General features: G+C 40.6%; 192 protein-coding genes, 1 tRNA gene and 2 pseudogenes. 143 read left to right on the top strand and 52 right to left on the bottom strand.

Annotated elements, in window-relative coordinates; all coding sequences use genetic code 11:
• Window positions 1-336 precede the first annotated feature (336 nt).
• The 16 genes from nadA (at window position 337) to KXJ59_RS02375 (ending at window position 18016) form a co-directional block, all read left to right on the top strand.
• Window positions 337-1344, top strand: coding sequence for a quinolinate synthase NadA (gene nadA / locus KXJ59_RS02450; protein ID WP_295200751.1), 1008 nt, complete (start codon window positions 337-339; stop codon window positions 1342-1344).
• A gap of 101 nt (window positions 1345-1445) precedes the next feature.
• The gene (locus tag KXJ59_RS02445) at window positions 1446-2276 is read left to right on the top strand and encodes a maleylpyruvate isomerase N-terminal domain-containing protein (protein WP_295200748.1); all 831 of its coding nucleotides are present in this window, start codon (window positions 1446-1448) and stop codon (window positions 2274-2276) included.
• A gap of 169 nt (window positions 2277-2445) precedes the next feature.
• Entirely contained in the window at window positions 2446-4332 is a 1887-nt protein-coding gene (locus tag KXJ59_RS02440; RefSeq protein ID WP_295200746.1) for a gamma-glutamyltransferase, read from the top strand.
• 94 nt (window positions 4333-4426) lie between these two features.
• Window positions 4427-5014: a Crp/Fnr family transcriptional regulator gene (locus KXJ59_RS02435; RefSeq protein WP_295200744.1), complete on the top strand. Its 588-nt coding sequence runs from the start codon at window positions 4427-4429 to the stop codon at window positions 5012-5014.
• A gap of 88 nt (window positions 5015-5102) precedes the next feature.
• On the top strand, window positions 5103-5864 hold the full coding sequence (locus tag KXJ59_RS02430; protein ID WP_295200741.1) for an alpha/beta hydrolase: 762 nt from the start codon (window positions 5103-5105) through the stop codon (window positions 5862-5864).
• 111 nt (window positions 5865-5975) lie between these two features.
• Window positions 5976-6872, top strand: coding sequence for an ORF6N domain-containing protein (locus KXJ59_RS02425; RefSeq protein ID WP_295200737.1), 897 nt, complete (start codon window positions 5976-5978; stop codon window positions 6870-6872).
• Between the two features lie 102 nt (window positions 6873-6974).
• A complete protein-coding gene (locus KXJ59_RS02420; RefSeq protein ID WP_295200735.1) occupies window positions 6975-8273 on the top strand; it encodes a hypothetical protein in 1299 nt (432 codons plus the stop codon).
• 182 nt (window positions 8274-8455) lie between these two features.
• Window positions 8456-9307: a ChaN family lipoprotein gene (locus KXJ59_RS02415; RefSeq protein ID WP_295200734.1), complete on the top strand. Its 852-nt coding sequence runs from the start codon at window positions 8456-8458 to the stop codon at window positions 9305-9307.
• A gap of 358 nt (window positions 9308-9665) precedes the next feature.
• Window positions 9666-10676: a recombinase RecA gene (recA, locus tag KXJ59_RS02410; RefSeq protein WP_295200731.1), complete on the top strand. Its 1011-nt coding sequence runs from the start codon at window positions 9666-9668 to the stop codon at window positions 10674-10676.
• A 199-nt stretch (window positions 10677-10875) separates the two neighbouring features.
• Window positions 10876-11811 (top strand): 1-acyl-sn-glycerol-3-phosphate acyltransferase, encoded by a 936-nt coding sequence (locus KXJ59_RS02405; RefSeq protein ID WP_295200729.1) that lies wholly within the window; start codon window positions 10876-10878, stop codon window positions 11809-11811.
• A gap of 52 nt (window positions 11812-11863) precedes the next feature.
• Window positions 11864-12331: a methylglyoxal synthase gene (locus tag KXJ59_RS02400; RefSeq protein ID WP_295200727.1), complete on the top strand. Its 468-nt coding sequence runs from the start codon at window positions 11864-11866 to the stop codon at window positions 12329-12331.
• The gene (locus KXJ59_RS02395; protein ID WP_295200725.1) at window positions 12324-12827 is read left to right on the top strand and encodes a GNAT family N-acetyltransferase; all 504 of its coding nucleotides are present in this window, start codon (window positions 12324-12326) and stop codon (window positions 12825-12827) included. The genes KXJ59_RS02400 and KXJ59_RS02395 overlap by 8 nt, the downstream gene beginning before the upstream one ends.
• Before the next feature lie 23 nt (window positions 12828-12850).
• Window positions 12851-13693, top strand: coding sequence for a neutral zinc metallopeptidase (locus KXJ59_RS02390; protein WP_295200723.1), 843 nt, complete (start codon window positions 12851-12853; stop codon window positions 13691-13693).
• Between the two features lie 135 nt (window positions 13694-13828).
• Window positions 13829-15481 carry an amidase gene (locus KXJ59_RS02385; RefSeq protein ID WP_295200720.1) on the top strand — a complete coding sequence of 551 codons (1653 nt, stop codon included), beginning with the start codon at window positions 13829-13831 and terminating at the stop codon, window positions 15479-15481.
• A 109-nt stretch (window positions 15482-15590) separates the two neighbouring features.
• Window positions 15591-17411 carry a 7TM diverse intracellular signaling domain-containing protein gene (locus tag KXJ59_RS02380; RefSeq protein ID WP_295200717.1) on the top strand — a complete coding sequence of 607 codons (1821 nt, stop codon included), beginning with the start codon at window positions 15591-15593 and terminating at the stop codon, window positions 17409-17411.
• Window positions 17408-18016, top strand: coding sequence for a response regulator transcription factor (locus tag KXJ59_RS02375; protein ID WP_295200714.1), 609 nt, complete (start codon window positions 17408-17410; stop codon window positions 18014-18016). Before KXJ59_RS02380 ends, KXJ59_RS02375 begins: the two co-directional genes overlap by 4 nt.
• A 110-nt stretch (window positions 18017-18126) precedes the next feature.
• Here KXJ59_RS02375 and KXJ59_RS02370 read toward each other — a convergent pair whose 3' ends face one another.
• Together KXJ59_RS02370 and KXJ59_RS02365 are read right to left on the bottom strand one after the other, a co-directional pair.
• Window positions 18127-18858 (bottom strand): LytTR family DNA-binding domain-containing protein, encoded by a 732-nt coding sequence (locus KXJ59_RS02370; RefSeq protein ID WP_295200712.1) that lies wholly within the window; start codon window positions 18856-18858, stop codon window positions 18127-18129.
• A gap of 13 nt (window positions 18859-18871) precedes the next feature.
• The gene (locus tag KXJ59_RS02365; protein ID WP_295200710.1) at window positions 18872-19774 is read right to left on the bottom strand and encodes a histidine kinase; all 903 of its coding nucleotides are present in this window, start codon (window positions 19772-19774) and stop codon (window positions 18872-18874) included.
• A 361-nt stretch (window positions 19775-20135) separates the two neighbouring features.
• Here KXJ59_RS02365 and KXJ59_RS02360 point away from each other — a divergent pair, with 361 nt between their 5' ends.
• The 12 genes from KXJ59_RS02360 to KXJ59_RS02305 all read left to right on the top strand — a co-directional run bounded on the left by KXJ59_RS02360 (window position 20136) and on the right by KXJ59_RS02305 (window position 29928).
• Window positions 20136-21251, top strand: coding sequence for a DUF2911 domain-containing protein (locus KXJ59_RS02360; protein WP_295200708.1), 1116 nt, complete (start codon window positions 20136-20138; stop codon window positions 21249-21251).
• Window positions 21252-21405: 154 nt separating this feature from the next.
• Window positions 21406-22200 (top strand): alpha/beta hydrolase, encoded by a 795-nt coding sequence (locus KXJ59_RS02355; protein ID WP_295200706.1) that lies wholly within the window; start codon window positions 21406-21408, stop codon window positions 22198-22200.
• Between the two features lie 69 nt (window positions 22201-22269).
• A complete protein-coding gene (locus tag KXJ59_RS02350) occupies window positions 22270-23406 on the top strand; it encodes an esterase-like activity of phytase family protein (RefSeq protein ID WP_295200705.1) in 1137 nt (378 codons plus the stop codon).
• A gap of 2 nt (window positions 23407-23408) precedes the next feature.
• Entirely contained in the window at window positions 23409-23999 is a 591-nt protein-coding gene (locus KXJ59_RS02345) for a peptidylprolyl isomerase (protein ID WP_295200703.1), read from the top strand.
• 149 nt (window positions 24000-24148) lie between these two features.
• Window positions 24149-24583: a hypothetical protein gene (locus KXJ59_RS02340; RefSeq protein ID WP_295200701.1), complete on the top strand. Its 435-nt coding sequence runs from the start codon at window positions 24149-24151 to the stop codon at window positions 24581-24583.
• A complete protein-coding gene (locus KXJ59_RS02335; protein ID WP_295200699.1) occupies window positions 24573-24956 on the top strand; it encodes a hypothetical protein in 384 nt (127 codons plus the stop codon). The genes KXJ59_RS02340 and KXJ59_RS02335 overlap by 11 nt, the downstream gene beginning before the upstream one ends.
• Window positions 24953-25741 (top strand): hypothetical protein, encoded by a 789-nt coding sequence (locus tag KXJ59_RS02330; RefSeq protein ID WP_295200697.1) that lies wholly within the window; start codon window positions 24953-24955, stop codon window positions 25739-25741. Before KXJ59_RS02335 ends, KXJ59_RS02330 begins: the two co-directional genes overlap by 4 nt.
• A 287-nt stretch (window positions 25742-26028) precedes the next feature.
• Entirely contained in the window at window positions 26029-26583 is a 555-nt protein-coding gene (locus tag KXJ59_RS02325; protein WP_295200696.1) for an RNA polymerase sigma factor, read from the top strand.
• On the top strand, window positions 26580-27356 hold the full coding sequence (locus KXJ59_RS02320) for a HEAT repeat domain-containing protein (RefSeq protein WP_295200693.1): 777 nt from the start codon (window positions 26580-26582) through the stop codon (window positions 27354-27356). The genes KXJ59_RS02325 and KXJ59_RS02320 overlap by 4 nt, the downstream gene beginning before the upstream one ends.
• A 98-nt stretch (window positions 27357-27454) precedes the next feature.
• The gene (locus KXJ59_RS02315; RefSeq protein ID WP_295200691.1) at window positions 27455-28228 is read left to right on the top strand and encodes a DUF4097 family beta strand repeat-containing protein; all 774 of its coding nucleotides are present in this window, start codon (window positions 27455-27457) and stop codon (window positions 28226-28228) included.
• A 25-nt stretch (window positions 28229-28253) separates the two neighbouring features.
• A complete protein-coding gene (locus KXJ59_RS02310) occupies window positions 28254-28985 on the top strand; it encodes a hypothetical protein (RefSeq protein ID WP_295200689.1) in 732 nt (243 codons plus the stop codon).
• A gap of 361 nt (window positions 28986-29346) precedes the next feature.
• Complete coding sequence (locus tag KXJ59_RS02305) at window positions 29347-29928, top strand: DUF4136 domain-containing protein (RefSeq protein ID WP_295200687.1); 582 nt, start codon at window positions 29347-29349, stop codon at window positions 29926-29928.
• 99 nt (window positions 29929-30027) lie between these two features.
• Here KXJ59_RS02305 and KXJ59_RS02300 read toward each other — a convergent pair whose 3' ends face one another.
• The 5 genes from KXJ59_RS02300 to KXJ59_RS02280 all read right to left on the bottom strand — a co-directional run bounded on the left by KXJ59_RS02300 (window position 30028) and on the right by KXJ59_RS02280 (window position 34977).
• Window positions 30028-31293, bottom strand: a complete 1266-nt coding sequence (locus KXJ59_RS02300; protein WP_295200685.1) for a sigma-70 family RNA polymerase sigma factor — start codon at window positions 31291-31293, stop codon at window positions 30028-30030.
• Window positions 31290-31628: a YciI family protein gene (locus tag KXJ59_RS02295; protein WP_295200683.1), complete on the bottom strand. Its 339-nt coding sequence runs from the start codon at window positions 31626-31628 to the stop codon at window positions 31290-31292. The genes KXJ59_RS02300 and KXJ59_RS02295 overlap by 4 nt, the downstream gene beginning before the upstream one ends.
• 125 nt (window positions 31629-31753) lie before the next feature.
• Window positions 31754-32956: a hypothetical protein gene (locus tag KXJ59_RS02290; protein WP_295200681.1), complete on the bottom strand. Its 1203-nt coding sequence runs from the start codon at window positions 32954-32956 to the stop codon at window positions 31754-31756.
• A 93-nt stretch (window positions 32957-33049) separates the two neighbouring features.
• Complete coding sequence (locus tag KXJ59_RS02285) at window positions 33050-33862, bottom strand: energy transducer TonB (protein WP_295200679.1); 813 nt, start codon at window positions 33860-33862, stop codon at window positions 33050-33052.
• 14 nt (window positions 33863-33876) lie between these two features.
• The gene (locus KXJ59_RS02280; protein WP_295200677.1) at window positions 33877-34977 is read right to left on the bottom strand and encodes a PAS domain-containing sensor histidine kinase; all 1101 of its coding nucleotides are present in this window, start codon (window positions 34975-34977) and stop codon (window positions 33877-33879) included.
• A gap of 130 nt (window positions 34978-35107) precedes the next feature.
• On the opposite strand from KXJ59_RS02280, the gene uvrB reads away from it, so the two are divergent.
• The 4 genes from uvrB to KXJ59_RS02260 all read left to right on the top strand — a co-directional run bounded on the left by uvrB (window position 35108) and on the right by KXJ59_RS02260 (window position 40493).
• Window positions 35108-37147, top strand: a complete 2040-nt coding sequence (uvrB, locus tag KXJ59_RS02275) for an excinuclease ABC subunit UvrB (RefSeq protein WP_295200674.1) — start codon at window positions 35108-35110, stop codon at window positions 37145-37147.
• Between the two features lie 140 nt (window positions 37148-37287).
• Window positions 37288-37860: a 1-acyl-sn-glycerol-3-phosphate acyltransferase gene (locus KXJ59_RS02270; protein ID WP_295200673.1), complete on the top strand. Its 573-nt coding sequence runs from the start codon at window positions 37288-37290 to the stop codon at window positions 37858-37860.
• A 15-nt stretch (window positions 37861-37875) separates the two neighbouring features.
• Window positions 37876-39516 carry an AMP-binding protein gene (locus KXJ59_RS02265; RefSeq protein ID WP_295200670.1) on the top strand — a complete coding sequence of 547 codons (1641 nt, stop codon included), beginning with the start codon at window positions 37876-37878 and terminating at the stop codon, window positions 39514-39516.
• Window positions 39517-39581: 65 nt separating this feature from the next.
• On the top strand, window positions 39582-40493 hold the full coding sequence (locus KXJ59_RS02260) for an OmpA family protein (RefSeq protein WP_295200668.1): 912 nt from the start codon (window positions 39582-39584) through the stop codon (window positions 40491-40493).
• An 82-nt stretch (window positions 40494-40575) separates the two neighbouring features.
• Here the strand turns inward: KXJ59_RS02260 and KXJ59_RS02255 are convergent, their stop codons facing one another.
• Window positions 40576-41259 carry a hemerythrin domain-containing protein gene (locus KXJ59_RS02255; protein WP_295200665.1) on the bottom strand — a complete coding sequence of 228 codons (684 nt, stop codon included), beginning with the start codon at window positions 41257-41259 and terminating at the stop codon, window positions 40576-40578.
• Between the two features lie 242 nt (window positions 41260-41501).
• Between KXJ59_RS02255 and KXJ59_RS02250 the strand changes: the two genes are divergently transcribed.
• Entirely contained in the window at window positions 41502-43874 is a 2373-nt protein-coding gene (locus tag KXJ59_RS02250; RefSeq protein ID WP_295200662.1) for an ATP-binding protein, read from the top strand.
• Here the strand turns inward: KXJ59_RS02250 and KXJ59_RS02245 are convergent.
• Window positions 43863-44561, bottom strand: a complete 699-nt coding sequence (locus tag KXJ59_RS02245; protein WP_295200659.1) for an alpha/beta fold hydrolase — start codon at window positions 44559-44561, stop codon at window positions 43863-43865. The genes KXJ59_RS02250 and KXJ59_RS02245 overlap by 12 nt on opposite strands.
• Window positions 44562-44780: 219 nt before the next feature.
• Between KXJ59_RS02245 and KXJ59_RS02240 the strand changes: the two genes are divergently transcribed.
• Window positions 44781-47243: a TonB-dependent receptor gene (locus KXJ59_RS02240; RefSeq protein WP_295200656.1), complete on the top strand. Its 2463-nt coding sequence runs from the start codon at window positions 44781-44783 to the stop codon at window positions 47241-47243.
• A gap of 74 nt (window positions 47244-47317) precedes the next feature.
• Here the strand turns inward: KXJ59_RS02240 and KXJ59_RS02235 are convergent, their stop codons facing one another.
• The 3 genes from KXJ59_RS02235 to KXJ59_RS02225 all read right to left on the bottom strand — a co-directional run bounded on the left by KXJ59_RS02235 (window position 47318) and on the right by KXJ59_RS02225 (window position 49759).
• Window positions 47318-48199 carry a helix-turn-helix domain-containing protein gene (locus KXJ59_RS02235; RefSeq protein ID WP_295200653.1) on the bottom strand — a complete coding sequence of 294 codons (882 nt, stop codon included), beginning with the start codon at window positions 48197-48199 and terminating at the stop codon, window positions 47318-47320.
• A gap of 71 nt (window positions 48200-48270) precedes the next feature.
• Window positions 48271-49002 (bottom strand): murein L,D-transpeptidase catalytic domain family protein, encoded by a 732-nt coding sequence (locus tag KXJ59_RS02230; RefSeq protein WP_295200650.1) that lies wholly within the window; start codon window positions 49000-49002, stop codon window positions 48271-48273.
• A gap of 178 nt (window positions 49003-49180) precedes the next feature.
• Window positions 49181-49759, bottom strand: a complete 579-nt coding sequence (locus KXJ59_RS02225; protein WP_295200649.1) for an adenylate kinase — start codon at window positions 49757-49759, stop codon at window positions 49181-49183.
• 179 nt (window positions 49760-49938) lie between these two features.
• Here KXJ59_RS02225 and msrB point away from each other — a divergent pair, with 179 nt between their 5' ends.
• The gene (msrB, locus tag KXJ59_RS02220) at window positions 49939-50508 is read left to right on the top strand and encodes a peptide-methionine (R)-S-oxide reductase MsrB (RefSeq protein WP_295200647.1); all 570 of its coding nucleotides are present in this window, start codon (window positions 49939-49941) and stop codon (window positions 50506-50508) included.
• Between the two features lie 80 nt (window positions 50509-50588).
• Here msrB and KXJ59_RS02215 read toward each other — a convergent pair whose 3' ends face one another.
• From KXJ59_RS02215 to KXJ59_RS02195, 5 genes are all read right to left on the bottom strand, one after another.
• Window positions 50589-50996, bottom strand: coding sequence for a hypothetical protein (locus tag KXJ59_RS02215; protein WP_295200645.1), 408 nt, complete (start codon window positions 50994-50996; stop codon window positions 50589-50591).
• 432 nt (window positions 50997-51428) lie between these two features.
• Window positions 51429-51707, bottom strand: a complete 279-nt coding sequence (locus tag KXJ59_RS02210; protein ID WP_295200643.1) for a YtxH domain-containing protein — start codon at window positions 51705-51707, stop codon at window positions 51429-51431.
• A 102-nt stretch (window positions 51708-51809) separates the two neighbouring features.
• The gene (locus KXJ59_RS02205; RefSeq protein ID WP_295200641.1) at window positions 51810-52505 is read right to left on the bottom strand and encodes an FAD-binding oxidoreductase; all 696 of its coding nucleotides are present in this window, start codon (window positions 52503-52505) and stop codon (window positions 51810-51812) included.
• A gap of 251 nt (window positions 52506-52756) precedes the next feature.
• A complete protein-coding gene (locus KXJ59_RS02200; protein ID WP_295200638.1) occupies window positions 52757-53932 on the bottom strand; it encodes an aminotransferase class I/II-fold pyridoxal phosphate-dependent enzyme in 1176 nt (391 codons plus the stop codon).
• A gap of 106 nt (window positions 53933-54038) precedes the next feature.
• Complete coding sequence (locus tag KXJ59_RS02195) at window positions 54039-55295, bottom strand: DUF5690 family protein (protein ID WP_295200636.1); 1257 nt, start codon at window positions 55293-55295, stop codon at window positions 54039-54041.
• Between the two features lie 307 nt (window positions 55296-55602).
• Between KXJ59_RS02195 and KXJ59_RS02190 the strand changes: the two genes are divergently transcribed.
• The 6 genes from KXJ59_RS02190 (at window position 55603) to KXJ59_RS02165 (ending at window position 63838) form a co-directional block, all read left to right on the top strand.
• Window positions 55603-58797 carry a hypothetical protein gene (locus KXJ59_RS02190; RefSeq protein WP_295200634.1) on the top strand — a complete coding sequence of 1065 codons (3195 nt, stop codon included), beginning with the start codon at window positions 55603-55605 and terminating at the stop codon, window positions 58795-58797.
• A 286-nt stretch (window positions 58798-59083) separates the two neighbouring features.
• Window positions 59084-59656, top strand: a complete 573-nt coding sequence (locus tag KXJ59_RS02185; RefSeq protein WP_295200633.1) for a sigma-70 family RNA polymerase sigma factor — start codon at window positions 59084-59086, stop codon at window positions 59654-59656.
• Complete coding sequence (locus tag KXJ59_RS02180) at window positions 59653-60120, top strand: hypothetical protein (protein ID WP_295200632.1); 468 nt, start codon at window positions 59653-59655, stop codon at window positions 60118-60120. Before KXJ59_RS02185 ends, KXJ59_RS02180 begins: the two co-directional genes overlap by 4 nt.
• Before the next feature lie 40 nt (window positions 60121-60160).
• Complete coding sequence (locus tag KXJ59_RS02175; protein WP_295200630.1) at window positions 60161-60601, top strand: hypothetical protein; 441 nt, start codon at window positions 60161-60163, stop codon at window positions 60599-60601.
• Window positions 60602-60727: 126 nt separating this feature from the next.
• On the top strand, window positions 60728-62410 hold the full coding sequence (locus KXJ59_RS02170) for a serine hydrolase (RefSeq protein ID WP_295200628.1): 1683 nt from the start codon (window positions 60728-60730) through the stop codon (window positions 62408-62410).
• Window positions 62411-62572: 162 nt separating this feature from the next.
• Entirely contained in the window at window positions 62573-63838 is a 1266-nt protein-coding gene (locus KXJ59_RS02165; RefSeq protein ID WP_295200627.1) for a pyridoxal phosphate-dependent aminotransferase, read from the top strand.
• Window positions 63839-63914: 76 nt separating this feature from the next.
• Here the strand turns inward: KXJ59_RS02165 and KXJ59_RS02160 are convergent, their stop codons facing one another.
• On the bottom strand, window positions 63915-64115 hold the full coding sequence (locus KXJ59_RS02160; RefSeq protein ID WP_295200625.1) for a hypothetical protein: 201 nt from the start codon (window positions 64113-64115) through the stop codon (window positions 63915-63917).
• Between the two features lie 247 nt (window positions 64116-64362).
• Here KXJ59_RS02160 and KXJ59_RS02155 point away from each other — a divergent pair, with 247 nt between their 5' ends.
• Both KXJ59_RS02155 and KXJ59_RS02150 read left to right on the top strand, forming a co-directional pair.
• A complete protein-coding gene (locus KXJ59_RS02155) occupies window positions 64363-65478 on the top strand; it encodes a glycosyltransferase (protein ID WP_295200623.1) in 1116 nt (371 codons plus the stop codon).
• 22 nt (window positions 65479-65500) lie between these two features.
• Window positions 65501-66388 carry an EamA family transporter gene (locus KXJ59_RS02150; RefSeq protein WP_295200620.1) on the top strand — a complete coding sequence of 296 codons (888 nt, stop codon included), beginning with the start codon at window positions 65501-65503 and terminating at the stop codon, window positions 66386-66388.
• Between the two features lie 94 nt (window positions 66389-66482).
• On the opposite strand, the gene KXJ59_RS02145 is transcribed toward KXJ59_RS02150, so the two are convergent.
• Window positions 66483-66977, bottom strand: a complete 495-nt coding sequence (locus KXJ59_RS02145) for a histidine phosphatase family protein (RefSeq protein ID WP_295200618.1) — start codon at window positions 66975-66977, stop codon at window positions 66483-66485.
• Window positions 66978-67017: 40 nt separating this feature from the next.
• Here KXJ59_RS02145 and mnmH point away from each other — a divergent pair, with 40 nt between their 5' ends.
• Window positions 67018-68121: a tRNA 2-selenouridine(34) synthase MnmH gene (gene mnmH, locus KXJ59_RS02140; protein WP_295200615.1), complete on the top strand. Its 1104-nt coding sequence runs from the start codon at window positions 67018-67020 to the stop codon at window positions 68119-68121.
• On the opposite strand, the gene KXJ59_RS02135 is transcribed toward mnmH, so the two are convergent.
• From KXJ59_RS02135 to KXJ59_RS02115, 5 genes are all read right to left on the bottom strand, one after another.
• Window positions 68102-69277 carry an NRAMP family divalent metal transporter gene (locus KXJ59_RS02135; protein ID WP_295200612.1) on the bottom strand — a complete coding sequence of 392 codons (1176 nt, stop codon included), beginning with the start codon at window positions 69275-69277 and terminating at the stop codon, window positions 68102-68104. The genes mnmH and KXJ59_RS02135 overlap by 20 nt on opposite strands.
• The gene (locus KXJ59_RS02130; protein WP_295200609.1) at window positions 69274-70017 is read right to left on the bottom strand and encodes a 5-oxoprolinase subunit PxpA; all 744 of its coding nucleotides are present in this window, start codon (window positions 70015-70017) and stop codon (window positions 69274-69276) included. Before KXJ59_RS02130 ends, KXJ59_RS02135 begins: the two co-directional genes overlap by 4 nt.
• Window positions 70018-70105: 88 nt before the next feature.
• Window positions 70106-71065, bottom strand: a complete 960-nt coding sequence (locus KXJ59_RS02125; RefSeq protein ID WP_295200607.1) for a biotin-dependent carboxyltransferase family protein — start codon at window positions 71063-71065, stop codon at window positions 70106-70108.
• The gene (gene pxpB, locus KXJ59_RS02120) at window positions 71062-71763 is read right to left on the bottom strand and encodes a 5-oxoprolinase subunit PxpB (RefSeq protein WP_295200604.1); all 702 of its coding nucleotides are present in this window, start codon (window positions 71761-71763) and stop codon (window positions 71062-71064) included. The genes KXJ59_RS02125 and pxpB overlap by 4 nt, the downstream gene beginning before the upstream one ends.
• Before the next feature lie 91 nt (window positions 71764-71854).
• Window positions 71855-72358, bottom strand: coding sequence for a hypothetical protein (locus tag KXJ59_RS02115; RefSeq protein WP_295200602.1), 504 nt, complete (start codon window positions 72356-72358; stop codon window positions 71855-71857).
• A gap of 227 nt (window positions 72359-72585) precedes the next feature.
• Between KXJ59_RS02115 and KXJ59_RS02110 the strand changes: the two genes are divergently transcribed.
• Window positions 72586-73197, top strand: a complete 612-nt coding sequence (locus KXJ59_RS02110) for a hypothetical protein (RefSeq protein WP_295200599.1) — start codon at window positions 72586-72588, stop codon at window positions 73195-73197.
• Between the two features lie 66 nt (window positions 73198-73263).
• Window positions 73264-74106, top strand: coding sequence for a hypothetical protein (locus KXJ59_RS02105; protein ID WP_295200596.1), 843 nt, complete (start codon window positions 73264-73266; stop codon window positions 74104-74106).
• 255 nt (window positions 74107-74361) lie between these two features.
• Here the strand turns inward: KXJ59_RS02105 and KXJ59_RS02100 are convergent, their stop codons facing one another.
• A complete protein-coding gene (locus KXJ59_RS02100; RefSeq protein WP_295200594.1) occupies window positions 74362-74991 on the bottom strand; it encodes a hypothetical protein in 630 nt (209 codons plus the stop codon).
• Between the two features lie 104 nt (window positions 74992-75095).
• Entirely contained in the window at window positions 75096-78167 is a 3072-nt protein-coding gene (locus KXJ59_RS02095) for a sensor histidine kinase (RefSeq protein ID WP_295200591.1), read from the bottom strand.
• Window positions 78168-78452: 285 nt separating this feature from the next.
• Between KXJ59_RS02095 and KXJ59_RS02090 the strand changes: the two genes are divergently transcribed.
• Entirely contained in the window at window positions 78453-78974 is a 522-nt protein-coding gene (locus KXJ59_RS02090; protein WP_295200590.1) for a hypothetical protein, read from the top strand.
• Window positions 78975-78995: 21 nt separating this feature from the next.
• Here the strand turns inward: KXJ59_RS02090 and KXJ59_RS02085 are convergent, their stop codons facing one another.
• Both KXJ59_RS02085 and KXJ59_RS02080 read right to left on the bottom strand, forming a co-directional pair.
• On the bottom strand, window positions 78996-79811 hold the full coding sequence (locus KXJ59_RS02085; protein ID WP_295200588.1) for an aminotransferase class IV: 816 nt from the start codon (window positions 79809-79811) through the stop codon (window positions 78996-78998).
• 89 nt (window positions 79812-79900) lie between these two features.
• Window positions 79901-81034: a P1 family peptidase gene (locus KXJ59_RS02080; RefSeq protein ID WP_295200587.1), complete on the bottom strand. Its 1134-nt coding sequence runs from the start codon at window positions 81032-81034 to the stop codon at window positions 79901-79903.
• A 215-nt stretch (window positions 81035-81249) separates the two neighbouring features.
• On the opposite strand from KXJ59_RS02080, the gene KXJ59_RS02075 reads away from it, so the two are divergent.
• The gene (locus KXJ59_RS02075) at window positions 81250-84456 is read left to right on the top strand and encodes a S41 family peptidase (RefSeq protein ID WP_295200585.1); all 3207 of its coding nucleotides are present in this window, start codon (window positions 81250-81252) and stop codon (window positions 84454-84456) included.
• Window positions 84457-84699: 243 nt separating this feature from the next.
• On the opposite strand, the gene KXJ59_RS02070 is transcribed toward KXJ59_RS02075, so the two are convergent.
• Genes KXJ59_RS02070 through KXJ59_RS02060 form a run of 3 tightly spaced genes read right to left on the bottom strand, consistent with a single transcriptional unit; the run spans window position 84700 to window position 85849 of the window.
• On the bottom strand, window positions 84700-85182 hold the full coding sequence (locus KXJ59_RS02070; protein ID WP_295200583.1) for a hypothetical protein: 483 nt from the start codon (window positions 85180-85182) through the stop codon (window positions 84700-84702).
• A gap of 42 nt (window positions 85183-85224) precedes the next feature.
• Complete coding sequence (locus KXJ59_RS02065) at window positions 85225-85524, bottom strand: helix-turn-helix transcriptional regulator (RefSeq protein ID WP_295200581.1); 300 nt, start codon at window positions 85522-85524, stop codon at window positions 85225-85227.
• Complete coding sequence (locus KXJ59_RS02060) at window positions 85496-85849, bottom strand: type II toxin-antitoxin system RelE/ParE family toxin (protein ID WP_295200578.1); 354 nt, start codon at window positions 85847-85849, stop codon at window positions 85496-85498. The genes KXJ59_RS02065 and KXJ59_RS02060 overlap by 29 nt, the downstream gene beginning before the upstream one ends.
• Window positions 85850-86351: 502 nt before the next feature.
• Between KXJ59_RS02060 and KXJ59_RS02055 the strand changes: the two genes are divergently transcribed.
• The 3 genes from KXJ59_RS02055 to KXJ59_RS02045 all read left to right on the top strand — a co-directional run bounded on the left by KXJ59_RS02055 (window position 86352) and on the right by KXJ59_RS02045 (window position 87961).
• Window positions 86352-86654 carry an RNA polymerase alpha subunit C-terminal domain-containing protein gene (locus KXJ59_RS02055; RefSeq protein WP_295200577.1) on the top strand — a complete coding sequence of 101 codons (303 nt, stop codon included), beginning with the start codon at window positions 86352-86354 and terminating at the stop codon, window positions 86652-86654.
• Entirely contained in the window at window positions 86654-87427 is a 774-nt protein-coding gene (locus KXJ59_RS02050; RefSeq protein WP_295200575.1) for a hypothetical protein, read from the top strand. The genes KXJ59_RS02055 and KXJ59_RS02050 overlap by 1 nt, the downstream gene beginning before the upstream one ends.
• Before the next feature lie 144 nt (window positions 87428-87571).
• Complete coding sequence (locus KXJ59_RS02045; RefSeq protein WP_295200574.1) at window positions 87572-87961, top strand: hypothetical protein; 390 nt, start codon at window positions 87572-87574, stop codon at window positions 87959-87961.
• Window positions 87962-88024: 63 nt separating this feature from the next.
• Here the strand turns inward: KXJ59_RS02045 and KXJ59_RS02040 are convergent, their stop codons facing one another.
• Window positions 88025-88999: a helix-turn-helix domain-containing protein gene (locus tag KXJ59_RS02040; protein WP_295200572.1), complete on the bottom strand. Its 975-nt coding sequence runs from the start codon at window positions 88997-88999 to the stop codon at window positions 88025-88027.
• Between the two features lie 118 nt (window positions 89000-89117).
• On the opposite strand from KXJ59_RS02040, the gene KXJ59_RS02035 reads away from it, so the two are divergent.
• The gene (locus KXJ59_RS02035; RefSeq protein WP_295200570.1) at window positions 89118-89561 is read left to right on the top strand and encodes an SRPBCC domain-containing protein; all 444 of its coding nucleotides are present in this window, start codon (window positions 89118-89120) and stop codon (window positions 89559-89561) included.
• 44 nt (window positions 89562-89605) lie between these two features.
• Window positions 89606-90100, top strand: a complete 495-nt coding sequence (locus KXJ59_RS02030; protein WP_295200567.1) for an SRPBCC domain-containing protein — start codon at window positions 89606-89608, stop codon at window positions 90098-90100.
• A gap of 117 nt (window positions 90101-90217) precedes the next feature.
• Here the strand turns inward: KXJ59_RS02030 and KXJ59_RS02025 are convergent, their stop codons facing one another.
• From KXJ59_RS02025 to KXJ59_RS02005, 5 genes are all read right to left on the bottom strand, one after another.
• Window positions 90218-90652 (bottom strand): hypothetical protein, encoded by a 435-nt coding sequence (locus KXJ59_RS02025; protein WP_295200565.1) that lies wholly within the window; start codon window positions 90650-90652, stop codon window positions 90218-90220.
• Between the two features lie 79 nt (window positions 90653-90731).
• Window positions 90732-91103, bottom strand: a complete 372-nt coding sequence (locus KXJ59_RS02020; RefSeq protein ID WP_295200563.1) for a DUF1801 domain-containing protein — start codon at window positions 91101-91103, stop codon at window positions 90732-90734.
• A 90-nt stretch (window positions 91104-91193) separates the two neighbouring features.
• Complete coding sequence (locus KXJ59_RS02015; protein ID WP_295200561.1) at window positions 91194-93365, bottom strand: penicillin acylase family protein; 2172 nt, start codon at window positions 93363-93365, stop codon at window positions 91194-91196.
• 204 nt (window positions 93366-93569) lie between these two features.
• Entirely contained in the window at window positions 93570-94475 is a 906-nt protein-coding gene (locus tag KXJ59_RS02010; protein WP_295200559.1) for a sugar phosphate isomerase/epimerase family protein, read from the bottom strand.
• A 78-nt stretch (window positions 94476-94553) separates the two neighbouring features.
• Window positions 94554-95234 carry a GNAT family N-acetyltransferase gene (locus KXJ59_RS02005; RefSeq protein ID WP_295200557.1) on the bottom strand — a complete coding sequence of 227 codons (681 nt, stop codon included), beginning with the start codon at window positions 95232-95234 and terminating at the stop codon, window positions 94554-94556.
• Between the two features lie 52 nt (window positions 95235-95286).
• Between KXJ59_RS02005 and KXJ59_RS02000 the strand changes: the two genes are divergently transcribed.
• The 18 genes from KXJ59_RS02000 (at window position 95287) to KXJ59_RS01915 (ending at window position 122197) form a co-directional block, all read left to right on the top strand.
• A complete protein-coding gene (locus tag KXJ59_RS02000) occupies window positions 95287-96321 on the top strand; it encodes a hypothetical protein (protein WP_295200555.1) in 1035 nt (344 codons plus the stop codon).
• Between the two features lie 39 nt (window positions 96322-96360).
• Window positions 96361-97047: a hypothetical protein gene (locus KXJ59_RS01995; RefSeq protein WP_295200553.1), complete on the top strand. Its 687-nt coding sequence runs from the start codon at window positions 96361-96363 to the stop codon at window positions 97045-97047.
• Between the two features lie 174 nt (window positions 97048-97221).
• Window positions 97222-97950 carry a response regulator gene (locus tag KXJ59_RS01990; protein ID WP_295200551.1) on the top strand — a complete coding sequence of 243 codons (729 nt, stop codon included), beginning with the start codon at window positions 97222-97224 and terminating at the stop codon, window positions 97948-97950.
• Window positions 97951-98038: 88 nt separating this feature from the next.
• Window positions 98039-100006, top strand: coding sequence for a sensor histidine kinase (locus tag KXJ59_RS01985; protein ID WP_295200549.1), 1968 nt, complete (start codon window positions 98039-98041; stop codon window positions 100004-100006).
• A 203-nt stretch (window positions 100007-100209) separates the two neighbouring features.
• Entirely contained in the window at window positions 100210-100659 is a 450-nt protein-coding gene (locus KXJ59_RS01980) for a hypothetical protein (protein ID WP_295200546.1), read from the top strand.
• Window positions 100660-100672: 13 nt separating this feature from the next.
• On the top strand, window positions 100673-109129 hold the full coding sequence (locus KXJ59_RS01975) for a LamG-like jellyroll fold domain-containing protein (protein WP_295200545.1): 8457 nt from the start codon (window positions 100673-100675) through the stop codon (window positions 109127-109129).
• Between the two features lie 384 nt (window positions 109130-109513).
• Window positions 109514-110095 (top strand): alkylphosphonate utilization protein, encoded by a 582-nt coding sequence (locus KXJ59_RS01970; protein ID WP_295200542.1) that lies wholly within the window; start codon window positions 109514-109516, stop codon window positions 110093-110095.
• 290 nt (window positions 110096-110385) lie between these two features.
• Window positions 110386-110459, top strand: a tRNA-Ile gene (locus KXJ59_RS01965).
• A gap of 219 nt (window positions 110460-110678) precedes the next feature.
• Window positions 110679-111527, top strand: coding sequence for a hypothetical protein (locus KXJ59_RS01960; RefSeq protein ID WP_295200540.1), 849 nt, complete (start codon window positions 110679-110681; stop codon window positions 111525-111527).
• 467 nt (window positions 111528-111994) lie between these two features.
• Entirely contained in the window at window positions 111995-112411 is a 417-nt protein-coding gene (gene vsr / locus KXJ59_RS01955) for a DNA mismatch endonuclease Vsr (RefSeq protein ID WP_295200538.1), read from the top strand.
• Window positions 112412-112589: 178 nt separating this feature from the next.
• The gene (locus KXJ59_RS01950) at window positions 112590-112808 is read left to right on the top strand and encodes a helix-turn-helix transcriptional regulator (RefSeq protein WP_295200537.1); all 219 of its coding nucleotides are present in this window, start codon (window positions 112590-112592) and stop codon (window positions 112806-112808) included.
• The gene (gene dcm, locus KXJ59_RS01945) at window positions 112808-114061 is read left to right on the top strand and encodes a DNA (cytosine-5-)-methyltransferase (protein ID WP_295200534.1); all 1254 of its coding nucleotides are present in this window, start codon (window positions 112808-112810) and stop codon (window positions 114059-114061) included. The genes KXJ59_RS01950 and dcm overlap by 1 nt, the downstream gene beginning before the upstream one ends.
• On the top strand, window positions 114058-115911 hold the full coding sequence (locus KXJ59_RS01940; protein WP_295200531.1) for an ATP-binding protein: 1854 nt from the start codon (window positions 114058-114060) through the stop codon (window positions 115909-115911). Before dcm ends, KXJ59_RS01940 begins: the two co-directional genes overlap by 4 nt.
• Before the next feature lie 3 nt (window positions 115912-115914).
• On the top strand, window positions 115915-117879 hold the full coding sequence (locus KXJ59_RS01935) for a hypothetical protein (protein WP_295200529.1): 1965 nt from the start codon (window positions 115915-115917) through the stop codon (window positions 117877-117879).
• Window positions 117880-118644 carry a hypothetical protein gene (locus tag KXJ59_RS01930; protein WP_295200527.1) on the top strand — a complete coding sequence of 255 codons (765 nt, stop codon included), beginning with the start codon at window positions 117880-117882 and terminating at the stop codon, window positions 118642-118644. It begins immediately after the preceding gene.
• Window positions 118641-119375, top strand: a complete 735-nt coding sequence (locus tag KXJ59_RS01925) for a hypothetical protein (RefSeq protein ID WP_295200526.1) — start codon at window positions 118641-118643, stop codon at window positions 119373-119375. Before KXJ59_RS01930 ends, KXJ59_RS01925 begins: the two co-directional genes overlap by 4 nt.
• Before the next feature lie 367 nt (window positions 119376-119742).
• A complete protein-coding gene (locus KXJ59_RS01920; RefSeq protein WP_295200523.1) occupies window positions 119743-120999 on the top strand; it encodes an ATP-binding protein in 1257 nt (418 codons plus the stop codon).
• A 238-nt stretch (window positions 121000-121237) separates the two neighbouring features.
• Complete coding sequence (locus KXJ59_RS01915; protein WP_295200521.1) at window positions 121238-122197, top strand: hypothetical protein; 960 nt, start codon at window positions 121238-121240, stop codon at window positions 122195-122197.
• 37 nt (window positions 122198-122234) lie between these two features.
• Here KXJ59_RS01915 and KXJ59_RS01910 read toward each other — a convergent pair whose 3' ends face one another.
• Window positions 122235-122897 (bottom strand): hypothetical protein, encoded by a 663-nt coding sequence (locus KXJ59_RS01910; RefSeq protein ID WP_295200518.1) that lies wholly within the window; start codon window positions 122895-122897, stop codon window positions 122235-122237.
• A 148-nt stretch (window positions 122898-123045) separates the two neighbouring features.
• Between KXJ59_RS01910 and KXJ59_RS01905 the strand changes: the two genes are divergently transcribed.
• The 5 genes from KXJ59_RS01905 to KXJ59_RS01885 all read left to right on the top strand — a co-directional run bounded on the left by KXJ59_RS01905 (window position 123046) and on the right by KXJ59_RS01885 (window position 126426).
• Window positions 123046-123600, top strand: coding sequence for an STM3941 family protein (locus KXJ59_RS01905; RefSeq protein ID WP_295200516.1), 555 nt, complete (start codon window positions 123046-123048; stop codon window positions 123598-123600).
• Window positions 123600-124406, top strand: coding sequence for a hypothetical protein (locus KXJ59_RS01900; RefSeq protein WP_295200514.1), 807 nt, complete (start codon window positions 123600-123602; stop codon window positions 124404-124406). Before KXJ59_RS01905 ends, KXJ59_RS01900 begins: the two co-directional genes overlap by 1 nt.
• 36 nt (window positions 124407-124442) lie before the next feature.
• On the top strand, window positions 124443-124958 hold the full coding sequence (locus tag KXJ59_RS01895; protein ID WP_295200513.1) for a hypothetical protein: 516 nt from the start codon (window positions 124443-124445) through the stop codon (window positions 124956-124958).
• Window positions 124959-125148: 190 nt separating this feature from the next.
• Window positions 125149-125700, top strand: coding sequence for an OmpH family outer membrane protein (locus KXJ59_RS01890; RefSeq protein WP_295200511.1), 552 nt, complete (start codon window positions 125149-125151; stop codon window positions 125698-125700).
• A 3-nt stretch (window positions 125701-125703) separates the two neighbouring features.
• On the top strand, window positions 125704-126426 hold the full coding sequence (locus KXJ59_RS01885) for a DUF2071 domain-containing protein (protein ID WP_295200509.1): 723 nt from the start codon (window positions 125704-125706) through the stop codon (window positions 126424-126426).
• A gap of 59 nt (window positions 126427-126485) precedes the next feature.
• On the opposite strand, the gene KXJ59_RS01880 is transcribed toward KXJ59_RS01885, so the two are convergent.
• Window positions 126486-128732 (bottom strand): heavy metal translocating P-type ATPase, encoded by a 2247-nt coding sequence (locus KXJ59_RS01880; protein WP_295200506.1) that lies wholly within the window; start codon window positions 128730-128732, stop codon window positions 126486-126488.
• Between the two features lie 274 nt (window positions 128733-129006).
• Between KXJ59_RS01880 and KXJ59_RS01875 the strand changes: the two genes are divergently transcribed.
• The 4 genes from KXJ59_RS01875 to KXJ59_RS01860 all read left to right on the top strand — a co-directional run bounded on the left by KXJ59_RS01875 (window position 129007) and on the right by KXJ59_RS01860 (window position 132633).
• Window positions 129007-129582 (top strand): AraC family transcriptional regulator, encoded by a 576-nt coding sequence (locus KXJ59_RS01875; RefSeq protein WP_295200503.1) that lies wholly within the window; start codon window positions 129007-129009, stop codon window positions 129580-129582.
• Window positions 129583-129707: 125 nt separating this feature from the next.
• The gene (locus KXJ59_RS01870) at window positions 129708-129923 is read left to right on the top strand and encodes a heavy-metal-associated domain-containing protein (RefSeq protein ID WP_295200501.1); all 216 of its coding nucleotides are present in this window, start codon (window positions 129708-129710) and stop codon (window positions 129921-129923) included.
• Window positions 129924-129963: 40 nt separating this feature from the next.
• Complete coding sequence (locus tag KXJ59_RS01865; protein WP_295200498.1) at window positions 129964-130446, top strand: DUF3347 domain-containing protein; 483 nt, start codon at window positions 129964-129966, stop codon at window positions 130444-130446.
• Window positions 130447-130449: 3 nt separating this feature from the next.
• Window positions 130450-132633, top strand: a complete 2184-nt coding sequence (locus KXJ59_RS01860) for a multicopper oxidase domain-containing protein (protein WP_295200496.1) — start codon at window positions 130450-130452, stop codon at window positions 132631-132633.
• 81 nt (window positions 132634-132714) lie between these two features.
• On the opposite strand, the gene KXJ59_RS01855 is transcribed toward KXJ59_RS01860, so the two are convergent.
• Window positions 132715-133755, bottom strand: coding sequence for a LacI family DNA-binding transcriptional regulator (locus KXJ59_RS01855; protein WP_295200494.1), 1041 nt, complete (start codon window positions 133753-133755; stop codon window positions 132715-132717).
• 1044 nt (window positions 133756-134799) lie between these two features.
• Here KXJ59_RS01855 and KXJ59_RS01850 point away from each other — a divergent pair.
• The 14 genes from KXJ59_RS01850 to KXJ59_RS01785 all read left to right on the top strand — a co-directional run bounded on the left by KXJ59_RS01850 (window position 134800) and on the right by KXJ59_RS01785 (window position 160469).
• Entirely contained in the window at window positions 134800-137958 is a 3159-nt protein-coding gene (locus tag KXJ59_RS01850; protein ID WP_295200492.1) for a TonB-dependent receptor, read from the top strand.
• An 18-nt stretch (window positions 137959-137976) separates the two neighbouring features.
• On the top strand, window positions 137977-139764 hold the full coding sequence (locus KXJ59_RS01845) for a RagB/SusD family nutrient uptake outer membrane protein (protein WP_295200490.1): 1788 nt from the start codon (window positions 137977-137979) through the stop codon (window positions 139762-139764).
• Window positions 139765-139956: 192 nt separating this feature from the next.
• Window positions 139957-141405 carry a vanadium-dependent haloperoxidase gene (locus KXJ59_RS01840; RefSeq protein WP_295200489.1) on the top strand — a complete coding sequence of 483 codons (1449 nt, stop codon included), beginning with the start codon at window positions 139957-139959 and terminating at the stop codon, window positions 141403-141405.
• 22 nt (window positions 141406-141427) lie between these two features.
• Window positions 141428-144772 (top strand): VCBS repeat-containing protein, encoded by a 3345-nt coding sequence (locus KXJ59_RS01835; protein ID WP_295200488.1) that lies wholly within the window; start codon window positions 141428-141430, stop codon window positions 144770-144772.
• A 9-nt stretch (window positions 144773-144781) separates the two neighbouring features.
• Entirely contained in the window at window positions 144782-146896 is a 2115-nt protein-coding gene (locus KXJ59_RS01830; RefSeq protein ID WP_295200487.1) for a thioredoxin domain-containing protein, read from the top strand.
• Between the two features lie 59 nt (window positions 146897-146955).
• The gene (locus KXJ59_RS01825) at window positions 146956-148875 is read left to right on the top strand and encodes an alpha/beta hydrolase-fold protein (RefSeq protein WP_295200485.1); all 1920 of its coding nucleotides are present in this window, start codon (window positions 146956-146958) and stop codon (window positions 148873-148875) included.
• Between the two features lie 20 nt (window positions 148876-148895).
• Complete coding sequence (locus KXJ59_RS01820) at window positions 148896-151304, top strand: beta-L-arabinofuranosidase domain-containing protein (protein WP_295200483.1); 2409 nt, start codon at window positions 148896-148898, stop codon at window positions 151302-151304.
• Between the two features lie 10 nt (window positions 151305-151314).
• Entirely contained in the window at window positions 151315-153771 is a 2457-nt protein-coding gene (locus KXJ59_RS01815; protein ID WP_295200481.1) for a glycoside hydrolase family 95 protein, read from the top strand.
• Between the two features lie 51 nt (window positions 153772-153822).
• Entirely contained in the window at window positions 153823-154779 is a 957-nt protein-coding gene (locus KXJ59_RS01810; RefSeq protein WP_295200479.1) for a glycoside hydrolase family 43 protein, read from the top strand.
• A gap of 10 nt (window positions 154780-154789) precedes the next feature.
• Window positions 154790-156391, top strand: coding sequence for a glycoside hydrolase 43 family protein (locus KXJ59_RS01805; RefSeq protein ID WP_295200478.1), 1602 nt, complete (start codon window positions 154790-154792; stop codon window positions 156389-156391).
• A gap of 5 nt (window positions 156392-156396) precedes the next feature.
• Complete coding sequence (locus KXJ59_RS01800; protein WP_295200476.1) at window positions 156397-157767, top strand: family 43 glycosylhydrolase; 1371 nt, start codon at window positions 156397-156399, stop codon at window positions 157765-157767.
• Between the two features lie 19 nt (window positions 157768-157786).
• Window positions 157787-158899 carry a family 43 glycosylhydrolase gene (locus tag KXJ59_RS01795; RefSeq protein WP_295200475.1) on the top strand — a complete coding sequence of 371 codons (1113 nt, stop codon included), beginning with the start codon at window positions 157787-157789 and terminating at the stop codon, window positions 158897-158899.
• Window positions 158900-159063: 164 nt separating this feature from the next.
• A complete protein-coding gene (locus tag KXJ59_RS01790; protein WP_295200473.1) occupies window positions 159064-159519 on the top strand; it encodes a hypothetical protein in 456 nt (151 codons plus the stop codon).
• Between the two features lie 71 nt (window positions 159520-159590).
• Window positions 159591-160469 carry a PfkB family carbohydrate kinase gene (locus tag KXJ59_RS01785; RefSeq protein WP_295200471.1) on the top strand — a complete coding sequence of 293 codons (879 nt, stop codon included), beginning with the start codon at window positions 159591-159593 and terminating at the stop codon, window positions 160467-160469.
• Between the two features lie 102 nt (window positions 160470-160571).
• Here the strand turns inward: KXJ59_RS01785 and KXJ59_RS01780 are convergent, their stop codons facing one another.
• The gene (locus KXJ59_RS01780; protein ID WP_295200470.1) at window positions 160572-161966 is read right to left on the bottom strand and encodes a DUF6055 domain-containing protein; all 1395 of its coding nucleotides are present in this window, start codon (window positions 161964-161966) and stop codon (window positions 160572-160574) included.
• 175 nt (window positions 161967-162141) lie between these two features.
• Between KXJ59_RS01780 and KXJ59_RS01775 the strand changes: the two genes are divergently transcribed.
• A complete protein-coding gene (locus KXJ59_RS01775; RefSeq protein ID WP_295200468.1) occupies window positions 162142-162756 on the top strand; it encodes an HAD family phosphatase in 615 nt (204 codons plus the stop codon).
• Window positions 162757-162807: 51 nt separating this feature from the next.
• On the opposite strand, the gene KXJ59_RS01770 is transcribed toward KXJ59_RS01775, so the two are convergent.
• Entirely contained in the window at window positions 162808-163044 is a 237-nt protein-coding gene (locus KXJ59_RS01770; RefSeq protein ID WP_295200466.1) for a hypothetical protein, read from the bottom strand.
• A 175-nt stretch (window positions 163045-163219) separates the two neighbouring features.
• Here KXJ59_RS01770 and KXJ59_RS01765 point away from each other — a divergent pair, with 175 nt between their 5' ends.
• From KXJ59_RS01765 to KXJ59_RS01700, 14 genes are all read left to right on the top strand, one after another.
• The gene (locus KXJ59_RS01765) at window positions 163220-163690 is read left to right on the top strand and encodes a ribosome maturation factor (protein ID WP_295200465.1); all 471 of its coding nucleotides are present in this window, start codon (window positions 163220-163222) and stop codon (window positions 163688-163690) included.
• A gap of 68 nt (window positions 163691-163758) precedes the next feature.
• Window positions 163759-165009: a transcription termination factor NusA gene (gene nusA / locus KXJ59_RS01760; protein WP_295200463.1), complete on the top strand. Its 1251-nt coding sequence runs from the start codon at window positions 163759-163761 to the stop codon at window positions 165007-165009.
• Between the two features lie 131 nt (window positions 165010-165140).
• Entirely contained in the window at window positions 165141-168050 is a 2910-nt protein-coding gene (gene infB / locus KXJ59_RS01755; RefSeq protein ID WP_295200460.1) for a translation initiation factor IF-2, read from the top strand.
• Window positions 168051-168274: 224 nt separating this feature from the next.
• On the top strand, window positions 168275-169666 hold the full coding sequence (locus KXJ59_RS01750) for a peptidylprolyl isomerase (protein ID WP_295200458.1): 1392 nt from the start codon (window positions 168275-168277) through the stop codon (window positions 169664-169666).
• Between the two features lie 295 nt (window positions 169667-169961).
• Window positions 169962-170435 (top strand): MarR family transcriptional regulator, encoded by a 474-nt coding sequence (locus KXJ59_RS01745; protein ID WP_295200456.1) that lies wholly within the window; start codon window positions 169962-169964, stop codon window positions 170433-170435.
• A 51-nt stretch (window positions 170436-170486) separates the two neighbouring features.
• Window positions 170487-171206, top strand: a complete 720-nt coding sequence (locus KXJ59_RS01740; protein WP_295200454.1) for a pirin family protein — start codon at window positions 170487-170489, stop codon at window positions 171204-171206.
• A gap of 1 nt (window position 171207) precedes the next feature.
• The gene (locus tag KXJ59_RS01735) at window positions 171208-172080 is read left to right on the top strand and encodes a pirin family protein (RefSeq protein WP_295200452.1); all 873 of its coding nucleotides are present in this window, start codon (window positions 171208-171210) and stop codon (window positions 172078-172080) included.
• Window positions 172081-172216: 136 nt separating this feature from the next.
• Window positions 172217-172744, top strand: a complete 528-nt coding sequence (locus KXJ59_RS01730; protein WP_295200450.1) for a YceI family protein — start codon at window positions 172217-172219, stop codon at window positions 172742-172744.
• A gap of 152 nt (window positions 172745-172896) precedes the next feature.
• On the top strand, window positions 172897-173280 hold the full coding sequence (locus KXJ59_RS01725) for an OsmC family protein (protein ID WP_295200448.1): 384 nt from the start codon (window positions 172897-172899) through the stop codon (window positions 173278-173280).
• Window positions 173281-173598: 318 nt separating this feature from the next.
• Window positions 173599-174162 (top strand): NAD(P)H-dependent oxidoreductase, encoded by a 564-nt coding sequence (locus KXJ59_RS01720; protein ID WP_295200446.1) that lies wholly within the window; start codon window positions 173599-173601, stop codon window positions 174160-174162.
• A 54-nt stretch (window positions 174163-174216) separates the two neighbouring features.
• A complete protein-coding gene (locus KXJ59_RS01715) occupies window positions 174217-176064 on the top strand; it encodes an amidophosphoribosyltransferase (protein ID WP_295200445.1) in 1848 nt (615 codons plus the stop codon).
• Between the two features lie 375 nt (window positions 176065-176439).
• Entirely contained in the window at window positions 176440-176859 is a 420-nt protein-coding gene (locus tag KXJ59_RS01710; RefSeq protein ID WP_295200443.1) for a hypothetical protein, read from the top strand.
• Between the two features lie 213 nt (window positions 176860-177072).
• Window positions 177073-178092 carry a hypothetical protein gene (locus tag KXJ59_RS01705; protein WP_295200442.1) on the top strand — a complete coding sequence of 340 codons (1020 nt, stop codon included), beginning with the start codon at window positions 177073-177075 and terminating at the stop codon, window positions 178090-178092.
• A 200-nt stretch (window positions 178093-178292) separates the two neighbouring features.
• Window positions 178293-178925 carry a hypothetical protein gene (locus tag KXJ59_RS01700; protein WP_295200441.1) on the top strand — a complete coding sequence of 211 codons (633 nt, stop codon included), beginning with the start codon at window positions 178293-178295 and terminating at the stop codon, window positions 178923-178925.
• A gap of 67 nt (window positions 178926-178992) precedes the next feature.
• Here the strand turns inward: KXJ59_RS01700 and KXJ59_RS15980 are convergent.
• Window positions 178993-179130, bottom strand: a pseudogene (locus tag KXJ59_RS15980) (helix-turn-helix transcriptional regulator); the annotation flags it as partial.
• Window positions 179131-179226: 96 nt separating this feature from the next.
• Between KXJ59_RS15980 and KXJ59_RS01695 the strand changes: the two are divergent.
• Window positions 179227-179472 carry a hypothetical protein gene (locus tag KXJ59_RS01695; RefSeq protein WP_295200438.1) on the top strand — a complete coding sequence of 82 codons (246 nt, stop codon included), beginning with the start codon at window positions 179227-179229 and terminating at the stop codon, window positions 179470-179472.
• Here KXJ59_RS01695 and KXJ59_RS15975 read toward each other — a convergent pair.
• Complete coding sequence (locus KXJ59_RS15975; RefSeq protein ID WP_363265480.1) at window positions 179467-179718, bottom strand: helix-turn-helix transcriptional regulator; 252 nt, start codon at window positions 179716-179718, stop codon at window positions 179467-179469. The genes KXJ59_RS01695 and KXJ59_RS15975 overlap by 6 nt on opposite strands.
• Window positions 179719-179961: 243 nt before the next feature.
• On the opposite strand from KXJ59_RS15975, the gene KXJ59_RS01690 reads away from it, so the two are divergent.
• From KXJ59_RS01690 to KXJ59_RS01630, 13 genes and pseudogenes are all read left to right on the top strand, one after another.
• Entirely contained in the window at window positions 179962-180912 is a 951-nt protein-coding gene (locus KXJ59_RS01690; RefSeq protein WP_295200435.1) for an alpha/beta hydrolase, read from the top strand.
• A 269-nt stretch (window positions 180913-181181) separates the two neighbouring features.
• Complete coding sequence (locus tag KXJ59_RS01685; protein WP_295200433.1) at window positions 181182-181436, top strand: hypothetical protein; 255 nt, start codon at window positions 181182-181184, stop codon at window positions 181434-181436.
• Between the two features lie 53 nt (window positions 181437-181489).
• Window positions 181490-181957: a hypothetical protein gene (locus KXJ59_RS01680; protein ID WP_295200432.1), complete on the top strand. Its 468-nt coding sequence runs from the start codon at window positions 181490-181492 to the stop codon at window positions 181955-181957.
• A gap of 153 nt (window positions 181958-182110) precedes the next feature.
• Entirely contained in the window at window positions 182111-182650 is a 540-nt protein-coding gene (locus tag KXJ59_RS01675; RefSeq protein WP_295200429.1) for a helix-turn-helix domain-containing protein, read from the top strand.
• A 97-nt stretch (window positions 182651-182747) separates the two neighbouring features.
• Window positions 182748-184220, top strand: coding sequence for a class A beta-lactamase-related serine hydrolase (locus KXJ59_RS01670; protein ID WP_295200427.1), 1473 nt, complete (start codon window positions 182748-182750; stop codon window positions 184218-184220).
• A 145-nt stretch (window positions 184221-184365) separates the two neighbouring features.
• Window positions 184366-185217, top strand: coding sequence for a methylated-DNA--[protein]-cysteine S-methyltransferase (locus tag KXJ59_RS01665; RefSeq protein ID WP_295200425.1), 852 nt, complete (start codon window positions 184366-184368; stop codon window positions 185215-185217).
• A 64-nt stretch (window positions 185218-185281) separates the two neighbouring features.
• Window positions 185282-186004 (top strand): alpha/beta fold hydrolase, encoded by a 723-nt coding sequence (locus KXJ59_RS01660; protein ID WP_295200423.1) that lies wholly within the window; start codon window positions 185282-185284, stop codon window positions 186002-186004.
• Window positions 186005-186352: 348 nt separating this feature from the next.
• Window positions 186353-186541: pseudogene (locus KXJ59_RS15970) on the top strand (response regulator transcription factor); the annotation flags it as partial.
• 166 nt (window positions 186542-186707) lie between these two features.
• Window positions 186708-187244, top strand: coding sequence for a DUF4199 domain-containing protein (locus KXJ59_RS01650; RefSeq protein WP_295200420.1), 537 nt, complete (start codon window positions 186708-186710; stop codon window positions 187242-187244).
• Window positions 187245-187247: 3 nt separating this feature from the next.
• The gene (locus tag KXJ59_RS01645) at window positions 187248-187637 is read left to right on the top strand and encodes a DUF1801 domain-containing protein (RefSeq protein ID WP_295200419.1); all 390 of its coding nucleotides are present in this window, start codon (window positions 187248-187250) and stop codon (window positions 187635-187637) included.
• 93 nt (window positions 187638-187730) lie between these two features.
• Window positions 187731-188981 carry a voltage-gated chloride channel family protein gene (locus tag KXJ59_RS01640; RefSeq protein ID WP_295200417.1) on the top strand — a complete coding sequence of 417 codons (1251 nt, stop codon included), beginning with the start codon at window positions 187731-187733 and terminating at the stop codon, window positions 188979-188981.
• Between the two features lie 119 nt (window positions 188982-189100).
• Entirely contained in the window at window positions 189101-189982 is an 882-nt protein-coding gene (locus tag KXJ59_RS01635) for a hypothetical protein (protein ID WP_295200416.1), read from the top strand.
• Window positions 189983-190115: 133 nt separating this feature from the next.
• Complete coding sequence (locus KXJ59_RS01630; protein ID WP_295200413.1) at window positions 190116-190736, top strand: Crp/Fnr family transcriptional regulator; 621 nt, start codon at window positions 190116-190118, stop codon at window positions 190734-190736.
• Here the strand turns inward: KXJ59_RS01630 and KXJ59_RS01625 are convergent, their stop codons facing one another.
• The 5 genes from KXJ59_RS01625 to KXJ59_RS01605 all read right to left on the bottom strand — a co-directional run bounded on the left by KXJ59_RS01625 (window position 190737) and on the right by KXJ59_RS01605 (window position 195223).
• Window positions 190737-191066: a hypothetical protein gene (locus tag KXJ59_RS01625; RefSeq protein WP_295200411.1), complete on the bottom strand. Its 330-nt coding sequence runs from the start codon at window positions 191064-191066 to the stop codon at window positions 190737-190739.
• Window positions 191067-191095: 29 nt separating this feature from the next.
• Window positions 191096-191773 (bottom strand): DUF4386 domain-containing protein, encoded by a 678-nt coding sequence (locus KXJ59_RS01620; RefSeq protein WP_295200410.1) that lies wholly within the window; start codon window positions 191771-191773, stop codon window positions 191096-191098.
• Between the two features lie 78 nt (window positions 191774-191851).
• Window positions 191852-192922, bottom strand: a complete 1071-nt coding sequence (locus KXJ59_RS01615) for a ketoacyl-ACP synthase III (RefSeq protein ID WP_295200408.1) — start codon at window positions 192920-192922, stop codon at window positions 191852-191854.
• Window positions 192923-193065: 143 nt separating this feature from the next.
• Window positions 193066-194148, bottom strand: coding sequence for a mannose-1-phosphate guanylyltransferase (locus KXJ59_RS01610; RefSeq protein WP_295200406.1), 1083 nt, complete (start codon window positions 194146-194148; stop codon window positions 193066-193068).
• A gap of 112 nt (window positions 194149-194260) precedes the next feature.
• Window positions 194261-195223, bottom strand: coding sequence for a KpsF/GutQ family sugar-phosphate isomerase (locus tag KXJ59_RS01605; protein WP_295200403.1), 963 nt, complete (start codon window positions 195221-195223; stop codon window positions 194261-194263).
• 236 nt (window positions 195224-195459) lie between these two features.
• On the opposite strand from KXJ59_RS01605, the gene recQ reads away from it, so the two are divergent.
• The 11 genes from recQ (at window position 195460) to KXJ59_RS01550 (ending at window position 216281) form a co-directional block, all read left to right on the top strand.
• Window positions 195460-197751 carry a DNA helicase RecQ gene (gene recQ, locus KXJ59_RS01600; RefSeq protein ID WP_295200402.1) on the top strand — a complete coding sequence of 764 codons (2292 nt, stop codon included), beginning with the start codon at window positions 195460-195462 and terminating at the stop codon, window positions 197749-197751.
• A gap of 131 nt (window positions 197752-197882) precedes the next feature.
• Window positions 197883-198614: an endonuclease/exonuclease/phosphatase family protein gene (locus tag KXJ59_RS01595; RefSeq protein ID WP_295200400.1), complete on the top strand. Its 732-nt coding sequence runs from the start codon at window positions 197883-197885 to the stop codon at window positions 198612-198614.
• Between the two features lie 47 nt (window positions 198615-198661).
• Window positions 198662-199159 (top strand): biopolymer transporter ExbD, encoded by a 498-nt coding sequence (locus tag KXJ59_RS01590; RefSeq protein ID WP_295200398.1) that lies wholly within the window; start codon window positions 198662-198664, stop codon window positions 199157-199159.
• A 479-nt stretch (window positions 199160-199638) separates the two neighbouring features.
• Window positions 199639-201000: a hypothetical protein gene (locus KXJ59_RS01585; RefSeq protein WP_295200395.1), complete on the top strand. Its 1362-nt coding sequence runs from the start codon at window positions 199639-199641 to the stop codon at window positions 200998-201000.
• Between the two features lie 42 nt (window positions 201001-201042).
• Window positions 201043-208173, top strand: a complete 7131-nt coding sequence (locus tag KXJ59_RS01580) for a DUF5977 domain-containing protein (protein ID WP_295200393.1) — start codon at window positions 201043-201045, stop codon at window positions 208171-208173.
• A gap of 12 nt (window positions 208174-208185) precedes the next feature.
• Window positions 208186-208590 carry a hypothetical protein gene (locus KXJ59_RS01575; protein WP_295200391.1) on the top strand — a complete coding sequence of 135 codons (405 nt, stop codon included), beginning with the start codon at window positions 208186-208188 and terminating at the stop codon, window positions 208588-208590.
• 52 nt (window positions 208591-208642) lie between these two features.
• Window positions 208643-213046, top strand: coding sequence for a DUF6443 domain-containing protein (locus tag KXJ59_RS01570; RefSeq protein ID WP_295200388.1), 4404 nt, complete (start codon window positions 208643-208645; stop codon window positions 213044-213046).
• An 11-nt stretch (window positions 213047-213057) separates the two neighbouring features.
• Window positions 213058-213567, top strand: coding sequence for a hypothetical protein (locus KXJ59_RS01565; RefSeq protein ID WP_295200386.1), 510 nt, complete (start codon window positions 213058-213060; stop codon window positions 213565-213567).
• 137 nt (window positions 213568-213704) lie between these two features.
• A complete protein-coding gene (locus KXJ59_RS01560) occupies window positions 213705-214724 on the top strand; it encodes an RHS repeat-associated core domain-containing protein (RefSeq protein ID WP_363265469.1) in 1020 nt (339 codons plus the stop codon).
• On the top strand, window positions 214708-215097 hold the full coding sequence (locus KXJ59_RS01555) for a hypothetical protein (protein ID WP_295200382.1): 390 nt from the start codon (window positions 214708-214710) through the stop codon (window positions 215095-215097). The genes KXJ59_RS01560 and KXJ59_RS01555 overlap by 17 nt, the downstream gene beginning before the upstream one ends.
• Before the next feature lie 929 nt (window positions 215098-216026).
• On the top strand, window positions 216027-216281 hold the full coding sequence (locus KXJ59_RS01550) for a hypothetical protein (RefSeq protein ID WP_295200380.1): 255 nt from the start codon (window positions 216027-216029) through the stop codon (window positions 216279-216281).
• A gap of 44 nt (window positions 216282-216325) precedes the next feature.
• On the opposite strand, the gene KXJ59_RS01545 is transcribed toward KXJ59_RS01550, so the two are convergent.
• Window positions 216326-217360, bottom strand: coding sequence for a DUF3089 domain-containing protein (locus KXJ59_RS01545; RefSeq protein ID WP_295200379.1), 1035 nt, complete (start codon window positions 217358-217360; stop codon window positions 216326-216328).
• A gap of 127 nt (window positions 217361-217487) precedes the next feature.
• On the opposite strand from KXJ59_RS01545, the gene KXJ59_RS01540 reads away from it, so the two are divergent.
• The 9 genes from KXJ59_RS01540 to pdxH all read left to right on the top strand — a co-directional run bounded on the left by KXJ59_RS01540 (window position 217488) and on the right by pdxH (window position 228854).
• A complete protein-coding gene (locus tag KXJ59_RS01540; RefSeq protein WP_295200377.1) occupies window positions 217488-218432 on the top strand; it encodes a 2-oxoglutarate and iron-dependent oxygenase domain-containing protein in 945 nt (314 codons plus the stop codon).
• 225 nt (window positions 218433-218657) lie between these two features.
• Window positions 218658-219917, top strand: a complete 1260-nt coding sequence (chrA, locus tag KXJ59_RS01535) for a chromate efflux transporter (RefSeq protein ID WP_295200374.1) — start codon at window positions 218658-218660, stop codon at window positions 219915-219917.
• A 264-nt stretch (window positions 219918-220181) separates the two neighbouring features.
• Entirely contained in the window at window positions 220182-220925 is a 744-nt protein-coding gene (locus KXJ59_RS01530; RefSeq protein WP_295200371.1) for an AAA family ATPase, read from the top strand.
• 120 nt (window positions 220926-221045) lie between these two features.
• Complete coding sequence (locus KXJ59_RS01525) at window positions 221046-221777, top strand: alpha/beta hydrolase-fold protein (RefSeq protein ID WP_295200369.1); 732 nt, start codon at window positions 221046-221048, stop codon at window positions 221775-221777.
• A 163-nt stretch (window positions 221778-221940) separates the two neighbouring features.
• On the top strand, window positions 221941-222720 hold the full coding sequence (locus tag KXJ59_RS01520) for a hypothetical protein (RefSeq protein WP_295200366.1): 780 nt from the start codon (window positions 221941-221943) through the stop codon (window positions 222718-222720).
• Window positions 222721-222746: 26 nt separating this feature from the next.
• Entirely contained in the window at window positions 222747-223712 is a 966-nt protein-coding gene (locus tag KXJ59_RS01515; RefSeq protein WP_295200363.1) for a hypothetical protein, read from the top strand.
• Window positions 223713-223940: 228 nt separating this feature from the next.
• Window positions 223941-224990 carry an efflux RND transporter periplasmic adaptor subunit gene (locus KXJ59_RS01510; protein WP_295200832.1) on the top strand — a complete coding sequence of 350 codons (1050 nt, stop codon included), beginning with the start codon at window positions 223941-223943 and terminating at the stop codon, window positions 224988-224990.
• Between the two features lie 40 nt (window positions 224991-225030).
• On the top strand, window positions 225031-228105 hold the full coding sequence (locus KXJ59_RS01505) for an efflux RND transporter permease subunit (protein WP_295200361.1): 3075 nt from the start codon (window positions 225031-225033) through the stop codon (window positions 228103-228105).
• Between the two features lie 107 nt (window positions 228106-228212).
• Window positions 228213-228854, top strand: coding sequence for a pyridoxamine 5'-phosphate oxidase (pdxH, locus tag KXJ59_RS01500; RefSeq protein WP_295200360.1), 642 nt, complete (start codon window positions 228213-228215; stop codon window positions 228852-228854).
• On the opposite strand, the gene KXJ59_RS01495 is transcribed toward pdxH, so the two are convergent.
• Window positions 228855-229427, bottom strand: a complete 573-nt coding sequence (locus KXJ59_RS01495) for a hypothetical protein (RefSeq protein ID WP_295200358.1) — start codon at window positions 229425-229427, stop codon at window positions 228855-228857. It lies immediately after the preceding gene.
• 183 nt (window positions 229428-229610) lie between these two features.
• Entirely contained in the window at window positions 229611-230573 is a 963-nt protein-coding gene (locus tag KXJ59_RS01490) for a transketolase family protein (RefSeq protein ID WP_295200355.1), read from the bottom strand.
• Between the last annotated feature and the right edge of the window lie 113 nt (window positions 230574-230686).

Here is a 230686-nt window from a genome sequence, read left to right as displayed (position 1 = left end):
TGTGGAAACTCCTCGAACAAATACCCTCAAATCCGACATCCGACATCCGACATCCGAGATTTTTCTCATTTTACCCCATGTTAACGCACAGTGAAATAAACGTGGATAGTGAAAACAAACTCATGTGTATTCGGTTATTCACTGATGTGGGTTAAATACTTGTTTTCTAATATTACCGGAATGTTAAGCCGTGGAAAAACATGTTAATTAGGGTGGATAAACCTCTACAAGTTAACTTTGCACTATGGGGATAAGTAAGTTATCCCGAAATCCACAGCCCTAATAGTAATAAGTGATTTATATAAATAAGTATTATTAAATATTATTACCGTGATTATGAACATTTCTGAAGCGAAAGACAAAATACAGGAAAAAGGTTTCCTCGATATAGAAATAGATGCCCGTCTGGATATTTTTGCCGAGATTGAGCGACTAAAGAAAGAAAAAAATGCGGTCATACTCGCTCACTACTACCAGGAACCAGATATTCAGGACGTGGCAGACTATATTGGAGATAGTCTTGGGTTGGCCCAAAAAGCCCGCGAAACCGATGCCAGCATTATCGTATTTGCCGGCGTACACTTCATGGCAGAAACAGCCAAGATACTAAACCCATCTAAAAAAGTACTTTTACCCGACCTGAAAGCAGGCTGTTCATTAGCCGACAGTGCCCCAGCGGGTCCGTTTAAGGCCTTTCGAGACAAACACCCGGATCATATTGTAATCTCCTACATCAACTGCACAGCGGAGATAAAAGCACTGTCTGATATCATTTGTACCAGTGGGAATGCAGAGAAAATTATAGAAAGCGTTCCAAAGGACCAGCCGATCATATTTGCACCTGATAAAAACCTGGGAGCTTATCTCGCTAAAAAAACAGGCCGCGACATGGTATTATGGAACGGAGCCTGTATGGTGCATGAAATTTTTAGCCTAGAAAAAATTACCAAACTTAAAATCAGACATCCGCAAGCTAAAATAATTGCCCACCCGGAATGTGAAGAAGCGGTGTTGGCAGTAGCAGATTATATTGGCAGTACCACCCAGTTATTAAAATATTCACAAACAGACAGTACTAAAGAATATATCGTAGCCACCGAAACAGGTATTCTTCACCAGATGCAGCAGGCAAGTCCGGATAAAACATTTATTCCGGCACCACCCAATAATAACTGTGCCTGTAACGATTGTCCCCATATGAAACTGAATACGCTTGAAAAATTATACCTCTGTATGATGTACGAGCAACCAGAAATTCATATGGACGAAACCCTTCGCCTCGCAGCCAAAAAACCCATGGACAGAATGCTGGAGATCAGTAAAGCAGCAGGGCTGATAGGGTAAAGAACAGAAGAACAGAGAAATGTGGAACATCGAATATCCAAATAGTTGGAAGTTGAATATTCATCTGTTTCTCTGTTCTTCTGTTTTCATACCTTTCTAACATGAAACCGCCGGCTCCTATATTAATTGCCGATCGTATTCCGGCACTTGATCAGAAATTGGTTGAGTTATTGGAAACCCTATCTCCGGAAGACTGGAAAAAACAAACCATTGCGCCGAAATGGAAAGTGGAAGATGTGCTATTGCATTTACTGGATGGAAATATCAGGATCTTATCAATACACAGAGATGGTTATTTTGGTGTTCCTCCCGGAATAATAAATAGCTATGATGATTTATTGGCTTACCTCAATCAATTAAATGCTGACTGGATTAAAGCGGCAAAAAGAATGAGTCCGAAGCTGGTGATTGAATTGTTCAAACAAACCAATAAAGAAATAGCAGATTACCTAACAACAATAGATCCTTTTGCTAACGCATTATTTTCTGTAGCCTGGGCCGGAGAAGAAACATCTGTTAACTGGTTTCATTGGGCAAGAGAATATACTGAGAGATGGCACCATCAGCAACAGATAAGACTCGCTGTTGGAAGAGAAGAGGAACTATATAAAAGGGAATGGTATCATCCACATTTAGAAACATCGATGCGTGCGCTGCCACATCATTACAGAAATTTTCCGGGGAAGAGAGATGAAGTATTGTCATTTGAAATAACCGGAGAAGCTGGTGGTATCTGGCATTTATACCATGATGGAAAAAAATGGATACAGGTAGAAGATATAACCACAACTGAAAATATCATCACTATTGAGGGTGAAATAGCCTGGCGCCTTTTCACTAAAGGAATAAAAAAAGAAGAAACAAACATCAGGATACGAGGCAACAGGCAGGCAGGAGAACGTTTACTTTCGATGCTCGCCGTAATGGCGTAGCAGTTGAAAGTCCGGGGTCCGAATGTCCGAAGCCAGCAAAAAAATTTAATAATAGTAATTTTTCCTCACGCTCTGCTATTATTGATCAGACTAGTCAACAAAAGCATTTTTCTTTCGGACATTCGGACCCCGGACTTTCAGACTTATATTTACACAACAATCCATAGAAATGAAAAAACTCCTCATTGCATCGTTGTTTATTTCATCGTTCACATTCGCACAACAAACCCAAAAGCCACCATTACATGGAAAGAATTGGATGGCCATTACGGGTAAACCACTGGCTGCTACTGCGGGGTCGATGATCTTTCAGAAAGGAGGTAATGCAGTAGATGCATCATGCGCAATGCTCGCCGCTACCTGTACCATGTGGGATGTATTGAGTTGGGGTGGAGAAACACAGGCGCTTATCTATAATCCTAAAACAAAAAAAGTAATTGCTATTAATGCAATGGGTGTGGCCCCAACCGGCGCAACGCCGGAGTTTTTTAAAAGCAAGGGCATGAATTTTCCGCCGCAGTATGGTCCCTTAGCTGCTACTACACCCGGTACTCCAGGCGGCATCTGTTATATGCTGGCTGAATACGGAACCATGAGTTTGAAAGAAGTATTGGCGCCGGCGATGGACCTGGCAGCGGGTTATCCGATAGAAGCACAGACGGCCAACAGTATTGAAAGAGGAAAGGACCAGATAAAACAGTGGCCATACAGTAAACAGGTATTCTTAACGCACGCCGGTGAAAAAAGAGAAGCTCCTGAAGCGGGAGAAATATTTGTACAGAAAGACCTGTTGAATACACTCAGTAAAATGGTGGAAGCAGAACAAAGTGCACTGAAAGCCGGAAAGAACAGGAAGGAAGCGATTTATGCAGCCTATGATCGTTTTTATAAAGGAGATATTGCCGATGAATTTGTAAGAGGTGCACAAGAGCAGGGTGGACTCATTACCAAAGCAGACCTCGCCAACTGGAAACCGATTGAAGAAGAGCCATTGCAAACAAATTATAAAGGCATAGATGTATATAAACTAAAGCAATGGACACAGGGACCGGTTTTATTACAAGCATTAAATATTCTGGAGAATTTTGATCTCAAAAACATGGGTTATAATTCTGCGAAATACATACACACTATTTACCAGGCTATGAACCTGAGTTTTGCCGACCGCGATTTTTATTATGGTGATTCTTATGCCGCTCCGGATGAACCCATGAAAGGACTGCTGAGTAAAGCCTATGCAAAACAAAGAGCATCACAGATTCGTATGGACAGAAATGATGCGAATGCAGGTCCGGGAGATCCTTATCCTTTTGAAGGAAAAACAAATCCTTATATCAATTTATTAAAGAGTCGTGGTTATGATGTAAAAGATACCAGTAGTAAAAGAGGTTTTGCACCCACACACGACCAAAGACAAATGGCATCTATAACCGATACTGAATATAAAGACGCATTGTGGATGGGCACCACATCGGTAGAAGCGGCAGACAAGGAAGGGTGGGTAGTATCTATAACACCAAGCGGCGGATGGTTACCGGCTTGTATTGCAGGAAAAACAGGTGTTGGCATGAGTCAGCGTATGCAGAGTTTTGTTTTGGATTCAACCATCAATCCATTCAATGTGGTGGCGCCGGGAAAAAGACCCAGGGTAACACTTACACCATCAATGGCTTTGAAAGACGGAAAGCCATGGCTCTCTTTTGCAGTACAGGGAGGCGACACACAGGATCAGAATCTCCTCCAGTTTTTCCTCAACATGGTAGAGTTTGGTATGACAGTTCAGGAAGCGAGTGAAGCAGCGAATATTAATACCAATCAACTTTGGTTATCACTCGGCGGAAATAAAACGGCTGACCGAGCACCACGCGCAGGTAACCTATTACTACATAGCAACACACCAGACTGGGTTCGCAAAGAACTACGAAGTATGGGTTATACACTAAGTTTCGAAGACCGTACCAGCGGACCCATCAATGCCATCTGGTTCGATTGGAAACACGGATCATTCTGGGGAGGAAGCAGCAACCACGGAGAAGATTACGGAATCGGTTGGTAAAGTACCGCTCTTCAGTGCTCCTCTGTGTATTCAGTGGCAGATTAATTGCCGCTGAATACACAGAAAAACACAGAAATTTTTTAAATAACATGTTATGACGAGCATTGAACAACTAAACATAGCCGTTCGACAATTTGCTGCGTTAAGCGAAGAAGAGTTTAATCTTTCATCAACATATTGGGAAGAATGCACGTACACAAAAGGAGAATATTATAACGAGCATCGCTCCGTATGTAAATACCTTGGTTTTATTACACAAGGTGTTTTTCGCTCCTATATCATCGATGGAAAAACAGGAGAAGAGAAAAATGTATTTCTCTATTCTTCAAAACAATTCATAGCCACATTTAAAAGTTTTGTTCACCAGATACCCTGTGATTATCATACACAGGCAATGACCGACGCAACAATGATTCGTATACGTATAGATCATTTACTTGAACTCTATCGAAAGAGTCATTCGTGGGAACGTTTTGGAAGACTACTGGCACAGGTGGCATTTACGATTGCGATGGAAAAAACAGAAGGCTTTTTATTCAAGACACCTGAAGAACGCTACCTCGACTTGTTGAACCAGCATCCCGATATTTTTAATGAAGTGCCACTTTATCATATTTCCTCCTACCTCGGCATACAGGGGCCATCGCTAAGCAGGATCAGAAAAAGAATTTCCGGGCGCTGACACGATTTTAACCTGGGTTAAAGAGATCGTCATGAGTAGTGTAGAGCTTTGTGTTATCAAATCAAACACAAACCAAAACGTACACATCATGACACACTCAAAAACCATCGTACTTACACACGGACTGTTTGTAAACAACAAAAGCTGGAACCAATGGAAAGCCTATTTCGAGAGCAAGGGTTACACCGTATATGCACCAGCCAACCCACACCATGAAGGTGAACCTGCCGACCTGAGAAACAATATTAACCCGGCTTTAGGAAAAGAGCGTTTTGAAACCCTGGTTAGAAAACTCGCAGAGTTCATCGATACACTACCCGAAAAACCTATTATTATCGGACACTCTTTGGGCGGTCTTACCACCATGAAACTGGTAGAAATGGGAAAAGCGGCTGCTGCAGTAAGCATCAATGGTGCGCCCCCAAAAAACGTATTTGCTCCATGGCAAACCATTAAAACGGTATTTCCTGTACTGAATTTTTTTGCAGCAGACAAAATCTTCCGTACCAGTAAAAACTGGTTTTATTATGCATTCGGCAACAACTTAAGTCGCACAGAGAGCGATAAGCTGTATAACGAAATAGCGGTACCCGAAAGCAGAACCGTAGCACGTGACACATTATTACAGTCTTTTTCAAAAGTAGATTTTACAAAACCCCATGTGCCCCTGCTTTTTATTGGTGGAACCAGGGACAATATATTCCCCCCAACACTTACGCAAAAACTGGCGAGGTCTTATAAAGAAAAAGCGGATATAAAAATTTTCGAAGGCCGCAGCCATAACACTATTGGAGAAGAAGGATGGGATGCTGTGGCAGATTACGTCTACAACTGGATAAAAAACCTATAACTGTTTAATAAAGGAAGCGTAGTTCTAAAAAACAGGTAAATACCGCAATTACCATAGGCTTATTTTTCGGCTGTTAATGCTGTGCGTAAAAAACGAATAATAGCAAATCATATGGAAATTAAACCAGAGAAAATAGAAAATATTCAAAACCTGATCTTTTCTATCAGAGGAACACAGGTGATGATAGATTTTCATCTGGCAGATATGTATGGTGTAACAACCAAGAGATTAAATGAACAGGTGAAACGAAATTACCGGAGGTTTCCCGAATCGTTTATGTTTCAACTTAATCCGGTAGAGTGGAGTGCCTTACAAACACAAATAGCAACAATAAAAAGAAGCTCCGATTTGCGGTCGCAAATTGCGACCGCAAAAAGAAGAACCCTTCCCTTTGTTTTTTCTGAGCAAGGCGTAGCCATGCTTGCATCTGTATTATATTCGGAAACGGCAATTGAAGCAAGTATTCTAATTATGCAGGCTTTCGTGAACATGCGTAAGTTTTTGCTGCAAAACGCTTCTGTTTTTCAGCGAATTGATAGACTTGAATATCAGCAACAACAAACCGGATTACAGTTGGAACAAATATTTAAAGCACTCGACGCTTCTCAGCCAAAGCCAGAAAAAGGAATTTTTTTTGAAGGCCAGATTTTTGATGCATATGTATTTGTTTCAGAATTAATTAAAAAAGCAGAGAAAGAGATACTCATCATAGACAATTATATAGATGAAACCATACTCGTATTATTATCAAAAAGAAAAAAGGAAGTAAGCGCGCACCTGTTCACCAAAACCATTAGTAAAACCCTGCAACAAGATGTAGCAAAACATAATGAACAATACCCGGGCCTGATACTGAAACCGTTTGCTAAATGCCATGACCGCTTTTTATTAATAGACGGTGTAGAATTATACCATATTGGCGCATCTTTAAAAGATCTCGGAAAAAAATGGTTTGCCTTTTCAAGAATGGATAGTATGGCAGAACAACTTATAAGTCGGTTAATATAGTCTTCAAAACTCCTGTAGAAAAAGCCACAATATTTGAACTGCCGTCTTTGTTTCCGGCAGTAAAAAAACAAATATATTCATACAATAAAACCAACTGATTGTATGAATACCAACACCCACTGGAGCTTCACACAAAAATTCCTATTCCGTTTCTTCTTTGTGTATCTGATGATCTCCATTGCTCCATGGACATGGATTGAAAATATACCTTATGCTGGTGTGGTGGTACAACCCTGGTATTGGTTACAGGACCAGATCGTTGAGTTGGCCAATAAAAATATATTCAAAGTATATAAGGAGCTTGTTCCACTCAACGGAAGCGGAGACACTTCCTGGGCCTGGACGCATCTGTGGTTCTTCTCACTGTTTTCTTTATTAATAGCCGCTATATGGACGGTAAGCGATCGTAATAAAACAGCCTATCCAAAGTGGAATTACCTGCTGGTAACCATTGTTCGGTATAATGTAGCGATGATTGCGTTTGGTTACGGCATCATCAAAGTATTTGCTTTACAAATGTATTTTCCATCGCTAAGCCAGCTAGCCACACCCTTGGGAGAGTTCTTACCGATGCGTTTTTCCTGGTTATTTATTGGTTACTCCACCCCTTATCAGGTATTTTCCGGCGTAGCGGAAGTAATAGCAGGACTTCTTTTATTTAACCGTAGAACGGCCACGGCCGGCGCATTGATGTCGTTTGCGGTATTTACCAATGTAATGGTGATGAACTTTGCATACGATATACCGGTAAAACTATTCTCAACACACTTAACACTAATGTCCTTGTTCCTGGTTGTGCAGGAGCACAAACGTCTCACTGCTATTTTCTTTCTGAACCAGCAGGCACCGGCAGGAAGTTTATATGCGCTCACGCTCACGAAGAAATGGCAGCGCATTACCCGTTACGTATTAAAAGGATTGTTTGTTGTGTTGATAATCATACTTCCTTTTTATAATTCATATCAACGTTACCGGGATGTGCAATCCATATCAGATCAAAAACCCATCCGTTCGGGGGTCTATGATGTTGCCGACTTTGTTGTAAACAATGATACAATACCAGCTATTATCGGCGACTCAACACATAGATGGAGTCAGCTTATTTTTCAACCCGGTACAACCGGCAGCATGCTGAGTGCCGATACCATGTTCAGACGTGTATATGGAAGAGCTTATTTCGGATATTTTGTTGATACCATAAAACAACAAATGACATTCCGTTGGGCAGGTCCTCAATCTGACAGCTTGTTTACATTACAATACAGCATCCCCGACAGCACAACGATTACATTACTTGGTCCGGTAAAAGGAGATACTTTATTTGTAAGACTCAAAAGGACCAATAAACAATACCGTCTGGCAGAAAAACAGTTTCATTGGCTGAGTGAGTATAACAGATAAGCTATGAGCTTTGGGCTGTGAGCCACGAGCGGTTTGTATAAGTAAACGACTCTGCGAAATCTCTGTTTCCTCTCGTTCTCTGCGGTGAATATTCGGGTAAAATCACCGCAGAGAACGAGAGGAAACGGAGTTGACGCAGGGAGTAAACAACACGGCTAAAAATTGCCTAACATTGCCATACTATGAAAAAGATAATTTTCGCCTTGCTTGTTATCCTTTCTTTTACTGCTGCTGCACAAAAGAAGCAACCGTATGTGCTTTACAATGCTAAGGGCAAGAAAGTAGGCTATGAAAAAATGCTGAAAACAATAGCGGATAAAGACATCCTCCTTTTCGGCGAATTTCATAATAATGCCATTGCTCACTGGCTGCAATTAGAAGTAACAAAAGACCTGAAAGAAAAACGCAACCTCGTTCTTGGTGCCGAAATGTTTGAACAGGATAACCAGGAAGCACTCGATTTATACCTCGCAGGAACCATCAAACAAAAACAACTGGATTCCATGGCGCGTTTGTGGAAGAACTATCCCACAGACTATGCACCACTGGTAAACTTTGCCAAAGAAAATAAAATACCATTCGCCGCCAGTAATGTACCACGCCGATATGCTTCAATGGTATCGCGTGGCGGATTTACAGTATTAGATACGTTGACGGCAAAAGAAAAAGCATGGATGGCGCCATTGCCCATTGCTTATGATGCAGCATTACCCGGCTATAAAAAAATGGTTGAAATGATGGGTGGACATGGTGGTGAAAACCTTCCCAAAGCGCAGGCCCTCAAAGATGCTACCATGGCGCATTTTATGCTCAGGTATTATCAGCCCGGATCTTTGCTGATACATTATAATGGCGCCTACCATTCCGATTTTTACGATGGACTGAATTGGTACCTGAAAAAACAAAACCCGGCACTTAAAATTGTAACCATCAGCACCGTTTCACAAAAAGACATCCACAAACTCAGCGGCGAACACCTCGGCCGCGCAGATTTTATTATTTGTGTGGATGAGGATATGACGAATACCTATTAAGTCCGCAAGTCGGAAAAGTCCGAAAGATGTTCGATTCGGGGCAACCCTCCGTGTAACTCCGTGCCATTCTCTCCATAGGAGACCTTTGGATCTTTACCTCTGTGGTTTCACCACAAAGTTTCACAGAGGGCTCTTTTGTAAAACAGTCATTCTTTCAGACTTTTCCGACTTTCGGTCTCCCGGACTTCCGCCCTGTGCAAAATCAGGTATAAATACGCTACCACAGGAAAAAACAAACCCCTACTTTAGCACAATAAGGACAAACTAAAGACGTTAGTAAAAAAAATACTAAAAAAATTAGTTTATTTCATTTCCGGGACTTATTTTTACAATCCCATTAAACTCAAAAAATATTACCATGAGTAACGTAGAAAAATTAAAAGCGCTAAAGCTGACGATCGATAAGATCGACAAGGATTTCGGAAAAGGCAGTGTAATGATGATGAATGAAAGAAGCCAGGAGCCCATGGAAATTATTTCAACAGGTTCGATTGGTCTTGATACAGCATTGGGTGTAGGTGGTTTACCCAAGGGAAGGATTATAGAAATATATGGCCCGGAATCATCCGGTAAAACAACCGTAGCCATACATGTAATTGCGGAAGCGCAGAAAAAGGGAGGCATGTGTGCCATTATAGATGCGGAACATGCATTTGATAGTTCCTATGCCCGTAAGCTGGGTGTAGATGTAGATAACCTGCTGATTTCTCAACCCGATTACGGTGAGCAGGCACTGGAAATAGCCGACCGCCTGATTCTCTCCGGAGCACTGGATGTAGTGGTGATAGATTCTGTTGCCGCACTGGTACCCAAAGGAGAGCTGGAAGGCGAAATGGGCGACAGTAAAATGGGTCTTCAGGCACGTTTGATGAGCCAGGCACTGAGAAAATTAACGGCCACCATTAATAAAACCAATACAGTCTGCATATTCATCAACCAGTTACGCGAAAAAATAGGTGTGATGTTTGGTAACCCAGAAACCACAACGGGAGGTAATGCACTGAAATTCTATGCATCGGTTCGTCTGGATATTCGTCGTATGTCGCAGATCAAAGACGGAGACGAAGCTGTGGGTAACCGCGTAAAAGTAAAAGTTGTAAAAAATAAAGTGGCTCCCCCCTTCCGGGCGGCAGAGTTCGATATCATTTTCGGAGGCGGTATCAGTAAAGTGGGTGAAATCATCGATATGGGTGTAGAACTGGGTATCGTACAAAAAAGCGGATCCTGGTTCAGCTACGAAAGCAATAAACTGGGTCAGGGTCGCGATGCTGTAAAACAACTCCTGCTCGATAACCCCGAATTGTCGGCCGAGATAGAAGGAAAAATCAGAGCCAAACTGACAGAGGCCAAAGCCGCTGCAGAAGCATAAACGTTTTTTTGAGATGGGTTAGTAAATATGAACCGCTCCTTGTCTAAGGAGCGGTTTTTTGTTTTAATAAGCCCAAATGTCATAATTATTTAGTTCTATGGTATATATAAATAGATAAATACTAAATAATTCACTGATAATCATAGAATTCAGCAGTTAACTCTCTTCAACATACCTTATTTTAGAGAAAACAAACCCGTTGATTTACACGCTGATAAAACTGCCAATTAGACTTGCGCTCCGTATTTTCTGCGTAGATATTGATTTGGTAAATCCTGGATATAGGTCGGAAAAGGGCCCCCTTTTACTGGTGGCCAATCACCCCAATTCTTTCCTTGATGCCATTTTGATAGCCGCCCAATTCCGGGAGCCGGTTTATTTTCTGGCCCGGGGGGATGCTTTCCGCAAACCCTGGCAGCGGTTTCTGCTTGGTCTTCTGCATATGGTACCTATTTATCGTTTGTCGGAGGGCAGAGAAAATCTTCACCTCAATGAATATGCTTTTAAGCAGTCACAGGCCCTTTTAACCGAGGGAAAAATTGTACTGATTTTTATTGAAGGGATTTGTCTGAATACACACGAATTACAGCCCTTTAAAAAAGGTGCTGCAAGAATTGCCCTGACAGCCGTTGGTGAATCATTGCCATTGAATATTATGCCCGTATCGCTTAGCTACAACAATTTTACCTCCATAGGAAAAACGGTACGCATAGAGTTGTCGAAACCTTTTTCAGCAAAAGAAATACTAATACAGGATCAGGAAGCATTGAACATGCAGTATTTTAATCACGCATTATTTCTGCGATTAGACAGCATGATAAAACCTCCTGAACCAAAGCAGCAAAAACGGAATATTATATTTTTCCTGTTCTCGGTAGCGGGTTATTTTTTACACCTGCCGCTGTATAGCATGGTTAAAAAATTTGTTCGCAAAAAAACTAGACAGACCGTTTTTTATGATTCAGTTTTATTTGGTGTTTTACTCCTGCTCTATCCGCTGTACCTGTTGCTATTATTTGCTTTGCTGGCTTTATTACACGTTCCCATAGTTCTGATTGTACCCCTTCTTTTTATCCATCCAATAAGCGCCTGGTTTGCTGTACGGTATAAAATAAAGTCACAAACATCATCTTAAAGAAACAGAAAACGGTTACCTTACTGTGGTAAAAAGTATTAATCAGAAAAGGATGTCAGCAATTAAAAAATTAGGAATAAGAAAACGCATAGCCCTTGTAGCACACGACCATAAGAAAGCTGATCTCATGGAGTGGGTGGCGCATAACAGAGAAGTTTTATCAAAGCATGAATTGTTTGCAACAGGAACAACCGGAAAAATCATTGAAGAGAAACTGGATCGACCCGTGAGAAAGCTCATGAGCGGACCGATGGGAGGCGACCAGCAGATAGGCGCCATGATAGCCAATGGTGAAATTGATATGATGTTCTTCTTCTGGGACCCCATGGAAGCGCAACCTCACGATAGCGATGTAAAAGCACTGCTACGTTTATGCGTATTATGGAATATTCCGATGGCCTGCGACAGGGCAACGGCCGATTTTCTCATCACATCTCCTTTTATGCACCAGGAATACGAATCGCAGTTACCGGATTACAGCGATTACCTGAACAGAACAATTAAAAAACAGGATGACTGATCTTATATTAAGACCCTGGCAAAAACAGGATGCACAGGCACTGGCATCCATTGCCAATAACAGGAACATCTGGAACAATGTGCGCGATTTTTTTCCAAGTCCATACACAGTGGTAGATGCCCTGCAATGGATAGCAAAAACAGCCACAGAAAAACCGGTTCTTAATTTTGCTATTGTTTGGCAGCAACAGCTAGTAGGTGGCTGTGGATGTATTAAAAAAGAAGACTTATACCGCAAAAATATTGAGATCGGTTATTTTATCGGCGAACCCTATTGGGGAAAAGGAATTGCCACAGAAGCCTGCCGCTTATTATGTTATTATATCAGCGAACAAATGGAAATGGTAAGGATTGAAGCACATACTTTTCAGAACAATAAAGCATCGATGCGTGTTTTACAGAAAAACAATTTTTACCTTGAAGCCATCAAAAAGAAATCGGTTTTCAAAAATAATGAACTGATGGATGAATACCTATGGGTCAAAATGCTTCGTTGAAGATCAACCAAAATCAAAATTCCATGCGTTGGCAGGGCAGAAGACAAAGTGATAATGTTGAAGACAGAAGAGGCAGTAAAACGCCGCTTGCTATCGGTGGCGGATTGGGCGCTATCGTTATGGTAATATTATACCTGATCATGGGCGGCGACCCGAATGAAGTATTGCAACAGACTTTACAACAACCGACAACCGAAACAACAAAATTTAGTCCGAGGGAAGAAGAGCTGGCAGCGTTTACCAAAGTGGTACTGGCAGATACCCAAGATGTATGGGATTCTGTTTACCAGTCGATCAACGACAGATATGAACACCCGCGTCTGGTTTTGTTTAGCGGATCTACTTCTTCTGAATGTGGTTTTGCCAGTGCTGCATCAGGTCCGTTCTATTGTCCGCCAGACAAAAAAATCTATATAGACCTTTCATTCTTTGATGAGTTGCAACAAAGATTTGAAGTAGAAGGAGAGTTTGCCATGGCCTATGTAATTGCGCACGAAGTGGGTCATCATATTCAGCAACAGATGGGAACCACAACCAAAATGCAGCAAATGCGTTCTGGTATCAGTGAAACCGAATACAATAAATTATCTGTGAAGCTGGAACTACAGGCCGATTTTTTAGCGGGTGTATGGGCACACCATGCACAGCGATTGAAAAATATATTGGAAGAGGGTGATATAGCTTCTGCCCTAAAAGCTGCTAATGCCATTGGTGATGACAGGTTGCAACAATCAGCAGGCAGAACTGTAAACCCGGATGCATTTACACATGGTACGTCAAAACAAAGAATGTATTGGTTTAAAAAAGGATTTGAAACCGGAGATATAAGAGAGGGAAACACATTTGCCACAACAGAATTGCACTAAATTACCCCGCATAAACTTCGTTACCTCTCGTTCTCTGCGGTGGGGTTCCTCTGCTCACGCCGTCGAAGCAAGGGAGCGCTGAGAACGACAGAAAGCAGAGGTTTTGCAGGGTTGTTATAAAAAGAATACATATTTATGAAAAGAATAATCACTATTAGTATTTTCTTGATGAGCTCTTTAGTTCAGGCACAGGACACACTCTCTAAAAAAGATATTCCAGCTGCAGCAAGACTCTTCGACCTCCGTTTTACACAGAAAGAAATAGACAGTATGTATACGGGAGTAAAAGAAAATGTAGGCGTTTATCAGCGCATGCATAAGCAGACATTGGCCAACAATATAGTACCAACGCTTACCCACAGCGCTATTTTACCTGGTATGCAGTTTAATGAGAAACAGGACAAGATAGACTGGAACATTCCCAAAAATGTTGTGCTGCCCGCAGATAAAAATGAGCTGGCCTGGTATTCAATTGCACAACTGGCTTCATTGGTGAAAAGTAAAAAAATCAGCTCGGTCGAGCTCACGAAATTATTTATTGAAAGAATAAAAAAATATGGCGACAGCCTGCAGTGTGTAATTTCTATTACAGAAAACATTGCGATGGAAGAAGCAACAAGAGCAGATGCAGAAATAGCTGCAGGAAAATACCGCGGGCCTCTTCATGGCATACCCTATGGACTCAAGGACCTGTTTGCCGTAAAAGGAACTAAAACCACCTGGGGAGCAGAGCCTTATAAAAATCAAACCATTGATGAAGATGCTTTTGTATATACTAAACTAAAAGAAGCAGGCGCTGTGCTGGTAGCCAAGTTTACGCTGGGAGCATTGGCCATGGGCGATTACTGGTATGGCGGTAGAACAAAGAATCCATGGAATACGCGTTTCGGTTCATCTGGTTCATCGGCCGGATCGGCATCGGCAACAGTTGCTGGTCTGGTACCCTTTGCCATTGGAACAGAAACATGGGGTTCTATTATTTCACCGGCATCAACCTGTGGTGCTACCGGATTAAGACCCACATTCGGCGCCATCAGCAGAAGCGGTGCCATGACCCTCAGCTGGAGTCTGGATAAAGTAGGTCCTATTTGCAGAAGCGCAGAAGATGCAGCCATTGTATTTAATTATATCAGGGGAACAGATGGAAAAGACAAAAGCGCAGAGAACAAACCCTTTAATTATAAACCGAATACCGATATCAAAAAAATGCGGATCGGTTATGCCAAAAATTATTTCGACAGAATTACCGATACCAGCAGAACAGAATGGAAAGTGCTGGAAACATATCGTGCAATGGGTGTGGAATTGATTCCGGTTGATTTTCCAGACAGTACAGTGTACCCTTTCAATATTATGGATGTGGTGATCAGCGCAGAATGTGCAGCCGCTTTTGACGACTTCACCCGCAATGATGTAGACGACCTCATGACGCGTCAGGGATTATTTGACTGGCCCAATACATTTCGTGTATCAAGACTGGTTCCTGCAGTGGAATATATCAACGCAAACAGACATCGTTTTATACTCATGCAAAAAATGAACGAAGTCATCAGTCAGTACAATGTGATTATTTGTCCTACCAGGGGAAGCGGCAATCAGTCGGCGATCACTAATCTAACCGGTCATCCGGTATTATGTGTACCAACCGGATTTGATAAAAGAACGAATACGCCAACAAGCATTTCTTTTATTGGTAAGCTGTTTGATGAAGCCAGTATTTTAACTGCTGCAAAATATTATCAGGATAAAACAGGATGGGATGAAATGCACCCGCCTGCATTTAAATAGACTAGAAAAACTTTGAGACAAAAGCCCGCGATCCGGGCTTTTTTCGTATTGTTACTATTGGAACGTATGTTCAGCTATGTTGTTAAAATCCAATACAAAAATACCGCTGTTGGTCACAGGATCGATCCTGTTTTTTTTCTTTATGTTATTGGGGTCCTTCCAACTCACCAATTTCAGTCGCTATTTCAATAAACCAGTATTTCTTGTCGCACCCGATTCAACAGGCTATACACCTGAAAAAGCAGTACAATCTCTGCAGGAACGAAATGAAAAAATAAAGGATGGTTTTTTTAATGCGGGGTTTACCAAACAGGCATGGTGGGTAATGGTAAGAACTGAACCTACAGAGGATAGCTGGATACAGATTGCCAATCCGCATATTAATGATATCCGTATCTATGAGCAGCAAGGGGGAAAATGGGAAGAGGTATATAAATCGGGCGATTACTATCCATATGAACAGAGAATATTGGATGATCCTGATTTCTGGTACCCTGTAAAACCCGCTGTTCATACTTATCTGATGCGTATCGATAAAAAAGGAGAGTCACTTAATGTCCCCTTGCGGCTGGTGACAGAAAGATCACTGGCTCCTTATTTATCGGACCGTAATTTTTTTAATGGCATTTTTATTGGCTGGGTTATTCTGCTTTTGTTATTAAACTCATTTCTCTGGATATCATTAAAAGATCATATTCACCTGTTTTATAGTTTGTATGTAGCATTCTCTGTATGCTGGATCATATCGCAATGGGGTATAGGTTTCAGGAATTTCTGGCCCGATCTGCCTTCTTTTACGAGCAAGTCAAGACCGTTTTTTTCCAATATCTCTTATATCTTTTTACTGGAACTCACAGCACGTTTTTTTACCATACCCAATACACAAAGACATTATACGAAAGCCATACGCCTGTTGCAAATACTGCTGTTGGTATCAAGCATAGGATTATTACTAACAGATATTCCGAGTAGCGGTCCTTTGTTGCGTTATGGTTACCTGACCACCATGAATATTATCTGGCTGCTGGCACTGGGTATTATCATTCTCTTTATCTGGAAAGGATACAAAACACAGAAACAATTATCCCTTTTTTTTCTGATAGCGTTCTGTTTTTTCAGTATTTATATTGTATTGCTTTTGCTGTCGCAATACAATATCGGAAGCGACTGGATGTTTTATGCCAATATGTACGGATCGCCGGTAGGTTTTTTGGGAGAGAGTACCATTCTCTCCTTTGGTTTAACACAGCGTTATAATTTTTATAAAAGAGAGAAAGAGCAGGCAATGCAGGCACTGGAAAAAGAAAAAAGAGCCGCGGCGGATAAAATCATTCAAACACAGGAAGAGGAAAGAAACAGACTGGCAAGAGAATTGCATGATGGTTTGGGAGGATTGCTTGGCGGTATCAGGATGGGCGCGCACCACCGGCTAAAGCCTTATCCGGCAGAGCAGGAATGGATTGCAGAGCAACTGGATCTGGCAGTAACCGATCTGAGAAATATTGCACATGACCTAATGCCGGTACAGTTGCAGGAACAGGGTCTGGACCGGGTACTGGAAAAGGCGGTAGCCCGATGGAATATGGGCGACGAGTTAAAAGTGCATTATAACAGTTCAATTAAACAGAGGTATCCATTACGAACGGAAGCGGCGTTGTACCGGATTGTATTGGAGCTGATGCACAATATTAAAAAACATGCTGACGCTACAGAAGTAAATATTGAAATTTGGGAAGAAGAAAAAAAGCAAAGACTTACATTGCTGGTAGAAGATAATGGAAAGGGTTTTGAGGCAGGAAAAGAGGAGGGCATAGGATGGAAAAGTATCAGACAAAGGGTGCAGTATATGGAAGGTAAGATAAATATAGACAGTAGTCACAGGGGCACAACCGTGATTATAGAAATATTCATGGAAAAAGAAAACGCATGAAAAAAGTTACCATCGCTATTGCAGATGATCATAAGATTTTTGCAGAAGGCATTCAAAGTGTTACCAAAGAAATTGGCTGGCTGCAATGGGTGGGTCAGGCGCATACGGCGAAAGATACCATTGAATTATACAAAGAAAAGAAACCAGAAGTATTATTGCTCGATTACCATTTACCCGATGGTAAAGGGGTTGATGTGGCCATGGAGATCATCAGGGAAAATCCGTCTGCCATCATACTCATGCTGAGTATGGAAAACGATAATGATATCATATACCAGTGTAAAACCGTGGGTGTAATGGGTTATCTCATAAAAAATCTTTCTTCCGACGAATTATTATCGGCTGTGGAAGATGCTATTTCCGGAACAACGGTATTTATGTGGTCGGCAGAAAAACCTGCGCATAAACCAGAGGCTGATGTGTTGAGTAAAAGAGAAAAAGAAATCATACAATTAATCAGGCAGGGACTAACCAGTCATGAGATTGCCAATAAATTATTCCTGAGTACTTATACGGTTGATACCCACCGTAGAAATATCCTGAGAAAACTGGATCTGAAAAATACGGCGATGATGGTTTTGTATGCGCAGCAGCATCAGTTGTAAAAGAGGGTAAAAGAAGTTTTGAGATAATGAACAGGCATCTATTCCCGAATTCGAGTTTCTAAATCTCAGAATTTTCTTGATTGGTAAACCCGAAGAAGGGAACGCTTTTACTAATCTTTCATTCCAATCAGTTTAAAGAACCGCTCTCTGAATTGAACTCCAATAGGAATTTCGAAAGAGTTTATGGTCACATTATTTGGGGAAATAGCTGAAATATGTCGTTTGGATATCAAAAAAGAACGATGAATTTGTATAAAGTCTCCACCAGCCTCAGCCAATAATGTTTCAAATTTAGAAAGCGAAATAAGGGGCATAAACTTTTGTTCATTTTTTAAAAAGACCATAGTATAGTTCTTCATTGCTTCGCAATACAAAATATCATCTATATAAACAGGGTAATTTTTGCCATCTGATTTAATGAATACAATTTTCCTGTTATCATTTATCTGATCAAATAAAATTTTGGTATCTTTTTTGATTATATCTATTGCTTTGTATACGGCTTTGGTAAATCGAACAAACGAAAAGGGTTTCAGCAAATAATCAACCGCATTTAGTTCGTAACTCTCTACTGCATATTCTGGATAGGCAGTGGTAAAAATAACGGGTTGCTGTGGTTGTAAGATTTTTAAAAACTCAAAGCCAGACAAATTAGGCATATTAATATCGAGAAAGATGATAGTAATATTATTGTTTGCTCTTAAATAATCAATAGCACTCAATGCGTTAATACACTCAGCACCCAATTGCAGCAATGGCATTTGATGAATGTAACCCATAATAATTTTTCTTGCGATTGGTTCGTCATCAACTACCAGACAAGTATATTTTTCAGGCTCCATTCGATCTAAGGTTTTAATATTTGCTCAATTGCAGTTGTAAGATAACAGTATAAAAAACCTCACCCCTGGATATTGTTAGCAGGTGTTGTTGATTTGGATAAAGTACTTCCAGTCTTCGCATAACATTGATAAGACCTATGCCATTTGCCGAATCTTTTCTTTGCGTATTGTAATTATTTTCAATCATCAACGTAAACAAATTATCGTCAAGGGTTGTACTAATCCAAATTATAACGGGCCCGGAATCAACGAATCTGGCATGCTTGAAGGCGTTCTCAATAAATACTATCAAAATTAAAGGTGCAATCAGGTATTCTGACTTTTCAGGTATAGTAGAGTTGAAATCTAATTTTAAATCATCTTCCAACCGTATACTTTCAAGCTTAATATAACTTTTAAGTATATCGATTTCGTCGTTTACTGGGACTAACGGTTTTTGTGTTTCGTATAAGGAGTGTCTGAGCAGATCAGACAAACGAAGCATGAGGTCTGGTAATTTGTCAGACTTTTCTACTGAAAGACCATATAGGTTATTGAGTGTATTGAAAAGAAAATGAGGCGCAATCTGCGATTTTAAATTGTTGACTTCCGCCGTTAATTGTTGTTGCTTCTTCTCAGCTTCAAAATGCTGCCTGATGTATCCATCTTTAAAGTATTTACAAAAAGTAAGAAATAAAAAATAGGCAACTAAAAAAGCGATATTATTTAAAATAACATCTAAAAAACGATTGTTCTGAAAGCTGGGTTCTTCTTGTAAATAATAAAACTGAAAAGCTGTTTTTCCTACCAGATAAAATACCCAACTGCAAATGCCAATCAGAAAATAAGTAAGGTACTTTCTGGAGGAAAAGAAAAGCTTGTAAAGCCATATGGTAAAATAGGTGCATCCGATAAATGCAATTTCAGAAAGCAACATGTATTCGAGGTAAACACCGTTGTAATAGGTTACGGTAATGTAATAAGCCCAGAAGCGGTATAAAACATAGCCCAGCCAAAACAAAAAATGCCAGACCCATCGCTTATACAATAGTATGTTTTCCGGTTTCCATTTATTTATTGCATCCAAGTCTGGTTCATTTCCTCAAATATAACTGCCGCTTTAGTCGGATCATAAAAATTCTGTCCTTAAAAAAGGTATTTCGTCCTTTTTTTATTGGAACGCATTAAGGGTGAAAAAGTGTATGTACGGTAAAACGCCTGTTCGTCCCGTTGTAAAAAATGATTTGTCTTGTTGATTTAGGTTGCAGCATAAAAAAACAAACAAACACCATAAACGCATGAAAAAAGTAGTGTTCTTCCTGCTCTCTATTTACCTGAACACCCATTTGTTGGCACAGGTTCCTTATAATACAGCGGCACCCAATGGTTATACAAAAAAAGCAAGTGTTACCGAACAGGTTGGTCTCACAACAATTGCTATTTCATATCATCGGCCTGCTGTAAATGGACGCGAAGGAAAAATTTGGGGAGGAATCGTTCATAATGGTTTTGTGGATCTGGGATTTGGTAGCCGCAACCCTGCTCCATGGAGGGCTGGTTCCAACGAAAACACCATTATAGAATTTGATAATGATGTAAAAATAGAAGGACAAAACCTGCCTAAAGGAAAATATGGTTTTTTCATTGCTTACGATCCATCTGAAAGCATCATCATTTTTTCAAAAAAAAATGACGCATGGGGTTCATTTTTCTACCATGAGAAAGACGATGCATTGCGTGTAAAAGTAAAACCACAACCTGTTGACAACAGTATAGAACATCTCAAGTACGAGTTTACCAAACAAACAGCCAATTCGGCAGTAATTGGTCTTTACTGGGAAAAACAGTCATTATCGTTTAAAGTTGAAGTAGATTATTTAAAACAGCAATTTGATGCTTTCGTCACCCAATCTCAAAATCCCGGTGGATTTACTTCGCAGGGATTAACCATTGCCGCAAACTGGTGTCTGCAAAATAATTATCAATTGGAGAAGGGGCTTGAATGGGCTACCACCGCAACAGGAGCTAATTTTCCAGGTGACCCCGCTTCATTTACGGCACTGGTAACCAGGGCGGGTCTTCTTGAAAAACTGGGTAAATCTGATCAATCGTCAACAGTTATTCAAAGCGCATTGCCACATGGTAATGTTGGCCAGTTACAGCAATTGGGCCGGCAACTATTGACCAGCAAAAAATACAAAGCTGCTATGGAGGTTTTTGAGTATAATTATAAAAGAACCCCGGATCAGTTTATAACACTAACAGGTATGGCAAGGGGATTGTCTGCAAATGGCGATTACGCAAAAGCTCTGGAATATGCAACAAAAGCCTTACCGCTGGCACCCAATGATAACAATAAGCAAGCTGTTCAGGCTATGATTGAAAAACTAAAAGCAGGAAAAGATATTAATTGAGCCGGGATGGTAGAGGGTTTGATTACCCGCTTTTATAGAGAAGAAAAGGCGGATATTAAATATAGCGATGGTGTTTTTGTATGGATAACGACACCTGTTGTAAAATTTGATAACAACTAACAGGATGTTTGTATATTTAATCAAACGAGTCCATATGAAAAACATCCTGTATTTGCTGGTGGTTCTAATGTTTTCTTCTCAGCTAAAAGCACAGGACCTATCGGCCTATCAGTCTAAACTTTTTATCCGGGGAAATGATACCCTCCGTTATCGCATCCTCTACCCCGAAAAATATAAAAAGAACAGGGCCTATCCGCTGGTCATGTTTTTACACGGTGCAGGCGAAAGAGGCAATGACAATGCGGCGCAACTAACGCATGGAGCGGCATTATTCCTGAAACCAGAGAACAGAAAATATTTTAAAAGCATCGTCATCTTCCCGCAGTGCCCCACCAATAAATCATGGTCGAAATTTAAAAGGGTAGATGGAAAATTTGCCGGCAGCGACTCAGAATCTGAACCACCCATAGAACAACAACTGGTAAAAGCATTGATGGATAGTATGTTACTCAACCGCCATATCCTCGAAAGACAGGTTTACCTCGGTGGACTCTCCATGGGCGCGTTTGGCAGCTACGATATGCTCATTCGTTACCCCGATTATTTTGCAGCCGCTTTTCCTATTTGTGGAGTGGCCGATATTCCTTTGCTCGTTCAAAAAGCAAAAGAGGTTCCTATGTGGATTTTTCATGGCGAAAAAGACCCCGTAGTTTCACCAGAACCCAACCGCGAATTATATAAAGCACTGATGACAGCCGGCGCTACAGATATTACCTATTCAGAATATCCCGGCGTTGGGCACAACAGCTGGACTAATGCTTTTGCAGAACCTAAATTATTGCCCTGGGTTTTCTCACATAAAAAGAAACTGAAGAAAAATAAAGAATAGTACTTCAACATTCATTATTCAATATTCATCATTCCTCTGTTATCTCTAGCGTCATATAAAAGCAAATAGTTGAAACAGTTTATTCTTATCGCCTTTATGGCAATTGTTGGTTCCTGTGGTACTGCCAAAAAAACAATGCAGTTAAATCCACCAACATCACTTAAACTAATTGATGTATACACCATACCCCATGATTTCCGTTTTAAAGAAACAACAGTAGGGGGCTTATCGGGTATTGACTATGATGCAGGCTCCAATAGTTTTTATACCATCAGCGATGACAGATCAGAACGGCAACCTGCGCGTTATTATCGTATCAATATTGCTTATTCAGAAAAAAGAATTGATACAGTTATTTTCCAAGAAGCAATCAATCTTTTACAACCCAACGGAAAAACCTACCCTGCTGTAAAAGAAAACCCTTCACTAACACCAGATCCGGAATCCATCCGATATAATCCAAAAACAAAAGAACTGGTTTGGACAAGCGAAGGAGAAAGACTGATCAATGCAAAAGATAGTATCATACAGGATCCTGCGATTTATTTTATTCATCCATCAGGCAAACATATCCGGACATTTGACTTACCCAGCGGCTTGCAAATGCAAAAAACAGAAAATGGTCCGAGACGAAACGGGGTCTTGGAAGGAGCATCTTTTTCACCCGACTATAAAAAACTGTATGTAAGCCTGGAAGAACCAAGATATGAAGACGGCCCACAGGCGGCAGCAGTAGCCAATGATGCATGGGTACGTATTTATTCCTTTAATACTGGTAATGGAAAAAACGAGGCACAGTACGCCTATAAACTAGATCCTGTTGCTTATGCACCAAATCCGGCAGGGAGTTTTATGGTGAATGGAATACCGGATATTCTTTCTGCAGGCGATAACAAATTACTCGTGATGGAAAGATCGTTTTCAACAGGAAGACTGGCCTGTACCATTAAAATATTTTTGGTCGACCTGAATGAAGCACAGGATATAAAAGAAATAACTTCGCTCATACAACAGCCCGTTCTTAAACCTCTGCAGAAAAAATTATTGTTGAACTTAGATGAGCTGGGTATCTATACCGATAATGTGGAAGGCATGAGTTTTGGTCCAACCCTGCCCAATGGAAAAAGAACTTTGTGGATGATTGCCGACAATAATTTTTCTCCACTGGAAAAAACACAACTCTTTTTATTTGAAGTGAACGAATAATTATGCATCGCTATCTTTTATTTTTATTTGCTTTTTTTTCCATTGTTAGTTGCGCCGAGAAAAGCAACAAAGGAAATCCTGTGGTGGTCATTGAAACAAAATATGGCGAGATTGAAATTGAACTGTATATAGACAAAGCACCCAAAACCGCCGGCGCATTTTTAAGTTATGTAGAAGCGGGCTTTTATGAAAACACCTCGTTCTACCGGGTATTAAATATGAACAACCAGCCATCGAATGCACCCAAAACAGAAATTTTACAGGGGGGGTTATGGCGCACAAAAAACGAGAAGGCAAGAAGTATTAGGGGCATTGCGCATGAGAGCACAGGAACAACGGGTGTAAAACACAAGGATGGTGTAATATCTGTAGCAAGGTTGGCACCCGGCACCGCTAACTGTGAATTTTTTATTTGTATTGATGACCAGCCGGGTTTGGATGAGGGTGGAGAAAATGTAGAAGACAAACTTGGCTATGCTGCCTTTGGAAAAGTGATCAAAGGAATGAGTGTAGTGAGAAAAATATATATGCAAAACGACCGGAATCAATACCTTGACCCACCGGTGGCCATTTATAATATTAAAAGGCAATAGACCATGGTTCATGGCCCAAGGTGTATCGACTATTGGTAAAAAAACCTTTATAAACTACTCATTTTCAGGTATTTTTTGTAAGTTAACAGTAGCCTAATTTTACTATAATGCATACAGGGGGATTTCGGATACGTTTATTTCTGTTAATCATGTTGTTTGCGTTGTGCAACGCAGCTCTTTTTGCACAGGAAAGCGATACCACTAAGCAGGTTCAGGTCGACAAATTTGCCGATACAAGCGGCGGTTATGGGTATATGTACCTTTCTACCACCTGTATCGAATGCAATCCTAAAGGGTCTGCGCATTATAAAAAGTTTGCCATCATCAGCGGTATTTATAAAGCAAAAGACTTTTACAGTTCAGTGGCAACGCGTTCTGTAGGGCATTTCAAGAAAAAATTTGAAAAGCAGGGCTATTTCATCAATAAAGTAACACAAACCTGGAAGTCGCCTAAACTCTTTGCTTCACTCGATGAGATCCTTGAATATAAAAACGACCTGATTGCCAAATTGAAATCGGAAAACTATGTAGTGATTTCATTTGACGATCGCATTAATACAGAGGAGCTCGAACGTGAAGAGTAAAACATATACAAGGATGGGGCTCATCATTGTGCCGCTGATCCTTGGAACATGTATTTACCTGAAGGGAAGAAAATACCCTGTGTTATTTGAAACCTGGTTCTATCAGACCAAAGAAACAAGTTCTTTGCCCGGATCAGGATGGATACCCGATTATTTATGGTGCGTTTCACTCTGGAGCTGTTTTGTATGGCTATGGAAGGGCTGGAACCAGATTCCGCTTTTGTGGAAATGGTTATTGTGGTTGCTCATAAACGCTACTGAATTAATGCAGTGGATGGGCTGGATACAGGGTACGGGCGACTGGATAGATCTGCTGATGTACCAAATGGCATTTTTTAACGTATATATCCTACATAAATCTGAACTGATATGAGAAACAAAAAAACCAACTTGCTGGCATCCTTAGTAGTAATGGCTTATGCTGCTCTATATATTGCCAGCTCAGGACCCAAAGTGGCCGCGCCACCACCCGTGCCAACTATAAAAGCACCTGATTACGATTATGCGCCACCTGAAAAAGCACCTGCAAAATCGGCACAGGTAGTGTTCCTGCTGGTAGATCCGGCCTATCAGGAAAAATTTGCCTATTCCAACTATAAAATATTCAGTGATTTTTCAAAAGCCATGGCTGCTGATTATAATGAATCACTAACAGCAAAAGGATATTCTGTTCGTGGACCTTTCGAATACTACGATCAGGTAGTATACAACGATAAAAAGGAAAGTGACCTGCTTTTACAGGTGGAGATTGATTTTGATATCAATGGCTCCAATGTAAACTGGAATTCATATTCTGAATATGTATCAGGAAAAGGAAGATATGCCACATACAGAACGGCCTATAAATATACCGGATTCTTTATCCTCTCAGGTAAAGTAAACCTGGTGGCAGCAGAACCCCTGACCAAAGAAAAACTCTGGGCCAAGAGTATTCCGCTGAAACAAAAACAAGTGTATATAGCCCCGGTTTACAATACTTTGGAAAGAAGTTATAATGTAGGTTTCAGCCGCGATCCGGGTGTTATTAACCCTATGATTGAAGCATTACAGGATTATTACAAACAGGTGTTCAACACATCCTGGAACCATCTCGATCCCAATGAGCTTGCACCGCTTAAAAAAGAAGTGCTGGAAATACGGGAAAAGAAAAAATACTAACCCAATATGAATATAATCTCTTGCCCCGGATTTAAAGCCGGGGCAAGGTTTGGGTAATTTATAATGAAAAGGAGAATCCGAGGGTTTGAAAGAGGAGCTGGCTTCGGCTAAAGCGCAACTTACCACCCAAAGGAAAAAATACCCTGCCGCGGAATTCATTCCGGGTGAAAGAAAAGGGCGGTCTGAAAAGACCGCCCTTTTTTATGGGCAAAAAAAATGCCGGTAAATTGTGTAACATAGAGAAAGATACTGCGATTAGATAACTACAAGTACTCAGGCAAACAGATTTGGAACAGGTTTTCACAATAAAACACGATGAAGTGGTTGAAAGGTGTAAAAGGGGCGATACGTCTGCTTTCACACAACTGTACCATCAACATTCCAAAGAAGTGTACAATACCATTTTCCGGCTGGTGCCACATACCGGAGAAGCGGAGGACCTGTTACAGGAAGCATTTGTGTCGGCTTTTCAGGCCATACACAAATTTGAAAACACGGGAGGATTCAGGGCCTGGATCAAAAGAATTGCCATCAACCAGTCTATTTCCTGGATGCGCAAACAGAAACTGAGAATGGTGGAACTTGATGATACTAAAACAGGATTTGCAGAAGAGGAAAGTATTGATGAGGCGCAATTCAGTTATAAAGTGGAAGAAGTGAAAAGAGCCATTGAAGAATTGCCCGATTCGTACCGCACCATTGTACAACTCTACCTGTTTGAAAATATACCGCAGGAAGAAATAGCGACCATGCTGGGTATATCCTACAATAACGTGAGGATACAATACCACCGGTCAAAACAAAAAATATTGAAAAGCCTTACAAAAGGAGGTGACTCATGAAAACAGAACTTGAAAAATTTATAGAAGAAAACAGACAGTCCTTCGACGACCGTATTCCAGGAGCAGATGTTTTGTCGCGAATTCAGCAGAGAATGGGTCATGCGGAAGCAGCTCCTGCAAAAAAGGGAATTGTTATTTCTTTTAAAACCATTCGCTGGGCGGCAGCGGCCTGTGTAATTGTTATAGCCGGTATTGGTATCTGGTGGATGAACCTTGATACCACAAACGCCGGTCAGCAAATACTGGCAGGTGTTAAACCACAGGCGAAGGAAACAAGGGAACAGGAAACAGGGAAACAAGTAGAAGAAACAAGAGGGCCAGAATCAAGCGAACAGGAGCCTGTATCAACAGCGGCTTTTGCAGCAACTAAACAAGACCAGCGTAAAGAAATACTTTTCGCCAGCCTTAACAATATGGAATCTGCCAGTACCCGTATTGCCGCTGCCATGAAAGCATACGACATGAAAAATGCCGACAGGGAAATTGTAGATGCACTCTTAACTACGATGAATGGCGATCCCAATACCAATGTCAGGCTTGCAGCACTGGAAGCACTGGCAAAATTTCACCGTGAACCTTATGTAAAAAAGCAACTCACTGCTTCCCTGAAAAAACAAAACGACCCGATGGTACAGGTTGAACTGATACAGGTTCTCACCAAAATGAAACAAACAAGTATTCTGAGTGAACTGGAGAAGCTCGTAAAAGATGCCAATACCAATGAAGCAGTAAAAGACCGGGCCTATTCAAGCATATTAACATTAGGATCATAAAAATCAACATAAACAAAAATCCGGAACCAATCGGTTCATGCATGACGATACCCTTCCGGAAACCCCCATCTCAAAAACATAAAAATCTGAAACAGAACATGAAAAAGATCATATTCAGCACAATCATAGCGTTGTTGGTAACAGCTACCTCATTCGCACAGGAATACAAACTGGCAAAGTCAACCGGTAAACTCATCATCAGCACACCCGGTGTAACCGTAGAAGGTTATGATGGCAACGAAATTATCTTTACTGGCCGCGAAAGAGCTGGTGAGGAAGATGAAAGAGCCAAAGGCCTTCGCCCCGTAAGCGCATCCGGTTTACAGGATAATACCGGTCTGGGTATTAATGTGGCAGACAAAGGCACAACAGTGGAAGTGAGTCAGGTAGGTAAAGGAGGAGACAAGATTAAAATTAAAGTACCCAAAGGCATTTCTATTTCTTATTCATTTAGTAAAGTGATGGGCCATGGTACCGCCACATTCAAAAATATTGAAAGCGAAATTGAAGTATCGGTTCAATACAATAAAGTTGACCTTGAAAATGTAACGGGTCCACTTACTGTAAAATCTGTATATGGAGGAGTAGATGTGAAATTTGGTCAGAACATCAAAGGACCTGTTTCATTGGTCTCTGTATATGGTTATGTAGATGTGTCAATGTCGCCCGCAACAAAAGCCAATCTCAAAATGAATACATCATGGGGAGAGATACTTGCTTCTTCAGATTTCAAAATTGATATTGAAAAATCAGGCTCGGGCGATATGGTTAGCTACAGCGATAACCATATCAAAGGAAAACTGAATGGCGGTGGAGTGGATATGACACTCACATCCAGCTATGGCAAGGTTTACCTGCGCAAATCAAACTAATCATCCATCATTTCAAACAATGGTCATGAAATCAATATTGACCCTGTTATGCTGCATTTCATTGTACGCATTACAGGCACAGCAAACTATTACCAAAACTTATCCGGTAAAAGCCGGTCAGGAACTGGAACTTTCTTTCGACTACCCACGCGTTGTTAAGATTAGCACCTGGGATAAAGCAGAAGTTTCCATTACCGCAACAGTAAGTATTAACAACGGAGAGAATAATGATGCTTTTCAACTGATTGAAACCACCAATGGCAATACACTTTCCATTAAGAACATCATCAAGGATCTGGACAAACTCCCGAAAAGATATACGGTGATTCACGAAGGCAAAAAAACAGTGTATACTTCAAAAGAAGATTTTAAAACAATGACTGTAGACCTCAAAGGAGCAAGATCATATTCTGAAGGGGTTGAAATGGAAATCACACTCGAGGTAAAAGTACCGCAAAGCCAGCTTTCTACTTTTGTAAAAGCAAAATATGGGATAGTGGAACTGGTAAACTACAATGCACCCATAAAAGTTGATGCAACATATGGCGGTATAGATGCTTCTGTGAATGAAAGTTCAACAGGTAAATTATCGGCTACCACACATTACGGACAGATCTATTCAAACCTTTCCCTGAATATTACAGACAAGGAAGAGAAAGATTTTTATACATCTATAACAACAGCATTGGGTAAGGGTCCGGCCTACTCACTCAAATCAACCTATGGTAATCTCTACCTGAGAAAATCATTGCAATAAATCCATTACCAACTGTTTCTACAGACAGTAATAGTTCTCATGTGTATCCTAAAGCCGCTTAAAAAAGCGGCTTTACTTGTTTTATATAGTTTAACCACAGAGTTGCACGGAGTGCGGCACAGAGTTACACAGAGGGTTACCTTGTTGTACCGGTGTTTAGAGAGTATAATACTACCTCTGTGTCACTCCGTGCAACTCTGTGGTTAAAAAAATCTTCCCTCATTTTAAACCTTCAACAAACCAACAAACAGCATTTTTTTAACGCCAACTTGACAAATATTTAGGTTGTTTTTTGCATTTACAGGCACGATGATTGGATATATATCAGTGTAAACAATCCTGATAAATAAAATAGCATCGTATGAAAAAGATAGAATGGTTGGCCGTCACCATTATGACCGCCATCGTACTGGTAAGTTGTGGAAGAACAGCCTATGTGCAGAAGGATGCCGATGTAGATTTCAGCAGCATTAAAACCTATAGCTGGGTAACCACACAGGCGAATAAAGAAACAGCCGCAACACAAACCAGAAACGATGACCTCACAAACAGAAAAATTCGTCAGGCGATTGATAAAAACCTGATGGAAAAGGGCTGGAAAGAAGTGAAGAAAAATCCGGACGTGTACCTGGTATATGATGTAATGATTGAAGAGGGAAATAAAAAAGTAACAACACCCGTTTACTCACAATCATTTACACGCTGGTTCTTTAACCCGAACAGCCGCAGATGGGTACCGGTATTTTATCCTTCACAGTTTATGGGTTATGATGAAGACACAGAGAAAATCAAAGAAGGAACCCTGACCTTAACGCTGATGGATGCCGATACCGATAAGACCATCTGGCAGGGCTGGACCACTTCTGAAATGTCGGGTAGAAAATTAACCGATAAACAAATTGATAGCAAAGTAAAAGCCATCGTAGCCAAACTCACGAGATAAAATCTCTGCGTAAACTCCCCGTTCTCATGTTCTCTGCGGTGAACTTATCCGAATGTTCACCGCAGAGAACATGAGAACACAGAGGTTTTCGCAGAGAGATCAATTATTTGAAACAAGGTCGATACGCGCCTGTAATAATTTTTGTTCAGCCGGAGAGTTGGTGATGTGTTTTGCCTGTTGCAGGTACGATAATGCTTTAATGCGATCGCTCAGTTTCATGTACAGATAACCCAGTACCGAAGCATACTGGTGATCTGTACGGATTAATTGCTCAATCCCCCCGATTGACAATACCTGGGCGATTGCTTTTTCTGTTTCACCCAATTGAGATAATACAATTGCCCTATTAAGTGTAACAGCCGGCGATGGACGGGCTTCTGCTAAAAGATTATATAAAATAAGAATGCGGCTCCAGTTGGTATCAGCAAAAGATTTCGCCATACTGTGTTCAGCAGCAATGGCCGCTTCTATATGGTATTGACTGATAACAGGTGTTTCTGATGCAAGGTTTAGGTAATGATAACCCACTTTAATTAAATCCCTGTCCCACAGGTTACGATCCTGCTGTTCCAGTAAAATCAAATCATTGGAATCAGATATGCGGCTGTCGAAACGGGCTGCGTGTAAACAGAGTAAAGCGAGAAGTGCGTCGTTAATAGGCTCTTTTGTAGCCGGATGTTCTGTGATGATTTTAGCACATCTAATGGCTTCCATGCAGAGATCATGACGAATAATTTCCTCTTTTTTGTGTGAGAGATATCCTTCATTGAATAATAAATAGAGAGTGGTTCTTACAATAGAAAGCCGTTCCTGCAACTGTTTACCTGCCGGAATTTCAAGTGTAATATTTCCATTCTTCAGTAATTCTTTTGCCCGTAACAGTCTTTTTTGCATGGCAGCATCTGATACCAGCAGGGCCCTTGCAATTTCGCTGACGGAAAAAGAGAAGACAAGTTTTAATGTTAACGCCACCTGGTCTTCTTTCGAAAATGTGGGATGACAGCAGGCAAAGATCATTCGCAGCTCACTGTCGTTCATTTCCTGTTCGTGAAAAAAAGATTCTACTTCCTGTTCAGGATTAAACGCTGATTGAGACTGAATATAACGGGCATGATAACGCAAACGGCGAAGCAGGTCGATGGCTTTGTTCTTTGCTGTTTGCATAAGCCAGGCAGCCGGTTCATCGGGTATACCTTTCATTTTCCAGTGCTGTAATGCACTGATAAAACTATCCTGCACAATATCTTCTACGAGGTGAATTTGCTGAAGCCCAACGATGTGCGTTAATACAGCAACCATCTTTCCCGACTGGTGCCGGAAAAGATGGTCGATGAGTTGTTCGGTATTTTGTGTGGGTTCACTCATTCAAACACTACTACATCACGAACTTCAACAGATCCGCCGAGTTCAAGATCGGGACATCCTTTGGCTATTTCAATGGCAGCTTCGAGGCTTTCGGCTCTTACAACAAAGAAACCCCCTACCATTTCTTTACTTTCCATATAGGGGCCGTCGGTAACTACATTGTCCTTGTGCAGGGTTTTTCCGGTTGGCATTAATGCTTCACCGGCTACATAAATACCCGATGCCTGTAACTGACCTACCCAGGCAAACCATTTTTCCATGTTTTGCTGCATGGCTTCAGGAGAAGCGGTAAAAGGGTCGAGACCTCCACGGAAGAGGAACATAAAATTGCTCATAACTGTTGTTTTAATAATTGAATGATTGGTTTACGGTAATATGACGGATAACCGAAACCAGATCAGACAAAAAGATAAAAATTTTTTTTCCTGAGAAAGGGCGGTAAAGGATGAATGGAAAATACTCAGAATGGTTTGTATGCGTACACTACTTCATAAGCCTGTTTTTTGAGCGAAGGAAGCAGCTGACCAATTTTCAGGTCTTTTTTCTGAGGCGTAGGTTCACAAACCCAGTAGGGCTCACCGTTATAAAGAATAGGTGTTCCCATGGGCTTATTAAACTGTACCGCAACGGTAATATGTGTTGGATACGATAAAACAATCATGGGCAGGTTATAAATTTCTTTCACAAGGAAAAAGAAAAATGCAGAACGGTCCTCACAATCACTGTATTCGTAAAACAGGGTTTGTTCAGGCGATAAACGTTTTTCTTTTCCGTAGGCCTTGGTATCTGTTTCGAATAAAAAAGCAGAGCGGGTAAAATGCATGAGGTAATCAACACCCTGTTGCTGGTTCATACCAGTAACAGCATCGCGTAACAATGGTACCAGTGAGTTGTAAGTGGTCTGGCTTAAAGGAATACCAAACTGGGCAGCATAATCAACCACCGGATAATTGGTAAAAATTTTCTGTACCTGCTGATCAAGCAGCACATTGAATTTATATTCTTTGTTTTTATAATCAAATTGCAACTGCTTAACGGTATAATTATTTTTTCTGATTAGAGGCAGTTGCGTCACTTTATAAGAGAACCGATTATTACCGGCATCGTTTAACGCAATAGTGGTAAAGGATTTGGAATCAACATCAACTTTATTATTATAGTCGTGGTAATTGAGGCAAACATATTGTTTGTCGGTTACCATGTAGTAAGGAATATCATAAATATTTTCTTCGCTTCTTACATACAACAATAAAGTATCGTTACGGTATCTTAAAGTAGCACTGTAACCCGATTCGTTCAGCAAAAACCATTTGTACAAAGTATAGCGATGGTAATTAGCAGCTTTGGGACTTAATTTTTCTGCAGCGGTTCTGATGAGTTGATAATAGAACCAGTCATCAAGTTTTTTGCTATCGCGGTATTGTAATAGTTCTTTTATGATGGGTTGAAAATCACCCGCTTTCAAACCGGTATAAAAATCTGTAATCCCTGTTTTTGAAATCGGTTCTTTAATATCAACCTGGATAGAAGCATCCGTTGGTAAAATCAGGGAGTCGCCATAAAAATCCAATACCAGCTCCTTCCCCGTTGCATTATTCTGTGCAAACCCGGTGGAAATGTATAAAACAGTGGAAATGAATAATATGGACAGGTTTTTAAGCAAATTCAAGTGCTTTAAAGCTCTATGAATTTACGAAAAGGTAACAATTAATTAATATTAAGTTTTTTGAATAAACCCTAACTCGTTGATTTACAATTAATATATGGCGTGTGTAATACTTTGTTTATGCCGGTAAATGACGGGCTTTCCGTTCTGATAGGCGGGGGTCCACCTGGGACTTTCCTTTAATACCCTCAAAGTTTCCATATCTACCGACCATTCAATAGAGTGAACAATATAGGGGTCATGAACTTTTCCTTCCGTATCCACCGTAAAAGCGACAACAACCGTTCCTCTTCCACCACTTCCAACCACGTCTTTAAAACGGCCCGGTGTACGAAGATTTTTTTCAAGGTATTTGATCCAGCCCTGCACCCCGCCTTTAAATTCTGCAGGTTTCCTGTCGGTCTCTTCAACAATAGCCGCAATAGAATCTTTATAGGCTTTCGAATTAAGGTCTATCATTCTTCCATCGGCGTAAGTCGTGATATTGGTAGAAAAGTTTCTGGTCCATATTCTGCTCCCCTTTTCATAGAACACACTGATGGCTATTGACCCGTCGGGGTTTCTGTAATCCCAGTAACTATCTTTCTTGCCATTACTAACCATCCCGATACTATCGATATTACCCAGGCGGTTATACCATGCAAAACGCCCATGCGGAATTTCAAGGTTTTCATCTTTATAGGTCTCACATTTTACCATTGGACCCTTGTTCTGGTAAAAGCGACAGACATAAGTGGTATCGTTTTCTTTAACGCGGTGCATAAAATACGCAGCAACATTAATATCATTAACGGGTGACCAGTCTTCGCGGAAAGCAAAGAAAGCTTCTTTTTTATTTTGTGTTTTGCCTGATAACCCGCTAAGAATGAAAATGAAAAAAAGAAAAGATTTTCTGTTCAACATAAAACGAAAGAGGATTAAAATATTTGTTTTGCAAAGGAAATAATAAAAGAAGTTCCTTTATCGGGCTCACTGTTTACGGTAATGGTTCCGCCCATCGAGGTAATATGGTGACGCACCAGGTATAAACCGATTCCCTTACTATCGTTATGTTCATGAAAACGCTGGTGCATACCGAAAATACGGTCCTTTACTTTTTCCATATCAAATCCACGACCATTATCTGTAACACTTAACAGGAGTTGATCGTTCTCTGTCCAGCTATGTAATTCAATAACAGGGGCTCTTCCCGGAAATGAATATTTAATAGCATTGCTGATCAGGTTCAGGAAAACACTTTCAAGATAGGAACGGTTAAAATAAACAGCGGGCAGGGCATCGAAATCGGTTTTAATACTGGCTTTAGAGTCGGTAATCAGTGTTTGAATAGACCGGGTAACGGCCTCGAAAACATCACTGAAATAAACATCTTCTTTTTCAATCTTCATTTGCTGGTTATGACTCAGCAGGTCAACATAATCGTTCAGTGTTTCTTTCAGACTTTCAGTTCCGGATTTAAGGATGGCTAAAAATCGGTGTACTTCCTCATCTTCAATAGCGTGTTTGTTGAGCAGACTAAATACACTCAGCAGGTTATTAACAGGCGAACGAAGGTCGTGCGAAGTGGTATAAGACAATTGTTTAAGATCGGCATTCAGGTTACCCAGTTCTGCAATGAGTTTGTTGCGATCGGCTTCTTCTGATTTTTTATGGGTAATATTTTTGGCAATGGCATATATAAGCTCTTCCTGAGGAACCGGCATAGAAGTCCAGGAGAGCCAGACAATATCACCTGTTTTGGTAATATAACGGTTTTCAAAATGAAGCAGTGGTTCTCCGTTGAGCAGTTCATCCCTGTAGCGTGCAGTAATGGTTCGATCATCCGGATGAATAAAACCGGCAATAGGAGCTGCCATTAACTCCTCTTCAGTATAACCCAATACCCTGGAAACAGAATGGTTTATTTTTCTGAAATAACCATCATATCCGGCAATACAAAACAGGTCGGCGGAGAGTTCGAAAAAATGTTCGAGATTGAAAGATGAAGCCTGAGTACTGATGCCTGAATGAGATCGCATAAACCACGAATATTGTTAGAGAAATCAATCTATCATAAATATACGAAAGGAGTGCTTTTGCTGTTCAATAAGTTTTCAGTTTAAAGAATTATTTACACAGTAACTTTATTGTTTGTTTAAGTGATTAATTATGCCATTCAAACTCCATTCTTCCTATCAACCTGCGGGCGACCAGCCTTCAGCCATCGCACAACTAACCGATGGTATACTGGATGGCGAGCAATACCAGACTTTACTCGGTGTAACGGGTAGCGGTAAAACTTTTACCATGGCCAATGTGATTAATAATGTGCAGAGACCCACACTGGTACTTACACATAATAAGACATTAGTGGCTCAACTGTATGGCGAGTTCAAACAATTCTTTCCTGAAAATGCTGTGGGTTATTTTGTAAGCTATTACGATTACTATCAGCCCGAAGCGTATATGCCCGTGAGTGATACCTATATTGAAAAAGACCTCAGCATCAATGAAGAATTAGATAAGCTCAGATTACAGGCCACGTCACAATTACTGAGCGGCAGAAGAGATATTATTGTAGTAGCCAGTGTGAGTTGTATTTATGGTATGGGTAACCCTACTGAATATGAAAACGGTATTATCCGCATTCAGAAAGGGCAGGTAATATCGCGACAGGGTTTTCTGCACCAACTGGTGAATGCCTTGTATAACCGGAGTCAGGAAGAATTTAAAAGAGGTACATTCAGGGTGAAGGGCGATACGGTTGATATCAATCTGCCTTATGTTGACTTTGGCTACCGCATCAGTTTTTTCGGCGATGAAATTGAAGAAATTGAAAGTATTGAAACTGCTACCAACAAACGGATAGGTTTAATGGATACGGCGGCCATCTTCCCCGCCAATCTTTATCTCGCACCTAAAGACATGATTCAGCAGGTAATGAATGAGATACAGGATGAAATGATGGCACAGGTAGAATATTTTAAAAATATCGGAAAATTTATTGAAGCACAGCGGTTGAAGGAAAGAGTAGAATATGACCTTGAGATGATTCGTGAACTGGGTTATTGTAATGGTATTGAAAACTATTCCCGCTTTTTCGACCGTCGCAAACCGGGTACCAGACCATTCTGTCTGCTTGATTATTTTCCGAAAGATTTTCTCTGTGTAATTGATGAGAGTCACCAGACCATTCCACAGGTTGCAGGTATGTATGGTGGCGACAGGAGCAGGAAAATGGTACTGGTTGATTATGGTTTTCGTTTGCCCAGCGCCATGGATAACCGGCCATTGAATTTTCATGAGTTTGAATCATTGGTTGGACAAACCGTTTTTGTTAGTGCTACTCCAGGTGATTATGAACTGGAAAAAACGGGTGGCGTGGTGGTAGAACAGGTGGTTCGTCCAACAGGATTACTCGATCCTCCTATTGAAATAAGACCGAGTGTAAACCAGATCGATGATTTGCTGGATGAAATTGACAAGCGTGTAAAGAAAGGAGACCGGGTATTAGTAACAACGCTTACCAAAAGAATGGCAGAGGAAATGGATAAATACCTTGGGAGAATCAATATCAAATCGAAATACATTCATAGCGATGTTGACACACTGGAGCGTGTTGAAATTCTGCGCGACCTTCGTCTGGGTGTTATTGATGTGCTGGTAGGTGTAAACCTGTTAAGAGAAGGACTTGACCTTCCTGAAGTATCACTGGTAGCCATACTGGATGCAGACAAAGAAGGATTTTTAAGAAATGAAAGATCACTGACACAAACTGCAGGCCGTGCGGCTAGAAATGTAGATGGCCTGGTTATCTTTTATGCAGATAAGATGACAGAAAGTATGCAGCGTACGATTGATGAAACAAGCAGAAGAAGAGAAAAACAGATTGCTTACAATATTGCGCATAATATCACACCTAAGACTGTTATTAAAAGCAAGGAGCAGGTATTTGCACAAACATCGGTGCTGGATATTAAAGGATACGATCCTTCGAACCCCTATGCACTGCAAAAAAATGAACAGCTTGTGTCTGTGGCTGCAGAGGAACAGGTAGAATATAAAACCATCCCACAAATAGAAAAAGCCATAGCATCCACTAAAAAACAAATGGAAAAAGCCGCCCGCGATCTTGATTTCATAGAAGCGGCGCGTTTAAGAGATGAGATGTTTGCGTTGCAGAAGAAATTTGAAAATTTGAAAATTTGAAAATTTGGAAATGGGGAGGTTTCATTTCCTTAACAACTTAGCTATAAAAGAGCGAAAAAATGGAGGCCGCAGGCCTCTTATCATTTTGAAATTTTCAAATTCCCAAATTTTCAAATTATCTTGTCTCCAACAGCTTGCCCATGAGACTACTCTGGAAACTCTACCTGTGGATGACAGGATGGAAGGTTCAAACCAATTTCCCCTATCATATTCCAAAATGTGTTGTTATTGTGGCACCCCATACCAGCGCCTGGGATTTTATAATTGGACTGGCAGTGAGAAGTGTATTGCAACTGCAGCATGTAAAATACCTCGGCAAAGCAGAGTTGTTTGAAGGCAGGTTCGGCTTTTTCTTTCGTCGACTCGGCGGCTATCCGGTTGACAGATCGAATAAACACAATATGGTTGATCAGGTAGTAGAACTTTTTAACCGGCATGACCAGTTTGTATTAGCGCTTTCTCCTGAGGGCACAAGAAAAAAAGTAGACAGGTTAAAGACAGGCTTTTATCATATCGCAAAAAAAGCGCGCGTGCCGATTATTATGACTGCATTTGATTTTAAAAAGAAAGAAGTTTATTTCGGCGAACCCTTTTACACCTGTGAAGATGAAGCGGCTGATTTTAAAAAGATCATTTCGTTTTATGCAGCAGTGGAGGGAAAAAAAGCTGATCAGGGACTTACACATTTACAAACGGAAACATTTGTTCATTGATTTTAAGCACACACTATGCACTACCCGAATATCATTGAAAAGTTTTGCCAGTATGAACAATCCAAACCCAACCAACTTTTTTTATCGGAGCCTGTAAAGGGTGTATATAAAGAGTTTACCTGGCGGCAGGCCGGACAGCAAATACGCAGTATGGCTGCGGCCTTAAATGCGATGGGATATGGCAAAGATGACAAGATTGCTATCCTCAGTAAAAACTGTGCGCACTGGATTATGGCCGATCTGGCTATAGCCATGGCGGGCTGTGTTTCTGTACCGCTTTATCCAAATATTAGCGCAGAAACATTAGAGGAAATTATTGTTCACAGTGAGAGTAAAGCCATTTTTATTGGTAAACTTGATCAACCGGAACAAATCAGAAAAGGCGTTCCTGATTCACTTACACAGATCAGTTTCCCGTTTTATCCAAATGCAGGATGTATTAATTGGGATGAATTGGTTAATCAACATGCACCGCTTACTCAAATTCCAAAACCTGATCCACAGGCGCTGGCCTGTATTGTGTACACATCAGGAACAACGGGTCAATCAAAAGGTGTAATGAACACCTATCATGCCATGGCGTTTGCTGTGGGAGAGTTTTTGAATAATTTTCCTGCAATTAAAAATGAAATTTTCTTTTCCTATTTACCACTTTGTCATGTAGCCGAACGAATGCTGGTGGAATGTGGAACTATTTTTACGGGAAGTACGGTTTACTTTGTAGAGTCGCTTGATACCTTTGCGGCTAATCTTGCTCATACCCAACCAACCGTGTTTCTTGCAGTACCACGTATCTGGGAAAAAATGCAGGAAGGTATTCTTAAAAAAATGCCGCAACAAAAACTGGATCGTTTGCTAAAAATTCCACTCATTTCTTTATTGATCAAAAAAATGATCCGAAAGAAATTAGGTTTGGCAAGAGCAAGACATATTTTCACGGGAGCCTCACCAATTAATCCTGCACTTTTACACTGGTACGCACGATTGGGTATTATTATTCAGGAAGCATATGGTATGACAGAAAATGTGGCGCTCTCTCATGTGAACAAAAAAGAAAATGCAAAATTTGGAACAGTGGGGCAGCCTTATGCCGGTGTACAGGTTCGACTCGGGAAAGACAATGAAGTGCAGGTTAAAAGCGAAGCTTCCATGCTGGGTTATTATAAAGAACCTGAATTATCGGCACAATGTTTTGAAGATGGTTTTCTGAAAACGGGTGACGAAGGATCAATAGATAAAGAAAGATTTCTTACCATTACCGGCCGAATCAAAGACCAGTTTAAAACGGGTAAAGGAAAATATATTACACCAGCCCCGATGGAAAATCAGTTATTGGCACATCAATATCTCGCACAGGTTTGTGTGGTAGGATCAGGTCAGCCGGCTGCAATGGTGCTTTGTACTTTAACAGAACAGGCAAAAAAAACAGATACTGAAAGTGTAAAAACAGAATTGACAGAATTATTGCGTGCTATTAATAATAAGTTAGAACATCATGAGCAACTGGCAAAAATGATTATTTGTAAAGATGAGTGGACCATTGTAAATGGCCTGCTCACCCCTACGCTCAAGATCAAAAGAAAAAACATTGATGCACAATACGGAGAACGCTACGCAGACTGGTATCGTTCTACCGAAACGATTGTCTTTGAGTAGTTTTTGCGGCCATACAATATTCTGGTACAGTTTTTCGTTGTATAGCAGGATAAAAATGTAGAACCATGAGAACCAATCGTTTCATTCTGGCAGTGGCGTCGTCTGTGCTGCTGTTTTCCTGTGTGAGCACCAAAAAATTCAAAGAGTCTGAAGCAAAATATACCCAGTTAAGCGGTGCTTACCTGGAAATGCAGGGTAAATACCGCGAACTACAGGACCAGATCAAAGATTTAGAAAACCAACTGGCCAGATCCAAAGGACAGAACAGCGAACTCAATACCCGCAAACAGGCACTGGAAGCACAGATAGAGGACCTTAATAAGCAGATTGAATTCCTGAAACAGAATAATACAACTGTTCTGAGTCAGTTGAAAGATCTTTCAGTAGTAACCGGTGCACAGGCCGAAAGCATAAAAAAATCGCTGGAGAATATTGGTGCAAAAGATATTTATATCAGAGACCTGCAGGGTTCAATTGCACGCAAAGATTCACTGAATATGGCATTGGTGATGAACCTGAAAGGAGCTATTGGTAACCTGAATGATGAAGACATCAATATCAAAGTAGATAAGGGTGTTGTATATGTTGATATTTCAGATAAACTGCTTTTCAAAAGTGCCAGCTACGAGGTAACAGACAGGGCCAAAGAAGTATTGGGTAAAGTGGCCAAAGTGCTGAATGGCCAACCCGAAATTGAATTTATTGTAGAAGGCCATACAGATTCATTACCTATTAAGACTTCAGTAATTCAGGATAACTGGGACCTGAGTGTAAGAAGGGCTACTACTGTAGTGCGTATTTTACAGGAAACCTATGGTATTGATCCCAAACGTATGACCGCAGCAGGAAGAAGCCAATATATTCCTTTAAAAGACAATGCAACCATCGAAGGAAGAGCGGCCAATCGCAGAACAAGAATAGTTATTCAGCCAATGCTCGATCAGTTCTTTAAACTGCTGGAAACAAAACCACAATAAAGCTTACTTACTAACCGACCATATACCAAAGAAGCCCTCTGTAATGGAGGGCTTTCTGTTTATAGTAAGCGTTAGGTAAATACTATACGAGTTCAACCGCAATAGCTTCCTGAACCAGGGTTAACTGAGCTTCGGGTAATGCGGTTGCTGCAAGGTTCAGCATTTCGTCCAGAACAAAAGACGGAGCGCTGGCCTGTATACCTTTAAACCAGCCAATGATTTCATGTGTGGCCAGTCCTTTCAGCATCCAGTAACTGTAGCGTGCATTTTTTTCGGGGGGCAGACCTGCAACGATTTCCATGGTAAGCGCGTGCATTTGTTCATCGGTAAAATGCTGCCAGAAAATTTCTTTAATGATCACTTCTTCCATATTCATATGGCTCAGGTTAAATGCCGTAAACTCAGCTAAAGAAAACTGCAACTGTCGACCTGCAAAAACTTTATCAGAAGTTTTTACCGCCACTTCATACTGTTCAATACAACCTTGCAAATGTGCAGCAAGCATGTGATCCTTATCGTGCTGTTTTTCAAAATCGGCAATTACGTCGGGAGCAATTTCCTGAATAAGGCTGAATACTTTTGTGTCTTCTGTATGGGCATGACTTTCAAAAAGCCAGATCAGTTCTTTCAGGGAATTGATGGTTACTGATGCATTGGTATCATCAGCAAAATCTGTATGCTGTACCTGTAGTGAACAATGATACAGCATGGCACGGAGACCCTGATGTATCTGGTGAAAGGGATTGTAACGTGTTTCGTTATTCATATGTAGTTTTTTATGGAATGAATAACAAAACTGAAAGAAAGAAATGACCGGTAAAACCACATAAGAATGTGGTTGATGATCAGAGGTCGAAAGAGAAGGAGACCGGCGCTATGACTACAGGAATGCGAAGAAATCTTTTTTTGTATGGAAACATATTGATTAATTCGGTATTTAGTAAAAGTTTTGATTAAATTTAAACGTAAGAGCTGTACCCCTCTGCAGCTACATTTATAAGCAAGTAGATGAAATTGTATCCAAGATTCCGAAACCTGTATAAACCGGTTTTCACTTTTTTACTCAGTGTGTGTATAACCGCTTTTTTACAGGCGCAGGCACCTGTTGCTAAAAACGGTATAATTGATCTGAGGAAAACGGATCTCTCTATCCAAAAAATTGCATTAGATGGTGAATGGGGTATTTGCTGGCAACAACTTTGCGAGCCTGGAGATACCAAAAGTAAAATGACGGGCATGATGCCTTTTCCCAGACGATGGGATGACACACTTATTAATGGTGCCAAGCTAACCGCCAAAGGATACGCATCTTATATGCTTACGGTAATACTGCCGGCAAATGCCAAAAACCTGGCACTGGATGTACCGGATACCTATACCAGCTATAAGCTTTTCGTAAATGATGAACTCTTTGTACAATCCGGAGTGCCGGGAACTACCCGTGAAACAACCATTCCGAAATGGCAGCAATATACCAGGGAGCTTTTTGCGAAAACCGATACGGTTAAACTGATTTTACAGGTAGCCAATTTTGAACATTCAAAAGGAGGGCCTTATAAGTCGATAGTAATAGGTAATAAAGACCGACTTTTCATGGAGAGGGCAAAAAACAATGCGCTCGACTTTATTTTAACCGGAAGCATCATTATGTGCGGCCTCTTTTTCTTCGGTCTGTACTTTTTTGGCCGCTACGATAAAACGATTCTTTATTTCGCACTTTTTTGTATTACATACAGCTACCGGATTGTAGGGGCATCTCAGTATTCGCTCCATAGTTTTACAACTAATATTCCATGGATCGTAACGGTTCACCTTGAATACCTTTCGTTATTTATAAGTGTAATCTTTTTTACCCAGTATACACAGAAACTTTACCCTAAAGATTCGAATAAATATATTACGGCTGTTGAAACATGGGCCTGTATTATTCTTTCGCTTATTACTGTATTCTTCCCCCCCTCTGTATTTACACAGCTTATCAATCCTTTCCTGCTGGTCATGTTCAGCGTAATTGCCTATGCGGTATATGTATATGTAAAAGCCTATCGTAAAAAACGACTTGGCGCAGGATATGCTTTATTGAGTACGGGTATTGTAATGATCGTTTTTGTGATTATTAACCTCCAGTATTTTGGTTTTGCAGCACCGCAAAAAGAACTGCTCTTCATTGGATATATATCATTCTTTTTTCTTCAGTCGCTTATTTTGTCATTCCGATATTCCTATTTACTCAATAAGGCAAAAAAAGAAGCAGAACAGGGGCTGGTGGCAAAAAGCGATTTCCTCTCAAATATGTCGCATGAAATACGAACACCGCTTAATTCTGTGATCGGACTATCGCATATTTTACTGGAGAATAAACCAAGAGAAGACCAGAAGGAACAATTAAATGTATTGTTGTTTTCGGCCAATAACCTGCTCACCATTGTAAATGATATTCTTGATTACAGCAAAATAGAAGCGGGTAAAATTAATTTTGAATACATCGACATGGACCTGGTAAAAGTGTTTCAGGATATTCTGTCGGGGATGAAAACAATTGCTGATGAAAAAGGAATTGAGCTGATACTGGAAAAAGACCCTGCATTTAATACACGTATCATTTCAGATCCAACACGTATCAGCCAGGTGGTAGCCAATCTTTTGCAGAACGCGATCAAGTTTACGAGGAAGGGACATGTAAAATTAGTGATTAGACAGGTGAAAATGAGTAAACAGCATGTAACACTGACGATACGAATAGAAGATACGGGAATCGGAATTGCTGCCGAAAAGCAAAAACTTATTTTCGATCGCTTTACACAGGCCGATACATCTACCTCAAGAAGCTTTGGCGGAACAGGACTTGGTTTATCAATCTGTAAAAAAATACTTGAATTACAAGGCTCACAATTACAACTCGAAAGTGAACCGGGAACCGGATCAACTTTCTTTTTTACACAAACATTCCCTGTTTCGCAGGCATTTAATTTTAGTCAGGATGACCCTGTAATACAAATTGAAAAAGGACGACCTCTCAGTGGCATACCTATCCTGATGGCGGAAGATAATGAACTGAATGTGCTGGTCGCCAAAACATTTCTCGAAAAATGGGGGGCAAATATTGATGTGGCCGTGAATGGAGAAGAGGCCGTAAAAAAATTAGACCCGGCAAAACATAAACTGGTATTGATGGATATGCATATGCCGGTAATGGATGGTTATGAAGCCATATCAGCCATACGTGCAAAAGGAATAGAAATACCCATCGTTGCTTTAACAGCAAGCCTGCCCTCTGAAGTAGAAGAAAAAGCAAAAGATTTATCTATCAACGGAATTGTTACAAAACCATTTGAACCGGAAGAGTTTTTAAAACTGCTGATTAAAATACTACAGGTGTAAGCCGGCAAAAAAACTTAATAGTTTTTCAGACAGTACAGTCATGCTAACCTGTTCAATCGCGTGAACCGTGTTGGGTAATACCTGAATAGAACCTTTTGGTAATTGTTGAGCTGTAAGCGTAGTTTCTTCCAGCGAAACCATATTGTCTTTTTCACCAATCAGTAATAAAACATCTGCTGTAATCTTTTGCAGACAAGCGTTATTTAATAGGGGCTTATCACCAAGAAGTGAAAGCATGTCGGCGCTGGCGTTTAACAGCGCTTTCCAATTTTCTTTTCCATGTCTGTTTGCCAAAGCCGCTGCAAAAGCTGGTACTTTCTCTTCTATTATTTCCGGGCGAAGCATTTTTATTTCTTTGGCAGCAATTTCGGGCGACCAATTATACTTGGTACCCAACGTGACAATCCCGGAAAATAATTCAGGATATAAAGAAGCAAGGTACATAGCTACATATCCACCCATACTATAACCAAACACATACAGATTCTTTAACTGGTTGCTTTTGATATATTCGAGGGTTTGTTCTGCAAACAGTTCCATAGAAAGAGAACCGTTTATTGATTCGCCCCCATGACCATAAAAATTAAAACTATGAACCCGGTACTGCGAAGAAGCTAAGTTTTCGCTTAAAGGGAAGAGTTGTTCTTCTGAACCAATGGCACCATGAAGAAGAAGAATATGTTGCATGTAACAAATATAATCAACTCACTCCTGCCCTCGCTGCTTAGCAAAGAGTGGGAATTAAAGCGCCCTGTCAACAGCTTGGATACACCCGGGATTGGTTAATGTAAATAATCGACAACCCTAAATACGACAGCCTCCGTTGATCGCCTATCTTTTACTGTTCAACCGAATCTGACTTTATGAGCTACTGATGAAACAGATATTTGGCAGACAAATTGAACCATGAAAAAATTGTACTTCAGCATCCTCTCAGTGATGCTGCTTTTTATCAGTAGCTATGCTCAGTCAGGCCGTATCGGGAAAATAACTTTGACCATTCAGAACGAACAGCAACAGGTCATTGAAAATGCAACGGTGGAGCTACTGCGTTCAAAGGATTCTTCTTTGGTAAAAGCAGCCATAACAGATAAAACAGGAGCGGCCATTTTTGATAACCTGCTCACAGGTATTTATCGCATCAGGATATCGGCAGTGGGTTATACTACAAAATATACTTCACCTGTTGAACTTACAACACAACAAAACGAAGGGCGTATAGGAAACGTTGTATTGGCTACCAGTGCCGCCGCTACCAGCGAAGTAACAGTAACAGGCCGCAAGCCATTTATACAAAAACTCACCGACCGTATTGTAGTGAATGTTGAGAATAGTATTGTAAGTGCAGGCAGTTCGGCGCTTGATGTACTGGAAAGAGCACCGGGTGTTACAGTAGACCAGAATGACGCCATCGGTTTGAGGGGCAGACAGGGTGTGATTATTATGATTGATGGAAAACCAACACCCATGACCGGGGCCGACCTGGCTAATTACCTGCGCGGACTTCCCTCAAATACCATTGAACGTATTGATATTATAACCAATCCTTCTGCTAAGTACGATGCTGCAGGTAATTCGGGTATTATCGATATCAGGATGAAAAAAGACCAGCGCATGGGCACCAACGGTACAATAACCATGGGCTATGGTCAGGGTGTGTATCCCAAATCGAATGCCGGTGTAACATTTAATCACCGCAATAAAAAAATCAACTTCTTTGGTAACTATTCTTACGGCTATCGCATGAACCTGAACCATTTGATACTGGACAGGAATTTTTACGATAACAATAAAGTATATACAGGAGGAGACTTAAAAGACAACTATACCAAAACGCCCGTTCATTTTAATACGACAAGATTGGGACTGGATATTTTTCCATCGAAAAAAACAATCATTGGCGCGGTTGTGAGTGCCAACTTTAATAAAATAGGGAGAAGAAACGTAAACGGGTCCGATGTGCTGAATGCCCAGAGACAAAAAGTATCAACTTTTCAAACCCTTGCCACCAATGATGATCATGCAGATAATATGGTGGCCAATATTAATTTCAAACATTCTTTCAATACCAGCGGAAAAGAATTAACAGCCGATATTGACTATGGTGAATACAATTCTGCATCACTCTCACGCGTGGCCACCAAATATTTTAACCTGAGCGGCGGAAGTCTGCAACCCGATTGTATTTTAGATGGTGACCAGGATGGAAAACTGATTTTAAGAACTGCAAAAATTGATTATGCCAATCCGTTGAAAACAGGAGGTCGTTTCGAAGCGGGTGCAAAAACCAGTTATGTTTCTGCTGATAACGACGCAAAGTTTTTTGATGTAAGTACCGGAACGCCACAGGATGATATAAATAAAACCAATCGCTTTAAATACAATGAATACAATAATGCCTGTTACCTGAATTATAGCAGAGAGTTTAAAAAATTCAGTCTGCAACTGGGTCTTCGCGGAGAGCATACAAAAATAAATACGCACCAGATAAAAGGAGATATCCGTTTCGACTCTTCTTATTTCCAGCTTTTCCCCAGTGCTTTTTTCAATTATAAACTGAAAGAAGACCAAACCCTCGGTATTTCTGTAAGCCGAAGGATCGACCGTCCGGGTTACTCACAGTTGAATCCATTCCTGTTTTTGATTGATGTAACAACCTATTCTACTGGCAGACCCGGTTTGTTACCACAGCTCACCTGGTCATACGAGCTGAGTTATACGATGAAGAATATAAATTTTACTTTGGGTTATAGTCATACCAAACAAAACCAGAATGTAGCTATTGCACGTTTCAAAGATGTGTTCCCCAATATTCCTTCTGATGATAATGTAACGGTACAGATTCCGGTAAACCTGCGTTCACAGGATTATTATGGATTAACTGTTTCAGCGCCATTCCGTATCAGTACCTGGTGGAACATGATCAACAACGGAAATGTATTTTATAATCATTTCAATGGAACATTGGGTGGTACCACACTCAATAATGGTAAACCTGCATTTGATATAAGAACCAATAACAGTTTTACCTTGGGTAAGGGTTGGGTAAGTGAGTTTAATGTGAATATGAATTCCGGAGGCCAATACGGATTCATGGTACTCGATCCACAATGGGGTGTGGCATTGGGTATACAGAAAACAATGATGAATAAAAAAGGAACCCTGCGTTTGAATGTCACAGATATTTTCTGGACCAATCTGCCTAAAGCTGTGATCACATATAATAACTATATCGAAAAATGGCGCGCCTACCGCGAAACAAGGGTAGCGAATTTAACGTTCACCTATCGCTTTGGAAAGAATACAGTGCAAGCTGCACGAAGAAGGGCAACAGCATCGGAAGAAGAAAGAAGCAGGGCAGGGAACTGATTTAGTGAGTAGTGAATAGTCAGTAGTGAGTAAACCAGTATTACACTCACTACTGACTATTTACTACTCATTCACTATTCACTCCTTACCAATTCCTCAATCCTATTCTTACTATGCAGCTTCTCCAGCAATTTCAAATGAGGTTGTAATTTTTTGAGGGTATTTTTTTGCAGGAAACTTTTCAGGTGCTTATAGAAATGACTGTGGTCGTAATATCCATAGTCGGCGCTTTTAAAATTATCAGGATCACTGACAAGCTGTTCTGTAGCCTTTCGGATACGCATGATCTGTATAGCTGTTTTGGTGCTGATACTTGTAGCTGTTTCGAAATAACGCTGTAATGTGCGGGAAGAAATACCGTACTGTTTGGCAAACTCTTCAACAGGTGTAACAAAGTCGCGGTTGTTTTCGCAATGAGCAAGTATTTCAGAAACAATCTGAATAGGTTTCAGCGAACCGGAATATTGCTGGATGATCTTTTCAAAATACTGTGTCAGTAAATAAACGCGATCATTAAAAGTACCGGCTTTCTTTACCTGCGAAAGAATGGCAGCATCCATGAGATAACTCAGGGGGAAAATATATTCTCTGTACTCAGAAAAATTAATCTTCTTTTCAAAAATAACCGGTGATATCTTGAATTTAATGCCGAACAGTTTATTACCAGGCTGGTGATAACATTCAATGGCGCGATGACGTGGCAGAAATCCATCGCTCTTCATATCAAATTTCCTGTCGCCGATCTGCATTACAAATGGAGTACCGAGGTTGAGCAGGTAAGTATAGCCAGTATTGGGAAACAATGCATCTGAAAACCCTTTGGGATATTGATCCCATAACTCATCGAAATCGGTTTCCCAGAAGAAATCGATAAAGTAGGAAATAGACTCATCAGCTTTCTGCCGCTGATAGTTTTGGTGGAAGTGGTCGGTATGAAAAAATTCTACGTGTTGCACCTTGAATTAAAGGTAGACACACGACTGGGGCAAAAACTTGTTAAAATATGATGTTCGGTTAAAACGAATGATTAAACCAGCTTAGACTGTTTTGAGTAAATAGTCGCCGGGGAATAAATGAAGAGGCAGGAACCGTTTTGAATGGTTTGAATAAGTTCTTTATGAATTTCTTCCGGTACCGCAGGACAACCCAGACTTCTTCCCAGATAACCCTGTTGAAATACAAACTGTTCACTGGCATAATCGGCACTGTGAATGACAATACCTCTTTGTAAAGCTTTGTCATTAATTCCTTTTTCTATTCCAATGAGCCGAAGCGAAAAACCATGTTTACCGATATAAGTATTTCCTGTGGTGTAAAAGCCAAGACTACTCTGGTAACTGCTGTTTCTGTTGGAAAATTTTTTGGCCATCAGTTTGCCCGAATTTTTTCCATGAGATACATAGGTGTGATAGAGCAGACTGTTGCTGTTGAGGTCAATCACAAAAAAACGTTTTTGCGTTGACGGTAAACTAAAATCAATCACCGATAAAACAGCATCATTTAATAACTGACCTTTTTCCTGTAGCTGTCTGTATCCTTTAAGTGCATAAAGAAATGCCTGACGTGAGAGACCGAGCTTTTCGAGATCAAGTGATTCATATAAACTGAGTGCTTCGTTTTTTGGCGCGTAAACTGAATTTGTTTTTGAAATGTCTGCAGGAGCCGGCTTTTCCGTGTATGCGGATAAGCTAAATAAGAAGCAAATGAGTAAGCTGGTAAGACTAAGAGAGAGAATGGAATTTTTTTGTTTGTTGTTCATACACACTATTTATCCGCACTACAACAGCAGGGAGGGCAAAATTAGGGTTGATGAGTCAAGGACGAACGCAATACATAAAGCTTTAACAAGCTGTTGACGGGTTTATACATAAAAAATCCCGTCATACACTGTATGACGGGATCGCAGTTGGTATTGGCTGTTAAAAACCTATAATAGATTAAGACAGTCTTTGGTCGATCTCGCTGCGTAAGGAGGTAAAGATTTCATCAACGGTACCTTCTCCTTTAATATGTACCACTTTATCGAAACCAGCATAGTAATTAGCTACTACAGTAGTTTTTTGCTGGTATTCAGTGATTCTTGCACGAATAACGGTTTCATTGGTATCGTCGCTGCGGCCGCTGGTAATACCGCGGTTGAGCAAACGTTTAACCAGTTCCTCCTCACTTACATCAAGGGCCAGCACCACTCCAATCTCTGTATTCTTGAGTTTCAGGAGCTTATCTAGCGCAACACTCTGTGCCTCAGTGCGGGGGAAACCATCAAAAAGGAATCCTTTAGCCAGAGGATTCTGATCCAGCGCCGAACTGATCATTCCAATAACCACTTCATCAGGTACCAGTTGACCCTTGTCCATAAAAGACTTAGCTTCCAGTCCGAGAGGAGTTTGAGCTGCAATTTCACTACGTAATAAATCGCCGGTAGATAGATGTTTTAATCCGTAGGTAGCAATCAGTTTCTCACTTTGCGTACCTTTTCCACTGCCGGGAGGTCCAAACAGAATAATATTAAACATGTACAAACTAACCTTGCGTGAACTACAAATATAAGCCCAATGGCTTAAAAAACATTTAACATCTCATTAAAACATTGAATAAAACCGGGTTGTAAGGAAAAAAACAAGTGTTCGTCAGTTAATAAACAAACTTTTCGGGCCCGATAAACGTATTTTTAATGTATCAAAAGTTTTAGCATATGAAGTTGTTAGCTATGATTGCCCTGTCAACATTCGTTATTCAGGGTTGTTATTCTCAAAATACCCAACAGAAACTGACAAAAATGGACAGCACACAGAAAAATAATAACCCGGTATATTCCCGGACCGACAAATCGAAAGTGGCTTTAAAAGAAGAGGAGTGGAAAAAAATCCTTTCACCCGAAGTATATTATATAGCCCGCCAAAAAGGAACAGAGCGTGCCTGGACCAGCAAATTTGAAAACTTTAAAGAAGTGGGTACCTACTATTGCGCAGTATGTGGTAATGCGCTTTTTAAAAGTGATACCAAATTCGATAGTGGATGCGGATGGCCCAGTTTTTATGAACCCATTACAAAAGGATCCATTATTTACCTGCCCGATAATACACATGGAATGGTAAGAACAGAAGTACAGTGTGGTCGTTGTAAAAGCCATTTAGGACATGTATTTGAAGATGGTCCGCCACCAACAGGGTTGCGCTATTGTATTAATGGAGTGGTGTTAGATTTTGAGAAGGCGGAAGAGGCGAAGAAAAAATATGAGGCGGGGAAAGAAAAGAAAGGCTAATTGAATCTGTCAAAAGAAGCATGGCCGCTCTGTTTGAAATACTTTTCGGTAGGGTCAGTTTTACGGATAAAAAATTGGCCTTACTGTTTTGGTTCTTCTCTACTGTCTGTTGTTTCTTTTGGACTCGAAAAATTTAATAATTCACCTCCCAATGTTTTAATTATTTCCTGATTTTTAGATATCAGGCTACTAACGCCAAACATAACAACTGTACCAAGGATTGTTTTAAATATATTCTTCGAACCTGATTCAACAATCTTCTTAGACAGATATCCCGCAGAAACGCTGATTAGCATATTGGCTATACTATCTTTTATCTTCCCCGATTCGGCCACTTTTGTGAAAGTCTCTTTAATAAGTTGAATGGGCCTGAAACTATTCAATACATCTCTGAAAGATTGGCGTAATTCTATTCCATCTTGTTTATGTACAGATTCCATTTCAATAATGGTAAGTTGCAACTCCCTCAATAGATCTGGCTTTTCCATATGTTAGGTTTTCTTGAATATTTTTTTAATGATCAGATTAGCAAGTGGCCTTTTTATCCATTTATGCAGGAAGAAATAACTGATGATAAAAACAATCATATAAAACCCTGAAACAATTAGAAACCCGTATGATAACTTGCCTAATAATTCGCTTATAAAAAAGGATATACTAACAGATAGCATAAGAATAAAAAGAAACAGTATTATAATGATACCTGAATAAGAAACCAGACTTGTAAAAAGAACAATAGCGTGCCGAATGATTTTTAGTTTAGAAAGCTCAAACCTTTTTTTACCATAAAGCTCAATTTTCTCAATTAGTTTTTCGATAGCAGTATCTGAATCTGTCATAGTTGTTAAATATTAATACCTGCTTAATAAGTGGCTTGGCGCTTGCGAATAAGCTACTTATTAAGCAGGTATATGGTAGTATTAATGGATAGCTGCCCGAATTTCTTCTGCTGCTTTCTCAATTTTCACTTCTCCATTTGCCGCCATTGTTTTTGCCTCCGTTTTCATAGACTCGAATTTTTTACTGATGGCATCCATAAAACTGTCGAATTTATCGCTCAGCTCATCGGTGTAATCGTTACCCTTATCTACAATTTTCTTTCTTGTTACAGAACCCTTATCAGGTGCAAATAAAATGCCTAATGCAGCACCTACTACAGCACCAGCCAGCACACCCACCAAAACTTTTCCTGTCTTCATTATGTATGTTTTTATAGCGATGATTAATACTGGCAAGTTGACTATAAATACCGGACTATCTATTACATCTTTAAGCAAAAGAATTGCAAGACTCACAGGTTGCTATACCATGGCAACGGAGCTGCCGTATACTTTTTCACTGATTATACAATCTTCCGGCACGCCTAATTTTGATAATTGACCCTGAATGGTGTCCATCATACCAGGAGGTCCACAGACATAATATTTTCTGTTTTTACCGCCATTATTTTTGCTAATAAAATTTTCTGTAATCTCGCCATTCGCAAAACCGGATACTTTTTCTTCGGAAAGTATATTGATGAAATTGGTACCCAGTATACTGATAAACTCTTTCTCTAAAATAATATCAGCCCTTGTTTTGTTTGCATAAATGAGTCTGTTACTTCCAATCTGCTCAATAGATTTCAGGTGCCTGAAAATGGGAATAAAGGGCGTTACGCCAGCACCTCCTGCTATAAAAACACCCTCGCCATTATATTTAATAGCGCCAAAAACCCCCTGTAGCATTAATTCATCACCAGCTTTAAGACCTAGTAGTTTTTTCGTGAAACCATTGTGTTCAGGATAGGTTTTAATGGTAAACTCCAATAAATGCTGTTTAGGAAGTGAGGTAAAGGTAAATGGACGCATTTCGGATATTTCTTCTGACGAATGAATTGAAATATTTGTCGCCTGTCCCGGTTCAAATACCAGGTCAAATGGTTTTTGTGTAGTTATTCTGATTACATCTGGGGTTACTGGTTCTATCTCAATAATCTTTACAAGGGTATCTTTCATATAAGTAATAATATATCACCACTTCAACGGGAAGAGGAACACTTTTTAGTTGCTAAAGATTGGAAATAAAGAGGCGGAACAGTTATAATATTCAGTGAAAGAGTTTCACAAATCACAGGTCTTCTCAACAAATTTGCTGTTGTACGTTACAAATGTAAGCAAAAGAGAGAAATGCACTTTTTTCTTAGTATAGTATACAGTGCTTGAGTTTTACAGAACGTATAAACTACTCAATAAAATGACAGCATTAATTATGCTGCTGATTGCTCAAATGCTTTAAATATATCTTCTGTAGACTGGTACAATAATGTTTCGTTGATAGTAATTAAAGTCTGATTATTGGCATCAGGTCTTCCCAGGCGAATATTAAATTGTTGATTAAGCTTGGCCTGAAAATTTCTGCCATCTATATTTTTTGTCAGTTGTAACCGATAGATATTAGTACCATTAGCAAGGGCCGTAACTGTAAAACGGCCTGTTTTATTTAGCGCACCAAACAGTTTCTCAGCCTGTGTTTTAGCATCAGTAAATCTTTTCTCTGCACCTTCCATTCTGTGTAATGCCATAGCGGCATTCGTCCAGTTGCCATACATAGAGCCTCCATGTATTTTGATCAGGTGAGGCATTTGATCGATTACTGCAGCATCGCCACATAGTATGGCGCCAGCGCTGGCGCCGAGGTATTTATAGAGTGAAATGTAAACGGTATCAAAATACCGGCTGTACTCCTTAACCGAAACCCCCGACCATGCAGAAGCAACATATAAACGGGCACCGTCTAAATGCATTGGTATTTTTTTCTCAAGACAGTATTTTCTGATTTGCCTTATTTCGTCTAAAGAAACCATTCTTCCGTCGCTTCTTCTTACCGGATTTTCAATAGACACAGCACCAAAGCCTGTATTGAAAGCTTCGGTATTGCTCATATCGTCAATGGTTTTCTGTAATTGTGCAGCAGTAAAACAGGTTTCATCTTTGGCCAGCGGCACCAGTCTTTTCTGAAACACGCTTTGACCCGCATCAGCTTCATCACGAAACACATGACTGGTTTCCTGAACAAATACTTTGCTCTTGTTGCCACTTAGTACAGCAATAGCCAGTTGATTGGCCATGGTACCACTGGGCATAAAAATGGCTTTCTCTTTTCCGGTGAGTGCAGCGAATTTTTTTTCCAGCGCTTCAACCACACCACCTACACCATAACGGTCTTTTGCAATGGTGGTGGTTTTATCAGCTTCCTGTAATACACGTATATAATCTGAGGGCTCATACATTTCGCCATCACCAAAAAACTTTACCACGGGCTTTGCGGGTAAATCGTCTTCTGTTTGTTGCTCACTGACTAATAAACCCGACAATGGTAATACAGCAGGAATAGCAAGACTACCGGAACTGCGCAAAAAATTTCTTCGGTTGATGGAGGACATATAGTAAAATTGAAATATTGTGAATTGAACACGGATCATCATGATTTTTAAGATCTATCATGATGAATCATAAAAATCATGATAATCTGTGTTCTATATTATTTATTTATTCAGCTTTCTTTTTCCAGAAATACCACCCCGCATAGACAGTAATCAACACACCCACCACCGATAAAATCATCACACTATTGGAAAAGAAAGCAACCCAGTTTAATTGCACTTTAAAAATTTCTTTGCTGAGCAGCACTCCCACACTACCCAAATAGCCAAATGAATCAGCGAGATAAATTAAAAACCCAACATTACCAGTAAAACGGAAAGCCGCGATCATTCTTTCAAAGAAAACAGAATTAAAAGGAATGTAGACCATGTAGAGCCCAAGTCCAACAAGAACCATCCACCACATAGGTGTAATCATTTCTTTTGTAAACAGCCATGTGCTTACGCCGGCCAATACAAACCCCAGCGCAATCAATACATGCGCAACCATCAATGCTTTGAAACTGTTTTTTATCATTACCATACTACCAATCAATATTAAAATGATCAGTGTAATAGGTGTTTCTGTTTTGGAGAAAATGGCGGGCTGGTTCAGGTAACCCATTTCCTTCCACATGTCGGCACTGAAATTATCGCGGATATCACGAAACAAAGTAGCAAATGCATAGATAAGCACGCAGGCAATAATACCCGGTAAAAACTGTTTAATAAAAGCTTTGCGTTGTTCGGCACTCATCGTTGTTCGGCTCATACGGGCAGCTTCATCATCGGTATCGGGCGGAGGAATACGCTCCATCAGGTAAATAAACAATAGCAGTGGTAAAGCAAAAACAAGTCCTGTACAAAAAGGAACCCAGAACTCAGAAACCCCCGATTGTATCAGCCATCCGCCAACAGATTTTACAAAACCGGAAGAAAAAATAAAACTTACTGCCAGCGCAGCACCAATAAAATCGGTACTCCTTCTTCCTTCTACATAAGAAAACACTACACCCCATAACATACCCAATGGAAAACCATTGATGAATAAGAACGGAATATTATAAGGTGCAGGTATCAACGCAAAACATAACCAGGCCATCCATGCAATACCAACCAGAAGGAGTATGATTTTATTGCGTCCGAATCTTTTTAACTCTGCAATGAATTTGATGCCGTAGAATTTGGCGGCGAGGTAACCCAACATCTGGCTTAGTACGAGAACAGTTTTGTAACTGAGGCTTCCTACTGTCATGCCATCGAAAGTGCAAACGGTAAACGATTTACGGAACCCAAAAATCATGGTATACGTGAGGAAAGCTGCCAGTGCAGCATATAACCCAACCTGTATAGCAGAGCCTTTTACAAAAGAGTTGTTTTTCAATCGCAGTAGTTAAAGTTTAAATATAAGAGGAAAGTCCGAAAGTCTGGGAGACCGAAAGTCCGAAAGAGGATTGGTTTAGTGAATCACCCTCCGTGCAACACTGTGTCGTACTCTGTGTAACTCCGTGGTAAAAAGCCACAGAGGTAAAGGAGTAATGCACAGAGTTACACAGAGGTCTTACTACTAATGTATCATCTTTCGGACTTTCGGACTTTCCGTCTCCCTGACTCCTTCCTCAACCAACCATCCCTGATATTTGGCAAACTGCTCCGCATTTCGGAAATTCCGAACTCCAAAAACCAATTGAATGAGAAAACTACTGTTTCTGGCAATGCTTATTGGCACTGCTATTTCTTCTTTTGCCCAACAGGCAGATCTTTCCAAACACTTTAAATCTTTAAAACCACGAAGCATCGGTCCGGCCGGTATGAGTGGCCGTGTTACGTCTATTGACGCCGTATGGACCAATCCCAATATCATTTATCTCGGTACAGCGAGTGGTGGTGTTTGGAAAACAGAGAATGGTGGCGCCAGCTGGGAATCGATATTTGATGAACAGCCCATTTTAAATATCGGTGCAGTGGCCATTACACAAAGTAACCCAAGTGTGGTATGGGCAGGTACCGGTGAAGGTAATCCACGAAACTCCATTAGCCTCGGTGGCGGTTTGTACAAAAGTATTGATGCTGGTAAAACCTGGAAAATGATGGGGCTCGAGAAAACCAGTAATATTCATCGCATCATCATCGACCCCACCAATCCTGATATAGTATATGTTGGTGTCATTGGTAATCCTTTTGCTGCACACCCTGAGCGTGGTGTGTATAAAACAACAGATGGTGGTATAACCTGGAAACAGATTTTGTACACCAATGAAACATCGGGCGTGGGCGATATGGTGATGGATCCTGCAAACCCCAATAAGTTATTTGTAAACATGTACCAGCACCTGCGTACACCCTGGAGCTTACAGGGCGGCGGTAAAGGCAGTGGGTTTTATGTAACTTATGATGGCGGTAAAAACTGGAAAAAACTGGGCAAAGAAAACGGGTTACCCGATGGAGACTATGGGCGTATTGGTATTACCATTGGCCGCAATGATCCAAAACGTGTATACGCATTGGTAGAAGCTACCAAGAATGGTTTATATAAAAGTGATGATGGTGGCGATAAATGGGAACTGGTGAACAGCGAATCATCAGTAGTAACCAATCGTGCATTCTATTTTCAGGATATAGCGGTTGACCCAACCAATGAAAACAGGTTATATAATATTAACCAGATTATTACGGTGAGTGAAGATGCAGGTAAAACTTTTAAAACCGTAATTCCTTATGCTGGTATTCACCCCGATCACCATGCATTCTGGATTCATCCGAAAGATGGCAATTTTATTATTGATGGAAATGACGGAGGTATTGCCATTACCCGCGACCGTGGTAAAAACTGGCAGTTTGATGAGAAATTGCCACTCGGACAATTCTATCATATCAATGTAGATAACAACATTCCCTACAATGTAATGGGTGGTTTGCAGGATAACGGAAGCTGGCATGGTCCGGCATATGTGTGGAGACAAAGCGGTATACGCAATGCATTCTGGCAGGGTGTAGCCGGTGGTGATGGTTTTGATGTAATGCCCGATGCAGAAGATCCGAACTGGGTATATTGTATGAGCCAGGGAGGAAGTGTGGGTCGTTATAATATTGCTACTGGTGAAAGATGGAGCATTCGTCCTCCCACAACAGCAACAGGTATTCGCCAGCGTTTTAACTGGAATGCTGCTATTGCGCAGGACCCGTTTGATAAGAAAACGATTTATTACGGAAGCCAGTTATTGAACATGAGTACCGATAAGGGTGCATCATGGAGCCAGATATCAGGCGATCTTACAACCAATGACAGTGCAAAAATTGACCAGAGTAATAATGGTGGTTTGTCGGTAGATATTACCGGCGCAGAAAACCATTGTACTATTCTGGCGATAGAACCATCTGCCAAAGAGAAAGGTGTAATATGGGTAGGAACAGATGATGGCAATGTGCAGTTAACCAGAGATGGTGGTAAAACATGGACCAATTTCCGTGGTAAAATTCCCGGAATGCCAACAGGTGCATGGGTGCCACAGATACGCGCTTCACGTCATAATGGAGGAGAAGCATATGTGGTAGTGAATGATTACCGCAGAGGAAACAATAAACCTTATTTATTCCGCACCACAGATTATGGTAAAACATGGACCAGCCTGGTAGATGAGAAGAAAGTAACCGGTTATACATTATGTGTAATTCAGGACCCCACAGAACCCAACCTCATTTTTGTAGGAACAGAGCAGGGTTTGTTTGTGAGTCTGGATTATGGTAACAGTTTCCAGCAGTTTAAAAATGGTTATCCATCCGTATCAACTTATGATATGGTGATACAGGAAAGAGAAGCCGATCTGGTAATTGCCACATTTGGTCGTGCTATTTATATCCTGGACGATATTAATCCGCTTCGTAAACTGGCAGCTAACAAAGGACAGGTATTCAGTAATAAGATTACTGCTTTTGCGGCACCGCCTGCTTACCAGGCCAAACGTAAACTGGCATCTGGTATTGAATACAGTATCTGGGGAAGCTATGAGGGCGAAAACAAAAGAGCGGGTGCGCCCATCAGTTTCTTTGTGAGCAAAACAGCGAGTGATACAGGCAGAAACAGAATTGGTGATACGGTAACGCTCCGCATTTTTGATGCGAATAATGTATTGGTAAGAACACTTCGCACCAAAGCCGACAGTGGATTTAATAAATATTATTGGGGAATGGAAGGAAGAGGTATCCGTGCCGGCGGTGGCGGTGGTGGCCGTGGTGGCGGAGGCGGTGGGCCAAGAGGAGGAGCCGGTGGTGGCGGCGCATTTAATGCAGAACCTCCGGGATTACCTGTTGATCCGGGAACCTATAAAGTGGTATTGACTTTGGGAAGAAACCTGAGCGACAGTACGATGGTTGTGGTAAATGATGATCCGTATGCACCTACATCAAAAGAAGTGCGTGATGCACTACGCAAAGCTACCGACAGACTAAATAAAAGTGCTATTCGTTTAGGTAATTTGAACGACAGAATGGTAGATGCAGAAACCATCATCAACAAAATAGAAACGGCATTACCGAATCTGGATGCTAAAAAAGCAGACACTATTCGTAAAGCCATTAAACCTATAAGAGATGGTTTAACTGATATTCGTACCATGCTGAATGGTAAACCACAAACCAGACAGGGTTATGGTAATGTGCCACAGGTAACGGTAAACAGTTATGTAAGTGAAGCCCGCTCCAACATTATTGGTAAAGCCATTGTACCGGGTGAGCAGGAAGAGAGACTGATGAAAGCAGCAGAAGATAAAATTTCTGAAGTAATTACAAAAGCCAATCAGTTATTTGATACCAAATGGAAAGCCTTCCGTGCGGTGGCAGATACGATTGAGTTGAAATTGTTTAAGGATTATAAGACGCTGGAATAATAACAACAGATTTGAATAATGAAAGGGCCGCAATTTTTTGCGGCCCTTTTTTTGTGCAATGATTTTAATTGGGCTGATAGATGTACTTGTTTTTAGGTGACGTAATTGATAATACATGCCTGATAGTCAATAGTTTTAAAATAGAGGTAATTCAAAATATTTTGAAAGGGTAGTATATTTATGAGTTACCGACTATTTTAAAATCTACTACACGAGTTAAATGCCGAAGAGATAAAAAGCAAATATTTTGCAACCGAATATTAAGTTGCTGGTCTAATAAAGAAATATGAGCAATGAAGGCTATTATTTTTCTGACAAAGTTATTGTTACCAATATCCTGAATGGAAATATTCAAGGCTTTGCTATTGTGATAAAAAATACAGAAAAATTGGTAACTCAAATTGTTAGTAAAATGACAATCAATGAAGATGACCAAAAAGACCTTATGCAGGATATTTATCTGAAAGCTTACCAAAATTTGTCTTCATTTCAATTCAAATCCAAATTATCAACCTGGATTGCAAACATTGCTTACAATACGACTATAAATTATCTTCAAAAAAGGAAAATTCCAGTCATCGGAATTGCAAACACTATTGAGGAGAAATTTATAGCTACCGAAAATCCAGAGTCAGCAACTATCAAAACAGAAGCAGTTGAAATTCTTAATGCAGCGATAGCCAAACTCCCACCTTTGTATAAAACTTTAATCACACTTTATCATCTGGAAGAATTGCCCAATAAGGAAATTTCAGAAATCACCAATTTGCCCGAAGGAACGATAAAAAGTTACCTATATAGAGCAAGGATAATCCTCAAAGACAATATCAATCACCATTATAAAAGTGAGCAATTATGAATAGTATTCATTTAACTGACGAAATGTTGCAAGCATATCTATTAAAAGAGATACATGATGATAGCATAGTAACACACCTTACAGTGTGTTCAACGTGTAAGGATAGAGTTGAAGAATATCGATTTTTGATAGATAGTGTGCAGAAGATTGAAACTGAAACCTTTTCTTTTAATGTTACAGCTTTGGCAATGAATAATATTATGCGTTATGCGAAGAGGAAAAGTAAAAAGCAAGAATTAACTTTTTGGGGACTTTTAATATTTCTATTAATCGCTATTTCATCTTTTTCCATTCCTTTTATACCCAGGATACTTGCAATTTTTTATTCACAATCTATTTTAACAATACTATTGGTGATAGGAACGGGGTTAGTTGTATTGCTTTTTTTAGTAGCCGACATTACCCGACAATACAAAACGAAAAAGGATAAAATATTTAAAAATAATTTGCAACCGATACTTTAAATCGCTGTCTAATAGAAGATAATTCAAAATCAATCAGGAAATGAAAAAAATATTATCAAGTATAATAATGCTGCTTCTAACAGTTAAGGCTTTTGCACAAAACAATCTGATAACAGATAATAAATCAAACGCCGCTGAGTTTGCAACAATAGAGCCTATAAGCCAAATAATGCTTCCTGTTTTGTTTATTGCTTTTTTGGTATTTATGCTCATCACTTTGATTAAGTATTTTTTAGAATTTCGTTTGAAAAATAAACTGATTGACAGAGGAATGTCTGAACAATTATCAGCTTATTTATTGGACAAAAATGACAAAGAAAAGCAGAATGAAGTCATTAAGTTGGCTATTTTATTTTGTGGCATTGGTGCAGGGTTGACCATGACTTATTTGACTGCCCCCATTCATATTCATTCCTTAGCGATCATGGCATTTAGTCTTGGACTAAGTTATTTGGTGTATTTCTTCTACCTGAGAAGGTAAAAACAGATAACCTATTCAAATCTTTTTGTGGCAAATTTAGTAAACCTCACATAGTGAGTCTGGCAATTTATTGCCTAAAAAAGTACTTAAGCGCTTCTTGTAATTAATCTTAAAAATCAGAAAACAATGAAATATACATTCACATGTATAATACTTTTAGTTGCTCAAATAATTTTTGGACAAGGAAAACCGGTTTCAACCCGCAAAGACTCAACTTTTGATAGAGCTTTTGAAAAGAACGTAGAAGCAGAATTTGATGCTGTATTCAATCAGGCATACCCAATCAATTCGCCGGGGGCAGCTGTTTTGATTGCCAAAGACAACAGGATTCTTTATAGAAAGGCTTTTGGTATGGCTAACTTAGAATTGAAAGTGCAAATGAAGTCCGAAAGTGTATTCCAGTTGGCATCTATTACCAAGCAATTTACAAGTGTGGCGATTTTGATACTGATGGAACAAGGCAAACTGAGTCTGAAAGATTCCTTGTCCAAATATATTGCAGATTTCCCGCGAGGAAATGAAATTACACTTCACCATTTGCTAAATCATACCTCTGGCATTAAAAGCTATACCAATTTACCTGAATTCAGAACAAAAACCAGGCTTGATATGGCCCCAGATGAAATCATTGGTATTTTCAAAAACCTGCCATTAGAATTTAACCCTAGTGAAAAGTATGAATATAGCAATTCGGGTTATTTTCTTTTAGGATATATCATCGAGAAGCTATCTGGTATGAGTTATAAGGATTTTATACAAAAAAATATTTTTGATAAACTCGGGATGAAGAACTCCTATTATGCAGATGCTTACAAAATCATTCCAAATAGAGCTAATGGCTACCAATTCTATGAAGGCAATTATGAAAACGCAGAGTATATGAGTGTAACTATTCCTTATGCTGCGGGTTCATTGATGTCGACAATTGATGATATGTTTTTGTGGAATAAAGCTATTTATAACAATATACTTATTTCAGAAAGTAGTAAACTAATTGCCTTTACAAATCACACCTTAACCAACGGAAATCATAGCAATTATGGGTATGGGTGGGCAATTAATGAAATAGCAGGTATAACAACAGTTGAACATCCGGGCGGTATTAATGGCTTTACCACATCTGGTATCTATATTCCAGATAGAAACATTTATTCAATCATCTTGACGAACCTTGATGATGGTAAAGGTCCGGAAGCTTACAATATAAAACTGGTTTCCACGCTTTTAGGCAAATCCATAACAGCAAAACCTGCTGTAACAATTTCGGAAACAGCGTTAAAAAGATGGGTGGGAGCATATCAATTTGAGGATGTCGTACGCTTTATAACTTATAACAAGGGTATGCTTTATAGTACGCGTGAAGGAGGGCGACCGATAAAACTTGAGCCATTGTCAGATGACGAATTTAGATTTGAAAATAGTTTTGCGACATATAAATTTTCTTCAGAAAATGGCAAAATGAAAGTTCTGTATACAGACCGAATCATAAAAAGCATTGGTGTTGAAACTGATAAAAAACCATTAGCAGAAAAAGAGGCGATATTATTGGCACCAGAAATTCTTATCAAATATGCAGGTGTTTATGAGCTGCAACCATCTTTTCAAATTAAAATTGAAATGCAAAACGACCACCTTTCTGCAATGGCTACAGGACAGCCGGCAGTTGAACTATTTGCTGAAGCCGAGAATATTTTTTTTATCAAAGAGATAGCTGCCCAGATTGTGTTTAATTTAAATACTGACGGAACTGTAAAAAGTCTTACTTTTTCTCAGGGTGGAAATAAAATGGAAGGAAAGAGAATAAAGTAGCAAAGGCGACTTTGGAACAAAATACACATATTATAATCATAAGCCACAGATTCACAGATTCGAGCGAACTAATCTGTGAATCTGTGGCTTATCTTTTACAATTCTACTGCCTGTAAACCATCAGAAAAACTTAGTTTTGCGGCCGGATCAAATACTTGAATTATGAGCGCGCCAAAACTGAGTTATTTAGCAGAAACACTTTCTGGAAGTGAAATTGTAAAATTAGGTAATGCCATCAGCGAGCGTATTCGTAATGGAGAGAAGATTTATAACCTTACTATCGGCGATTTTGATCCTTCTGTATTTCCCATTCCAGCCGAACTGGAAGAACTGATCATTGAATCATACCGTAACCGCAATACCAGTTATCCCGCCGCAGAAGGTGTACTCGATCTGCGTAAATCGGTAGCCACATTTATCAAAGAATGGGAAGGACTTGATTTTGATACCAGTGAAATTCAGATTGCATCCGGTGGCCGCCCTTTGATTTATACTTTATTTAAAGCCATTGTTGACAAAGGCGATAAAGTAATTTATGGTGTGCCTTCCTGGAACAATAATCATTATACACATCTTACCGATGCAGTGCATTGTGTGGTTGAATGTTCTCCTGAAAACGATTTTATGCCCACTGTTGAAGATGTGCGTAAACATATTTCAGGTGCCACACTCATCTGTATCTGTACCCCTCAAAACCCAACAGGCACCACGCTGAAAAAAGAAAGCATGGAAGCCATCTGCGATCTTATACTGGAAGAGAATGCCAAAAGAGGAGAAGGACAGAAAAAATGTTACCTGATGTTCGACCAGATGTACTGGACACTCACGTTTGGTGATACGGTACATTACAATCCGCTTACACTCAGACCAGCCATGAAAGAATACACCATTTTTATTGATGGTATTTCTAAAGTATTTGCGGCCACAGGTGTAAGGGTAGGTTGGGCATTGGGTCCTTCAACAGTCATTGCCAAGATGAAAGCCATACTCAGCCATGTAGGAGCCTGGGCACCGATGGCCGAACAGAAAGCAGTAGCTAAATATTTATTGCAGAAAGAAAATATTGAGCGATACCTGCAACAGTTCAAAGCCGAAATAGAACTTCGTTTAAGAAATATACATGATGGCTTTAAAGCCTTACAGCAAAAAGGTTACAGCGTAGATGCCATTGCTCCACAGGCCGCCATCTACCTCACTATAAAACTCGATCTCACCGGTAAAACAACAGCAGAAGGAAAATTACTGGAAACGCAATCAGATGTAACGTCATACATACTTGCAGAAGCCAAACTCGCCGTTGTTCCTTTCTCAGCCTTTGGTGCCGGCGCCAACAACCCCTGGTATCGACTTAGCGTTGGTACCTGCAAAAAAGAAGAAATAATAGAAATGTTAGGGAAACTGGAAGCAGCGTTGGAAAAACTTCGTTAAGCTGCTAGCTTCCAGCTACTAGCTACTAGTGTTTATAAAAAATTTTTCTAGCGGCTAGTAGCTAGTAGCTAAAAGCTCAATTCAAATTATTCACAAACACAAATCCCTTCATCTCCCTTTCCTGCAAAATGCCCTGCATGAGATGAGGTTTGTGGATGATTTTACGACGGTTGATATCGAGTATTTCGTGAGCCGCACAGAAGTTATGCCAGCTTTCAGTATGATATAAAATGGTATTTAACAGGTTAACCTGACGATCCAGCTCAGACTGGGTCATGTGGTCATTTTTACAAAGCAGCCAGAGGTCCCTGTTCATATCTTTCATACCAGTACAATGAATGGTTTAACGAACATTGTTGGGGCAGTTGCATCCGCCTTTACCGTTTCTTCCTTTCTGGAAAATACCGCATGAGCTGCCCGCCAATGCAATAACTAACAGTAAAACGATAATTTGGTTTATTTTCCGTTTCATATTGATGTTCTAAAATACATCTTTCACCCAGAAAACAAGAGCGCTATCAGTTTTGTCCACCGATTTTAACATACAAACCGTGCTGGTGGCGCCACTCGACTGGGGCCTGGGTCACGCAACCCGCTGCATTCCGCTGATCCATGCGCTCACTGATTTGGGATACCGAGTGCTGATTGCCACCGATGGTCCGCAGGAAAACCTGTTGAAAAAAGAGTTTCCGCAACATGATTTCCTGAAACTCCCCGGATATAAAATACGTTATAGCCGCTCCCGGGGTTGGCTGCCGTTCAAAATTATACAGCAATTACCCGCACTGCTTCAAATTGTTCAATGGGAACACGGCTGGCTGGAGCAGGTGATTGAACAGTATGGTATTGATCTTGTTATTTCCGATAACAGGTATGGCTTATGGACGCGTAAAATTCCCGCCATATTTATTACGCACCAACTTACTATCAAAGCACCCTATAGATGGCTCGAGAAGCTCATTCAAAAAATCAATTATCGTTATATCAATCGCTTTACTGTGTGCTGGGTGCCGGATATGAAAGATGTAGATGGTCTTGCAAGCATATTATCACACCCGGAAAAAAAACCGCAGCTGCCTGTTGAATATATGGGTTTGCTTACAAGGTTTAAGAGACAGGAAGCAAGTGACAGGAAAAAGGTTACAGTAGTACTTTCAGGGCCGGAGCCACAAAGAACAATGCTTGAGGAGAAAATAATTGAACAGGCAAAACAAACAAAACAGGAAATAGTATTGGTGCGTGGACTTCCCGATGCAAAGACGCAATTATTACTGCCATCTTTTATACAACAGTTTAATCATCTTGAAACAACAGACCTGCAGGCATTGCTGCAAGCGTCTGAACTGGTGATTACCCGAAGCGGTTATACCAGTTTGATGGAGCTGATGCAACTGCGTATAAAATCAGTTCTCGTTCCAACACCCGGACAAACAGAACAGGAATACCTGGCTCATGTGTTTAACAGGAAAGGATATGCGGTACAGATGCCACAGCATAGTTTTGATCTAACAAAAACCATTTCATCAAGCCGCGCTCATGTTTACCGGTTTCCTGCTCTTACTTTATTTGACGAACAAAAGCTGCAAATGCTGATCAGGTCTATTCCGAATCATCGTAATTCGACAAAGAGCGGCAGTTAAAAAAACTATTTTTGTTTTCTGTATGACGAGGAACACAAAAGCACATCTGGCAGTTTTAGGAGCCAATCTTATTTTCGGATCGGGTTATGCAGTGGTAAAAACCATCACGCCCGAATATATTGCTCCCTTTGCATTGAATGTGGTGCGTGTACTATCAAGTCTTTTTTTATTCTGGCTGGTTTTTCTCATGAATCCCGGAAAAGCAGGGATAGATAAAAAAGACCTACCCCGTTTCCTGCTTTGTGCGGTAACAGGTGTAGCGATCAACCAGTTGTTTTTTATCAAAGGACTCTCTCTTACTACAGCCATTCATAGTTCCCTATTATCGCTGGGTACACCCATTTTTATTACCATTATCGCAGCATGGTTACTGAGAGAAAGATTAACCATTCAGAAACTGTTTGGCCTGGCTTTGGGTATTGGCGGCGCAACTATGTTGATTCTGTCGAAAGATCAGCAACAAAATGGAACAGATGTATTACTCGGCGATCTGATGATTATCATTAATGCTGTCTCCTATGCTTTTTATCTTGTACTTGTACGTCCGCTTATGGAACGATATAAACCGATTCACGTACTGAGATGGGTATTCACATTCGGTACGTTTATGATACTGCCCTTTGGTATGGAGCAGTTTATTGATACAGACTGGCAGGCATTTGGCACAGCACAATGGATGGCACTGGGTTTTGCAGCATTGTTCCTCACTTTTATTGCATATCTCCTCAATGTATACGGCCTCTCAATAATCGGTTCATCGGCAACAGGCTCTTATATCTATACCCAACCTGTATTTGCCGCTATTATTGCCATGTTGTTTATGGGAGAACATTTTACCCTCACGAAAGGGCTTGCGGCGCTTTGTATTTTTGCGGGTGTGTTTATGGTGAACAGAAAGAAACAAGTATAGAATGTTTGATGTCTGATGTAGGATGTCGGATTTAATATACGGCAATTTCAAATCCGACATCCTACATCAGACATCAGACATCTGCGATCCCCAATCACCTGTCTATCTTTGGGTAGTCAAAAAACCAGAAAGATTTTCTGGCGGTACGGAAATCCTCCCAGTTATCGCTTTCAATTCTAATAGCGAAAATGCCACAGGTAGGCATATCATCAATACTTGTTTCAGTTAACTCATTTACAAATTCTGTTATACCCGGGTTATGAGAAAAAACGGCTGCAGTTTCAATTGCTGCAGGAATGGTTTCAATTACCTTATAAAAAACAGGTGCTGGAGCATGGTATAATTTGGGGAAGCGTAAAATATCTTTTTTTGCTTTTCCATAGGCTTCTGCAAAATAAACTGCCGTTGTTAAAGCCCTGTTTGCGGTACTGGAAAGAAAAGCCTGTATAGCAACACCCCTCGATTTCATTTTCTCAGCCATCAATGGCGCATCCCTGTGACCACGGTCGTTTAGAGGGCGCTCAAAATCGCTTACCAAAGCATTTGTCCAACTGCTTTTTGCATGACGTATGATCAAAACCTGTTTCATTACTGAAAAGTTACAATAAAGTCCGTTTACTTTGTATAGTATGCCAATTACCCGCCTCCTCATAGAAGACTTTATTACGCAGTCGCAGAGCCAGCCCATTTTCGATGTAAGAAGTCCGGCTGAATATGAGCATGCGCATATTCCATCGGCCAATAATTTACCTCTGTTTAGTAATGAAGAAAGAAAAGTAGTGGGAACGGCCTACAAACAGGAAAGTAAACAGCGGGCTATTAAAATAGGACTTGAATATTTTGGTCCGAAAATGGTGAAAATGGTTGAGGAAGTGGAGCAAATGGTTGAGGCGCGCGGAGTAAAAGAAAAAAAGCAGCAGGAAGAGCGGCGTGTATTTGTGTACTGCTGGCGCGGAGGTATGCGAAGTGCAGGAGTAGCCTGGTTACTTGACCTCTATGGCTTTAAAGTGTATACACTGGTAGGTGGATATAAAGCATACCGCAACTGGGTATTAAAACAATTTGAAAAAGAGTATCCTATTTCTATTATCGGCGGGTATACGGGGAGCGGGAAAACAGAAACCCTGCATCGACTGAATGCCATGAAAGAAGCTGTACTCGATCTGGAAGGAATTGCCTGTCACAAAGGATCAGCATTTGGTAACCTGGGTCAGCCAGTGCAACCAAAACAGGAAATGTTTGAAAACCTGTTGGCAACAAGATTATATGAACTGATGGTGTTGCAGCAGGCAGAACATATCTGGACAGAAGACGAGAGCCAGCGCATTGGAGAAGTTAATATTCCAATCAGGCTGTATTCATTTCTGCGAACAAGAAGCCTGTACTTTATGGATATTCCTTTTGAAGAAAGGCTCAATTATATTGCTGAACAGTATGGACAATTTGAAAAAGATAAACTGATCAGCGCTACAATACGCATCCAGAAAAGACTTGGCGGACTGGAAACAAAAACAGCGGTGAACTGCCTGCTGGAAAATGATATCAAAGGTGCTTTTGCAATACTGCTGAAATATTACGACCGATTTTATAATAAGAGCATGCATAACCAGCGGGAGAATGTTGATTTGCTGATGCATAAAATAGCAATAGAAACAGTAAATCCTGTAGTAAATGCGGAGCAGGTAAGAAAAGTATACAGGAATCAGGCAGTTATCAGCCCAGCCAGCCTTTGATGGTAAGAACACTCATATAAGTCATCACAGTCACCACCAACCATCCACTGATAGTTAACCAAACAGGGTGAGTGTATCCGGCAATTTTCTTTCTGCCGATAATGAGCAGCATTACTGCAAGTGCAACTGGTAAGATCAAACCATTTAATGCGCCAACGGTCACGAGAACTTTTACGGGATTACCAATCAGCACATAAATGATTCCAGACAGGAGAATAAAAGCGGTAATGATCCATCGGTAGTTTTTTTCAATCCAGGGATGAAAGCTACGCAGGAAAGAAACAGAAGTATAAGCGGCTCCAACAACAGAGGTAATGGCTGCGCACCACATCACCACACCAAAAAAACGATAGCCCATTTCTCCCGCAGCAATTTTGAAAACAGAAGCGGAGGGATTGCCAGTATCAAGTACATGGCCTGCACTTACCACACCCAATACTGCGAGAAACAAAACAATCCGCATAATGGCAGTAACACAAATACCTGTTATTGCACTTTTGGTTACGGCTGGTATGGCGTCTAGACCTTTATATCCGGCATCAAGCAAACGATGTCCGCCTGCAAAACAAATATAACCGCCCACAGTACCACCCACCAGTGTTACAATAGCTTTTGCATCAATGGTCAGCGGTATAAAACTACGGTGCAAAGCATCGGCTACAGGTGGTTGAGAACTGATAGCTACATACAGCGTGAGTAGTACCATGATAATACCAAGTATTTTGGTGAAGCTGTCCATAATACGTCCGGCTTCTTTCATCCAGAAAATAAATAAAGCCATCATACAACTGATAATGGCGCCGTATACATTGGGTAAACCTGTCAACACTTCAATACCCAAACCACATCCACCAATATTGCCGATATTAAATGCAATACCTCCGGCCAGAATAAGCGCAGCGAGGCCATAACCCAGCCCGGGTATCATTTCGTTTGCAATATCCTGCGCGCGTTTACCGGTAATAGATAATATGCGCCAGATATTTACCTGTGCAATAATATCAAGCAGTATAGAAATGAGAATAACAAATCCGAAACTGGCCAGTAGTTTTTGTGTGAATACGGTAGTTTGTGTGAGAAAACCGGGCCCAATGGCAGAAGTGGCCATCAGAAAAGCCGCTCCTGTAATTGCTGTATTTTTCTGAATCAGTTTCAAGGATGAAAAGATCGTAAATCTATCTGATTTTTTTGCAGGAGCGTATTAATTTGTCTGGCAAATGCGGTTGCCTGCTTACCATCACCATGAATACAAATAGTGTCACACTGAATCGGAACAATTTTACCATGTATACTGGTTACTTCTTTTTTAAGGATCATTTGTAAAACCTGTTGTGCTGCATCCTGCTCATTGGTAATAAGTGCATTGGCTTCTTTACGGGGTGTGAGTGATCCATCATCCTGATAAGTTCTGTCGGCAAATACTTCGCTGGCTGTTTGTAAACCAATATCTTTTGCTGCCTGTATGCTGGCACTGCCACTTAAACCAAATAAAACCAGGTGCTCATCAATCTCATATACGGCATTGGCAATGGCTGATGCCAGTGAATAATTTCTGGCCGACATATTATACAAGGCGCCATGTGGTTTTACATGCTGTAGTTTACCACCCATGGCAAAAACAAGATCAAGCAACTGATACACCTGTTCTGAAACGATGGAAATAATATCTTCTTCAGGGAAATCCATTTCTGTTCTGCCGAAATTCTCCCTGTCTGGAAAACCCGGATGCGCACCGATGGCCACCCGATGTTCTAATGCCAGCTCAATGGTGCGTCGCATGGTATCTTCATCACCTGCATGAAAACCACAGGCAATATTGGCACTGCTGATGAATGGCATCAGTTCGGCATCATTGCCCATACCCTCGCCCATATCGCAGTTCAGATCGATGTGCATTATAGTATTTTTTTAATCTCTGATTTTTTGATCTTTGATTTTTCGATTCGTGTGATTTCTTTCAATCGGAAAATCAAAGATCAAAAAATCAAAGATCCGCCATCCTCAATTTACAAGCTATTTCCGTTTGTTTCAAATACAAATCAAGGTTCTTTAACCGTTGATGTGCTTCTTCAATTGTTATTTCTTTGAACCGGATGCTTTGACCGGTTTCAAATTGTGCGAGTTTGGGAACATCGGCACTGATTACATGTCCGATTCTTGGATAACCACCCGTGGTCTGGTGATCGGCGAGTAATACCAGTGGTTGTCCATTCGGTAGTAACTGAATGGTTCCTTTTGTAACAGCCGTAGAAATCAACTCTGTTGAGTGTTGAAGATAAACAGGTGTTCCGTTTAACCGGTAACCCATGCGGTTACTCTCGTTACTGATCTGGTAAATATTTTGTTTGAACAGCTCCTTCATTGTTTCATCCAGCAAGCCCCATTCTTTGCCTCTTGTAAAATGAATGGTTGAGTCAGACAGGTCAATTGGTGATTGAATATACCAGGGATAAAATTTTGTGATTGATATTGTATGGGACAGGGCTTTGTTAAACTCAACAACAGCCCCTGTTGTTAAGTGATGCCCGCCATGGTTCAGTTGTAAATGAGTGCTATTACTATTGAGCCAGGGTGTAAGATTGAAACCATTTTGAACAGCGAGGTAAATACGGGCGCCCGATAGTTTTTTTTCAAAAGAAAGCTGACTACCGGCTTTCACAAATACAGTTCTGTTAACAGGAATTTCTGTCTGTTGGTCTATTCGTGCAATAACTGCAGCACCACTGATTGCAAAGCAGGTGTCTGTTTCAAACCTGATTACGGGTGCGGGCCAGTGCATTTCAATTACTGGTTCCTGCTCTTCATTTCCTGCTAATGCATTCGCCAACCGCATCGAAACAAAATCCATTACGCCGGTTGGATTGATACCGAGGTGCTGGTAGCCATATCTTCCTCTGTCCTGTATGGTATCCAGTAATCCTTTTTTGATGATACGGATACTCATGATTGAAAACTTTCAATGGGTATGGAATAAAACTGTACCTGATCGCCTGGTTTCAATAAGCAGGGATTATCTGAATGCAGATCGAATAATGATACTGATGTTCTACCAATCAGTTGCCATCCACCCGGTGATTCAAAAGGATAAATGCCTGCTTGATTTCCGGCAATACCCAGACTTCCTGCCGCTACTTTTTTACGTGGGTTGGAATGACGTGCTGTTGCAATGCGATCATCCACCGTTCCCATATAGGCAAAACCGGGAAGAAAGCCATTCATGAATACACGATAAGTTTTCTGCGTGTGTAGTGTTACCAGCGTATCTATATCTATATTATGGTATTTACAAACCGGCTCAAGATCGGGTGCCAGAGAAGGATGATAACATACGGGTATGCGAATAATATCAACTGATGCTGTAGCCTGTATATTTTCTGTTTGCAGAATAGCATTGGTAAAATATTCGTGAATAACTGATTCAGGATTTGTATTGCATTTTGTGAAGGATAAGGGATTATATACGACCGTAATACTACTGTAAGCCGGAATAATGTCGAGTATATATGATCTTCTGTTTTTTTGAAGCTGATGGAACAGGTGAATAACAAAGCCGTTAATGTTTATATCGATCTGCTGTCCAAAATCAAGTGTAAAACCATGATCACCACAGGCATAAAACTCAAAAGCAGGGAAAACGTGCATGCCACAATTTACTAAAAAAATCCTCTGCGTAACCTCTGTTACCTCATGTTCTCTGCGGTGAATATTCACGTAAGTTCACCGCAGAAGATAATTATTGACCAAGGTATTTTTTATCAATTTGTTTTTTTGAATCACCATCCCAGAAAACAGAAACAATATAAAAGCGTTTTCCGTCATTAAACAACTGGATGCTGTTAATGCCCCGCATTTGTTGTGCAATACCATTCACGGTAAGATCAGACTGGTAAGTGGAGAACATATGAGTTACCGCACCATGCGTTTCTGTAATACGGTGTAATTCTTTTTCTGTAAAACCAATTTCCTGCAAGCGTGTACCGTTGCGTTGAATATATTGCTCCGGTGTAATGGTACGGATAATAGTACCACTGTCTTTATGCGGAACAGCCGTCATCATACGAGCATCTTTTCCAAACAGGAAACGGAAACGGTCCCAGTCGCGTGCTTTAGAGCTGGGTCCGGAGATCACCTCATAAAGTGCTTTAACGATAGCATCTGCAGAACCAACATCATTTTGATATTGAGCATTTGCATGGAAGCAGAAAAATAATGCTAAAAGCAGGCTGATTTTTTTCATATTAATATTTCAGACCAAATTACAAATTGAGATTTTGTTTAAGAAATGTAAAATATCAGGGAAAGCTCGCTGAATAAAACTACCGGAAAGTATGCTTCGTATATATGCGGTTTAATTTTTCGCCAAAAGCATTGATAATAAAGGAGTTTGGCCATTTTTTAATTTTTGGCACGGTACTTGAAAAGGTAAAAACGTAACACCAATTGATCACCAAAAATCCATCTATCATGAAAACAATGATGAAAACAACAGCAGCATTAGCAGGTCTTTTTTTCTTCCAGGCCGCCGACGCACAATTAGGTTTAGGTGTACGCAGTACCACAACAGCTACCACACGTGCAACCGTAAATGCTACCAGGGCAACGACTGCAGCTACCAATGCGGCAGCAAGAACAACAGCCACGGTTAGTAAAGCTACCAATGCAACCGTAAATGCTTCTAAACAAACGGCGTTGATGGCGAATGAATCTGTTCAGCGTGTTAAAGCCAACACTAGTGTGAATGCCAGTGCCGATGTAAAAACCTCATCACAGGCAGAACTCAACAGTAATGCAGGTGGAGAAGAAAGAGGACTGGTAAGAGCCGGTGCCCGTTCTGAAGCAGAACTGAATGCCAATGCCAATGCAAAACTTCCCATGCGTGAGGGAGCAGAGATGGTAGGCGAAAAGAAAGACATGGCCAAAGAAAAAGCATCTGATGCAAAGGAGAAAGCAGAAGCTGTAAAAGAAGCCGGTCTTAACAAAGCTGCAGAAGCTAAAGCAAAAGCCAAAGAAGTAAAACCATCTGCTTCAGCCAGCGCTGAAGTAAAAGCTAAAGGAAAAGCAAAAGCCGGCAATTAAGGAAACCCCACCCCTTGTATATTTTTTGACAAGCCGCTGACTTAAAACATACTAAAACGAATTCTTATGAAACTGTCCAAAAGCAGGCAATTGCTTTGGTTAGCCATTGTATTGCCCACTCTTTCACTTGCTCAGGAAGCAGGAGAAGAGAAAAAAACAAAGAACGAGTTCAACGCCTCTTTCAACTATCAATCGGCCCTGCATTTTTTTGGCCGCACGGATAGTTTAAAAAGCAGTGGAATATTTCCCATGCTGGGCTTTCAGTTGAAAAACGGTTTGTATGCACAGGGCAATTTCATATTTGTGCAGAATAGTATGCAGTCAGCGGCTTATACAGGAACTGCTTTAGAAGCAGGGTATCGTTTTCCGCAAACGGATCATTTTTCAGGTAATCTTTTCTTCTCCAGGTTTCTGTATAAAGATGGGAGTACCTTGGTGCAATCTGCATTACGTTCACAAACCGGCGCAAACCTGAGTTATCTCAACAAAATACTGAACCTGAATGGTGGGCTGAGTTTGATGTTCAGTGATAAAACGGATGTAAATGCCAGTCTGGGAGTAGATCATTTATTCATTTTCAATAAAGGCATGAATAATGCAGCTATTGCACTGGCTCCATCTTTTACCGCCAATCTGGGAACACAACAATTCAGTAATACCTACCTGGAAAGAAAGAATGTGCTCGGTATTCCAGTTACGCAACAAACAACAGAGAATATTACCCAATTCAACATATTATCCTATGAAGTGGCCATGCCGGTTGTGTTTGTAAAAGGCAAATGCAACCTGGCCATTACCCCCGCCTATGTAATACCACAGAATCTGGTAACGGTTGCAGGCAGACGCGATTTATCGGAGAGAGGCAATAATATGTTTTATGTAACACTGTCAGCAGGCGTACGGTTATAAATAATGAATATTGAATTTCGAATGATACTATTCGATTACAACTTCAACATTTAATATGCAATATTGAAAATTCGATATTAAAGAGTCTCTCTGTTTTCCATAGGTTTCCCGCCAGGGAAGAGCCCGGTAGTCTTGCCGGGCTTTTTGTATGTGATAGGAAAGACCGAAAGACGGGAAGTCGGTGAGTTAGAAAGTGACCGTGGGTTTTCGTGTTATCCGGGCAAATAAATATTATCGCATCAATATCGGTCTTACTTACTCTCGGTCTCTTCTCTCCAATACCAAAACACTCACCCATACTTCTTCTTCCCCTTCTCTGAGCATAAATTCTTCCTGCATTGTTTTAAAAGGCAGCCATTTTTCAACAAAAGACCTAGCCATAATGCGCTGGGGTGTGCTTAGTATGATTAATGTATGCTGTTGAAGAAAAAAGGAAAATAACCGATCGAGTGTTTCAAAATCGTCGGGGTTGTAGTTCACATCACTTAAGAGTACAATATCTACCAACAAATCACTGGGCTGGTTATGCCAGTTAATGATCCTGGTTTCAATATTTGTGATATTGTTTTCTGCTGCTGATATTTTCACGAATGATAAGGGCTCAGAAAGGTAATCGCTTGTGATAACATTTTTTGCAAACCTTGCAGCCACCAGAGACGGTAAACCAAGACCTGCGGCCAGTTCCAGTACCTGTTTATCCTGAATGAGTGCTTGATTTTTAGCAATAAAATCCGACAGGGCAATAGCCGAAGGCCAGCACTTACTCCAATAGGGAAAATCTTTTAAACTTCCGCTCATCCATGCTTCCTGTAAATCTTTTGTAACAGGTGTATAGAGTTGGTAATTACTGCCAGCAAAAGAATATGTACTAAACCTGCCTCTCAAAATAAAATGAATTTAACAGGCACAAACATAAAATTGTTTTATCGAATACTTTGCGAAACCGCCACCGCAGAGAAGGGAAGTTACAGCGTTTGCCCTGAGGAAAATTATTGAACCGGTATATTCAGTGTAATCTGTGTGCCTTCACCGGGCTTTGATTGTATCTGTAATCGTCCCTTTAATGATGCTGCACGTTTATACATATTACCCAAACCATTACCATCGGCTTTGTCAATATCAAAACCAATACCATTGTCTTTAATAATCATTAATAAACGTTTATGGTGAACGGTAAGGTGAACCGATGCTTTATCGGCTTTAGCATATTTGGCAATATTATTAATGGCTTCTTTGAATAAGAGAAAGAAATCGCGTCGGGCTTCCATATCCATTTTTACTTCTTCGGTAGAATCATCGGAACGAAACTGCAGATCAATATCTTTTGCTTCAAGAACACTGGTAGCAATTTCGCGCATGCGCGCTGTAATCTTCTGCATGGAATCGTTCATGGGTTTAATGCTCCATACTATATCATCCATGGCTTCCATCATGCGCTGACTGTTATCGCTGATTTTTCCGAGGTATTCGCTGGCCCTTACATTATCGGTATTGAGTTTACTTTTAGCCATAGTGCTCAGTATATTAATGGTACTGAGTGTAGAGCCCATATCGTCATGCAGGTCGCGTGCTACCCGGTTTCTTAAATTTTCAACGGCTAAAATTCTGTTGATGCGTAAACGATGTATAAAATAAAGTAAGCCGCCGAGTGCGAGCGCCATCAGACTCAGGAACCACCATCTTCTCCAGAAAGGTGGTCTGATATGAATAGAAAAACTGGTAATATTTTTTGAACGAACACCGTCAATGTTTTCACAATACACCTGGAAGGTATAATGACCTGGTGGCAGTAAAGAAAAATTAACCAGTTTTTGCCGGTCGGCACGGATCCACTGTTCATCAATACCATCCATTTTGTAATAGTAAATCAGCTTATCGCGATTTACATAGCTAAGAGAAGAGAAATAGATACTGAAAGAATTCTGATCGTAACTAACCGACAGTTCCGATTGAGCCGTGAGCGAATCAATTGGCAGGTATTCGTTGTTGAGTTTGAAATCGGTAATACTTACATCAGGTGGCTGCTGGTTACTGGCAAAAACTTCGGGTTGAAAAAACATAAGGCTATTGCCACCGGCAAACATCACAAAACCTTCGCTGCAGAGATAATCAGCAGCTACGGCTTTTTCTCCTAACACCACACCGTCTCTTTTATTATACGGTGTTATATTGTCGTTGAAGGGATTATACCTGCAAAGGCCATTATTGGTTACGATCCATAAATACCCCACCCTGTCTATTCGTAAACGTTGTACAGAATTTGAAGGCAGCCCATGTGAATAGTCGATGATACGCACTTTGCCACTTCTTTTGTTTATCAGGTTCAGCGCTCCCGCACCAAAAGCAATAGTACTGTCGTTTAGTTGATCAATATCGGTACCGTTAGATGAAAACAGACTATTGTCTGCATTTCCTCTTACGTATTGTTGAAGAATACCTCCGTTTTCGGCTTCCATAGCAAATAATCCGGCGCCCTGAACACCAGCCCAGATCCATCCATCATTATCAAAGAAAATTTTAGGGATAACAGCGGCGCCAAAATCTTTGATAACAACAAACTCATTGTTATCATAACGAATAATTCTTCCTCTTTGTGTACTGAACCAGATGCGTCCTTTTTTGTCTTCTGTAATGTACCGCACTGTTGCGTTTTGAAATTCAGGTGGATTATAATACTGTGTTTTATTGGTTACAGGATTATAACGGGTAATGAGTCCGCCATTTGAGCCAATCCAAACATCACCGGTTGCTTTTTCCTGATGCATACACCAGGTAAGATTCACCCCCATTCGCTGTGCGAGATTCCATTTAGCCGGAAAATTTTTAAAAATAGTATAAGGCTTGGGTCTGAAAAACTTATCCATGGTAAGCACCCCCTGCCCCCAGTTGGTAAGCCAGTAATCGCCATTGGTCAGTTCAATAATATCTGTAAAATCTCTGCTTTTTTTTGCCTCTGAAAAAATCATGTTCTGAACACCATTACCATCTTTACCCGGAGAGGTAAAATAAATCCCTTCATTGGTTGCTACCCAAACACCACCTTCACGATCTTCTATTACCTGGTGGGCAATTTCATAATGAATGGCAATACTGCTTAACGGATCGTTTTTATAATAATTGAACCGTTTTACGTTCCGGTTATAACTATACAAGGTATTCAGACCATACGCCCAGATACCACTTTTGGGCAGATCAACCATATTCCGGTACTCACTGTATTCGCCGCTATTAAAACTAAGACCAATGGTATCTTTCAGGTAACGGGTTCCTGTTGAATCGAGACAATGTAAAACCTGTCCACCACCACCCCAAACAGGCCAGTTATATAACCAGTAACGATGTTTACTGTCGATATAAATATTGCTTAAACCTTCCTGTACACGCCAGTTATTAAGTAAGGGTATTTTTTGGGGATTGTATAAACGGGTATAGGTTTCTCCGGTTTTCTCATCATAAGCGGCAAGACCATTGTCGGAACAGGAGAGCCAGAGCAAGCCGTTTTTTTTGTCTTCTACCGATGCAGTACCAAAGCCCCAGTTTTTCGGCAAACGAAAGGGCGTAGAAGCGGTAAAAGCATTTTCTTTCTCATCAAACTTTAAAATACCAATGGGTTGAATGGTGAGATAGATATTGCCTTTGCTGTCGTTCCACAACCTTGCGTTGATACGACCGGGAATAGGTACAGCTGGTTTAATGGCCACTTTCTTGTAGATAAACTTAGCGGGATCGAAAATACCTACTTCACGCAGTTCGGGAAAGTATAACCAGAGTGTGCCGTTTTTTCCGGGAACAATGTATTCAATCAGGGAAATGGGTAAGGGATCGCTGCCTTTTTTATTACCCATTGAAAAACTGATGAACTTGGTACCATCAAAACGTTGCAAACCATTGGCATTGCCAATCCAGATAAAACCTTTATGGTCCTGATACAGTGAACGAACATCATTGCTCGCAAGTCCGTCATCGGTACTCAGGTGGGTAAATGTATAAGTCTCCTGTGCAGACGAAAAAGCTACACAGAATAAAAAAAGGAAGCCAAGGCTGTATATACGAAGCGGCACGGTACAAATTTACTGATAGCAAAGGGCATAAAAAACAGCATATTCATGTGAATTGGGCGGTCGGGGAGGGCCAAAGGGTGATATCTTTTAGAATAGAATTTTGGCGTAAAAAAACAGGCCCCGGTAAACCGGGGCTGCGGAGGCTTTGGGCCGCAGCCCAATGCAATACAAAGTTTATCATTTTTAATGAACAAACAAAAAAATTTTCGTTTCTACTCCGCCTGTGGCATAACTCCGCCTGCTACGTAGTGGCTAGCAATAATTTAGCCATTTATACATAATCATATGACTTACCAGGAAATTTATACATCCGTATCTGGAGGATTTGTTCACTTGCACCCATTACATGGAAAGGATGAATTATTCATCAACGAAGCCGTTTGTAAAATATTGGCAGATTATGGATTTAAGATTCAGCTTCTACCTTGTATTCCTGAAAGTGAAAAACAATTAAGAGCTTTCTGGTTACCTGATGTATATGCCAATAAAAATCCTGATGTAAGAATTAATGGCTTACTTATAGGTGATATAAAAGCACCAGGGCAAAATGGATTGGTTAATGCTGCTGCTATTAAAAGATGCATTTATGCAGCTTCTCAGCAGAAAGTAGCTGTGGTTATTATTGATCTCCGTAATAAATTGTATAGCAAGCAAGATATAAAAAAAGGCATTTTTGGCGCCCTTCAACCGGAAAGAAATAAAAGTATAATGGCTGTATGGTTTGTTATTTCAGAAAAAATATTAGTTAGGGTTGAAAGAAAAATGCTTCATCTGAAAAGTATTCATCAGCTATTGAACTATATATAAACCGTACTTTCCTGATACCGGTCACTCTTCCATTCTGCGCAAGCTCTCAAACAATATCGCTGAAATACTATCTTCTCCAGCGGTTCCAAATTCTACATCATCCACCGCAGTAACCGGAATAATGCGTTTGGTAGAGCTGGAAATAAATGCTTCTTTGGCGCCGCGAATATCTTCCAGGGTTATAACTCTCTCTTCAACCGTCATACTGTTTTTTGCAACGGTGAGAATATTTTCTCTGGTTACTCCTTTCAGCATACCTGTAGCAGGCGTAACCAGTGTATTGTTTTGTGTGATAATAAAAAAATTGGCACGCGGACATTCAGTTACACTGTTCTCCCAACAATACAATACATCATGAGCACCCTGTTCTTTAATCCAGGGTTGTAGCCAGATGGCCATCAGGTAATCTGTTGTTTTTACTTCCGGTATCTGCCGGCGATAGGCATGGGTAACCAGTTTGTATGCACCTGATGGTAATGTATCAGGTGGCACAGCTATCGGTTGCTGTACAATGATGATATGTGGCTCAACAGGTGTATACCCATCCGGCGAGGCGCCGCCTGTAACCGTGATGCGTATACCGGAATGAGCGAACTTATTTTTGCTGACTAATTCGTCGATAATATCTTTTAACTGTTCTTTTGAATAAGGAACCTGCAAACGCATTATTTCCAGTGAACGATAGAGACGATTTATATGTGCATTCAGAAAAAGCGGATGTTGTTCTTTCACCCTTAAAAAATCAAATACACCGTAACCTCTTTGTAAGCCTAAATCGCTCACAGGAATAACTGCATTTTGCAGTTCAATAAATGCGCCATTTACATAACTAATCATGAGCTCAATTTACTACTCCGTGTAACTCTGTGTCTTACTCAGTGTAACTACGCGGTTAAACCACTGTACATGGAGCAAGGAAAGAGGTTTTACGGTAATTTTATTTTTTGATATTGTTTTATTATTTCCAATACTCTTTTCACCGGTAAAACAGGTACGAGGTTTTTGCTTTTACCCATTACCGGTGTTGCCATAAACAAAGAATTGATCAATGCTTCTTCTGTTGCTTCAACAGCAGCCTGAAATAAACCGTTCACCGCATCGTTTTGCAAAATTGTAGGGTTGATTGTTCTTACACGTGAAGAATAAGGAATACGCAAACTGCTATCGGTAGAAAAAGCAATCACATAATCACCACTGCCATTCGATGCATAACTGCCTGTTTTAGCCAATGCCATAAAAGCACGTTTAGCCAAACGCTCCAGGTTACGACTGTCGAGGGGCGCATCGGTGGCCACCACTATCATACAGGAACCATCTGCTTTTTTCTGGAGTTCATCCGATGGTTTTGTTTTTGCCAGCTCCTGCATAACAGGAACACCGGCAATTTCCAGCATACCACCATAATTGGTTTGTACCAAAACACCCAGTGTATAACCACCCATTATATCGGACAATTTTCTTGAAGCTGTTCCAATACCTCCTTTAAAACCAAAAGCAATAGTGCCGGTACCCGCACCAACAGAACCTTCTGTTACAGGCCCATCGCTGGCACTGTTGATTGCATTTAATACGTCATCTTTTTTAATATGCCGGCCACGGATATCATTGATACCTCCGTCATTGGTTTCACCCACCACTGCATTTACAGATTGTACGCGTTCATTTCCTTTTTGTTCCAGTGTGTATCCGATGATGGCATCCATGGCAACGGGTACACTGAGTGTATTGGTAAGGATGATGGGAGTTTCAAGATTGCCCAGTTCTTTTACCTGTGTAATACCCGCCAGTTTACCAAATCCATTACCTACATAAATGGCAGCGGGTAGTTTTTCCTGGAAAATATTACCGGTTGCGGGAATAATAGCGGTAACACCGGTTCTGACAGAGTCTCCCCTGATCAAAGTAGTATGCCCCACTTTTACTCCTTTTACATCCGTAATGGCATTGAATTTCCCCGGCTCCAGCACCCCAAACTTCAGACCCAGCTCCCTGGCCCGTTGTTGGGCAGAAGCGATAGTGCTTAGGACTAAAAAAAGGAGAATAAGATTGCCTGATTTCATACTGACTGAATTGTTTAAAGAGTCCACGAATTGGTTATGACTGCTGTTACTGAGCATCTATACTTTTTCCTGACAAATCATAAAAACTCGTCGTCTATTCTTCTACCGGAACAAGATACTCAAAATCCGGGTTGACCGATTAACCCTGCTTTTCATCAAACTCTCTGAAAAACTTGGCCCATCTTTCTTAAATTACCGCTTCATTAAACACTGTTATGAGAAAACTATCACTTGCACTGCTTTTATTGGCTGCTTATGTTCAGCTCAATGCGCAAAGCGATCCCAACTGGATGCGTTATTCGGCCATCTCACCCGATGGTAAAACAATTGCCTTCACCTATAAGGGCGATATCTATAAAGTACCCAGCTCAGGTGGTACAGCTACACCCCTTACTTTTCACGAAGCCAACGACCTGATGCCCATCTGGAGCAAAGACGGAAAACAGATTGCTTTTGCCAGCGATCGTTTTGGCGATTTTGATGTACTACTGATACCTGCCGAAGGCGGAGAGGCCAAAAGAATTACCTGGCATTCGGCACCAGAATACCCATACAGTTTTACTACAGATAATAAGTCGGTGATCTTCGGATCAACCCGTATGGATATGGCCAGCAACAGAACATATCCTACCGGCTCACAACCCGAACTGTATAAAGTGGGTTTGAATGGCGGACGTGTTGAACAGGTATTATCAACCCCTGCAGAATGGGTAAGCCTCAGTGCTAATGGTCAGTACATGTTGTACCAGGATAAAAAAGGTGGAGAGAACCAGTGGCGCAAACACCATACATCATCTATCGCCAGAGATATCTGGGTATTTGACAATAACGCCAAAACGCATAAAAAAATTACCAGCTTTAATGGAGAAGACCGCAACCCGGTTTTTACAGATGCTGATAAAGCTTTTTATTACCTCAGTGAAGAAAGCGGTTCATTCAATGTACATAAAATGCCGGTAGAAGGAGGCAAATCGCAACAACTGACCAGTTTCAAAAAGCACCCGGTACGTTTTTTAAGTCTGGCCAATGACGGTACGCTTTGTTTTGGCTATGATGGTGAACTCTATACCATGAAAGGAAATGGTCGCCCGCAGAAACTAAGTGTAAGTATTGTGGCAGATGCTCGTACCAATAATAACAGGATCGTTCCCGTAAGTGGCGGCATAAGAGATATGGCTGTTTCTCCCAATGGAAAAGAAGTGGCCTACATCTTCCGTGGTGAGGTATTTGTAAGCAGCGTAGATGGCGGCATTACCAAACGCATTACCAATACACCCGAACAGGAAAGATTAGTAAGTTTTTCTCCTGATGGGAAAACTTTACTCTACACTTCTGAAAGAGGGAATAGCTGGAAAGTTTTTGAAACAAAAAAACAAAGAGCGGAAGAGCCTTATTTCTATGCATCAACTGTTTTGAATGAAACAGCAGTGATCAGCAATGGCAATGAAAACTATCAGCCATCCTATTCACCCGATGGAAAAGAAATCGCTTATGTAGAGAACAGGATGACACTGAAAGTGTACAATATTGCCAGCAAACAATCGCGTACTATTCTTACTGATAAGGAAATATTCTCCATGGGCGATAACGATCAGTATTTTCAGTGGAGTCCGGATGGTAAATGGTTCCTGTTCGATTATGCTGTACCGGGTATTTCACCAGGTGAAGTAGGATTGGTTTCAGCAGATGGTAAAGGCAAAGTAATTAACCTTACTGAAAGCGGTTTTAACGACAGCCGTGCCAAATGGATCATGGGTGGTAAAGCCATGATGTGGTTCAGTAACCGCGATGGTCTGAAATCAGTGGCACAAAGTGGCGGTGCACAGGCCGATGCGTATGCTATGTTCTTTACACAGGAAGCTTTCGACAAATTTAAACTGAGCAAAGAAGAAGCCGCATTAGATAAAGAAATAGAAGACATTAAAGCAAAAGCAGATAGCAGTAAAAAACCAACAGCTAAAAAAGACAGTGTGGTATTTGACTGGGATGGATTGACCACCCGTAAATCAAAACTTACCATACACTCTTCACAGATGAGTGATGCGCTGGTAAGTAAAGATGGCGAAAACCTGTATTACCTTACCCGTTTCGAAAGAGGTACCAACCTCTGGACTACCAACCTGCGTACCCGCGAAACAAAAATGCTGGTGCCATTAAATGCAGCAGGTGGAAGTATGGTGTGGGATAAGGATCAGAAAAGTATTTTCCTCTCTGCAGGTGGTGGTATCTCTAAAATTGATCCGGCCAGCGGCAGAAGAGAAATGGTAAGTATTGGTGGCGAAATGAGTCTCGATGTGGCGGCAGAACGTCAGTTTATGTTTGAACATGTTTGGCGCAGAACAAAAGAAACCTTCTATACCAAAACCATGCATGGTGTAAACTGGGACAGCTATAAACCCGATTATGAGCGCCACCTGGCACATATCGGAAATAATTTTGAGTTCGCTGAAATGCTGAGCGAATTATTGGGAGAACTGAACGTAAGTCATAGTGGCTCATCTTATAATTCCTTTGTAGCCGGCGGCGATGCTACGGCAGCGTTGGGTGCATTTTATGATCAGAATTATAAAGGTGTGGGTTATAAGATTGAAGAAGTGATTAAAGACGGTCCGTTAGATAAAGCAGGCTTGAACATTAAAGCAGGAATGATCATTGAAGCGATTGATGGAGAAACCATTGCTGCTGATACCGATCTGCCCCGGTACCTGAACAGAAAAGCAGGGAAGAATACTTTGCTATTGGTTGCTGATGGTGCCACTAAACGTGAGCTCATTGTAAAACCAATTTCAACCGGTGAAGAAAACGGGCTGCTCTACAAAAGATGGATCAAAAGAAACCAGGATGAAGTAGATCGTTTGAGTAATGGTCAGTTAGGTTATGTACATATACCAGGTATGAATGATGGTGCATACAGAACTACTTATGAAGAAATCATGGGTAAATATGTAAACAGAAAAGGCATTGTGGTAGACACCCGTTTTAATGGCGGTGGTGATCTGGTTGCTGATCTGGCCATGTTCCTGAGTGGTAAAAAATTCATGGACTATACGACCGATACCAGAAGTAATGGTTTTGAACCCAATTTCCGCTGGACCAAACCAAGCATCTCTATAGCCAATGAAGCCAACTACAGCGACGGACATTGTTATGCCTATGCATACAAAGAACTGGGTATTGGTAAACTGGTAGGTATGCCGGTGCCCGGTACCTGTACTTTTGCCGGATGGGAATCGTTACAGGATAACAGTATCCGTTGGGGTGTTCCGCCATTGGGTGTAAAAGGATTGAAAAGTCAGTACCTGGAAAACTACCAGACCGATCCTGATATTAAACTCATGAATGAATACGAAATCGTCATCAAAGGCCGCGACCAGCAGTTGGAAGCAGCGGTGAATGAGCTCCTGAAGGAAATTAATAAGTAAGAAACAAGAAACGAGGAACAAGAGTCAAGAAACAAGAAAGAGAGATCTCCGGTTGCGGGGGTCTCTCTTTTTTTGTACCCACCCGTCATTTCGACGAGGAGGAACGACGAGGAGAAATCCCGATCTCAGAAAGATGTTTCGTATTAGTTCGTGAGTAAATGTCATTCGCTACAAACGACGACGAGAAATCTCTCAACTGTTTAAGCATCCAGCCAATGTTGGTCAGCGACCAACATTAAGTATTTAAGTGCAATTGAAAGGAGCAAGTTTTTTATAATACTGTTCTGCCAAACCTCCATGTAAATTTGTCGAAGTTGAAATCATTTTTTTGTAGGAAGGCATGGTAAAATTTGTGCCACTGTCGCGATTGAGCTTACGAACAGTGGCGTTCAATTTTTTATACTCGTTTTTAGATATTTTCTGATGATATATCTTTTCATTTTTAATGATTAAAACAAGAACTCCTCCCTGATAACGTTTATACACTGTATGAGAAGTATCAATCTGCAAGTATAATTTGTCAGCCTTAACCAGCCATTTTCCTGTATAGGTTTCAGTTAGTACATGACGATCAAAACTTAGTAAAAACGTAGAATCGCAATTAAGCTCTATAGTTTCCGCATACATACCAAGCGTGGGAAAATTGGTAGTATACTTGCCGGGAATTGACTGGGCATTGGTTTTTGAAAAGAAAAAAATTAGAAGAAGAAGGATAAGAGGTCGCATGGAATAATTAGTGAATTTTCAGTGCGTTGTGAAGTATCTATGTTAGAATTTTATAGAAATCTCAAGCTGTCCACCCAGACCCTCTGAAATAATTCGTTGAAGTGTTGAAAACCGAACATCTTTCAAATCTTTTTCGAGCTTTGAAATGTAAGATTTATTGGTGCCTGAAAGCTCAGCAACCTGTTCCTGTGTCATGCCTCTTTCCTGTCGGGCTTGTTGAATAAGAACACCTAGTTTGAATGCTTCATAATCTGCGTCGAACTTATCGCGTTTTTTTGAACCTTTTACCCCAACTTCTTTGTCTAAGAAATCTTTAAGGCTTGTTAGATTTTTTTTCTTCATAATACTCTCTTTTAATTTGTTCAGCTCTCTCGATTTCCTTGTAAGGTGTTTTTTGTGTTTTCTTTTGAAAGCCGTGCCCAACTACCACAATATTGTTGTTGTCAAAAAAGCAGAAAATCCGAAAGATATTACTGCCTGACTGAACCCTTATTTCATACAATCCGTCAGTATTTTCGAGATGCTTGAAATACAGTTCCGGTATCCGATCAATGTCCTCAATTATTTTCAACACCCAAAGAATTCTGTTCTGAACTTTACTAGTCTGTTGAGAATAGAATTCATTGAAATAGTCTTTATAAAAGAAAAGGGATCGTTTTGAGGTCACAGGACAAAGATAGGGAAAGTAGTCTAATTGGACTACTTTTTTTGAAGCGGCTATCTTGTGTGAAAGGATTGAAGAGCCTGTATTTAGAGAACTACTAACCGAAGTAGTATATTAAACTGACAATGAATACGAAATCGTCATCAAAGGCCGCGACCAGCAGTTGGAAGCCGCGGTGAATGAGCTTCTGAAGGAAATTAATAAGTAAGAAACAAGAAACGAGGAACAAGAGTCAAGAAACAAGAAAGAGAGATCTCCGGTTGCGGGGGTCTCTCTTTTTTATTGGGTAATGTTGCTTACCGATCAATATTCATAAAAATAAAAACGAAAAAAATTTCGATAAATTAGAGAAAGAATTAGAACAAATTGTTTACGCTGTCTATTAATAGAAATACCTCCGTGAAACTCCGTGTAACTCTGTGGTTTATACCGTGCGTTTTGAACCACAGAGGTGTAATGAGTATTTTGGAAAGTGTTGTGGTTAAACCAGACGAAAAAATTGCGAATGATAAAAACCTGTAAACAAGGACACCAGTATTACAAAACCAGCGACTGCCCTACCTGTCCGCAATGTGAGCAGTTAAAAAAACCGGCTGATGGTTTTTTGTCTCTCCTGGCATCACCGGCAAGAAGGGCCTTGATCTTTCATGGGATAGATACACTGGAGAAATTATCAAACTATACCGAAAAGGAAATTTTGTCTTTTCATGGTATGGGTCCTGCGTCAATGCCTATACTCAGAAAGCAATTGACTGAAGCCAAACTGAATTTTAAGAAAAACAGTAAACAACACCCTGCAAAGCGTTAATGAAAGAATTACTGACAATAATATTTACTTTTCTAATAGCAAAAACCTTTGCCTGTTCTTGTATAACGGTATCCTTTGCTGATCAGTATCAAAGATCAGATTTTATCGCTGTTGCAAAAATTGTCAGTATAGATGCTGGTGAAGCAAACACCTATTACAGTGATATTGAAATCGATATCATTACTTTATATAAAGGCAATCCGGTAACTAAATTGAAAATGGAAAATCCTTTAAAGAGTGGTTGTGGAGTGAATGCCCCGGTAAATTCAGTATGGCTTATATATGCGGGTAAAACGGCAGACGGCGGTCTCGCTTTTAATTACTGTTCAGCACCTATCCGCCTTGATCAAGTAGAAGCAACTATCTATGATGACAAATACAAAATCCGGCATCAACAATATATAAGCAGAACATTCAAGCTGCTTAATTTCTTAAAAGAAGCCAACCTCTCGCTAAATACGGAAACAACTGTATGGTTGATTTTCAACAAGAAAATGTTTGATTCATTAAAAGGCTATGAAGAACCGGCTTATAATTTCAGCGCCTTTGAGCTGCTGTTTAATACCGGGTCGGAATTGGAAGAGATAAAAGTGTTGAAAGAGTTTAATAATAAGATCCTGGCAAAACAAATAAAGAATGGTCTGACGCAGGCAACCATTAAAGAGTATGGCAAATCTCCGATTGAAAAAAAGGAAAGACGATTTCTGGTACTCTTGTTTTTCTATCCACCAGAGAAAGAATACCAAAGTTTTGTGAGTTATTATTTTTTGTGAAAATGCATTTATGTTGGTCAGTGACCAGCATAAATGAGGATTCTTTTATACTATACAAAAACTGTTGTATATATTTATATGATGACTGTATAAATATATCCTGCACATTTTAAGCCTTTTAAAAACCAGTCAAGAAAACATATCATGACAGATACTATAGCAAAATGGGCGGTCATTTTTTTTGGTGTATTTTTCATCTTTGTTGGCTTCCTGATGCTTTTTAATCCCGAAAAGGCAAGAGCCACATTGCGTAAAGCAGGAAGCACCAATTTTATTAACTATGCCGAAATAACCATCAGGATGATTCCGGCAGTAGCGATTATTTTGGCAGCAGATATTTCAAAATATCCCGACATCTTTAAAGTCTTTGGGTGGTTTATGTTGCTTACCTCTTTTGTTTTATATTTTGTGCCAAGAAAATTGCATCACAAATTTTCAATGAAAGCTGCCGACATTTTAAAACCACTATACTTTCAGTTGATTTCACCTTTTGCGATTATTATTGGCTGTTTAACCATTTATTGCGTGATATAAAAGCCGCTTATATTGGTTCAGTCAGTAATCCGGATTTATAGTTGCACTAATTCCCAGTCGCTTTTACGAATATGGATTAAACTTACTTCTGTAAGATAAAGGCGACATCCCGGTTATTTTCCTGAACACATCGCGAAATGCTTTTACATCTGCATAACCAACATCGTACATAATTTCATTGATAGTTTTGCGGGAGGTTTCAAGTGCTTTCTTGGCCGCTTCTATTTTAACCCTTTGTGCATATTCCAGTGGAGTGTTCCCGGTGGCTTTCAGGAAACGTCTGTCGAAATTTCGCCTGCCAATGGCAAACTTTGCAGATAAATCTTCCATCGAAATTTTTTCATGCAGCGAGTCTTCAATATAAGTCTGAGCCTGTCTGATTATTTCATCACCATGTTGTTTCTGCCCGGAAAAGATAATAAACGGAGATTGGCTTTGCCTGTCTATTTCAATCTGAAATACCTTAGAACAAAAAATAGCGGTGGTTCTGTCGAAATATTTTTCAACAAGATAAAGTACGAGGTTTAAAAAAGAATAAGCACCGCCATTCGTATAAATACCGTTTTCATCGGTAATCAAACGATCGGGTTGTAATTTAATTTCAGGAAACATATTCCTGAATTTGTCTGCAAAAGCCCAGTGTGTAGAACATACCCTGCCATTTAACAAGCCTGCAGCAGCCAGTAAAAAAGCGCCTGTACAAATGCTCGCAACTGCCGCACCCTGTTTGTATTGTTTTTCAATCCATTCTATCATTGGTTTATTGTTCTGAATGGCTTCATTGTAGTTATGGTTAAGAGAAGGAATGATAATGAGATCGGTATGCGCAATTGCCGACAAATGTTTATGTGGATGAACGCTGAATAAGCCATCATGAAAATCTACCTTATCAGAAAGACCAATCAGCTCAATCTGGTAAGCAGTTTTTTTGGAATGCTCGAGCCAGTAGCTATTGGCACGTTTTAAAATCTTGTAAGCACCCACAATACTGCTCAGGTTATTTTGCCCTTCCGGAACGAGGATGGATATATGTTTCATACGCTCTCTTTCTCTAAAGGTAAATAAGAAGCATGTCTGATTTGCCCCCTGAGATTGTCTATTTTACACAGCTTGAAAGTGTGGTTTAGATAATATGTTTGTTATAACAATAGTATGCATGACAGCAACAAACTTTACGCGCACACTTACTACCAGGCTTCCGGCGGAAGAAGTATTTAATATTATTCTTGATGTTCGAAAATGGTGGTCTGGTTTCTTCAATGAATCATTTGAAGGAGAAACAAGATCACTCAACGATTCTTTTAGTTTTAACGCAGGTGAAGGTGCTCATTATTCCCGCCAGCAACTCGTAGAATTAATACCCGTAAAAAAAATTGTCTGGCTGGTAACAGAGAGTAAACTCAGCTTTCTTGAAAAACAGGATGAATGGACAGGTACCCGTCTTGTATTTGAAATTTTACAGGAAGAGAGCCATGTAAATGTTCGTTTTACGCACGAAGGTTTAACACCAGATGTGGAATGTTATGATAGTTGTACACCCGCCTGGGCGCAATATTTACAGGGTAAATTACTGCCCCTGCTCAATCCCGAAAAAGTATAACAGCTTCTTAGGAGCGATAAATTATAATTCTAAATATCAATAAAATGCAGGTAAAAAATTATACATCAACGTTGCTGGTTACCCAAAGTGCGGCAGTTGCTTTTAAAGCCATTACAAATTTTAAGGCATGGTGGTCCGAAGAAATTCAGGGAGAGACAGATCAGCTTGGCGGGGAGTTCTTTTACCATTATAAAGAAGTGCATTTGTGTAAATTAAAATTAATAGAACTGGTACCCGACAAAAAACTGGTTTACCTCGTGTTAGATAACCAGTTTAGTTTTATAGAAGACAAAACAGAATGGGTGAACACCAGATTGATTTTTGATATTACTGAAGAAGAAGGTAAAACAAGCATCACCTTTACACATGAAGGTCTCGTACCCGAATGCGAATGTTACCAGGTTTGTAATGATGCCTGGACAAGTTATATACAAGGCAGCCTGCAACAACTGATTACCACCGGAAAAGGCAAACCCAATGCCAAAGAAGGTGGACTGAATGAAGAATTAGTAAAGAAATGGGGACTGCCGGATAAGTGAACAGAGAAATAAAGAACAAGAAATAAGGTCCAAGGGAGTCCTTTGGACCTTATTTCTTATTCTTCTGTTTACCTCTCTTTGCTTTTGGCCTACTAACAAGAATGAGTGCGCAATAAATTAGTTTTTTCCTTTTATAGCATCTTTTGGTGCATACCAATTCGAAGTTTGGCAACCCGGCTGAATAATACCACCTTTCTGCAGATAATCATCCATGGCTTTTTTCATGGATTCTTTTTCAGAGACCAGCGATTTTCCAATGGCGAAAACATATTTTCCTTTATCGCCCCCGGTAAAGAAAGTATACCAACTTTTGGTAGCATCGCTAAAAAATAATTGACAATCTTTTCCGCCTCGGTCATAACATCTTTTCGATGCTTCTTTCTTTGTTTCCTCCATCGACATTCGTGGTGCATTACCATCATCCCATGCAACACCCCATTGACCGGTTTCCTTACAAACATATACGGCTGATTGTGCCTTAATATCTGTAAGCTGTAATAGCATAATGAACGAAATGGTCAATGCAAAATATAAACAAGAATACCGGGTCATATTGTATGTTTTATGATTGTTGGTCGGCGACCAACAGAGGCAAAAGACCAACAAAGGCGTGGTAGGCGGCGGTTGTTGATCATGCTTTTATTTTTATCACCCCTGTTCTATACAAATCCAATGCTTGTTGCAGAATAAGCTTAATGGTTTTTATGGGCAAATCTTTAGTAGCATTAACCCTGAAGATTTTCATTCTCTTTCGATCGCCTAGTTCTAATAGAGGATGATTAAGGTAAGCCCCTTCCACCATCAGCATATATGGCTGATCGGTCTTTTTATCTGTCCATAAATAACAGAAGACTTTTTTCTTGTAACAGAAACAGGGCATCCCATATTTCTGCGTTTCAGTAATCATATTATCCTGCTGAAGTATAATACTGCGTAAAGCAAGCAGACAGCTTTTAACTGGTTCTGTTTTATTCAAATAATAATTATGAATCTCCTGTACCACTTCCTTATTTTAAGAATAACATCATCACTTCCTTATTCTCCAAGGGAGTCCTTTGGACCTTATTTCTCTGTTCCTCTGTTTCTCTGTTCACTACCTCTCTCCCGGATGATAGGTCTTCACCCTATTCTTCTCCACATCTTCCTTATAAAAGAAAATATCTTTAAACTTCCCATTTACAAAACCCTCTGCCTGGTCGGTAAAATTGGGTGAGTTGGGGTCGGTACTTTGTCCGCCGGTAAGAATGGTTTTGGCTTTCAGCTTTTTTCCAAATTCAACAGCAGCAATAAAACTGTTACCGGAACTGCCATATCTTTTATTGTAGCCATTACCCGATCTGCTTTCAAAAGCGGGTAAAGAACCCCAGCGCGATGAACTCAGCGCAACAGCAATACTGGGTTTACTGTCATCAAATCTTTGCCCTTCTGCTACACGTTGGTAGCGATTGATTTCACCCCAGGGCTGTCGCCAGTTACCATAGGTTTTGGTGAGATCATCCAATACTTTTTTCAGCGATTCGAGTTTTTGTTGGGCTGTGGTATTGGCCATGTCTTCATAACGTTTTACTGAATTGGTACCTTCTTCCATGGTTTCAGCACGCGGTGCAAACTGGCTGAGCTGGTTGGCCCAGTCGATGGCGATGGTGGTTGCTACTGAATTAAGCGATGAAGTTTTATCCCATACACGCAACAAGTCAACAGCTTCTTTCAGCTCATTTTTTAATGACCCGTTATAAGCATCATAATCTTTCACAAGCGCAGGTATCAGAAAATCAAAAGCAGCGAGATAACGGTTATAACCGATTTCAATAACTTTATCGAGCGACAGATTATTGGCTTTCTCTAATAAACGTGCAGCATTAATACCACGCGCGTTTTGTCCATCGGGCGCCATATACGCCGGGTATTTATTTTTATCCGGACTGTCTTTACCTGAAGCAGTGAAAGGAGTTGAATTACAATTCTGAATCCAGCCTACTGATGGGTTATGTACCTGTACTATTTCTTCCAGTTTATGAGCACCCTGCCATTCTGTAGCTTTAATGCTGCCGTCAACAGGTCTTGTATAATCATAAGCGGGATTGCGTTTCGGAACAAAATCGCCATGCCAGTAAGCGATATTGCCTTTATCATCGGCATACACCGTATTGTTCGTGGTATTCGATAACAAACGCATAGCATCTTTAAACTCATTCAGGTTATTGGCTTTGGTACTTACCCATGATTGTATAAGTGCACTTAATGAGCGATTGAATTCTTTGAGCGCCAACCATTTTCCATTGCGATTACCCATTACTGGTCCGTGGTGTGTATAAAAACCGGTAAAAGGAACAGCTACCTGTTGACCATCTTTTAAATACTTAACGGTGATAGGTTTGGTATTGATGCGTTTCATTTCTTTTTCATATTCATACAACCAGTTACCATTTAGTTTGGTTACTTTCTCTTCATAGAGGTCTGCAACATCGGCATAACCTGTGGTATGCATCCATCCACAATGTTCATTGAAACCCTGGTACACAAACATCTGACCCCAGGTAACGGCACCATAGGCATTCAGCCCTTCCTCACTCACCATATGCATTTCCGGGCGAAAATAAAATGGTACATGCGGATTAATATAGAGAATGGCATTTCCATTACTGGTGAGTTTAGGAGCAATGGCAAAACCATTGGAACCACTCAGCTCCACATCTTTATTAATGACAGGTTGATAAGCGCTTGCATTTTTATTGCCACTGTAAAAACTTCTTACTTCCTCTAATGCAATACCACCTGTTCTGGTGGCCGATACACTGCCATCGGTAAACATCAAATGAAACCAGGGCTCAAAACGGGTAAGCACTTTGGGTTTTACTTCCGGGTGTTTATAGAGATAATAGTTGATGCCATCTGCAAAAGCATCCAGCAATTTTTTAAACCATGCCGGACTGTTATGATAATCTTTAATGGCTGCGGCGCTGTCGACAATCAAACGCATTTGCAAATCGGCGTAGAGCATACGTTCACCATCGGCTTCTGCCTGGCGGCCTAATACTTCGAGATAATTTCTTTCTACGCGACTAAAATTTTCTTCGCATTGTGTGTAGAGTAAACCAAATACCGCATCAGCATCAGTCTTACCATAAATATGCGGAATACCCCATTTGTCTTTAATGATGGTAATTGTTTTTGCCTGCGCCTCCCAGCGTTTGGTTTCGGCAGGTGTAAAAGATTGAGCAACGGCGAAAGAGGAAAACAACAGGCAGCAAAGCAGTAATCGCATGGTATTGGTTTTGAGGAATACCAAATATAGAAAACATGCGCCATTGTTGAGAGCGCTATCATCCTATATTCCCTGCCCCGGACTTAAGTCCGGGGCAATGAAGTTTTGTAATTAAAAACGCTGATCTCACATCATTGTTGGTCAGCGACCAACAATGGCCAGAATAAAAAGCTAGCAGCTAGTGGCTCGCAGCTCGCAGCCCTCCTAATACCCCCACTGTTTCATCACTGCCAGATCCTGCTTCACGCATTCAACAGGGTCAATACCCTGATAAGCTTCCTGTTCAATAATAAAGTGTAAAGTGCCGCCTTTTGTTTTACAGAGATCGGTAATGGCTTTTGTATTGGCCACTCCTTTTCCGAGTATGGTGCTCTCATACGATTTACCATCGGCGGTTTTAATTTCATCTTTCACGTGAACTGAAACAAAACGACCGGGATAGTTATTCACTATTTCAAGGGCATTCTCTCCGGTATGATACAGGTTACCCATATCGAGCTGTTGTACCACTAAATTGGGATCAGTATTTTTTAAGATGATATCATATACTTTCTGTCCGTTGAGCGTGGCAGTAAATTCGAAATCATGGTTATGGTAACCGAAACGCATGCCTGCTGCTTTACATAACTCACCACTCTTGTTGAATACATCCATATAAGCAAGCATTTCATCGTAGGTCTTGCGAAGGTCGGCATCCAGCCATGGACTGATTACCAGTTCCTGTCCCATTTCTGCAGCATCTTCCACTGTATATTTCCAGAGATCGGTGAACTGTTTTTTACCGGCATCCCAATGTGTTTTGCCCATTACAGTATGTCCGCTGGGCATTTGCATACCCAGGTCATTGAGTATTTTTTTAAATTCTTTGGCGGTATAACCATAGAACTTGCGGTTTACATAATTGGCATGCTCTACATATTTATACCCCATTTCGGCCAATGCTTTTAATGTACCCAGTGGGTCTTTACCCATGGCTGCACGAACGGAATACAATTGTACTCCTGTAAGCATTTTGGCATTGCTTTCTGCAAATAAATTACGTGGTAATAATGTGGTGGCAGCTAAGGCAAGGCCACTATTTTTTAAAAACGATCTTCTGGATGAATGCATGGCGTACAATTATGGATTAAATATAAGAATTCTCCCCTCATCCCTGCCCCGGACTTAAGTCCGGGGCAGGGATGAGGGTTATTTCTTTTTGAAAACAGCGAAGAATATTTCTGTACTGATGTCAAATCCCAGCTTTTTGTATAAACCAATTGCTGCTGCATTATCCTGTCTTACATGCAGAAAAGGAGTTTTACCCGATTCAATGATCAGGGAGCAGATAAAGGAGGTAAGTATTTTAGCATAAGATTTACCGAGGTGTTGAGGATCGGTACAAATAGCGCTTACTTCTGTATGGGTATGGGTTTGCAGGCGTTGTCCGGCCATAGATACCAGTTCTGTTCCTTCAAAAATGCCATGATAATTACCAAACTCAATGGTTCGCTGGTAGAAAGGACCGGGTTTGGTTTGTTCAGTGAGCAAGAGCATTTGTGGAACATGCTGTTCAGTAAGCGGAATAATATTGATACCTGTATTTTCAACAGGATGAAAATGATTACAGATCATCTGGTATAGCGGAATGGCAAACAATACTTCAAACGAATCGGGAAAATGAATTTCTTTAAAAAAAGGGACAGAGAACGTTCTGTCAGAAGGTAGTGCTGTTTCCAGTTTGCTGAAATCGGTTTCGTTCCAATGCTGCAGGGCCACAAATGGACAAATATCACCTGGGAAATATTTCAGTGTATCATCGCCCCGGTTCAGGTAAAACTGGTGTGTGGAAAGTGCTTCCCAAACAGGATTGGCAAGAAAAAAATTCATGATACGAAGATAAAAACAGAAACCAGTATTTTAGGGAAATAATAAACAGTGAATGATAGGAAAAATAACTTGCCTGATAGTGATCTGTTCTTATTGCAGTATGGCAACGGCACAGAAAACCAGGATATATTATGATTACAACTGGAACCCTTCTTCTCAAGAACTTGCATTTTATTTTGGTGAGTTGGAGAAAAATGATACAGGTTGGTTCAGGGCAGACTATAGTGCCAAATCCGGACAGTTACTAAAACACGGATTTTATAAAGATGCCAGCTGTACCACTAAGCACGGGCTTTTTGAATATTTTTTTGGTACGGGAGAGATAAGCGGCAGAGAACTCTATCATAACAATCAAAAAACAGGCACACATCTTTCTGTTTATCCCAATAAAATAATCAGTGATTCATTTCAATTTAAAACTGATATTCCATATGGCCTCTGTAGTAGCTGGTACCCAAGTGGTAACCCGCGAACAGAAATGCAATTGGATACTTTGGGTAATGGATCGGGAGTAGTGGTAGGTTTTTTTGATAACGGAGTAGTTTCATTCAAAGGCAAACTGGCAAAGGGTTTACGCAAAACAGGTAACTGGTTCTATTATCATCCAAACGGTCAGCGTGCTTCGGTTTTACAATATGGTACGGCAGACAGCCTGTTGACTGAAGCAAAGCCCCAAATAAAATATGATATTTATGAATATGCCTATTACGACTCAACCGTTGAGTATGCAAATGCTATTTGTTACGATACTAACGGCGTAGTACAAACACATTGTGAAATATCCAGTAACAAACCAGAATATTCGGGTGGCATTAAAGCATGGGTAAACTACTTATCGGGGCAACTGCCTGATATCATGAACAAGCCGGGTAATCCGAAAAAAACAACCATCTATATTGCTTATTTTATGGTGAACCCTGATGGGAATCCATCAGGTATTATGTTGGATAATACGGTGAACAAGGGTTTTGATGATGAGATTACAGGTGTTTTCAAGAGATCAAAAAAGTGGAAACCGGTATTGCATAATAACCGTATTATCCCCTTTCTTAATAAGCAATCTTTAACACTATCCTATTCTTTTTAGCAGACTTATATAGTAATTTCAATGCCTAAATATTTTGTTATGCAAAAGCGGATGCGTTTACAATATTCTTTCTTGTTATTGATGCTGATTTTTACAGCAACTGCATTTGCACAAAACACGTCAACAGAATGGACCCCCGAACAACAGGCAGAATTATTCGGTTATTGTGAAAAGCCATTCCTCATCAAACAACTCAAAATATCGGAAGCCAATGCAGATAAAATCGGACAGATTAACAATTGGGCAAGACTCACCAAAATAAAAATACAGGCCAATACCAGCGATACATTTGCCACCGATGGGGAAGTAGAAGAAGCCGTGATAAAAAAATACAAAGCATTATCGCTTTCCGGTGATCAGTTGAAAACGCTTACTGACAGAAGAAAACAAAGTCTCACACAACCCTGTGCACTCATTACACTAACAGCAAACAAAACATACGACACGATTGCCAAACCCCAGTTACAGCTATTGTTCAGGAACAAATTCCGCAGAACGCTGATGGATAAACTGGAAGTAAACGGTAAACAGGCCGATATGCTGATTGAAGCAGAAGTGTGGAAACAAAAAGAAGCATTGGAAATAATAAAAATTCCGGAAACAGATTTTAACCGTATCCGGAAAACAGTGGCCATGTATACCGATCTGGAAAGGAAATATGGTTTTATCGGCATAACAGAACAACAGAAAGAAGGGGCCAAAAATATTTTTAAGGCTGCTGAATAAATAAATTGATTTTATTGGATTGCCACAGATGCACAGATTAATCTGTGCATCTGTGGCAATCTTTTTTGTTTTATCGTCTGCACTACCTTAAAAATCGCTTATATCTATCAGATAATCATTGAATTATGAGCTAAATCCCTAAATTGTACCGACGTATACCAAACTAACCTTCTGATGCAACCCTGCCGCATACTCATTGTTGAGGATGAATCGCTCGTGGCGATGGATATGGAGCGAATGCTTACCGATCTCGGCTATGACCTGATACCCAATGTTAATAGTTATGCTGCCGCCGTTGAAGTGCTGGATCAAACAAAACCCGATTTGGTTTTACTGGATATTACTTTGAATGATACAAAAACAGGGATTGACCTTTCGCTGTTATTACAACAAACCTATAAGGTTCCGTTTATTTATGTAACCTCTCATTCCGATAAAAAAACCATCGATCAGGCATTGGTTACCAAACCCAATGGCTACCTGTTAAAACCTTTCGATGCAAACGATCTCTATACAGCCATAGAAGTAGCACTGAGTAATTTTGCGGGTCACACGGCAAACGGGCAGGATGATTCGGCATTGGTTTGTAAGGACGCATTGTTTGTTAAGAATGATAAAAACTTTGTGAGGGTAGAAATTGACGAAATCTGCTGGATTGAATCAGAACACAACTATCTCTATATTATTTCACAAAAGGGCAAACATATTATCCGTTCTAATTTCAGGGATTTTCAGCAACATGTTCCTGCTGCTAAATTCATACAGGTGCATAAATCGTACATCATTAACCTGGATAAAGTAGATGCTTTTTCTCATACAGATATCACTATTAACGGGAAAGAAATTCCGCTCAGCCGTATGTACAAGGATGACTTTTTTGCCTGTATGAAACGAATATTATAAACCTGCTTATTATTATGGTACCTAAATTAGAGCAGTTGGTACCTAATTTTTGCCCGCTTCTGCTATTTCAATCATATTTACAATATACATGTTGCAGGCTGTTACCATACTGAAACGAGTCAGCAATTTTCTGCTGTTGTTGTTTTGCTGCTTTGGGTTTTTTGCAGAATCGAAGGCACAATACAATTATGTAGATACCGATCTTATACGGAAGCAGATTAACAATACAAAAAACGACAGCACCCTCAGCCGGCTCTATGGAATACTGGGCTGGGAAATGCGCTTCTCCAATCAGCAAAAAGCAGTAGAGCTGGCAGATAGTATGTTATTGATTTCTTCTCCTGCAAAAGATTATATCCGGCTGTCGGAAGCCTATCGTATCAAAGGCTTTGTAAAAGTAGTGAACCAGGATATTGAAGCTTGTCTTAAAATGTATGAGCGGGGTATTTTCTATGCAAAAAAAGCAAAAAGCAAATACTATGAATCTTCCTTCCTTAACCTGATTGGTGGCATGTACCAGGACAAAGGAGATTTTGATAAATCAATTCAATTTTTTCTGGAAGCAGTGAAAGCTGCTGAGGATAGTAAAAGCTCAGAAATGATTGCTTTTAGTGCCAATTGTATAGCAGAAGCGTATTCTGATGCAGGAAGGCCGATCAATTTTACGAGGCCCTTTTATGAGAAAGCATTACAGGAAGTATTGCCAAGAAAAAACTGGCAGTATGCCGGTATGATTCATTCCAATATGGCCAAAGAATATATGATGGCGGGAAAACCCGATTCTGCCATGATTGAAACAGCGGCTTCTATCGATTACCTCAACAGGGTAAAGATCAAAGGCTATGTATATGCTACCTGTGCCACAGATATAGGCGAAATGCTTACAACACTCAAAGCGTATAAAGAAGCAGAGCAGTACCTGCTGCAGGCTTATCATATACTCGACAGTCTTAAAACAAAAGACAATAAACTGATTGTGCTATCGGCCCTGTCTAATCTTTATGTTGAAAGTGGTCAGTATAACAAAGCCATTGAACGTGGAAGAGCGCTTTTATACCTGGCAGGTTTGTACAGGTCGAAAATATTTCTCCGGAATGCCTATAAGGTATTATCAGAAACAGCAGAGAAAAAGGGGCAGACTGATAGTGCATTGATGTACTATAAAGCATACAAAGACTGGAATGACAGTATTTTCAATGAAAATAAAGAGAGAACCATTGCCAATGCAGAGAGTAGAATGAAGCAGACCATACAGGCAAAAGAAAATGAGCAGCTGAAAACGTTAAATGCAAGATTACGCAATAATAGTTTGCTGGTTGCTGTGGTAGCTTTTATATTATTATTGGCCGCTTTGATTATTATTTTAGCCAACCGAAAAATCAAACAAAAAAACCTGACCCTTGAAACCCAGAAGCAGTTGATTGAAAAACAGTCAGCAGAAAAAGATATTTTATTAAGGGAGATACATCACCGTGTAAAAAACAACCTGCAGGTAGTATCGAGTCTGTTGAATCTGCAGGCGGCCAGTATCACCGATCAGAAAGCCATCGATGCATTGATGGCCAGCCAGAAAAGGGTAAAAGCCATTTCACTCATACACCAGAACCTCTATGCGTTTGAAGACCTGAGCACTATTTCATTTACTTCTTATGTGCAGGAACTGTATAACGACCTGCGGCAATTGTATAATAAAGGCAATATTGAACTCACCTGTACAGCAGCCACTGAACAACTGGAATTTGATATTGAAAGATCCGTACCTCTGGGATTAATATTAAATGAAGTAATTACTAATGCGCTGAAATATGCTTTTGAAGGCCGTGAACAGGGAGCCATTACCATATCCTGCTCTTCCGATGCAGAAAAAATGCTCACCATCATAGTAGCAGATAATGGTATAGGGTTGCCCATACCTTTTGAAGATCATATTTCCGGTTCGCTCGGGTTCCGGATTATTCGTGAACTGACACGTCAGCTGAAAGGAACTGTGACCTGTGAAATAAATAACGGAACCGTTTTTGTTTTCAGGATTCCCCAGAACAGGTTAAAGGCATAACCGTTCATTTTCGGTTTCATACCCATTCTTTTGCATTTGGTACCATTTTGTAGTGCAGTCCGAAACCCCTTGTTAATTTTCTGCTTCAATTACAAGTCATTAGTCTCTTCGGAGTATAAAGACTCGTTGATTTAATATCTCCAATGTCCTTTATAAGTGTATTACTTGATACACTTATAAGAAATCCGCCAAAACTAACTGAAATGCAAACTAACTGTACCCGTCTGGCAGGCGCGTTATTGTGCCTTGTGCTATTATCATGGAGCCCCAAACTCATACCCGCTCCCGTATTACAAACAAATGATTTTACTGTTTCAGCAGAAGAGTGGACACTCGCTACTGAAAAAAGTGGGGTAAAAGCCTATTACCGTATTACCACCTGTGGTGAGGATCAGGTGATATACCTGCGTTTGGTGAACAGTAATGCAGGTGCGGTACAGGTGAGCTGGAAGGGTGTATTACAGTTTACAGGTGAGCCATCACCACGCAGTATAAAGGAAGATCTTTCGCAGATTACCATACAAACAGGAGAAACAACAGGCACAACCTGTGTAAATCCATCGGTACCAGAACTGGTGGTGAAGCCAGTTGATGCACCCGTTGTAAATATCGAATCCTATTTCTTCCAGCAACTCACCATTACACAGAACTAATTAACCAGCAATCATGAGAAACATTACTATATCTTTTTCAGCGGCCTTTAAAAAATTCATCATGCTGGTAATGATAGCAGTTACTGCTATTTTCCAGTTAGAGGCACAAACCTATTCGTTTACCAGCTGTGGTGCTACCGGATCAAACGGGCCAACACAGTCGCAGGTAAACCTTGCGTATGCATCTTCAAGCATTACAGGTGTGGTGAGTAATAATGGTATACAGGAATGGACGGTTCCTGCTACCGGTTTGTACTCCATAAAAGTAGCTGGAGCCAAAGGTGGTGGTGCCGGTGGTGGTAATGGCGCTGTGTTATCGGGAGAGTTTATGTTAACACAGGGTCATGTAATACAGATAGTAGTTGGCCAACGCGGAACAGGTGGCTTTGGTTCGCAGGGTAGTTTGAATAGCGGCGGTGGAGGTGGCGGTTCTTTTGTTGTGAATAAAACAACGAATACCATTTTGCTGATTGCAGGTGGTGGCGGTGGTGGCAATGGAGATTATGGTAGCTCATATCCAAATACAGCAGGAAACCCTGCCAATACAGGTACCTCAGGTAATAGTACTTATCAGACAGGTGGCGGTACCAATGGTAATGGTGGGAAAAATGGCGTAACAGATGATCCGGCAGCAGGTGGTGGTGGTTATTTAACCAATGGTGAGAATTCACCCGGAACCACATTTGCCGGTGGTGGACAGGCTTTTGTAAATGGTGCCAGAGGTGGTGCAGGAAGAACAGGAACTTATTTTGGTGGCAATGGTGGATTTGGCGGCGGCGGCGGCGGAACCTCCAATGTGTTGGTACGCGGCGGCGGCGGCGGTGGTTACTCGGGTGGCCAGGGCGGTACTTACCAAATTGTACAGACAAGTGTTTATACTTCGAGTTCAGACAGGGGTCATGGTGCCGGAGCTGGTTCTATTAATAACGGAACCAATCCGCTTACCTATGTAACCAATGCTGCAGCCGGTTATGTTACTGTTACAACACTCTCCACACCAGCGGGTGCATTGAATTTTGTAAAATCGAACAATACCTATATTACTGTACCGCATAGTTCATCTATGAACTTAGGTGCAGAATTTACCATTGAATCATGGGTAAATTATACGGGCGTAAACAGTACCATTATCGATAAGGGAGATTATGATTATCTCTTGCAGGTAAACTGCAATAATCCGGGCTTTGCACCTAACAGACTTAATTTTTATAACAGAAATACCGGATGGGTACACTCAACAGGAACAGTACCTGAAGGTGTATGGACCCATGTGGCCGTTACACTGAAGAATGGTACCATGACTTTCTATATCAATGGAGTGGCTTCGGGAACAGCCGCCGTAAACTATGCGCAGGATAATGGTCCTGTGAATATCGGCCGTCAGTCTCCCTCATCCTGTGCCTGTAACATTTTTAATGGTAACATGGATGAATTGCGTGTATGGAACAGGGCATTATCGGCCTGTGAAATCAGCAGCAATAAGAATTGCGAACTCAGTGGAGCACAAACCGGACTGGCAGCCTATTATAAATTTAACCAGGGTTCAGTAAATACCAATAACAGCGCAGTGAACACCCTCACAGATGCCAGTGGTAACAATAATACAGGTACATTAACCAATTTTGCTTTAACCGGAACCACTTCTAACTGGGTAGCCGGGCAAGTTTCAGGAACCTGTGGTCCTATTGCAACACCGGTACCCACCATAAATGCCAGTGGCTCAACCACTATTTGTGCAGGCGGATCGGTAACACTTACAGCATCTGCAGGTAGCAGTTATTTATGGAGCAATGGTGCAACTAATCAATCTATTACAGTAAGCACCGCCGGTGCTTATACAGTAACAGTTACAAATGCCAGCGGATGTAGTGGTACTTCTGCTGCAACAAATGTTACTGTTACAACCATCAATGATCAGACTGTTACAGCCACACCTGTTAATATCTGTGGAACAGGATCATCAACCGTAACACTTGCTTCTTCACAAATAGGCGTTTATTACACTTTGCGTAATAATGCCAATAATGCTGTAGTAGCGGGCCCCATAGCAGGAACCGGCGCAGCCATTAATTTCAATACAGGAAATATTGCTGCAACCACTACATATAATGTATTGGCAGAAACAAAGCCAACAGGCGCTTTGAGTTTAAATGGAACAACCTATGTAACGATACCACATGCTGCGAACCTGAATGTAAGTGCAGGCGGACAGTTAACCATGGAAGCATGGGTAAACCCCGCTGTTTCGGGTCAGTGGAGAAATATACTGATGAAGGGAGCTTATGGTTATGGTATGGCCATCGATGCTTCGAACAGGTTGTATTTCTGGGATCAGGGCGCGGGTAATGCTTATAATACCTGGTCTGATGTAACAGTACCTGCTAACAGCTGGAGTCATGTGGCTATTACAGTACAGGATAATGGATCCAATCTTTCGGTAAAACTTTACCTGAATGGAGTGAATGTAGGAAACAAGACATCTCCTATCGCCCAGATCAATGATAATACCGAAAGCCTTATTTTAGGCAGACAGGGTACGGGTTGCGGCTGTAACTATTTCAATGGTAAACTGGATGATGTAAGAATCTGGAATACAGTTCGTTCGGAAGCAGAAATTCTTGCAGGCATGAACAGCTGCTTATCCGGATCTGAAACCGGCTTAACGGCCTTGTTTAAAATGGATGATGGAAGTGGTACAACAGTACTCAATTCAAAACCGGGTAGTAATGGAACAATAACAGGTACTGTATCATGGACTACAGGTAATGTAGTATGTGGTGCTGTGTGTAGTTTGCAAATGTCTGCAACACCAACAGTAACGGTTCAGCCATTACCTACAGTAAATGCGGTTACCAATATTGAAGTATGTCATAACAGCGGCACTGTTCCTGTAATCAATTTTACAGGTTCTGTGGAAGGAGCTACTTATAGCTGGACAAACGATAATCCATCAATTGGTTTGGCGGCAAGTGGAACAGGAAATATTGCATCGTTTACTGCTTTAAATCCAGGTAATGAACCTGTGTATGCAACTATTACAGTAACGCCGTCTTATACAGTAGATGAAAATACCTGTACAGGTACACCGGTTAGTTTTGTAATTCGTGTGAATCCGATTCCTGTTTTTAGTGCAATTGCCAACCAGTCATTATGTAATGGAGCTCAATCAATAGCCATCAATTTAACCAGTGCTGTTGCGGGTACCACATTCACCTGGTTTAATACTACACCATCAGTAAATATTGGTTTACCCAATGGAAATGGAGCAACCATTCCTTCATTTACGGCGGTTAATAATACAAGCGGGCCTGTTACTGCTACCTATCTGGTATTATCTTATTACCAGGGCGAAACAATGGGTTGTGGTACATCCAGACAGGTTAATTATACAGTGAACCCCATACCTGAGGCCACTATTACAACAAGTGGTTCAACGGCTATTTGTGCCGGTGGTTCCGTTACACTTACAGCATCAACAGGTGTTTCATATTTATGGAGCAATGGTGCTACAACTGCATCGATTGTTGTAACAGAAGCTGGTAATTATTCAGTAACCGTAACCGGCGAAGGCGGATGTGTAGCCACATCGGCACCTGTTACCGTTACCACTTATGCCATGCCAACCATCAGTTGCTCTGGTAATATCAGTGTGGTAAGTGTTGCTAACCAGTGTGGAGCCAATGTTACTTATCCAGATGCAATCGTAACAGCTGGTCCGGCCAATCCAACAATAACTTATTCTCATCCTTCAGGCTCCTTCTTCCCTGTGGGTAATACAATAGTAACCGCTACTGTTACAGACGCCTGTGGCAATACTGCTACCTGTACGTTTGAAGTAACGGTGGCTGATAATATATTACCACTTATTACTGCACCTGTAAGTATAACAGTGAATGCAGGTAGCAATTGTACAGCAGCCAGTGTTACACTGGGTAACCCTGTAACATCAGACAATTGTGCAGTACAATCTGTAACCAATAATGCACCAGCCGTATTCCCTATTGGTAATACAACTGTTACCTGGACTGTAACCGATGCTTCGGGTAACACTGCCCAGGCCACACAAACCGTAACAGTAAAAGATGGTACAGCTCCTGTACCGGTGCTGGCCAGTTTACCGAATATTACTGCGGAGTGTAATGTTACAGTAACAACTATACCGACAGCAACAGACAACTGTTCGGGTACGATTAATGCAACAACTACCAGCCCTTTAACATATAATAGCCAGGGTACTTATACCATTACCTGGAAGTATACAGATGCAGCTGGTAATAGCAGCACACAAACACAAACCGTAATTGTACAGGATATAACACCACCAGTGGTAACCTGTCCTGCTCCAATTACTGTAACTGCTCCATCGAACCAGTGTGGCGCAGTAGTAACCTATAATCAGCCAACAGTAACAGATAATTGCTCATCTGGCAATACAGGTGTTCATACACTTGCCAGTGGTGCCCAGTTCTTTGATTATGCAGATAACAGAATGGAGAACCAGTATAGTCCGGGTCTGCCTATGAGTTTCTTCCCAACCGACGGACAGAAACTGGCAGTCTTCCTCGTGAACTGTGGTTCTACACATTATATGTACCAGAATATCACCCTGCCATCAAGTGGGCCCATCAATTTAGGGTTGGATATGAAGTACACCAACCATTATGCACCTGGTTTCAGTACCAACCAGTTTATTGCTATTGAGTTAAGGAATCCTTCAACCAATGCCATTATCGCTACACTGTTCAAAACAAATCCTGGCGCACCACAATCAACACCAATGACGCATTACAATTTCGATCTGTCGGCTTATGCAGGTCAGCAGGTGCGTTTGCAGGTGGTGGATGCAACCATCAATAATTTCTTCCTCGATGTACAGCTTGATAATATCACAGTACCAGGCAGCAGTTTGGTGAACGGAAGTTTTGAAACAGGTAATTACAGTGGCTGGACAGTGGGCAGCGCAAGCACAACATGCGGAACATTTGGTATTGGTTCTGGTCCTTCTGTATCTATTGTACAGAAAGCGGGTCTGCCATCAGGCTCCACTTTCCCGATCGGAACAACCATCAATACATTTGAAGTAACTGATCTGGCTGGTAATAAAACCACATGCAGCTTTAATGTAACAGTGAATGCTCCTGAGATCAATATCAGTGGTAATGGTACCCCAATTTCAAGTGGTGATAACACGCCATCTGGAACAGACCATACTGATCTCGGTGGAACCATACCGGGCAACAGCATCAGCAAAACATTTGTGATTGCCAATAATGGTACATCTGCGCTCACGGTTTCATCTATCAATATCAATAATGCGGCATTCACCAGAAGCGGCATCAGTTTACCGGCAACCATACAGCCTGGTCAGACAGCCAGCTTTACGGTGAGCTTTGCTTCAACGACACTGGGTGTGCAGACTGCTGTGGTAACCGTAAACAATAACGATTGTAATGAAGGGTCTTATAGTTTTACAGTGAAAGCAGAAGTAACCTGTACGAACCCTGTGTTTGTAAACTTTAACGCACAGGTACAGGTCAATACAACAGCAACAACATGTAATGCAGTGGTAAATTATCCGCTCGCCGTAACAGGTATTCCTGCACCCGCACTGAGCTATAGTTTCAGCGGCGCCACAACAGGTAATGGTGCAGGAACAGGTAGTGGACAAACATTTAATCAGGGAACCACACATGTTGTAGTAACTGCGGTAAACCCATGCAGTACAGTACTTGCTGAATTTGATGTAATCGTAACAGATATTACGCCACCAATAGCTATTGCACAAAGCCTGGTTATAAACCTGGATGCGAATGGTGCGGCAGGTATTACAGCGGCACAGATCAATAATGGATCAACTGATAACTGTGGTATTGCATCGATCAGTGTAAATAAAACAAGTTTCGATTGCAGCAATGTGGGTGTGAATAATGTGATACTGACCGTTACAGATGTAAATGGTAATGTATCAACAGCGCCTGCAACCGTAACCGTAGTTGATGCAATTGCGCCATCCATTACTGCTCCTGCTGCTATCAGCCAGGGTACAGATGCAGGTGTATGCGGTGCCACGGTGAACCTGGGTATACCTGTAACAGCCGACAACTGTTCTGTAGCCTCAGTAACCAATGACGCGCCAACGCTGTTCCCTGTAGGTACAACTGTAGTTACCTGGACTGTTACAGATGCAAACGGTAACAGCAACACAGCTACACAAACAGTAGTGATTACCGATACAGAAAAACCAAAAATTACTGCACCTGCATTGGTAAGTGTGGTAAATATTCCGGGCTCATGTATGGCCAGCGTTGATTTAGGTACACCAATTACCAGCGATAATTGTGGTGTGGCCACGGTAACGAATAATGCTCCTGCATTGTTCCCTGTGGGTTCAACCATTGTTCGCTGGATAGTAACAGATATTCATGGTAATATTACAGATACGGCTACACAGGAAGTAGTGGTGATAGATAATGAGAAACCATCCATCAGCATCAACAATATCAGTGTAAACAACGATGCGGGTAAATGTGGAGCCACTGTTGTAATCAGCTTGCCTGAAACAGCCGATAATTGTGGAGTAGCAACAGTAATGGGTGAACGCAGCGATAATAAACTGCTCACAGAAGATTATCCTGTTGGAACTACTACCATCAACTGGACGGTGAGAGATGTAAATGGTAATATCAAAACAGCTACACAAACAATTGTGGTAACCGACAATGAAAAACCAGTGATTGTATGTGCGGCCAACCAGGTATTCTGTGCCAATACAGGTGGCAATACACAGTACGCTATTCCTGTACTGAACCAGTCTGATAACTGTGGTATTGCCAGCACTACTTACAGTATTAGTGGTGCAACGAACAGAACAGGAACTGGCACCAATGCAAGTGGAAGCTTTGCCATCGGTACATCAACGGTAACATTTACTGTAACCGATATACATGGTAATATAAGTACCTGCAGCTTTACGGTAACAGTTAACCCATTACCGGTAGCCAGTATTACAGCAGCAACAGCAGATGCATTGTGTAACCAGTTTACACTTACTGCCAACAGCACATTAAGCGGACCATTTACTTACCAGTGGTTGTACAATAACAATACAAAAGCAACCACACAACAGTTAGGTCTTGGTTTAACAGATGCAGATGGGGTATACAGCGTGTACACAACAGATGCCAATGGTTGCAGAAGTGAAATGCCTGCTACGTATAACTACCAGAAACAAACACTGGTGAGCAGTTATACCATACTGGGTATGAAAGAAGTAAAACTGGGTCAGTATAACAAAGTAGAAACCGGAAGTGTAGGTGTAATGAGCAGCAGAGGAGAAGCTGAGTTCGACAAATACAGTGCTGTAACAGGTGCAGGAAGTTTTGTAAAAGCACCAAGGATTGATACTGATAAAGGTGTAACCATTAACAGTAAAATCTATGGCATAGCCAGTGTAACCCTGCCTACCATGCAGTACAATACCAGCAGCACCAGGTACCTGCAGGATAAAACCATCAACTCAAATGTTACAACAACGGTAAATGGTAACTACGATGATATAACACTGAAGAAAGGTTCAAACGTAACCTTAACCGGAACCATCTTTGGAAAAATTAAACTGGAAGAAGGTGCAAGCGTACGCTTTACCTCTACTACCATCGATGTAGAAGAAATACAGATTGAAAAAGGACCGAAAACAGGAGGTTACAGTTATATCCGCTTTGCGCCAAATACCAGTGTAAGAGTGAGTAAGAAAGTAACGATCGGCAGCGACGTAATAGTAAATCCGGAAGCTTATCAGGTAACTTTCTACATGGCCGATAACAGAAGAGATGAAGAGAAATTCCATGTGAAAGGAGATGATACGCGCATTACTGCAAACATCATCCTGCCCGATGGTAAACTGAAAGTAACCGGTGGTAATTACGGTGATGACAAGTGTGATCACAAACCACACAGTTCTAACAGTTGCCGACACAGAGGCCATGGACACCACGACTGCGACCACAGAGGTCATGGAGACAGGGATTGCAGAGACGATGTATTTATGACGGGTCTGTTTATAGCAGAAGAAGTAGAGAGTGAAGGAAAGAATGTAATCTGGAACAGTTACAACTGTGCGGCACCATCGGCACCGGTAACAGCGCTTACGTCGAACAACAACAAAGCAAGTGTAACGGAAGAAGCTGCAAGTGCCAAGACACAAGCAATAAGCAGAAGCGAGGAAGAGCTGAAGGTAACGGTGATGCCGAACCCATCAAGAACCTACTTCACACTGAAACTGGAAAGCAAATACGAAGCACCGGTAACATTACGAGTGGTAGATGCTTCTGGAAGGGTGATAGACAGTCGCGCAAAAATCGGTTCAAACAGTACCATACAGATTGGACATAATTACCATGCAGGTAACTACTTTGCCGAACTGGTACAGGGTAACCGCAGAAAAGTAATTCAGTTGATCAAAGTGCAATAAGTACATAGTCCGGGGGGATTAGGAACGAATAGCACTTTGACCCCCCGCTGAATACAGCCAGACCCGCTTTCTTGTAAAGCGGGTCTTTTTTTGGAACAGAGGTCCGAAGGACTCCTTCGGAGAACAGAGAAATATCGAATATCCAATATCGAAACTCGATATTGGACATTCAATATTCAATATTGATTATTCTCTTCGACAGCCTTGTCCGAAGGACTCCTTTAGAGATTTTTTTTGTTACTTTTTTTATCAAGAAAAAAAAGTAAACGGAGGTCAACTATTTATTGCTAGCGTAATGAAATGAGGTATTAATAAACAGAACATGAGTTTTATCATGCTACATACAACGCAGTTAACCTACCTTGCCCGCCTAATTGAAATAGTATGAAGCTCGAAGAAATGTTAATGAACAGGGCGGGCAATGCCTGCGAATTATGCGGATCGAATGAGAAACTGCAATTGTATAAAGTACCACCACAGGATCATTCTTATCCCGAGAACTGTATTATGATCTGTACTAAATGTGAAACACAGATAGAGAAAAAAGAGCCGCTGGATTATACACATTGGAAAGCCCTCACCGAAACCATGTGGAGCGAAGTACCGGGTGTACAGGTAATGGCCTGGCGTATGCTGAACCGGTTGCGTAAAGAAAGCTGGGCGGTAGACCAGTTAGACATGTTATACTTAACCGATGAAAACCTGGCCTGGGCCAAAGCCACCGGCGATCATGAAAATGATGGTGAAGCAGAATTACATACCGATGCTCATGGTAATTTTTTACAGGATGGCGACACCATAATACTGGTACAAAATCTTGACGTAAAAGGCACCAGCTTTACCGCCCGTCAGGGAACGATTGTAAAAAACATTCGCCTCGTAAGAGACAATACCGAACAGATAGAGGGGAAAATAGAGAATCAGATGATTGTGATTTTGACCAAATATGTGAGGAAACAGAGCTAGAAGAGGCTATGAGCTATGAGCCTTGAGCTTCGAGCCAGAACCAGAGAAGTTGTTTCAAGAATTATCGCCTGAGCATGTACCAATTTGCTCATAGCTCATAGCTCACGGCTCATAGCCGATAAACTCCAATTAGCTTTCAAAAATTAACTGTAATTCATTATTTTTGCCGCCCAAGAGCAATCTGAAAAGATTACTCCGGGCCTATAGCTTTCGCCTGAGGCGGAGTAAGAGCACCTTTTTTGGTGTTGGCAATAGGATAAACTTTTTTGAAAACAGCTTCTGTTGTTTTCGGGCCTATAGCTCAGTTGGTTAGAGCACCTGACTCATAATCAGGGGGTCCCAGGATCATGCCCTGGTGGGCCCACAAAGCGAAGATGAAAGTCTTCGCTTTTTTTATTTCAAGCTGCTTATAGGTTAGAGTAATTAACTAATAATCAGGGGGTCTCAGGATCATGTCCCGATTCAATCGGGATGGGCCCACAAAGCGAAGATGAAAGTCTTCGCTTTTTTGTAGGTAACAAACGCCTTTAGCCGCATCAAAAAAGTAGAGAAATCCTTAACTTCCTTCTAAACCCTGAGCCCTATGGATTTCGAACGAATTATCGGCGGAATAGAAAAACTATTGTACCGCATTATTATAGAAATTATACTATTACCCATCACCATCAAACGGTTATTCAGTAATACGAAAAACTGTTACACGATTGTAGAAAGGGAAGAAAATATTCCTCAGGAAGAAGGCCGTTACCTTAACATAACCTCGCCGGTAAAACTTGCTATGATGCTTACCATTGTAACATTGTTTGCATTACAGCAGGCTACTACCATTGATGATACAATGGGCCAGGCAGAAATTACTGGTGTTGTAGATTCGGCTGCAATGGTAACCGACACAACCATAATAGCCAGTGATACCCTGGTAGATACAAGTGCTGTTGTAGAAACGGAAGAAGAAATTGTTGAAAACGAAGCGAACAGGGCCAATCACCTGATTGAGTCATTAATAGCATCACTGAGCAAACTCAATTTGGTGGAGCAATCACTGCTTATTTTCCTGGTATCAAACTTAGATGCCATGTTGCTTGCACTCATATTGGGGCGTATACGAAAACAAATATTTCCCGGCGATGTTTTCCGACGATCTTTTTTCTCCATGGTCTATGCAAAGAGCTATTTGAATTTACCGACGCTGCTGATGATGCTTTGTACCATTTTTATTCCAACCACTACTACAGAGGAAAGTCCGTTGTTAACGTCGGAAATAGTATTACTTATCGGGATGTTGTTTTTTTTCTGGGGATCTTACCTGTTCCTGCGGTCCACCTACCGCATACTGCAACAATATATTGGCGACAAGAAATGGTGGGTTAGATTTTTCCTGCTGATCTGTTTAATTGTACTTGATTTTGGCTGGATCTTTTTTATGGTCTGAACGAGTTGTTTGTGGTAAAGTGCTGAGGGTTTCGGAGATGAAGTGCAAACCAAACTCTGGAATGAAAAAAAGCGAAGATGCAGGGCTTCGCTTTTTTTGTGCTTGTAACTTTCTTTCGGCGCAGGTACTGTGAAGAGGGAGAAGCCCTTTTACAGCCAAACTGACAAAAGAAGAGCATCGACTACTGGTCACCTACCATGCTCATACTTTGTACTAGCTCTGCCCGGTATGAGCAGGCACCAACAACACAGTAAAAACACAATTTAACACTGTTTTTGTGTTGAACATTGTAGAGGCGGTGAGTTGACACGGTGCTAAAAGCGGGTATAAACCGAGCCATTTGTACTGCGTTACTGGATAAAGAAGTGCCTGAACGGCAGGGTGAATGTGTGAGCGCCGGCACGAGTAGGGTTTACTAGTATTAAAATCTGAAAAGAGGATTTCTGAATATCATATAAATTAGTACAATGGCAGACGTGCATACAAAAGAGCAACGCAGCTACAATATGAGCCGCATTAAAGGGAAAGACACAAAACCCGAAATGCTGGTTCGGCGCTTTTTGCATGCACAGGGATTAAGATACAAACTGCATGATAAAACCCTTCCGGGAAAACCTGATATAGTGCTGCCTAAGTATAAAACAGTTGTTTTTGTTCATGGATGCTTTTGGCATGGTCATAAAAACTGCCGCTACTTTGTTATTCCTAAAACAAGGACGGAGTGGTGGGTAGAAAAAATTGCCATAAATACTGCAAACGATGCAAAGGCAATAGCAGCTTTGAAGAAAAACCAGTGGAAAATTATTACAATCTGGGAGTGTGCATTAAAGCCACCCAGATTGGATAAAACATTGCGCTCTTTGTTGAAAAAATTCTCTCAATAGCCGTTCTTCGATACCATCGGGTAAGAAGCAGTGCTTATATTTTAAGTGTAAATACGGCATCTTGAAAAGATGTTAGGAATGTGTCCTATAATATACGGTGTTTTAAAAGACACATATATAAATTGCATAGTACGTTTGCATACCCTCCCCCAGTATTACAAACCTGTTTACCCTAAGCATGGATTTAAAAACGAAAGTTGGTAAAAGAATTACCCAGCTCAGAAAAAAGAAAAGTCTTTCACAGGAGAAATTTTCTTATGAGGCTGATATGGAAAGAACATACCTGACACATATTGAGAACGGAAGAAAAAATATATCGCTTTCAACATTGGATAAGATATTAAAAGCATTAGAGATTTCTTCGAAAGATTTTTTTGATAGTAAAGAATTTAAATAATGACAAAGAAGTTGACTTTTATCGACCTCTTTGCAGGTGCAGGAGGTTTATCAGAAGGATTTATCCGGGCAGGATTTGAGCCTATTGCTCACGTAGAGATGGACGAGGCGGCCTGTTATACCTTAAAAACAAGGGTTGCGTATCATTATCTGAAAGCAAATGGAAAGTTTAATGAGTACAAGAAATACCTGGAAGGAAAAATAAACAGGACAGAATTATACAGCAATGTACCTGCTGAATTGCTGGAGAGCGTAATTAACCTGCCGATAGGCGGTGAAAACAACCCTGAAATACACAAAACCATCGAAAAATTACGTAACGGTCGAAAAGTAGACCTGATAATCGGTGGCCCACCCTGCCAGGCATATTCTCTGGTGGGAAGAGCCAGAAGCCGGCATGGTATGAAAGGCGATCATCGTAATTACCTGTACGTACAATATGCAAAATATCTGGAAAAATATGAGCCAAAGATTTTTGTATTTGAAAATGTGCTTGGTCTTAAATCTGCCGGTAATGGTATTTACCTCCGGAATATGGAAAAACTGTTTGACAGTAAAGGTTATCACATGAAGCTGTTTACAGTAGAAGCAAACAACTTTGGTGTATTGCAAAACAGGAAACGGGTAATTATCATCGGATGGCAGAACCATAAACAGATTACATTGCCTGATCTGGAAGCTATACGTAGTAAGGTAAATCACACGGTAAAAGAATTGTTGAGTGATTTACCAATGCTACAGGCTGGAGAAGGAACAGATAAATATGTTACCTACGCAAAACCAACAACAGCCTATCTGAATGAAAGCGGTATCCGTAATGGGATTGATATATTAACCCAGCATGTGGCCAGGCCGAATACTGAGCAGGATAAAGAAATATACCGTATAGCAGTAGAGAAAATGCAGGCAGGCGAAAGACTTTCTTATACATCTCTGCCTAAACGATTGCGTACACATAAAAATGAACATTCTTTTTTTGATCGGTTTAAGGTGGTAAATGATAAAGCCGCTTATTCGCAAACAGTGGTGGCGCATATTGCCAAAGACGGACATTACTATATACATCCCGATATAAAACAAAATAGATCCTTAACAGTAAGAGAAGCAGCCCGGTTGCAATCATTTCCTGATGATTTTTATTTTGAAGGAGTGAAGGAAGGGAAAAACAGAACCGCTGCATTCAAGCAAATTGGAAACGCTGTGCCAGTCCTCATGGGAGAAAAAATTGCTACAAAACTAAAAAATCTCTTATGAGTGATAAACTTTCTTTAAAATTTGATCCCAATACAATTGAACACTTAGGTATTTCATTGTACTCAAAATTGCCAAGTGTTTTATCTGAGTTGATTTCTAATTCTTGGGATGCTGATTCAGATAAAGTAGAGATAATCTTTGCAGATAGAGATGCCCGAAAAGAAATTGAGTATGTTGATTATGGTGATGGAATGACTTTTTCAGAATTAAACGAAAAATATTTAGTGATAGGAAGAAATAGGCGTATTCATGAAAATAAAGAGACTAGCGCAAGCGGAAGAAAAGTAATTGGGAAGAAAGGACTTGGTAAACTTTCAGTCTTTGGTGTTTGTGATGTTATAGAAGTAATTTCTATTAAGAATGGTTTTAAAAATCATTTTAGAATGAATCTTGATGATATCAAAAAAAGTAGTGGTAACTATTCACCAGAGCTAATAATTCCAAAGGATACTATTGCTGAAACAAATGAGCGCGGAACAAAAATTTTACTAAAACAAATCAGAAGAAAGTCAGGCTTTGATCTTGATAATATTGCAATAAGTCTTTCAAAGAAATTTTTGATATTTGATAAAATGTCAGTTACGCTCTCGTCAACTGAAGGTCAACGAGTAGATGTAGTCAATGAGCTTAAGTTTAATGGGCTTAATGTTCAGTTTAAATGGAATTTTCCAGATAGTAAATATGGTGAACATTATGAATACTGGAAACGGTTTTCTGGATCAGTATTTACAACAGAAACCCCCATTAAAGACACAGAAATGAGTGGTGTCTACTTGACTTCACGTGGAAAGATTGTAAATAATGCAAGTTTTTATGGATTAAGAGATAATGACAATTTTCATACTTATGTGACTGGATATCTTGAAATCGATTTCATTGATGAATTCAGTGAAGATGTTATATCTACTGATAGGCATTCACTTATTTGGGAAAATGACAAAACAAAGGAATTACAGAATTATCTTCAACATATAATAAAAAAAATTGGAAGCGAGTGGAGATTATTGCGCGGCACTTTAAAAAAGGATCAAATAAAAATTAAAAAAGGAATTGATGTTGATCAATGGCAAAACTCTTTGCCAACATATGAAAAAGAATTAAGTAATAAAATCATTACTCCTATTCTTGAAAACCAGAACATAGACGTTGATGAGTCAAGTCAGATAATTGGAAATGTTGTTGATAAATTTGATAATAAAATTTTTAAAGATTATGCTTCTAGGATTGCAGATATTTCTAATTCTGAAGAGATTCCGACTCTTCTGAAATTAATGGAAGAATGGAAGATAGTAGAAGCTAAACAATATAGAGGTATCGCTTTATCTAGAGTTGAAGTAATAAAACAATTCGAACAGTATATTAAAACAGATACTAAAGAAGTTCCGACTTTACATAATTTTTTAAAGCAATTTTCTTGGCTATTAGACCCTAGAATTTTAGAATTTAAAGATGAGGTACACTATTCCAATTTATTAAAAGTAAACTTTCCGGAAGAGAAACTTACTGAAGCTAATAGACGTATAGATTTTTTATGTAGTAATGCGTTAGGAGAAATTTTGTATGTAATTGAAATAAAAAGGAGTTTATATAGTGTAGATGAAAGTGCACTGGAACAAGCAAATCGGTATAAAGTTTTTTTAGAGAACCATTTTTCGTCACAGTCAGGATTTTCAAGAGTTATTTGTTATGTGATTGGAGGAAAAAAATCGAATGACCCATATTTTAAATCTAAAGAGGCGACTTATATAAAATCAGGAGAGGTTTTTGTTAAAACATATGCAGAATTATTGGAGCAATCAAAACAAAACCACAAAGAATTTATCGAACTCTATAATAAATCAGTTATATAAAAGATGATTGAATGGCGCTTTAAACCCAACTCCCGCGATGATATGGATGTAGACCCCATCCAAGGCGAGTTTTTTACCACCAGAGATATTGATAACATATCGACTGCGGTGGTGCGGGAAGGTATTCAGAATGCACTAGATGAAAGAAACCGGGCAGATCATTTTGAAACGGTAAGAGTGAGGATATTTCTCTCAGGAAATAAATATGCTTTACAGCCGCAGGCTTATCTTCCTTTCTTAGAAACACTGACACCACACTTAAAAGCAAAAGCGTCTGGAATATCAGCTTTACCAGATTTTGAAACTCCGATGAAATTCCTTGTATTTGAGGATTTCAATACAAAAGGGCTGGAGGGTAATCCTAAAGAGCATTATGTAGAAAACATTAAAGATGGTCAGCCCCATAATTTTTATTATTTCTGGCGTAATGTTGGCCGTTCAGGTAAAATAGACGATAAACTGGGTAGATGGGGCCTTGGAAAAACTGTTTTTCCTGCTTCTTCCAATATCAATTCATTCTGGGGAATAACTGTCAGGAAAAGCGACCGACGGAAAATGCTGATGGGCCAAAGTATTCTGCGTATTCACAACAGAGAGGATGAAAAAAAAGAAGAGTGCGGATACAAGCCTTATGGAATGTTTGGAAAATACGAAGGTAGTACCGATTGCTTTGCTGAACCTGTAGAAACAGAGAGCGAACTGAACTGTTTTGAGAGTCTTTTTCACCTGCAGAGAAAAGATCAGCCGGGTTTTTCCCTGATCGTTCCGTTTGTAACCGATGAGATAACGGTTAACCATCTGGCTTACGCAGTAATTGAACAATACTTTTATCCTATTCTTGAAGGCAGGTTGGAAGTGGAAATTACAGAAGAAGATCATTGTATTGAACTAAAGAAGGATTCTATTCGGCGTGCGGTTGAACAAATAAACTTTCTGCAATTACTGAACGAAGGGGATAAGAAGCTTAAAACAAAAGAAAGCCTCATCAGGCTTTTTGAATTTGCACAATGGTCCTTTGGCTTAAAGGAAGAAGATTTTTTTAGACTGAAAGAACTTGATCTTAAAGCAAAACCAAGATGGAATTCAAAAGCAATGTTTGGAGATCAAGAAGGGTTGAACTTATTAAGAGACAGGTTTGAACAAAATGAAAGAGTGGCTTTTTCCATTCCGCTTAAATATCAACCAGTGAACGGGGAAGCAAAAACATGCTGGTATCAGGCATTTCTTGAAAAAGATACAACGCTGGTTAAACCCGAAAATTTATTTGTAAGAGACGGTATTACCATTTCCGGGATAACATCTCTCGACAAGGGACTGGTAAGGGGAGTGGTTGTAATTCAGGATATTGATCTGGCCCGTATGCTGGGTGATTCTGAAAATCCGGCACATACCGAGTGGCAACCGGATTCAAGAAATTTTAAAGGAAAATATGTAGATGGAAAGGAGGCATTGGCATTTGTAAAAGCAACACTGAAAAAATTATATGATCAGTTGCAACGACCCCTGGATGGAATTCAGAAAGACCTGTTGATAGATTTTTTCTCTATTCCTGTAGAGACTCAGGAACCGGAGGAGAAAAAACCAAAAGATAAAACCGGTCATGACAGTAAAGGAGAAGATGATACAGAGGAGCCTGATATTCCAATTGTACAAGGAAAAAAAAGACCTGTACTGGTTGAGAAAATTTTGTCAGGATTAAAAATTACAAGCAATCCAGCTGCTGAAGAAATGCCGGAGAGTATGCGATTGAAATTGGGATATGATGTACCAAGAGGGAATCCCATTAAAAGTTACCAGCAACTGGATTTCGATCTGTCAAAATTGCCTATTATAATAGAGTCTACAGGCGTCTATTTTACGAAGAAAGAAAAAAACGAACTGGAGTTTGAGATAGAAAATAAAGAGCAGTTTGAAATACAACTGACAGGTTTTGATGAAAAACGGGATTTATTTTTAAAACTGCAATAAATGATCCGTCGCTTTAATTATACGAACCGTCTGAAAATCGACAGAAACAGAATTGACATTTCTTTGTTCAAGGACAGAGATGGGAAGTATTTCCGTGCAAAAATTAACCTGGAGGGGCTCGAAATGCCACCGCAAGCAAAGATTTATATAGAAGCAAATTATAAAGGAGTTTACCAGAGGTTTGCATTCGGAACAATTGCTCATTTTAAAGAGCCGGAAAGCACAAGGTTGAATGAACTCCCGGAAACAGAGTTGGCCTATTTTGATATAGCGATTGTTGACGAAGCTGGAAAGGTAGGTCTGCTGCTGGGTAGTGCCAAAGGAATAGTCGTAAGTACAGATGGTAGCCCAAACGACAGAATCTCATTGTTGCCAGTTAACCCGGTTGATTTAAAAAACCAGTTCTGGAAATTAACATTCGATTCCGGTGATGAAGGAAGACCGGTGCTTGAGATCAACAAAAACATTCCTGATATTCTTGAAATGGCGAGAAACGATGTCAAATTTATCAGCCTTGTTTATCCCGCAGCATTCAGATCTGTTTTGATAAAATTATTATTGGAGCAGGATGATTTTGATGCAGAAGAAGGCACATGGATAGCCGATTGGTTAAAATTTACGATAGCAGTGCTGGGTATTAAAAACCAGCCAGATACCAAGAGTGATAATGATGAACTTACACCTGAACAGGAAGTATGGGTTGATGATTGTGTGAATGAATATTGTAAAAAATTACAGCTATTTGAAAAATTCACTGCGCAATGAGTAATATAACTGCTATAAGAATATTTAACGACGACGGACTTAGTGAGTTTGAAAGAATTGTAGGAGAAATACGCAATAACAACCTTAATGTCATACCTGAAACTTTGTTATTCGACCCTCAGTTATCAGATTTGCTAGAGCCAATTATTAATATTGAAAAGGTTGATTTTAAAAACAAGAATCAGCTTGTTCCTTATCTGGTAAACCAGTTAAACCTCAAGAACCACAAACATCTATATTTTGATAAAGGGTTATGGACATGGCTGTCCGCTTTTTATTTTGATAATATCTGTCCTGTTGATGCTAATGGGAAGAGAAAAATTAATGAAGCCGCTTTTTATATTCTCAAGGACCCTAAGAATTATACAAAATACTATCGCCACCTGCTCGCATATCCAAGCAGGTTGTATTCAGAATTAGGAGAATCTTCCAGAATATTTCTGATCGGTACATTTCAGAAACGTGGAGAAATAACAGAGCAGTTCGGGGCTTACCAGGAAATTGCCCTAAACAAAGGAATACTTGATGCTGCAAATATTATGTATTGGGATGAAACTACATCAAGTCTTAAAAGAGGTGCTGCAGGAAAAGGAGGAGGCTCTGCGCGAAGGATGGTCAGAATTATCAGACAGTATCAGATGACGTATGATTTAAATTCAATGTCGGGAAATGAAATTGTTTCTTTGTTGCCCTCTGAGTTTTCTAGATGGAAAACGCCTGGCATAGCCTGAAATTGAGTAACAGCTTTTGGAAAGTTCTAAAACTTCCCAAAGTTCATCATCTCCCAATAATGCTATTAGTTAAAGCAACCTTGCTTCAAAAACACTTCATCCACCCCACCCCGAATGAACCCTATAATTATAACCTGCACAAGCATCTGCAAAACACGCTAAAAGGATAGACCTTTTTAACCAAACCAAACAACTGTTTCAAGACATGTCTTCTCCCAAAGAAGCAAAAAATCGATCTATCAACCCTATTTCTGCTCAGTCCCACCACAAATTTCTCTCATAATTAATTGATAATCAATAAAATTTGTAAATTTAAAGTCAAGCTTTAAAATATTTAAACCTTTGCTTTAAATTTGCAAGAATCACTATGAGTTTCTTTCACCGACATATCAATACCAGGATAAAACAAACCCTCAAAAATCATCCGATTGTTTTTCTCAATGGAGCAAGACAAACCGGAAAGAGTACGCTTGTTAAAACAATGGCTGCAGAAATAGGAACGCATGGTAAACCGGCCCAGTATGTAACTTTCGACAGACCCACACAAATGGCCGCGGCATCTTCTGAACCGGAAGCATTTTTAACAAGCTACGATCTGCCATTAATTATAGATGAAGTGCAATTGGTGCCCGAATTGTTTCGCACACTAAAAATAGTGGTAGATGCCGCGCGGTTTGAACAGCAGGAAACAGCCAATGGCAAATACCTGCTTACCGGATCGGCGAATATATTGGCATTGCCCAATTTGTCAGACCCGCTGGTGGGTAGAATGGCTATCTTAACCTTATATCCATTCTCAGCAGCAGAAGCCACCAATAATAATGCGGGTCAGTTGGAAAAAATCATGCAACTGGATTTTCAGCATATTACAGACAGAGGATTAACCCTGCTTGATGCCATGAAGCGCGCCACATTTCCTGAAATAGCATCTGCCACAGAAGAAAACAGGAGAACCTGGTTCGATGGTTACATCACCACCATTCTGCAGCGTGATGTGAAGCAAATAGCTGAATTAGAAAAAAGTTCATTGCTGCCACATCTCCTGCGGGTACTTGCAACCCGTGCAGGTGGTTTGATGAATGACTCCGATATTGCACGTGAAGTGGGATTGAACTCGGTAACAGGAAAATCGTATCGGAATATTTTAAAACTCATGTTTTTAACTTTCGATGTAAATCCCTGGTTCCGTAATGTTGGTAAGCGATTGGTAAAATCGGCCAAAGGCTATTTTCTAGATACATCTATGATCTGTCACTTACTGGATTATAACCTTGAAGATATTTCCAAAACAAAACCTGAATTGTTTGGACATCTGGTAGAAAATTTTGTGGCAACAGAATTAAAGAAACAATTAAGCAACAGCGATATAAAAGCTGAACTATATCATTTCAGAACAAGCGATAACAAAGAAGTTGATTTTATCATCGAAAAACCGGACGGCTCCGTATTTGCCATCGAAGTAAAAAAATCTGAAACAGTAAATGCAGATGATTTTAAAGGCATCAAAGCATTTCAGGAATTAACGGGTAAGGATTTTACCGGTGGTATTGTACTGTATTCAGGTAAAGAAGCGGTTCCCTTTGGTAAGAATCTCTGGGCGGTTCCATTCTTTGCACTTTGGTGATTTGAATTGGAAAGAAAATACAATCGAGTCATACACTTTTGTTGATGCTGGTCAGGCGACCAACATCGGGAAAGAAAATGGGACGCGGATGGTCATGATGATGATGATCTTTCATGATAAATCATCATAATCATGACCATCTGCGTTCCATTACCCGTACAAAAAGCACAATAACGAAAAGATGAACCAGGTATTCCTGCAATTTTGCTAACTTACCCAAACTAAACCAACCGGTTATATGAAAAGAACATGGGTCATAATCGCTTTTCTGTTTTCTTATTTCAATACCGCCCATGCACAAGCCGATAGTAAACCCGATACGGTGAAAACGGGTATCTATATTACCAGTATACACGATATAGACTTCAAACAAAAAGAATACACCATCAATCTCTGGTTATGGTTACGCTATAAGAATAAAGATTTCGATTTTGAAAAATACCTCGAACTACCTCAGGCAAAAACCGTAACCAAACTCTACAGCACCATCGACAGTACAGATGAGGGTATTTATATGCTCATGAAACTGCAATGTGTGATGAAAGACTCCTGGACCATCAAAAACTTCCCCTTCGATAAACAACGCTTATGGTTTTCGATTGAAAACTCGCAATACGATGCCAGTTCATTAATATTTGTAGCCGATACGGTAGGTAAAAACTTCGATCCCCGTTTTGTACTCAGGGGCTGGCAGATTGATAGCTTTACACTATCCACAGCAACAAAAGCATACGAAACAGGTTTTGGCGATCCTGAACTCGAAACCCCGCATATGGATTACAGTTCTTTCCGGGTAAAAGTAAGCTTACACAGAGACGCCACCGATCTTTTCTGGAAAATGTTTTTAGGCATGTATGCCGCCTTCCTCATTTCTTTTATCTGCTTTTTTATTCATGCAGACAATATAGACTCGCGTTTTGGTTTAAGCGTAGGTGCTTTGTTTGCCGTTATCGGTAATAAATATGTAGTAGAATCGTCGATGCCCGAAGCCACTTCTTTTACACTGGTAGATGCGTTGCATGGTATAACATTGCTGTTTATTTTTCTGGTGGTAACCACATCCGTATACTCGCTTCAACTGGCCAAAGCCAATAAATTAAAACAGGCAAACCGGTTTGATTCAATAGCAGCGGTAATCTTTTTATTGATCTATGTGCTGATTAATACTTATTTAATCAGTAATGCAAAAAATGGATAATGCTATTGGAAGCGATAACAGTTTTAACTGATTCGGTTTACCCAAACGGATCATCTTCTGCATTCAATAAAGCCTGGAGATGGAGTAAAGCTTTTTTAATTTTATTGAAATTGGTATCGTCTGCTTTTAAATAAGTAAATAACACTTCATTGGTTGTTTTGCGCTCGCCTCCAACTTCCCTGAACGAAGTACATTGTCCGTTAAACTGACCGGCATTGGCATTGAATTTATCATTAACAGTAGTGGCAACAAAATTGTATTGTGCAGATGTGGCCTTCAGCGTAATCTTAATCATACCCACTGTCTGCCCCGAAATAGAAGTCGTTTCCAGATCAATCGACTTTATTTGCATCGGGTTAAAAGAAATGGTATGTGTTTGTTCTATATAGGTGCAGGGATAAATGTAACGGTATCCCACATTGGGTACATACGCCCGATATCCGATGGTTTTATTTACAGTAGTGCCTCTTTCGGTGAAGAGGGTAAGTTTATTGCCATCTAAATTAACGCTGGCATTATAGTAATAATAATTAGTGGCGCTGTTTTGATAAGGAACAAGTCGCTGATAGCCGAGCACTTCTTTTATCTTTTTATCGAGATACGAAACTGTTTCGCCTTTTGTTAAAGTGGCCTGTGACCGGGCTTTGAACGAAATAAAAACAATTAGCAGAAGGACAGATATCCGGAAGAGTCTATTCATACAGTAATGTTGTTTTCAAAATAACTTCATTCCTCTTTTATACCAATACCTAAATATCAGTATTGTTATAATTTTAGATGATAAAACCAACGCTAACAACAATTGCAATAAGTTTTTGTTTTAGTTTCAATACTGAAAATCATATTGCATGCATACTTTCCGGATTAAAAACAACAGGGCAGGCCATTTTATTGTAATACTGGCCGTATTGCTACTAATGTCTATTGTTGTTTGGGCTTTCTTTTTCAAAGAAGACCCTGTACCATTTGAGGGTACCGGTTTAATTATCATCAGCATTATTGGTATAATAGGAGCTGTTGTTTTATTTATGGCCATCAGAATGATTATTGTAAATCCAGATGTTATTGTTATCAACGAAAAGGGATTTGAATATAATCCGGGCGGGGTATCGTCTGGGTTTATGCAATGGACCAATGTTGCCGAAATAAAGTATGTAGATGTACGAACAACCCAGGGGCAGTTAAATGGTCCTGTTTGGGAGCGGGCACTTACAATTAAACTGAAAGATCCTTCTTTGTACCGCGATCAATTCAATCCATTGATGAAAGGGTTGATGAGATTGAATAAAACAATGTACGACGGCGATATTTTTTTTAGGCTGAGTAGTTTCGGTAAACAAGGCGAAGAAGTATTTTCATTGATGATGAAATACTGGGATGAGAGTAAAAACAAAGCAGTATAATGAGCTTAACTATCAGGTGTGCCAATTTTTGTTTTGCCTTTATTGCTTTTTTATGTGCGTATGCTGTAAATGCACAAAAACAGCATAAAGCATTTACTGCATCAGCAAATGCCATCAAAAACAATATGCGATGCTGTTCAGCAGCATTTCCCGGCTCCGGTTCATTCAAAGCAACCACTGTACTCATTTCGGAAGGAGGGGCCATGACCATTGTTTATAATAATGGCCGCCCCCCTGTTTCTTTCAATCTCTACGAACTATACAAAAATGAGCAGGCACCACTCGGCCTATACTATAAAACAGGCAGCAGAACGGTTGAATTCAGAACAGATGAAATGAGTACGCAGGCAATACGCTTCAATACTGCTGCGAAAGCGAAAGACACGTATAACCAGATTCGCCTTATTGTAAAAGCAGACCATGAAAATTACCGGCCAGGTTTCCCGCTCACGATCAGTCAAACCACCGACTCAATTAATTCCTTACTGCGCCTCTTTAATAACGACATGGCGGAGATAACCGTATTAAATGATACTGTATTCAAGACCTCACAAATGCCGTCCATCCGCTACAATATAGATGTAACAAAATTGAAAAATACAGAAGGGCTACCCGTATTACAAGTAAAAGGAATTGGTTTTATACCCTATATAAAAGATGGATTTGGAACTGGTGCGCGTATTGTTTTTCAAAATGGTAAAGAGCAGTTGGGGTTTCTGCAATTCACTTCCGGAGACAGATGGTCGCAGACAATGATTTATCGTTTGTTGATTCACCTCACCGATCTGATGCGAAATAAACCTTAAATCATTGCTTCTTACCTGATTTTAAAAATCTAAAACTTGACAGATAAAATTCAGATTGTACAAACATCATCCTTTTCTGGCCGGATCTTTTTACCGGTTTTTTACAGTTTGATTACCACTTTGCTGATACCGGCAACTGTATGGTATATTTTCACATCGTCAGCTATCTATGATATTATTGGCGGACTGGTATTTTTTGTTTTACTCACGGTTATCTGGATCGTTTTTGTGTGGGGTGAATTAAGGTTAAAGGCTGTTCGTATCTATTTCAGAGAAGATGCCATAGAATGTATTCCTTTTTTAGGATGGGGGAGAAAGACCAGCTACAGTCATAACCAGATAACCGGATATAAAATAATGTTAGAGCCAGCATTGCCATTGCCCTATGAAAGTATCATACTGGTAAGCCATGAAAAAGAGCTGTTACAAATCTCGCAGTTTTACTTTCGTAATTATGAGCCGATGAAATCACTGATAAGCGATTCATTTGATGATCTGGGAAGCGAAAAGTTCAGCACCTGGAAAGCTTTTACTAATATTTTCAAAATTTGATACCGGATTGCCTTAGCTAGCGTTATGCGAAGACTAAAAAACTTAACCTTGCTTTAAATATTATCATACCTAAAACTCGGTAATCATTTCTTTTTAAGCCGATTACGGGTATACTGCTTTATGTTTGTAGCAGTCAGTTCAGCAAGCAGCGCATTAAATAATGCTGCACGAATAATATAAACCATCTGTTATGAGAAACCTTTTAAGACTTCGTTACCTGATTTTTTTTGTTTTTGTTACAATCACTATACAAAGCGCTGCCCAAACTGCCACTAAAGCCAATGCAGTTGCACTGATAGACAGCTATATGTTCCAGGATGTAAAAGGAGGGATAAAAAAATTATTGGATCTGCAAAATAACCTCAATGCAGAGTTTAAACCAAGACGTGATGAAGTAGAGTCAATGACTACTAAACTCAATGAACTAAAAAAGCAGATTGATCAAAACCAGAATGTGAATGCGGCAAGACAGAAACTGGTTGATGATGCAGTAGCACTGGAAAATACGATCCGGAGAAAATCGGAAGATTATGACGGGCAATTAAAAAAACGCTATCAAACATTAATGTCGCCCCTGCAACAGCAGATTGGTATACATATGAAAACATGGTGTAGCCAAAAAAACTATATAGCACTGATAGACGTTTCTAAAGATAATAATGGGCTTATCCTTTGGATGAATGATGAGGAAGTGATTAACCTGACCAATGAACTGATCCGATACATTAATTCAGTTTTATAAGTATTGACACATATCAGGGAAATACTTTCATCAACCACACACAGACCCTATTTACTGCCGAAGGGAAACTGGTGGTATTACCAGGAGTGGAACCATGCTTTATTCCTGCATTGGCAGGTACCCTATGAATTACTGCGGCCTTATGTTCCTGCCAAACTACAGATAGACCGGTTTAAGGGCCAATGTTATATTTCATTGGTAGCATTTACCATGGAACATATCAGACCACGCTACCTGCCGGCTATAAAATTTATATCAGAATTTCATGAAGTAAATATCAGAACCTATGTGACTAACCAGGAGAAGCAAGGGGTTTATTTTCTGAGTATTGAAGCCGAAAAGTTTTTGTCGACCCATATTGCAAAAAGCTTATCAGGTTTACCCTATCAGAAAGCAACGATTAAAAGAACAGCACAAGAATACCATTGCTCAAATAAGGAGACCGGTAATTATTTCGATTGCTCTTTTGAATTGGGGAAAGAATTTCAGGACAAACCTTTATTACACCAATGGTTAACCGAACGTTACTGTTTATACCTGGAAGGTGGCAATAAATTGTATCGCTACGATATTCATCATAAAGAATGGATATTAAAAGAGGCCAGTATAAAAAGTGTAGCGCTGAATTATTCCGTAGGTAATATCCGGTTAACTGAAACACCGGATTTAGTTCATTATTCGGAAGGTGTTAAAGTGCTGTCATGGAAAAAGCAGGAGCTGGTGTAATAAAACCCGGCAGGATATGCCGGGCTAAAAACCAATCATTGAACAATAAGTAGCCTATATTAAAGTGATGAAAATTTAAGTCTTAAACTATTACTTACCACACTTACACTGCTGAGGGCCATTGCCGCACCAGCAATCATAGGGTTTAGTAAAAAACCATTGATAGGGAAAAGAAGACCCGCTGCAATGGGAATACCAATGAGGTTATAGATAAAAGCCCAGAATAAATTCTGTTTAATAGTAGCCACAGTAGTTTTTGAAAGACGGATGGCTTTTGGTATGCTGGTGAGGTCAGATGTAATAAGGGTCATTTTAGCTACATCCATAGCAATATCGCTTCCCTTACCCATTGCAATACTTACATCGGCAAGAGCCAACGCATGACTATCGTTAATACCATCACCCACCATGGCAACAGTTTTACCAGCCTGTTGCAGATTTTCAATAAATTCTCCTTTTTCAGATGGTAACACTTCTGCCCTGAATGTTTTTATACCCACTTCATCGGCAATGGCTTTAGCCGTTTGAGGATTGTCGCCTGTGAGCATATATACATCAATACCCAGTGCACTCAGTTCATCAATGGCCTGTTTGGAACTTGTTTTTATTTTATCGGTTATGGCAATAAGGGCTTTGGCTGTCTTATCTTCCGAAAAAAGAATAACAGTTTTTGCCTGTTGCTGTAAACTGGTTATATTTTTTTGTAAAACATCATCAATTGCTACTTTGTTTTCTTTCATCATTGAAGGACTACCAACAGCATACAGTCGTTCTTCATATACAGCCATGATACCTTTTCCGGTAATGCTTTCCACTTTTTCAACAGAGATTTTTTCTATATTTTCTTTGTCAAGAAAACGAACCACAGCTTCTGCCAGCGGGTGCTCAGACTGCGTTTCGATGGCAAGCAGTATGCTTTGTAATTTTTTTTCGTTTGTCCATTCTGAAAAAATCATATCACTCACTTCTGGTTTGCCTTCAGTGATAGTGCCTGTTTTATCTAATACGATCGCATTTATTTTGTGTGCCAGTTCAAGACTTTCAGCATCTTTTATCAGGATATTGTTTTCAGCGCCTTTTCCAATTCCAACCATGATAGCGGTAGGAGTGGCAAGTCCGAGAGCACAGGGGCAGGCAATCACCAGTACGGTAACAGCATTCATGAGCGCGTGGGTAAAAGCATTATCGGCACCGGAAAATGTCCAGGCCAAAAAAGTAATAACGGAAATACCAATTACAACGGGAACAAAAACACCGGCAATTTTATCTACCAGTTTTTGAACAGGAGCTTTACTTCCCTGTGCCTGTTCTACCATTCGTATAATCTGTGCCAGAAATGTTTCTGAGCCAATTTTTTCTGCCCTGAACCGAAAACTACCTTTTTGATTGATGGTGCCGGCGAATACTTTGTCATCAGCTTTTTTCTCAACGGGTACGGGTTCTCCGGTAATCATGCTCTCATCTACAAAAGAGCTACCGTTGATGACGGAGCCATCTACCGGAATTTTTTCGCCGGGCTTCACCAGTATGATTGCATTTTTTTCAACAGCAGCAACAGGTACTTCCATGGTTTCATCATTACTGAGCACAAGTGTAACCGTTTTAGGTTGCAGCCCGATCAGTTTTTTTATCGCAGAAGAAGTATTAGACTTTGCCCTTTCTTCCAATAATTTTCCAAGAGAGATAAATGCTATAATTACAGCCGCCGCTTCAAAATATACATGTGCATGAAGTCCACGGGCATGCCAGAACGAAGCAAAAAAGGTATTGAAACAACTGAAAAGCCAGGCAATACCTGTACTTAAAGCCACCAGCGTATCCATATTGGCTTTTCCGTGCTTGGCCTGTTTCCATGCAGTGATAAAAAAACTTTTACCAAAATAAAATATAACCGGGGTTGATAAAACCAGCATAATATAATTGGCATATGGTATATCCATAAAAAACATGCCTATTATAACTATCGGAACAGATAAAACAGAAGACCAGATGGTTCTTTGTTTGATAAATGCATAATGTTTTAGCTGCGCTTCTTCTTTAACCTGCTGTTGATTATCTTCTGTAATTACGATATCATATCCTATAGAGCGAATAGCTGTTTGAAATTTCTCAGGTCCGGTAACAGAAGGATCATAAGATACCCAGGCATCCTGGTTAGCAAAATTTACACCTGCATCTTTTACACCATCTACAGATTTCAATGTTGACTCTACACTTATTGCACATGCAGCACAGGTCATTTCAAGGACAGGGAAATTCTTTCTTACTATGGGCGCTTTTTCTGAATTTGGCTGATCGGTTTTCATGATGATCAATTTTTTACAAAAGTATTTTGGTCATCACCTGTTATCATTATATAATTCAGGGAAACCTGTATATAATTTACCTGATTGGTAACGAGTAGTGCTTCCTGAGCTGCGTTTAAAAACTACTTCATTAAGATTAATGGAGTCTTTACAGGCAACTCATTTTTTTGGTTTTCTTTTCATTCATATTATTTGTATAAAAAGAATAAGGTCTGCAGAGACAGCAGGGAAATGAACATGGTGATTTTAAGAATATAGGTATCTTTGAATTACTATGTCGAAACTCCTTCATATCAAAAACATGGTTTGTGACCGTTGTATAATGGTAGTGAAGGATGTGTTTATAAATGCTGGTCTGTCTTTTTCCGGTATTCAACTGGGTCAGGTTGAATTAAAAGAAGAACCAGACCCCCAACAACTCGAAATATTAAGAACCAGGTTACAGGAACTGGGCTTTGAGTTACTGGATGACAAGAAATCTAAAATTGTAGACCGCATTAAAACGGTGATTGTTTCCATGATTCATGGTAATTCAGATGAAGAGTTTAATCTTAAACTATCTGCCTTACTCGAGGAGAGACTGGGGGTTGATTACCATTATCTCAGCACACTTTTTTCTTCGGTGGAAGGGATTACAATAGAACGCTATGCTATACTTCAGCGTATTGAAAAAGTGAAAGAATTATTAATGTATGATGAGAAAAGCCTGAGTGAAATTGCCTATGAAATGGGTTACAGCAGTGTACAGCATCTCTCACAGCAGTTCAAAAAAATTACAGACCTTACCCCTTCTCATTTTAAACAGCTTAAGGAAAATAGAAGAAAACCGCTGGATAAAATCACAGACTAAAGGCTCGCTACTGGAAATTATATACATCCCTTCCATGATTATATAACAAAGACAGGTTCTCTCCATTCTAATTTTACATCATCATTCAGACGGGATATTCCGGAAGAATAATTAAATGTAGAAAAATGGAAGTTTTAAAGTTTAAAACAACAATTAAGTGTATGGGCTGTGTAACCAATGTTACCCCTTTCCTTAATAAGGTTGCCGGCGAAGACAACTGGGAAGTAGATATTCAGAATCCCGAAAAAATTCTTCAGGTAGAAGTAGAGCAGGATGTTACAGCTACTGATATCATCAAAGCAATACAAGAGGCCGGATATAAGGCAGAACCTGTTCAATAACAGGTTTTGCATTTTTACTCATTAACCAACCATTTACGATATGAAAAAGCTATTATTTTTTTACTTTTTGTTGATTGCCCAAATTGCTGTTGGGCAGGTGAAACACCTGAACCCGGTATTGAAAAATTACCTGGAAATAAAAAATGAACTGGTAAGCGGTAATACTGCCAACAGTAAAAAAGCAGCTGTTGCATTAAAGGAATTTACCGATGCAGCCAGTACTAAAAACATGGACACAGATGCATGGAAAGCCTTTAGTCAGGTAAAAGTGAAAATGTCGGATCATCTTTCTGCTTTCATTGCAGCAAAAGATATTCAGCAACAAAGAGAAATTTTTTCTGGATTATCTGATCTTATGATACAGTTGGCAAAATCAATATCAATAGGTGAAACCGAGTTGTATGTGGATTATTGTCCCATGAAAAAAGTGTTCTGGCTGAGTGCCGACAAAGCCATCCGAAACCCCTATTATGGAAATATGATGTTATCCTGTGGAAATATAAAGGAAACCATTAAACACTAAACTATGCTGCGTATCTGTCTTCTTTTTCTGCTGGCGATAAATGTTACTGCTATAAAAGCACAACATATGGCTGTTAGCAGTCAGGATCAGCGAATGCCTTTACTGATCAGAACAGGAGGCAAAATAGTATATCATTTATACGTAACAGATACGCTGGTGAATTATACCGGTAAGAAAGCAAAGGGCGTAGCCATTAATGGGAGTATTCCGGCACCTACATTGTATTTTACGGAAGGCGATAGCGCAGAAATTCATGTACACAACCTCATGCATATGGAAACTTCCATTCATTGGCATGGACTAATTCTTCCTAATGAACAGGATGGTGTTCCATACCTCACCACTGCTCCCATAAAAGAACACAGCACGCATATATTCAGGTTTCCGATCGTACAGCAGGGAACCTACTGGTATCACTCCCATACCATGTTGCAGGAGCAAAGCGGTATGTATGGCGCAATTGTGATACAGCCCAAACAATATTTGCCCGTAAACGAAGAAGTGGTATTACTGAGCGACTGGACAAATGAAAACCCGAATCAGGTAGAGCGGTCGCTGCATTATGCCACTGACTGGTACGCTATAAAAAAAGGAGCAACACAGAATTATTTTCAAGCCATCAAAGAAAAAAAATTGGGTGTAAAACTGGGGAATGAATGGAAGCGTATGATGGCCATGGATGTAAGTGATGTTTATTATGATGCCTTGTTTACCAATGGTAACATGGAAGAGATAAAAAAGAAATACAAGGCCGGGGATAAAATCAGGTTGCGGATCATCAATGGAAGTTCGTCAACTTATTTCTGGATTGGTTTTGGAGGTGGTAAAATGTCTGTTGTGGCCAATGATGGTGCAGCAGTGGAACCGGTGGAAGTAGACCGGATGATTATTGGCGTATCTGAAACCTATGATGTAATGGTTACATTGCCCGATACAGGAAGTTACGAATTACGTGCTACAGCAGAAGACAGAACCCGTGCCACATCTATGTGGCTGGGGGAAGGTGAAAAATTTCCTGCACCGGTTTTACCCCGACTTAAATATTTTGAAGGGATGAAGATGATGAATGGGATGATGAACATGGATGGCAGTATGAATGATATGGGTATGAAAATGAGCCTGCAGCAAATGGATATGAATATGGTTATGTATCCGGAAATTACCGATAGCAACCAGCAGATTACCACATTGAATTATGCCATGCTCAAAGCTCCGCATAAAACCACTCTACCACCCGGACCGTTCAGGGAGTTGAAATTTGAGTTAACGGGGAATATGAACAGGTATGTGTGGACGCTTAACAACAAAACCATTTCTGAATCGGATAAAATACTGATTAAGCAGGGAGAGAATATACGGATTGTGCTGATCAACAATTCTATGATGCGTCATCCTATGCATCTACATGGTCATTTTTTCAGAACATTGAATGGACAGGGTGAATATTCTCCCCTGAAAACAGTGTTGGATATTATGCCGATGGAGACTGATACGATTGAGTTTCACGCTTCTGAAAAATATGGCGACTGGTATTTTCACTGTCATATCCTTTATCATATGATGAGTGGAATGGGGCGAATATTTTCCTATGAAAACACACCACCTAATCTACAAATTCCAGATCCTAAAAAAGCACTGCGTAAAGTATATCGTGACGACCGGCGGTTTTACCTGGGCGCACAAATAGGTCTGGAAACGAATGGTTCCGATGGTGAAATCATGTATTCCAATACCCGTTGGATGATACAGAATGAATGGCGTTTGGGAACCAATCGTGAGCAGGGTTATGAAAATGAATTTCATATTGGCAGGCTGATTGGAAGAAACCAATGGTTTATGCCCTATATCGGATTCGACTGGCGTTACAGAAATCATGGTGAAGTTGAAAAAAATCTTTTTGGGCAGGTAAATACCAAAAATCAGCGAGGGGTTGTATGTTTTGGATTTCAATATACGATGCCCATGTTGATCAGGGCAGACGCACGTGTTGATACAGACGGAAAAATCAGGGTGCAGTTTGGAAGAGAAGATATGCCTTTAAGCAGCAGGCTAAGATTGAATTTTATGTGGAATACCGATAAAGAATATATGACCGGGTTCAGGTATATCCTTACCAAATACATGTCTCTCTCCACACATTACGACAGTGATATGGGTTTTGGGGCAGGCATATCTATAACGTATTAGTTTCAAATAAGACCCAATAGTAAAGCTTCTCTGTTTACAAAATTAATCAGACAGCAGGGGCGAAAGTATTCCTGCGGTTAATTATGAATGTTTAGTTTTCTTCTTCAGTGAAGATTTTCTGATCAGCAATTCAGATCTCACCACAATGGTTTGTGTGTGTTTAAGATTGGAAATACCTTTTAAATGATTGATGAGATTACGGGCGGCTATTTCACCTACATCAATACCGGGGTAATGAACGGTTGTAAGTTGGGGTTCAACAATTTTACTGATGGCATCATTGTTAAAGCCAACAATGGCAATATCTTCGGGAACGCGGATGCCATTTTCTTTCAGTGTTTTCATACACACCGCTGCCGAAAAATCGTTGGTGATAAAAGCGCCGTCCGGTAAGGGTTTCATCTTCAGTATTTCCATTGCTGCTTCACGCCCACCCTGTTCACTCAGGTCTTTAATCAGCACAAGGCTTTTGTCGAATGGTATATTGTTATCGCGCAGTGCATCTGTATAACCCTTATGTCTTTGCGCATATACATTTCGCTGGAGGCTGGCTGTAACAAGCACAATTCTTTTACAACCTTGCTCAATGAGGTGTTGTGTTGCTTCGTAGCCACATTTATGGTTATCTATAATGACTTTGGTATTCTCGCTCTTCTCTTCCACACGGTCAAAAAATACAACCGGAATGCCTTTATCGTTAAAAGCCTGGAAATGATCGAGGTTTTTGGTGTTGAAAGAAAGAGAAGCGATCAATCCGTCTACTCTCTTGTGAAAAAGGTTGAGTGCATTGGCAGCCTCTTTCTCATAACTTTCTGAAGAGTGGGCTATAATAATATCGTAACCCGATTCGGTTGTAATTTTTTCAATACCGGCCAGTACTGATGACATGAAGTTACTGTTCAGCTCATGCATCATGATACCGATCGTATTGGTTTTCTGTTTGCGGAGGTTACTGGCAAAATTATTATGTCGATAGCCCAGTTCCTTGGCGGCCGTCTGTATTTTCTTTTTGGTGTTTTTATTAATGGCCGGGTGATCCTGTAATCCACGACTCACCGTTGCTGAGGAGAGATTCAGATGTGCTGCAATATCATAAATCGTGGTCTCTTTTTTGGGCTTCATTTGCAATCGGTTGCGATAATAGTTGATCTAAAATACAATGTACAAAGTTTTCTTTTAAATATGATGCGGTTACAACTGAATAGGCAAGCAAATCTTGTCTCAATCAGCTCTTGAGCGTATGGTTCACAATGGTTTGATGTGCAACTGTGGAAATACAAAACTAAACCGGGAATGATTTTCTTGATAAAACAACTATAAAATACCATAGCAGGGAACAGACAAATCCTGTAGCTGAAACCATGTAAATGGCTTCCGGGGTTATTATTCGTTGATGTAAGGTTAAGTTTTGTAAAGAATGGGTTGAATAAGTTTCTTCTGGCGGAATTCTGTTCTACCAAAAGCGAATGCAGACCATCTACTCTAAGGACAGGTTTTCGATAAATGAAGCGTTCTTTTTTAATAAATTATCTCCAGGGTTGATAAATGGCTTAGAGCAGCCAGTCCGGTAGCTGAAAACCCCGATCCCGACCCGGAAAAGAGCCAATCAGGAAAGAAAAGGGGATTATTTTTAGAATTTTATGCAAGCGATTGCATTTTTTTCAAAAATTTATTTACATTAGTCAAACGAAAATCAAAAGCAAAACGGAGAAAAAGCTGTAAAAAGTCCTTATAACCCTTACTGATACTGTATTTCAAGCGCCAAACGAAAATCGGAAACGATAAAAATGAAATACGGGGCCGGTAGCCTGAAAGGGTAGTTATACAAGGAATAATTGTTTTTTTTACACTTTTGCAACGGATTGCATAAAAACTTTGTCTGACAAAGTTCTACGACCAATTGCTGCTATATGACGAATAGAATGAACTTGCCACTTTCTCTTCAGCGCATCGTGCACACACCTGTGTACGATTGCAGGGCAGTTCTGTTATCTCCCTCGCCTTACCAGCACAACATCAGCATCATATTACTCCTGATTACATCCCTGTTTTCTATACGGGACAGACATCCGTTTAAGTTCAACATACGCGACGGTTAGCTCAACGCTATTTATTACACACAATGATTATCTATTTATGTATACTTCTCAAAGCGATAAATTAAATATGAAAAAGCCTCTAAACAAAACAAAACAAATCTTACAGAGCTTGTTTCGCTTGAAAGCATGGGTGTTGACGGGAGTGATATTGTTGGGACTGCTTACAATAACAAACAATGCTTTAGCACAGACAAACACTGTGCGTGGCCGTGTAACCAATGCCACAGGAGAACCTGTAGTTGGTGCATCGGTACAGGTTAAGGGTACACAAACAGGTACCACTACCGATAATGCCGGTAATTTTACCATTGCGGCTGCACGTGGTGCAGTATTGGTAGTATCAAGTGTTAACTATGCTACATCTGAAATCAGTGTAGGTAATAACACCACCGTAAATGTTACCCTTGCTGCCTCAACAGATGAACTGAATGAAGTGGTGGTAATTGGTTACGGTACACAAAAGAAGAAAGATGTAACCGGATCTACCATTACCATTAAAAGTGAAGTGCTGAATGAAATTAAAGCACCAAATATCTTTAACCAGTTACAGGGTCGTGCTGCGGGTGTTGATATTGTAAGCAACAGCTCACAGATCGGCGCTGGTGGTGAAATCCGTATCCGTGGTAACCGTTCTATAACCGGTAACAACAACCCATTGATTGTGGTTGATGGTATGGTATATGGGGGTAGTGTAAATGACCTGAATCCTGAAAATATTTCTACGGTAGATATCTTAAAAGATGCATCTGCAACGGCTATCTACGGTTCACGTGGTGCAAATGGGGTAATCATTGTTACCACAAAACGTGGTACTTCAACTCAAAAACCAGTTACTACTTATAGTGGTTTTGTTGGTATAGTAAGTGCATTGGATACTTACAGGCTTTTTAATGGTGCAGAATATGCACAGTTTAAAGCAGATGCTGCAGTTGGTAACTCAACAGCTCCGAATGCCAGTTTATATGCACTTCGCCCCATTGAACAAACAAACCTTACTGCGGGTGTAAGTACGGACTGGCAGAAACTGCTGCTTACTACTGGTTTAAGAACCAGTCACGATTTAAGTGTTCGTGGCGGTAATGAAAGAACCCAATACTTTTTTGGCATGGGTTATTATAATGAAACAGGTATCATTCATGATCAGAAATTAGAACGTTATTCATTTAATGTAAACATTGATCATAAAGTATCAGACCGTATCAAAGTAGGTTTCTCAAGTTTCAGCACATTATTAAGATCAAACAGGCTGGGAACAAATGCTTATGGTTCAGCTACCCGTCTGGGGCCTCTATTCAAACCTTATAACGACGATGGTTCCATTAACTTTAAACCAGCCAGTTCACAAGGTGTTGATGATGCACAGATCAGTCCGCTTACTTCTATCGGCAATAATGATCTGATCAAAGCATTCCAGCGCAGGTACCAGGTTCAGCATAATTTCTATGCTGAAGTGGGCATTATTAAAGACCTGAAATTCAAATCAACTTTCGGTTTTGGATGGTCACAGTCATTTAACAGTAACTATAATGGTCCTAACACGGTATTTAATATCAATACCAATGTGGCAAACTCCGGTCTTAGCATAGCGAACTCTGAAGGATGGCAGTACACCATCAACAACTCTTTAGAGTACAACAAGAACATTGGAACCAAACATAAATTACAGGTACTCGCACTTCAGGAAGTTCAGAAAAATCATTTCAGAGCACAGCAGTTTAATGGTGTAGGCGTACCGGCCGATTTTATGCAGGACTATAACTGGCAGCAGGTAAATACAGTTACACCACAGGGTGGAAACTTTAGCGAGTCGGCAGTAGTGGGTTATATGGGTCGTGCCATTTATACTTTCGATAATAAATATAGTATTACTGCAACCGTAAGAACAGATGGTGCTTCTGTACTGTCTCCCGGAAACCAGTGGGTAACTTATCCGGCGGTTTCTGCAGGCTGGAACATGGATCGTGAGAAATTCATGGAGAATGTAAAATTTGTTTCCAGTCTGAAATTAAGAGCTGGTTATGGTATCAGTTCAAATGCAGGTATCAACCCTTACACTACATTAGGTAGTTTGGGAACCAGCTTCTATAATTATGGTCAGGGAACAACAGTGGGTACCAATTGGGTAAATGGTTATACCATTAATACAAGCCCCAACCCTAACCTTACCTGGGAAAAAACAGCGGGTCTGAATATTGGTGTTGACTTTTCTCTATTCAAAAACCGACTTTCCGGTACAATTGAATATTACAGCACTAAAACAACAGATATCCTGTTACAACGTCAATTACCACGTAGTAATGGTACCAACTCTATCTTAACAAACGTGGGTGGAACATCATCATATGGTATGGAGTTTACACTGAGCAGTGTGAATGTGCAGAATAAACGTGGTTTCAAATGGACTTCAGACCTGAACCTGTTCTTTAACAGAGAGCGTATTGATGCTTTACAGAATAATCTTTCACAGGATTTAGGTAATGGTTGGTTTGTAGGTCAGCCAGTAACTACCATCTTCGATTATAAAAAATTAGGTATCTGGCAAACCGGTGAAGCTACTCAGGCTGCAGTATATGGTGCAAAACCAGGTGATATTAAAATTGAAGACCGCAACAAAGACAATGCTATTACAGCAGCAGACAGACAAATCATAGGTAATTTCCAGCCAACATTAGTAGCTGGTTTAAGCAACCGTTTCGAGTATAAAAACTTCGATCTGAATATCGTGATGTTTGGTCGTTTTGGTCAGACAGTGGTTGCCGGTTATCTGGCAGCCGATGGTGGCGGAAATGGTTATCCATTCTTTATGAACAGTCGTGTAAACCAACATAAAGTAGACTACTGGACCCCAACCAATCCTAGTAATGATTTCCCTCAACCTGATGCAGGTGTAGATGGTCTGCCGTTTACTTCAACACTTACTTACAGAGATGGTTCTTTTATTAAGATCAGAACAATTGATCTGGGTTATACATTCTCAGCCAAATTCCTGGGTAAAACCGGTATCAATTCACTGAGAGCTTATGTATCTGCACAGAATCCATTCATCTTATGGTCGCCATTAGTAAGAGATGGGTTAGGTATTGATCCGGAAGGAAACCAGTCAAATACTGCGGTAGTTGGAACGCAGGGTGGCGGTGCCGCCTCTGTACCACAACGTGCAGTTACCGTGGGTATGGGTGTTCCTCCAACACGTCAGATCATTTTTGGAATTAATGTGAGATTTTAATTATTAAAACCTATTTCAATGAGACATAAAATTTTAAAATACAGCCTTTTCCTTGGCATTATACTTTTTACAGCCAGTGGTTGTAAAAAGTTACTGGAGGAGCAACCCAGAACAGGTTTTACACCTTCATTCTTCACAACAAATGATGGTATTCAGGGTGCGATATCTGGTATTTATTCCAGCTTCAGAGGACAGTGGGCCACGCAGATATGGACCCAGTTATTCAACAGTGGAACAGATGAAAGCCTCCGTGGAGGTTCTGTAGATAACGGAGCAGTACACTGGTTTGTGTACAATAACCCGGTAATCAGAAGTAATACCAATAACTACGAAGGTTTCTGGAATACTTTATTTATTGATATCAATACAGCCAATGGTGTACTGGAATATGGAGCGAATGCCAATATTCCGGCAGCAACAAAAACACAGTTACTGGCACAGGCAAAATTCCTGCGTGGTTTCTGTTATTTCTATCTGGTAACTACATTCGGACAAGTGCCTTTGCACACAACGTTTAGTTCATCGGCATCTGCTGCCGATGCACCGGCACCTTTGGCCGATTTGTATGCGCAAATCATCAAAGACTTTACCGAAGCTGCTGCAGACTTACCAAATACACCTGCACCAGGAACCGGTAAACCTGCTACCAAATCAACAGCGCTGTTTCTCTTATCAAAAACCTATTTGTGGAGAGGCTGGTCAACTGCTGCACAGGCAAATGATAACCAGCAGGCATATACCATTGCAAAAAGTATCATTGATAACAAAGCTACTTATGGATTAGATCTTACACCTTATTTCGGTAATGCCTTCAGAGAAGGTAATGAGTATGGTCCGGAAGTATTGATGGTAATTGATCATACCAAAGACCTTAAGTTTGGTCAGAACTCTGCTGTAGGAGCAGGAGCAACCAGCTTTAGTGAGAACAAATCTAATTTCTTCTGGAAACCGAACTATCCAACTATTCCTGCCAACTGGCCAACCAATTCTGGCGCCAACGTAACCGTGCGTGATACCAGAAACGGCCGTCCTTTCGTACGTCTCAGACCCAATACAAAATATGTAATGGATGTAGCATTTGCGAACAGGGCAACAGACTCCCGTTACGATGGAACTTTCCAAACAGTATGGTTATCGAATAGTACAGCAGAATCTGCAAATGGTACAACGGGTGCTACTACACCAAGAGGAACACTGATTAATGGTGTGGATACGGCTATCTGGATGGCTGACAGAGTGGTAACATCAACAGAGAGAGCAAGGTTTAAAGGAATTATTTTTGAACCAGATCATATTCCGGCTTCAACTGTAAAATATACAGCAGCATACTTCCCAAGCGTAAGAAAATTTGATGATTCTACCAGAGGTCATATGAACGATTATTCAGACAGGCCTTATATCCTCTTCCGTTTTGCAGAAGTGTACCTCATTGCAGCAGAAGCAGCTTTAAGAGGTGGTGCTACCTTACAGGATGCTGCCAATATGATTAATGTACTCAGAACAAGAGCTGCATTGAAAATTGGACAGACACCTGCTGAATATGCAGCCGCAGTGGTAGCGCAGCAAATTACAGCAGCTCAGGTTACACTCGACTTCCTGCTGGATGAGAGAACCAGAGAACTCTATGCGGAAGACTGTCGCTGGTGGGATCTGGCACGAACCAAGAAACTGGTTGAAAGGGTACAACTGCACAATGCTGAAGCAGCAGCTGGTGTTCAGCCATTCAATATGTTGAGGCCGATTCCGCAATCGCAGATTGACCTTGTAACAGAAGGACCTAAATATCCGCAGAACACAGGATATTAAGATTTTCATATGTAAGCAAAAATGAAAACCGGTGTGATGCGAATCCCCGGTTTTCTTTTTAATAAAACAGCTGGACAACATATGATGATTCACCAACGGACTATTGTTTGTTGAAAAATGAATTAGTACCTTTTATCGGGCATAGGGCCGGTATTACATGAAAAACAGTTTGACTATTACACGGAACGCAATATGAAACACGCTTTCAAAATTTTATTCTTTTTTCTGTTTTCAGTAAGCTGTAATTCAACCCAGCAGCAATTGGATGAGCCTAAAGGAGAAAATAACCTGGCCTATAAATGGGGACGCATTGCATTGGAAGCAACGGCAAACGATACAGAGAAATTCAGGCCACGCCCCACCGTAACAGCACGAATGCTGGCATTGGTGCAAACGGCCATTTTTGATGCATGGTCGAGATATGATGCCACTGCCATTCCTGTTTACCTTAAAAATGTGGAACGTGTTCCCGAAACAGAAAGAACACTAAAAAATAAAGAAAAGGCCATCAGCTATGCAGCATACCGCAGCATGCTCACTTATTTTTTTTCAGACTCACTGATGCTGAAAAATAAGATGAAAGAGTTGGGTTTTGATCCTGCTAATCATTCACTCGACCCCACTACACCGGAAGGTATTGGCAACCTTGCAGCTAAAACCATTACTGAAGCAAGACTGAATGATGGCTCTAATCAATCAGGTACTATGGCAGGATCGAATGGAAATGTTTATTCAGACTATACCGCCTACCAACCCGTTAACAGCGCCGATACTTTACGCGACATCAAACGCTGGCAACCCAAATATTTTGCTGATGGTAAAGGCGGCAAATTTGCACCAGCCTGTTTAACACCACACTGGGGTAATGTAAAACCCCTGCTGCTTGATTCGGGAAGTCAGTTCAGAAGTCCGGCACCGCCGGCCATCGGATCAGCACAATTGGAAAAAGAAATAAAAGAAGTAGTAGAACTGCAGGCTGCATTATCAGACAGCCAGAAAGCATTGGTAGAATTTATGCGCGACGGACCAAAATCTGTTCAGCAGGCAGGGCATTGGCTCATGTTTGCACAGGACGTATCAGTAAGAGATAAACATACACTCGATCAGGATGTGAAAATGTATTTTGCAGTAGAAGCTGCAGCAATGGATGGATTTATAGCCTGTTGGGATACTAAAATGAAATATGACTATGCACGCCCCTATTCATTGGTACATTACTATTATAAAGACAAAAAAATAAAAGGCTGGGGTGGTCCTGGCAAAGGAATGATTGAAATGTTGGGTCAGGAATGGAGACCCTATTCTCCCGAAACTTTTTTGTGTCCGCCTTTCCCGAGTTATGTATCAGGACACAGTACCATTAGTGGCGCCTGCGCAGAAATATTAAGACTGTTTACAGGTAACGACAAATTTGGTGCAACCATAAAAAGAGTGGCAGGCGCAATGACCGAACCCGATCATACAGGAGCAGAAATAACACTGAATTTTCCAACTTTTACTGCAACAGCCGAAATGGCAGGTATATCAAGGGTTTTAGGTGGATACCATATACAATGTGAAAACCTGGAGGGTTTAAAAATGGGGAGAAACGTAGCGGCTGCAGTATGGGAAAAATACCTCTATCACACAAATGGAAAATAGAAGTAGTATTAAAAATACGCGTATGTTAAAAAGGATTGCTTTTGCACTTTCATTCTTAAGTGCAGCCACACTGTTTTGTGTACTGATGCCGGCCTGTAAGAGTAACCCGGCTAAAACAGAAGACCCGGTATTTAAAAAAATTGCATCGGCTGAAAGCGGTATCACATTTACCAACAGGTTGGATGAGAATTACCAGAAAAATTATTTCGACACATTCGCCTATGTTTACAATGGTGCAGGTGTGGCAACCGGTGATTTTAACAACGATGGACTGATGGATATCTATTTCACAGGTAATGAAGTAGCCAACAAACTTTATCTCAATAAAGGAGGAATGAAATTTTCCGATATCAGTCAATCAGCAGGAGTTGAAGGAACCACTGGTTGGGATAATGGCGTTACGCTGGTAGACATTAACAACGATGGCTGGCTCGATATATACGTATGCAAAGGCGGCACCACAAAAGAAACCGAGGCTGAAAGAAGAAATCTTTTATACATCAACCAGGGTAATCTCACTTTTAAAGAAGAAGCAAAGCAGTACGGACTGGATGATCCGGGCTATTCTATTCATGCGGCGTTTTTCGATATGGATAATGATAATGACCTGGATATGTATTTAACCAATCGTCCACAGGATTTTTATTTAGGCTTATCTCAAATGGTAGCAGGAAAAAGAACCCCACCTGATTATGCAAGAGATAAATTGTACAGAAACGATAATAGGAAATTTACAGAGATTGGAAAACAGGCGGGCATCAATCACAATTTTGGTTATGCATTGTCTGTAGTTACATCTGACCTTAACAACGACGGGTACACAGATATTTTTGTGTCGAATGATTATGCTGATAATGACTATATCTATATCAACCAGCGAAACGGAACATTTAAAGATGAAGTAAAAACAATGACCAACCACCTGTCATTGTTTTCCATGGGTGCAGATATTGCCGACATCAATAACGACGGCCTCGAAGATATTCTGGTAATGGAAATGCTTCCTGAAAACTATAAGCGTTCAAAAGTATCGATGCCGAGAATGGATGTAGAAGGTTTCTGGGCTATTGTAGACAGTGGTTTTCATAAACAATACATGCATAATGCCCTGCACCTGAACCATGGAAATGGATTTTTTAGTGATGTATCGCAAATGGCAGGCATTTCTAAAACAGAATGGAGCTGGTCAACACTGGCAGCCGATTTCGATAATGATGGACAGAGAGACATTTTTGTAGCCAATGGTTACAGAAGAGATTTATTCGATGGCGACATACAGCAGAAACAGGATATGTATATCCAGGCAAACGCACATAAGTACAGCTCATCTGCTGAAATGTTTGAAAAAGGGTTTAAAGAATACATGGATATCTATAGTCCTATCAAAGCAAGAAATTATCTTTTTAAAAACAAAGGAGACCTTCAGTTTGAAAATGTATCAGAAGCCTGGGGTTTTAAAGACAGCACTTTTTCAAACGGTGCAGCAGTAGCTGATTTTGATAATGATGGCGATCTGGACATGATCATCAATAACCTTGACGGTGAGTCAGACCTGTATGAAAATATAGTCAACAACAAAAACAATTATCTCCGTATAAAACTGGAAGGGCCAGAGAAAAACAGGGATGGTATAGGGGCAAAACTGGCGCTTTATTACGATGGAAAAATGCAACAGTTTTTTCAGCAAAAACTGGTAAGAGGTTATTTATCTACCAATGAGCCGGCGGTACATTTTGGTTTGGGTAAAACAGCAAAACTAGACAGCATAGTGGTTGTATGGCCCGATGGGAAATCGAACAGCGTAAAAAATATCACAACCAATCAGGTACTAAAAGTAAATTATAAAGAAGCGGTGTCAGGTATTAATTATATGCCTGTATATAATCCTTTGTTTGTGGAAACAACGGATCAGATTTTGTCGGCACCCTTTCTTCACAAAGAAAATAAATACGATGAGTATGTAGATCAGGTCTTGTTACCACATGAATTCAGCCGCAGCGGGCCCTTTGTAACAACAGCAGATGTGAATGGAGACGGAATGGATGATTTTTATATCGGAGGAGCAAAAGACCAGTCCGGCGTTTTATATATACAACAAAACGGAAAATTTACACCCAGAACCATCGCTGCTTTTGAAGCAGATAAAAAATATGAAGATATGGGAGCTGCATTTTTCGATGCAGATAAAGATGGCGATATGGATCTATATGTGGTAAGTGGTGGAAGTGAATTCGATGAAGGTTCACCTATGTACCAGGACAGGCTTTACCTCAACGACGGTAAGGGTAATTTTTCGAAAGCCAATCTGTCAATACCGGTAACAGCCAGCAGTGGCTCCTGTGTTGCTGTTTTTGATATGGATGCAGATGGCGACCTGGATATTTTCAGGGGAGGAGAAGTATTGCCCCATAAATACCCGCAGGCGCCGCAGAGTTATTTACTGGTAAATGATAAAGGAACTTTTGTAGACAGAACATCAGACATAGCACCTGAACTGAGCAGAGTGGGTATGGTAAAATCGGCTCTCTGGACCGATCTGAATGGCGATAAACGTGCAGAACTGGTAATAGCCGGTGAATGGATGCCCATAAAAGTATTTGAATACAAAAAAGGAAAAATGAAGGATCAGTCTTCATCATACGGTTTACAACAAACTGAAGGCTGGTGGGATAAACTGGTAGCTGATGACATAGATGGTGATGGTGATATGGATCTGGTAGCAGGCAATCTGGGAGAGAATTATAAATTCAAAGCATCAGAAAAAAAACCATTTGAAGTATGGGCCAAAGATTTCGATGGAAATGGCACCAACGATATTTTTCTGGCCCGCCACCTGAACGATAATACCATTGTACCAATTCGTGGGCGGGAATGTACCTCGCAACAGTGCCCGATGATTGCACAGAAATTTCCTACTTATTTATCATTTGCTGAAAGCGATATATCGGGAATATTGGGAGAAGAAGAAATGAAAACAGCCCTGCATCACCAGGCGCATCTATTTTCAACGGTTGTATTTATAAATGATAAGGGAAAATTCATCTCTAAAAGATTGCCAACAGAAGCCCAGCTTTCAACGGTTAACGGAATCATAGTAAAAGATTTTGATGGCGACGGTAAAAAAGACATACTTCTGGCTGGTAATAAATTTGATGTAGAAGTAGAGACAACACCAGCAGATGCATCACCTGGTTTATTCCTTAAAGGATTGGGTGACATGAATTTCAAACCGTATAAGCCGATGGAAAGTGGCTTTTTTGCACCGTATAATGTAAAAGATATTCAACCGATAAAATTAGCCAATGGCTCAGGCATATTGGTAAGCGCTAATAACGACCGCCTGAGAATTTTTGCTACTAAAAAATAAGGGAGAAATATGTTGAAGAGGATCAGCAGCAGGGAGAACCTTGTGTCGGTAAATATGCTACTGATAGTGGTATTGTTTTTGTCTGCCTGTTCAGGAATAATGGGTAAAAAAAACAGGTTGCAATATGCTTCAAGTCCATACCTGCAGGAGCATGCTGATAATCCGGTAGACTGGTATGAATGGGGTGATGAAGCACTGAACAAAGCAAAGAATGAAAACAAACCCTTACTCATCAGTATAGGTTATGCATCCTGTCACTGGTGCCATGAAATGGAAAAAGAATCATTCATGGATACTGCTGTAGCCAGGATCATGAATGAAAAATTTGTCTGTATTAAGGTAGACCGCGAGGAAAGACCCGATATCGACAATATATACATGAACACGCTGCAGTTGATTACAGGTAATTCAGGCTGGCCACTCAATGCATTTGCATTACCGGATGGAAAACCATTTTTTGCCGGCACTTATTACACCAATAAAAACTGGAAGAGTTTATTACAAAGTATCAGTAAAGCCTATACCACACAGCGTAGTTTGGTAACAACTCAGGCCAATGCATTAGTGAATGGAATGACCGATGAAGAGTTTTCACTCATTAATCTGGCTCCCTCAACCGAAAAGCCTTTGATGCAGGAATACAGGGCTTTATTCGACAGTATTTATCAATCTGCTGACCTCAACAATGGAGGACTCAAAGGCACACAAAAATTTCCGGTTCCTGCATTATCTGAATTTCTGTTGCAACATTATTACCTGACAGGCGATCAGCGGGCTTTGCAGACCGTAAACACCAATCTGAAAAAAATGGCGCTGGGTGGCATCTATGATCATATTGGCGGCGGTTTTGCGCGATATACAACTGATAGCCTCTGGCGAATACCGCATTTTGAAAAAATGCTGTACGACAATGGACAGATGATCAGTTTATACGCACACGCTTATCAACTTACCAAAGATGAATGGTACAAACAGATATGTACCGAAACCATCGACTTTGTAGAAAAATCGATGTATGCACAGGGCGGTGGTTATTACAGCTCATTGAATGCCGATACTGAAGCGGGTGAAGGTGATTATTATTTGTGGACAAGAAAAGAGTGGATGAATGTATTGGGTGATGATCCCCTGCTTGCAGACTATTTCAACATTACAGAAAAGGGCAACTGGAAAAACGGTAAAAATATTGTCTATGCCGATAAGGCACCCGGCAGTTTTGCTATCAGCAAGCGGATCACAGCAGAAGAATTCAGACAAAGATTGGCAACGGGCAAAAAGAAATTATTGAGTGAGCGTTTGAGAAGAGAGAAACCAGCTATAGACACCAAAATTATTACATCATGGAACAGTATTTTGATAAAAGGATTGGTTGATGCCTATGCTGCTACCCAAAATGAGGACTATTTGAAAAAAGCAATTGCCTGCGCCTCTTTCATCGAAAAAAACCTGATCATGCAAGATGGCTCAGTGAAAAGAATTTATAAAGATGGTAAAGCCGCAATAGATGGCTTCCTGGACGACTATGCATGGACCGCTTCAGCATTTACCAGACTTTATGAATTGAGTTTTGATGAACACTGGCTGGCTACAGCAAAAAAAATAACCGATTTTGCTGCTACCCACTTTATGCATCCGCAGACAGGTTTGTTTTATTATACCCGCTCTAATTCGCAGGACCTGATTATGCGTAAAACTGCTTTATCGGATGATGATTTACCTGCTGCCAATGCTGTAATGGCCAAAGTATTGTACCAACTCGGAACAATTTACCTGGATACAGCATATACCAGTATCAGTATAAAAATGTCTGCGGCTGTAACTGCCCGTGTAAAGAAGCAATCGAGGTTCCATTTGCAATGGGTAAGTTTTGCCGGCTTACTGGCTGGTAAATCATATGAAGTGGTGATTATGGGTGCCGATGCCAGCTATGTCAGCCAACAGTTACAGTTATTTTATTTGCCTACCAGTATCATAATGGGTAATACAACAAAAGAAACACTGCCATTGATGCAACAAAAATATAAAGCAGGTAAGACCCTGATTTATGTATGTAGCAATCAACTGTGTAAAAGACCTGAAGAGGATCTGGTTAAAGCGCTTGATCAACTGATACAGTTTAAATAGATTGAAATATACAGCTGACTCTACTGAAACCTGATCACCTAACCGATAAAACAACAACCATGAAACCGGCCCTTATTTTTTCTTTTTTCCTGTTTAGCCTTACAGGTTTTACACAGGATATTATAAAGCCTGCATCAACAGGGTTTGATCTGGTAAAAGAAAACATACCACACGGGAAAATTGATTCGGTTACCTACGCTTCATCAACAGTAGGTAATGAAAGAAAAGTGCTGGTTTATACACCTCCCGGGTATTCAAAGAGTAAAAAATATCCCGTATTATATTTATTACATGGTATTGGCGGCGATGAGAAAGAGTGGTTCAATGGAGGTAAGCCGCATATTATATTGGACAATCTATACGGCGATGGAAAAATTGAGCCGATGATTGTGGTAATGCCTAACGGCAGAGCAATGAAAGATGACCGGGCTACAGGTAATATCATGGCACCGGATAAAGTACAGGCTTTTGCCAATTTTGAAAAAGACTTACTGGTTGATTTGATTCCATTTATTGAAAAGAACTATTCAACACTAACAGACAGAGAACATCGTGCTATTGCAGGCTTATCGATGGGTGGCGGACAGTCATTAAATTTTGGTTTGGGTAACCTGGACAAATTTGCCTGGATTGGCGGCTTCTCTTCAGCTCCAAATACCAAAACACCACAGGAACTACTACCTGATGTGGCAACAGCAAAGCAAAAAATAAAACTGCTTTACATGTCGTGTGGAGCCAGTGATGGACTGCTTAGGTTTAGTACAAGGCTGCATGAATATGCGAAGCAACAATCGCTGCCGCATATTTATTTTGTTGAACCCGGCGTTCATGATTTTAAAGTATGGAAAAACGGGTTGTATATGTTCTCACAATTACTGTTTAAACCTGTTGACACTTCCTCCTTCTCTAAATACCCGGTAGCAGGAGCACCAGCTGCTACCAATGTTCGAAATGCAGCCTATCCGCAAATACTTCCCGATAGTCGTGTCATCTTTAAAATGAAAGCGCCAGAAGCTAAAAAAGTTCAGGTAGACCTTGGCAAAAAGTACGACATGGTAAAAGATGCAGAAGGAAACTGGACTGTAACAACGGACTCAATTAGTGAAGGGTTTCATTACTATTCATTGCTGATAGATGAAGTGGCAGTAGCAGACCCCGCCAGCCAGACTTTTTATGGAATGGGGCGGATGGCAAGTGGAATTGAAATTCCTTTTGCCGGGGGCGATTATTATTCATTAAAAAATGTACCACATGGCGATGTAAGAATCAACCGGTATTTTTCAAGGGTAACCAATTCGTGGCGACAGATGTATGTTTATACACCACCAGGTTACGATTCAAGCATCCGGGATCAATACCCGGTTCTATACATTTTGCACGGTGGAGGAGAGGATCAGACAGGTTGGGCTTCTCAAGGCAAAACAGATTTAATCATGGACAACCTGGTAGCTGCAAAAAAAGCAAAACCGATGATCGTGGTAATGATGGATGGTAATTTGAGTAGCGGTGGTATCGGCGGCTTTGGGGAACAGGCATTGAAAAATTTTGAAAACGAACTCAAGCAGTCTGTGATTCCATTTGTAGAGAAGAACTACCGTACACTCAATACCAGTGAAAACAGAGCTTTAGCAGGGTTGTCGATGGGAGGTTTACAAACACTTTATGCGGGCGTTCGTAATTCTCCGATGTTTTCACACCTCGGTGTATTTAGCTCTGGTTGGTGGAGCAACCAGCCAGCCTTATCGAATCCTCAATACGATTTCATGAAAGAAAATGCAGCAACGATTAATAAGAACATCAAATCTTTCTGGGTAGCAATGAGTGGCAAAGAAGATATTGCTTACAACAATTGCAAGATCATGTTGGGTAAGTTTGATGAGATGGGAATAAAATATACCTACAGTGAATATCCCGGAGGACATACATGGCCGGTTTGGAGAAATAACCTTTTCAATTTTGCGCAGTTGTTGTTTAAATAAGCACGATTAAAAATTTGTGTATGATACCAAAGAGTATAATATCTGTAATGTTCCGCAATACGCTTATCCTGTTAACGGCCGGTTTAACGACGGTAGGTGCCGTATCGGCACAACAGAGTCTGTATGCGAATAGCTTTCCCTTGGCAGATGTACAAGTATCAGATACAAGGTTTAGTCATGCAAGAAATCTTAACATTCAAACACTGTTACAATACGATACCGATCGATTATTGGCAGGCTATAGAAAAGAAGCAGGCTTGCCAGCCAAGGCAGTTATCTATACAAACTGGGACGGACTCGATGGGCATGTTGGCGGGCACTATCTCTCTGCACTTGCTATGAATTATGCTGCAACAGGTAATACTGCTTGCCGTGACCGCATGTTGTATATGCTGGCAGAATTAAAAGCCTGTCAGGATGCGCACACAACCAATCATGCAGACTGGGGAAACGGTTATCTTGGTGCCGTACCCGGCAGTCAGAAAATTTGGAGTACATTGAAAAAGGGAGATCTCACAGCCCTGCGCAACGCATGGGTGCCATGGTACAATGTACATAAAATGTATGCCGGTCTTCGTGATGCCTGGCTATACACCGGAAATGAGTCTGCAAAAACAATGTTCCTAAATTTTTGTGCCTGGGGAATAAATGTCACAAATACACTTACTGATGAACAGATGGAGTCTATGCTTGATATTGAGTATGGAGGTATGAATGAAATATTTGCAGATGCTTATCAGATAACAGGGGAAGAAAAATATTTGCGAGCAGCCAAAAGATTTTCGCATCGCATGTTACTGAACGCAATGGGGCAGCGAAAAGATAATCTCGACAACAAACATGCGAATACACAGGTTCCGAAAGCCATCGGTTTTCAACGTATTGCTGAACTAACAAAAGAGGAACAGTATGTTACAGCCGGACAGTTTTTCTGGGAAACTGTAACGCAAAACAGAACCCTGGCATTTGGCGGAAACAGCAGACGAGAATTCTTTCCGAGTATAACTGCCAGTACAGATTTTATTACAGAAGTAGAAGGGCCGGAATCCTGCAATTCCTACAACATGTTAAGACTTTCAGCAGGCTTGTTTAGGGTTAGTAATGATGCACGGTATATGGATTATTATGAGCGCACAATCTATAATCATATTCTTTCTACACAACATCCTGAACATGGCGGATATGTGTATTTCACACCTGTAAGACCACGTCATTACCGCGTTTATTCAGCTCCCAATAAAGGCATGTGGTGTTGTGTGGGAAGTGGTATGGAGAATCATGGCAAATACAATGAACTGATATATACACACCAGAACGATTCATTGTATGTAAACCTGTTTATTTCATCATCGCTGCAATGGAAAGCAAAAAAAATTGAAATAGAACAGCAAACCCGTTTTCCTGAAGAAGAACAAACAGGTTTGGTGATCAAAGAGGGAAACAGCAAATTCACGATGATGATCCGATACCCTTCATGGGTAGCACCAAAAGCGTTGAAGATAAAAGTAAATGGTAAAACAGTTGCCCACAATGCCGGTCCTTCCTCATATATAGCTATTAATCGGATATGGAAGAAAGGAGATAAGGTAGAGATACAATTACCCATGCAGAACAGCATCGAGCAAATGCCGAATGTTTCCAATTATGTTGCACTGTTGCATGGCCCGATTGTTCTGGCAGCAAAAACGGGAACGGAAGAAATGAAAGGAATGGTAGCAGATGATAGTCGCTGGGGACATATAGCCAGTGGGAAGCGTTTGCCTGTTAATGAGGCGCCGGTACTGATAGCAAAAAATAAGTCAGCTATACTCAACAGTTTAACACCTGTAAAAAACAAACCATTGCATTATACTTTTTCCGGTCTGAAAATGGGAAATGCAGTGAGTCTTGAATTAGAGCCTTTTTATCAGCTACACGATGCGAGGTATATGTTGTACTGGATGATGCTTACTGATGGTGAATACAATTCTTATGTAGATTCTCTCAAGAAACAGGAAACAGTGAGACTGGCATTACAAAAAAGAACAGTGGATGTAATTATAGCCGGAGAACAGCAACCCGAAGCAGATCATTTAATACAACAAAGAAACACAGGAACAGGAAACCGCCTGGATGAATTCTGGCGCGAAGTAAGAAATGGAGGATCGCTCAGTTATCTCTTAACCACCAATCATGAAACAGCATTATCACTCAGGATTCGTTACTGGGGCGCAGAACGCGGGAGCAGAAAATTTGATATCTACATTGACGATCAGAAACTAATAACAGAAGACCTGACTGATAAGTGGAATGAGCAAACTTTTAAAGAAACAGAATACGCAATTCCGGATAGCCTGCTCAATAATAAAAAACAGATCAGCATCCGGTTTCAACCACTGCCGGGTAATACTGCGGGGGCATTTTATCAGATTCGGCTGGTGAGACAATAATAAACTAAGTATGAAAAAATGGTGGACCATATTTTTTTCTGTACTGGTTGTGCATGGGTTAGCGCAGCAACAAAACCTGAAGCTATGGTACCGGCAACCCGCAGGTGCAATCTGGGAGAATGCATTACCCATTGGTAACGGCAGGCTTGGTGCTATGGTATATGGTAACGTGAGTAGAGAAACCATCCAGCTAAATGAACACACATTGTGGAGTGGCAGCCCCAACAGAAATGATAACCAGATGGCACTTGATTCCCTGGGGGTGTTGAGACAGCTTATTTTCGATGGCAAGTATAAAGAAGCCGAAAGCCTGGCCAACAAAGTAATCATTACCAAAAAATCGCATGGACAGATGTTTCAGCCACTTGGCGATCTGCAGCTTGTTTTCGAGGGGCATGAACAATACACCGACTATTACCGCGAACTGGATATTGAAAAAGCATTGGCAAGAACAACCTACACTGTAAATGGAATTAATTATCGGAGAGAAGCAATGGCTTCGTTTACCGATCGGGTAATTGTTGTTCGTTTGAGTGCAGACAAAAAAGCAAGCATATCATTTACCACTTTTTTTAAAACACAGCAACCCAAAGCACTTACTACTACCACCAGTAACCAGGAACTCACCATTGCAGGCACCACAATGGATCATGAAACTGTGAAAGGATTACTGAAGTATAAGGGAATAGTTCGGATTAAAACAGAAGGTGGATCGATTCAAAGAAATGATACTTCTTTAACTATTACCAATGCAGATGCAGCTACCATTTATATTTCTATCGCTACCGGTTTTAATAATTATCAGGATATAAGTGGGGATGAAAATAAGCGGGCGGCAGACGATATGACAAAAGCATACGTGAAGCCATATAATACGATGGCAGCATCGCATATAAAATTTTATCAGCAATACTTTAACAGGGTAAAACTGAACCTTGGAAATACTGATGCAGCAAAGCTTCCTACAGACGAGCGGTTAAAAAATTTCAATCAGGTAAATGATCCGCAACTGGTAACACTATATTACCAATACGGACGTTACCTGCTCATCTGTTCATCGCAACCCGGCGGACAACCTGCTAATCTGCAAGGCATCTGGAACAATAAAATAAGACCACCCTGGGACAGTAAGTACACCATCAACATCAACGCAGAAATGAATTACTGGCCTGCAGAAAAAACCAATTTGGCTGAACTGCATGAACCTTTCTTGAAAATGGTAAGAGAGTTGTCTGAAACAGGCAAACAAACGGCCAGAGAAATGTATGGAGCAAGAGGTTGGGTAGCACATCATAATACAGATATATGGCGAACGAATGGTGCGGTTGATGGGGCATTGTGGGGCGTATGGAATGCCGCAGGAGGATGGATGAGCCAGCATTTATGGGAGCATTATCTCTACAGCGGTGATAAAAAATTTCTTGCATCAGCGTATCCGGTATTAAAAGCAGCAGCAATTTTTTATGTCGACTTTTTAGTGGCACATCCAAAAAAGAACTGGCTGGTCATCAATCCCGATATGTCGCCGGAAAATTCTCCTGCGGGTCATCAGGGTGCATCGATTGATGCCGGAACAACAATGACCAACCAGATTGTGTTTGATATTTTCAGTGCTACTATCAGCGCTGCGGGCATACTACAGACAGATAAAGCATTTGCAGATACACTTACCGCTTTGCGTAAACGATTGCCACCCATGCAAATTGGCCGGCATGGTCAGTTGCAGGAATGGCTGGATGATCTGGATGATCCGAAAGACAAACATAGACACATTTCTCATTTATACGGATTGTTTCCATCCAACCAGATTTCTCCTTACCGGAATCCTGAATTATACAGTGCGGCAAAAACAACATTAGTACAACGGGGCGATATATCTACCGGATGGAGTATGGGATGGAAAGTAAACTGGTGGGCAAGAATGCTTGATGGTAACCATGCGTATAAACTGATACAAAACCAGCTTACACCTGTTGGTACAGGTGAAGGAGGAACTTATAATAATCTTTTTGATGCACATCCTCCTTTTCAGATAGACGGCAATTTCGGATGTACATCAGGCATCACCGAAATGCTGATGCAAAGTGCAGATGGTGCGGTTCATATTTTGCCAGCCCTTCCGGATGTTTGGAAAGAAGAGGGAAGCATCAGCGGACTCAGAGCCATAGGTGGTTTTGAGATTGTAAACATGGAATGGAAAGCGGGAAAACTGGTTAGCCTGATCATCAGATCAAAACTGGGTGGCAATCTTCGTTTGAGAACTCCGAATGAAATGAAAACGGAAAGTGGAATTGAATTGAAAAAAGCAAAAGGAGAAAACAGCAATCCATTTTTCGAAACGAACATCATAACTAATCCACTTATTTCTCCTGAAGCAATTATTACTAAACCAGATCTGAAGCAAACATGGTTATATGATATTAATACAAGAAAAGGTGAATTGTATAAGTTAATTACCAAGGAATAAACTATTTAACACTAAAACATATCGCCCTTTATTCATCCTGAATTTAAAACAATGAAAAAGATTATTCTCACCAGTATTTCAGTAGTGATTGGTTTTGTGTCTTTCGCGCAAAACCCAATCATTAAACACATATTTACCGCCGATCCTTCACCTATTGTTTACAGAGACACATTGTTTCTGTACACGGGTCAGGATACTGCATCTGTAACAGCCACCAACTATAAAATGCCCGACTGGCGTTTATTTTCAACCACAGATATGGTGAACTGGAAGGATCATGGCAGCTTGCTTTCTCCGCATACATTTTCATGGGCAACGGGTGATGCCTATGCGGCACAATGCATCGAACGAAATGGTAAGTTCTATTGGTTTGTTTCTACATTTCATAAAAAAGACAGTAATAGCAATGGTGGAGCTGCTATCGGTGTAGCGGTTTCCGATCGTCCTACAGGTCCGTTCAAAGACGCTATTGGTAAAGCATTAATTACGAATGAAATGACCAAAGACAAACCACATGCCTGGGATGATATAGACCCAACTGTATTTATTGATGACGATAAACAGGCATACCTGTATTGGGGTAACGGTAGTTGTAAATGGGTGAAACTAAAAGAAAACATGATTGAAACCGAAGGACTGATTACCGTAGTGGATGTAAAAAATTTTATTGAAGGACCATGGTTATATAAACGTAAAGGATTGTATTACCTGGTATATGCAGGCAGAGGAACCAAACCCGAAATGATTGAATATGCTACTGCAAACAGTCCAACAGGTCCGTGGAATTATCAGGGCATTATTCAGGAGAACGTTCCTAACAGTTTTACCACACATCCGGGTATCATAGATTACAAAGGGAAATCTTATTTCTTTTACCATAATGGCACACTACCTACTGGCGGCAGTTACAGGCGTTCTGTTTGCGTAGATTATATGTACTATAATGAAGATGGTACGATTCAAAAAATTATTCAAACAAAAGAAGGTGTTAAACCTGTATCAAAATAAACAACAGATCATGCCGGTAAAATATACGATAATACCTAAAGTTTTGTTTATACAGTTACTGATCGTGTTGAATTGTAGTAATCAACTATCAGCACAGTCTGACAAAGCAATAAACCCAATCATATTTGCCGATGTTCCTGATGCTTCTATGATCAGAGTTGGGAATGCATACTACATGAGTAGTACCACCATGCACATGAGTCCGGGGGTACCCATCATGAAATCAACAGACCTTGTAAACTGGAAAATGATTGGTTATGCCTATGATACGCTGGCCAGTATAGATGAGTTGAATCTTACCAATGGTAAAAGCACTTATGGAAGAGGTTCATGGGCAAGTAGTATCCGCTACCATAAAGGAATATTTTATGTAACCACATTTGCACAAACAACCGGTAGAACTCATATCTATTCCACAAAAAATATTGAAAAAGGTCCATGGAAATCATGGTCATTCAAACCCAGTCTGCACGATCATTCATTGTTTTTTGATGATGATGGGAAAGTGTATATGCTTTATAGCAACCGTAAACTCATATTGGTTGAATTAAAAGATGATCTTACTGGCATAAAAGAGGGAGGGATTAACCAGGTAGTTATTGAAGATGTAACAGCACCAAGTCAGTCAGTTGGTAACAGCGGTTTGGGTGAAGGCTCGCAACTGTTCAAAGTAAAGGGTAAATATTATCTGTTTAATATCACCTGGCCACGTGGTGGAATGCGAACAGTGGTAATACATAGAGCAGATAAATTAACCGGACCATGGGAAGGCAAGCTGGCATTACAGGATTTGGGTGTGGCACAGGGAGGTTTAATTGATATGCCTGATGGAAGATGGTATTCATATCTTTTTCGCGATTATGGTGCTGTAGGACGTATTCCATACCTCGTACCCGTTGAATGGAAAGACGGATGGCCGGTGTTAGGAGTAGAAGGTAAAGTGCCGGCAACGCTCGATCTGCCTGCAGGTAAGGGACTGATACCGGGTATAGTGGCATCAGATGAGTTTACACAAAAAAAAGGAGAACCAGCTTTGCCATTAGCATGGCAGTGGAATCATAATCCCGATAATAATTTATGGTCTGTAACAGAAAGAAAGGGTTATCTGCGTTTGAAAACAGGGAGAATAGATACGAGCTTTTTACTCGCCCGTAATTCACTTACTCAAAGAACCATTGGTCCGGTTTGTACAGGTGCAACATCGCTTGACATAAGTAATATGAAAGAGGGTGATTTTGCAGGACTTGGTTTGTTACAAAAAAACTTCGGACAATTGGGTGTACAGGTAAACGGCAACCGGAAAGAACTTGTAATGATCAATGGCAGTTCAGGTAAACCGGTAGAAGAAGTAAGAATACCATTAACGCAGTCAACAGTATATCTGAAAGCGGAGTGCAATTTCACTAACAAAAAAGACATTGCCCATTTCTTCTATAGTCTGGATGGTAAAACATGGACGGCTATCGGAACACAACTTAAAATGGCTTATACCATTCCACAGTTTATAGGGTATCGTTTTGCTCTGTTCAACTATGCCACAAAAATTACAGGTGGTACTGCTGATTTCGATTTCTTTCATATTACCGATACTATTTCATCAATAAACAAATGACCGAAATGAAAAATTTACATAAAATAATAGCTGTGAAACACCCAGGTGTATTGCTGTTGATTTTTTTGGTTACAGTTTTGTCTAAACATGCTTTTTCACAAAATCCTTTTATACGTAATCAGTTTACAGCCGATCCTACTGCAAGGGTTTTTGGCGACCGGGTATATGTATATCCCTCACATGATATTCTTGCACAACCCGGTAAAGGAAGGGTTGGCTGGTTTTGCATGGAAGATTATCATGTTTTTTCTTCAGCCAATCTTACTGACTGGACCGATCATGGAATGATTGTGAGCCAGACTAAAGTACCATGGGCCAATCCAACAGGTTATAGTATGTGGGCACCCGATTGTATTGAACGTAATGGAAAATATTATTTCTATTTCCCCACACTCCCTAAAGATACAACGCTGTATGGCAGAAGTTTTGGTATTGGTGTGGCGGTATCGGACAATCCTGCAGGGCCATTTATTCCGGAGCCTGAACCCATAAAAGGGGTAAAGGGAATAGATCCGAATATATTTATTGACAAAGATGGACAGGCATACCTCTACTGGTCGCAGGGAAATATTTATGTGGCAAAACTGAAAGACAATATGAAAGAGCTGGCATCAGAAGTAGTAACCATTCCCAATTTGCCAACAAAAGGATTGAAAGAAGGGCCCTTTGTATTTGAAAGAAATGGTATTTACTATTTAACCTATCCACATGTAGAAAATAAAACAGAGCGGCTGGAATATGCGATTGGCGATAACCCGATGGGACCTTTTAAAGTTACAGGTGTTATCATGGATGAATCACCCACAGGCTGCTGGACCAATCATCATTCGATTATTCAGTATAAAAAACAGTGGTACCTTTTTTATCACCACAACGATTACTCACCCAAATTTGATAAAGCCAGATCAGTAAGGTTAGATAGTTTATCTTTTAATGCTGATGGTACTATTCAGAAAGTAATACCTACTTTAAGAGGAGCAGGTGTAACAAATGCAAGAACTGAAATTCAGATTGACAGGTATAGTAAAATTGACGAGCGGGCTTCAATAGCATTTCTGGATACTGCAGATACATTTAAAGGATGGAAGACCCAATTCAGAGAACCGGGTGCATGGGTGCAGTACAATACCGTTGATTTTGGTAGCCAACCCATTAAAAAAGTGATATTCAAAATGCTGGCAGAACAGGATGGTACCATTGAAATAAGAACGGGTAGCACAACAGGGCCTTTACTCAGCACAGTAATCATCCGCAAAACAAACCAGTGGATGATTGTCGGGTCAGACGATATTAAAAAAACAAGTGGTGTTCAAAACCTTTTCATGGTACTCAAAGAAGGTAAGGCACTTGAAATTGACTGGATTCGGTTTGAATAAAATAAAATCAGTAATGTTTATGAAAAAGAAAACCATGTTGCAGTTTGTTTTGGTAACAATAATGCTGTTGAATATTGAAGCATTTGCACAGACAGCAGCAGTACCCGGGCGTGAATTCAGGTACACCAACCCCATTACGCGCGACTCAGCTATTTCAATGCGCGATCATTTTATTATCAAGGCAAACAATAAATGGTACTGTGTAGGAACATCGGAACCTGTATGGACGGGGCCAAATCCCGGTGTCCGCTTATTGGTCTCTGAAGATCTCATTAACTGGAAACAACATTCCTTTCTGATCGATGCTGCTACATTACCGCCAGACTGCCCTTATAACGGACGGTTCTGGGCACCTGAAATACATTTCATTCAAAATAAATACTGGCTCATTGTTAACAGTGGGAAAGTAACAGCAGAAGATCCTAAAGGAATGAAGACACATAGTGTTTGGTTATTTTCATCTGATCAGGTAACAGGTCCATATAAACTGGTGAATGGACCGCTTACTCCGCAGTATAATAACGATGCCACTTTGTTTGAGGATGAAGACGGACAAACCTATCTCTATTGCAGCGGCAATGGATTATTTCAGGCAAAGATTGATTTGAAATCAGGCAAGCTGACAACCCCGATTGAAAAATTTCTGGATAAAAAACAACCCGGCTATCCTGAATGGATGGTCGGAGGAATAGAAGGACCTTTTGTGATTAAAAAAGAGGGCACTTATTTTATGTTCTTCTCAACCTGGACAAGAGGCTATGAAGTAGGATTACTAAAATCTAAATCGCCATTGGGACCCTGGGAACTTGTATCACGAGAACCCATATTCGGCACACGCAAAAAGGGATATCGCCCCGAACTGGCAAAAGGTGGAGGCTATGCACATCTTCAATTTCAGGATACCGAAGATCCCTATCAGGAAACAGGTCATAATGCATTATTTATTGGTCCGGATGGACAACTCTGGAGCTCCTGTCACTATTTTATGTATGAAAAAAGGCCATACCCATACAGCCAGACATTTTTACCCTGGGAGAAAACACCGCAAATGGGTTTTGAACCGGTGTATTATAAAGATGGAAGATTTTATATAAAGGGACCAACATGGACTGAGCAAATAATAAAATACTAACTACAATACGATCAGGTAATAGGTGAAATAATAAGACACTAACTATTTTTTCAATTTTCTGTTACGAAAATTGTTAAAGCAGTTTTGTTTTTACTATCCGTTAAGGAATGCGGGGTCCGCAAATAATATATTATGCGTACATTCAGTACAAGAAGTATACATGTATGAAATTCACAGGAGCCCTTATCAGTTTTCTGTTCATGTTGTTTTTTATAACAACAACCCATTCTGCAAATGCGCAGGAACAGCCGGATAAATATTTACAGCAAATGGTAGATAGCGTAAACCATTTGCTAAAAACAAGTCCGGATGGTCGTATTCAATACAAGCTATCGGTTTCGCTGAATGGTAATACAGCACTGCTGGATAGAGATCAATCGGGTTTCAGGTTTAATCTTTTTAAGTTGAAAAGAGGAAGAATAAGAGATAATGATGCAGGGGTTGAATTTGTTCCGGAAGCAGTGGGCAGTATAACCACCAATAAGTATATTTTTTTTAATACTCCAGAGGATGACCGCATTGCTCTTATTAAGTTTACAGCAACAGGGGAGGAGATGGTAAAAAAAATACATGCTATACTATTGCGTATCAGGGCATATGTTTTTGAGATGGCGCGTTAATTGTCAGAACGTGTAAGAGTTCTCCATTTACAGGCTACTTAGTATCTTGTTGATCGAAGTATTTCAACTTTATGTACGATCTCTGTTGCATAGGCCATCTCACACATGATAAAATTGTAACACCCGACCATACCGTACATATGGCCGGTGGAACTTCATTTTATTTTTCGCATGCTGTTAAATCATTGCCTGTCCATTATCATTTAATAACTGCACTGGCAAAAGAAGATGATGTATTTGTGGATGAACTGAAAAATGCAGGCATTGAAACAACTGTTTTGGCCAGTACACATACTGTTTATTTTGAGAATATCTACCCTGATAAAAGTGATAACAGGATACAAAAAGTATTACATAAAGCAGATCCTTTTCAGATACAAGAACTCCAGAATGTTCGGTCGAAATACATTCATCTTGGTCCGCTACTGGCAAACGATATCTCAATAGACCTGATTCAACACCTTGCAAAAAATGCAACAGTATCATTGGATGTACAGGGGTATTTGCGGGAAGTGAAAAACGAATCAGTAATACCCACAGACTGGAACGACAAACAAAAAGCACTGCCCTATATATCCATCCTTAAAGCCAGCGAAACAGAGGCAGAGACATTAACGGGTGATACAAAGATGGAAACGGCTGCAAAAAGATTATTCGACTGGGGTGTAAAAGAAGTAGTCATTACATCAGGCAGTAAAGGATCATTGATCTATGATGGAAAAAAGTTGTATAAAATACCAGCCTACAAACCAACCATTACAAAAGATGCAACAGGCTGTGGCGATACTTATATGGCAGGCTACCTGTATCAACGTTTGAAAGAAGCAGACATTGCTTATGCAGGCGCATTTGGCGCCGCCATGGCCGCTATAAAAATTGCCGCTTCCGGACCATTCAACGATACAGAAGCAGCAATCCAAAAAGTAATAACAGCAAATGATATCCTGTAAACGACTCTGCGAAACCTCTGTTAACTTCTTTCTCTGCGGTGAACATTCGAGTAAATTTACCGCAGAGAAGATGAGGGCACGGAGAATTTCGCAGAGGATTGATTATTTGATAATGGAATCTACCAAACCGGTTCCTGTTAACTTAATTTGATAGGGCCACTGTTCTTCGAGAACAGGAGCTGCATTGGGAGTCGGGTTTCTTGGTCTGCCGGGAATGGGCCAGTGTTCTGTTGGGGCACCCATCACTGTTAACCAGAGAAATTCTGTGTCTTTGGGCACTTTAAATTTCAAAGTTCCATTTGCCTCTTTTCCCACATCACCATATACACGTTTACCATTTCTCTGATAAGCTACAAAACCATAACGCCATCCTGCTTTATCGGTTTTAACAGCATTGTATCCGGTAGTACCTGCTAATCCTTTAAACTCGAGTGTAAGGGTTGTACCGGCTTCCGGTACTTTTAATTGTATACCATTGTAACCGTAGTTCTGTGGACAATTGGCACTATCAATTCTGAACCATCCATCTGCAGCTGTTCTCATCACAGTGAAATGTTGATTGGCATAAGGTTTGGCTACCTGCTCAATACGTTTCATGTCCCACGTAATGAAACGACGCGATGCATCAAACATTTCATCATTGAATTGTTCCTGTGAAAGATTGGTGATACGTTTATAAGTGGTTACCGGATCTTCACCAGTTAAAGTGGCTCGGGAAAACTCACCAAAAAATTCAATACCACGGTTATTCGACCAGTATTCAAATACATAAGGTGAATGATACATATTGGTAGGATGCAGAAAAGCAAAATGCGTTTTCTTCATAAAATCTTTGAGGTGATAATTTTCAAAAGTCATCCATTCCGGGTACACCTGCCACAACATATATTGGGCCGACATTTCAGAAATTGGTCCGCCGGGTCCGCGGCCATTATCGGCGCGAATCATGTATTGAAAGGAATGTCCGAGTTCATGCGCCAACGCACCATAAGGTGCTTTACTCATACGTGCTGCAGGTGTCCACAATAAACCAATCTTGTTTTCTGTACCACCTCCAAATGCTGTGGCACCACTGCCGCCAATAACATAAAGAATCATTTTATACTGATCGGTATTTGATTTTCCTTTTACCACCAGTTTAAGTTTGTTTACATAAAAATCATAAAAACGCTCCAGCTCTTTTACAGCATCCTGTACATTGAAACGTTTTGTTTCAACAGGATTAGTCATCGGGTCCTGACCAAATTCTTTTGACCAGAAGACTACAATATTTTTTGACTCTACCATTCTCGAATAACTAAACTCACTGGTATCGCTGTTATAATTATTGTTATCTGGAATGCGGAATACTTTACCGGGGATATACAATTCTTTTTCACCCGGTTTTTTAATGCGTGCAAAAGGTTCGGGAGGAGGCGTATTATTACCACCCTGTGCCCATACGCAGGCGGGTAATAATAACAGGTAAAATGTTTTCAGTAATTGCTTGCTTAACATGGTTGGCTTGTTTTGAAAGTGAATGTCAGATGAGCTCATTCCGGTACTGAAGATGAATTTACTGTTTAAGACTTTCGCGTTTTATGAAACCAGCTTCTTGGTTAAAATATGTATGAACTTGGTTAATTGACTTGAAGAAAACTGACACTTAAAAACCATGTGGTAGCTTTGTAACATGACCAGCATCAAAAATATACTCTTCGATCTTGGTGGTGTTTTTCTCGATATCAATTACCAGCTAACAGAAAAAGCATTTATTGATTTGGGTATCACCGATTTTGATCAGCGCTTCAACCAGCAGTTCTCCAATACCCTCTTTGAGGACCTGGAAACAGGAAGGATTGATCCGAAAACTTTTTATAACCGTTTCAGGGCAGAAACCGGAACATCACTGGCTGATGAAGCCATTGAAAAAGCCTGGAATGCCTTATTGCTCGATTTCCCGCCAAACAGGCTGGAATGGTTGGAGGCAATCGGAAGAAAATACCCGGTTTATCTCTATTCAAATACTAATATCATTCATTATCAATGCTTTATGAAAATGTTTGAAGATACATTTGAAGGAAAAAACTTCAATCAGTATTTCCGCAGGGCCTATTATTCGCATGAGCTGGGGCTGCGGAAACCCTATGCGGCATCCTACACAAAAATTATGGAGCTGGAAAACCTTCTTCCGGGAGAAACCCTTTTTATAGATGACACTTTTAAAAATATTAACGGAGCCAAAGAGGCCGGTCTGCAAACGCTCTGGCTCGAGCCTGGAATGGTATTACAGGAGCTGGGGTTGTAATAGTGGTTAGACAATAAGACTACCGACTCACTATTGACTACTCACTACTCACTACTTTATCTCCTCAAAATCAATATAATCCTCGTCTTTCCTTACTTCTGTGGCTTTTTGAGCCTGTTGCTGGTATTGCTGTTGTTGCTCAAATTTTTTGCGGGCTTCTTCCTGTTGCTGCTGCATTTCACGTACTTTATCCTTCATCTGTGAGGCGATTTTACTGGCCGGTACCACTACCTTGAAAATCAGGTTGTACAATAAGTATATAAGCAGACCCCATAAAATAATTTTCATCACACAAAAATAAAACATTCTCCCTTCTCCCTGCTCTTCCTGCTCCGGACTTAAGTCCGGAACAGGAAGAGCAGGGGTGGGAAGAAATTTGGAACATAAGCCTGTTTTACCCTACATTTGCACTTGGAAAAGAACAATAGAAGGGAACGGAAGCGTTCCCTTCTTCTATTTAAATATGTCAACAGAAACAGAAATTTCAAGGATCGAAGGGCTGATTACAGCAATGCTGGCTGACGAAACAGCCTATTTCCTGGTATCGGTACGCATTAAACCCACCAGTAATATTAAAGTGTTTTTGGATGGTGATGAGGGGCTCGCCATTGAGAAATGTGTATCCTTTAACAGGAAACTCTACAAGCTCATAGAAGAAACAGGGATGTATCCGGAAGGTGAATTTTCGCTGGAAGTATCATCACCGGGTTTAGATGAACCTTTGAAATTGTATCGCCAGTATAAAAAGAATATTGGCCGTTTTATTGAAGTCTTGTTTCTGGATGGCACCAAAAAGGAAGGGAAACTGCTCGAAGTAACCGAAGCCGATATCATAGTAGAACATACGGAAGGCAAAGGTAAAAAAGCAGTAACACAACAACTGGTTATTCCATTCAATCATATAAAATCAACAACAGTTCAAATCAAATTCTGATTCTGTAAGACTTGTAGCTTGAAGCCTGAAGCTTGAAGCTTGTCTTCTGAATTTCTAAAACTAAAGACATGGCTAGTATCAACCTCATTGAAGCGTTCCAGGAATTTAAAGACGCAGAAAATATCGATCGTCCCACGATGATGAAAGTGGTGGAAGACGTATTCAAAACCCTGCTCCGTAAGAAATATGGCAGCGATGAAAATTTCGATGTAATCGTAAACGCAGAGAAAGGTGACCTGGAAATTATTCGCCGAAGAATGATTGTAGAAGATGGAGAGGTAATTGATCCACTGGCAGAAGTAGGTTATACAGATGCAGTAAAAATAGAACCCGACTTTGAAGTAGGGGAAGAACTCTATGAAGAGGTTGATATGGTTGACTTTGGCCGTCGCGCCATCCTCGCCGCCAAACAAACACTGGCAAGCCGTATCAGCGACCTGAAAAAGAATGTACTGATTAAAAAATATGGTGATCGTATCGGCGAAATTATCAGCGCTGAAGTTTACCAGGTATGGAAAAAAGAGGTATTACTCCTGGATGAAGAAGGCAATGAACTGATCCTGCCAAAATCTGAACAGATTCCACAGGACTACTTCAAAAAAGGAGAAAATATCCGTGCTGTGGTAGAACGTGTAGACCTGAAAAATAATACACCGGTTATCATCCTTTCAAGAACCAGTCCTACATTCCTGGCTAAACTTCTGGAGATTGAAGTGCCTGAAATTTTCGATGGTCTTATTGCCATCAAGAAAATTGTACGCGATCCGGGAGAGCGCGCAAAAGTAGCCGTAGAATCTTACGACGATCGTATTGATCCTGTTGGTGCCTGCGTGGGTATGAAAGGAAGCCGTATACACGGTATCGTTCGCGAACTGAAGAATGAAAATATTGATGTAATCAATTTCACTACCAATATCCAGTTATTGATCCAGCGTTCCTTAACGCCGGCTAAAATCAGCTATATGGAACTGGACAATGATAAGAAACATGCAGAAGTATACCTCAAAGCCGACCAGGTTTCACTGGCCATCGGACGCCGCGGGGTAAACATCAAACTGGCATGTGAACTTACCGGTTATGAAATTGATGTGTTCAGGGAAGATGAAGAAGTGGTGGATGAATTTGATATAGACCTGGATGAATTTAGTGATGAGATCGAGCCATGGGTAATTGATGAATTCAAACGCATCGGTTGCGACACAGCCCGCAGCATCCTGAACCTGACAGCAGAAGAACTGGAAAGAAGAACCGATCTGGAAAAAGAAACCATCGAAGAAGTAAGAAGAATCTTACAGGAAGAATTCGACAGAGAGGAATAAGCAGCTATTAAGAAGCTATATTTGTCCGGGGAAAAGAAAATCCTACAGATTAGCTACCAGATAATTGTCCATGGACGATGGTCCATAGTCCATGGGCCAATCACTATGGACCATGGACCAAAAAACTTTGAATGTCAGAACTGAAATTACCAAGACTGTTAGCAGCCGCCAAAGAGTTTAATATTGGTCAGGATACCCTGATTGACTTTTTGGTGAAGAAAGGATTTACTAAAGATGACCTGAAGCCTACCGCCAAGCTTTCGGAAGACCAATACTATGCCCTACAGGCAGAGTTCCAGGGAGATAAGGTAGCCAAAAACAAGGCCGATCAGGTAGAAATACCTAAAGCCGCTCAGGCAGAAGCAAAGAAGAAAAAAGATGAGGAAGAAATTTCTTTTGTAAAAAAAGAAGAGAAAAAAGCTCCGCCAAAAGAAGAGCCAAAACCCGAAGTAAAAGCAGAACTTGTAGTAGAAGCCAAGCCTGCAGAGCCCGCACCTGAGATAGAGGTAAAAGCAGCACCGGCAGAAGTAGTAAAAGCAGAAGCGCCCGAAATTGAGGCACCGAAAGTGATCAACAAAATCGATCTGTCTACTATCGACTCTTCTACACGTCCTAAAAAAGCGTCTAAGAAAAAAGAAGAAGCCCCTGCTGAAACTCCTGCACCTGCACCAAAAGCCAAAAAAGCAGAACCTGCCCCGGCTGTTGTTCCGGAACCACCGGCACCGGTTGTTCCCGCAGCTCCTGAGGAAATAGATGCACCGCCTGTGATTGAAAATATCAGGGCAGAAAAACTGGAAGGCCCCAAGATCCTTGGTAAAATTGAATTACCCGTAAACAGCGATACCCGACCCAAACCTGCAGCAAGAGACGAGAAGCGCAAGCGTAAACGTATTCCTGTTGACAAAAAAGAAGGTGGTACACCTCCCCCTCCACAAGTTGGTCCGGATGGACGTCCGGTAAGCGGACCGAATCGTCCGATTGTTCCTGCCAATAACAGGAATAACCAGGGTGGTGGCGGTGGTGGATTCAACCGTAACCAGGGTGGAGGAAACAGAACTGGCGGTGGCGGCGGTAACCGCGATAGAAACAGAAGAGGCGGCGGACCTGTTGAAGACAAAGAAATTGATCAGAAAGCAATTCAGGAAAAAATACGCGAAACACAGGCCAAACTGGCCGGAACAGGAGGTCGCGGAAAAAGCCTGAAAGCCAAATACAGAAGAGCCAAGCGCGATGAAGCTGCAGAAGCAATGGGTAATGAAATGGGTGAAGACAATAAACTGCAGGTAACAGAATTTGTTACCGTAAGTGAGTTGGCCAACCTCATGGATGTAAGCTTTGCCGATGTAATCGGAAAGTGTATGAACCTGGGCATCATGGTATCCATCAACCAGCGTTTAGATGCAGAAGTAATTGAACTGGTAGCAAGTGAATATGGGTTTGAAGTAGAATTCATTGGTGTTGATGAAACAGATGAGTTTGATGATGAACAGGATGAAGACAGTGAAGAAGACCTGGTTCCAAGACCACCAATTGTAACCATCATGGGTCACGTGGATCATGGTAAAACATCCTTACTCGACTATATCCGTAATGCCAATGTGGTAGCGGGTGAAGCGGGAGGTATTACCCAGCACATCGGTGCCTATGAGGTAACACTACCTACAGGTAAAGCCATCACATTCCTTGATACACCGGGTCACGAAGCATTTACGGCCATGCGTGCACGTGGTGCAAAAGTGACAGATATATCCATCATTGTAGTAGCTGCAGATGATGCAGTGATGCCACAAACACGAGAAGCCATCAGCCACTCACAGGCTGCCAGTGTGCCGATGATTTTTGCGGTAAACAAGATCGATAAAGACGGAGCCAATCCGCAGAAAATATATGAGCAGTTATCACAGATGAATATCCTGGTAGAAGCATGGGGAGGTAAGTTCCAGAACCAGGAACTATCGGCCAAGCAGGGATTAAATGTTGATCTGCTCCTCGAAAAAGTATTGCTGGAAGCTGAACTGCTCGACCTGAAAGCCAATCCAGACAGAGAAGCTTCAGGTACCATCATTGAAGCATCACTCGATAAAGGACGTGGTTATGTGGCTACCATCCTGGTACAGAACGGAACCTTGCGTCAGGGCGACCTGATTGTTTCCGGTCAGCACTACGGACGTGTAAAAGCCATGTTCAATGAACGTAACCAGCGCATTGAAGTGGCGCCACCATCTACCCCTGTTGTTATACTGGGTCTGAACGGAGCACCACAAGCCGGTGAGAAATTCAAAGTATTTGAAGATGAAGCCGAAGCAAAAGAAACAGCGACCAAACGTGCACAGATATTACGTGAACAGGGACTGCGTGCAAGAAAACATATTACACTTGACGAGATTGGTCGCCGACTGGCATTGGGTAACTTTAAAGAACTCAATATCATTATCAAGGGCGATGTGGATGGTTCGGTAGAAGCCCTGAGCGATTCTTTACAGAAATTATCAACCGAAGAAATTGCGGTACGCGTGGTACATAAAGGTGTGGGTCAGATTTCTGAAAGTGATGTATTGCTGGCAACCGCATCGGATGCCATCATCATAGGCTTTAACGTACGACCATCCATGCAGGCCAACAGGTTGTCTGAAACAGAAGGCGTGGAAATTAAACTGTACTCAATCATCTACACCGCCATCGATGAAATCAAAAGCGCGATGGAGGGGATGCTGGAGCCTAAAATACAGGAGAAGATTACCGCCAATGTGGAAGTACGCGAAGTATACAAATTTGATAAAGCCACCGTTGCCGGATGTTTTGTACTCGAAGGAAAAATCAGCCGGAACAGTAAGATCCGTATTATCCGCGATGGTATCGTTGAATATCCGAAAGGTGAAGGACAGGCAGCAGAACTGGGCAGCCTGAAACGTTTCAAAGACGATGTAAAAGATGTAGCATCGAATATGGAATGCGGTCTGACCATCAAAAACTTCAACGACCTGAAAGTAGGAGATATCGTGGAAGCATTTGAGGAAGAGGAAGTGAAGAGAACTTTATAGAGTTATAAAGCTTCAAGCTACAAGCCACAAGTTTCAAGTTAGTAGAAGGGAATGAATACTATTTAAGCAATGGAGTTCATTCCCTTTTATCTCATAATAGACATACTCTTATTCAATTCGTAGCCTGTGGCTTGAAACTTGCAACTTGTAGCTTTTTGTTAAAACCAACCCCCAATCTGGGAAACAAGCCCCGATTAACTAAATTTGACGTTCATAGAATAAGCATGAAAAAGGTAATTCTGATAATTGTTATACTTGGTGCCGGAATGGTATCGGTGATGGCACAAACCAAAAAAGTGGTAGCCGATAAAATTGTTGGGCAGGTAGGCGACAGGATCATCCTTCGTTCAGATATATTGAATGCCATATCTGATATGAAACGCCAGTACCAGGGACAGGAAAATGTAATCATCCCAACCGAATGCCAGGTGCTGGAAGGACAACTGATTCAGAAAGCACTCATATTGCAGGCTGAAAAAGATTCACTGACGGTAACAGAAGAAGAAATTGATGCTACCATCGATAACCGTATCCGTGCTGCCATTCAGCAGTATGGTTCAAAAGATATCCTCGAAGAAATTGCCGGTAAAACCGTTTATCAGCTGAAAGAAGATTTCAGGATAGCACTGCGTGAACAGAAGATGGCAGAGCAGATGCAGACCAAGATCATCGAAACGGTAAAAATTACACCCACAGAAGTAAAAGCATTTTATAATAAAATACCCAAAGACAGTTTACCATTTTATGAAAGTGAAGTGGAACTGAGTCAGATCGTTATCATACCCAAAGCCAACCGCGATGTGGAAGAATATGTATCGAAGCAGATGTATGATTACAAACGCCAGATAGAAAGTGGTGCACAGAAATTTGAAGCACTGGTAAAATTATATTCTGAGGATCCGGGAAGTAAAGATGCGGGTGGGCAATACAACCTGAACAGGAACGACCGCAACTGGGATCCAGCTTTTCTTTCTGCATCATTCCGTTTAAAAGAGAACCAGGTATCACAGGTGATCAAATCGAAATTCGGTTTGCATATTATACAGTTGATGTCGCGTTCGGGTGATGAAGCAGTGGTGCGTCACATTCTGCGTATACCACCCGTAACTGATGATGAAGTAAAAGAAGCAGTAGCTAAACTCGATTCTGTTCGTAAGCAATTAAAAGCAGGAACCATTGGTTTTGGCGAAGCTGTAAATAAGTATAGTGAAGATGAGAACAGTAAATTCAACGCCGGCGCTATTACCTCCGGTCAGGATGGTAATATTTTCCTGAGTATTGATATGTTGGATAAAGACATGGTGGTGGCATTGAAAGACCTGAAACCCGGTGAGTTCTCAGCACCACAGGTGTACACCGATGAGCGCAGTCGTAAAGCTGTTCGTTTGCTTTACCTGAAACGCAGAACAGAACCACATCGTGAAAACCTGATGGACGATTATAATCGTATTGCACAGCGTGCGCTGGAGAGCAAAAAGAATGAAGCACTCGAAAAATGGTTCAAAGAGCATATCCCAACCTACTTTGTATCTATCGATAAAGATTTTACCAGCTGCGATAGCATTAAAATCTGGAAAGCCGCTGCTGACAAAGCAGATAAAGCCAGAAAGAACTAAGAAATAAGGAATAAGAAACAGAGAAATATCGAATTTCCAATCTAAACAATCTGTATTCATTCTTTACTGCTGCTTAGGAGCTAAAACATAAAATCCCGGCGCTGGACTTTAGTCCGGCGAAAAAGAAACAGGAAAAATATTGGATTTGATAGTATAGGAATGCAGATCATTATCGATCTGCATTCCTTTTTTCATATGTACATGTATTTTTTAGGATATTATTACCTCTATAACTTGCTGATTAATAGTTATTTGAAGGGAAAGAAAAATTAATTTGGAAATTAAATGTATATACATGTATATTTGCATAGTGAAACTGGAACAAGCCATACAAAGTACAAAATTCAAAAGTGAAGTGCAGAAGGCAGGATTGAATATACTGTACACGGCCTGGTGGCTGAAGACAGTAATGAGCAGGGAATTGAAAGAGTTTGGGTTAACACATGAGCAGTACAATGTGCTGCGCATATTAAAGGGAAAACACCCGGAACTGATGTGCGTAAAGGATATAGCCTGCCGCATGATTGAAAAAAGCTCGAACGTTCCCAGGATCATTGACAGGCTGGAGATCAAGAAACTCGTAAAGCGTGCTACATCTGAGGCCGACAAACGTGAAACGGTTATTTCACTTACCCAAAGCGGTGTAGCAGTACTCGAAGCCAGTACAAAAGCACTCAATGCCATTTACGATGAAATCATGACGATCAGCGAGGAAGATGCTTCCAGCATTAATGAACTACTTGAAAAAGTACGGGAAAACGAAAGTTGATTTTTTTTAAACTAATACATGTATATACATGTATTGTAAATTGAAAAGCATATGAAAACGATATTACACAAAGCAGCAACAAGGGGTCATGCCAACCACGGCTGGCTCAACAGTTATCATACATTCAGTTTTGGGCATTATTATCATCCCGATCGTGTTCATTTTGGAGCACTGCGCGTACTCAACGACGATACCGTAAAAGGTGGTATGGGTTTCTCAAAACACCCGCACGACAATATGGAAATTGTTTCTATTCCATTGTCTGGCGATCTGCATCACCAAGACACTACCGGAAGAGATGAAATTATTCGTCAACATGATGTACAGATCATGAGTGCCGGCAGTGGAATTGCACATAGCGAAACCAATGCCAACAGCGATAAAGAAGTTAAATTCTTGCAGATATGGGTATTTCCAAAAGAACAAAATATAGAACCCCGCTATCAGCAAAAATCGTTCAAACCAGAGAACAGGTTGAACGAAGTATTAACAGTGGTAGCACCAGATGATGATAATGCAGTTTGGATTAATCAGGATGCATGGTTCTCACTTGCAAATCTGGAAGCGGGTATTGAAAAAACCTACACAGTAAAAAGAAAAGAAAACGGAGTATATGTTTTCGTCATCAGCGGAGATGTAACCATTAACGGTCAACAACTGAATATAAGAGACGGTTTAGGAATTAGTGAAACAGATACGCTGAATATTAAAGCCGATACTGCAGCAGAAATATTATTGATTGATGTTCCGATGAAAGTAAAGGAGGCATAAGATGAAAACGAACAGAACCATTAAAAGTATATTATACGCAACACCCATGGATATGGGAGGAATGCCCATCAGGCAACCCTTTCCATCTCAGAAAGCTGAAAGCATTGATCCATTTTTGTTGCTGCACCATGCCGATATTAAAGTACCTGTACATATCGATGTAAAACATGCAGGCGTAGGTCCGCATCCACACCGTGGTTTTTCTCCCGTGAGTTTTATTTTCAAAGGAGGTGTACATCACCGCGACAGCAGGGGAAATGATAATGTGGTGTATGCCGGAGGTACGCAATGGATGAATGCAGGTATGGGTGTTATTCACAGCGAAAGACCACCCGCTGATATTCATGAAATAGGCGGACGCCAGGAGCTTATTCAACTCTGGGTAAACACACCTGCCAAACATAAAATGGATGCACCGGTTTACCAACCACTTACTGCAGAAAATACACCTGTTGTAAAAAGCGAAGATGGTTTGGTACAGGTAAACATCATTGCCGGTGAATTGAATACAGTGAAAGGTCCGATCAATACCTTATCAGCTGTAAATACATTCACAGCCACATTTACAAAAGGAGGAAAATTCTTTTTCAATATTCCTGCTACGCACAATGCATTTATTTATGTGCTGCAGGGAAAACTGAATGTAACCGGTGACGGAGAAGTAGATGGAAAATATGTAGCCGTATTTAACAACGATGGTACAGGATTTGAATTAGAAGCGCTTGAAGACAGTATCGTATTCATAGGAACAGGAGAACCACTCAACGAACCGCTAGCATCGCATGGCCCCTTCGTCATGAACAACCAAACCGAACTCATGGAAGCTTTCCGTGATTATCAGTTGGGGAAAATGGGCGTGTTGATAGAGGAATAGTGAGTAGTGAGTAGTCAGTAGTGAGTAAAACCCTGAGGCCCTTGTTGGTCGGCGACCAACAAGAGTGAGAAAACAAAAAATTTAAACAAACACCATGGTCTATTGGCTATGGACTATAAACTAAAAAACAAACACAATGGCAACTTACAAAATCGACGCAGCACACAGCGAAATTACCTTCAAGGTAAAACACTTAATGATTACCAACGTAACCGGAAGCTTTACCCAGTTCGATGCAACCATGGAAAGCGAAGCCGCTGATTTCAGCGATGCAAAAATTTCTTTTGAAGCAGACGTAAACAGTGTAAGCACCAACAACGAACAGCGTGATGGTCATTTGAAAAGTGATGATTTCTTTGCTGCAGAAAAATTCCCTAAACTTACATTCGTATCAAAAAACTTTACCAAAAAATCGGATGATGAATACACCCTCACCGGCGATTTAACCATCCGTGATGTAACGAAAACAGTAGACCTCACAGTAGAATTTGGGGGTAATATGGTAGATCCCTGGGGTCAGGCAAAAGCCGGTTTCGAGATCAACGGAAAAATTAACCGTAAAGAATTTGGTCTGGGCTGGGGAGCTGTAACAGAAGCAGGTGGTGTAGTGGTAAGTGATGAAGTGAAACTGCATTTAGGCGTTCAGATGATTAAGCAAGCATAATTCGTGAATGGTGAATGGTCAATGGTGAATAGGATGCCTTTGTTGGTCGCTGACCAACAAAAACTTTATAGCAATACATTGAATAATAGTAAGTCTGAACATAGACCATTCATTCACGATTCACCATTGACCATTCACCTAAATCAATCAGTATGACCAAGGCCAGCATTGCAACAACAAAATACCGGGTACAACTGGATAACGGAAGGCATTTATTTGGTGCGGATGAACCGGTGGAGAAAGATGGACAGGACACAGCTCCGGCACCCGATGAATTGTTGGAAGCATCGCTGGCCAGTTGTACTGCCATCACCCTGCGGATGTATGCAGATAGAAAACAATGGAACCTTGATGGTGTAGAGGTAGAAGTAACCCTGGAAAGAGTAGAAGGCAAAACAGTCTTCACCCGCAACATCACATTCAAAGGCAATCTGGATGATGAACAGAAAGAAAGGCTTCTACAAATTGCCAAACTCTGTCCCGTCTCCAAAACCCTGAGTGGAAGTATTGAAATAAATACCTCCATAAACCAATAAATCCCTGCGAAACCTCCGTTACCTCCTTTCTCTGCGGTGAACCTACGCAAATGTTCACCGCAGAGAAAGGAGTAAGCAGAGTTTTCGCAGAGAGAGAGAGTTGAATTTTCGATAAACGGAAGAATCTTATAGAAATGAGCTGCAACAGGCACTTGAGCAGCATAGTATAGTAGATTGCATACTGAACAGAAGAGAAAGATTATTGTTATTAGTCCATAGTCAATGGTTCATAGACCATGGATAAGAGAACGTAGGATAATGAACTATGGTCTATTGGCCATGGACTATGGACTCTCTCATCCCCCAAACTTGCAAAAAATGAACATAGAAATCATAGCTGGAAGTCCCAGAACAAATAGTGTAACCCATCGATTGGCATTATTCTTACAAAAACACCTGACCGCCACCACACAGCATCAGGTAAACATAATAGATGTACGCGACTGGAAATTACCCTTACTTGAAAAAGTATTTTCATCCATAGAAACCACACCTGAAGAATTTAAACCACTGGCAGAACGAATGTTTGCAGCCGATGCGTTTATCCTGGTAACACCGGAGTATAATGGCAGTTACTCACCGGCCCTGCAGAACCTGATGGATCATTTCCCCAAGCAGAGTCATAAACCATTCGGACTGGTTACCGCATCAACCGGAGCCATGGGTGGCATGAGGGCCAGCCAGCAATTGTTGCTGCTGGTACCGGCATTATTTGGTATAACCTCACCCTATATGCTGGTAACACCTTTTGTAGATAAGAAATTCAATGAAGCCGGCGAATTGATAGATGGTTCTTTTAGCAAGTCTATCGACCTGTTTACCAATGAGTTCCTTTGGTTGGCAGAAACCCTTAGACCGGAATTAAGTACGGCTTACAATTAACTTTATAAAACGTGGCGGAGTTGTTAACTTCGCCACTTCTTTTTAAAATATATCATGAGCGACGAGATAAAACACGAATGTGGGCTCGCCTATATTCGACTCCGTAAACCTTTCTCTTATTATCTGCAAAAGCATGGAACGGTAACCTACGGCCTCAACAAGCTGTACCTGCTGATGGAAAAACAGCATAACCGGGGCCAGGATGGCGCCGGAATCGCCGCTGTGAAACTAAATACCGAACCCGGAAACCCCTTTCTCTACCGCCTTAGAAGCAGTGCTCCTCAACCTATTGCCGATATTTTCTTTAAAATAGGCCAGGAAATACAGGAACTGGAAAAATACCAGTCCGATATTAAACAGCATCCCGGACTCATGAAGGGCCACCTGCCATTTATGGGCGAGTTGTTGCTCGGTCACCTGCGTTATGGTACACAGGGAAAGAACAATGTAGAATTTTGTCACCCCTTTATTAAACGTGATCTCATGCCGGGTAAAAACCTGGCATTGGCAGGCAACTTCAACCTGGTAAATACCGATGAACTCTTTGACCTGATCAATATGAGTCCCGGCGATTTCCAGAAACAGAGCGATCTGGCAGCCATGATGGAAGTGTTGCATTATTTTCTCACCAAAGAAGATGAACTGAGTCCTAATGCAGCTGAGGTAAAAAAAGTATTGGAGAAAGCCACGCCTTTATTTGATGGCGGTTATACCATTGGTGGTTTGTTGGGTAATGGATCGAGTTTTGTAATGAGAGATGCGCATGGCATACGTCCTGCCTATTATTATATAAACGACGAAGTAATTGTAGCAGCCAGTGAACGTGCTGCCATCAGAACCACGTTTAATGTGGGAGAGAATGAAGTGATGGAACTGATGCCGGGAACGGCCCTTATAGTAGATGAGAAAGGAAATTATGCAGTCGAAAAAATTCTCGAGCCCAAAGAAAGAAGGGCCTGTAGTTTTGAACGCATTTATTTTTCACGTGGCAGCGATGAAAAAATTTACAGGGAAAGAATTGCACTGGGTCATCACCTGAGCCAGACGGTGCTGGAACGCATTAACAACGATTTAAAAAATACCATTTTTTCTTATATACCCAATACCGCCGAAGTAGCTTTTTACGGACTGGTAAAAGGTATGGAGCAATACCTCAATAAAATAAAGGTAGAACGCATACTCAGTTGGGGCAACGATTTTACGCCGGAGAAACTGGAAGAAATGGTGACGAGGAAAATTCGCCAGGAAAAAATTGCCATCAAAGACGTAAAACTCCGCACATTCATAACCGAAGATGCCAACCGGAATGAAATGGTGCAGCACGTATACGATATTACTTATGGTACAGTGCGAGCAGGAGAAGATACACTGGTAGTGATTGACGACAGTATTGTACGCGGTACCACACTGAAAGAAAGTATTGTACGTATGCTGGCCAGGCTGAAGCCTAAAAAAATAATCGTGGTATCCTCAGCACCGCAGATACGTTACCCCGATTGTTATGGTATTGATATGAGCAAGCTGGGCGACTTTATTGCATTCCGTGCCGCCATTGCATTGCTCAAAGAAAGAAATATGGAACATGTACTCACCGAAGTGCATGAAAAAATAAAAGACCTCACCCGTAATAACCAGTTGCATACAGAGAATGTGGTAAGGCAGGTGTACAAACCATTTACCACCGAAGAAATTTCGCAGAAGATAGCGCAACTCATAACACCATCTGAAATAGATACACCGGTAGAAGTTATTTACCAGACCATTGAAGACCTACACGATAGTTGCCCCACCAATACCGGCGACTGGTATTTCACGGGTAACTACCCCACACCGGGTGGTAATAAAGTGGTGAATAAGGCTTTTCTGAATTTTATTGAAGGGAAGAATGTGAGGGGGTATTAGTCTTATAAGTAAACCTGATTTATATCCGATGCGTCTCAGAAATGAGGCGCATTTTTTCTGTGTACTTCAGTGCCTTCAGTGGCATTTAATTGCCACTGAAAACACAGTCCAAAGGACTCCTATGGAGAAGTACACAGAAATTTTATGCAATGTCTCCAGAAGACTCTTTTGAAGAGGTTCGTATTACACAGTTAAGGTGTTTTTTACCATACGGATCGCTGTTGTTGCTAAAAAAGTCACCACAAATGCCTTTGGCATTAGTATACTTACTACAAACTAGCTTCACCCTTCTTTCCTGTAAAATTCTCCGCTCATTTTTCAAATAGTGTTAGTTTGTGCATATAACTGAAACATTCAACAAGCAGACAGTTCAAGATGAAATTATTCCAAAATAAAAAAAGCAACCTTTTTTTGGCTTTTCTTTTCTTAGTGCTTTCCATTATTGGTTTTATGGTAAAATTGCCATCGGCTTTCAGGCATTATGACAAAGAGTTACATTCATTATTTTATTTTTTAGCAGCCGCATTTCTCAATGTATTATTCGCAAAAAAAAGATTTACCAGGCACATCCTCATATTTGCTTTCCTGTATTTGCTGGGAATGTCTATAGAATATGCGCAGGAGTATTCCAATCAGTTTTTCCGTAAACGAATACATGGCCGTTACGATAAAGAAGATATTCTGTCGAATTTGAAAGGACTAATTGCATTTTCAGTTTTATGGGTTGTATATGTTGGTGTTACAGTTTTTATAAAAAGACCCACAAAACACAACGAAGCCGATAATAGTCAATAATGAAACCCAACAATGGTGAATAAGGCTGTTTATGAATTTTATTAGTGGGAAGAATGCGAGAGGGTATTTCTAGAATAAATGTAGTATGTTATTTATAAATAAGCTTTTTGTTGAAGCAATCTAACTTTACTAATTTCTTCCATTTCAATTTTTTTATTATATATGATGGGGGATTGTTATATTTAGGGGTAATGAAAATTTTAACCCTGTTCCATGGCCTATCAAGATATACATACAAATCATCTTAACGACATTATTGAATTGGTTAAGGCAAAAAAAATTGTCGGCGAGAATGCTGCATTATCAAAATTTACTTTATATCTGGATACAGTACAATCTATAGGATCGTTTAATTTACAAAATTGGAGGCTTGATTGGAGGAAGAAAATTTGGGCATTTGGTGAATTGTTTAAAGATTTAAACCCAAGCGTTTTTCTGGCGTCCCTAGATGATAAGCTAATAGCCCCAGCAGTTACAAATAAAGAAGTACTCGAATTTATTCGGTCTGAAATAATCGTAAATTTTTTACCTGATAATGAATGTAAGAAGCAATTAGAAAACTTAATTGAAAAATACCCGCTAAATCCAGAATTTAGACATACGCTTGGCCATTATTATGGAAGAGAGAACAGCTATCTTTTAGCAATCTCAGAATACAAACTTGCTCTTAAGATAGAACCTTCGAATAGCGTATATCTTAAACACAGATTTAGTGCTGAACATAGCTATTTAACTAGATTGATAGCGGAAGGTGAATATCAAAAAGGGAAGGAGTATTTGAAACTTGTCTTTGATGAGAACTTTTATATTAACATGGATGCAACCTATCATAACGGCTTAGTTGACTTTAATGCAAGAATTGACGACCACCTAATTTTTCAGACTAAGTTAAAAACGATGGAAAGTGATTTTAAGAATAAAGTAAAGGAGGAATTGGATAATGAAAGAAAACGTATTATTGAAGTACTAGGTTTTTTTTCAGCAATAGTTGCATTCATTTTATCTACTGTTTCTATTGGTAAAAACTTTTCTTTTTTAGAGGCTACATATTTCATTGTTGCTCTTGGCCTAATTCTTATTTTATTTGCAATAACACTTTCTGTTTTATTTTCTTCAAAAAAAGCTGAGTTGATTAAGGACAAAAAATTTTGGATACTTATAGTCGGTATAATTTTGCTTTTCTTATTTATTCAAGCAACCGAAGCGATAGCAAAACTATTTAATTCTCAGTAGGTTTTTCAAATAAAGACAGTTCTACAAAAGAATCCAGCGGCACGAAAGAACGTTGCCTGTTACATAGCCAAGAGGCGCTATTTACTTTTTATTTTACTAATAGAGTAGTGAAGAACAGAAGCCTTTCGGAAAAGTACTAATGTGGATAATGAAATTCTTTTGTCTTTGCGACGTTTAATTAAATTTCAATTTATCTGAAAATGGCAGAACCTATAAAATTATATGAGTCGCTATTTATTTTGTATAAATGCAATTTAAACATCAGCAATTTATTAAAATTAATAGTAGATAAAATACATCAAGAGAATGCTAACGAAGAAGAAGCAATGCTCCTTGCTCAGTATTTGCAAATGGAATCAGTCTCTTTTCTAGTTGAATTTAAAGAAAATTTATACCAGTACTCGGAAAATGACTTTAAGCAAAGAGTCGGTGATATTCAGAAAATAACAAAACCAATTGTGAACAGAATAAATAAATGGAAGGATCTTAATAAGTATAGAAATAATATTATAGCTCATCCTTGGCGCGATTCGGGAAAATTTGTTGTACCTGATAGTCAGAAATATAGCGTCCCGAGTAGTTGGTTAGAAATAACTGTTTTAGGGCATTATATTAAATATATATGGGCAATGATCAGAGCCGAATTTAATAATGAAATCATAGGTAGTCTAAATTACATCAGCAAGACTTATCCTAATAATGATCCAGTAAAAGTTGATTTTTCAAACTTAAATAAGGATCAAGTTAATATGGCTATTGAAGTAGACTCAATTCGAAAGGAACTTGGGCGAAATTATTATTTAAAGGTAATGCAATTCGAATTTTCTGAATAATTACTTTTTACTAGTTGGTAATCTCTAGAAATGAAAGTCAAAGAAGTTTAAACTATAAATGTAGATTTTAAATAACAACCAATTCCTCCAATCCCACCTCCAATGCTTTCGCAATTTCATAAAGCGAAAAAATAGTAGGGTTCACTTTTCCATTCTCAATAATCTCAATGGTTTGCCTGTCTTTATTACAAGCCCTGGCCAGATTGGTCTGGCTCCAGCATTTTCATTTATTTAACCTTACGATTTTGTATAATGCCTGCGAAACGTAAGAAAGTTCAATAACTTTATTTTAAAATCTACAATGAACTATACAGACAAACATATCATTGAAACCTATAAAGGTTTATTTGAAGGCTTAAGTTCTTCGCATAAAATTGGGTTGATAGAAAATCTTTCAAAATCATTGAAGAACAAGAATAATACGAAAGGTGCTAAGTTTTACAAATCATTTGGCGCTTTTGCCTCATCAAAATCTGCAACAGAAATAATCGGCGATATTAAATCAAGCAAGAAGTTAAGAAATAGAAATACTGAGGGCCGATCATAACTCTACCAAAATGCTTAACTCAACCTCCAACGCCCTCGCAATTTCATAAAGCGAAAAAATAGTAGGATTCACTTTTCCATTCTCAATAATCTCAATGGCTTGTCTGTCTTTATTACAAGCCCTGGCCAAGTCGGCCTGCGTCCAGCCCTTCTCTTCGCGTAATGCGATGATGCGTTGCCCTATCTTTTTCTGAAGCTGTTTTTTTTCACCCCTAAAAGGGCAGAAAAAAATTAAAAATAGAATCAAAAAAATACCAAGACGACTAACTTAAACATTAAATGCAGGCAATAAAATCTCATTTATGTACTGCGTTTCTGATACTGACTAAAAAGCTGCCTTATTAATTGTAAGTTTTACAATTAATTTATTAATTTAAACCTTACTAATTCAGGTCTGTCAACGATTGAAACTTGCCATACTTCTTCGTATAGTCCTACACATTAGTACCAAAAAGACTGACCTTCTTTTTTAATCATAAAACAAGCTAACATGACCTGCAATCTTAAGACCTTTGCTAAATCATCTATTTTAGCGACTGCCTTACTGATTTTATCAGTAGTAACAAAAGCACAGGACGGAACCATCTATCCTTTAAAAGCGCCTCCGGAACCTAATGCCATATTGCTTGGTACTGGTGGTGTAAAGGATCAGCCCGCATCTGAATCATGGTTTCGTCAGTGGGGCGATCCAATGGCAAGAAATATTACCACGGCAACTTTAACTCCTTTTCTGCCTAAACCAGGTACAGCAAATGGTGCAGCAGTTATTGTAGCGCCAGGCGGTGGTTTCCGATGGCTCTCACTGGGTAACGAAGGATGGGAAGTTGCCCAGGCACTTGCCGATAAAGGAATTGCTGCTTTTGTATTGAAGTACCGTCTGCATCCTACCCCTGATAAACTGGAAGACTTCTCCGCCTGGATGAACCGCCCGCGTACTGTAACTCCACCGCCTCCTGCAGACACATCAAAAAAAAACACACCTGCACCTCCGCAACAGATGGATCTTTCTAACCAACTGGCCGATGCTGAAGCTGCTTATGCACTTATTCTAAAACGTGCAAATGAATGGGGTGTTGACATCAACAGAATAGGAATGATTGGTTTTTCTGCCGGCGCAGGTTTAACCATGCATTCAACACTCAATTCAAAAACCATGAAGCTGGCTTTTATTGGTCCGGTTTACGGCGGAATGGGTCCGGTTACTGTACCAAAAAATGCACCACCTATGTTTAATGTAATTGCTTCTGACGATTTTCTTTTCAGGGGACAGTTCGGTGTAATTGAATCCTGGTTTAAAGCCGGCATACCTGTAGAATTTCATCTTTACCAGAATGGTGGTCATGGTTTTGGACTGGGCAATCCGGGCAGAACCAGTAATCGTTGGTTTGATGCATTTATTCACTGGCTCGATGTAAATAAGTTTTTAAAAGCCAATAAATAAATGCCGGGTAAAAATTAAATACTTCTCGCTATTTTGATAACCAACAGCCTCTTTCAGGGGCTGTTGGTTATTCCGACCAACATGTCGAATTCGTTCCGGGAACACTGCTTTAAATATAAAATTCACTTTGTATCTTAGGAAACCTGCTTATTAATATTACTAACAGTACTAAATAACATTTCAATACAGAGCCGGTAGCATCTGCGTGATAATTTTTGAAAAACCAATGCGAAAGGGAAGGACTATCAGCGTAACAACTACACACTAAAATGGAAAACACAGACTTTTCAACCTTAACCGATCAGGAATTATTAAACGAAGCCAAAAAAATGAAATCATCTTTCATTACCAATGCTTTTTTTATTGGTTTTTTAATCGGCATTATATGCTACAGTGTTATTAAAAGCAATTGGGGTATGTTCACCCTTATTCCGTTATACCTTATTTATAGAATGGTGAATGATCCGAAAAAGAAAAGAATAAAAGAACTGGAAGAACTTTTAGAACAGCGAAAGCTGAAATAAGATTTCCTAAAATTTCTATACCTTACTACTGTATATCAACATGTTCTTTTTGTATGAAATATACCCTGTTTCTCCTTTTTGGTATTTGCATGTCGCAACTGTCACTCGCGCAGGGCTATATTGATCTTACCAGAGAAAAAGCCAGAAAGAAACTCGAGAAAACAAAAGCGCATAATTCAAATATGAATATCCTCCTGCAGGAATCAGATACCACACTCAGTTATCTGGTGCGCGATTCTTCTGTTCAAAACTTCGATCTCCTTCTTTTCTTCGACAACAATAACCGCTGTTACAAAGAAAAAAAAGTATTGACCTGTGATAGCTGTTACCAAAAGTTTCTGGATAATATCTTGTCCGATAAGTATTACCGTTGGACAAAAATCAACAACAGCACCTACTATTCCCGTTTCCCTTACCGTATTATTCTCGAAACGAGGCTGGCAGGCGAGTACACCCTTGAACTCAAACGAAGCGATATGACAGGAAATGAGTACCGGAAAACAGTACGTCAGGGCTTATAGTTTGTTTTTTTTCAGAGGAATAGAGAGAGTAAGAATCAAGAAATCAAGAATCAAGAAATCAAGAAACCAAGAAATCAAGAAATCAAGAAATCAAGAAATACGCTGGTACACAATACTTATCTATTTTGCAGGGCGTAAAAAGCAGCAATCGGTATGTCGAAATTAAAAACAGCCCGCGAGAAGGCAAACCTTACTCAGGAAGAACTGGCCGAACAATCGGGGGTATCTGTAAGAACCATACAACGTATTGAAGCGGGCACTGATCCTAAAGGCTACACCCTCAAAATATTAGCCAAAACCCTGAGTGTAGAACAGGACGAACTGGTAAAATCTGTTGAAAAGCAGACGTCTGTACCGCTGGGCTTCCTGAAACTGGTTAACCTGTCATCCCTCCCCGTAGCTTTTTTACCACCCCTGAATATTATTTTACCATGGGTTATTATGCTCCTGAAAAAAGACCCTGTTCCCATGGCAAAGCAACTGGTCTCTGTTCAGATACTATGGACGGTGGGAGCATTTGTATTGTTTATGCTGGCCGCTTTTCTCAAAAACTGGCTATCATTAAGTAACGGGTTTACTCTAGTTGTGATGATACTACTGGCATTGAGTAATATTATACTCATTCTCTGGAATGCCATTTCCCTCGATAAAAAGAAAGAGCCTGCCATCAGGCTGAAATTTAGCTTAATCTAAGCCTGACAAGCCTTTGACGGCTAATTGGCGGCCTATTGGCGGGCCGTTTTTTGGGAAAATAGCTATGCTGCCCCCAATCTTTGCCGTAAAATAATTCATGATGTACAAGCGCTTTCTTGCCCTGATTTTTACCCATTTAAGCATCTGCCTTAGCCATGCACAGGTGGCCAAAACCTCGGAACTGTTCCTGCAAATGAAAAAGCAGGACAGTATTTTTTTTGAACGCAGCTTCAACCTTTGTGATCTTGACTACCTGAACAAAGCCGTTCATAAGGATCTGATCTTCTTCCACGACCAGGGTGGCATACAGAACCGGCAGGATTTTCTGGAAAGTGTGCGAAAGAATATCTGCGGTAATCTCAACCAGAAACCCATCCGGAAACTAACCGAAAACAGCCTCAAAGTATTTCCCTTGTACAAGGAAGGTAAACTCTATGGAGCCATTCAAAATGGGGTACACGATTTTTATATAAGGGAACCCAATAAGGCAGATCGCCATACCAACAGGGCCAGGTTTACCCATGTTTGGTTATGGGAAAACGAAACATGGCTACTGAAAGAAGTATTGAGTTATGACCATAAAGAACCCAATGAATCAACTGCAGCTATTCCGGTAGAAAAGGAAATTGAATCATGGCTCAAAGCAGAAAAAGTACCTGCTTTAGGAATGGGCATCATTGAAAATGGCAGGCTACAGAAAATAAATGTGTTCGGAACCCTCGATAAGGAAAGACCCGCACCTTACAATGCCATTTTTAAAGTAGCTTCTCTCACCAAACCTATTACTGCAATAGTAGCTTTGAAATTGGTGAGTGAAGGGAAACTAGGTTTAGATGAACCCCTGGATTTATATTGGAAAGACCCCGATCTCGGAAATAATCCATGGATGCATAAGTTAACCGCCAGAATCATTCTTTCACACCAAACCGGTTTTCCTAACTGGCGATACATGCACGAGTCGAAAAAACTAAGTTTTGCATTTGAACCCGGTACAAAATTTCAGTACTCCGGAGAAGGGTATGAGTACCTGCGCAAAGCATTGGAACTAAAATTTGGGAAAAGCCTGGAACAACTGGCAGATGAACTGTTGTTTAAGCCGGCTGATATGAAGGATACACATTTCTGGTGGGATACATCGATGGATACCACAAGGTATGTTCGTAATTATGACAAGAATGGCAATGCACATGAAACTGTGAGGTATTACAAAGCGAATGCAGCAGCAAACCTATTAACCACCGTAGAAGATTATGGTAACTTTCTGGTGTATGTTTTACAGGGAGCAGGTTTATCACAGTCGGTACAGGAAGAGATGCATAAAAACCAGGTAATGCTTAAGGACCATGATTATTTTGGTTTGGGATGGGAAAAAATAACAGGGTTTAGTAACGATGAATATATATTGCTGCACAGCGGCAAAGATCCCGGCGTAAGTACACTGGCTGTTATTTTTCCAAAAAGTAAAAATGGCTGGCTCATTTTTCTCAATGGAGACAATGATATGAAACTGATTGAAAAACTGCTAACAGAAAAGTTCTATCTCGGAACTGAACTCTGGAATAAAAAATAAGTTCCCCTTTTCAGTGTTGCTCTCCGTAGGAGTCCTTTGGAGAGCAACACTGAGGCATGGATTTTTTTCAGATCTTCATATTCCGCAATTTTCGGGTTGTATAAGGGCTGATGAATCCTGAAATTAGTGTTCTATAATACATGGTATGAACGAACAACAACAACTCAACTATAACCGTATAGCAGCAGCCATTGAATACATTAATACCAACTTCAGGCAGCAACCGAGTCTTGAAGAGCTGGCAAAGCAGGTACATGTAAGTCCTTTTCATTTTCAGCGGTTATTCAGCGAATGGGCAGGTACTACACCCAAAAAATTTCTGCAATACATCAGCACCGAACACGCAAAAAAATTACTGAAAGAACAACAGGCTACACTTTTTGATACCGCCATGGAAATAGGACTGTCGGGTACCAGCAGGCTGCACGATCTTTTTATCAATATCGAAGGCATGACACCCGCCGAATATAAAAACGGAGGCGCAGCACTTCATATCCACTTCAGTTATGCGGAGAGTCCGTTCGGAAACCTCATCATAGCATCCACACCCAAAGGTATATGCTATATGGCTTTTGAAGAAGATGAAACAAAAGCACTGAACGACCTGAAAGACAAATTCCCCAATGCCACTTGCCAGCAAAAATTAGATATCATACAACAAAATGCCCTGTTCATTTTTCAGAACGACTGGTCAAAATTATCCAACATAAAACTGCATTTAAAAGGAACCGACTTTCAACTCAAAGTATGGGAGTCTTTGTTAAAAGTACCAATGGGTAAACTGTCTACTTACGGAAACATCGCAGCACAAATTGGTAATACGAATGCTTCCAGAGCCGTTGGAACGGCTATCGGTAGTAACCCGGTTGCTTATCTTATACCCTGTCATCGGGTAATACAGTCATCCGGACAAATAGGCGGATATATGTGGGGGCCAACACGCAAGACCGCTATTATTGGCTGGGAAAGCGCGAAAACAGATCAGTCTGCAACATAGCAAGTTTCGGGTTTTATAAAATTGTATGCATGTTCATCTTCGCAGAACAAGAAACATACAATCAATGAAAACATTTATCCTCGTACACGGTTCATGGCACAGTGCATGGAACTGGCATAAAGTAATACCTATTCTGGAGGCACAGGGTCATAAAGCCATCGCCATCGATCTGCCGGGTATGGGCAGAGACAAAACCCCGATAAGCGAAGTAACACTACAAATGGCAATAGATAAATTATGTAAACTGATCGATGAAACAGAAGGCAAAGTGATACTGGTAGGGCACAGCAAAAACGGTATTGTTATTTCACAGGCAGCAGAATACCGCCCGCATAAAATTGAAAAGCTGGTGTACCTGGCAGCATACCTCATTCCCAACGGAAAAACACAGGCCGAATATTCAGCGCAGGATACAGAAGGTGTGCTAAAACCATATGTAACACGTTATCCTGAAACAGGCTCACATACTTTACAAACGGAAATTTATAAAGAAGGTTTATACCATGATTGTGATGACTCAATAACAGCACTCGCAAAACTGTTATTGAGTCATGAAAGTGTAGCAACAGGCATTACTCCATTACAATTAAAGGAAGAAAATTTTGGATCTGTTCGACGTTTTTATATTGAGTGTACTGAAGACAGGGCCGTAACTCCTTTTATTCAGCAGAAAATGTACACTGAAACAGTATGTGAAAAAGTGTACCAGATGCCCACCAGTCATTCGCCCTTTTTCAGCAGACCCAAAGAACTTTGTGAAATTTTACTGGATATAGCCGGGCAATGACGACTGCTTTTGAGAATTATTTATCTTCGGAGCATACTGAACACAGATAATAAAGTAATGCCAGCCCTTAAGCGTATATGGAAGCCTACTAAATCCATTTTTTTGTATGCCCTATTAATGGCACTGCTGGTATTTGCTTTGAAGTGGATGCAGTGGAAATACCTGATAACCGATCATTCACTGGATATTTACATCGGCCTGATCGCTGTATTTTTTACTTTACTCGGTATCTGGGTAGCATCCCAACTAACGAAACCCAAAGTAGAAACAGTGGTTGTGGAGAAACAAGTGTATATAACACCACCAGAAGAATTTGTGTTGAATGAAGCAGAACTTCAAAAATTAAATCTCACAAGCCGGGAATACGAAGTGTTGCAGCAACTATCAAAGGGCCTTAGCAATGCAGAAATAGCAGAGCAATTATTTCTTTCATTGAGTACGGTAAAAACACATGTTTCCAATCTGCTCTTTAAAATGGACGTAAAAAACCGCACTCAGGCTATTGAAAAAGCCAAACGATTAAAACTTACGCCTTAATTTTTATAAATGCTCCCTGCTTTCCCTGCCCCGAATTTAAATCCGGAGCAGGGAAAGCAGGGAGCATCATACCTTGGTATGAAATATACCGGATTAATCCATTTTGGTACTTTAGTATGAGCCCCACACTTGTGTGTATGGATAGATTTGCGTAAAATTATACAAGATGAAAAAGAACATTCTCATTTTTGGTCTTATCCTCGGCGCCATTCTCGTTGGCCATATGTTTTATATGGTAAACCTGCTGTACACCCAACCCGATCTGCAAACCAATGATATTGTTGGTTATGCAGCTATGATTGTGGAGTTTTCACTTACTTTTTTTGGTATCAGAAATTACCGCAACAAAGAACTGGGTGGGGTTATTTCATTAGGTAAAGCATTCAAAACCGGGGCCTTGATTGCATTACTGGGCTCAACCATGTATGTTGGGGTATGGCTGTTTTATTATTACCTGTTTGTGCCTGATTTTATAGATGTATATGCTTCACATGTTATTAATACCTGTACCAGAAACGGAGATACAGCTACTACCATCGCTGCCAAAACCGAAGAAATGAAACAGTTCAAAGAAATGTACAAGAGCCCGTTTTTTGTAGTGCTGATTACTTATTTTGAAGTATTACCTGTTGGACTGGCTGTGGCATTCATCAGTTCATTGGTATTAAAAAGAAAAGCAAAACCCGGCAACACTCAATCCTGATCTATGCATAAAGACACCCGGCAATACCATAAAGCACTCTTACCTGAGGACAAAGCCATCTGCGATTTATTGTATGAAGTTATTACCGAAAGCCTGCCCGAAGCAGAACATAAAATATGGCATGCGCATCCGGTATGGTTTCTCGAAGGCAATCCAATCGTGGGTTATGATAAACTGAAAAGCTGTGTACGTTTACTGTTCTGGAGCGGTGAAAGTTTTGAAGAGCCCGGACTTCCAAAAGAAGGAGGTTTTAAGTCGGCAGGAGCGCGTTATACATCGGTGGATCAGATCAATAAAAAAGATTTAAAGCGCTGGCTCAAAAAATCGCGCGATATACAGTGGGATTATAAAAATATTGTAAAGAGAAAAGGGGTATTGGAGCGATTGAAATAAAAATGAAGCCACAGATTCACAGATTATTTATTTAAAATCTGTGAATCTGGGGCTTAAAAATCCTCCTGATTATGTTCTACATTTAACCAGGAAATGAAATCTCTTCAACTCACTACTATTATTCGATTATTTTTCAGGTGGATATTTATATGTCTCATTATAGGAGTATGTGCAGGCACTGCTTCTGCTTTTTTCCTGCAAACCCTCGACTGGGTTACCAATTTTCGCGAAACCCATATATGGGTCATTGCTTTTTTACCCATAGGTGGTTTGCTGATCGGCTTATTGTATCATTATTATGGTAAAGATGTGGCAGCAGGAAACAATCTGCTGATTGATACCATTCACGAACCCAAACAAATCATTCCCTTCCGTATGGCACCCTTTGTGTACATCGGTACCATGGTAACGCATCTGCTTGGTGGCTCGGCAGGAAGGGAGGGAACGGCTTTACAGATGTCGGGTGCTATTGCAGATCAGTTGAGCAAACCCTTTCATTTATCGGGAGAAGAAAGAAAAATAGTAATCATTGCTGCCATTGCCGCCGGCTTTGGATCAGTATTCGGAACACCCTTTGCTGGAATTATTTTCAGTCTTGAGTTATTACGTATCGGCAAATTAAAATACACTGCATTTATTCCGGCAGCCGCTGCCTCTTTACTGGCCGACCAGATAACCCGTTTGTGGCAAACACCACATACTCATTATGCTATTGCAACTATTCCTGAAATAACAGCGATCAATCTGTTTTATACTGTACTGGCTGGTATGGCATTTGGACTTTGTGCCATGATTTTCTGTAAGGGAATGAAACTGAGCAGTGATTTTTTTCAAAGAATAATTCCTTTTCCTCCTTTACGCCCTATGGCTGGTGGTATATTGGTTGCACTGGCCATATGGTTGATAGGCACCACTAAATATATCGGGTTAGGTATCCCCGGCATTGTAGAGTCGTTTGAAACCCAGCAACCTGCTTATGATTTTGCACTTAAAATTTTATTTACCATTGTTACGCTCTCGGCCGGATTTAAAGGCGGAGAAGTAACACCCCTGTTTTTTATTGGTGCCTTATTGGGTAATGCCCTGTCTCTTGTTATCCCTGTTCCCTTGTCTCTTCTCACCGGTATAGGTTTTGTAGCCGTATTTGCCGGGGCCACCAACACCCCCATTGCCTGCACCATTATGGCTATTGAATTATTTGGTTTTGATATTACCCTGTATGCATTAATTGCATGTGTAATTGCATACCTCATTTCAGGTAACCATAGTATTTATGAAAAGCAATTGACCGGCGAATCGAAATACAATAAATGGAAAACATACCTCAACCTCGATAAATTATAATCGTTTCATTCCCTGCGCAGGGAATGAAACGATTAAATAACTATTTAACCAGTTAACCCTATTTATCAATTTATTCAGGTTAAGTGGTAATATTTTCAGCTACTAAAATGAGCCCTCTTATGCTTAAAACAGGTTCTTCTTTCGTTGCCTTATTTATTTGTATCTGTTGTTCAGCCCAGCAAGCTCAACTATTTGAGCCGGGTTTAATATCAGATGGCGGTGTATTTGGGCTTACCATTTCACCCGAAGGCAATACAGCATTATGGGTAAAATCGAATGGCAGAAGAGACACGCTGACCGTACTTCAATCTGATAAAATAAACGGCAGGTGGACAAAACCCGTGGTAGCTTCTTTTTCTACTGTTGATGCTCAATGGAAAGATGTTGACCCAATGTTCACTCCCGACGGTAAAACGGTATTATTTCAGTCTACACGTCCTGTGCCCGACCAACCCAACAGAACCGGTTTTGATATATGGGCTGTTGACCGAACTTCTTCCGGATGGACAGTACCTTATCATTTAGGAAATGTAATCAACACCGATGCGTCTGAATCATATGCATCTGTTACCAGGCAGGGACATGTTTATTTTATGAAAGAAAATCCGTCAAAAGCGGGTAATTCAGATATCTATGTTTCCAGAAAAATGAATGGCGTGTTCCAGGAGCCTGTAAATATCGGGTTACCTGTAAATACAGAACAATTCAGGGAATCAAATCCATTTATTTCTCCCGATGAAGACTATATCCTTTATTTTTCATCAGACTCAACAGGTTTGGGTGAAGTGGATCTGTATATCAGTTTTAATAAAAATGGGAAATGGACACAGCCTCAGAACCTGGGAACAAAAGTGAACTCTTCACTGGCAGAATTTTGTCCCTTTTATCATGAAAAAGAAAAGCGCCTGTATTTTTCGAGGCAAAAAAAGGGAGAAGGCAGGATGTATGAGGATATCTATTTTATAGAGATTGACCTGAAAACTTTTGATAACAAGTATTGATTGATCGCTTTATGAACAGCGAAAAATTTTATACTAATGAGTTCGTCAAATTTTTGGCAAGCTTGCAATAACTGGTCATGATAGTTCATGTATATTGAGTGTCATCAGTTTTAACTCCATAACTCTGTTTACCATGCCTAATGACTCAGCAATTATTTTTAGTGAAGAAATTATTCAAGGCGAACTCATCAGCTTTATATCAAAATTTAATGTATTGGAGCCAGCAGAAGTAAAAGAAATGGCCACGCATATACAGGTGAAAGCATTTCATAAGGGTGCTGTTCTCCTTTGTGAAGGAAAGAAAACACAATCCTGTTTTTTTGTATTAAAAGGACTACTCCGGCAATACCATTTGGTAGATGGTATTGAAAAAACCATCCGGTTCTTTGAGGAAGAAGAAGCGGCTGTTTTATTTACAGAGTACATGAGCCAGGCTGCATCTAACAGCACATTGGTTTGTGTTGAAGACAGCATACTGATCATTGGTTCGCCCGAAGAAGAAGGGGTGATGTATGAACAGTTTCCAAAACTGCAACAGATAACCAGGCTCATGGTGGAACGTGACCTGGCCAGAACACAGGATGTGCTCACGCGTTTTGTTGCCTTATCGCCTATGGAGCGTTATGAATACCTGCTCAAAGAAAAACCTTCATTGGTACAACGTGTGCCACAACACCAGCTCGCCAGCTATATTGGTATTACTCCCGAATCGCTCAGCCGCATCCGTAAAAGAATGACGGATGCCTCACGATGATTAATGATCGCGGGCAATCAGTGTTACTACTTTTACATCTACAATACCAAAGGTTAGCAGATTAACCCAAAGATTCGATTTGGTTTCAATGGTATACGAATTGAGTTTTAATGAGTCGGCCATTTTTTTTGAATTACTGCTTCGCACATTGATGCCCAATACATGAATGTCTTTTTCTTTCGCAACTTTTTTACCTTCTATTTTTTCACCCGTCAAACAACCTCCATTTTCAAAGGGTTGCACAGTTGTATTTACCGGGAAATGCTGAACAGAGCAGGAAACAATAAACAGGCTCATGATAGCTGCAGTAAGCAGTTGTCTTTTTTTCATACAACAGGTTTGAATAAAATGATGAATGATTATTTACCTCCTTTGGCAATAAGCCAGCTGGCGAGTCCGAGTTCACCTAAAGCCATTGGCAGACTTAAAATTTGTTCCACGAATGTTTTGATGTATTTATAATTAAACCAAAGCAGGTTTAGTGAATGATGTACACAGTATAAACACCCGGCCAGTAAAGTAAGTACTACCCATATTTTTGGCACTTCCCTACTTCTTTGTGTGAGCCAGCCTAATATGAGTAAATGAAGACCGAAAATGATGAGTGACATGGACCACATGGAGTCAAAGCTGGTGAGGTATAACATAACAGAACCGGGATCGGCATCTGCTTTTGCTGTTTCTATCAACGCCATCAGCAAAGGGAGAAAAGCAATTCCGAATACTGCGGTATACAAGAGCCTGCTCCAGGCACATAAAGAAGCGATGGTTTCACTGGTGGTTTTAAAAAAGTGATATAAAAGCCATGTCACCAGCAGGTCGAATATGAGTGTTATGAGGAAGAAAAAAATAAACCAGCGTAGCAGCCACGGCTTATACTGTATTATTGCTGTAGTCTGCAGCGGTTGATCGGGGAAATAAAAATTACTGAAGAAAAAACCATACCCCAAAAAAGCGAGGAAAGCAATTGCAAAGAAACTGATGCCCGCTGAAACCGCAAGTCTTCTGCGTTTTGTTGTTATATATAGCTGAACCATTTGCTTTTTTATAAAGCAAATTTGCGAGCTGCTGCTGCTTGTTTACGTTGACTTTGGTTAAGAAATGACCGGAAGATTTTATACCCTGTAACAAACTGCATTAATATTCATGCCCGCACCTACTGAGGCAAACATAACGATATCACCCGCTTGTAAAGAATGATCATCCAATATACCACGTTTTACGAGGTCGTATAAAGTGGGAATGGTAGCTACGGAGCTATTACCCAGTTTATGAATACTCATGGGCATAATATGTGAGGGTACTTCTTTTAATCCATAGAGTTTATACAATACTTTTATAAACCCTTCGTCCATTTTTTCATTGGCCTGATGGAGAAAAAACTTTTTTACATCAGTTACATGTATACCACATTTGTCGAGACAGTCCTTCATGGCTGCGGGTACATTTTTAATGGCATACTCATACACTTTTCTACCCTTCATTTTTATATAACGCACACAAGGATCTGAATCTGGTAAATTCGATTTGCCCATGTAGAGATAATAGGCTTCATCAATACAATGACTTTGTACGCTGGCAGCCAGTATTCCACTGTCGCCTTCTTTTTCTTCAATAATACAGGCACCGGCACCATCACTGAAAATCATACTGTCGCGGTCGTAATGATCGAGTACACGGCTCAGGGTTTCTGTACCGATTACGAGACATTTTTTGGCAATACCTGCTTTAATATAGGCATCGGCCTGTATTACACCCTGTATCCAGCCCGGACAGCCAAACAGAATGTCGTAGGCTACACAGGAGGGGTTGCGTATTTGCAAGGCCTGCTTAACACGCGATGCCAGCGCAGGTAATACATCAGTTTGAATGGTGTGTTTTACTACGTTGCCAAAATTGTGTGCCACAATAATCTGGTCGAGTGTTTCAGGATCAATACCTGCATCTTCGATGGCATGTTTGGCTGCAATAACAGCCATATCGGAAGCATTGAATTCGTTGCCTACATACCTTCTTTCTTCAATACCTGTAATGTCGCGAAATTTGTCGATGATATCATTCGGTGCAGCAACAATACGTTCATGATCTTCTGTATAAAAATCCTGGGCAGTAAAATCGCTGTTGGTTTTAATGTGAGGAGGAATATAGCTCCCGGTTCCGGTGATGACTGTTTTCTTTTCTGGCATTGCTATTAGAATGGGGTAATGCCAAATCTACTGATTATCAGGGAACTTCGGTAAGATTGTAGAAGGTTTTTGGAGGAGAAGTGTAAGCCACAGATTCACAGAGTATAATCCTGATAACCTGTAACCCTGTGGCTTGAAAATTATTATAAATACTTGTCGCCCTTGTTTCTTTTTACTTCCGCCACATATTCTTTAATCGACTGTTCTTTTTCTCTTTTGCAGATAAGCAATACGTCTTTTGAATCAACCACGATAAAATCATCCAACCCCTGTAATACCAGTAGTTTTTCTTTTGGTGCCGATACCATGCATTTAGTGGCATCAATTACAATTACGTTATCACTGGCTACTGCATTGCCGAGATAATCTTTTTCGAGGTTATCATAAGCGCTGTTCCAGGTGCCAAGGTCGCTCCAGCCAAAAGAAGAAGGAATTACATATACATTCTCTGCTTTTTCCATGATGGCCACATCAATAGAAATATTGGTACACAAAGGATAGATGCGGTCGATGGCTGCTTTTTCCTCACCGGTATTATAACTGTCTTTAATGCCTTCAAAAAGTTCAAACATTTCAGGCTGGTGAAGCTCAAATGCTTTGGTAAGATTTTTTACCTGCCAAACAAAAATACCTGCGTTCCACAAAAAGTCGCCACTGCCTATAAATGTCTTCGCCAGCTCAAGGTTGGGTTTTTCGGTGAAGGTTTTTACTTTGTAAATACCTTCTGCCACCGTCATACTATCGTGTTGTATATATCCGTAACCGGTATTCGGATGGGTGGGGGTTATTCCCAGCGTTACCAATGATTTGATATGACTTACAAAATCAAGTGCTTTCATGGTAACGGCCCTGAAAGCTTCATTGTCTAAAATCATATGATCGCTCGGAGCCACAATGAGTGAAGCTTCCGGATCTTTCTGTAATAGTTTAAATGAAATATATGCAATACAGGGGGCTGTATTTTTACGGCTGGGTTCTGCCACAATATTTTCAAAAGGTAAAAGGTTCAGTTGTTTCTGAACAATAGGAACATATTCTTCGGAAGTAACAATAAAAATATTCTCGTTCGGAATAAAACTCGCATACCGTTCATAGGTCCATTGTAACAATGATTTTCCGGTATGTAAAATATCAAGAAACTGTTTTGGATAAGCTGTTCTGCTCATGGGCCAGAATCGGCTACCAATTCCGCCGGCCATGATGGCCACATAATGATGTTTGTTCATTCCTAATTAATTTGATCCCCTTTTCAGCCCTGCAATATTACAGGCTAATTTAGCAGCGCAATGAAATAGTTTCAATTCCTGTGTCTTATCTCTTACTTTCTTATTCCTTTATTTATATAATCCCCTCTCTTATCAGGTCGTGAATATGTAGTATACCCATATAAGTTCCGTTTTCGGCAACGATAAGTTGACTGATATCATTGTTTCTTAACACTTCCAATGCTTCTACGGCAAGCATACCCGGATCGATGGTTTTTGGATTGGGCGAAAAAATATCCGCAGCAGTAATAGTGCTCAGCTCATTTGTTTTTTCAAGCATTCTCCTGAGGTCGCCATCGGTAATAATACCCAGAACTTTATTTTGAGGGTCTACCACGGCGGTAACACCCAATCTTTTTTCGGTAATTTCTACAATCACCTGTTTTAAACCAGTATCGGGTAATACTTTAGGGCTTTCATTATTAGTATACAGATCTGCCACACGCAGGTATAAACGTTTGCCAAGATTACCACCCGGGTGATAACGCGCAAAATCATGGTCCGAAAAACCATTTAACTCCATCAGGCATACGGCCAGTACATCGCCCATTACCATTTGCGCTGTAGTGCTGCTGGTGGGTGCGAGGTTATTGGGACAGGCTTCCTGGCTTACTGTAGTATTTAAAACAATATCAGCCGCTTTGGCGAGGGAGCTTTCGGTATTACCTACCATTCCGATAAGGGTATTGCCAAAATTTTTAATGAGTGGAACCAGCACTTTTATTTCAGGGCTCTCCCCACTCTTACTGATGAGTAATACAATATCATCCTGCTGAACCATGCCCAGATCGCCATGAATGGCATCGGCTGCATGCATAAAAAGTGCAGGGGTACCTGTAGAATTTAGGGTGGCTACAATTTTCTGTGCAACAATGGCGCTTTTACCTACGCCACTGATCACAATCCTGCCTTTGCAAAGGGCTATCTGGTGAATGGCTTTATCAAAATTTTCATCAATAAAAACCGAAAGACCAGCAATGGAAGCCGCTTCCAACTCAATGGTTGCTAATGCCGTTTGTACAATCGTTTTTTTCATGCCACGCAAAGGTAAACTTTAACAGCAAACTCTATGTAATCAGCCCATTCTTCGTTAACTTCGCCGTCCTTTCGAAAAAAGCAGGTAGCTTCCTCAGAAGGGCCACCATGGACCGGTTCCGCCGGAAACACTTCCTCTTAAGCCGATGGGCAAATATTAAGTGAAAATTCCGGTAAAATCATTAACTTATATGGTTATAAAGGGTTCCGCCGGTGCGGTAAACTGATTGTATATACATGGCAACAAGTACAAAAAAAGCCCCAGCAAAAAAGGGCACAACACCTAAATCTGCCGCAGCAGGTAAAAAAACGACCACAAAAAAACTGGCAGAAGCCAATTTTGATATTCATGGGGCTCTGGAAACCTATTTTGGTTTCCGGGAATTCAAAGGCACACAGGAGAAATCTATCCGCAGCCTATTAAGCGGTAAGGATACATTTGTCATCATGCCCACTGGTGGTGGTAAAAGCCTCTGTTACCAGTTACCCGCCATGATACTCGAAGGCTGTGCCATTATAGTATCGCCCCTTATTGCCCTGATGAAAAACCAGGTAGACCTTGTAAGGGGTTACAGCGAAAAAGACGATGTGGCGCATTTTCTCAACTCCTCACTCAATAAGGGCCAGATAAAAGCAGTTAAGGAAGACCTCGACAGTGGTAAAACCAAACTGCTCTATGTGGCACCCGAAACATTAACCAAGCAGGAGAACCTGGAATATTTCGCCGATCTTAAAATTTCCTTTTTTGCGGTTGATGAAGCACACTGTATTTCAGAATGGGGTCACGATTTCAGACCTGAATACCGCCGTTTGAGGGAAATGATGGACATCATTAACCCCGATGTGCCCGTTATTGCATTAACAGCAACAGCCACACCCAAAGTACAAAGCGATATTGTAAAGAACCTCGGCTTACGCGAACCCAATATTTTTATCTCTTCTTTTAACCGTACCAATCTCTATTATGAGATTCAACCAAAGATTAAAAAAGACCAGACGGTTAAACATATTGTGAAGTTTATCAGCCAGCACAAAGGCAAAAGCGGTATCATTTATACACTTAACCGTAAAACCACCGAAGAGCTTGCCGAACTGCTGGTAGCCAATAATATTAAAGCCGTAGCCTACCATGCCGGACTTGATCAGAAATTACGTGCCGACCGGCAAGACCAGTTTCTGAATGAAGATGTACAGGTAATTGTGGCCACCATTGCATTTGGAATGGGAATTGATAAACCCGATATCCGATTTGTGATTCATTTTAATATTCCCAAATCCATCGAAAACTATTACCAGGAAACCGGCCGGGCAGGACGCGATGGACTGGAAGGTATTTGTGTATTGTATTACTCGCATAAAGACGTGGCCAAACTGGAACACCTCATGCGCGACAAACCACTGAGTGAAAGAGAAGTGGGCGGACAACTGATTGATGAAACCGTGGCTTATGCCGAAAGTTCGGTGTGCCGCCGAAAAATACTGCTGCACTATTTTGGAGAAGATTGGGGTGAAAAAAACTGCGGTAACTGCGATAATTGTAGAAACCCGAAAGAAAAAATTGAAGTTAAAGAAGAAGTGGTACAGGTGCTGAAAACGATTAAAGCACTGGATGAACGTTTTGTTACAGACTATGTAATCAGTGTGCTTACGGGTAAACTCACGCCACAGATCAGCATGTTCCGTCACGATCAGCTTGAAGTATTTGGTATTGGCAAAGACAGGGAGCTGCATTTATGGAACAGCCTGGTTCGACAGATTATGCTGGAAAACCTGGTGCGAAAAGATATTGAAGAGTATGGCCTCCTGAAAATAACAGAGAAAGGTGAAAAGTTTTTGAAGAAGCCTGCCTCCTTTAAAATTGTATTGAATAACCTGTTTGAAGATGCCAATGCCGATGACGAAGAAGGTGAAGGCGGAGCACAAACCGGGGCGGCGGCCGATGACAAATTGTTTGAAATGCTCAAAGAGTTGCGTCAGAAAGAAGCCAAACGAAAAAACCTACCGCCATTTGTCATTTTCCTCGAAACTTCTTTACAGGATATGGCCACATTGTATCCTACTACATTGGAAGAGCTGGAAAAATGCCAGGGTGTAAGTAAGGGCAAAGCCATAAAATATGGTAAGCCATTTGTGGAAATGGTGGCCAAATATGTGGAGGAAAACGATATCGAAAAACCGGATGATTTTGTAATGAAGAGTGTGGCCAATAAAGCCAACAATAAAATTTACATCATCCAGAATGTAGATAAAAAAATTCCACTCGAAACCATTGCAAGGAATAAGAACCTGCGACTCGATGAGCTGCTGGAAGAAATGGAAACCATTGCTGCCAGCGGTACCAAACTCAACCTCGACTACGCTATTGATGAATGGCTGGATGAATACGACCAGGAAGAAATTATTGAATATTTCAAAAACTGCGAAACTTCATCACTCCAGATAGCACAACAGGAACTGAGCGATAATAATTATACCTGGGAGCAGTTGAAAATTATGCGGATCAAGTTTTTGAGTGTGTATGGGAATTAGTGAGTCGGGAGTCCGGAAGTCGGTAAGTCCGAAAGTATATCCTTCTGTGTTCTTCTGTGAAACTCCCCCTAAGGGTCCTTTGGACTGCGCCTCACTCCGTGTAACTCTGTGGTAAAAAAACATTCAAATAAATGCGGACATCTTTTTTAATTCTTATCACATTCATTTTACGCTCCTTTTCTCCCGCTGAACCAATACGCATCCTTAGTTACAATATCCGCAATGCCAAAGGCATGGATAATGTAACCAACTATAAACGCATCGCCAACATCATCACTCAATCAAAAGCCTCCATTATTGCTTTGCAGGAACTCGATAGTGTTACACAGAGAAGTAAAGGAGTTGATGTATTGAAAGAACTGTCTGAAACAACAGGCATGTATGCCAGTTATGGTGCCGCCATTGCTTTTCAGGGAGGTAAATATGGAGTGGGTGTATTGTCGAAAGAAAAGCCAGTAAATCAGAAAACCATTCCATTACCCGGAACCGAAGAACCAAGGGTTTTATTGATTGTAGAGTTTGAACACTATGTAGTTTTCTGTACGCATCTTTCACTTACGGAAAAAGACAGGATTGGTTCTGTAAAAATTATTGAAGAAGCAATAAAGGCATATCAAAAACCCGTTCTGCTTGCGGGCGATTTAAATGATATTCCCGGCAGCCCGATGATGCAATTGCTGCAACATCATTTTCAATTATTGAGTTCAAATGCCTTTAGTTTCCCTTCCGATAAACCCGATCGTTGTATCGATTATATTCTCATGCATCACAAACAAAAAGTATCGGTTCTTCAGGCCGAAGTATTAAATGAGCCTGTAGCTTCGGATCACAGACCGGTGATGGTTCAACTAAACTGGCAATAGTTACAGTATGGAATACTGCCATAAAATCATCTTATTAAAAACGACTGATGATGGCAGAGATTCAAACACCCGAAAGCAGGAACCGTAAGGGCCTGCACCGCAACAAAAAATTATCTACCCGTGTAGATCTTACACCCATGGTTGACCTGGGTTTTCTACTCATTACTTTTTTTATTTTCACCACTGCATTGAGTGAGCCAACGAGTATTCTTTTGCCCTTACCCGATGAAAGCAATACAGATAACCCCACAGTAACCGGCGAAAGAAAAACCATTTCTCTATTGCTCGATGGTAATAATATCATTCGCTATTATGAAGGCAGCAATGAAAAAAATATTCAGCTAACAGATTACAGCAATAAAGGATTAAGAGCCGTATTACAGGCCAAAATAAAACAGGTAAAAACCTATTTCGGCGATGATGCAGAGCCTGTTGTACTCATCAAACCATTACAGGCATCGAGTTATGGCAACCTGGTGAATGTGCTGGATGAAATGATGATTAATGGGGTGAAAAAGTATATGTTGCTGGATGAAAAGCAGTAATTAACCATGCGGTGTCAATTATGTGAGCAATCTGTATTAAGAAGTAGGATATCTGGCTTTTCAGATTAATTGCGGAAAGAGGGCATGCTAAATTATCGGTATTTGTGAATTGGATTTAATAATAAAAGTCAGAACAAATACTATTAGCTTATTTTATAAAGATTGATTGAATGTGCCAGTTGTTTTTTTTAAAAGGGTAAGAAAAAATATTTTTTTTTTTCAGTTCTTCGCATAGATTTGTTCTGTAAATGTATATGCAATCCCCCCTGCGCATTGTACATTTAGCATCTGTATTTGTTGCCCCCTACACAGATACAAATATTGATACCCCCCTGAATTTACCCGGATCATTTTGATATTGATACGACTTTGTTTTGTATCGATCTTAGTTTTTTTTTCCGAAACTAATATGCAGAATCCTTATGCGTAGTAGAAGAGTATTGACCATACTAATGCTTATATTTTCATCCGCAGCGTGTTTGTCACAAACGCCTGAAACTATTGAGAATAAACCCGTTCCGGGTAAAATGGTATTATCTGATCGTGCATTGGAAAAGCTGTCGGCTAAGTATCAAAAACTAACTCGGCGCATCAGGAAAAAGAATAAAAAACTGCTTGCTAAATCGAGGATGTTTGAAAAAAAACTGGGTTTCCCTGATAGTATTACCACTGGCATGGAGGGGAAAAAATTTTATCAATCTCTGGAAGCTGGTTTAGTGAATGCGGATAACACAGATTCAATGCAAAAACCCGGTACCGAATATCAACCCATGTTCGATAGCCTGGTAACAGGAATTCAATTTCTTCAAAAACAGTTAGGTAATTATTCACTTGCTTTAAAGCAACTTGGGATCGACCTCCATATTTTCCAGAAACACTGGCAGAACAGTATTGAGATACAGTCGCTATTACGTAACAGGCGTAATGTTTTAAAAGACCTTCTGGTAAAGCAGGGGCGATTACAGGCATTAACTTCTTTCCAGAAAGAAATTTATTATCACCAGCAACAATTGAACGAGTACCGGGACTTATTAAGACAGCCTGATAAGTTGGCCAAACAATTACTGACCGTTGCCAAACAGCATCCACAGTTTACCAGCTTTATGTCGCGTAATAGTATGTTGTCGCAAATTTTTCAGGTACCGGGTTCTTTACCGGCTAATAGTGCAATAGCCGGGCTCCAGACACGCAGTAGCACGCAACAGATGATAGGTCAGCAATTACAGGGTGCTACAGGCGGCAGTAGCCCGGCCCAATATTTACAAACACAGGTACAGGCGGCACGTACAGAATTAAACAAACTGAAAGACAAGCTAAACAGCATGGGTGGAAGTGGCGATATGGAAATGCCCGACTTTAAACCAAATACCCAAAAAACAAAAACATTCTGGAAACGAATTGAGTGGGGAATGAATATACAATCGCAAAGACCCAATGGCTGGCTTCCGGTTACCACAGATATTGCTGTTACAGCAGGATATAAACTGACTGATCATGCAGTAGTTGGCACAGGCATGTCGTATAAAATGGGATGGGGTAAAAATTTCAGCCAGATGCGTATCACACATCAGGGAGTGGGCTTGCGCAGTTATATGGATATCAGGCTGAAAGGCAGTATATGGATCAGTGGGGGATATGAGTTGAATCACCAACAGGAATTTTCAAGAATTGACCTGCTTCAAAACCTTGACGCCTGGCAGAAAAGTGGTTTGATAGGCATGACTAAAAAATTTAAAGCAGGTAAAAAAAATGGCAACCTTCAGTTGTTATGGGATTTCCTGAGTTATTCACAAACCCCACGTACAACGGCACTGAAGTTTAGAATAGGGTATATGTTTTAACATATGAAATACATTAAACTAACCGGAAAGAGAACTATTGTTATGAGAATAATGTACCAAAGAAAAATGAGGCTGACTACTGTATTGTTTTTTTGCAGCCTGCTGTTACAGTTACATGTAAATGGCCAGTCATCTACGCAACCCGCGAAAATGAGTATCGTGCCACCATCACCGGAAGCTGCGGCCATTAATAAATACATTGATATGCCGGTAAATACCTACACCGGTATTCCTTCCATCTCCATTCCTCTCTATGAAATAAAAGTGGGTAAACTAAGTATTCCAATTGGCCTTTCCTATCATGCCGGTGGGCATAAGGTAGAAGAAGTTGCTTCCTGGGTAGGTTTGGGCTGGACCCTTTCGGGCGCGTATCAGGTGTCGAGATCAATGGTGGGACTTCCTGATGAAACGCCGGAAGGTTATATGAACGCACCGGCTGTTTTAAACTATGCACCAGCTACATCCGATACAAACCATGCAAAAATTGTTCGCTACATCAGTGGTATGGAGGATGCAGAACCAGATATTTTTTATATGAGTGGTTTGAATGTAAGTGGTAAATTTTTACTCGATAAAATATCTAAGGCGCCAAATTTTATCCCACACCAGAAAATAAAACTTAGTTATGGTCTTGGTGAAGATGGAATCCAATCATGGAATATGGTGGGTACGGATGGAACTAGGTATAAGTTTAATGTAAGGGATGCATCTGTATCTGTACCTTTTCTGGAGAGAGGAGCTGCTTCAACTACTGCTAACTCGGCCTGGTGGTTATCAGAAATTCAGGTACCCGAGAGTGATAAAAAAATTACATACGAATACCAGCAGGCGGTATTCAGTTATCTGCAGGGTATAACACATACCAGTTTTGAACGTACTTCTGCAGGTGGTGCCGTAAGAGATGATATCGCTTCACAAACAAGGATTACGCAGGAAGCGCAGTTGCTGAAAAAAATCAATTTCCCGGGAGGTACAATTGAGTTTATTGCTAACGGCTCCTCCGATCCGCAACGCTGCGATATTTATGGAGGTAAATACCTGAAAGAAATAATTGTAAGAAATTCCAGTCAGAAGATCATAAAACATATTGTACTTCAGTATGCCTATTTCGGTTCAACAGGAGAAGTGGCGCTGTCAACTACCTGTGTGCAGGGTACTGAGCGCAATGAGATCAGACTGAAATTAAAATCTGTATCCGATATCACAGATCCGTTACGACCACTTACTACTACGATCACTTATAATGAATCATTACATCTGCCCAATAGGGTTAGTTCTTTTGCGAGGGATCATTGGGGTTTCTACAATGGAAAAAATAATCTCACACTTGTACCCTCGGTAAGAACCGTTTATAATGGGCAACCTTACGATCTTTCAGGAGCAAACAGGGATGCTGATTCAGCTTTCACCGGAGCCAATCAGGTTAAGAAAATTACTTACCCTACCGGTGGTTCTGCTTCGTATGAATTTGAACAGAATGATTGTGAAAACATACAACTCCCCAATACGTACATACCCAGGAATACTTCAATTAAAGGAGGAGATATTGGTCAGTCAAAACAAATACTGATCAGAACCATCAGTTGGACCACAAAATTACAGGTACAGCCTGCTTACCTGCCGGCAGGAGCAGTATTGAATATAAAAGTTTACAGGAGTATTGACAGTAGTATGATTGGGCAGGCAACCTATTCAAATGCGCATGGCAATACAGATTCATTATTGCCACTGGTGATACCGGTTGCAGTTACCGATACGGCCGGTGAGCAATTCAGTATTGTTTGTACGTATATGGGCGATGCGCTCAATGCCACAACTGATTTTGTACTGGCCAATTGGGATGATGAAATATACCGGAAGAAAAAAGCAGCGGGAGGTTTGCGGATCAAAAAAATACAACTGGCTGACCCTGTAACAGGAAAAACCATTTCCAATGTGTACAGTTATCTGAATAGTACAGATACTACCCGTTCTTCAGGTACCATGATCGACCTGCCAAAGTATGATTATATGTTTATGTATAATAATGCTTCATATATCACAAGAACTTCATTGCCAAATAATGACCTGGGGTATACACAGGGGAGTCCTGTTGGTTACAAATATGTAACTGTAAAACAGGTTGATGAAACAGGTGGTATAAATGGGGCTACAGAATTTGAATACACAACAGTTGATGATTTTCCGGAAGTATATCATTCCAATGGCTACGTGAATGGAAACGCTTTTCCGTTTGTAACAGCATCGTACAATAATGAGTGGAGAAGAGGAAACCTGATCAGAAAAAAAATATTCAAAGGACATCATAAAGACTCACTTACATTAATCGCACAAACAGATAATGTTTATAAATACTATAGTGGTCTGCCAACAACACTGGGCGATTCTTTCACAAGCCATGGCAACAGTCTTCCTGCTGCCAAAGCCTATATTTCATATGAGAACCATACCGGTACTCCACCTTCTTCTTATATATACGAACTGGTTTCATATAACATCTATACCGGTATGTATAGTGAACTGATCAGCTCAACAGAAAAAAGTTATGATAATGGTATTGTGCTAACCCAGACAACTAATAACCAGTACGACTCTAACTACCTGCAATTACGTAGCAGCTACACCATTGATAGCAAAGGCGACACCAGTCGTACCCATTTCAGCTATCCTTTTGACCTACCTGCTACTGCGGTAAGAGATACTATGCTACAGCGAAATATGATTGACCAGGTAATAGAGCAAAAACTATATAAAAATGCCACTTTACTTTCAACACAAAGAAACGAGTATTCATTTTTTAATGCCGGTCAGGTAAAACAATCGTCGTCACTTTCTTCCCGTTTTGGTAACACACTTGATACAGATATCAGTTATCAGGCGTATGATGTTTATGGTAACCTGATACAATATAAAGGACGAAATGGTGTGACAATGAGTTACCTGTGGAATTATAACCACTCGCTACCAGTTGCAGAAGTGGCTAATGCAACATCAGGTGATTTTGCATATACCTCATTTGAAACCCATATGCAGGGTGGATGGAATGGAATAGACACGCAATACGTTAGCGCAGCAACAGCCATTGCCGGCAGGAGAGCGTATGATATTGGTACAACCACAATAAGCAAAACAGGTCTGCTTGCAAATAGTTCTTACCTGGTAACCTATTGGAGTAAATCGGGTGCATTAACCGTAAGTGGTACCACCGGTAGTGTGAAAACCGGTATTTCTGCCAATGGCTGGACCTATTATGAACATCGTGTAACGGGCGTGTCTACGGTAACTGTGAGTGGGTCGGGTATAATAGATGAATTACGACTATTCCCATCCAATGCCCAAATGATTACTTATACATATGAAGAACTGACGGGTATGACGAGTCAGTCTGATGCATCAGGAAAAATCGTGTATTATGAATATGATCAGCTCGGCCGCTTACATCTCATAAGAGACCATCAGCAAAATATTCTTAAACAGATATGCTATTCTTATACCGGACAGGAATCGGATTGTGCGGTTCGTTATTATAATGAAACACAAAGTCAGACTTTACAGAAAAATGATTGTGCTCCTGGTGGTACAGGAAGTATGGTAACTTATACTGTTCCGGCCAATACTTACAGTTCATTTATTAGCGTTGCTGATGCAAATCAACTTGCACAAAATCATATAAGCGCAAACGGGCAAGCTTATGCCAATGCAAATGGTAACTGTACTTTCTACAATGTGGCGCAGTCGGGAAGTTTCCAGAAGAATAATTGTGCACCGGGTGGTACAGGATCAACCGTTACGTATACAGTAGCGGCGAATACATACAGCTCCACCAGCAGTCAGGCGGCTGCCAACCAATTGGCCATTGATGATGTGAATGCAAACGGACAAACCTATGCGAATGCAAATGGTAACTGTACATTCTACAATGCGGCGCAGTCTGGTAATTTCCAGAAAAATAATTGTGCGTCGGGGGGTACGGGTTCAACGGTAACCTATACAGTAGCGGTGAATACATACAGCTCCACCAGCAGTCAGGCAGCGGCCAATCAATTAGCAATCGACGATGTGAATGCAAACGGGCAAGCCTATGCCAATGCAAATGGCAACTGTACCTTCTACAATGCGGCGCAGTCTGGTAATTTCCAGAAAAACAATTGTGCATCAGGCGGAACAGGCTCAACTGTTACTTATACAGTAGCAGCGAATACATATAGCTCAACCAGCAGTCAGGCAGCGGCTAATCAACTGGCCATTGATGATGTGAATGCAAACGGGCAAGCCTATGCCAATACCAATGGTAATTGTACTTTCTACAATACGGTACAGTCGGGGAATTTCCAAAAGAACAATTGTGCACCAGGTGGTACGGGTTCAACTGTTACATATACGGTAGCTGCGAATAGTTATAGTTCAACGAGCAGCCAGGCAGCAGCTAACCAATTAGCAATTGATGATGTAACTGCCAACGGGCAAGCCTATGCCAATACCAATGGCAACTGTACTTTCTACAATACAGCGCAGTCTGGTAATTTTCAGAAGAACAATTGTGCACCAGGCGGAACAGGTTCAACCGTTACTTATACGGTAGCTGCAAATACATACAGTTCAACGAGTAGCCAGGCTGCAGCTAACCAATTAGCAATTGATGATGTAACTGCCAATGGGCAATCGCATGCCAATAGTAATGGATATTGTACATTCTACAATACAGCACAGTCTGGTAATTTCCAGAAGAACAATTGTGCACCGGGTGGAACGGGTTCAACTGTTACATATACGGTAGCTGCGAATAGTTATAGTTCAACGAGCAGCCAGGCAGCAGCCGACCAACTGGCGATTAATGAGATCAATGCCAATGGTCAATCGCATGCTAATACCAATGGTTATTGTACCTTCTACAATACAACACAGTCGGGTACATTTTATAAGAACAACTGTGCACCTGGTGGAACGGGTTCAGCCGTAACATATACGGTATCGGCAAATAGTTACAGTTCAACCAGCAGTCAGGCAGCTGCCGATCAACTGGCGATTAATGAGATCAATGCCAATGGTCAAACGCATGCAAACAATACTGGCTATTGTACGTTCTACAATACGGCGCAGTCGGGTAATTTCCAGAAGAACAATTGTGCGCCTGGTGGAACAGGGTCAATAGTAACCTATACCATACCTGCGAACACCTATAGTTCAACTAGCAGCCAGGCGGCAGCCGATCAACTGGCCATTAATGCTGTGAATGCCAATGGTCAGACTCATGCCAACAATACTGGCTATTGTACATTCTACAATACGGCGCAGTCGGGTAATTTCCAGAAGAACAATTGTGCGCCTGGTGGAACAGGTTCTACAGTAACCTATACCATACCTGCTAACAGCTACAGTTCAACCAGCAGCCAGGCAGCGGCCGATCAACTGGCTATCAATGCGGTGAATGCCAATGGCCAGTCTTATGCCAACAATAATGGTTACTGCACCTTCTACAATACAGTACAACAGACTAATTTCCAGAAGAACAATTGTGCGCCTGGTGGTACGGGTTCAACGGTAACATATACTGTACCGGCAAACTCATACAGCTCAACGAGCAGCCAGGCGGCAGCCGATCAACTGGCGATTAACGAGATTAATGCCAACGGTCAAACTTTTGCCAACAACAATGGCTATTGTACTTTTTATAATAGTACACAGTCTACAACATTCTATAAAAACAATTGCGCATCGGGTGGTTATGGATCTGCAGTAACCTATACAGTATCGGCAGGTGCATATAGTTCAACGAGCAGTCAGGCAGCAGCCGATCAGCTGGCGATAAACGAAATTAATGCCAATGGCCAGGCCTATGCCAATAGTAATGGATATTGTACCTTCTATAATACGGCGCAATCGGGTACCTTTTATAAGAACAATTGCGCACCCGGTGGCACTGGCTCAGCAGTAGTCTATACCATTTCGGCGTATGCGTACAGCTCAACCGAAAGTCAGGCGGCAGCCAATCAGTTGGCCATTAATGCAGTAAATGCAGGTGGACAAACCTATGCCAACAACAATGGTTATTGCACCTTTTATAATGCACCGCAATCGGTAAGTTACCAGCGTAATAATTGTTCAACAGGTGGCACCGGCTCATGGGTAACCTATACAGTACCGGAAGGTTCGTATAGCTCTACTTCAAGCCAAAGCGATGCCAACCAGCAGGCATTAAATGCGGCCCATGCCAATGGTCAGGCCTATGCCAATGCAAATGGAACCTGCACTTATTACAATACCACGCAGCAAGCCTATTTCCAGAAAAATAACTGCCCCGGAACGGCGGTTGGCTCCTCAGTGTTGTATACGGTATATGCGGGTGCGTATAGTTCAAACATTGACCAGGCGCATGCTAACCAGTATGCCATTAATGACCTGAATGCCAATGGACAAACCTATGCCAATAATAATGGTGGCTGTACCTATTACAGTGTTGCTTATTCAGCAAATTTCCAGAAAAGCGATTGCGGATCGGGTGGCACTGGTTCAACAGTACTGTTCACAGTACCTGCAGGTTCATTTACATCTACTACCAGTCAGGGTCATGCCAATGGAGCCGCTTATGATTATATGATGGCAAATGGGTATGCCTATGCCAATGCCAATGGAACCTGTACCTACTATAACACAGCACAGTCTGGCACATTTACCAGGAATAATTGCGGTTCGGGTTATACAGGCGGACAGGTAACCTACACCGTACCCGCCAATACATATTCGTCCAATACCAGTCAGAGCGATGCCAATCAGCAGGCCATCAACGATGTGAATGCCAATGGCCAGGCCTACGCCAATGCCAATGGTTCCTGTACAGCTATTCAAACTGATGTATATGCGCAGCTTACAATAGAAAATGTATATGATTACTTTGATGGGTATTCTTATGGTGATCTCGTAGTACGATTCTATACCGATGCAAGTGCAACGGTGCCTACATCGGCCAATAACCTGAATATTAATTACACAGCATACGATCAGTGTGCATGGCAAACATCTGATACTTACTATGGTGCTTATGGATACTATGCTTATCTCTATTATGGTGCAACATTATCTTATCCAAGTGGCTGGTGCGGCTATCCGTGTTATTCACCCTGTTATATTAATTATCAACTAACAACCGGTACTGGTTATATTATTATCTGGTAAATCATCTTAATTATGAAAAAACAAAACATACTAAGTCCTTTTTTTATAGCATGCCTTATGCTCGGAACACTTATTGCTTCTGGGCAGGCCATCAGCCGCGACAGCAGCCGTGCAGTAGGCATGAAAAACATGCAGTTGCTGTTGAAGTTAACTGATCAACAGGTGAAAGAAATAACAGAGCTCACCATTACACAGGAGAAAAAAGTAGACCAGATGAAAAAGGCACCTATGATGCCTGAAATGCGAAAGCAGCAAATGGAAAACGATTATAGTGCGTACCGTAAAGCCATCCGGAAAATACTAACCAAAGAGCAATGGGAACAATATGAACAAATACAGGCCCAGCGCCGCAGTAAACTAGTAGAAGAAGGAACAAAGAATAAAGTAAAAGTACAATTGGGAAGGATCAAAGAATGATTCGTTCACTGCCAAACAATATACTTAATCGTCATCACGTAATCTTAGCGTAATGTTATACAGGAAAAGACTCAGTTTTATCACCACACTTTTGTTTGTAAATGGTATACTGGCGCAAACCAATAAACCACAAACCAATGTAACCCAGGTACCTGCTCCAACGCATGCAGTGGCTGCCAGTCCCGGTGCATATAGCAACAGTGTACCGGTAAATTATGTACGTACCCGGCAGGCCAGGTATCCGTTTACCAGTGAGAACCAGTTTAATGCCGGAAATCAAACCCAGCGGAATGAAATTACCCAGTATATGGATGGTTTGGGGCGGGCATTACAAACAGTAAATAAACAGGCAGCACCCGGTCAGAAAGATATGGTGAGCCCGGTTCATTACGACGGGTTTGGAAGAGTAGTGTACCAGTACCTTCCATTTGTACCACTATCGGGTACGCAGCAGGCTGATGGTAGTTTTAAAACAGATCCGTACCCGTTACAGGAAGCTTTTTTTCAGCAACAAACATCGTTGCAGGGCGAGCAGGTTTACTATGGGGTTACACAGTATGAACAATCGCCCCTGAACAGGGTATTACAAACTCAGGCTGCCGGTAATAGCTGGGCCGGAAGTAACAGGGGCAGCGGCAACGCTTACCTGCTGAATGATGCAACTGATGAAGTACGGATATGGACAATTGGTTACGATACACTTAGCTACCTGCCTGCCGACGACCTGGTAAACCTGCCACAACATGCGGGCATATATGCTACAGGACGCCTCACTGAAAACCAGTTGACAGACGAAGCGGGAAACCGTGTGGTAGAATACAAAGATGTGCAGGGTAAAGTAATATTAAAAAAAGTACAGATCGACAGCAACCCTTCGGCATCGCATACAGGCTGGTTATGTACTTATTATGTATACGACGACCTGGGGCAACTGCGTTTTGTAATTCCCCCCAAAGCGGTGGAAGCATTGCAACAGCAAAGCTGGACACTGTCATCATCTGTTGCACAGGAATTGTGTTTTCGGTATGAGTATGATAACAAGGGAAGGATGATTGCCAAAAAAGTACCGGGCGCAGGTTGGGTATACATGGTATATGATGAACGCGACAGGCTTTGTTTTACACAGGACGCCAATATGCAACAGCAGTCGGTTTGGATGGGTACCTGGTACGATGGTCTCAACAGACCCAGACTCACAGGTATCATCTATTATAACGATAACAGGAGTGCATTGCAATATTGGATGAACAGCCATTTTACGAATGCGGAAGGTACCCTCACTGTAAACACGGGCAGTAATGAAAACATAACCGTTTGGAACAACAGCTTACCAGCGGGCCATAACCTGAAACCGTTAACTGTTACGTATTACGATAACTATGAACACACTTCACGTACTTATACTACAACAGATAACCATAAAATACAGGCGGGAGCAGCTAACCAGACGCATACAGAAGCATTGCCGTCATCGGCCTGGATGCAGGTAACAGGGTTGAGTACGGGCAGTAAAATAAAAGTGATTGAAAATCCCGACAACCTCGACCAGGGTGGCTGGCTCGAATCGACACAGTTTTACGATGAAAAAGGACGCGTAGTACAGGTACAGTCGGATCATTACCGTGGCGGAACAGATATTACCACCAGCAGGTACGATTTTACCGGCAAAGTGGTAGCCAGCTACCAGTACCACCAGAACAGTGCAGCGGCTTTTACCCTGCGAACACTTACACAGATGGAATACGATGCAGAAGGGCGTTTGTTGAATATCATTAAAACCCTGAACGACAGCACCCAAAACCAGCGTTATCTCGTACGAAATACCTATGATGCCATGGGTCAATTGATACAGAAAAAACTGGGGCAGAAAAAATCAACCGATACCACTGCAATGGAAGTGCAGGATTATGCGTACAATATCAGGGGCTGGCTGCAGGGTTTGAACCGGGAATACAGCCGCGGAAATAATACACGCTGGTTTGGCATGGAGCTGAATTACGACTGGGGCTATACACAAAACCAGTACAATGGCAATATTGCCGGTATGCAGTGGAGAAGCGGGGGCGATGCCGAACGCAGATCGTACGGATATGGGTATGACCGTGCCAACCGCCTGCTTTTTGGCGATTTTACCCAGTACAATGGAACAGCCTATGCCGATAATGGCAATATTAATTTTGATGTACTCATGGGTAACGGACAGGATTATTCGGCAGCGTATGATGCCAATGGCAATATCCTGCGAATGCAGCAATGGGGTATGAAACTGAATGCCTCGGCCCGTATAGATGATCTACAATATAACTACTGGTCGCAGAGCAATAAACTGAAAAATGTACTGGATGCTGAGAACGATACCCTTACCCGGTTGGGCGATTTTAGAAGTTCTACCGCCTATATGGCTTCACTCGGAAGCAAAACCAGTACGGTAACCGATTATACATACGACGAGAATGGTAACCTGGTAAAAGACCTGAATAAGGATATTGTAAGGGTGAATGGTGGCAATGGTATAAAATATAATCACCTGAACCTGCCCTTCGAAATAAAGGTAAAAAAAGCCAATGGCGATTCTGGTATCATTACCTATGTATATGATGCAGCAGGAACCAAGCTGCGTAAAAAAGTGGTGGAAAACAATGATACCACGATTACCGATTACCTCGGTGGCCAGGTATACAGAAATGACAGTCTCCAGTTTGTGCAGCACGAAGAAGGCCGTGTGCGCCAGAACCTGCAGGGGCAGTGGGTGTACGATTATTTTATTAAAGATCACCTGGGTAATACCAGGGTATTGTTAACAGAAGAGTACCAGCGCGATCCCTACCCGGTAGCTTCGCTGGAAACAGCCACACTGGGTAATGAGCAGTTATATTATACCATACCCGATGGCGGAAGTGTAAGGGTAAATAAATCAACCATAGCCGATTATCCAACAGATGCGTACACGAACCCGAACGACTTTGTGCATAAGCTAAATGGCAGTGGTACGAAGGTGGGTACCAGTATGGTATTAAAAGTAATGGCTGGCGATACCGTATGGCTGCATGCAAAAAGCTGGTACCGGTTAAATGGCAATTCACCCGGCAGTCCGGCCAGTCCCCTGTCTGAACTGATTGCGGCGCTGGCGGGTGGTGTAAGTAATATGGGGGGCGGCAAATTTAGCTATACCGACCTGGTGAACAATAATATACTGAGCCCCGGGCTTAGTTCTATGTTGGGCAGCCAGACCGATGCATCGGGTAAACCCCGTGCTTTTTTAAACTGGGTATTGTTTGATGAACAGTTTAATTTTGTAAGTACCGCAAGTGGTTTCGACCGTGTAGGATCAGATGATGAATTAAAAACCCATTCGGTATCAGATCTAACCATACCTCGTAATGGATACCTGTATATTTACGTAAGCAACGAAACACCAAATGTTGATGTGATCTTTGATAATTTACAGGTAACACATAGTAGGGGCCCCTTGATGGAAGAAACGCATTATTATCCATTTGGGTTGACAATGGCGGGGATTAGTAGTAAGGCTGCTGGGAAGTTGGAGAATAGGTTTAAGTTTGGGGGCAAAGAACTTCAATCAAACGAGTTCAGCGATAACAACGGCTTAGAGTTATATGACTTCCAAGCGAGAAACTACGATCCACAACTCGGGAGATTCTGGGGAGGTGACAAGAAAGCCGATAAACTTGTACAATGGTCGCCTTATACATATTGTTTAAATAATCCTCTCTCCTTTGTAGATCCCGATGGAGAATTTCCTTGGCCTATATCAGTGAGAAGTTTTATTTCAGCAAGCAGTGTGGCTGGTGGCTTATTTAAAGGAGATGGACGAGGGCCTTCTGTATCTACAGACAGAACTACAACTACTTCTAGAACCTTTGTCAATTTTACTTATGACCCTCAAAAAAAAGCTTTGACTAACAAAAGTGTGGGTGCAGATAATACAATAATGTATGCGCCACCAGAAGCAGGTATGGGGGATAAATATCCATTGGTGTCAAAGACACCCGAACCAAAGGCTACATTTACTGAAGTGAGTACAGAAAAAAATTCTTTAGGTAATGATATTGGTTCGTTTGGAGTTAGCTATGCAGCAAAAGACCCTGTTACTCCAGGGTTTGCTACACCTTCATTAGATGTACAGTCTAATTTTTCTATTACAGAAAACTTAAAGACGGGAACATTGTCTGTCAACGCTACGTTCACAGGAGATGTATTCCCCAGCACAGAGGCATTTATAAGTGACCAGTCGGGAGTTAAATTATTTTTAGGGGCAAAAAAAGAAACAGGAGGTATTAAAGATTTATTTGGCGATAACAAAAAATCTTTATTTACGGTTAACATGCAAATTAAATTTGATTCTAAAGGAAACTTTACGGGTGTACAACAAGGAGATAAATTAATTAATATCGCTGATTGGAATAAACAAGTACAGGCTACTTGGAGCAAATAAATTAAGTATATATGAAAAAAAGGATAACTATAATAACATGCTCTTTATTACTGATAATACTTATAGCTGTAGTGTGGGAGTGGGTTTATATAAAAACCACAGCAAAGGAAGAAGTATTTGTTTTGCCTCGTAACTTTAAAGGCATTGTTTTGATAGCTTACGATCAAAAAGACGGAATGGAGGATATAAAAGAAGACGGTAAGCTGGTCTATAAAATTCCGGTGAATGGCATATTAAAATTAAAGCGTAAAGAAGTTACTACACTTTTTAAATCTTGGTATTTCATTGAAAATGAAAATGGAAACCGAACAGTGCTTAATTATTGTTTCCCACCTTGTGAAGAGATGAGAAAAGAAACAGCTAAAATATTTGCTTTTGGAGGCGGAAATAGGATATTTTTTGATGAGCAACTTGAATTAAAAACGTCAATTTTTTTAGTTGGAACTGCTACGGATATTGACAGTTTGAATAAAGTATATGAAAAAATTAATGCCATAGAGCTATTAAAGAACAGTAAGTAAAAGCAAAAGATTGGCACTGTTGGCTTTTGTTATAGGCAATGTCCAAGAGCGTTATAAATAAAAACGTTCGAATATTTGGATATCTATATAATCAACGAAATACCAAATGTTGATAGCCTGTCCTGACGATAGGAAGGATGTTCTTTGATAATGTACAGGTAACACATAGCAGGGGCCCTTTGATGGAGGAAACGCATTATTATCCATTCGGGTTGACGATGGCAGGGATTAGTAGTAAAGCTGCTGGGAAACTTGACAACAAGTATGAGTACAATGGTAAAGAGAAACAGGAGAAAGAATTTAGTGATGGTAGTGGACTTGACTGGTATGATTATGGAGCGAGGATGTATGATGCACAAATTGGTAGGTGGAATCATATTGATCCTTTGAGTGAGAAAATGGCAGGAGTATCCTCTTATGGTTACGCATTCAATAATCCCATTTCATTTATTGATCCAGATGGACAGTATCCGATTAAGGTGGTTGTCAGAAGTTTTGCGCCGTTTAATAATTTTGGAGCAGGGGCGTGGAAAGGAGACGGTGCAAATAGGAAATTTTCAACATCGCCTGAGGCATCATCTCGTTTAAGTCAGGTAACAACCTACAACACAGAAGACATGTCTAAAAAACATGATGCTTTTGGAGCAAAGTCGAAATCGAACTACGGTGCTAATGCTTATTCAGATGCAAAGATTGAAGATGATGAATCGTATGGCAACAGAATTTTTACTCATATGTCGGGTGATAATGATGCTCTGATTCCTGGGATTGATTGGGGTGGACCTACATATGATATTGATGTCTGGACAGATGTTACAGTAAATACTACAATGAATAAAGATGGCTCTTCTACTTTGTCACTTTCAGGTTCAATTTCTGGTGATGGCTTCCCAAGTACAGAGGCATTTGTAACAGATAAAGCAGGGAATTCACTTTTTCTTGGAGTGGGGTCCGCAAAATCTGGTCCGAATAAAGGACCATTTCGTACTTTGGCAGGTGATAAGCAGCAAAAACAGTTTGGAATAAACATTAGAATTGCTGTTGATAAAGATGGGAATTTCATGGGCGTTTATCAGGGAGACAAAGTCATTAGTCCACAGGCTTGGAATAAATATTTTGAACAACAAAACCCAAAAGGTGATGAAAAAGAAAAATAAAGTTTCACTACTGTTAACGTTACTTCTTGTAGTCACATCATTTTTTCCTGTAATTCAGGTTATGATTATGTCTTTGAATGGAGCATTGATTGAATTTTTTAGAAATATTTTAAGTTACAATGGTAGCGATAGCTTACTTTATTTCATAAACACACTTCTTGGATTGGTGACGTGTGTTTTATTTGTGCTTTCAAAAACTGTTATCCAGAAAGTGTTATCTGGACTTGGAGTAATTTTATTTTTCCTGCCATTGATTATTTATCTGCTTGAAGGAAGGGTTGATTCAGATAGCTTTTATTTCTTGCAGTTTTTAATTGGCGGAATTGTGATTGGTGGTGTGTTAATAATACTTGAAACATTGCAGAGAAAATAAAATTGAATTACTTTTTACAACCACCACTCCACATAACGGGGTGGTTTTTTTATGCCCATACTTCACCCTGCAACGTCTGAGAACTTTTTTAATAAAAGCGTCCGGAATACCGGACATCTGGGAAAAGAAGAGTTTGTTTGGTTTGGAATGTATGTAATTATGCATGTACTTGAGTTTTGAGAAGGGGTTGAGTGCAAAGAGAGTAGTAAATTTCCTTTTTATAGGCAACAATCATCTGCTTTATTAAAGTTGATTCTATTTCTTCTCCGTAGGGTGTACTTAAAAAGAGAAGTTCTGCGCGTAGTCTCCTGAGGCTCGAAGGGACTTTGCGCTGCTACACAGCCAGCATGTCCCTTTTGCTTTAGGGTTTACTAATTTGTTACAGAAAAATTGAGCGTAAAAATTAATTATTAACTTTCCTCTGTGTGCGTGGTCGCAGAGTCCTCTACGAGAGACATCTGCGGGGAACGTTCAAAGAAAGTAGACTCAGCGGAGAAGGAATATCAAGAATTGCAGCAATTTTTCGTAATGGCAATTGCTTATTCTCCCTCAATTGTCTAATGATGTCGCCTGTACTCTGTAAATTATTTGACTTCATTATTTGGATATTTATATTCCAAAAATAATAATCCAAAACGAATAATTATTTTTTTTTACAAGTACTCTCAACTTTCTCATTTATTTCACTCTCCCAAATTGTGTCCATCAACGATAAACTAAAACTGGAACTCGACAAGGTTAAAAAACAATTATCGCTAAAGGAATACTAACTCTCTGCGGAAACTTTACGCCCTCTGCGGCTCTGCGGTGAATTTTCGTGGCATATTCACTAAATCTCCACTATTTTATGCAGCACTGGCACCATATTTGGTGTCAATAATATACATCCCCCTGAGCCATTGTTTCATCACCGAATAAAAGGAGGGTTTATGTATATTCAGCACTTACAGCCAAATATCATCCTCAACGACAGCTACTTAACAGTAATGTCTGAACAGGCAGGTAACCTGATACTGAAAGTATTGGATGTAAACGGACATATGGCCAAAACCATAGTGGAAGATGTAAGCGAGGGTTTACAGCAATTGGTGATTAATCTCGGCGACCTGGCCAGTGGTAATTATATCCTCAATGCATTCAGTGGCGACGTATTCATTAAAGCCATTCGTTTCAGTAAACAATAATATTCTTCTTCCCTGCACCGAACTTAAGTCCGGTGCAGGGAAGCTTATTTTCTTTTGTAGGCGCTAACTCTTTCTTTTACATTTTCCCTTACACTCAGGTAATACAGGTTATAATCACCAATATGATAGTTTTTTGTAGTAAAGAAAATATTACCAAAGAACCGGGGTTTATGTGTCCAGATAACGGCTCCGGCATTATTGGCAGCGGCTACTTTTTTTACGAGGCTGTTGAAATTGGTTACCACCCCACCTTTGTTTTCTTTGCGGCCGGCAAGGGTATCGTTATTGCTCCAGGTAAGTGGATTGGTAACCATTACTTTTTCTTTTTCATTCAATACATACGCTGGTTTATACCCTTCTTTAAAAGTACGCCAGCTCAGCACACAACCTGTTTCAGCAGCTGTAGTACAGGCTTTGATAGTTGTAAACCAGTTTTCTTCAACAGGAATACCGACCAGGTATGCGGCTACTAATTTTTCTTGCAATGCCGTACCATCAAAAAATTCCTTTACCAGTCTTTTGCCATGCGTGGTTCCCTGGCTATGTGCGGCAATAATAATGGGGCGCCCCTTGTTATAATTTTGCAGGTAATAAGAGAATGCGGCTTTCACATCTGCATAAGCCAGCTCAAATGCCTGTAATGCGGCTGCAGTATCTGCTGCGGTTACAGGAAAATAAGCACTTAGATTGGCCTGTCTGTACCTCGGCGCAAAAATTCTTCCTGCTTCATTAAAAATACTGGCCTGGAATAAAATGGTGCTATAATCTGTTTTGGCAGCTAATGCTGTATTGTAAATAGGCGCGTTCCAACCCAATGGACGGGCATAATCGGTATAAGTGGTTGGGTGCAGAAAAAAAACATCAATGGTAGAATCGGGTTGGTACAGTTTGCGTAAGGGTTTGGGAATACTGTCTGAAGGATCTTTTTTATAAGGGTGTGCCGCCCAGTATTCCATTCTGCTGTAATCGGGTGTGCTGATGGTTTCAGGTAAACTGTAATTGGATACATATTTATGATAGCCATTGTTACAGGCCAACAAAAAAACAATGCATAAGCATACAAAACCCGTGTATTTCATGCCTTAAAGTTGATAAAAATACCTGAAACAAAGGCTTTGTCTACATACTACCATAAATCGGAGTAGTTTTGTATTTTTCCAGACGGTAGAAGAACCGGTTCTGTATTATTCACCTAAAACGAGTGTTATGGCCATTCCTGTAGTAGACCTGGCAGCATTTTTAAGTGGCGATCCGCAGCGTAAAGCAGCTTTTGTAGAGGAGCTGGGTAAAGCCTATGAAGAAGTAGGTTTTGTTGCTGTAAAAAACCATGGTATCCCCGATGAGCTGATTGCCCATCAGTATGAATATGTTCAACAGTTTTTTGCCCTCCCCCTGGAGAAAAAATTGCAGTACGAAATACCCGGTCTGGCCGGTCAGCGCGGGTATACCAGTTTTGGCCGCGAGCATGCCAAAGGCAGTGAAGCGCCGGATTTGAAAGAGTTTTTTCAGTACGGACAAACCGTTGAAAATGGCGACCCGATTAAAAGTGAATACCCCGATAATGTGATGGTAAGAGAAGTGGAGCCTTTGAATAAAACCCTTTTCAATGCCTACCGCAATTTTGAAAAAAGCGGCCGTGCCTTATTACAGGCCATTGCTTTATATCTTGGTCTCGATGAAAATTATTTCGATTCGCATATAGCCAATGGTAATTCAATACTGCGTTGTATTCATTATCCCCCCATTACCAATGAACCCAAAAGCGCTATTCGTGCCGAACAGCATGAAGACATTAACCTCATCACTTTACTGGTAGGTGCTTCTGCCGATGGCTTGCAGATACTTACCAAACAGGGCGATTGGGTAAACGTAACTTCATTACCCGAACAGATTGTGGTGAATGTGGGAGATATGTTACAGCGTTTAACCAATAACAAACTCCGCAGTACCACGCACCGTGTGGTAAATCCACCAAGAGAACACTGGCATACGAGCAGGTTCTCCATGCCTTTCTTCCTCCATCCGAGAAGCGAAATGAGCCTGGCCTGTCTGGAGAGTTGTATAGATGAAACACATCCAAAAGCATATCCAGATGCAACTGCTGGCGAATATTTGGATGAAAGATTGAGAGAGATAGGGTTGAAGAAATAAAGAATAAGGAATAAGAAACAAGGAACAGGAAATCAGGAAGGAGTAAAACTCACTACTTGATACTCATTTAACAGAACGCAGATTATCATGACAATCATGATAATCTGCGTTTTTGTTGGAGATGCAGTGTAAAAAGTACAATATACTCACTGCTCGCTACTGACTACTCACTCAGTTTCCCCGGTTTTCGTTAATTTTCAGTCTCATTAATCCCCCGGACAACCTTTGATACTTCTCCGTCATATTCCATTTCTGCGTGCTGTATTATGGCATAGTTTAACGGCATTTGGCGGGCCACAGGGGCATATGGGTATGATGATGAAAACCTTTGTACACCAGCGCAGAGATGTTACCGAAACAGAACTGATGGAATACAATGCTTTCTGCCAGTTATTACCCGGGGCCTCCTCTACACAAACACTTACACTGATTGGTTATAAAAGAGGGGGTATACCGCTGGCCGTTCTTACCCTGCTCATCTGGATTACACCCGCCTGTGTACTGATGGGTGGACTTTCTTTTTTGCTGGAATATTTTAACAGCAAGTCAATCCGTCCCGATTTCTTTGTGTTTATTCAGCCCATGGCCATCGGGTTTATTGCCTATTCTACCTATCGCATTTTTGGGCTGGCAGTACACAATACCATTACAAGGGTAATTATGGCAGTAGCATCGCTGGCTACTTTTTTATTATTCAAAACCCCCTGGATATTCCCTGTACTGATTGTGGCGGCAGGTATTGCCACCAATTTCAGTGATAAAAGAATTCCGGAGAAAGATCAGCCAAGAAAAAAAATAAAATGGGGTAATATTCTCATCTTCTTTGTTCTTTTTGGTATTGCCGGTTATATATCGGAAACGGCCACCCGACAGAACTGGGAAAACAGAAAAGCCATTAACCTGTTTGAAAACGCCTATCGTTTTGGCAGCCTTGTTTTTGGTGGTGGCGATGTAATGATGCCACTGATGTACGAACAATATGTAACCCGCCCCGAATCGAAACGAATACAGGAAACAGGAAGAGAGGTACTGAAAATGTCGAAAGAAGATTTTCTTACCGGTTCGGGAATGGTAAGGGCCATTCCGGGTCCGGTTTTTTCTATTGGTGCCTTTACCGGAGGAATGGTATTGAGAGATGAAGGTGCCTGGTGGCAGTTGATGGGTTGTATTATTGGTGCCATTGCCATTTTTCTGCCCAGTGCCCTGTTGGTACTTTTTTTCTTTCCGGTATGGCATAACCTGAAGAGGTATGTGGTAATATTCCGGTCGCTGGAAGGTATTAATGCAGCAGTAGTAGGTATTATGGCCGGTGCCACTTTTTACCTGATGAAAGACACATTCCTGATTGCCCTTTTTGAGGGTCGTTATATTGCTTTTCTCGATATCCTCATTATTGCCCTTACCTTTTTCCTTCTGCAATTAAAGCGTATACCGGCACCAGTGATTGTATTGGGATGTTTGGTGCTGGGGTATCTGGTGCATTAGGGGAGAAGCTGCGAGCTATGAGCCACTAGCTTCTAGCTTCTAGCTTCTAGCTTCTAGCTTCTAGCTTCTAGCTTCTAGCTTCTAGCTTCTAGCTTCTAGCTTCTAGCTTCTAGCTTCTAGACAAAAAAGGAATGCAAGATAGATTAGATTGCTTAGTTAATTGACGGTTGATTCTCTAATGCTAATAGCTAATTGCTAATAGCCAGTAGCTAGCAGCCAGTAGCTCACAGCTAGCAGCTTTCTAAAAAAACCGTATATTAGACCATGGTCACATTAGCAATCTACAACCTCAAGGGTGGAGTGGGAAAGACTGCCGCATCCATCAACCTGGCATATTTATTTGCCAAAGAAGGATATAAGACATTGGTATGGGATCTTGATCCACAAGGTTCTTCCTCCTTTTACCTGGGAGCCAGTGCCACTGTAAAGAATGAGTCGCGGAAACTGCTCAACAGCGAGATGGAGCTGGCAGATGCCATCCAGTCTACCGCCTATGAGAACCTCGATATTATTCCGGCAGATATTTCGGCCAGACATGCCGATATATTGCTGAATGAAATGAAACAGTCGCGCAGAAAACTCCTATCGCTGCTGGCATCTCTTAAAAAAGACTACGATATAGTAATACTGGATAGTCCGCCCGGTATTTCTGTTTTGCATGAAGCTGTTTTTGTGGCGGCAGATTGGGTACTGATGCCCAATATTCCTACCACATTATCCATTCGTTCCTATGAAACGGTGGATGGTTATTTCAAGGACAACGACCTTGACCGCAGTAAGATCAAATGTTTCTTCAGCATGGTGGATCACCGGAAAAACCTGCATCATGAAGTGATGAATGAATTTTATAAAGACAAATTTTTCCTGAAAAGTTATATTCCATACCTCAGCGATGTAGAAAAAATGGGTGTGCATGCAGCACCGCTTGAAACCTTTGCAGGCAGCAGTTATGCGGCACAATGTTACCGCGACCTATGGAAAGAAATCAGGAAAACCTGTATCGAATAACACCTCTCTGCGTAAACTCCCTGCTCTCTTGTTCTCTGCGGTGAACAGCAATAGTTATTCACCGCAGAGAACGAGAGAAAACGAAGTTTACGCAGGGCTTTAACATTTAACCTGTGGATTATGGAAAGACATTTATCATCCTGGTATAGTCCTGCCCTTGGAAAAGAAATGCCCATTGCATCTTATGGACACTATGGTTTTGCGTTATTGCTCATACCTACTGCGGCAGCCGATTACCTGGAGTATGAACGGTTTCAGTTGATTGATGCGCTGGCGCCTTATATCAACAGTGGTAAACTGCGGGTATTCAGTATCGACAGTATGAATAAGGAGAGCTGGATGAACAATGAGATGGAACCTTCACACAAAGCCATCCGTCATAACCAGTTTAATGAGTATGTTTTTAATGAAGTAATCCCCTTTATTCGCAACAACACGAGTGCTGAAACCATGATTTATACCTGTGGGGCTTCTTTTGGTGCCTTGCATGCGATGAATTTATTTTTAAAGCGTCCCGATATCATCAATGGCGCCATCAGTATGAGTGGTGTATATGATTTAACAGAATACACCAAGGGTTTCTGGGATGAACAGGTATTTTATAACAGCCCCGAACATTATATACCTACGCTGAATGATGCCTGGTACCTCGAAAAAATAAAAGCCAGTCATCATATTCATATTTATACAGGAAGTGGTTCTTATGAAGACCCCAATGCCTCTAAACGGTTTGCGGGTATATTATACAATAAAGGTATCTGGTACGATCTTGATGTATGGGGTGCCGATATCAATCACGACTGGCCCACCTGGCGAACCATGCTGCCTTATATAATTGATGTGAAGTTTTGAGGGTAGTCCATAGTTAATAGTCAATAGCCAATAGTAAAAAAATCCTGCTATGGTCCATGGACTATTAACTATGGACCACTGCCCTGCAAAAACCTCGTTAATTCCTTACAAAATTGAGGCAGTATGCTGTTCCTGTTTTAATATTACAGCTCAATCAACGGGTTTGAAAAAAAAGCTACTGATTCTTTTTTATTGTTTTTCCGCTTGCATTTTTTTGGGTAGCAGAGATTTGTATGCGCAGTTTGTTACCATTTCGGGTAATGTATATGACATAAGCGCCAGAAGACCATTGGAAGCGGTAGCAGTATTGAGTACATCGGGAAGAGGCACTATCACCGATTCATTGGGTCGTTACCTCATCATCGTTCCCAGAACAGATTCTATCTGGTTTTCCATGATTGGAAAGTCGACGATGAAATATCCGGTTGATACCATCATCAATATCGACAATTTCAATGTAATGATTCATGTACGTGCTGCCGATTTACCGGAGGTAAAAGTGCGTAACAACTATTATAAACTTGATTCCATTCAAAACCGGCGCGATTATGCCAAAGTATTTGATTTCAAGAAGCCAACGCTCCGGTTGAGTAATAACCCCAATTATAATCCGGGTGGACTAACCGTAGGGTTCGATTTGGTAGAGATCATCAATATGTTCAGAACCCGGCGTAACAGGAACCTTGAATTTTTACAGAACAGGTTGCTGCAGCAGGAGCAGGATAAATATATTGACCGACGATTCAGCAAGAAGTTTGTACGGGAGGTCACTTTGCTGAATCCGCCGGAAATAGATTCATTCATGAGAAGATACCGGCCCGATTACGAACTCTTAACCCAGATGAATGATCTGGAGCTCGGCTATTACATAAGTAAATGTCACGAACAGTTTAAATCGCTCAGGTATAACTGGAGAGGAGGATTACGCAGAAGAGAAGATTAATCGTTATTAATTATTCAATCTGTTATATGCGCATCTTATATTTTTTTGTTTGCCTTTTCTTTTTGTCAACACAAAGTACAGCACAGGATAAAACAGGCGTGTGGAAAGGTATAGTGGTGTTTGGCGGGTCAGTGCCTTATTTCAATAGTGCCACATTACCCAGCATTGGTAATGAAACGAGGCTTGGCCGTATAAATCCGAATAGCCCTGCCATGGCTATATACCTGAATGGGAATCCTGAATTAGCTACAAAGGCAAAGCTGGAAATGATTGAGGCAGATGAAAGAATGCTTGCACAGCTAACTTCTTACGGACCAGATAATAAACTGGTTACCATGTACCAGTTTTATGTACGACCCACACCCAAAGAGTTTTATAAATATCATTTGCAGGCTAAATCGGTATTGGTGAATGAAACCATCAAGAAAGCAGACCTCTTTGATTTGCGCGGCAGCTTTCTGAATACCGATTCAGGCGTTGTTTTTCAAGGTGTATGGGAAGACCCTTTTGGTAAAAGAAGATTCGGAACCTTTGCTTTTGTTCCATCAACAGAGCCAGTAACGATTAATCCTGAATTATGGCATGGGTTCCTCAAAAAAAGCCGGATCGATGAAACCTCTTTAACACCCGATCGCCAGTTTAAACCTTCACCACTTTTTGATACGATTACTACAAATGCCCCAGCCGTATATGGTAATCTGGTGGACAATGGTTTGATTGATCAGGACACACTTAGCATATGGCTCAATGGTCGCCTGATTGAAGATGATATAGTGCCGGGTAAGAAACCATTTTATTTTCGGATCAACCTGGGTGAGCAGGAGTTGAATCATTTTACTATTCGATGTAAAAGTGAAGGCAAAGAAAAAGGAACAGGCGTACACCTTAATTTACAATTCCTTGACCTCCAAATGAAATATAACCTGGCGCTTTATCAGTACCACCAGGCAGAGTGGGTAATCAGGCGAAAAGATTCGGTGAAAAGCAAATAATTCCCGGCGTAATTGAATCTATGAGCTTTGAGCCGTGAGCTGCGGGCGTTGGAGATTATCTGTTGTATCGAATAGGCCATAAAAAACTCGCAGTTCGTAGCTCATGGCTCACAGCCCAAAAGATAAATACCCTTCATTAATCATAGCCCGGCCATTCATCCCATGAAGCAACAACAGAGCCTATTTAGCTTTATCTTTAGCCGCTATAAATTTTACGCCTTGAAAAGAATGTATCCATTGCTGCTTGCCGGTGTATTTGTGATTTCCTGCAAGAGCAAAAAAGAAGAACCACGTCAGCAAAATAATGGTCCACAGGCAGTGATTGTAGATGTTATCATAGCCGGTAAAAACAATATCTCCAATATTGTAGAAGTAAACGGATCGGTAGTGGCTAATGAAGCAGCCAACCTGCAACCGGAAGTAAGCGGCCGCTTAACTTACCTCAACTTACCCGAAGGAACAAAAGTATCGCAAGGCACTGTGCTGGCACGCATCAACGATGCCGATCTTCAGGCCAACACGCAGAAAATAAAAGTACAACTCGATCTGGCAGAGAAGAACGAAGAGCGATTGAGAAAATTATTATCCATAGGTGGTATCAACCAGGCCGATTATGATGCTGTGCTTAATCAGGTAAATACGTTGAAAGCAGATTTGGATATCCTGAAGGCACAGATCGACAAAACGATTTTAAAAGCACCTTTTACAGGTGTACTTGGTTTGAGAATGATCAGTCCGGGTGCTTATGTTACACCAGCTACTATTCTTGCTACTTTACAACAGATAGACAAGGTTAAAATAGATTTCACTATTCCTGAGGCTTATACAACGCTTATTGCAAAAGGTAAAACAGTGAGTATTAAAACAAACGGAAGGGAGGCAATAAAAAAAGCAGTCATCATTGCAACAGAACCGCAGATAGATGCCACTACCCGTAACCTGAAAGTAAGAGCAGAACTTACCGGTGCCGATATCAACCCCGGAGGTTTTGTAAAAGTATTGATTGAAACAGGCGGACAGAATAGTAGTATTCTTGTTCCAACCAATGCCATCATTCCCGATGCTAAGGCAAAGAAAGTAGTAGTAGTAAAAGATGGCAAGGGAATACTAACGGATATTGTAACCGGCCTGCGTGTAAATGGTATGGCAGAAGTATTGAGTGGCCTGAAAGTGGGCGACAGTATTGCTGTATCGGGTGTATTATTTGTTCGCCCCAATTCACAATTAAAAGTCAGAAGCGTAAAACAGATTGAAGATTTTGCTGGTGCACAACAATAATTACGCTTCCATCTTTTCACTTCTTTAACGTGGCAATACCATGAATATTTCAGAACTATCATTAAAGCGACCTATCCTGGCAACAGTGATGAATATCCTCATCGTATTGTTTGGTGTGGTTGGATATACTTTTTTATCGGTACGCGAATACCCTGCTATCGATCCGCCAATTGTGAATGTACGAACAGCATATGCAGGTGCCAATTCCGATATTGTTGAGAGTCAGATTACAGAACCACTTGAGAAATCAATCAATGGTATACCGGGTATCAGAACCATTACTTCATCCAGCTCAAACGGATCGAGTAATATCACGGTCGAGTTCAATATTAATGAAGACCTTGAAGCGGCTGCCAATGATGTACGTGATAAAGTGAGTCAGGCGGCAAGAAATCTTCCGCAGGATATTGATGCACCACCCGTAGTAAGTAAAGCCGATGCCAACAGCGATTTTATTGTAATGATGGCTGTACAAAGCCGTACCAAAGGACTGCTTGAACTGAGCGATTATGCTGAAAATGTGCTGGTAGAAAGATTACAAACGATTCCGGAAGTAAGTGCCATCAATATATTCGGACAAAAGCGCCCAGCCATGCGTATCTGGATTGATCCGGATAAATTGAATGCTTATAATATTTCATTTGCTGATATCCGCAATGCACTCAACAGGGAGAACGTAGAAATTCCTTCCGGTAAAATTTATGGGGAGAATACGGAGATGACCATCCGTGCACTGGGTCGTCTGCAAACAGAAAAAGATTTTCGTGACCTTATCATTTTTGAAGACGTAAGAGGAATTATTCGTTTGAGTGATCTGGCCAAGGTAGAAATTGGTCCTGAATCTGAAGAGTTCAGTTGGCGATTGAATGGAGTAAACGCAGTAGGTCTGGCCATCATTCCGCAACCCGGAGCCAACTATATTAAAATTGCCGACGAGTTTTATAAAAGAGTAAACGATATCAAAAAAAGCCAGAAAGGCGATTTTGAGATGACCACACTGATTGACCAGACCAAAAATGTACGGAGGTCAATTAAAGAAGTAGAAGAAACATTATTGATCTCATTCAGTCTGGTGGTACTGGTAATCTTTTTCTTCTTCCGCAACTGGCTCATCGCCATCCGCCCATTGATTGATATTCCTATTTCACTGGTGGCCACATTCTTTATTATGTACATCGCAGGATTTTCCGTGAATGTATTAACACTCTTGGGTATTGTACTGGCAACGGGGCTGGTAGTGGATGATGGTATTGTGGTAACAGAAAATATTTTCCGTAAGCTGGAAGGCGGGTTACCCATACGCAAAGCGGCATTGGAAGGAAGTAAGGAAATTTTCTTTGCGGTTATTTCAACTTCCATCACACTTGCTGTGGTATTCTTGCCTGTAATATTCCTCGAAGGATTTGTGGGAAGCCTGTTCCGCGAATTTGGTATTACAGTTGCCGCAGCAGTACTGGTGTCGGCCTTTGTATCATTAACCATTACACCTGTACTGAATGTGTACCTTAATAAAAAAGATGGGGGTCATGGTAAATTCTATGAAATGACGGAACCTTTTTTCCGTGGGATGGAAAATGGATATAAAAGAATGCTCACTGCATTTTTGCGTGTTCGTTGGATGGCATGGGTGATTGTTGCAGCCTGTTTGGGAGGTATTTTCCTGGTAGGAAGTAACCTGCAAAGCGAGCTGGCACCATTGGAAGACAGGAGCAGTATACGTTTCCAGATGTCGGGCCCTGAAGGTGCCAGTTATAGCTATATGGTGGATGTAGGGAATAAGCTGATTGATTATTTATCCGACTCCGTACCTGAAAAAGATTTTGTGTTTGCTGCAGTTCCCGGTTTTGGTGGTGGTGGTGGCGTAAACAGTGGTACAGCCAGGATTGCTTTTATAGACCCTGATAAAAGAAACAGGAGCCAGAGCGAAATAGCGAGGGCCATCAGTAAAAAATTGCCACAGTTTAACAATGCGAGAATATTTCCTGTAGAAGAACAAACCATTTCAGTAGGTCTGGGTTCCAGGGGATCATTACCTGTTCAGTTTATTTTACAGAACCTCGATTTTGAAAAAATAAAAGAAGTCATTCCTAAATTTTTAGATGAGGCAAAAAAAGATAAAACTTTTGCCAACGTAGATGTAAACCTGAAATTCAATAAACCGGAACTACAACTCACTATCGACCGTATAAAGGCAAAAGATTTAGGATTATCTATTTCAGATGTGGCCGATGTGGTATCGAGTGCATTCAGCGGAAGAAGACTGGCATATTTTATCATGAATGGTAAACAGTACCAGGTAATTTCACAGGTTGAATTAAAAGACAGACAGGAGCCCGGCGATATTTCGAACCTTTATGTACGAAACAGCAGGGGAGAAAATATACCACTTACTTCAGTGGTAAAACTGGAAGAAAATTCAAATCCGCCTACACTTTATCATTACAATCGTTTTAAGGCGGCTACTATCTCTGCATCACTTGCAGAAGGTAAAACAATAGGTGATGGTGTAAAAGCCATGCAGGCCATTGGTGATAAATTATTAGACGAAAGCTTCCAGACTGCATTGAGTGGTGCTTCAAGAGATTATGCGGAGAGTTCATCGAATACCACATTTGCATTCGGACTGGCACTGGTACTCATTTACCTCGTACTGGCAGCACAGTTTGAAAGTTTTAAAGATCCTTTTACCATCATGTTAACGGTGCCTTTGGCATTGGCGGGAGCTTTGTTGAGTCTTTGGTTATTTGATCAGACATTGAACATCTTCTCGCAGATCGGTATGATTATGCTCATCGGTCTTGTAACCAAAAATGGTATCCTGATTGTGGAGTTCGCCAACCAGAAGCGGGAATTCGGGCTGAAGAAAAGAGATGCAGTAATTGAAGCATCGGCACAACGTTTGCGTCCGATCCTCATGACCAGTCTGGCAACAGCATTGGGTGCATTGCCCATTGCCCTGAGTATCGGGGCCGCAGCTACCAGCCGTATGCCTTTGGGTATTGTAATTGTGGGAGGCATTATGTTTTCACTCATACTTACCTTATTTGTTATTCCTGCGGTATACACTTTTATCTCCGGTAAACATGAAGCCAAAAAAATTGATATAGCAGACTAAGTATTGAATAACCTGCGAGGAAAAGGATGAAAGCGAAAGTTTTCATCCTTTTTTGTTGATGTGTATGCTGATGGACTATCGTATTTTTGCAGTAGAATCAACAGACCATGAAAAGTTCTATTGCAGATATCAGAAAAGATTATAAACAACATTCATTAAACGAAGCAGATGTTGCCGCAGACCCCTACACACAATTCGATCGTTGGTGGAATGAGGCACTGGCTGCAGAAGTAGACGAAGTAAATGCCATGACACTGGCCACCGCAACAAAATCAGGTGTACCATCGGCCCGCATTGTTTTGCTGAAAGGATATGATAAGAATGGTTTTATCTTCTTCACCAATTATGAAAGTACCAAAGGGAAAGAATTGTTAGATAATCCATATGCGGCACTGGTTTTTTTCTGGAAAGAACTGGAACGGCAGGTAAGAATAGAAGGAAGGGTGGAGAAGATAAGTGCAGCAGAAAGCGATGAATATTTTCATTCGCGCCCGGAGGGTAGTAGAATTGGAGCTTGGTCATCGCCACAGAGTGCCATCATCTCCAACAGAAAAATTATTGAAACCAATGTAGAACAATACACCAAACGTTTTGCGGGTCATGATATTCCAAGACCAGAGCATTGGGGTGGTTACAGGGTAATACCTACTGCTTTTGAATTCTGGCAGGGAAGGAGCAGCAGGTTACATGACAGGTTTCATTATACTCAATTGAATGAAAGCTGGAAAGTAGAAAGACTGGCTCCTTAGTTATCGTTCTACAGAAACCAGTTTAATGAGTTTTGTCTTTGGGTCGAAAAAAAGTTCGATTAACAGATCGTTTTTAGCATATAAAAGATAAGGCGATAAGGCATTATAAAATGGCATAACCCCATTTTTAATCAATTTATCTTTGCCAATCATCTCAATTGCCCGATCAACAGTAACAGTAGAATCAATGATGATCGAACCATCCTGGAAACTGTTGGCATACCGAACCAGGTTGTTTTTTGCAGTTTTTTTATGACTTGATCTTATTTCAATAAAAACCTGATAAATACCAGACTCTTTAGCATAATACTGTATTGAAAGTCCGGATTGTTTAAACCGGTATGACCTTCTTTTTATGTCATTTTCTTCCCGTGTGGCAGGATTGTAAGAGCCAACTATATACCCCAAGCTGCTTTTAGTACCTACTAATGCATCAAGTGTTTCCTTACTGGGTTGCTGACTTATGCCAGAGCCGTTTACAAGGATTTCTTTTTCTTCCAGTGAAAGTTTTACCTGACTGTAAACGATTGTTTGCAAACCTGTAAAAAACAGTATAAGTAAATACTTCATCATCAATATAAAATTCTTATAATTAAATATACTCAAACTCCCGTTCTCCCCTTCTCCCTGTTAATACCTTTTGTAAAAAGTAAATTAAGAATTTGCTTAGACTGTTATTAACAGGGAGAAAGGGAGTTGGGGGAATAAAAAAGAGCGTTTATAAACGCTCTTTCCTTGTATAAGAAGATTGATGATTTATTTTCTGCTCATTGCTTTCTCAGCTGCAGCAACAATAAACGGCGTATCCAGTCCGTATTTGGCGAGCAGTTCATTGGGTTTACCGCTTTCACCAAAAGTATCGTTGGTGCCAATGTATTCAATAGGAACCGGGCAGTTTCTGGCAGCCACCTGTGCTACTGCATCACCCAATCCACCAATAATATTGTGCTCTTCCACCGTAACGGCACATTTTGTTTTGCTGATAGAAGCAATAATTGCTGCTTCATCTAATGGTTTGATGGTATGGATGTTGATCAGCTCTACACTGATGCCTTTTTCTTCCAGTATTCTTCCGGCTTCAATGGCTTTCCATACCATATGGCCGCAGGCGAAAATGGAAATATCAGATCCTTCACTCATTTTCTGCGCCTTACCAATTACAAAATCGCTGCCATCTTCTTTGGTGAAATTGGGCCATTTGGGTCGGCCAAAACGCAGGTATACCGGTCCATGTAGGTCGGCAATGGCTTTGGTGGCAGCTTTGGTCTGGTTAAAATCGCAAGGCACTACAACGGTCATCCCTGGCAACATTTTCATCAATCCAATATCTTCCAGTATCTGGTGAGTGGCACCATCTTCACCTAATGTTAAACCGGCATGTGAGGCACAGATTTTTACATTCTTGTCGCTATAAGCCACACTCTGGCGAATCTGGTCATATACACGACCCGTACTGAAGTTGGCAAAAGTGGTAGTATAAGGAATTTTGCCACCGATGGTTAAACCGGCTGCAATACCAATCATATTGGCCTCAGCAATACCACACTGTATAAAACGGTTCGGGAAATCTTTGATATAAGGTCCGAGTTTAAAAGAGCCGGCGAGGTCGGCTGTTAAAACCACCACAGTCTCATTTTCTTTTCCTAATTCATGGATGCCCTCTCCAAAACCGCCGCGGGTTTCTTTTTCATTGAGCACCTGGATGTCTTTTAGTTTCATACTTATATCTTGTTTTGAAAGTCCTTGCAAAGAAAGGGGATAAAAGTGAGTAGTGAGTAGTCAGTAGTGAGTAAAATGATTACATACTCACTACTGACTACTCACTACTCACT

It is taken from the genome of Sediminibacterium sp. (assembly GCF_019264485.1).
Classification (GTDB): Bacteria; Bacteroidota; Bacteroidia; order Chitinophagales; family Chitinophagaceae; genus Sediminibacterium.
Note: the sequence above shows the minus strand (reverse complement) of the source record. Positions and strands in the feature narration are given on the sequence as shown.

Bases quoted from the DNA above. Each gene is read 5' to 3' on its own strand.
- KXJ59_RS01675 (WP_295200429.1), top strand. From the start codon at position 182,111: ATGTCGAAATTAAAAACAGCCCGCGAGAAGGCAAACCTTACTCAGGAA.
- KXJ59_RS02175 (WP_295200630.1), top strand. From the start codon at position 60,161: ATGAAAAAAATATTATCAAGTATAATAATGCTGCTTCTAACAGTTAAG.
- KXJ59_RS01780 (WP_295200470.1), bottom strand. From the start codon at position 161,966: ATGTTAAGCAAGCAATTACTGAAAACATTTTACCTGTTATTATTACCC.
- KXJ59_RS02310 (WP_295200689.1), top strand. From the start codon at position 28,254: ATGAAATCAATATTGACCCTGTTATGCTGCATTTCATTGTACGCATTA.
- KXJ59_RS02000 (WP_295200555.1), top strand. From the start codon at position 95,287: ATGATAGGAAAAATAACTTGCCTGATAGTGATCTGTTCTTATTGCAGT.
- KXJ59_RS01975 (WP_295200545.1), top strand. From the start codon at position 100,673: ATGAGAAACATTACTATATCTTTTTCAGCGGCCTTTAAAAAATTCATC.
- KXJ59_RS01505 (WP_295200361.1), top strand. From the start codon at position 225,031: ATGAATATTTCAGAACTATCATTAAAGCGACCTATCCTGGCAACAGTG.
- KXJ59_RS02015 (WP_295200561.1), bottom strand. From the start codon at position 93,365: ATGCGATTACTGCTTTGCTGCCTGTTGTTTTCCTCTTTCGCCGTTGCT.
- KXJ59_RS02030 (WP_295200567.1), top strand. From the start codon at position 89,606: ATGCAGGTAAAAAATTATACATCAACGTTGCTGGTTACCCAAAGTGCG.
- KXJ59_RS01990 (WP_295200551.1), top strand. From the start codon at position 97,222: ATGCAACCCTGCCGCATACTCATTGTTGAGGATGAATCGCTCGTGGCG.
- KXJ59_RS02065 (WP_295200581.1), bottom strand. From the start codon at position 85,524: ATGAAGAAAAAAAATCTAACAAGCCTTAAAGATTTCTTAGACAAAGAA.
- KXJ59_RS01970 (WP_295200542.1), top strand. From the start codon at position 109,514: ATGAAGCTCGAAGAAATGTTAATGAACAGGGCGGGCAATGCCTGCGAA.
- KXJ59_RS02070 (WP_295200583.1), bottom strand. From the start codon at position 85,182: ATGCGACCTCTTATCCTTCTTCTTCTAATTTTTTTCTTTTCAAAAACC.
- recA (WP_295200731.1), top strand. From the start codon at position 9,666: ATGAGTAACGTAGAAAAATTAAAAGCGCTAAAGCTGACGATCGATAAG.
- KXJ59_RS02420 (WP_295200735.1), top strand. From the start codon at position 6,975: ATGAATACCAACACCCACTGGAGCTTCACACAAAAATTCCTATTCCGT.
- KXJ59_RS01980 (WP_295200546.1), top strand. From the start codon at position 100,210: ATGCAAACTAACTGTACCCGTCTGGCAGGCGCGTTATTGTGCCTTGTG.
- recQ (WP_295200402.1), top strand. From the start codon at position 195,460: ATGGCAACAAGTACAAAAAAAGCCCCAGCAAAAAAGGGCACAACACCT.
- KXJ59_RS01630 (WP_295200413.1), top strand. From the start codon at position 190,116: ATGCCTAATGACTCAGCAATTATTTTTAGTGAAGAAATTATTCAAGGC.
- KXJ59_RS02385 (WP_295200720.1), top strand. From the start codon at position 13,829: ATGAAAAGAATAATCACTATTAGTATTTTCTTGATGAGCTCTTTAGTT.
- KXJ59_RS01985 (WP_295200549.1), top strand. From the start codon at position 98,039: ATGTTGCAGGCTGTTACCATACTGAAACGAGTCAGCAATTTTCTGCTG.
- pxpB (WP_295200604.1), bottom strand. From the start codon at position 71,763: ATGCACGTTTTCCCTGCTTTTGAGTTTTATGCCTGTGGTGATCATGGT.
- KXJ59_RS02110 (WP_295200599.1), top strand. From the start codon at position 72,586: ATGAAAACAATGATGAAAACAACAGCAGCATTAGCAGGTCTTTTTTTC.
- KXJ59_RS02340 (WP_295200701.1), top strand. From the start codon at position 24,149: ATGTTGTTTGCGTTGTGCAACGCAGCTCTTTTTGCACAGGAAAGCGAT.
- KXJ59_RS01570 (WP_295200388.1), top strand. From the start codon at position 208,643: ATGTTATACAGGAAAAGACTCAGTTTTATCACCACACTTTTGTTTGTA.
- KXJ59_RS01580 (WP_295200393.1), top strand. From the start codon at position 201,043: ATGAGAATAATGTACCAAAGAAAAATGAGGCTGACTACTGTATTGTTT.
- KXJ59_RS02320 (WP_295200693.1), top strand. From the start codon at position 26,580: ATGAAAACAGAACTTGAAAAATTTATAGAAGAAAACAGACAGTCCTTC.
- KXJ59_RS02265 (WP_295200670.1), top strand. From the start codon at position 37,876: ATGCACTACCCGAATATCATTGAAAAGTTTTGCCAGTATGAACAATCC.
- KXJ59_RS02085 (WP_295200588.1), bottom strand. From the start codon at position 79,811: ATGATTAGTTATGTAAATGGCGCATTTATTGAACTGCAAAATGCAGTT.
- KXJ59_RS01705 (WP_295200442.1), top strand. From the start codon at position 177,073: ATGGCCTATCAAGATATACATACAAATCATCTTAACGACATTATTGAA.
- KXJ59_RS01930 (WP_295200527.1), top strand. From the start codon at position 117,880: ATGATCCGTCGCTTTAATTATACGAACCGTCTGAAAATCGACAGAAAC.
- KXJ59_RS01730 (WP_295200450.1), top strand. From the start codon at position 172,217: ATGGCAACTTACAAAATCGACGCAGCACACAGCGAAATTACCTTCAAG.
- KXJ59_RS02125 (WP_295200607.1), bottom strand. From the start codon at position 71,065: ATGAGTATCCGTATCATCAAAAAAGGATTACTGGATACCATACAGGAC.
- KXJ59_RS01860 (WP_295200496.1), top strand. From the start codon at position 130,450: ATGCTGCGTATCTGTCTTCTTTTTCTGCTGGCGATAAATGTTACTGCT.
- KXJ59_RS02445 (WP_295200748.1), top strand. From the start codon at position 1,446: ATGAAACCGCCGGCTCCTATATTAATTGCCGATCGTATTCCGGCACTT.
- KXJ59_RS02260 (WP_295200668.1), top strand. From the start codon at position 39,582: ATGAGAACCAATCGTTTCATTCTGGCAGTGGCGTCGTCTGTGCTGCTG.
- KXJ59_RS01995 (WP_295200553.1), top strand. From the start codon at position 96,361: ATGCAAAAGCGGATGCGTTTACAATATTCTTTCTTGTTATTGATGCTG.
- KXJ59_RS02050 (WP_295200575.1), top strand. From the start codon at position 86,654: ATGAAAGAATTACTGACAATAATATTTACTTTTCTAATAGCAAAAACC.
- KXJ59_RS01555 (WP_295200382.1), top strand. From the start codon at position 214,708: ATGAAAAAGAAAAATAAAGTTTCACTACTGTTAACGTTACTTCTTGTA.
- KXJ59_RS01880 (WP_295200506.1), bottom strand. From the start codon at position 128,732: ATGAAAACCGATCAGCCAAATTCAGAAAAAGCGCCCATAGTAAGAAAG.
- KXJ59_RS01690 (WP_295200435.1), top strand. From the start codon at position 179,962: ATGACCTGCAATCTTAAGACCTTTGCTAAATCATCTATTTTAGCGACT.
- KXJ59_RS01940 (WP_295200531.1), top strand. From the start codon at position 114,058: ATGAGTGATAAACTTTCTTTAAAATTTGATCCCAATACAATTGAACAC.
- KXJ59_RS02010 (WP_295200559.1), bottom strand. From the start codon at position 94,475: ATGCATTCATCCAGAAGATCGTTTTTAAAAAATAGTGGCCTTGCCTTA.
- KXJ59_RS02115 (WP_295200602.1), bottom strand. From the start codon at position 72,358: ATGAAAAAAATCAGCCTGCTTTTAGCATTATTTTTCTGCTTCCATGCA.
- KXJ59_RS01905 (WP_295200516.1), top strand. From the start codon at position 123,046: ATGCATACTTTCCGGATTAAAAACAACAGGGCAGGCCATTTTATTGTA.
- KXJ59_RS02025 (WP_295200565.1), bottom strand. From the start codon at position 90,652: ATGACCCGGTATTCTTGTTTATATTTTGCATTGACCATTTCGTTCATT.
- KXJ59_RS02300 (WP_295200685.1), bottom strand. From the start codon at position 31,293: ATGAGTGAACCCACACAAAATACCGAACAACTCATCGACCATCTTTTC.
- KXJ59_RS02395 (WP_295200725.1), top strand. From the start codon at position 12,324: ATGACTGATCTTATATTAAGACCCTGGCAAAAACAGGATGCACAGGCA.
- KXJ59_RS01625 (WP_295200411.1), bottom strand. From the start codon at position 191,066: ATGAAAAAAAGACAACTGCTTACTGCAGCTATCATGAGCCTGTTTATT.
- KXJ59_RS02045 (WP_295200574.1), top strand. From the start codon at position 87,572: ATGACAGATACTATAGCAAAATGGGCGGTCATTTTTTTTGGTGTATTT.
- KXJ59_RS02305 (WP_295200687.1), top strand. From the start codon at position 29,347: ATGAAAAAGATAGAATGGTTGGCCGTCACCATTATGACCGCCATCGTA.
- KXJ59_RS01845 (WP_295200490.1), top strand. From the start codon at position 137,977: ATGAGACATAAAATTTTAAAATACAGCCTTTTCCTTGGCATTATACTT.
- KXJ59_RS01640 (WP_295200417.1), top strand. From the start codon at position 187,731: ATGAAATCTCTTCAACTCACTACTATTATTCGATTATTTTTCAGGTGG.
- KXJ59_RS02365 (WP_295200710.1), bottom strand. From the start codon at position 19,774: ATGTTGCTTTCTGAAATTGCATTTATCGGATGCACCTATTTTACCATA.
- KXJ59_RS02080 (WP_295200587.1), bottom strand. From the start codon at position 81,034: ATGAAATCAGGCAATCTTATTCTCCTTTTTTTAGTCCTAAGCACTATC.
- nadA (WP_295200751.1), top strand. From the start codon at position 337: ATGAACATTTCTGAAGCGAAAGACAAAATACAGGAAAAAGGTTTCCTC.
- KXJ59_RS01700 (WP_295200441.1), top strand. From the start codon at position 178,293: ATGGCAGAACCTATAAAATTATATGAGTCGCTATTTATTTTGTATAAA.
- KXJ59_RS01490 (WP_295200355.1), bottom strand. From the start codon at position 230,573: ATGAAACTAAAAGACATCCAGGTGCTCAATGAAAAAGAAACCCGCGGC.
- KXJ59_RS01770 (WP_295200466.1), bottom strand. From the start codon at position 163,044: ATGAAAATTATTTTATGGGGTCTGCTTATATACTTATTGTACAACCTG.
- KXJ59_RS02255 (WP_295200665.1), bottom strand. From the start codon at position 41,259: ATGAATAACGAAACACGTTACAATCCCTTTCACCAGATACATCAGGGT.
- KXJ59_RS01850 (WP_295200492.1), top strand. From the start codon at position 134,800: ATGAAAAAGCCTCTAAACAAAACAAAACAAATCTTACAGAGCTTGTTT.
- KXJ59_RS01735 (WP_295200452.1), top strand. From the start codon at position 171,208: ATGAAAACGAACAGAACCATTAAAAGTATATTATACGCAACACCCATG.
- KXJ59_RS02165 (WP_295200627.1), top strand. From the start codon at position 62,573: ATGAGCGCGCCAAAACTGAGTTATTTAGCAGAAACACTTTCTGGAAGT.
- KXJ59_RS02375 (WP_295200714.1), top strand. From the start codon at position 17,408: ATGAAAAAAGTTACCATCGCTATTGCAGATGATCATAAGATTTTTGCA.
- KXJ59_RS01960 (WP_295200540.1), top strand. From the start codon at position 110,679: ATGGATTTCGAACGAATTATCGGCGGAATAGAAAAACTATTGTACCGC.
- KXJ59_RS01875 (WP_295200503.1), top strand. From the start codon at position 129,007: ATGTCGAAACTCCTTCATATCAAAAACATGGTTTGTGACCGTTGTATA.
- KXJ59_RS02355 (WP_295200706.1), top strand. From the start codon at position 21,406: ATGAAAAACATCCTGTATTTGCTGGTGGTTCTAATGTTTTCTTCTCAG.
- KXJ59_RS02055 (WP_295200577.1), top strand. From the start codon at position 86,352: ATGATAAAAACCTGTAAACAAGGACACCAGTATTACAAAACCAGCGAC.
- KXJ59_RS01595 (WP_295200400.1), top strand. From the start codon at position 197,883: ATGCGGACATCTTTTTTAATTCTTATCACATTCATTTTACGCTCCTTT.
- KXJ59_RS01775 (WP_295200468.1), top strand. From the start codon at position 162,142: ATGACCAGCATCAAAAATATACTCTTCGATCTTGGTGGTGTTTTTCTC.
- KXJ59_RS02185 (WP_295200633.1), top strand. From the start codon at position 59,084: ATGAGCAATGAAGGCTATTATTTTTCTGACAAAGTTATTGTTACCAAT.
- KXJ59_RS01575 (WP_295200391.1), top strand. From the start codon at position 208,186: ATGAAAAAACAAAACATACTAAGTCCTTTTTTTATAGCATGCCTTATG.
- KXJ59_RS02370 (WP_295200712.1), bottom strand. From the start codon at position 18,858: ATGGAGCCTGAAAAATATACTTGTCTGGTAGTTGATGACGAACCAATC.
- KXJ59_RS01610 (WP_295200406.1), bottom strand. From the start codon at position 194,148: ATGAACAAACATCATTATGTGGCCATCATGGCCGGCGGAATTGGTAGC.
- KXJ59_RS02005 (WP_295200557.1), bottom strand. From the start codon at position 95,234: ATGAATTTTTTTCTTGCCAATCCTGTTTGGGAAGCACTTTCCACACAC.
- KXJ59_RS02435 (WP_295200744.1), top strand. From the start codon at position 4,427: ATGACGAGCATTGAACAACTAAACATAGCCGTTCGACAATTTGCTGCG.
- KXJ59_RS01825 (WP_295200485.1), top strand. From the start codon at position 146,956: ATGAAACCGGCCCTTATTTTTTCTTTTTTCCTGTTTAGCCTTACAGGT.
- KXJ59_RS02330 (WP_295200697.1), top strand. From the start codon at position 24,953: ATGAGAAACAAAAAAACCAACTTGCTGGCATCCTTAGTAGTAATGGCT.
- KXJ59_RS01915 (WP_295200521.1), top strand. From the start codon at position 121,238: ATGAAAAGAACATGGGTCATAATCGCTTTTCTGTTTTCTTATTTCAAT.
- KXJ59_RS02170 (WP_295200628.1), top strand. From the start codon at position 60,728: ATGAAATATACATTCACATGTATAATACTTTTAGTTGCTCAAATAATT.
- infB (WP_295200460.1), top strand. From the start codon at position 165,141: ATGTCAGAACTGAAATTACCAAGACTGTTAGCAGCCGCCAAAGAGTTT.
- KXJ59_RS02315 (WP_295200691.1), top strand. From the start codon at position 27,455: ATGAAAAAGATCATATTCAGCACAATCATAGCGTTGTTGGTAACAGCT.
- KXJ59_RS01725 (WP_295200448.1), top strand. From the start codon at position 172,897: ATGACCAAGGCCAGCATTGCAACAACAAAATACCGGGTACAACTGGAT.
- KXJ59_RS01695 (WP_295200438.1), top strand. From the start codon at position 179,227: ATGAACTATACAGACAAACATATCATTGAAACCTATAAAGGTTTATTT.
- KXJ59_RS02295 (WP_295200683.1), bottom strand. From the start codon at position 31,628: ATGAGCAATTTTATGTTCCTCTTCCGTGGAGGTCTCGACCCTTTTACC.
- vsr (WP_295200538.1), top strand. From the start codon at position 111,995: ATGGCAGACGTGCATACAAAAGAGCAACGCAGCTACAATATGAGCCGC.
- KXJ59_RS01560 (WP_363265469.1), top strand. From the start codon at position 213,705: ATGTTCTTTGATAATGTACAGGTAACACATAGCAGGGGCCCTTTGATG.
- KXJ59_RS02425 (WP_295200737.1), top strand. From the start codon at position 5,976: ATGGAAATTAAACCAGAGAAAATAGAAAATATTCAAAACCTGATCTTT.
- KXJ59_RS01815 (WP_295200481.1), top strand. From the start codon at position 151,315: ATGAAAAAATGGTGGACCATATTTTTTTCTGTACTGGTTGTGCATGGG.
- KXJ59_RS02415 (WP_295200734.1), top strand. From the start codon at position 8,456: ATGAAAAAGATAATTTTCGCCTTGCTTGTTATCCTTTCTTTTACTGCT.
- KXJ59_RS02270 (WP_295200673.1), top strand. From the start codon at position 37,288: ATGAGACTACTCTGGAAACTCTACCTGTGGATGACAGGATGGAAGGTT.
- KXJ59_RS02200 (WP_295200638.1), bottom strand. From the start codon at position 53,932: ATGTCCTCCATCAACCGAAGAAATTTTTTGCGCAGTTCCGGTAGTCTT.
- KXJ59_RS01510 (WP_295200832.1), top strand. From the start codon at position 223,941: ATGTATCCATTGCTGCTTGCCGGTGTATTTGTGATTTCCTGCAAGAGC.
- KXJ59_RS01950 (WP_295200537.1), top strand. From the start codon at position 112,590: ATGGATTTAAAAACGAAAGTTGGTAAAAGAATTACCCAGCTCAGAAAA.
- KXJ59_RS01835 (WP_295200488.1), top strand. From the start codon at position 141,428: ATGTTAAAAAGGATTGCTTTTGCACTTTCATTCTTAAGTGCAGCCACA.
- mnmH (WP_295200615.1), top strand. From the start codon at position 67,018: ATGCCAATTACCCGCCTCCTCATAGAAGACTTTATTACGCAGTCGCAG.
- KXJ59_RS01590 (WP_295200398.1), top strand. From the start codon at position 198,662: ATGATGGCAGAGATTCAAACACCCGAAAGCAGGAACCGTAAGGGCCTG.
- KXJ59_RS01830 (WP_295200487.1), top strand. From the start codon at position 144,782: ATGTTGAAGAGGATCAGCAGCAGGGAGAACCTTGTGTCGGTAAATATG.
- KXJ59_RS02105 (WP_295200596.1), top strand. From the start codon at position 73,264: ATGAAACTGTCCAAAAGCAGGCAATTGCTTTGGTTAGCCATTGTATTG.
- KXJ59_RS01620 (WP_295200410.1), bottom strand. From the start codon at position 191,773: ATGGTTCAGCTATATATAACAACAAAACGCAGAAGACTTGCGGTTTCA.
- KXJ59_RS01515 (WP_295200363.1), top strand. From the start codon at position 222,747: ATGCGCATCTTATATTTTTTTGTTTGCCTTTTCTTTTTGTCAACACAA.
- KXJ59_RS01670 (WP_295200427.1), top strand. From the start codon at position 182,748: ATGATGTACAAGCGCTTTCTTGCCCTGATTTTTACCCATTTAAGCATC.
- KXJ59_RS02130 (WP_295200609.1), bottom strand. From the start codon at position 70,017: ATGCACATCGATCTGAACTGCGATATGGGCGAGGGTATGGGCAATGAT.
- KXJ59_RS01745 (WP_295200456.1), top strand. From the start codon at position 169,962: ATGTATATTTGCATAGTGAAACTGGAACAAGCCATACAAAGTACAAAA.
- KXJ59_RS01910 (WP_295200518.1), bottom strand. From the start codon at position 122,897: ATGAATAGACTCTTCCGGATATCTGTCCTTCTGCTAATTGTTTTTATT.
- KXJ59_RS01855 (WP_295200494.1), bottom strand. From the start codon at position 133,755: ATGAAGCCCAAAAAAGAGACCACGATTTATGATATTGCAGCACATCTG.
- KXJ59_RS01785 (WP_295200471.1), top strand. From the start codon at position 159,591: ATGTACGATCTCTGTTGCATAGGCCATCTCACACATGATAAAATTGTA.
- KXJ59_RS02190 (WP_295200634.1), top strand. From the start codon at position 55,603: ATGAGAAAACTACTGTTTCTGGCAATGCTTATTGGCACTGCTATTTCT.
- KXJ59_RS01820 (WP_295200483.1), top strand. From the start codon at position 148,896: ATGATACCAAAGAGTATAATATCTGTAATGTTCCGCAATACGCTTATC.
- KXJ59_RS01795 (WP_295200475.1), top strand. From the start codon at position 157,787: ATGAAAAAGAAAACCATGTTGCAGTTTGTTTTGGTAACAATAATGCTG.
- msrB (WP_295200647.1), top strand. From the start codon at position 49,939: ATGAAGTTGTTAGCTATGATTGCCCTGTCAACATTCGTTATTCAGGGT.
- KXJ59_RS02040 (WP_295200572.1), bottom strand. From the start codon at position 88,999: ATGAAACATATATCCATCCTCGTTCCGGAAGGGCAAAATAACCTGAGC.
- KXJ59_RS01565 (WP_295200386.1), top strand. From the start codon at position 213,058: ATGAAAAAAAGGATAACTATAATAACATGCTCTTTATTACTGATAATA.
- KXJ59_RS02440 (WP_295200746.1), top strand. From the start codon at position 2,446: ATGAAAAAACTCCTCATTGCATCGTTGTTTATTTCATCGTTCACATTC.
- KXJ59_RS02280 (WP_295200677.1), bottom strand. From the start codon at position 34,977: ATGCGATCTCATTCAGGCATCAGTACTCAGGCTTCATCTTTCAATCTC.
- KXJ59_RS01805 (WP_295200478.1), top strand. From the start codon at position 154,790: ATGCCGGTAAAATATACGATAATACCTAAAGTTTTGTTTATACAGTTA.
- KXJ59_RS02345 (WP_295200703.1), top strand. From the start codon at position 23,409: ATGCATCGCTATCTTTTATTTTTATTTGCTTTTTTTTCCATTGTTAGT.
- KXJ59_RS02240 (WP_295200656.1), top strand. From the start codon at position 44,781: ATGAAAAAATTGTACTTCAGCATCCTCTCAGTGATGCTGCTTTTTATC.
- KXJ59_RS01660 (WP_295200423.1), top strand. From the start codon at position 185,282: ATGAAAACATTTATCCTCGTACACGGTTCATGGCACAGTGCATGGAAC.
- KXJ59_RS02210 (WP_295200643.1), bottom strand. From the start codon at position 51,707: ATGAAGACAGGAAAAGTTTTGGTGGGTGTGCTGGCTGGTGCTGTAGTA.
- KXJ59_RS01840 (WP_295200489.1), top strand. From the start codon at position 139,957: ATGAAACACGCTTTCAAAATTTTATTCTTTTTTCTGTTTTCAGTAAGC.
- KXJ59_RS01920 (WP_295200523.1), top strand. From the start codon at position 119,743: ATGAGTTTCTTTCACCGACATATCAATACCAGGATAAAACAAACCCTC.
- KXJ59_RS01650 (WP_295200420.1), top strand. From the start codon at position 186,708: ATGAAAAAGAACATTCTCATTTTTGGTCTTATCCTCGGCGCCATTCTC.
- KXJ59_RS01545 (WP_295200379.1), bottom strand. From the start codon at position 217,360: ATGAAATACACGGGTTTTGTATGCTTATGCATTGTTTTTTTGTTGGCC.
- KXJ59_RS01605 (WP_295200403.1), bottom strand. From the start codon at position 195,223: ATGAAAAAAACGATTGTACAAACGGCATTAGCAACCATTGAGTTGGAA.
- KXJ59_RS02150 (WP_295200620.1), top strand. From the start codon at position 65,501: ATGACGAGGAACACAAAAGCACATCTGGCAGTTTTAGGAGCCAATCTT.
- KXJ59_RS01750 (WP_295200458.1), top strand. From the start codon at position 168,275: ATGAAAAAGGTAATTCTGATAATTGTTATACTTGGTGCCGGAATGGTA.
- KXJ59_RS02145 (WP_295200618.1), bottom strand. From the start codon at position 66,977: ATGAAACAGGTTTTGATCATACGTCATGCAAAAAGCAGTTGGACAAAT.
- KXJ59_RS02215 (WP_295200645.1), bottom strand. From the start codon at position 50,996: ATGGAAAAGCCAGATCTATTGAGGGAGTTGCAACTTACCATTATTGAA.
- dcm (WP_295200534.1), top strand. From the start codon at position 112,808: ATGACAAAGAAGTTGACTTTTATCGACCTCTTTGCAGGTGCAGGAGGT.
- KXJ59_RS01525 (WP_295200369.1), top strand. From the start codon at position 221,046: ATGGAAAGACATTTATCATCCTGGTATAGTCCTGCCCTTGGAAAAGAA.
- KXJ59_RS01540 (WP_295200377.1), top strand. From the start codon at position 217,488: ATGGCCATTCCTGTAGTAGACCTGGCAGCATTTTTAAGTGGCGATCCG.
- KXJ59_RS01665 (WP_295200425.1), top strand. From the start codon at position 184,366: ATGAACGAACAACAACAACTCAACTATAACCGTATAGCAGCAGCCATT.
- uvrB (WP_295200674.1), top strand. From the start codon at position 35,108: ATGCCATTCAAACTCCATTCTTCCTATCAACCTGCGGGCGACCAGCCT.
- KXJ59_RS02430 (WP_295200741.1), top strand. From the start codon at position 5,103: ATGACACACTCAAAAACCATCGTACTTACACACGGACTGTTTGTAAAC.
- KXJ59_RS02035 (WP_295200570.1), top strand. From the start codon at position 89,118: ATGACAGCAACAAACTTTACGCGCACACTTACTACCAGGCTTCCGGCG.
- KXJ59_RS02230 (WP_295200650.1), bottom strand. From the start codon at position 49,002: ATGAACAACAAACAAAAAAATTCCATTCTCTCTCTTAGTCTTACCAGC.
- KXJ59_RS02180 (WP_295200632.1), top strand. From the start codon at position 59,653: ATGAATAGTATTCATTTAACTGACGAAATGTTGCAAGCATATCTATTA.
- nusA (WP_295200463.1), top strand. From the start codon at position 163,759: ATGGCTAGTATCAACCTCATTGAAGCGTTCCAGGAATTTAAAGACGCA.
- KXJ59_RS01765 (WP_295200465.1), top strand. From the start codon at position 163,220: ATGTCAACAGAAACAGAAATTTCAAGGATCGAAGGGCTGATTACAGCA.
- KXJ59_RS01550 (WP_295200380.1), top strand. From the start codon at position 216,027: ATGTATATTCAGCACTTACAGCCAAATATCATCCTCAACGACAGCTAC.
- KXJ59_RS01800 (WP_295200476.1), top strand. From the start codon at position 156,397: ATGAAAAATTTACATAAAATAATAGCTGTGAAACACCCAGGTGTATTG.
- KXJ59_RS01720 (WP_295200446.1), top strand. From the start codon at position 173,599: ATGAACATAGAAATCATAGCTGGAAGTCCCAGAACAAATAGTGTAACC.
- KXJ59_RS01645 (WP_295200419.1), top strand. From the start codon at position 187,248: ATGCATAAAGACACCCGGCAATACCATAAAGCACTCTTACCTGAGGAC.
- KXJ59_RS02160 (WP_295200625.1), bottom strand. From the start codon at position 64,115: ATGACCCAGTCTGAGCTGGATCGTCAGGTTAACCTGTTAAATACCATT.
- KXJ59_RS02400 (WP_295200727.1), top strand. From the start codon at position 11,864: ATGTCAGCAATTAAAAAATTAGGAATAAGAAAACGCATAGCCCTTGTA.
- KXJ59_RS02285 (WP_295200679.1), bottom strand. From the start codon at position 33,862: ATGTTGAACAGAAAATCTTTTCTTTTTTTCATTTTCATTCTTAGCGGG.
- KXJ59_RS01925 (WP_295200526.1), top strand. From the start codon at position 118,641: ATGAGTAATATAACTGCTATAAGAATATTTAACGACGACGGACTTAGT.
- KXJ59_RS02225 (WP_295200649.1), bottom strand. From the start codon at position 49,759: ATGTTTAATATTATTCTGTTTGGACCTCCCGGCAGTGGAAAAGGTACG.
- KXJ59_RS01710 (WP_295200443.1), top strand. From the start codon at position 176,440: ATGAAATTATTCCAAAATAAAAAAAGCAACCTTTTTTTGGCTTTTCTT.
- KXJ59_RS02090 (WP_295200590.1), top strand. From the start codon at position 78,453: ATGACTTACCAGGAAATTTATACATCCGTATCTGGAGGATTTGTTCAC.
- KXJ59_RS01790 (WP_295200473.1), top strand. From the start codon at position 159,064: ATGAAATTCACAGGAGCCCTTATCAGTTTTCTGTTCATGTTGTTTTTT.
- KXJ59_RS01935 (WP_295200529.1), top strand. From the start codon at position 115,915: ATGATTGAATGGCGCTTTAAACCCAACTCCCGCGATGATATGGATGTA.
- KXJ59_RS01740 (WP_295200454.1), top strand. From the start codon at position 170,487: ATGAAAACGATATTACACAAAGCAGCAACAAGGGGTCATGCCAACCAC.
- KXJ59_RS01680 (WP_295200432.1), top strand. From the start codon at position 181,490: ATGAAATATACCCTGTTTCTCCTTTTTGGTATTTGCATGTCGCAACTG.
- KXJ59_RS01615 (WP_295200408.1), bottom strand. From the start codon at position 192,922: ATGCCAGAAAAGAAAACAGTCATCACCGGAACCGGGAGCTATATTCCT.
- KXJ59_RS01870 (WP_295200501.1), top strand. From the start codon at position 129,708: ATGGAAGTTTTAAAGTTTAAAACAACAATTAAGTGTATGGGCTGTGTA.
- KXJ59_RS01635 (WP_295200416.1), top strand. From the start codon at position 189,101: ATGCTTAAAACAGGTTCTTCTTTCGTTGCCTTATTTATTTGTATCTGT.
- KXJ59_RS02245 (WP_295200659.1), bottom strand. From the start codon at position 44,561: ATGCAACATATTCTTCTTCTTCATGGTGCCATTGGTTCAGAAGAACAA.
- KXJ59_RS01890 (WP_295200511.1), top strand. From the start codon at position 125,149: ATGAGAAACCTTTTAAGACTTCGTTACCTGATTTTTTTTGTTTTTGTT.
- KXJ59_RS01685 (WP_295200433.1), top strand. From the start codon at position 181,182: ATGGAAAACACAGACTTTTCAACCTTAACCGATCAGGAATTATTAAAC.
- pdxH (WP_295200360.1), top strand. From the start codon at position 228,213: ATGAAAAGTTCTATTGCAGATATCAGAAAAGATTATAAACAACATTCA.
- KXJ59_RS02205 (WP_295200641.1), bottom strand. From the start codon at position 52,505: ATGAAAGATACCCTTGTAAAGATTATTGAGATAGAACCAGTAACCCCA.
- KXJ59_RS02250 (WP_295200662.1), top strand. From the start codon at position 41,502: ATGAAATTGTATCCAAGATTCCGAAACCTGTATAAACCGGTTTTCACT.
- KXJ59_RS02390 (WP_295200723.1), top strand. From the start codon at position 12,851: ATGCGTTGGCAGGGCAGAAGACAAAGTGATAATGTTGAAGACAGAAGA.
- KXJ59_RS01900 (WP_295200514.1), top strand. From the start codon at position 123,600: ATGAGCTTAACTATCAGGTGTGCCAATTTTTGTTTTGCCTTTATTGCT.
- KXJ59_RS02075 (WP_295200585.1), top strand. From the start codon at position 81,250: ATGAGAAAACTATCACTTGCACTGCTTTTATTGGCTGCTTATGTTCAG.
- KXJ59_RS02360 (WP_295200708.1), top strand. From the start codon at position 20,136: ATGAAAAAAGTAGTGTTCTTCCTGCTCTCTATTTACCTGAACACCCAT.
- KXJ59_RS01530 (WP_295200371.1), top strand. From the start codon at position 220,182: ATGGTCACATTAGCAATCTACAACCTCAAGGGTGGAGTGGGAAAGACT.
- KXJ59_RS01495 (WP_295200358.1), bottom strand. From the start codon at position 229,427: ATGATGAAGTATTTACTTATACTGTTTTTTACAGGTTTGCAAACAATC.
- KXJ59_RS01810 (WP_295200479.1), top strand. From the start codon at position 153,823: ATGAAAAAGATTATTCTCACCAGTATTTCAGTAGTGATTGGTTTTGTG.
- KXJ59_RS01715 (WP_295200445.1), top strand. From the start codon at position 174,217: ATGAGCGACGAGATAAAACACGAATGTGGGCTCGCCTATATTCGACTC.
- KXJ59_RS01865 (WP_295200498.1), top strand. From the start codon at position 129,964: ATGAAAAAGCTATTATTTTTTTACTTTTTGTTGATTGCCCAAATTGCT.